Source organism: Streptomyces sp. G7(2002) (assembly GCF_028870195.1).
GTDB lineage: Bacteria > Actinomycetota > Actinomycetes > Streptomycetales > Streptomycetaceae > Streptomyces > Streptomyces nigrescens.
This window is the reverse complement of sequence record NZ_CP102609.1, coordinates 1,206,237-1,432,526: the sequence shown is the minus strand read 5'-3', so window position 1 is coordinate 1,432,526 and position 226,290 is coordinate 1,206,237. Positions and strand designations below refer to the sequence as shown.

217 protein-coding genes and 4 pseudogenes (2 of these 221 running past the window's edge) are annotated in these 226,290 nt (G+C 70.1%); 103 read left to right on the top strand and 118 right to left on the bottom strand.

Annotation, left to right across the window (positions count from 1 at the left end):
- The 5 genes in view from NUT86_RS05725 to NUT86_RS05705 are tightly spaced (at most 41 nt apart) and all read right to left on the bottom strand, a layout consistent with a single transcriptional unit that may run on beyond the window.
- On the bottom strand, positions 1 to 972 hold the 5' portion of the coding sequence (locus tag NUT86_RS05725) for an MATE family efflux transporter (protein WP_274733858.1). 444 nt of this gene lie to the left of the window's left edge; the window shows 972 of its 1,416 coding nt (coding positions 1-972); its start codon is at positions 970 to 972; its stop codon lies beyond the left edge, outside the window.
- Between the two features lie 5 nt (positions 973 to 977).
- Positions 978 to 2,006: a cysteine synthase family protein gene (locus tag NUT86_RS05720; RefSeq protein WP_274733856.1), complete on the bottom strand. Its 1,029-nt coding sequence runs from the start codon at positions 2,004 to 2,006 to the stop codon at positions 978 to 980.
- A 41-nt stretch (positions 2,007 to 2,047) separates the two neighbouring features.
- A complete protein-coding gene (locus NUT86_RS05715) occupies positions 2,048 to 3,421 on the bottom strand; it encodes a Y4yA family PLP-dependent enzyme (protein ID WP_274733854.1) in 1,374 nt (457 codons plus the stop codon).
- Positions 3,412 to 4,440 carry an ornithine cyclodeaminase family protein gene (locus NUT86_RS05710; protein WP_148587946.1) on the bottom strand — a complete coding sequence of 343 codons (1,029 nt, stop codon included), beginning with the start codon at positions 4,438 to 4,440 and terminating at the stop codon, positions 3,412 to 3,414. The genes NUT86_RS05715 and NUT86_RS05710 overlap by 10 nt, the downstream gene beginning before the upstream one ends.
- Positions 4,441 to 4,471: 31 nt before the next feature.
- A complete protein-coding gene (locus NUT86_RS05705; protein WP_274733852.1) occupies positions 4,472 to 5,467 on the bottom strand; it encodes a TauD/TfdA family dioxygenase in 996 nt (331 codons plus the stop codon).
- Between the two features lie 390 nt (positions 5,468 to 5,857).
- Between NUT86_RS05705 and NUT86_RS05700 the strand changes: the two genes are divergently transcribed.
- From NUT86_RS05700 to NUT86_RS05685, 4 genes are read left to right on the top strand one after another with little or no spacing between them, the layout of a single operon-like run.
- A complete protein-coding gene (locus NUT86_RS05700; RefSeq protein WP_274733850.1) occupies positions 5,858 to 7,402 on the top strand; it encodes an ABC transporter substrate-binding protein in 1,545 nt (514 codons plus the stop codon).
- Complete coding sequence (locus NUT86_RS05695; RefSeq protein WP_274733849.1) at positions 7,387 to 8,421, top strand: ABC transporter permease; 1,035 nt, start codon at positions 7,387 to 7,389, stop codon at positions 8,419 to 8,421. The genes NUT86_RS05700 and NUT86_RS05695 overlap by 16 nt, the downstream gene beginning before the upstream one ends.
- Positions 8,418 to 9,272, top strand: a complete 855-nt coding sequence (locus NUT86_RS05690) for an ABC transporter permease subunit (RefSeq protein WP_274733847.1) — start codon at positions 8,418 to 8,420, stop codon at positions 9,270 to 9,272. The genes NUT86_RS05695 and NUT86_RS05690 overlap by 4 nt, the downstream gene beginning before the upstream one ends.
- The gene (locus NUT86_RS05685; RefSeq protein WP_274733845.1) at positions 9,269 to 10,795 is read left to right on the top strand and encodes an ABC transporter ATP-binding protein; all 1,527 of its coding nucleotides are present in this window, start codon (positions 9,269 to 9,271) and stop codon (positions 10,793 to 10,795) included. The genes NUT86_RS05690 and NUT86_RS05685 overlap by 4 nt, the downstream gene beginning before the upstream one ends.
- A 118-nt stretch (positions 10,796 to 10,913) precedes the next feature.
- Here NUT86_RS05685 and NUT86_RS05680 read toward each other — a convergent pair whose 3' ends face one another.
- The 4 genes from NUT86_RS05680 to NUT86_RS05665 form a co-directional block, all read right to left on the bottom strand.
- Positions 10,914 to 12,371 (bottom strand): SulP family inorganic anion transporter, encoded by a 1,458-nt coding sequence (locus NUT86_RS05680; protein ID WP_159490864.1) that lies wholly within the window; start codon positions 12,369 to 12,371, stop codon positions 10,914 to 10,916.
- 73 nt (positions 12,372 to 12,444) lie between these two features.
- Positions 12,445 to 13,038: a carbonic anhydrase gene (locus NUT86_RS05675; protein ID WP_018091647.1), complete on the bottom strand. Its 594-nt coding sequence runs from the start codon at positions 13,036 to 13,038 to the stop codon at positions 12,445 to 12,447.
- Between the two features lie 745 nt (positions 13,039 to 13,783).
- Complete coding sequence (locus NUT86_RS05670) at positions 13,784 to 14,248, bottom strand: GNAT family N-acetyltransferase (RefSeq protein ID WP_159490866.1); 465 nt, start codon at positions 14,246 to 14,248, stop codon at positions 13,784 to 13,786.
- A gap of 76 nt (positions 14,249 to 14,324) precedes the next feature.
- The gene (locus NUT86_RS05665; RefSeq protein WP_446750751.1) at positions 14,325 to 14,789 is read right to left on the bottom strand and encodes a virginiamycin B lyase family protein; all 465 of its coding nucleotides are present in this window, start codon (positions 14,787 to 14,789) and stop codon (positions 14,325 to 14,327) included.
- Positions 14,790 to 15,036: 247 nt separating this feature from the next.
- On the opposite strand from NUT86_RS05665, the pseudogene NUT86_RS40590 reads away from it, so the two are divergent.
- Positions 15,037 to 15,141, top strand: a pseudogene (locus tag NUT86_RS40590) (HipA family kinase); the annotation flags it as partial.
- 442 nt (positions 15,142 to 15,583) lie between these two features.
- On the opposite strand, the gene NUT86_RS05660 reads toward NUT86_RS40590, so the two are convergent.
- From NUT86_RS05660 to NUT86_RS05640, 5 genes are read right to left on the bottom strand one after another with little or no spacing between them, the layout of a single operon-like run.
- Positions 15,584 to 16,036 (bottom strand): hypothetical protein, encoded by a 453-nt coding sequence (locus NUT86_RS05660; RefSeq protein WP_274733840.1) that lies wholly within the window; start codon positions 16,034 to 16,036, stop codon positions 15,584 to 15,586.
- Positions 16,037 to 16,055: 19 nt separating this feature from the next.
- Positions 16,056 to 17,114 (bottom strand): hypothetical protein, encoded by a 1,059-nt coding sequence (locus NUT86_RS05655; protein ID WP_274733839.1) that lies wholly within the window; start codon positions 17,112 to 17,114, stop codon positions 16,056 to 16,058.
- Complete coding sequence (locus NUT86_RS05650) at positions 17,111 to 19,114, bottom strand: hypothetical protein (protein WP_159490872.1); 2,004 nt, start codon at positions 19,112 to 19,114, stop codon at positions 17,111 to 17,113. Before NUT86_RS05650 ends, NUT86_RS05655 begins: the two co-directional genes overlap by 4 nt.
- On the bottom strand, positions 19,111 to 19,866 hold the full coding sequence (locus NUT86_RS05645; RefSeq protein WP_274733836.1) for a TIR domain-containing protein: 756 nt from the start codon (positions 19,864 to 19,866) through the stop codon (positions 19,111 to 19,113). Before NUT86_RS05645 ends, NUT86_RS05650 begins: the two co-directional genes overlap by 4 nt.
- A gap of 13 nt (positions 19,867 to 19,879) precedes the next feature.
- Positions 19,880 to 21,172 carry a helix-turn-helix domain-containing protein gene (locus tag NUT86_RS05640; protein ID WP_274740385.1) on the bottom strand — a complete coding sequence of 431 codons (1,293 nt, stop codon included), beginning with the start codon at positions 21,170 to 21,172 and terminating at the stop codon, positions 19,880 to 19,882.
- A gap of 212 nt (positions 21,173 to 21,384) precedes the next feature.
- Here NUT86_RS05640 and NUT86_RS05635 point away from each other — a divergent pair, with 212 nt between their 5' ends.
- On the top strand, positions 21,385 to 21,513 hold the full coding sequence (locus NUT86_RS05635) for a hypothetical protein (RefSeq protein WP_268251417.1): 129 nt from the start codon (positions 21,385 to 21,387) through the stop codon (positions 21,511 to 21,513).
- Positions 21,514 to 21,842: 329 nt separating this feature from the next.
- Here the strand turns inward: NUT86_RS05635 and NUT86_RS05630 are convergent, their stop codons facing one another.
- Positions 21,843 to 23,027, bottom strand: a complete 1,185-nt coding sequence (locus NUT86_RS05630; protein ID WP_159490876.1) for an IS701 family transposase — start codon at positions 23,025 to 23,027, stop codon at positions 21,843 to 21,845.
- A 150-nt stretch (positions 23,028 to 23,177) separates the two neighbouring features.
- Here NUT86_RS05630 and NUT86_RS05625 point away from each other — a divergent pair, with 150 nt between their 5' ends.
- Together NUT86_RS05625 and NUT86_RS05620 are read left to right on the top strand one after the other, a co-directional pair.
- Positions 23,178 to 23,882 (top strand): hypothetical protein, encoded by a 705-nt coding sequence (locus NUT86_RS05625; RefSeq protein ID WP_274733833.1) that lies wholly within the window; start codon positions 23,178 to 23,180, stop codon positions 23,880 to 23,882.
- A 164-nt stretch (positions 23,883 to 24,046) separates the two neighbouring features.
- Positions 24,047 to 24,199 (top strand): hypothetical protein, encoded by a 153-nt coding sequence (locus NUT86_RS05620; RefSeq protein ID WP_159490880.1) that lies wholly within the window; start codon positions 24,047 to 24,049, stop codon positions 24,197 to 24,199.
- Between the two features lie 183 nt (positions 24,200 to 24,382).
- Here the strand turns inward: NUT86_RS05620 and NUT86_RS05615 are convergent, their stop codons facing one another.
- Positions 24,383 to 25,018, bottom strand: coding sequence for a hypothetical protein (locus NUT86_RS05615; protein ID WP_159490882.1), 636 nt, complete (start codon positions 25,016 to 25,018; stop codon positions 24,383 to 24,385).
- Positions 25,019 to 25,638: 620 nt separating this feature from the next.
- Here NUT86_RS05615 and NUT86_RS05610 point away from each other — a divergent pair.
- Together NUT86_RS05610 and NUT86_RS05605 are read left to right on the top strand one after the other, a co-directional pair.
- Positions 25,639 to 27,318 carry a thiol-activated cytolysin family protein gene (locus tag NUT86_RS05610; protein ID WP_274733830.1) on the top strand — a complete coding sequence of 560 codons (1,680 nt, stop codon included), beginning with the start codon at positions 25,639 to 25,641 and terminating at the stop codon, positions 27,316 to 27,318.
- Positions 27,319 to 27,624: 306 nt separating this feature from the next.
- Positions 27,625 to 28,020, top strand: a complete 396-nt coding sequence (locus NUT86_RS05605; RefSeq protein WP_274733828.1) for a hypothetical protein — start codon at positions 27,625 to 27,627, stop codon at positions 28,018 to 28,020.
- Between the two features lie 218 nt (positions 28,021 to 28,238).
- On the opposite strand, the gene NUT86_RS05600 is transcribed toward NUT86_RS05605, so the two are convergent.
- A complete protein-coding gene (locus tag NUT86_RS05600; RefSeq protein ID WP_159490888.1) occupies positions 28,239 to 28,436 on the bottom strand; it encodes a DUF397 domain-containing protein in 198 nt (65 codons plus the stop codon).
- Positions 28,433 to 28,717, bottom strand: a complete 285-nt coding sequence (locus NUT86_RS05595; RefSeq protein ID WP_229838784.1) for a Scr1 family TA system antitoxin-like transcriptional regulator — start codon at positions 28,715 to 28,717, stop codon at positions 28,433 to 28,435. The genes NUT86_RS05600 and NUT86_RS05595 overlap by 4 nt, the downstream gene beginning before the upstream one ends.
- A gap of 61 nt (positions 28,718 to 28,778) precedes the next feature.
- Here NUT86_RS05595 and NUT86_RS05590 point away from each other — a divergent pair, with 61 nt between their 5' ends.
- The 5 genes from NUT86_RS05590 to NUT86_RS05570 all read left to right on the top strand — a co-directional run bounded on the left by NUT86_RS05590 (position 28,779) and on the right by NUT86_RS05570 (position 31,217).
- Entirely contained in the window at positions 28,779 to 29,156 is a 378-nt protein-coding gene (locus NUT86_RS05590) for a PadR family transcriptional regulator (RefSeq protein ID WP_159490891.1), read from the top strand.
- Positions 29,153 to 29,737 carry a hypothetical protein gene (locus NUT86_RS05585; protein ID WP_159490893.1) on the top strand — a complete coding sequence of 195 codons (585 nt, stop codon included), beginning with the start codon at positions 29,153 to 29,155 and terminating at the stop codon, positions 29,735 to 29,737. The genes NUT86_RS05590 and NUT86_RS05585 overlap by 4 nt, the downstream gene beginning before the upstream one ends.
- A 73-nt stretch (positions 29,738 to 29,810) precedes the next feature.
- On the top strand, positions 29,811 to 30,464 hold the full coding sequence (locus NUT86_RS05580) for a DUF7691 family protein (RefSeq protein ID WP_159490895.1): 654 nt from the start codon (positions 29,811 to 29,813) through the stop codon (positions 30,462 to 30,464).
- A gap of 83 nt (positions 30,465 to 30,547) precedes the next feature.
- Positions 30,548 to 30,859 carry an AMP-binding enzyme gene (locus NUT86_RS05575; RefSeq protein WP_229838783.1) on the top strand — a complete coding sequence of 104 codons (312 nt, stop codon included), beginning with the start codon at positions 30,548 to 30,550 and terminating at the stop codon, positions 30,857 to 30,859.
- Positions 30,860 to 31,055: 196 nt separating this feature from the next.
- Positions 31,056 to 31,217 carry a hypothetical protein gene (locus tag NUT86_RS05570; protein ID WP_159490897.1) on the top strand — a complete coding sequence of 54 codons (162 nt, stop codon included), beginning with the start codon at positions 31,056 to 31,058 and terminating at the stop codon, positions 31,215 to 31,217.
- Between the two features lie 57 nt (positions 31,218 to 31,274).
- Here NUT86_RS05570 and NUT86_RS05565 read toward each other — a convergent pair.
- Positions 31,275 to 32,206: pseudogene (locus tag NUT86_RS05565) on the bottom strand (IS5 family transposase).
- A gap of 976 nt (positions 32,207 to 33,182) precedes the next feature.
- Between NUT86_RS05565 and NUT86_RS05560 the strand changes: the two are divergent.
- From NUT86_RS05560 to NUT86_RS05545, 4 genes are all read left to right on the top strand, one after another.
- Positions 33,183 to 35,588: a LamG-like jellyroll fold domain-containing protein gene (locus NUT86_RS05560; protein ID WP_274733822.1), complete on the top strand. Its 2,406-nt coding sequence runs from the start codon at positions 33,183 to 33,185 to the stop codon at positions 35,586 to 35,588.
- Positions 35,589 to 35,713: 125 nt separating this feature from the next.
- Positions 35,714 to 37,843: a LamG-like jellyroll fold domain-containing protein gene (locus NUT86_RS05555; RefSeq protein ID WP_274733820.1), complete on the top strand. Its 2,130-nt coding sequence runs from the start codon at positions 35,714 to 35,716 to the stop codon at positions 37,841 to 37,843.
- Between the two features lie 105 nt (positions 37,844 to 37,948).
- Positions 37,949 to 41,830, top strand: coding sequence for a polymorphic toxin-type HINT domain-containing protein (locus NUT86_RS05550; RefSeq protein WP_274733818.1), 3,882 nt, complete (start codon positions 37,949 to 37,951; stop codon positions 41,828 to 41,830).
- Positions 41,823 to 42,173, top strand: a complete 351-nt coding sequence (locus tag NUT86_RS05545; protein WP_274733816.1) for a hypothetical protein — start codon at positions 41,823 to 41,825, stop codon at positions 42,171 to 42,173. Before NUT86_RS05550 ends, NUT86_RS05545 begins: the two co-directional genes overlap by 8 nt.
- A 588-nt stretch (positions 42,174 to 42,761) precedes the next feature.
- Here the strand turns inward: NUT86_RS05545 and NUT86_RS05540 are convergent.
- A protein-coding gene (locus NUT86_RS05540) for an IS5 family transposase (protein ID WP_274733814.1) occupies positions 42,762 to 43,579 on the bottom strand; the annotation gives its coding sequence in 2 pieces (ribosomal slippage) (positions 42,762 to 43,237 and positions 43,237 to 43,579; 819 coding nt in all).
- Positions 43,580 to 43,639: 60 nt separating this feature from the next.
- Positions 43,640 to 44,358: pseudogene (locus NUT86_RS05535) on the bottom strand (IS5 family transposase); the annotation flags it as partial.
- A gap of 82 nt (positions 44,359 to 44,440) precedes the next feature.
- Here NUT86_RS05535 and NUT86_RS05530 point away from each other — a divergent pair.
- Together NUT86_RS05530 and NUT86_RS05525 are read left to right on the top strand one after the other, a co-directional pair.
- A protein-coding gene (locus tag NUT86_RS05530) for an IS5 family transposase (RefSeq protein ID WP_274733814.1) occupies positions 44,441 to 45,258 on the top strand; the annotation gives its coding sequence in 2 pieces (ribosomal slippage) (positions 44,441 to 44,783 and positions 44,783 to 45,258; 819 coding nt in all).
- Positions 45,222 to 45,482 carry a DUF3761 domain-containing protein gene (locus tag NUT86_RS05525; protein WP_274740384.1) on the top strand — a complete coding sequence of 87 codons (261 nt, stop codon included), beginning with the start codon at positions 45,222 to 45,224 and terminating at the stop codon, positions 45,480 to 45,482. The genes NUT86_RS05530 and NUT86_RS05525 overlap by 37 nt, the downstream gene beginning before the upstream one ends.
- Before the next feature lie 613 nt (positions 45,483 to 46,095).
- Here the strand turns inward: NUT86_RS05525 and NUT86_RS05520 are convergent.
- The 5 genes from NUT86_RS05520 to NUT86_RS05500 form a co-directional block, all read right to left on the bottom strand.
- Positions 46,096 to 46,323, bottom strand: a complete 228-nt coding sequence (locus NUT86_RS05520; protein WP_274733812.1) for a hypothetical protein — start codon at positions 46,321 to 46,323, stop codon at positions 46,096 to 46,098.
- A gap of 104 nt (positions 46,324 to 46,427) precedes the next feature.
- Entirely contained in the window at positions 46,428 to 47,912 is a 1,485-nt protein-coding gene (locus NUT86_RS05515) for an SAVED domain-containing protein (protein ID WP_274733810.1), read from the bottom strand.
- On the bottom strand, positions 47,912 to 48,832 hold the full coding sequence (locus NUT86_RS05510) for an AAA family ATPase (RefSeq protein ID WP_274733809.1): 921 nt from the start codon (positions 48,830 to 48,832) through the stop codon (positions 47,912 to 47,914). The genes NUT86_RS05515 and NUT86_RS05510 overlap by 1 nt, the downstream gene beginning before the upstream one ends.
- 30 nt (positions 48,833 to 48,862) lie before the next feature.
- Positions 48,863 to 49,375 carry an HORMA-1 domain-containing protein gene (locus tag NUT86_RS05505; protein ID WP_274733807.1) on the bottom strand — a complete coding sequence of 171 codons (513 nt, stop codon included), beginning with the start codon at positions 49,373 to 49,375 and terminating at the stop codon, positions 48,863 to 48,865.
- Between the two features lie 2 nt (positions 49,376 to 49,377).
- Positions 49,378 to 50,373, bottom strand: a complete 996-nt coding sequence (locus NUT86_RS05500) for a CBASS oligonucleotide cyclase (protein WP_274733805.1) — start codon at positions 50,371 to 50,373, stop codon at positions 49,378 to 49,380.
- 1,225 nt (positions 50,374 to 51,598) lie between these two features.
- Here NUT86_RS05500 and cas6 point away from each other — a divergent pair.
- The gene (gene cas6, locus NUT86_RS05495) at positions 51,599 to 52,309 is read left to right on the top strand and encodes a CRISPR-associated endoribonuclease Cas6 (protein ID WP_274733803.1); all 711 of its coding nucleotides are present in this window, start codon (positions 51,599 to 51,601) and stop codon (positions 52,307 to 52,309) included.
- Between the two features lie 269 nt (positions 52,310 to 52,578).
- Here cas6 and NUT86_RS05490 read toward each other — a convergent pair whose 3' ends face one another.
- Positions 52,579 to 53,895 carry a helix-turn-helix transcriptional regulator gene (locus NUT86_RS05490; protein ID WP_274733802.1) on the bottom strand — a complete coding sequence of 439 codons (1,317 nt, stop codon included), beginning with the start codon at positions 53,893 to 53,895 and terminating at the stop codon, positions 52,579 to 52,581.
- A 164-nt stretch (positions 53,896 to 54,059) separates the two neighbouring features.
- Here NUT86_RS05490 and NUT86_RS05485 point away from each other — a divergent pair, with 164 nt between their 5' ends.
- The 4 genes from NUT86_RS05485 to NUT86_RS05470 are packed head-to-tail and all read left to right on the top strand — an operon-like array spanning position 54,060 to position 58,315.
- The gene (locus NUT86_RS05485; RefSeq protein ID WP_274733800.1) at positions 54,060 to 55,961 is read left to right on the top strand and encodes a nucleotidyltransferase domain-containing protein; all 1,902 of its coding nucleotides are present in this window, start codon (positions 54,060 to 54,062) and stop codon (positions 55,959 to 55,961) included.
- Complete coding sequence (locus NUT86_RS05480) at positions 55,958 to 57,058, top strand: hypothetical protein (protein WP_274733798.1); 1,101 nt, start codon at positions 55,958 to 55,960, stop codon at positions 57,056 to 57,058. The genes NUT86_RS05485 and NUT86_RS05480 overlap by 4 nt, the downstream gene beginning before the upstream one ends.
- Entirely contained in the window at positions 57,055 to 57,846 is a 792-nt protein-coding gene (locus NUT86_RS05475; RefSeq protein WP_274733796.1) for an SDR family NAD(P)-dependent oxidoreductase, read from the top strand. Before NUT86_RS05480 ends, NUT86_RS05475 begins: the two co-directional genes overlap by 4 nt.
- 34 nt (positions 57,847 to 57,880) lie before the next feature.
- Positions 57,881 to 58,315: an NUDIX domain-containing protein gene (locus NUT86_RS05470; protein ID WP_274733794.1), complete on the top strand. Its 435-nt coding sequence runs from the start codon at positions 57,881 to 57,883 to the stop codon at positions 58,313 to 58,315.
- Positions 58,316 to 58,345: 30 nt separating this feature from the next.
- On the opposite strand, the gene NUT86_RS05465 is transcribed toward NUT86_RS05470, so the two are convergent.
- From NUT86_RS05465 to NUT86_RS05300, 34 genes and pseudogenes are all read right to left on the bottom strand, one after another.
- Positions 58,346 to 58,597 carry a hypothetical protein gene (locus NUT86_RS05465; RefSeq protein WP_274740779.1) on the bottom strand — a complete coding sequence of 84 codons (252 nt, stop codon included), beginning with the start codon at positions 58,595 to 58,597 and terminating at the stop codon, positions 58,346 to 58,348.
- Between the two features lie 3 nt (positions 58,598 to 58,600).
- A pseudogene (locus NUT86_RS05460) lies at positions 58,601 to 58,723 on the bottom strand (transposase); the annotation flags it as partial.
- Positions 58,720 to 59,607 (bottom strand): IS110 family transposase, encoded by an 888-nt coding sequence (locus tag NUT86_RS05455; protein ID WP_274733792.1) that lies wholly within the window; start codon positions 59,605 to 59,607, stop codon positions 58,720 to 58,722. The gene NUT86_RS05455 and the pseudogene NUT86_RS05460, both read right to left, overlap by 4 nt.
- A gap of 307 nt (positions 59,608 to 59,914) precedes the next feature.
- Entirely contained in the window at positions 59,915 to 60,271 is a 357-nt protein-coding gene (locus NUT86_RS05450) for a VOC family protein (RefSeq protein WP_274733790.1), read from the bottom strand.
- A gap of 176 nt (positions 60,272 to 60,447) precedes the next feature.
- The gene (locus tag NUT86_RS05445) at positions 60,448 to 61,566 is read right to left on the bottom strand and encodes an NUDIX hydrolase (protein ID WP_274733788.1); all 1,119 of its coding nucleotides are present in this window, start codon (positions 61,564 to 61,566) and stop codon (positions 60,448 to 60,450) included.
- Positions 61,567 to 61,630: 64 nt separating this feature from the next.
- The gene (locus tag NUT86_RS05440; protein ID WP_274733786.1) at positions 61,631 to 62,128 is read right to left on the bottom strand and encodes an NUDIX domain-containing protein; all 498 of its coding nucleotides are present in this window, start codon (positions 62,126 to 62,128) and stop codon (positions 61,631 to 61,633) included.
- 182 nt (positions 62,129 to 62,310) lie between these two features.
- Positions 62,311 to 64,206 (bottom strand): ATP-binding cassette domain-containing protein, encoded by a 1,896-nt coding sequence (locus NUT86_RS05435; protein ID WP_274733785.1) that lies wholly within the window; start codon positions 64,204 to 64,206, stop codon positions 62,311 to 62,313.
- A gap of 255 nt (positions 64,207 to 64,461) precedes the next feature.
- A complete protein-coding gene (locus NUT86_RS05430; RefSeq protein ID WP_274733783.1) occupies positions 64,462 to 65,106 on the bottom strand; it encodes an HAD family hydrolase in 645 nt (214 codons plus the stop codon).
- A 155-nt stretch (positions 65,107 to 65,261) separates the two neighbouring features.
- Positions 65,262 to 65,867 (bottom strand): PIG-L deacetylase family protein, encoded by a 606-nt coding sequence (locus NUT86_RS05425; protein WP_274733781.1) that lies wholly within the window; start codon positions 65,865 to 65,867, stop codon positions 65,262 to 65,264.
- A gap of 2 nt (positions 65,868 to 65,869) precedes the next feature.
- Complete coding sequence (locus tag NUT86_RS05420; protein ID WP_274733780.1) at positions 65,870 to 66,742, bottom strand: 5'-3' exonuclease; 873 nt, start codon at positions 66,740 to 66,742, stop codon at positions 65,870 to 65,872.
- Positions 66,742 to 67,869, bottom strand: a complete 1,128-nt coding sequence (locus NUT86_RS05415; RefSeq protein WP_274733778.1) for a glycosyltransferase family 4 protein — start codon at positions 67,867 to 67,869, stop codon at positions 66,742 to 66,744. Before NUT86_RS05415 ends, NUT86_RS05420 begins: the two co-directional genes overlap by 1 nt.
- Positions 67,866 to 68,423: a phosphoribosyltransferase gene (locus tag NUT86_RS05410; RefSeq protein ID WP_274733776.1), complete on the bottom strand. Its 558-nt coding sequence runs from the start codon at positions 68,421 to 68,423 to the stop codon at positions 67,866 to 67,868. The genes NUT86_RS05415 and NUT86_RS05410 overlap by 4 nt, the downstream gene beginning before the upstream one ends.
- Complete coding sequence (locus NUT86_RS05405) at positions 68,420 to 69,370, bottom strand: radical SAM protein (RefSeq protein WP_274733775.1); 951 nt, start codon at positions 69,368 to 69,370, stop codon at positions 68,420 to 68,422. The genes NUT86_RS05410 and NUT86_RS05405 overlap by 4 nt, the downstream gene beginning before the upstream one ends.
- Entirely contained in the window at positions 69,367 to 70,401 is a 1,035-nt protein-coding gene (locus NUT86_RS05400; protein WP_274733774.1) for a glycosyltransferase family 2 protein, read from the bottom strand. Before NUT86_RS05400 ends, NUT86_RS05405 begins: the two co-directional genes overlap by 4 nt.
- Positions 70,398 to 70,856, bottom strand: a complete 459-nt coding sequence (locus NUT86_RS05395) for a hypothetical protein (protein WP_274733773.1) — start codon at positions 70,854 to 70,856, stop codon at positions 70,398 to 70,400. Before NUT86_RS05395 ends, NUT86_RS05400 begins: the two co-directional genes overlap by 4 nt.
- The gene (locus tag NUT86_RS05390; protein ID WP_274733771.1) at positions 70,853 to 71,425 is read right to left on the bottom strand and encodes a formylglycine-generating enzyme family protein; all 573 of its coding nucleotides are present in this window, start codon (positions 71,423 to 71,425) and stop codon (positions 70,853 to 70,855) included. Before NUT86_RS05390 ends, NUT86_RS05395 begins: the two co-directional genes overlap by 4 nt.
- A gap of 5 nt (positions 71,426 to 71,430) precedes the next feature.
- Positions 71,431 to 72,294: a reverse transcriptase domain-containing protein gene (locus NUT86_RS05385; protein WP_274733770.1), complete on the bottom strand. Its 864-nt coding sequence runs from the start codon at positions 72,292 to 72,294 to the stop codon at positions 71,431 to 71,433.
- 79 nt (positions 72,295 to 72,373) lie between these two features.
- Entirely contained in the window at positions 72,374 to 73,135 is a 762-nt protein-coding gene (locus NUT86_RS05380; RefSeq protein WP_274733769.1) for a 7-carboxy-7-deazaguanine synthase QueE, read from the bottom strand.
- Positions 73,132 to 73,527 (bottom strand): 6-pyruvoyl trahydropterin synthase family protein, encoded by a 396-nt coding sequence (locus NUT86_RS05375; protein WP_274733768.1) that lies wholly within the window; start codon positions 73,525 to 73,527, stop codon positions 73,132 to 73,134. The genes NUT86_RS05380 and NUT86_RS05375 overlap by 4 nt, the downstream gene beginning before the upstream one ends.
- Complete coding sequence (queC, locus tag NUT86_RS05370; RefSeq protein ID WP_274733767.1) at positions 73,524 to 74,222, bottom strand: 7-cyano-7-deazaguanine synthase QueC; 699 nt, start codon at positions 74,220 to 74,222, stop codon at positions 73,524 to 73,526. The genes NUT86_RS05375 and queC overlap by 4 nt, the downstream gene beginning before the upstream one ends.
- Positions 74,223 to 74,351: 129 nt before the next feature.
- On the bottom strand, positions 74,352 to 74,846 hold the full coding sequence (locus NUT86_RS05365; RefSeq protein ID WP_274733766.1) for a hypothetical protein: 495 nt from the start codon (positions 74,844 to 74,846) through the stop codon (positions 74,352 to 74,354).
- Positions 74,843 to 78,016 carry a lantibiotic dehydratase gene (locus NUT86_RS05360; protein WP_274733765.1) on the bottom strand — a complete coding sequence of 1,058 codons (3,174 nt, stop codon included), beginning with the start codon at positions 78,014 to 78,016 and terminating at the stop codon, positions 74,843 to 74,845. Before NUT86_RS05360 ends, NUT86_RS05365 begins: the two co-directional genes overlap by 4 nt.
- 80 nt (positions 78,017 to 78,096) lie before the next feature.
- Complete coding sequence (locus NUT86_RS05355) at positions 78,097 to 78,255, bottom strand: hypothetical protein (protein WP_274733764.1); 159 nt, start codon at positions 78,253 to 78,255, stop codon at positions 78,097 to 78,099.
- Complete coding sequence (locus NUT86_RS05350; protein ID WP_274733763.1) at positions 78,252 to 79,376, bottom strand: GntR family transcriptional regulator; 1,125 nt, start codon at positions 79,374 to 79,376, stop codon at positions 78,252 to 78,254. The genes NUT86_RS05355 and NUT86_RS05350 overlap by 4 nt, the downstream gene beginning before the upstream one ends.
- The gene (locus NUT86_RS05345; RefSeq protein ID WP_274733760.1) at positions 79,373 to 80,668 is read right to left on the bottom strand and encodes a cytochrome P450 family protein; all 1,296 of its coding nucleotides are present in this window, start codon (positions 80,666 to 80,668) and stop codon (positions 79,373 to 79,375) included. Before NUT86_RS05345 ends, NUT86_RS05350 begins: the two co-directional genes overlap by 4 nt.
- Complete coding sequence (locus tag NUT86_RS05340; RefSeq protein WP_274733758.1) at positions 80,659 to 81,942, bottom strand: cytochrome P450; 1,284 nt, start codon at positions 81,940 to 81,942, stop codon at positions 80,659 to 80,661. Before NUT86_RS05340 ends, NUT86_RS05345 begins: the two co-directional genes overlap by 10 nt.
- Positions 81,939 to 82,553 carry a GTP-binding protein gene (locus tag NUT86_RS05335; protein WP_446750750.1) on the bottom strand — a complete coding sequence of 205 codons (615 nt, stop codon included), beginning with the start codon at positions 82,551 to 82,553 and terminating at the stop codon, positions 81,939 to 81,941. The genes NUT86_RS05340 and NUT86_RS05335 overlap by 4 nt, the downstream gene beginning before the upstream one ends.
- Complete coding sequence (locus NUT86_RS05330; RefSeq protein WP_274733756.1) at positions 82,531 to 82,881, bottom strand: DUF742 domain-containing protein; 351 nt, start codon at positions 82,879 to 82,881, stop codon at positions 82,531 to 82,533. Before NUT86_RS05330 ends, NUT86_RS05335 begins: the two co-directional genes overlap by 23 nt.
- Positions 82,878 to 83,276, bottom strand: coding sequence for a roadblock/LC7 domain-containing protein (locus NUT86_RS05325; RefSeq protein ID WP_274733754.1), 399 nt, complete (start codon positions 83,274 to 83,276; stop codon positions 82,878 to 82,880). Before NUT86_RS05325 ends, NUT86_RS05330 begins: the two co-directional genes overlap by 4 nt.
- Positions 83,273 to 84,700, bottom strand: coding sequence for a sensor histidine kinase (locus NUT86_RS05320; RefSeq protein WP_274733752.1), 1,428 nt, complete (start codon positions 84,698 to 84,700; stop codon positions 83,273 to 83,275). The genes NUT86_RS05325 and NUT86_RS05320 overlap by 4 nt, the downstream gene beginning before the upstream one ends.
- A gap of 56 nt (positions 84,701 to 84,756) precedes the next feature.
- Complete coding sequence (locus NUT86_RS05315; protein ID WP_274740777.1) at positions 84,757 to 85,008, bottom strand: hypothetical protein; 252 nt, start codon at positions 85,006 to 85,008, stop codon at positions 84,757 to 84,759.
- The gene (locus NUT86_RS05310) at positions 84,999 to 85,454 is read right to left on the bottom strand and encodes a hypothetical protein (protein ID WP_274733750.1); all 456 of its coding nucleotides are present in this window, start codon (positions 85,452 to 85,454) and stop codon (positions 84,999 to 85,001) included. Before NUT86_RS05310 ends, NUT86_RS05315 begins: the two co-directional genes overlap by 10 nt.
- Positions 85,451 to 85,942 carry a hypothetical protein gene (locus NUT86_RS05305; RefSeq protein ID WP_274733748.1) on the bottom strand — a complete coding sequence of 164 codons (492 nt, stop codon included), beginning with the start codon at positions 85,940 to 85,942 and terminating at the stop codon, positions 85,451 to 85,453. Before NUT86_RS05305 ends, NUT86_RS05310 begins: the two co-directional genes overlap by 4 nt.
- Positions 85,943 to 85,947: 5 nt before the next feature.
- Positions 85,948 to 86,361 carry an ATP-binding protein gene (locus NUT86_RS05300; protein WP_274733746.1) on the bottom strand — a complete coding sequence of 138 codons (414 nt, stop codon included), beginning with the start codon at positions 86,359 to 86,361 and terminating at the stop codon, positions 85,948 to 85,950.
- Between the two features lie 369 nt (positions 86,362 to 86,730).
- On the opposite strand from NUT86_RS05300, the gene NUT86_RS05295 reads away from it, so the two are divergent.
- Positions 86,731 to 88,173, top strand: a complete 1,443-nt coding sequence (locus NUT86_RS05295) for a Tat pathway signal protein (protein ID WP_342456222.1) — start codon at positions 86,731 to 86,733, stop codon at positions 88,171 to 88,173.
- A 75-nt stretch (positions 88,174 to 88,248) separates the two neighbouring features.
- A complete protein-coding gene (locus tag NUT86_RS05290) occupies positions 88,249 to 88,737 on the top strand; it encodes an SAM-dependent methyltransferase (RefSeq protein WP_274733744.1) in 489 nt (162 codons plus the stop codon).
- 110 nt (positions 88,738 to 88,847) lie between these two features.
- Here the strand turns inward: NUT86_RS05290 and NUT86_RS05285 are convergent, their stop codons facing one another.
- Positions 88,848 to 89,087 carry a hypothetical protein gene (locus NUT86_RS05285; RefSeq protein ID WP_274733741.1) on the bottom strand — a complete coding sequence of 80 codons (240 nt, stop codon included), beginning with the start codon at positions 89,085 to 89,087 and terminating at the stop codon, positions 88,848 to 88,850.
- Between the two features lie 99 nt (positions 89,088 to 89,186).
- Between NUT86_RS05285 and NUT86_RS05280 the strand changes: the two genes are divergently transcribed.
- Together NUT86_RS05280 and NUT86_RS05275 are read left to right on the top strand one after the other, a co-directional pair.
- Positions 89,187 to 90,683: a hypothetical protein gene (locus NUT86_RS05280; protein ID WP_274733739.1), complete on the top strand. Its 1,497-nt coding sequence runs from the start codon at positions 89,187 to 89,189 to the stop codon at positions 90,681 to 90,683.
- Positions 90,680 to 91,210: a GNAT family N-acetyltransferase gene (locus NUT86_RS05275; protein WP_274733737.1), complete on the top strand. Its 531-nt coding sequence runs from the start codon at positions 90,680 to 90,682 to the stop codon at positions 91,208 to 91,210. Before NUT86_RS05280 ends, NUT86_RS05275 begins: the two co-directional genes overlap by 4 nt.
- A 513-nt stretch (positions 91,211 to 91,723) precedes the next feature.
- On the opposite strand, the gene NUT86_RS05270 is transcribed toward NUT86_RS05275, so the two are convergent.
- Complete coding sequence (locus NUT86_RS05270; RefSeq protein WP_274733735.1) at positions 91,724 to 92,071, bottom strand: hypothetical protein; 348 nt, start codon at positions 92,069 to 92,071, stop codon at positions 91,724 to 91,726.
- Positions 92,072 to 92,986: 915 nt separating this feature from the next.
- On the opposite strand from NUT86_RS05270, the gene NUT86_RS05265 reads away from it, so the two are divergent.
- The 10 genes from NUT86_RS05265 to NUT86_RS05220 all read left to right on the top strand — a co-directional run bounded on the left by NUT86_RS05265 (position 92,987) and on the right by NUT86_RS05220 (position 101,448).
- Entirely contained in the window at positions 92,987 to 93,295 is a 309-nt protein-coding gene (locus tag NUT86_RS05265; RefSeq protein WP_274733733.1) for a helix-turn-helix transcriptional regulator, read from the top strand.
- A 52-nt stretch (positions 93,296 to 93,347) separates the two neighbouring features.
- The gene (locus NUT86_RS05260) at positions 93,348 to 94,616 is read left to right on the top strand and encodes a tyrosine-type recombinase/integrase (RefSeq protein ID WP_274733731.1); all 1,269 of its coding nucleotides are present in this window, start codon (positions 93,348 to 93,350) and stop codon (positions 94,614 to 94,616) included.
- A gap of 76 nt (positions 94,617 to 94,692) precedes the next feature.
- A complete protein-coding gene (locus tag NUT86_RS05255; protein WP_274733729.1) occupies positions 94,693 to 95,517 on the top strand; it encodes a HipA family kinase in 825 nt (274 codons plus the stop codon).
- Positions 95,478 to 95,909, top strand: a complete 432-nt coding sequence (locus tag NUT86_RS05250) for a DUF3037 domain-containing protein (protein ID WP_051104208.1) — start codon at positions 95,478 to 95,480, stop codon at positions 95,907 to 95,909. Before NUT86_RS05255 ends, NUT86_RS05250 begins: the two co-directional genes overlap by 40 nt.
- Positions 95,910 to 96,160: 251 nt before the next feature.
- The gene (gene fabG, locus NUT86_RS05245) at positions 96,161 to 96,922 is read left to right on the top strand and encodes a 3-oxoacyl-ACP reductase FabG (RefSeq protein ID WP_093639969.1); all 762 of its coding nucleotides are present in this window, start codon (positions 96,161 to 96,163) and stop codon (positions 96,920 to 96,922) included.
- Positions 96,923 to 96,951: 29 nt separating this feature from the next.
- Positions 96,952 to 97,722, top strand: coding sequence for an SDR family oxidoreductase (locus tag NUT86_RS05240; protein WP_159490916.1), 771 nt, complete (start codon positions 96,952 to 96,954; stop codon positions 97,720 to 97,722).
- Positions 97,723 to 97,845: 123 nt separating this feature from the next.
- Entirely contained in the window at positions 97,846 to 98,811 is a 966-nt protein-coding gene (locus NUT86_RS05235) for an aldo/keto reductase (protein ID WP_159490918.1), read from the top strand.
- A gap of 111 nt (positions 98,812 to 98,922) precedes the next feature.
- Positions 98,923 to 99,591: a uracil-DNA glycosylase gene (locus tag NUT86_RS05230; protein ID WP_037742653.1), complete on the top strand. Its 669-nt coding sequence runs from the start codon at positions 98,923 to 98,925 to the stop codon at positions 99,589 to 99,591.
- Between the two features lie 123 nt (positions 99,592 to 99,714).
- On the top strand, positions 99,715 to 100,251 hold the full coding sequence (locus tag NUT86_RS05225) for a hypothetical protein (protein ID WP_274740380.1): 537 nt from the start codon (positions 99,715 to 99,717) through the stop codon (positions 100,249 to 100,251).
- Positions 100,252 to 100,539: 288 nt separating this feature from the next.
- Complete coding sequence (locus tag NUT86_RS05220) at positions 100,540 to 101,448, top strand: Gfo/Idh/MocA family protein (RefSeq protein ID WP_018091657.1); 909 nt, start codon at positions 100,540 to 100,542, stop codon at positions 101,446 to 101,448.
- Here NUT86_RS05220 and lnt read toward each other — a convergent pair.
- The 5 genes from lnt to NUT86_RS05195 form a co-directional block, all read right to left on the bottom strand.
- Positions 101,417 to 102,949 carry an apolipoprotein N-acyltransferase gene (gene lnt, locus NUT86_RS05215; RefSeq protein WP_274733722.1) on the bottom strand — a complete coding sequence of 511 codons (1,533 nt, stop codon included), beginning with the start codon at positions 102,947 to 102,949 and terminating at the stop codon, positions 101,417 to 101,419. The genes NUT86_RS05220 and lnt overlap by 32 nt on opposite strands.
- Before the next feature lie 140 nt (positions 102,950 to 103,089).
- A complete protein-coding gene (locus tag NUT86_RS05210) occupies positions 103,090 to 103,572 on the bottom strand; it encodes a nuclear transport factor 2 family protein (protein ID WP_093639987.1) in 483 nt (160 codons plus the stop codon).
- A gap of 60 nt (positions 103,573 to 103,632) precedes the next feature.
- Positions 103,633 to 105,576, bottom strand: a complete 1,944-nt coding sequence (locus NUT86_RS05205; RefSeq protein WP_274733719.1) for an ABC transporter ATP-binding protein — start codon at positions 105,574 to 105,576, stop codon at positions 103,633 to 103,635.
- Positions 105,577 to 105,812: 236 nt separating this feature from the next.
- Positions 105,813 to 107,339, bottom strand: coding sequence for a sensor histidine kinase (locus NUT86_RS05200; protein WP_274733717.1), 1,527 nt, complete (start codon positions 107,337 to 107,339; stop codon positions 105,813 to 105,815).
- 42 nt (positions 107,340 to 107,381) lie between these two features.
- A complete protein-coding gene (locus NUT86_RS05195; RefSeq protein WP_266441938.1) occupies positions 107,382 to 107,915 on the bottom strand; it encodes a winged helix-turn-helix transcriptional regulator in 534 nt (177 codons plus the stop codon).
- A gap of 116 nt (positions 107,916 to 108,031) precedes the next feature.
- On the opposite strand from NUT86_RS05195, the gene NUT86_RS05190 reads away from it, so the two are divergent.
- Entirely contained in the window at positions 108,032 to 108,805 is a 774-nt protein-coding gene (locus NUT86_RS05190; RefSeq protein ID WP_274733714.1) for a methyltransferase domain-containing protein, read from the top strand.
- Positions 108,806 to 109,075: 270 nt separating this feature from the next.
- Positions 109,076 to 109,465, top strand: a complete 390-nt coding sequence (locus tag NUT86_RS05185; protein WP_159490934.1) for an STAS domain-containing protein — start codon at positions 109,076 to 109,078, stop codon at positions 109,463 to 109,465.
- A gap of 82 nt (positions 109,466 to 109,547) precedes the next feature.
- Here NUT86_RS05185 and NUT86_RS05180 read toward each other — a convergent pair whose 3' ends face one another.
- From NUT86_RS05180 to NUT86_RS05170, 3 genes are all read right to left on the bottom strand, one after another.
- A complete protein-coding gene (locus NUT86_RS05180) occupies positions 109,548 to 110,036 on the bottom strand; it encodes a glutathione peroxidase (RefSeq protein ID WP_274733712.1) in 489 nt (162 codons plus the stop codon).
- Positions 109,996 to 110,307, bottom strand: coding sequence for a hypothetical protein (locus NUT86_RS05175; RefSeq protein ID WP_018091666.1), 312 nt, complete (start codon positions 110,305 to 110,307; stop codon positions 109,996 to 109,998). The genes NUT86_RS05180 and NUT86_RS05175 overlap by 41 nt, the downstream gene beginning before the upstream one ends.
- Before the next feature lie 200 nt (positions 110,308 to 110,507).
- Positions 110,508 to 112,142, bottom strand: coding sequence for an FAD-dependent oxidoreductase (locus NUT86_RS05170; protein ID WP_274740379.1), 1,635 nt, complete (start codon positions 112,140 to 112,142; stop codon positions 110,508 to 110,510).
- A 250-nt stretch (positions 112,143 to 112,392) separates the two neighbouring features.
- Between NUT86_RS05170 and NUT86_RS05165 the strand changes: the two genes are divergently transcribed.
- From NUT86_RS05165 to NUT86_RS05135, 7 genes are read left to right on the top strand one after another with little or no spacing between them, the layout of a single operon-like run.
- The gene (locus NUT86_RS05165; RefSeq protein WP_018091668.1) at positions 112,393 to 113,511 is read left to right on the top strand and encodes a SchA/CurD-like domain-containing protein; all 1,119 of its coding nucleotides are present in this window, start codon (positions 112,393 to 112,395) and stop codon (positions 113,509 to 113,511) included.
- A 57-nt stretch (positions 113,512 to 113,568) separates the two neighbouring features.
- Positions 113,569 to 114,003, top strand: coding sequence for a cupin domain-containing protein (locus NUT86_RS05160; protein ID WP_018091669.1), 435 nt, complete (start codon positions 113,569 to 113,571; stop codon positions 114,001 to 114,003).
- On the top strand, positions 114,000 to 115,268 hold the full coding sequence (locus NUT86_RS05155) for a beta-ketoacyl-[acyl-carrier-protein] synthase family protein (protein ID WP_109887868.1): 1,269 nt from the start codon (positions 114,000 to 114,002) through the stop codon (positions 115,266 to 115,268). Before NUT86_RS05160 ends, NUT86_RS05155 begins: the two co-directional genes overlap by 4 nt.
- On the top strand, positions 115,265 to 116,515 hold the full coding sequence (locus NUT86_RS05150; protein WP_159490936.1) for a ketosynthase chain-length factor: 1,251 nt from the start codon (positions 115,265 to 115,267) through the stop codon (positions 116,513 to 116,515). The genes NUT86_RS05155 and NUT86_RS05150 overlap by 4 nt, the downstream gene beginning before the upstream one ends.
- Before the next feature lie 15 nt (positions 116,516 to 116,530).
- The gene (locus NUT86_RS05145) at positions 116,531 to 116,800 is read left to right on the top strand and encodes an acyl carrier protein (RefSeq protein ID WP_018091672.1); all 270 of its coding nucleotides are present in this window, start codon (positions 116,531 to 116,533) and stop codon (positions 116,798 to 116,800) included.
- Position 116,801: 1 nt separating this feature from the next.
- Positions 116,802 to 117,275 carry an SRPBCC family protein gene (locus NUT86_RS05140; RefSeq protein WP_018091673.1) on the top strand — a complete coding sequence of 158 codons (474 nt, stop codon included), beginning with the start codon at positions 116,802 to 116,804 and terminating at the stop codon, positions 117,273 to 117,275.
- Between the two features lie 54 nt (positions 117,276 to 117,329).
- Positions 117,330 to 117,662 carry a TcmI family type II polyketide cyclase gene (locus tag NUT86_RS05135; RefSeq protein ID WP_018091674.1) on the top strand — a complete coding sequence of 111 codons (333 nt, stop codon included), beginning with the start codon at positions 117,330 to 117,332 and terminating at the stop codon, positions 117,660 to 117,662.
- A gap of 113 nt (positions 117,663 to 117,775) precedes the next feature.
- On the opposite strand, the gene NUT86_RS05130 is transcribed toward NUT86_RS05135, so the two are convergent.
- From NUT86_RS05130 to NUT86_RS05120, 3 genes are all read right to left on the bottom strand, one after another.
- The gene (locus NUT86_RS05130; protein WP_266441953.1) at positions 117,776 to 118,804 is read right to left on the bottom strand and encodes a methyltransferase; all 1,029 of its coding nucleotides are present in this window, start codon (positions 118,802 to 118,804) and stop codon (positions 117,776 to 117,778) included.
- 7 nt (positions 118,805 to 118,811) lie between these two features.
- Complete coding sequence (locus NUT86_RS05125) at positions 118,812 to 119,915, bottom strand: right-handed parallel beta-helix repeat-containing protein (protein WP_051104209.1); 1,104 nt, start codon at positions 119,913 to 119,915, stop codon at positions 118,812 to 118,814.
- Between the two features lie 494 nt (positions 119,916 to 120,409).
- Positions 120,410 to 121,210, bottom strand: coding sequence for a TetR/AcrR family transcriptional regulator (locus NUT86_RS05120; RefSeq protein WP_093640019.1), 801 nt, complete (start codon positions 121,208 to 121,210; stop codon positions 120,410 to 120,412).
- 81 nt (positions 121,211 to 121,291) lie between these two features.
- On the opposite strand from NUT86_RS05120, the gene NUT86_RS05115 reads away from it, so the two are divergent.
- Both NUT86_RS05115 and NUT86_RS05110 read left to right on the top strand, forming a co-directional pair.
- Positions 121,292 to 123,601, top strand: a complete 2,310-nt coding sequence (locus tag NUT86_RS05115; RefSeq protein WP_274740378.1) for an excinuclease ABC subunit UvrA — start codon at positions 121,292 to 121,294, stop codon at positions 123,599 to 123,601.
- Positions 123,602 to 123,694: 93 nt separating this feature from the next.
- Positions 123,695 to 124,558 (top strand): siderophore-interacting protein, encoded by an 864-nt coding sequence (locus NUT86_RS05110; RefSeq protein ID WP_274733702.1) that lies wholly within the window; start codon positions 123,695 to 123,697, stop codon positions 124,556 to 124,558.
- 7 nt (positions 124,559 to 124,565) lie between these two features.
- Here the strand turns inward: NUT86_RS05110 and NUT86_RS05105 are convergent, their stop codons facing one another.
- The gene (locus tag NUT86_RS05105; protein WP_274733700.1) at positions 124,566 to 124,940 is read right to left on the bottom strand and encodes a VOC family protein; all 375 of its coding nucleotides are present in this window, start codon (positions 124,938 to 124,940) and stop codon (positions 124,566 to 124,568) included.
- A 444-nt stretch (positions 124,941 to 125,384) separates the two neighbouring features.
- On the opposite strand from NUT86_RS05105, the gene NUT86_RS05100 reads away from it, so the two are divergent.
- Positions 125,385 to 125,801: an ArsR/SmtB family transcription factor gene (locus tag NUT86_RS05100; protein ID WP_078518736.1), complete on the top strand. Its 417-nt coding sequence runs from the start codon at positions 125,385 to 125,387 to the stop codon at positions 125,799 to 125,801.
- A 77-nt stretch (positions 125,802 to 125,878) separates the two neighbouring features.
- On the top strand, positions 125,879 to 126,274 hold the full coding sequence (locus NUT86_RS05095; RefSeq protein ID WP_274733697.1) for a DUF6126 family protein: 396 nt from the start codon (positions 125,879 to 125,881) through the stop codon (positions 126,272 to 126,274).
- Here the strand turns inward: NUT86_RS05095 and NUT86_RS05090 are convergent.
- Complete coding sequence (locus tag NUT86_RS05090) at positions 126,243 to 126,980, bottom strand: CDP-alcohol phosphatidyltransferase family protein (RefSeq protein ID WP_093640035.1); 738 nt, start codon at positions 126,978 to 126,980, stop codon at positions 126,243 to 126,245. The two genes, NUT86_RS05095 and NUT86_RS05090, sit on opposite strands and share 32 nt — an antisense overlap.
- A 166-nt stretch (positions 126,981 to 127,146) precedes the next feature.
- On the opposite strand from NUT86_RS05090, the gene NUT86_RS05085 reads away from it, so the two are divergent.
- From NUT86_RS05085 to NUT86_RS05065, 5 genes are all read left to right on the top strand, one after another.
- Complete coding sequence (locus NUT86_RS05085) at positions 127,147 to 128,133, top strand: zinc-dependent alcohol dehydrogenase (protein ID WP_148590725.1); 987 nt, start codon at positions 127,147 to 127,149, stop codon at positions 128,131 to 128,133.
- Between the two features lie 96 nt (positions 128,134 to 128,229).
- Positions 128,230 to 128,628, top strand: a complete 399-nt coding sequence (locus tag NUT86_RS05080) for a 6-pyruvoyl trahydropterin synthase family protein (RefSeq protein ID WP_018091685.1) — start codon at positions 128,230 to 128,232, stop codon at positions 128,626 to 128,628.
- The gene (locus NUT86_RS05075) at positions 128,625 to 129,743 is read left to right on the top strand and encodes a glycosyltransferase family 4 protein (protein WP_274733694.1); all 1,119 of its coding nucleotides are present in this window, start codon (positions 128,625 to 128,627) and stop codon (positions 129,741 to 129,743) included. Before NUT86_RS05080 ends, NUT86_RS05075 begins: the two co-directional genes overlap by 4 nt.
- Positions 129,740 to 130,615: a class I SAM-dependent methyltransferase gene (locus tag NUT86_RS05070; RefSeq protein WP_159490955.1), complete on the top strand. Its 876-nt coding sequence runs from the start codon at positions 129,740 to 129,742 to the stop codon at positions 130,613 to 130,615. The genes NUT86_RS05075 and NUT86_RS05070 overlap by 4 nt, the downstream gene beginning before the upstream one ends.
- Positions 130,615 to 131,718 carry a lysylphosphatidylglycerol synthase transmembrane domain-containing protein gene (locus NUT86_RS05065; protein WP_274733691.1) on the top strand — a complete coding sequence of 368 codons (1,104 nt, stop codon included), beginning with the start codon at positions 130,615 to 130,617 and terminating at the stop codon, positions 131,716 to 131,718. Before NUT86_RS05070 ends, NUT86_RS05065 begins: the two co-directional genes overlap by 1 nt.
- Positions 131,719 to 131,773: 55 nt before the next feature.
- On the opposite strand, the gene NUT86_RS05060 is transcribed toward NUT86_RS05065, so the two are convergent.
- Positions 131,774 to 132,628 (bottom strand): RibD family protein, encoded by an 855-nt coding sequence (locus NUT86_RS05060; RefSeq protein ID WP_274733689.1) that lies wholly within the window; start codon positions 132,626 to 132,628, stop codon positions 131,774 to 131,776.
- On the bottom strand, positions 132,621 to 133,376 hold the full coding sequence (locus NUT86_RS05055; protein ID WP_159492271.1) for a creatininase family protein: 756 nt from the start codon (positions 133,374 to 133,376) through the stop codon (positions 132,621 to 132,623). Before NUT86_RS05055 ends, NUT86_RS05060 begins: the two co-directional genes overlap by 8 nt.
- Before the next feature lie 124 nt (positions 133,377 to 133,500).
- Here NUT86_RS05055 and ribA point away from each other — a divergent pair, with 124 nt between their 5' ends.
- Entirely contained in the window at positions 133,501 to 134,181 is a 681-nt protein-coding gene (ribA, locus tag NUT86_RS05050; RefSeq protein ID WP_093640227.1) for a GTP cyclohydrolase II, read from the top strand.
- 109 nt (positions 134,182 to 134,290) lie between these two features.
- Here the strand turns inward: ribA and NUT86_RS05045 are convergent, their stop codons facing one another.
- Both NUT86_RS05045 and NUT86_RS05040 read right to left on the bottom strand, forming a co-directional pair.
- A complete protein-coding gene (locus tag NUT86_RS05045; protein ID WP_018091692.1) occupies positions 134,291 to 135,040 on the bottom strand; it encodes a CbtA family protein in 750 nt (249 codons plus the stop codon).
- 15 nt (positions 135,041 to 135,055) lie between these two features.
- On the bottom strand, positions 135,056 to 135,274 hold the full coding sequence (locus NUT86_RS05040) for a CbtB domain-containing protein (protein ID WP_274733687.1): 219 nt from the start codon (positions 135,272 to 135,274) through the stop codon (positions 135,056 to 135,058).
- A gap of 307 nt (positions 135,275 to 135,581) precedes the next feature.
- Between NUT86_RS05040 and NUT86_RS05035 the strand changes: the two genes are divergently transcribed.
- Together NUT86_RS05035 and NUT86_RS05030 are read left to right on the top strand one after the other, a co-directional pair.
- Positions 135,582 to 136,154, top strand: coding sequence for a histidine phosphatase family protein (locus NUT86_RS05035; RefSeq protein ID WP_274733685.1), 573 nt, complete (start codon positions 135,582 to 135,584; stop codon positions 136,152 to 136,154).
- Between the two features lie 136 nt (positions 136,155 to 136,290).
- Complete coding sequence (locus NUT86_RS05030) at positions 136,291 to 136,731, top strand: SPW repeat protein (protein WP_026169986.1); 441 nt, start codon at positions 136,291 to 136,293, stop codon at positions 136,729 to 136,731.
- A 136-nt stretch (positions 136,732 to 136,867) separates the two neighbouring features.
- Here NUT86_RS05030 and NUT86_RS05025 read toward each other — a convergent pair whose 3' ends face one another.
- Positions 136,868 to 136,990 carry a hypothetical protein gene (locus NUT86_RS05025; protein WP_266441979.1) on the bottom strand — a complete coding sequence of 41 codons (123 nt, stop codon included), beginning with the start codon at positions 136,988 to 136,990 and terminating at the stop codon, positions 136,868 to 136,870.
- Positions 136,991 to 137,327: 337 nt separating this feature from the next.
- On the opposite strand from NUT86_RS05025, the gene NUT86_RS05020 reads away from it, so the two are divergent.
- The 3 genes from NUT86_RS05020 to NUT86_RS05010 all read left to right on the top strand — a co-directional run bounded on the left by NUT86_RS05020 (position 137,328) and on the right by NUT86_RS05010 (position 142,457).
- Positions 137,328 to 138,368 carry a methyltransferase gene (locus NUT86_RS05020; RefSeq protein WP_274733681.1) on the top strand — a complete coding sequence of 347 codons (1,041 nt, stop codon included), beginning with the start codon at positions 137,328 to 137,330 and terminating at the stop codon, positions 138,366 to 138,368.
- Between the two features lie 129 nt (positions 138,369 to 138,497).
- Entirely contained in the window at positions 138,498 to 140,324 is a 1,827-nt protein-coding gene (locus tag NUT86_RS05015; protein WP_274733679.1) for an alkyl/aryl-sulfatase, read from the top strand.
- Positions 140,325 to 140,423: 99 nt separating this feature from the next.
- Entirely contained in the window at positions 140,424 to 142,457 is a 2,034-nt protein-coding gene (locus NUT86_RS05010) for an ATP-binding protein (RefSeq protein ID WP_018091699.1), read from the top strand.
- 18 nt (positions 142,458 to 142,475) lie between these two features.
- On the opposite strand, the gene NUT86_RS05005 is transcribed toward NUT86_RS05010, so the two are convergent.
- The 5 genes from NUT86_RS05005 to NUT86_RS04985 are packed head-to-tail and all read right to left on the bottom strand — an operon-like array spanning position 142,476 to position 146,320.
- A complete protein-coding gene (locus NUT86_RS05005; protein ID WP_274733675.1) occupies positions 142,476 to 143,516 on the bottom strand; it encodes a serine hydrolase domain-containing protein in 1,041 nt (346 codons plus the stop codon).
- The gene (locus NUT86_RS05000; RefSeq protein ID WP_018091701.1) at positions 143,513 to 144,436 is read right to left on the bottom strand and encodes a DUF6895 family protein; all 924 of its coding nucleotides are present in this window, start codon (positions 144,434 to 144,436) and stop codon (positions 143,513 to 143,515) included. Before NUT86_RS05000 ends, NUT86_RS05005 begins: the two co-directional genes overlap by 4 nt.
- Complete coding sequence (locus NUT86_RS04995) at positions 144,433 to 145,419, bottom strand: DUF6895 family protein (protein WP_274733673.1); 987 nt, start codon at positions 145,417 to 145,419, stop codon at positions 144,433 to 144,435. Before NUT86_RS04995 ends, NUT86_RS05000 begins: the two co-directional genes overlap by 4 nt.
- A complete protein-coding gene (locus tag NUT86_RS04990; RefSeq protein ID WP_229838366.1) occupies positions 145,416 to 146,117 on the bottom strand; it encodes a hypothetical protein in 702 nt (233 codons plus the stop codon). Before NUT86_RS04990 ends, NUT86_RS04995 begins: the two co-directional genes overlap by 4 nt.
- A gap of 17 nt (positions 146,118 to 146,134) precedes the next feature.
- Positions 146,135 to 146,320, bottom strand: a complete 186-nt coding sequence (locus NUT86_RS04985) for a hypothetical protein (RefSeq protein WP_018091704.1) — start codon at positions 146,318 to 146,320, stop codon at positions 146,135 to 146,137.
- Positions 146,321 to 146,897: 577 nt separating this feature from the next.
- On the opposite strand from NUT86_RS04985, the gene NUT86_RS04980 reads away from it, so the two are divergent.
- The 3 genes from NUT86_RS04980 to NUT86_RS04970 all read left to right on the top strand — a co-directional run bounded on the left by NUT86_RS04980 (position 146,898) and on the right by NUT86_RS04970 (position 149,782).
- A complete protein-coding gene (locus NUT86_RS04980) occupies positions 146,898 to 148,769 on the top strand; it encodes an MFS transporter (protein WP_274740377.1) in 1,872 nt (623 codons plus the stop codon).
- Positions 148,769 to 149,290: a MarR family winged helix-turn-helix transcriptional regulator gene (locus NUT86_RS04975; protein ID WP_266442005.1), complete on the top strand. Its 522-nt coding sequence runs from the start codon at positions 148,769 to 148,771 to the stop codon at positions 149,288 to 149,290. The genes NUT86_RS04980 and NUT86_RS04975 overlap by 1 nt, the downstream gene beginning before the upstream one ends.
- Positions 149,291 to 149,389: 99 nt before the next feature.
- A complete protein-coding gene (locus tag NUT86_RS04970) occupies positions 149,390 to 149,782 on the top strand; it encodes a TOBE domain-containing protein (RefSeq protein ID WP_018091706.1) in 393 nt (130 codons plus the stop codon).
- A gap of 49 nt (positions 149,783 to 149,831) precedes the next feature.
- On the opposite strand, the gene NUT86_RS04965 is transcribed toward NUT86_RS04970, so the two are convergent.
- Positions 149,832 to 150,686: a PucR family transcriptional regulator gene (locus NUT86_RS04965; protein WP_274733668.1), complete on the bottom strand. Its 855-nt coding sequence runs from the start codon at positions 150,684 to 150,686 to the stop codon at positions 149,832 to 149,834.
- A gap of 349 nt (positions 150,687 to 151,035) precedes the next feature.
- Here NUT86_RS04965 and NUT86_RS04960 point away from each other — a divergent pair, with 349 nt between their 5' ends.
- Complete coding sequence (locus tag NUT86_RS04960) at positions 151,036 to 151,590, top strand: molybdopterin-dependent oxidoreductase (protein ID WP_274733666.1); 555 nt, start codon at positions 151,036 to 151,038, stop codon at positions 151,588 to 151,590.
- A gap of 36 nt (positions 151,591 to 151,626) precedes the next feature.
- On the opposite strand, the gene NUT86_RS04955 is transcribed toward NUT86_RS04960, so the two are convergent.
- The gene (locus NUT86_RS04955; RefSeq protein WP_018091709.1) at positions 151,627 to 152,046 is read right to left on the bottom strand and encodes a TOBE domain-containing protein; all 420 of its coding nucleotides are present in this window, start codon (positions 152,044 to 152,046) and stop codon (positions 151,627 to 151,629) included.
- A gap of 296 nt (positions 152,047 to 152,342) precedes the next feature.
- On the opposite strand from NUT86_RS04955, the gene NUT86_RS04950 reads away from it, so the two are divergent.
- From NUT86_RS04950 to NUT86_RS04940, 3 genes are all read left to right on the top strand, one after another.
- Positions 152,343 to 152,738: a TOBE domain-containing protein gene (locus NUT86_RS04950; RefSeq protein ID WP_093640075.1), complete on the top strand. Its 396-nt coding sequence runs from the start codon at positions 152,343 to 152,345 to the stop codon at positions 152,736 to 152,738.
- 147 nt (positions 152,739 to 152,885) lie between these two features.
- Positions 152,886 to 153,689: a molybdate ABC transporter substrate-binding protein gene (modA, locus tag NUT86_RS04945; RefSeq protein ID WP_274733663.1), complete on the top strand. Its 804-nt coding sequence runs from the start codon at positions 152,886 to 152,888 to the stop codon at positions 153,687 to 153,689.
- Positions 153,690 to 153,780: 91 nt separating this feature from the next.
- A complete protein-coding gene (locus NUT86_RS04940; RefSeq protein WP_274733662.1) occupies positions 153,781 to 155,757 on the top strand; it encodes an ABC transporter permease in 1,977 nt (658 codons plus the stop codon).
- An 18-nt stretch (positions 155,758 to 155,775) separates the two neighbouring features.
- On the opposite strand, the gene NUT86_RS04935 is transcribed toward NUT86_RS04940, so the two are convergent.
- Complete coding sequence (locus NUT86_RS04935; protein ID WP_018091713.1) at positions 155,776 to 156,222, bottom strand: nitroreductase family deazaflavin-dependent oxidoreductase; 447 nt, start codon at positions 156,220 to 156,222, stop codon at positions 155,776 to 155,778.
- Between the two features lie 198 nt (positions 156,223 to 156,420).
- Here NUT86_RS04935 and NUT86_RS04930 point away from each other — a divergent pair, with 198 nt between their 5' ends.
- Entirely contained in the window at positions 156,421 to 157,890 is a 1,470-nt protein-coding gene (locus tag NUT86_RS04930; RefSeq protein ID WP_274733659.1) for an APC family permease, read from the top strand.
- A 155-nt stretch (positions 157,891 to 158,045) separates the two neighbouring features.
- Here the strand turns inward: NUT86_RS04930 and NUT86_RS04925 are convergent, their stop codons facing one another.
- The 7 genes from NUT86_RS04925 to NUT86_RS04895 all read right to left on the bottom strand — a co-directional run bounded on the left by NUT86_RS04925 (position 158,046) and on the right by NUT86_RS04895 (position 164,219).
- The gene (locus NUT86_RS04925; protein ID WP_159490979.1) at positions 158,046 to 159,500 is read right to left on the bottom strand and encodes a SulP family inorganic anion transporter; all 1,455 of its coding nucleotides are present in this window, start codon (positions 159,498 to 159,500) and stop codon (positions 158,046 to 158,048) included.
- Between the two features lie 17 nt (positions 159,501 to 159,517).
- Positions 159,518 to 160,120, bottom strand: a complete 603-nt coding sequence (locus tag NUT86_RS04920) for a carbonic anhydrase (protein WP_274733656.1) — start codon at positions 160,118 to 160,120, stop codon at positions 159,518 to 159,520.
- A gap of 92 nt (positions 160,121 to 160,212) precedes the next feature.
- Positions 160,213 to 160,650: a hypothetical protein gene (locus tag NUT86_RS04915; RefSeq protein WP_274733654.1), complete on the bottom strand. Its 438-nt coding sequence runs from the start codon at positions 160,648 to 160,650 to the stop codon at positions 160,213 to 160,215.
- A 121-nt stretch (positions 160,651 to 160,771) separates the two neighbouring features.
- Positions 160,772 to 162,100, bottom strand: coding sequence for an MFS transporter (locus tag NUT86_RS04910; RefSeq protein ID WP_274733652.1), 1,329 nt, complete (start codon positions 162,098 to 162,100; stop codon positions 160,772 to 160,774).
- Between the two features lie 26 nt (positions 162,101 to 162,126).
- Positions 162,127 to 162,642, bottom strand: coding sequence for a hypothetical protein (locus NUT86_RS04905; RefSeq protein WP_274733650.1), 516 nt, complete (start codon positions 162,640 to 162,642; stop codon positions 162,127 to 162,129).
- A gap of 51 nt (positions 162,643 to 162,693) precedes the next feature.
- The gene (locus tag NUT86_RS04900) at positions 162,694 to 163,932 is read right to left on the bottom strand and encodes a hypothetical protein (RefSeq protein ID WP_159490989.1); all 1,239 of its coding nucleotides are present in this window, start codon (positions 163,930 to 163,932) and stop codon (positions 162,694 to 162,696) included.
- 131 nt (positions 163,933 to 164,063) lie between these two features.
- A complete protein-coding gene (locus NUT86_RS04895) occupies positions 164,064 to 164,219 on the bottom strand; it encodes a hypothetical protein (RefSeq protein WP_018091721.1) in 156 nt (51 codons plus the stop codon).
- A gap of 358 nt (positions 164,220 to 164,577) precedes the next feature.
- Between NUT86_RS04895 and NUT86_RS04890 the strand changes: the two genes are divergently transcribed.
- On the top strand, positions 164,578 to 166,287 hold the full coding sequence (locus NUT86_RS04890) for a hydrogenase maturation protein (RefSeq protein ID WP_274733646.1): 1,710 nt from the start codon (positions 164,578 to 164,580) through the stop codon (positions 166,285 to 166,287).
- Between the two features lie 91 nt (positions 166,288 to 166,378).
- Here the strand turns inward: NUT86_RS04890 and NUT86_RS04885 are convergent, their stop codons facing one another.
- Complete coding sequence (locus tag NUT86_RS04885; RefSeq protein WP_229838369.1) at positions 166,379 to 166,912, bottom strand: winged helix-turn-helix domain-containing protein; 534 nt, start codon at positions 166,910 to 166,912, stop codon at positions 166,379 to 166,381.
- 962 nt (positions 166,913 to 167,874) lie between these two features.
- Here NUT86_RS04885 and NUT86_RS04880 point away from each other — a divergent pair.
- The 3 genes from NUT86_RS04880 to NUT86_RS04870 all read left to right on the top strand — a co-directional run bounded on the left by NUT86_RS04880 (position 167,875) and on the right by NUT86_RS04870 (position 171,537).
- Positions 167,875 to 168,831, top strand: coding sequence for a hypothetical protein (locus NUT86_RS04880; protein ID WP_174876487.1), 957 nt, complete (start codon positions 167,875 to 167,877; stop codon positions 168,829 to 168,831).
- A gap of 210 nt (positions 168,832 to 169,041) precedes the next feature.
- A complete protein-coding gene (locus NUT86_RS04875) occupies positions 169,042 to 170,493 on the top strand; it encodes an amino acid permease (RefSeq protein WP_274740376.1) in 1,452 nt (483 codons plus the stop codon).
- 159 nt (positions 170,494 to 170,652) lie between these two features.
- On the top strand, positions 170,653 to 171,537 hold the full coding sequence (locus tag NUT86_RS04870; protein ID WP_274733642.1) for a GNAT family N-acetyltransferase: 885 nt from the start codon (positions 170,653 to 170,655) through the stop codon (positions 171,535 to 171,537).
- 12 nt (positions 171,538 to 171,549) lie between these two features.
- On the opposite strand, the gene NUT86_RS04865 is transcribed toward NUT86_RS04870, so the two are convergent.
- The 4 genes from NUT86_RS04865 to NUT86_RS04850 all read right to left on the bottom strand — a co-directional run bounded on the left by NUT86_RS04865 (position 171,550) and on the right by NUT86_RS04850 (position 176,465).
- On the bottom strand, positions 171,550 to 172,632 hold the full coding sequence (locus NUT86_RS04865) for a protein kinase family protein (RefSeq protein ID WP_274733640.1): 1,083 nt from the start codon (positions 172,630 to 172,632) through the stop codon (positions 171,550 to 171,552).
- Between the two features lie 111 nt (positions 172,633 to 172,743).
- Positions 172,744 to 173,250, bottom strand: a complete 507-nt coding sequence (locus NUT86_RS04860) for a DinB family protein (RefSeq protein ID WP_093640116.1) — start codon at positions 173,248 to 173,250, stop codon at positions 172,744 to 172,746.
- A gap of 488 nt (positions 173,251 to 173,738) precedes the next feature.
- Positions 173,739 to 173,930 (bottom strand): hypothetical protein, encoded by a 192-nt coding sequence (locus tag NUT86_RS04855; RefSeq protein ID WP_018091729.1) that lies wholly within the window; start codon positions 173,928 to 173,930, stop codon positions 173,739 to 173,741.
- 123 nt (positions 173,931 to 174,053) lie between these two features.
- Complete coding sequence (locus NUT86_RS04850) at positions 174,054 to 176,465, bottom strand: SpoIIE family protein phosphatase (protein ID WP_274733635.1); 2,412 nt, start codon at positions 176,463 to 176,465, stop codon at positions 174,054 to 174,056.
- Positions 176,466 to 176,616: 151 nt separating this feature from the next.
- Between NUT86_RS04850 and NUT86_RS04845 the strand changes: the two genes are divergently transcribed.
- Complete coding sequence (locus NUT86_RS04845; protein WP_018091731.1) at positions 176,617 to 177,396, top strand: VOC family protein; 780 nt, start codon at positions 176,617 to 176,619, stop codon at positions 177,394 to 177,396.
- Positions 177,397 to 177,476: 80 nt separating this feature from the next.
- Here NUT86_RS04845 and NUT86_RS04840 read toward each other — a convergent pair whose 3' ends face one another.
- Positions 177,477 to 179,411: a hypothetical protein gene (locus NUT86_RS04840; RefSeq protein ID WP_274733633.1), complete on the bottom strand. Its 1,935-nt coding sequence runs from the start codon at positions 179,409 to 179,411 to the stop codon at positions 177,477 to 177,479.
- A gap of 1,015 nt (positions 179,412 to 180,426) precedes the next feature.
- Entirely contained in the window at positions 180,427 to 181,977 is a 1,551-nt protein-coding gene (locus tag NUT86_RS04835) for a S1 family peptidase (RefSeq protein WP_274733631.1), read from the bottom strand.
- 353 nt (positions 181,978 to 182,330) lie between these two features.
- Here NUT86_RS04835 and tdh point away from each other — a divergent pair, with 353 nt between their 5' ends.
- The 4 genes from tdh (at position 182,331) to NUT86_RS04815 (ending at position 187,164) form a co-directional block, all read left to right on the top strand.
- Positions 182,331 to 183,359, top strand: coding sequence for an L-threonine 3-dehydrogenase (gene tdh, locus NUT86_RS04830; RefSeq protein WP_159491001.1), 1,029 nt, complete (start codon positions 182,331 to 182,333; stop codon positions 183,357 to 183,359).
- A 66-nt stretch (positions 183,360 to 183,425) separates the two neighbouring features.
- Entirely contained in the window at positions 183,426 to 184,619 is a 1,194-nt protein-coding gene (locus NUT86_RS04825) for a glycine C-acetyltransferase (RefSeq protein WP_274733628.1), read from the top strand.
- 35 nt (positions 184,620 to 184,654) lie between these two features.
- Positions 184,655 to 185,563: a LysR family transcriptional regulator gene (locus NUT86_RS04820; protein WP_018091736.1), complete on the top strand. Its 909-nt coding sequence runs from the start codon at positions 184,655 to 184,657 to the stop codon at positions 185,561 to 185,563.
- A gap of 242 nt (positions 185,564 to 185,805) precedes the next feature.
- A complete protein-coding gene (locus NUT86_RS04815) occupies positions 185,806 to 187,164 on the top strand; it encodes a chloride channel protein (RefSeq protein WP_274733626.1) in 1,359 nt (452 codons plus the stop codon).
- Positions 187,165 to 187,194: 30 nt separating this feature from the next.
- On the opposite strand, the gene NUT86_RS04810 is transcribed toward NUT86_RS04815, so the two are convergent.
- Both NUT86_RS04810 and NUT86_RS04805 read right to left on the bottom strand, forming a co-directional pair.
- Positions 187,195 to 187,863: a formylglycine-generating enzyme family protein gene (locus NUT86_RS04810; protein ID WP_274733624.1), complete on the bottom strand. Its 669-nt coding sequence runs from the start codon at positions 187,861 to 187,863 to the stop codon at positions 187,195 to 187,197.
- Positions 187,864 to 187,924: 61 nt separating this feature from the next.
- Positions 187,925 to 188,956 (bottom strand): PHP domain-containing protein, encoded by a 1,032-nt coding sequence (locus NUT86_RS04805; protein WP_159491018.1) that lies wholly within the window; start codon positions 188,954 to 188,956, stop codon positions 187,925 to 187,927.
- 757 nt (positions 188,957 to 189,713) lie between these two features.
- Here NUT86_RS04805 and NUT86_RS04800 point away from each other — a divergent pair.
- The 5 genes from NUT86_RS04800 to NUT86_RS04780 all read left to right on the top strand — a co-directional run bounded on the left by NUT86_RS04800 (position 189,714) and on the right by NUT86_RS04780 (position 196,654).
- Complete coding sequence (locus NUT86_RS04800; RefSeq protein WP_018091740.1) at positions 189,714 to 189,941, top strand: hypothetical protein; 228 nt, start codon at positions 189,714 to 189,716, stop codon at positions 189,939 to 189,941.
- Between the two features lie 178 nt (positions 189,942 to 190,119).
- A complete protein-coding gene (locus NUT86_RS04795) occupies positions 190,120 to 190,929 on the top strand; it encodes an HlyD family efflux transporter periplasmic adaptor subunit (protein WP_018091741.1) in 810 nt (269 codons plus the stop codon).
- Positions 190,926 to 193,211 carry an NHLP family bacteriocin export ABC transporter peptidase/permease/ATPase subunit gene (locus tag NUT86_RS04790; RefSeq protein ID WP_018091742.1) on the top strand — a complete coding sequence of 762 codons (2,286 nt, stop codon included), beginning with the start codon at positions 190,926 to 190,928 and terminating at the stop codon, positions 193,209 to 193,211. Before NUT86_RS04795 ends, NUT86_RS04790 begins: the two co-directional genes overlap by 4 nt.
- Position 193,212: 1 nt before the next feature.
- Positions 193,213 to 196,095, top strand: a complete 2,883-nt coding sequence (locus NUT86_RS04785) for an NHLP bacteriocin export ABC transporter permease/ATPase subunit (protein ID WP_274733618.1) — start codon at positions 193,213 to 193,215, stop codon at positions 196,093 to 196,095.
- Positions 196,096 to 196,195: 100 nt separating this feature from the next.
- A complete protein-coding gene (locus NUT86_RS04780; protein WP_018091744.1) occupies positions 196,196 to 196,654 on the top strand; it encodes a Crp/Fnr family transcriptional regulator in 459 nt (152 codons plus the stop codon).
- 178 nt (positions 196,655 to 196,832) lie between these two features.
- On the opposite strand, the gene NUT86_RS04775 is transcribed toward NUT86_RS04780, so the two are convergent.
- The gene (locus tag NUT86_RS04775; protein WP_274733616.1) at positions 196,833 to 198,098 is read right to left on the bottom strand and encodes an MFS transporter; all 1,266 of its coding nucleotides are present in this window, start codon (positions 198,096 to 198,098) and stop codon (positions 196,833 to 196,835) included.
- A gap of 139 nt (positions 198,099 to 198,237) precedes the next feature.
- Here NUT86_RS04775 and NUT86_RS04770 point away from each other — a divergent pair, with 139 nt between their 5' ends.
- Both NUT86_RS04770 and NUT86_RS04765 read left to right on the top strand, forming a co-directional pair.
- Positions 198,238 to 199,170, top strand: a complete 933-nt coding sequence (locus NUT86_RS04770; protein WP_274733615.1) for a LysR family transcriptional regulator — start codon at positions 198,238 to 198,240, stop codon at positions 199,168 to 199,170.
- Positions 199,167 to 200,096: an SDR family oxidoreductase gene (locus NUT86_RS04765; RefSeq protein WP_274740375.1), complete on the top strand. Its 930-nt coding sequence runs from the start codon at positions 199,167 to 199,169 to the stop codon at positions 200,094 to 200,096. Before NUT86_RS04770 ends, NUT86_RS04765 begins: the two co-directional genes overlap by 4 nt.
- 2 nt (positions 200,097 to 200,098) lie before the next feature.
- On the opposite strand, the gene NUT86_RS04760 is transcribed toward NUT86_RS04765, so the two are convergent.
- Entirely contained in the window at positions 200,099 to 200,560 is a 462-nt protein-coding gene (locus NUT86_RS04760; protein WP_274733613.1) for a hypothetical protein, read from the bottom strand.
- 716 nt (positions 200,561 to 201,276) lie between these two features.
- Here NUT86_RS04760 and NUT86_RS04755 point away from each other — a divergent pair.
- The 3 genes from NUT86_RS04755 (at position 201,277) to NUT86_RS04745 (ending at position 204,220) form a co-directional block, all read left to right on the top strand.
- The gene (locus NUT86_RS04755; RefSeq protein WP_274733611.1) at positions 201,277 to 202,350 is read left to right on the top strand and encodes an ABC transporter substrate-binding protein; all 1,074 of its coding nucleotides are present in this window, start codon (positions 201,277 to 201,279) and stop codon (positions 202,348 to 202,350) included.
- A gap of 77 nt (positions 202,351 to 202,427) precedes the next feature.
- On the top strand, positions 202,428 to 203,435 hold the full coding sequence (locus NUT86_RS04750) for a FecCD family ABC transporter permease (RefSeq protein WP_262371188.1): 1,008 nt from the start codon (positions 202,428 to 202,430) through the stop codon (positions 203,433 to 203,435).
- A complete protein-coding gene (locus NUT86_RS04745; protein WP_274733609.1) occupies positions 203,432 to 204,220 on the top strand; it encodes an ABC transporter ATP-binding protein in 789 nt (262 codons plus the stop codon). The genes NUT86_RS04750 and NUT86_RS04745 overlap by 4 nt, the downstream gene beginning before the upstream one ends.
- Positions 204,221 to 204,238: 18 nt before the next feature.
- Here NUT86_RS04745 and NUT86_RS04740 read toward each other — a convergent pair whose 3' ends face one another.
- Together NUT86_RS04740 and NUT86_RS04735 are read right to left on the bottom strand one after the other, a co-directional pair.
- Complete coding sequence (locus NUT86_RS04740; RefSeq protein WP_381684461.1) at positions 204,239 to 205,189, bottom strand: L-tyrosine/L-tryptophan isonitrile synthase family protein; 951 nt, start codon at positions 205,187 to 205,189, stop codon at positions 204,239 to 204,241.
- On the bottom strand, positions 205,186 to 206,454 hold the full coding sequence (locus tag NUT86_RS04735; RefSeq protein WP_274733605.1) for a cytochrome P450 family protein: 1,269 nt from the start codon (positions 206,452 to 206,454) through the stop codon (positions 205,186 to 205,188). The genes NUT86_RS04740 and NUT86_RS04735 overlap by 4 nt, the downstream gene beginning before the upstream one ends.
- A 262-nt stretch (positions 206,455 to 206,716) precedes the next feature.
- On the opposite strand from NUT86_RS04735, the gene NUT86_RS04730 reads away from it, so the two are divergent.
- Genes NUT86_RS04730 through NUT86_RS04720 form a run of 3 tightly spaced genes read left to right on the top strand, consistent with a single transcriptional unit; the run spans position 206,717 to position 209,885 of the window.
- The gene (locus NUT86_RS04730) at positions 206,717 to 206,998 is read left to right on the top strand and encodes a hypothetical protein (protein WP_159491038.1); all 282 of its coding nucleotides are present in this window, start codon (positions 206,717 to 206,719) and stop codon (positions 206,996 to 206,998) included.
- Entirely contained in the window at positions 206,995 to 209,415 is a 2,421-nt protein-coding gene (locus NUT86_RS04725) for a heavy metal translocating P-type ATPase (RefSeq protein ID WP_274733604.1), read from the top strand. Before NUT86_RS04730 ends, NUT86_RS04725 begins: the two co-directional genes overlap by 4 nt.
- Positions 209,412 to 209,885: a copper chaperone PCu(A)C gene (locus NUT86_RS04720; protein WP_274733603.1), complete on the top strand. Its 474-nt coding sequence runs from the start codon at positions 209,412 to 209,414 to the stop codon at positions 209,883 to 209,885. Before NUT86_RS04725 ends, NUT86_RS04720 begins: the two co-directional genes overlap by 4 nt.
- A gap of 101 nt (positions 209,886 to 209,986) precedes the next feature.
- Here NUT86_RS04720 and NUT86_RS04715 read toward each other — a convergent pair whose 3' ends face one another.
- A complete protein-coding gene (locus NUT86_RS04715) occupies positions 209,987 to 210,580 on the bottom strand; it encodes a sigma-70 family RNA polymerase sigma factor (protein WP_093640176.1) in 594 nt (197 codons plus the stop codon).
- Between the two features lie 49 nt (positions 210,581 to 210,629).
- On the opposite strand from NUT86_RS04715, the gene NUT86_RS04710 reads away from it, so the two are divergent.
- Positions 210,630 to 210,920, top strand: a complete 291-nt coding sequence (locus tag NUT86_RS04710) for a zf-HC2 domain-containing protein (RefSeq protein ID WP_093640179.1) — start codon at positions 210,630 to 210,632, stop codon at positions 210,918 to 210,920.
- Positions 210,921 to 211,136: 216 nt separating this feature from the next.
- On the opposite strand, the gene NUT86_RS04705 is transcribed toward NUT86_RS04710, so the two are convergent.
- The 4 genes from NUT86_RS04705 to NUT86_RS04690 form a co-directional block, all read right to left on the bottom strand.
- Positions 211,137 to 211,889, bottom strand: coding sequence for a PE-PGRS family protein (locus tag NUT86_RS04705; RefSeq protein ID WP_274733600.1), 753 nt, complete (start codon positions 211,887 to 211,889; stop codon positions 211,137 to 211,139).
- Positions 211,890 to 212,059: 170 nt separating this feature from the next.
- Positions 212,060 to 212,356: a hypothetical protein gene (locus NUT86_RS04700; protein WP_159491044.1), complete on the bottom strand. Its 297-nt coding sequence runs from the start codon at positions 212,354 to 212,356 to the stop codon at positions 212,060 to 212,062.
- Positions 212,357 to 212,577: 221 nt separating this feature from the next.
- Complete coding sequence (locus NUT86_RS04695) at positions 212,578 to 212,793, bottom strand: ferredoxin (protein WP_093640188.1); 216 nt, start codon at positions 212,791 to 212,793, stop codon at positions 212,578 to 212,580.
- Between the two features lie 4 nt (positions 212,794 to 212,797).
- A complete protein-coding gene (locus NUT86_RS04690) occupies positions 212,798 to 213,988 on the bottom strand; it encodes a cytochrome P450 (protein WP_274733597.1) in 1,191 nt (396 codons plus the stop codon).
- 112 nt (positions 213,989 to 214,100) lie between these two features.
- On the opposite strand from NUT86_RS04690, the gene NUT86_RS04685 reads away from it, so the two are divergent.
- The 7 genes from NUT86_RS04685 to NUT86_RS04655 all read left to right on the top strand — a co-directional run bounded on the left by NUT86_RS04685 (position 214,101) and on the right by NUT86_RS04655 (position 222,023).
- The gene (locus tag NUT86_RS04685; protein ID WP_274733595.1) at positions 214,101 to 214,763 is read left to right on the top strand and encodes a TetR/AcrR family transcriptional regulator; all 663 of its coding nucleotides are present in this window, start codon (positions 214,101 to 214,103) and stop codon (positions 214,761 to 214,763) included.
- Between the two features lie 146 nt (positions 214,764 to 214,909).
- Positions 214,910 to 215,305, top strand: a complete 396-nt coding sequence (locus NUT86_RS04680; RefSeq protein WP_148589624.1) for a hypothetical protein — start codon at positions 214,910 to 214,912, stop codon at positions 215,303 to 215,305.
- Between the two features lie 390 nt (positions 215,306 to 215,695).
- The gene (sbnA, locus tag NUT86_RS04675) at positions 215,696 to 216,670 is read left to right on the top strand and encodes a 2,3-diaminopropionate biosynthesis protein SbnA (protein ID WP_109887753.1); all 975 of its coding nucleotides are present in this window, start codon (positions 215,696 to 215,698) and stop codon (positions 216,668 to 216,670) included.
- A gap of 16 nt (positions 216,671 to 216,686) precedes the next feature.
- Positions 216,687 to 217,688: a 2,3-diaminopropionate biosynthesis protein SbnB gene (gene sbnB, locus NUT86_RS04670; protein ID WP_274733591.1), complete on the top strand. Its 1,002-nt coding sequence runs from the start codon at positions 216,687 to 216,689 to the stop codon at positions 217,686 to 217,688.
- Positions 217,685 to 219,535 carry an FAD/NAD(P)-binding protein gene (locus NUT86_RS04665; RefSeq protein ID WP_274733590.1) on the top strand — a complete coding sequence of 617 codons (1,851 nt, stop codon included), beginning with the start codon at positions 217,685 to 217,687 and terminating at the stop codon, positions 219,533 to 219,535. Before sbnB ends, NUT86_RS04665 begins: the two co-directional genes overlap by 4 nt.
- Positions 219,532 to 220,734 carry a trans-sulfuration enzyme family protein gene (locus NUT86_RS04660; protein WP_093640210.1) on the top strand — a complete coding sequence of 401 codons (1,203 nt, stop codon included), beginning with the start codon at positions 219,532 to 219,534 and terminating at the stop codon, positions 220,732 to 220,734. The genes NUT86_RS04665 and NUT86_RS04660 overlap by 4 nt, the downstream gene beginning before the upstream one ends.
- Positions 220,731 to 222,023 carry a benzoate/H(+) symporter BenE family transporter gene (locus NUT86_RS04655; RefSeq protein WP_274733586.1) on the top strand — a complete coding sequence of 431 codons (1,293 nt, stop codon included), beginning with the start codon at positions 220,731 to 220,733 and terminating at the stop codon, positions 222,021 to 222,023. Before NUT86_RS04660 ends, NUT86_RS04655 begins: the two co-directional genes overlap by 4 nt.
- A 114-nt stretch (positions 222,024 to 222,137) precedes the next feature.
- Here the strand turns inward: NUT86_RS04655 and NUT86_RS04650 are convergent, their stop codons facing one another.
- On the bottom strand, positions 222,138 to 223,286 hold the full coding sequence (locus tag NUT86_RS04650; RefSeq protein WP_274733584.1) for an alkene reductase: 1,149 nt from the start codon (positions 223,284 to 223,286) through the stop codon (positions 222,138 to 222,140).
- Between the two features lie 133 nt (positions 223,287 to 223,419).
- Here NUT86_RS04650 and NUT86_RS04645 point away from each other — a divergent pair, with 133 nt between their 5' ends.
- Positions 223,420 to 224,304 carry a sigma-70 family RNA polymerase sigma factor gene (locus tag NUT86_RS04645; RefSeq protein ID WP_274733583.1) on the top strand — a complete coding sequence of 295 codons (885 nt, stop codon included), beginning with the start codon at positions 223,420 to 223,422 and terminating at the stop codon, positions 224,302 to 224,304.
- 49 nt (positions 224,305 to 224,353) lie between these two features.
- Here NUT86_RS04645 and NUT86_RS04640 read toward each other — a convergent pair whose 3' ends face one another.
- The 3 genes from NUT86_RS04640 to NUT86_RS04630 all read right to left on the bottom strand — a co-directional run.
- Entirely contained in the window at positions 224,354 to 225,592 is a 1,239-nt protein-coding gene (locus NUT86_RS04640; protein ID WP_274733582.1) for an SPFH domain-containing protein, read from the bottom strand.
- Positions 225,593 to 225,700: 108 nt separating this feature from the next.
- Positions 225,701 to 225,922 (bottom strand): hypothetical protein, encoded by a 222-nt coding sequence (locus NUT86_RS04635; protein ID WP_086721449.1) that lies wholly within the window; start codon positions 225,920 to 225,922, stop codon positions 225,701 to 225,703.
- A 67-nt stretch (positions 225,923 to 225,989) separates the two neighbouring features.
- Positions 225,990 to 226,290, bottom strand: the 3' portion of a protein-coding gene (locus NUT86_RS04630; RefSeq protein ID WP_274733579.1) for a hypothetical protein. The gene runs 74 nt beyond the window's last position; 301 of the gene's 375 nt are visible here — the last part of the coding sequence; its start codon lies off the right edge, out of view; it ends in the stop codon at positions 225,990 to 225,992.

Genomic DNA, 226,290 nt, shown 5'->3' with positions numbered 1-226,290 from the left:
GAGGGCGAGTTCGCGGCTGACGTTTATCGAGGCGGCGTGGGAGAGGCCGACGGCGACCTGGAAGACGATGTAGACGAGCTGGTTGACGGCGGTGTGCGCGGCCAGGGCGGCGGGGCCGAAGGAGCCGGCCATCAGCGCGGTGAGCGAGAAGAACCCGGCTTCGGAGCCGTAGGTCGCAGCGATCGGCACACCGAGGCCGACGAGCCGTAGGAAGGTGGCCATATCGGCTTTGGCCGCGTTGAGGCTGAGCAGGGGCGCCAGTTGAGCGTCCTTCTTCGCCGAGAGATAGAGGGCGAGACAGGAGAGGAGGTAGACAGTGGACGTGGCGACGCCGATGCCGGTCAGGCCCAGCCGGGGCAGTCCCCATGTGCCGTGGAGGAAAGCCCAGTTCAGACCGGCGTTGACGGCTATGGAGGCGAGGGTGATCTGCAGCAGGGCCTGGGGGCGGCGCATACCGACGGTGAACTGGCGGATGGCCTGGAACCACAGGCAGGGCAGCAGTCCGGGGGCCAGGGCGAGCAGCATCGCCCGGGTGCGTTCGACGACGGCCGCGTCCTGACCGAGCCAGATCAGGGCCTGTCCGATCAGGAGCATGAGCACGGCTCCGGCGAGGCCGGCGAGCGTGGCGAGAACCATGCTTGCGCAGACGATCCCGCGGATCTCCGCGTGCGCCGCTTCCCTTTCCCCCGTCTTCCCTCCTTCCCCGGGCTCGGCCGCGTCTTCCGTGCGTTCGAGGCGGGCCGCCGCGGCGGCGATCTGGTTGCCGACGGAGGTGAGCAGACCGACGCCCATGGTGCGCAGCTGGTTGAAGATGACGAGGGCCAGGCCGCCGGCGGCGAGTTCCTCGGTGCCGAGCAGACCCATCATCACGGTGTCGGTGGTGGTCAGGGCGACCTGGGCGAGCTGAGTGAGGATGAGGGGGACGGCGAGCGCGGCCAGGGCGCGGCTGTCGCGGAGGAGAGTGGTCAGCATGGCGGCTATCGGTTCCTCCGGAGCTTGGTGAGGAGCTCTTCGATCTCTCGCTCCGTTGTGGGGGCGAGGAGACCACGGGCGCGCATCCACTCGTCGTTGAAGACGGTGTCCAGGTACTTCTCGCCGCCGTCATTGATGAGGGCGACCATGGTGGTGCCGGGCGGCAGCGAGGCCAGCCGGGACAGGGCCACGTGGACGACTCCGCCTGCGGAGCCGCCGATCAGCAGCCCGGTGCGGGCGACGGCGCGACAGGTCGCGAACGCCTCGACGTCGCCGACCTTGACCCCTTCGTCGATGAGGTCGAAGTCGACCAGGGCCCCGATCTCCGCTCCCTCGGGGGTGCCGGTGCCGGACTGGTAGTAGTCGTGGGCGGGCCCGCCGAACGCGATCGACCCCTTGGGTTCGACACCGATGGTGCGGAACGACGGTATGAGGGTGCGCAGTTCGCGGGCGGTGCCGCAGAGGGCGCCCCCTGTGCCGACCGCGCCGATGAGGACATGGAGCCGGCCGTCGAGGGCCTCGTTCAGTTCGTGGGCGACGGGGAAGTAGCCGACGCCGTTGCTGGGGTTGTTGTGCTGCTCGGTGAAGACGGTGTTGTCCTGGCTGCGGGCCAGGTCCTCGGCGAGCTCTTCCCGTGCGGCGGTGGCGAGTTCTTCCGTACCGTCGTTCCTGACGTGGACGAGTTCGGTGCCCAGGGCCTTCATGGCGCGCAGTTTGTCCGCACAGGCGTGGTGGTCGACGACGGCGGTGAAGGTGTAGCCGCGTTCGGCGGCGATGACGGCGAGCCCGAGTCCGGTGTTGCCGGAGGTCGACTCGATGATGCGGCCGCCGGGGCGCAGTGCGCCGCGTGCCTCGGCATCGAGAATCATCTGGCGGGCCATCCGGATCTTCGCCGTGCCGGTGGGGTTGAACATCTCCAGCTTCAGCAGCAGACGGCTGCCGGTTTCGGAGACGGCGAGTTCCAGTAGCGGGGTGTGGCCGATGAGGTCGGATATTCGGGAGACCACGCTGGGGCGCTGAAGTGCTCCGGGCATCGAACTCTCCTGGGAAGGGGCGTACGGGCGCGGGCCCGGGGTCAGTGCGGCCGCCGGTCCAGCCGCCAGCGGGGACGCGGGCGTTCGGTGTGGTCGATGACGACCTTGGGTGGCAGGGGCAGGTCGTGGAAGGACGACTCGTTGGAGTCCATCTGGTAGCCGGCGGTGTTGGGGTAGACCAGGAGGTCGCCTGTGCGAGGACGGCGCGGGAAGGGGATCTTCCGCCAGGTGAGCAGGTCCGACTCCAGGCAGGTGGCCGCCCCGACGCAGGCCGGATAGGTGCCGGCGGGGACGTCCGGGGCGCGGGACAGCAGGCAGGGATCGGGCAGGTACTCGCTGTTGAACCACTGCTCGGACAGGCTCAGGCTGGTGCCGTCGACGGTCAGCAGCTGGTAGCCCGCGCGGTCCTTCACCCCCTGGATCCGGAACACGGTCGCACCCGCCTTGTCCAGCAGGGCACGGCCGGGCTCCATCAACAGCGTGACACCGGATCCCTTGAGCAGCTCGGCCAGGCTCCGGCGGTGCCCTTCGGGACGCGCGCCGAGCAGCACCCGGAGTGCTCCGAGTTCGGCGGTGGGGGAGTGGTACGGGTAGAAGTCACCGGCGGTGAACGACTTGCCGGCGTGGTAGTGACCGCTGTGCTGCTCTGCGAGGAAGGCGTACCAGCTCTCGGCGTCGGTGTAGCTGACCGGCAGGCCGCCGCCGATGCTGATCCGGTCGGCCGCCAGCCCCAGAGCACGGGCCTTGAGGCACCGGTCGAGCAGGGCTCCGGCCAGGTCGGCGCGCGGCTGTACGGCGTATCCGGACAGATGGAAGCTGAAGCCTTCCATCCGCACCGCGTCCCCCGCCCGCACACAGCGGTCCAGCGCGGTGTCCAGTTCGGCGTCGTTCATGCCGAAGCGGCTGTGCGGCTGGCCGGGCGGCAGACAGCGCAGCAGCAGCCGGGCCGGACGAGCGGTGCCGGCCGGCCCCGTGGCGAGGACCGCGTCGAGTTCATCGAGCGCGTCCACGGCGACCAGCGCGCCCTGCCGCACCGCCAGCCGCAGCAGGGCGCCGTCCTTCGCCGGACCGGTGACGACGAGGTGTTCCCCGGGCACCCCGCCTCCGAGGGCGTCGCGCAGCTCACCGGCCGAGGCAACATCGACCCCCGCACCGTTCGCTGAGCAGCGTTCGCTCCACACGGTGGCCTTGTTGGCCTTCTTCGCGAAGTACACGAACCCGTCCACCCCCGCTCCCTCCAGCACGGACCGCATGGCCCGGAGGTTGCTGTCGAACGCGTCGGGCAACAGGAAGTGGAACGGGCCGCCGAGGGCGTAGGAGAGTTCCTCCAGCAGCCCGCTGCCCAGCACGGCGCGGGTGGCGGGGTCGGGCAGGGCGGGCAGCGTCGGCCAGGAGGACGCGCCGCTCACCGCCACAGCGGGACCTCGGTCCCCAGGCCCTGCGCCAGCGCGAGCTGCGCGAAGCGGTGGCCGAGGGCGATGTCGGTGACGACCAGGCCGCTGTTGTACGCGAAGATCCGCTCCGTGTCCGAGCGGCGGCCGGCGGCGCTGCCGGCGAGAACGGGCGGGAACTCGGCGTCCACGGCCGGGAGTTCGCCGTCCGCGTCGGCCATGTCGAGGCCGGTGATGTGCATCTGTGCCTCGCTCGTGGCGATGACCCGGTCGGCCCGGTGGAGCGTCGAGGGGGCGAGGCCGTGGCCGACGAGGACGGACAGTGCGCCGGGCTTGAGCCAGTCGGCCTCGACGGCGGCGGGCGTGTGGGAGCCGGCGGTGGCGACGAGGACATCGGCGTCCGCGGCGGCGGCCCGCAGATCGTCGACGACCTCGACATCCCGGTCGGGAAAGTGGTCGCGCAACTGCTCGCGGACCGCGGCGATGCCCTCGGGGTGGGTGCCGGACAGCATCAGCCGGTCCAGGTCCGGCAGGGTGGTCAGCAGGAACGGCAGGGCCAGGCGGCCCTGGGTTCCGGTGCCGATGACCAGCGCGCTGCGGGCGCCGGGCGCCGCGCATTCGCGGGCCAGCAGCGCGGAGACGGCCGGCGTACGCAGTGACCCGATCCGGGAACAGTCCATGAGCGCCACCGGCAGCCCGGTGCGGTCGTCGTAGAGCGTGAGGGAGGTGTAGTAGTGCTGCTCGGCACGGCCCTTGTCCAGGCCGTGCTTGTAGGAGGTCTTGATCGCGACGACATCACGGGAGCCGTCCCGGCCCAGCATCGCGTAGGAGACCGAGTGCCCGTCCGGTGGCTTGACGGTCAGTTTGCGGGGGTTGTCGGACCGTCCGGCGTGCAGGGTGCGGTAGGCGCCCTCCACGGTGGCCACCACATCGGCCAGGGAGATGTCCATCCCGGCCAGATCGGTGGTGGACAGGATCCGCAGGTGCTGGTCGTCGCCGGATATCGGGGGGTCGGCGGGGGCGGTGATCGAGGTGTCGGTCATCGGGTGGTGCCTCCGTTCCGTGGACGAGCTGTCAGCTGGTGTGGGCTTCGAGGGCGGCCTGACCGTAGCCGTGCTCACGGGCTTCGGCCAGGGGGCGGCTGCGGCGCCCGGGAACGCGCACGGAGGCACGCTTGAGCCACCGGTCGCTGCCGTCGTAGCGGGCCTGGAAGGGCACCCGCCCGTGCACGACCAGGTCGTTGTCGGCGACCAGGACCTCGCCGGGGGAGAGGCTCACCGCGACGGAGACGCGGGCGAGTTCGGCGGTGAGCCGTCCGTAGGCCGACCGGTAGGGCTCGTCCGCCTCGTCGAGCGGTCTGTATGCCGGGTCGAAGCGCAGGGTCGGTCCCTCCTCGGCCGCGAACAGCGTGGGCACCGCGGGCGGCGCCTGTGCGGCGTAGCCCTGTGCCTCGGCGTACGCGTCATCGGGAAGGATCGGCACCACCGGACGCGAGAGGAGACCGATGTCCTCGTCGGTGAGCCGGGCCTTGCGGATGCTGGCGGCGGTGGTGGCGATGCCGTCGGGGTTGCGCATACAGCCGAGCATCAGCAGATGTGCGCGGCCGGGGTGGAAGGCGTCCTCGGTGTGCGGGCTGAGGAGCACGGTGCTGCTGGCTCCGGTCTGCTCACTCTCGCGCCCGGCCGCGGGGACGATGTTGTGGATGAACCGGCCGTCCTGCTGGCCCTCCCACGCGAGGGGGTTGCCCATCACCGAGGCGAGCAGCAGCAGTTGGAGGTCGAAGGCGGCCCCGCAGCCGTCGGCGGTGGCCCAGCTGGAGGGTGTCGGCCCGATGGCGTCGTCGTCGACATCGAGGCCCCGCAGGACGAACAGGCCGTCGGCGGTGTCGACGGGCCGGCAGTGTTGCCGGAGGGTGTCACCTAACCCGGCGGCCGCCTGCACAACCTCCACCAGGAGGCGGGGAGTTGCGGTCGACGTGCCGAACTCGGTGAGTATCTTCTCTGCGGTCAGGCGGAGTTCGCTCGCGGTGCGGTCATCGAGCGTGCGGACAGGTGCGGCTGCCGTGCTCATGGCGAGAGTCCGTTTCCGTCGTGAGACAGGGGAAGCGCCTCTGCCGGAAGCCGTGGGGGCGGGGCGCTGCGGATCCGTAACAGGCAGGACTGAGCGGCCGCCCGGAGGCGGCTGATGCGGTGGCTGACCGGCGAACGGCCTGAACATTAGGCGCCGAGCTTAGGCAAGGCAACCCTTACCAGTGGGTCCGGTTCGGTTTTGGGTGCCTGCCTGATGCAATGTCAAAACTAAGGCGACAAAGCCTAGTTGGGCACACAATCTGCCCCGGATGGTGTCGTTCGATCATCTGTTCGTCGGTGTGTGACCTCTTGCAGCAAGGGCTGTCGTTAGGGTAGGCACACCTAAGCACCCCCCAGTCGCCCCCGAAGCGGATCGAGGACGTACGTGGACATGAACAGGCGTCAAGTGCTGTGGGCCGGTGGAGCGTTAGGTGCGACGGCACTGCTGGCCGCGTGCTCGGGCAGCGGGGGCACCTCGACCGAACCCGCCGCAACGGGCGGCAAACCCAAGCGAGGGGGCACGCTCCGGGTCGGCGCGCTCGGCCGCGCCTCGGCTGTCACCCGTGATCCGCACGGCACCCAGACCAACGAGAGCGACTACCTCATCGTCGCCCTCGTTCACGACACCCTGACCGCCCCCGGAGCCAAGACCAACACCGTCCCGCGGCTGGCCTCGCGCTGGCAGGCGTCGGACGACCTGAAGACCTGGCGTTTCACGATCGCCAAGGGCGCGAAGTTCCACGACGGCAGCCCGGTCACCGCCGGGGACGTGGCCTGGTCGCTGCGCCGGCTGCGGGCCACCCCCAACGGTGCCTCCCGCCTGCCCGGCATCAAGGCCGAGAACATCCGGGCCGAAGGCGCCGGCACCGTCGTCCTGGTCTCCGACTACCCCAATGCCGAACTGCCCCAGCTCACCCGTCTGACGACCTTTGTGCTCAAGAAGGGCACCAAGGACAAGGAGGCCGGGACGGCGTCCGGCTCCGGCCCGTTCAAGCTGGACTGGTTCCGCTCCGGCAACGCCCGGCTGGTGCGTAACGAGGACTGGTACGGCGGCGAGGTCCTCCTCGATGCCATCGAGGTCAAGATCTTCGAATCCCCGCAGGCGATGGCCAACGCACTGCTCGGCGGCCAGATCGACGTCGCCTCCAACGTCGGCGCGGTGGCGGCGCGTACGGCCGAGCAGCGCAAGGAGGTCCAGATCATCCGCCGCCCCGACGACATGGCGATGCCGATCGTCATGCGCACCACCGGCGGACCGTTCGCGGACGCCAAAGTGCGGGAGGCGCTCCGGCTGGCCGTGGACCGTGAGGCCATGGTCAAGCAGGTGCTGTCCGGCTACGGCGCCGTCGCCAACGACATTCTCGGGACCGGCGACCCCGCCTACGCCACCTCCATACCGCAGCGCACCCGTGACCTCAGCAGGGCCAAGTCCCTGCTGAAAGCTGCGGGCTTCGACACGTCCAAGACGTACAAGCTGCTGACCACCGAGGACGTCTCCGGGCTCACCGATTCCGCGACCCTGTTCGCCACCCAGGTCCGCGAGGCCGGCGTGAAGATCGACGTGGTCAAGCAGGAGTCCGCCACCTTCTGGGACAAGACCTGGCTCCAGGGCGATCTCTACACGACCTACTGGGGCACCAACGACTCCCTCGTCTTCTTCGCGAGCAAGACGATGTTCTCCGAGTCGGCCACGAACGAAACCGGCTGGAAGAACGCCGAGTTCGACGCGGTGTATCGCAAGGCCATCGGCGCCAGGGACGCGGCGAAGCGCGCCACAGCGCTCAAGGAACTCCAGCGGATCGAGCATGAGGCATCCGGCTACCTGTTGTGGGGCATGGCCGACGGCATCGACCTGGCCGCCGCCCCGGTGCGCGGCCTGCCCACCCTGCCCGGCTACGGCCGTGTGCAGCTTGAGCGGGCATGGCTGGCCCGCTGAGCGGTACGGTGCGGGAGCCGGCGACCGGAGTGGACGGAGGGCCGACGGCCGTCCGTCCGGTCCGGCCCGTGCTGTCCGCGGTCCTGCGCACGGGCGGTCTGTTCGCCCTGCTGGCCCGCCGGATGCTGCTGCTCGCCGCGCTGCTCGCCGCCGTCTTCGCCGCCATCGAACTGCTGCCGGGCGACGCCGCCACCGCCACCGCGGAGCGCGGTGAGAGCCCCGCCGACCTCGGGCACCGGCGTCACCTCCTCGGCCTCGACCGCCCGGTCCTGACCCGCTTCGCCGACTGGATGACCGGCCTGCCCACCGGCGACCTCGGCACCTCCGCCCACGGGGAGGCGGTCGCCGGTCTTCTCGCCCGTCCCTTCCCCAACACCTTGCTTCTGGGCGGACTCGCCCTGCTGGTGACCCTCGTGGTCTCGCTCGGACTCGGCTGCCTGGCGGCGCTCAAGCCCGGCCGCCTCACCGACCGGGCCGTATCGGCCACCGCCACCGGCATCCTCGCGCTGCCCGAATTCGTGGTCGCGGTCGCCCTCGTCCTGGTCTTCGCCCTGTGGGCCGACTGGCTGCCCGCCGTCACCCTCACCGGCGCCGACGGCGCACCCGCGTCCTGGCCGATGCTCGTGCTGCCCGTCACGGCGCTGTCCGTCCCGCAGATCGGCTGGAACACCCGCATCGTGCGCGCGGCCCTCGCCGACGAGGCCAAGGCCCCGCACATGGAGACCGCGCTGATCGACGGGCTGCCGCGCCACCGGATCTTCACCCACCACCTGCTTCCCGGCGCGCTGCCCACCATCGCGGCGGGCCTCGCCACCTCGACCGGCATGCTGCTGGGCGGCGCCGTCGTGGTGGAGACGATCTTCAACTACCCCGGAATCGGCGGGGTTCTGGCCGGAGCCGTCGCCGACCGGGACAGCCCGGTCGTCGCGGGCGTCGTCGCCGTCACCGGAGCCGTCATCACCGGAGTACTCCTGTTCGCCGACCTCACACGTGCCTGGGCATCCGGAGGCCGCATATGACCGCCCCGCACCCGACCGCCCTCGAACAGCCCGTCCGCCGGCGCCGCTCGCGCGGCTTCGTACTCCGCATCCTTCCCGCGCTCGTGCTCATCACGGCCGCCGTCACCGGGCCATGGCTCCACCCGCACGCCATCGACGTCCCCCTCACCGCTCCGTACGCCGGGCCGGGCGGTGGCGCCCCGCTCGGTGGCGACCATCTCGGCCGCGATGTGCTCACCCGTCTCCTCGCCGGGGGCCGCGAACTCATCGTCACATCGCTGCTGGTCGCTCTGCTCGTCACCGTGGTGGCGGCCCTGCTCGGCGCGCTCGGCGCCCTGCGCCCGGCCGTCGGCCGGATCGTCGAACGCTCCGCGGACGTGCTGATGCTGCTGCCCGCCGTACTGGGCATCCTCCTCCTCACCCTGTCATGGCCGGGCGGCGGACGCTTCGCGGTGATCGCCGCCGCCGTCGTCATGGGGGTGCCCTACGCGGTGCGCCTCGCCGCGGGGGCGGCGGCGCCCGTCGCGGCCTCCGGCTACATCGAGGCGGCGGCGGTCGGCGGAGAGCGACTGTGGCACCTCGTCGTACGGGAGGTCCTGCCCAATCTGAGGGCCACCCTGCTCGCCCTCTTCGGGCTGCGGTTCGTCGCCGCCGTCTACGTCGTCGCCACCGCCGGCTTCCTCCAGGTGGGCCCCCAACCGCCCGCCGCCGACTGGGCATTGATGATCCGGGAGAACGCCGGCGGCATCGTCCTCAACCCCTGGGGCGTACTGGCCCCCAGCCTCGCCATCGGCCTCCTCGCCATGAGCGTCAACCTCGCCGTTTCGGCACTCGTCCCGCAGACCGGCCGGAAGGCGGTGACCGCACTGTGAACCACATGCCAGGCCGGTACCCCGAGGACCCTGCACCGTCCGCCGAACCGGCGGTGACCGTCACGGACCTCACGATCGCCGCCCCGGACGGCCGTCTGCTCCTGGACGGCGGCAGCCTGGAGGTCCGCCCCGGCCGTATCACCGCTCTCACCGGCCCCTCCGGCTGCGGCAAGACCACCCTGTTGCGCGCCGTGGCCGGCGTCCTGCCGCCCGGGACCCGGCTCACGGCCGGCCGCATCGAAGTCCTCGGCCGGGACGTGCCGGCGCTGGACGCCACCGCACTGCGCACCCTGCGCCGCCACCGTCTCGCCTACGTCGGCCAGGACCCGGGCTCAGGTCTCAATCCCCGGATGACGGTCCGCCGCCTCCTCACCGAAGTCGCCGCGGACCGCAGCCCTCAGGCACTGCGCGACCTGATCGCCGAGGTCCAACTCCCCACTGAGGGAGGTCTCTTGGGGCGCCGCCCAGGAGCGCTCTCCGGTGGCCAGCAGCGCCGCGTCGCCCTCGCCAGGGCACTGGCCCGCCGTCCCGCCGCACTGCTCCTCGACGAGCCGACCGCCGGTCTCGACCCGGAGCTGCGCCACGAGATCGCCGAACTCCTGCGCCACCTCGCGGACCGTCACCAGCTCGCCATCGCACTGTCCTGCCACGACGCGGACCTGGTCTCCCGGCTGGCCGACGACGTCGTGGACCTCTCCCGCGGCGCGCCCGCACCGCCACCCCTGCCACACACCACCGACCGGCCGCTCCCCACCGGCGCACACACGCTCACCGTCTCCGGTCTGTACGCGGCCTTCGGACGACGCGGCCGCCGCACCCCCGTCCTTCACGACATCGGCCTCGCCGTGCCCGCCGGCTCCAGTACGGGCATCGTCGGAGCCTCCGGTTCGGGCAAGACGACCCTGGTCCGCGCCGTCGTCGGACTCCACCGTCCCACCAGCGGTGCCGTCACCCTCGACGGAGTACGTCTCGCCCCCACCGCCCAGGGCCGCACCCGCGAACAGCGCCGACGCCTCCAACTCGTGCCCCAGGACCCGCTGGGCACCCTCAACCCGAGCCGCACGGTCGGCGCGACCCTCGGCCGTCCGCTGCGTCTGCACCGGCGCGCCACCCCCGACCAGGCCCCGACCCGCGTCCTGGAACTCCTCGAACAGGTCGGCCTCCCCGCCCGCTTCGCCGACCGCTACCCCCACGAACTCTCCGGCGGCCAGCGCCAGCGCGTCTCCATCGCCCGCGCGCTCGCGGCGGACCCCGACGTGCTGGTCTGCGACGAAGTCACCTCCGCCCTCGATGCCGTTACGGCCTCCTCGATCATGGACCTGCTGGATGACCTGCGCGACCGCCGCGGCCTCGTCCTGGTCCTCATCAGCCACGACCTCCGCCTCATGGCAAGCAGAACCGACTCCCTCCTCGTCCTCTCCGCGGGCCGAGCCGTCGAATCCGGCCCCACTCCGCAGATCTTCACCTCCCCGGCCCACCCGGTGACCGCAGCATTGGTGGCGGGCGCGGCCCAGCCCGCATGAAGCGCAAGGGCCTGTGCCCCTCGCCCGGCGTCGGGCGAGGGGCACAGGCAGCAGTGAGCTTTACGCGTCCCTTGGGAGGCTGAGTCGTCCTCAGGTCGCGTGCGGAATGAATGGCTGGTCAGACTTTTGCGAGTTCCCCGATGGTGGTTCCCCGCTGTAGTGCCCAGTTCTCCAGTGTGATGCGGCAGGCGTGGTCGAGGTGGCGGAGTTCGGAGAGGTCGAGTTCGACGGGCTTGTCGTGCGGGAGTGCTTCGAGGGTTTCGAGCATGCGGGGCAGGCGGAGGAAGGTGGCGGATCCGGTGAGGGTGACGAGGAGCCGGCCGTCGGTTGTTTCGTGGGTGTCGAGCTGGATGTGGGACGTTTCCCAGGCGCTTTTGATCACGGCGAGGCCGATGCCGAGGAGAACGCCTTCGAACATGTTCGTGGTGATGATGGCGATCGCGGTGACGGCGAGGACGAGCGCTTCGCCGCGGTGCGTGCGCCACAGGGGCAGGAGGTCCTTGACCGGGACGAGCTTGCAGCCGGCATGGACCAGGACCCCGGCGAGCGCGGCCAACGGGATGACGCCGATCGCGGCCGGAAGGAGGGCGGCGAACAGCACGAGCCACAGTCCGTGCAGGATGCGGGAGAGCTTCGTCTTGGCTCCGGCCTGGACGTTGGCCGAGCTACGGACGATGACCGCGGTCAGCGGCAGCGCGCCGAGCACTCCGCAGATGGCGTTGCCCACGCCCTGGGCCATCAGTTCCTTGTCGAAGTCGGTTCGCGGACCGTCGTGCATGCGGTCGACGGCGGCGGCGCTGAAGAGGCTTTCGGCCGAGGCGATGAGGGCGAAGGCGAGGACCGTACCGAGGGCGGCGAGGCTGCCCAGCGAGGCGAAGTCGGACATCCCCGGCGGCTGTATCGCCGAGAGGAGCCCTTGGACCTCGACGCGGGGTACGGACCAGCCGGCCACCGTGGTCGCCGCGGTGGCCAGGGCGACCGCGGCAAGCGGTGCGGGGAGCAGCTGGGCCTGAGCCGGGAGCTTCTTCCACAGCACGAGGACGGCGATGGTGCCGGCCCCGATGGCGAACGCGGTCAGGGCTTGGCTTGAGGTGGCGATCTCGGTGACCAGGTGCGGCACTCCCAGGATCTTGTCGATCCCGGAGCGCGGCTGCTCGACCCCGGCCATGGTGTAGAGCTGGCCGAAGATCAGAACGAGCCCGATGCCGGCGAGCATGCCCTGGACGACCGCGACCGTGATCGCGCGGAAGAATCGCCCGAACTTCATTGCACCCAGGGCGAGTTGAACCAGTCCGGCGAGCAGGACGACGGCTCCGAGAACACCGAGGCCGAATTCCTGGACGGCCTCGAAGACCAGGACGGTCAGGCCGGCGGCCGGGCCGCTGACCTGGAGGCTGCTGCCGGGAAGGAAGCCGACGACCAGGCCGCCGACTATGCCGGTGATCAGGCCGAGTTCGGCGGGCACACCGGAGGCCACGGCCACTCCCACGCACAGGGGCAGGGCGACCAGGAAGACGACGAGGGAGGCCAGGACATCACGCCGCAGATGGGCGGGGTTTTTGAGGGGGGAGAGCATCAGTGGACTTCCTCGCACAGCGGAAGCGGAAGGGTGGAGGTACTGGGTGGCCCGTGGGGCGGGCGGATGCGGGTCACAGCGACAGGAAGGCCTTCTCGTCCGGCCCGTATGCCTTGACTGCTCCGGTGTGCACCTCGTAGTACCAGGCGTGCACGTTCAACGTGCCCTCCTCGACCCGTTCTGCGATGCAGGGATGAGTGTGCAGTCGCTCCAGCTGGGCGACCGCGTGGAGCTGGACCGCCTCCGCAACGTCGGGGGAGAGGGGCGTGGTCGTCTCGGGCTGGGCGGCCGCGTGCTCCAGCCAGCCCTGTACGGCGGGCAGGGAGGAGAGATCGCCCCCGCTGACCAGCGCGTTGACCGCCCCGCAGTGGGAGTGTCCGCACACGACGATGTCGCGGACGCCGAGTACCCGCACCGCGTACTCGATGGTGGCCGTCTCCGCGGCGGGGCGGTCGCTGCTGTACTCGGGCACGATGTTGCCCGCCGTCCGCAGCTCGAACAGTTCACCTGGGCGTGCGCCCGTGATCAGTGACGGCACCACGCGCGAGTCGGAGCAGGTGATGAACAGGACCTCGGGGCTCTGCCCGGCCTCCAGGGCGCTGAATTCCTCAGCGCGCTCCGCCACATGCGTCGTAAAGGATCGTGCGTTGTCAACCAGGGACTTCATGGTGGCCTTTCTCCTGCGCTCACGAGCGTGCTCGCGAGCGCGGTGTGTTCAGGTCATCAGTGGAAGGAACGTGTTCCGGTCTGCCTCAAGGTGGCAGCCGGTGATTCCGCGTCATCGTCGACGCGAAATGAAGAGGTGATCCGAGACGGAAGGACGCCCGCGCCTACAGCGCGGAGCATCTCGCCACCGCATGGCGGCGGGAGCGGGAACGTCTGCGGTCCGGGAGCGACCATGCCGACCAGTGGCCGCATGAGCAGGGGATCCGCCGCCACTCCATCAGCACATCTCCCCCGAATATCGCGGCCGTTTGCCAGAGCACAGGCGCGCCACTGCGTCAGCACGTCAGGTGGTCCGCTTGACCATCACGCGAACACCTCTTTGCATGGACATTACCTCATGACCGGGGGTCAAGTCACGGTCAAATCACGGTAATGCGCTGTCCCGCACGGCCAATTGGCGCATTTCCTATTGCGATGCGCTAAGGCGTACGCCCCGTGGGTGGAGCGCGAGCCGGAGAGCGCTCCCACCATCGCCCCGACTCCCGGCCGCCGGGCCGGATGGGCTGTGTCCCGCTGTCCCGCAGGAGTGTGCCGTCGTGCGCCTCGTGCACGGTGACGTTGGATTCGGCCTTGTGCGGGGACGGCGCGGTCGGCGTTCCGGCGATCTCCGCCACCTCGAAGAGCCGTGCCGACGGGATCGTCCGGCAAGGGTAATTCGTCTACACCCGCGCCGGTCCTCCAGCAGGTCACGGGTGCATCGTCCCGGTCTGCCGCCCGCAGAGGTAGAACAGCTCGGGGTCGCCCTCATCGAGGCCGTGGAGCAGGCCGACCGGGCTCCACCCGGCTCGTTGGAGCAGCCGCTGCATCGGCTGGTTGGAGACGTTGGTCGAGGTGAACAGTTTCAGGGTCGTGCACGAGGCCGCCACGGCGGACAGCAACCGATGGCCAACGCCTCTGCCGCGGGCGGGGGGCGCCACCATCAACATCGTCACGAAGCCATGTCCGAAGAACGTGTACTCAACCACGCAGTAGCCGAGTGGGCCGGACGCACCCTCCGCCACGACCGCCAGGCCCTGCCGGCACCACCTTCGGATACTCGCCCGCCGTTCGTCGTCACCCTCGACCGCGACCGTGTCGATCCCCGCCAGCCTGTCGGCCTCCGACTCACGCGCCCGGCGCACAACGAACTCACCGCGGTCTGCTGCATCCATGTGGCCATGCTGTCAGCTCGCATCGGAAGCCCGCCCGACACCTGATCCCTATCGCGGACCAGGTCGTCCGTACGGCTCAGGAGGCTGGTGTGGGGGTGGGACAGCCGGTGGTGATGGAGCCGACGATGTCGACGGCCAGTTCGCTGAACCATATGGAGCCGTCCGGGCCGGAAATGATGCGGTGGCCGACGGGGGCGGTGGTGGGCAGCGTGTAGCGGCTGGTGGTCAGGTCCGGGCGGACGCGGTCGATCAGTCCGGGCTGGTTGTACTGGACCCACAGGTTGCCGAAGCAGTCGAAGGCCAGCCCGGCCAGCTTGGCGCCCTCGACGTTGGTGCGGTGCTCGGTGATGCGGCCGGTGGCGGGGTCGAGTTCGGCGTAGGCGGCGCCGGCCTCCTTGGTGAACCACATGTGGCCGTGCCGGCCGGCAGCAAGGGCGACGGGGCGGCTGTCAGGGGGGGGTGGCGTATTCGCGAACTCCTCCGTCGCAGCAGGCGGATGCCCTGGAGCGTCGGGGAGCGCAGCGAAGCCACGGACATCCACACACCCAGGAGCCGAGCCCACCCCACCAGAATCCCGAGAAATGTCTGGAATGCCAGTTCCTGGTTGAGGCTAACTCGGCATGTGACGGATCACCTGTCGGCGTACACGTGAATGCGCATGGCCGCGTACGGATGGTCCGAATCCTCCCCGGATTCTCTCCAGGGCCGATTGCGGCGGATTCCCCGGCTTGTGGGCGTCTGGATTTAATCGTTAATTGTAAGGTCGCTGGGTCGGATAGCTTGGGAAAATGCTGACTGAAGTCATCGCGACCCGCTATGTCACGCCCTTGCGTGAGGGTGGATCGCTCCCGGGGATCGTCGAGGCCGACGATCTCGGTACATATATCATGAAGTCGTCTACCTAGCTGCTCTGACCTGGGGTGATGTGGTCATGTGTGTCTCTGACCTGCGGAGATGGCTCTTTCAGGGCCTTTCAGGTTCGTGCCGCATTACGCAGTTGCTTCTCCCCACGCGCTCCCCAGCGCCGCCCAAACTCCCCAGATTCTCCCCAGGGAGGCCACGTATAGCGGGATGAAGGGCGCCATCGGGCGAGATCATATGCGGCGCTGTGAGCCACGTTGCGTGACTGCTGTAGGCCAGGAAGAAGACCACCAGCAGGTTCTTCGTCTGCTGGTGGTGCAGAGCTCCTGTTGGTGGTGGCCTGCTGAAATGGCGGGTGTGACTGCCGTCGGCAGAGCATTGGTCCGTGAATGGTCCGGACCGTGGTGTCAGCTACCTCAATGCTGACGGCCGATCGGAGTTCGGCGGTCTGCCCCGGCACTGAGGGCCAGGAGCTCAGTCCTGCGTGGAGCCGGCGGGGTGGTGGACGTGCAAGGTGAGCCCCGTAATCCTGCCGGATTGGATGATGGGGCCGTGCTGGGCTCCGCCACTGATGTCGTTGTGCACGGTGACCCTTTGTGTACCCGGCGCGGTGTTCGCGAGCCGCTGCAAGGATGCGAGCAAGTCGCGCAGGTCGTCTCCGGTGGCGGAGCCGGCCTGTAGAAGCTGTTGCAGGTAGGCGCGCCACTGGAAGGTGACGTCATCAGCGGTTTGCGTGCCGTTTGCAGCCTGGGCACTGAGCAGCAGGGCCCGGGCGGAGTCCAGATCGGCGACCGTGTCAACATCTGCACCGATACGGGAGAAGAAGCGTCCGACCAGCTCGCGGGCGTGTGTCCAGGAGTCGGTGACCATGAGGGAGACCAAGGTGGTCGCTCCCGATGCGGCGAGAGCAGCCAGTTCGCTGTCCATCGTTTCTCCTTCAGGGAGGTCAGAGTCCGGGTGTCTCATCGGTCGCGTCGTTAACCGGTGTGTAAACCGCAGGCGGGTCGAACCTTTTCAGCAGTTCCTCGGCCGTCTCGTTCCGGTCCTGTGTCTTGATGATGTCGGCGATCTGCTTGGCCAGCATCGCCCGCCGGTCATCTCCGTCCGTGAAGCCCATGCCGGAGAGGAAGGCTTCGAAGTGGTCAGCGGTCGTCGGCTCTCGTTCGAACGAAGCGGGCGGCGCGTCCACGCTTTCCAGGTCGGGCCGATTGCTCTGCGGCTGGGGCAGGAAATCCCGCAGTCGATCGGGTACGTCGGTGTCGTTGGCCGCCGACGTGAGCTGGGCGAGCAGACCGAGGTCCGCCACGGTCTTCTCCACATGATCGTCGTTCTTCGCAAGCCACCAGACCACCGCGCTGCCGGTGTCCTTGAGCACGTCCTCGCCCAGGTACTCACGCTTGCTCTGCTCGTACTTCCGCTGGTGTTCCCAGACCGCCTTGTCCTTGCGCACTTCAGCCAGCTTGTCCAACCGTTCCTGATCGTGTTCGCGCAAGGTGAGCGTGACATTCTCCGCCATGACCTGGAGGTGCCTGGTGTGGTCCGGGCGCATCCTGCTGAGCGCACCACTCAGCTCGTGCTGGACGAGCGAGGCCCGGCCGGGCTCCCGCTGTTCCGTGATCGCGCGGGCGCGGTCCAGCACCGTTTCGACGGCGAGGCCTGCCGGGTTGACGACGGGGGCGCCGCCGCCGGCTTCGAGGGGGCACCAGCGCACGGTCGCGGAGAACAGGAAGTCGTAGTCGTCCCACTGGCTGGGCAGCGCCACGTGGCTGACGCGGTGTTCCCTGCGTTCGATGGGCGCCGCGGTGTGCTGCTCCTCGAAGTCGACCGGTACGGAGCCGCGCCGCGTCGCGGCGATCTTGAAGGCTGCCGCGGGCACTCCCGCCAGGAGAACGATGAGGGCCGCCCACGCCCATGTGGGCCACTCCTGCACCAGGCCGAGGATCGTCAGCAGCAGAGCGCACAGGATGGTGAGGAAGACGGTCGTCGTCTTGCAGCCGGTCGTCATGGTGTGGCCCCCCTGGGTGGTGCCGGTCGAGACGGTGCGGCCGACGGGCGGAGGCCCTGCGCCGCGGAGATTTTCTGGAGCAGGCGGTCGGTCGTGGCGACGCCGCGTGCCAGGCCACCGGAGGTGGTGGGTTCCGCTGCACGGGCCACGGAGTACAGCGCTGCGAGATGTTGGCCGTTCCGGCCGGCGGCGGTGACCAGCAGGTCGAGCAGCAGGTCATGGTGGTCGCTGGCATCGGTGGCGGTGTGCAGCCAGCGCCGCGCGTACGGGTGCCAGAGCGACTGCGGCAGCTCAGCGAATGCCTCCCGCCAGCCGATGGTCACACAGCTCTGTACGTACTCCTCGTCCACCAGTGCGCGGGGCGCGCCTCCGGGGTCCGTCAGCGGCACCGGGTCGCAGATCCGCAGGAAGATCCGGGCGTCGTCGGCCGGGGCCGACGAATGCCGCGTGAGGCGGTCGAGCATGCGGCGCCTGAGCCTGCTGCTCGTCGCCACCAAATCGCACAGGGCGTCCAGCGCGGGCGTGGCGCCGCTCTCACGGCGGGCGAGGTGGCGCAGCCGGACCATTGCCTGGTCGGGATGGGTCGGCGCGATCACGTCGGTGCAGACACGGAGCAGAACGTATGCGAGATTTCCTATCAGTTGCTTGTCCCTGCACCACGTGTAGATCAGCTGCCGGAAACTCCCGCCGTACTGCTTGTTCTCGAGCCCATGGGTGAGTGCGTGGATAGCCGCCGCTGACCGGGGCATCGTCGTGGTGTTGGCGCTCCACTCGTCGGCCAGGGCCGCCAGCTCCTTCCACTGCCCGGCACGCAGGTACTGATCGGCGAGCCGTTCCACCAGGTCTTTACGGAGGCCTGGAGTGAGATGTGGATCCTCCAGCTCTGTACTGCGTGCGGTCCAGACGCTGAGGAGACGTCTGAGGTCGGGCATGTGGTCCCAAAAGTGCGCGCGGACGGCGGCGTCGAAGTCCAGCTTGTCGAACCGTACGTGACCGCCCGGTCCGGCCGACGCGGAGATCTCCGTCAGGCGCTCGGCCAGGTCCTTGCCTTCGAGTGGGACAACCTTGTCTTCAGGGATCTTGAGGGTGCGGAGCAGAAGAGCGGCGGCGTGGTGGATGACGTCGGGGTGCGCGCCGTGCAGCATGGCCGTGGTGATCAGCAATGCCCGCTGCGGCGCCTCGCGCCGTTCGGTGACGAGACCGGCGACCTCTTGTCGCCATGCCTTCCGCGCATCGCGGGCCTGCGCGCACCAGCCGGCGAAACCGTCGCGGGCCGGATGCGCCGTACGGGCCCGCCGCACACGGTCGGCGAAGTCCGCGATCTCTTCGACCGAGCGCTGCTCAGCCAGGAAATCTGCCAATGCGGGCGCGCATTGCAGATACTCCTCGTGCGGTATCCGGTGGAGCCGTAGGTGGCGTCGGAACACCTCCTGGGCCGGAGGGGGTGCGATATCGGCCCGGTAGAATTGGAGGTCGGATTCCAGCGTGCCGCCGTACGGTATGACGACCACCAAGTGCGCCTGCTGTTCCTGAACGGCCTTGCGGAGCGCCGGCAGATCTCTGCGGTTCCTCGCCCATCGGGCGCCGTCGGCCTCGGCAAGGTCCAGCAGCAGCCGGTCGCCGGCGCCGACCAGCCCGGCATCCGTGAGCGTGGTTTCCTCTTCGTCGCCGGGCAGCAATTCGCGGAAGATCCCGGTGTCCCGGTGAAGTTCGTACAGGAGGACGCGGGCTGTGGCAGTTCTGCCGCTGCCCGGCGCTCCGTGCAGGATCACGGTGCTGCGCTCTGCCAGCAGGCGGCGGGCCTCGCCCATACCCTCGGGATCGACGAACCGCTGCCTGAGCAGGCGAAGCTGGTCATCCGCGATGCGGCGGGGACTCCGGCCGGCCGTCTCTTGCTTCGGTGGGCTTGCGGTGTAGTTATTGTAGTTGTAGATGTCGCCGAAGCCGGCATGCACCGAGCCGCCAGACTGTTCGACACGCGTCGTGAAGGCTTCGTTCACCGCTCGTCGTCCTCGCGCCGCCCCGGCTCACCGAACCGGTGCCGAATATCACCGTGATGGTCGCCTTCGAAATTCGTCATGCCGTCTCCCGAGTAGTGACGGCCGCTCGACACGTGGCGGGAATTCTGATAGATATTGCCGTTGCCGGAATGCACGGGGCCGGTCGGCCTCTTGATGACGGTGCCGCTGACGTCTCCAGTGAAGTCCCGGCTCTGTACGGCCGTTCCGTGGATGCCCCCGGCCGAGTTGGACACGGAGCCGGGCTCGGGGGCCGGTGCGTCGGCGTGCTCGAGGTCATGCAGCTCGGGAACCATCTCGGCGACCAGGTCACCGAGGCGCTTCAGATCGGCTTCGGCGTTCTGCGTGTCCAGCCGCACGGACTGCAGTTCGGCCAGCCGCGTCAGGTCGGCCGGCAGATCGTCCTTCTTCAGGCGCTCCGTTGTCCTGCCTGCCAGGACAGGGACCACCGGCAGTCCGCAGGCGAATGCCTCCAGGATCTCCTTCCGTACCCAGTCCTCCGGATCGCGCAGCCTGGACTGGAAATTGACCCAGTCGGCCCCGATCACCACCAGCAGCAGAGCGCTGCGGCGCAAGCTGGTCAGCAGGGCATCGGGATAGACGGTGCCGGGAGGGATGGACTTCGAGGCGCGGAAGGCGCGGTCCTTCCCAAAGCGGTTGGAGAGCTCGTTGTCGATTAGAGCGGCGGTCTCATTGCCGTCGCCCGTCCGGTAGTTGATGAACACATCAGCCATTGCGTGGTCCTCCTCAGGAAGTGGTGAAACGGGATAACGTGCCGAGTCGCGGAGAGAGCCGGCGTACCGGAGCGTGATCCGAGTGACGGGCCATGACGCGGGCGAGACGCCGGAGGTCGAGGGTGACGGTCGCGGAACGTACGGCCGTCACCCCGTCGAGCAGCGGCTCCGTCAACATGCAGGCATGGTCGATCTCGCCGTCCGCCGCGTAGGAGAGCGCCCGACGTACGCCGTAACGCACCTGCGTCCGTACCGCGTCGGGGGAGACTCGAGCGAGCTGCCGGTTCAGTTCTTCGGCCGCCTCCCGCGGGCGGCCCAGGTCAAACAGACACCAACCGGTGACCATGCCGACCGAGTCGGGCAGGTGCATGCTGCCGATCACCGGCGCATCGGCATCGTCTGCCTGGCCGGTGAGCAGCGCCCGGGCCTGGTCCAGGGCGCGCTGACAGGCGTCGCGGTCACCGGCGAGCGCGTGGCCCTGTGCCTCGCGCTGCGCGGCGAGTCCGCGGATCCGGGGCGGGAGCGTGCCGCTCTGTGCCTTCTGCGCCAAAGCGACCGTCTGTTCGGCGTCGTCCTGATACAGCGTGACCAACGCCCGGCGGACCAGCGCATATCCGGCTAGTGCTTGGTCGCCCCCGGCAGCCGCAAGATCCACCGCACGCTGTGTCCACCACAGTGCCGCCTGCTCGTCTCCGGTCTCCTGCACCAGCCAGCCGATGTATTCGGCGTACCTGGAGCCGAGTGCGAGCAGTTTCTGGCGGGTGCGGGAGTCGGCATGCGCCGACAGCTCCCGCAGCGTGTGGGTCTGGGCGATCAGCCCGGGTAGGAGGAAGCCGGGCACGACGGTCTGGCCGAGCCGCCGATAGTGCGTGAACAGGGAGCGGGACGCTTCCAGCATCCCAGCACCCGTGGTCGGCGAAACCGGGCCCTGATCGCCAGTACGCCATCTCATCAACGAAGCGGCGCCGACGCTCACGATCTGGCGCCGGCCCAGGGGCTGGAACCAGCCTGAGCCGTCCGGTGACAGCTGCATCGTCCACTCCTCCTCATTGAATTCGCCTGGTTCCGGCTCATCCGGTGTGCTGGAAGCGGATGTGGCGACCAGGGCGATCAGTGCGCCGCCGGCCTGGAGTGTGGCGTCGCACAGTCGGGCGAGATCGCGGCTGGGCGCCTTGATGCCTCGTTCGACCTTGCTCAGCTGTGCCTTGCTGTAGTGCACGGCGGCAGACAGGGCGGTGAGACTGAGTCCGGCGTCCAAACGCCGCTTCCTCAGTTCTTCGCCGAACTCGGTGGACGGCTGCGGCACGGGAACCTCCAAAACCATCCATCCAGGTGCACGGGGTTGCTGCACGAAAGAGTGCGGCAACCCCGGCCGGACGGACAAGGCGAATGGTGCTGTTTCCCGTTTCCTTCTCCGCCGGTGAGAGGCGGTATTCTCCGAAGTGCGGAGTTGTGTTGCGATCCGGTCCGGTCGTTCTCATCTGAGACCGAGCCGACAAGCCTCGGGGTTGCTGTGGCATGAGCAGTTACTCCGTCGATGCCCGAGGAGATGCGACAGTTGAACAGGCGGCCGCCGCCCTCGGGCTGAACGAGGACGCGGCGCGGAAGCTGATGGCCCGCTTGGGCCGCTGGAGCCCCTACCCCTGAGCCCCCGCGCTCCCGGCGAGCCGGAAGGGAGTGCCGGGACGGGCCCCGCTTCCGGACACGCACCCGATTCTGCTGCCTCGTGGTCAGCAGGGGAGCGGACTTGAGGGAAGACCAGCGGAGCGGGACGGACGTCCCATTGTTGGACCCCTTCCGTACCCTTGGCGCTAGTACTGCAACGGTGTTTGTGCTGATGGTTGGGCAGTTCTATGGGCTGTGTCCGCGTCGTTTGTAGTGACTGATGCGGGCCCGGAATTGTCGTCTGCGGCGCCAGTGTGACCAGTGCAGGGTGTGGTCGACGGGTACTGGCCCGCGGTCGGTGAGGCGGTGGATCAGACGTCTGATCTCGGCGAGGCTGAGGTGGATGAGCTGGGAGGATCCGTTTCTGCTTTCCCGGCATCGAGTTCACGGGCCCGCAGGACGGTCAGGCAGGCGTGTGCGGCCATGGCCAGGGTGATGTGGCGGTGCCAGCCGGGACAGCGGCGGACTTGGTAGTCGTCCAGACCGCACTCCTGCTTCGCCGTCTGGAAGCACTCCTCGACGGCCCACCGGCTGCCGGCGATATGGATCAACTCGTCCAGGGTGGTGCCGACCGGGCAGTAGGCGATGTAGGAAGAGAGCTCCTCGGGCCGGCTGACACTGCGACGGGCGACAACCCAGTGCCGGCGGTCCTGGCGGTGCCAGGGACGGACTTCGACACGCGCCCAGTCGAACACCCGCATTCCGTGGGCGCCTCTCCCGCACGAGCGGCGTTTCCACTTCTGCCGCGGCAGACCCGTGAACAGGTCGTGGACGGGGTGGTCCAGGGCCCAGCGGGTGACCACGGTGTCGTGCCGGGTGGTCGCCATGACGTGGAAGACATCAGCCTGCTCCAGCTCATAGCGCCAGCCCTTGCTGAAGCCGTAGGCGGCATCCGCGGTCACCCACCGGAACGGGATCTTGTCCGCGATCGCGCGGCGGACCATCTTCTTGGCCATGACGACCTTGGTCTCGAAGTCGACCGTGTCGTCGATGCCGGCCTTGCGGCACCTCTCGCGGTCGTCCGTCCAGGAGGTGGGCAGATACAACCGGCGGTCGATCAGCGTCCGGCCGCCGCCGGCTGCATAGGCGAGGAAGACGCCGACCTGGCAGTTCTCCGTCCGTCCCGCGGTCCCGGAGTACTGCCGCTGCACCCCCGCCGAACGGTTCCCCTTCTTCAGGAAGCCGGTGTCGTCCACGATGAGCACGGCATCGGGGTCGCCTAGGTGCTCGACGACGTAGTCGCGCACATCGGCCAGGACCTCATCGGCTTCCCACTCGATCCGGTTCAGCAGCCGATGGATACGGTCCGGAGCCGCGTGACCGGCCTGTTCAGCCAGTGTCCAGCCGTTCTTCCGCTCCAGCGGAGCAATCAATCCCCGCATGTAGGCAAGCGCCGACTCCCGCGGCTCCGTCCTGGAAAACCGATGCACGAACCGCTCGTGCACAGCATCCAGTTCACCGGCCCACACCCTCACATCAGCAAGGTCCCCACCCATGAACAGACCAACGACCCGCCTGCCCACCCGTCACGGCAAACACCGTTGCAGTACTAGCGAGGAGCTGGACCTGACTGGCGCCGGGCACCGGTGAAGACGAAGGGGACACCCAGCCGCTGGGCACGCCGGGACGCCGCCCACGAGAAGTTCGTGCTGGAGCTCGTGCACCGGGGCGCCAACGGCAACAATTCGACCATGCAGCCCCCTGTCATCGCTGCGATCGTCACCGCGACGGTCGCACTCATCACCGCAGCCTTCACAGCCGTCAACAGCCAACGACAGCACCACCGCAGTCAGCAGAACAACTGGCTTCACGAACGTCGCAAGGACGCCTACCTCCACTTCATCGACGCTGCGCGAGCGTTCCTCCCCTTGACCGAGCTAGCGGTCCAGGGGGAAGTCCACAGTGACGCCGAGCCTCCAACCGACGACTTCGGTTACATCACCACGGACGGCGACCTCATCGCCTCGGAGACCGTGCGTACGTCGGCCATCCTCTATATAGCCAATCTGACCAGTGCCGAGCTCAGCGACGAGTGGTACCAGAAGGCGCCTGGCAAGCTCACCGAGCTCACCGCCGCATGGGATCGCGTCCACATGAACGGGGACGAGGACCTCCGCGTGCTTGCCCGGGAGATCAACAACCTGGCTCACTGCCTCTTGAAAAGCAGACAGCTCATCCCTCTCGAACAGAAGCAGTTCAGCCCGGAAGAAGAAAACGTCCCAGGGAGAGCTGAACTCCTGCGCATGAACATCCGCGACTACCACACCAAGACGAAACACTTCCGCGAGAAGGCGCGAGAGGACCTCGACACCTTTGCCGCGCGTCCCGTGCGACTCTCCCAACGCACCTGATAGCGCACAAACAACGCCCCATCCCTCGCTCCGTGCACTCCGGGTGCGAATTTGCTGATCCTCAGCGGCAGTGACGGCCGCCTCGGCCGGAAAGGCGGTTCGCCCACCTGCAGCGCGAGGCCGGCCGGGCGGCGGCCAAGGTGCTGCTGGGCCAGCTACCGCAGATGTGGGAGATCAACAGCGAGCTCATGGTCGCGCTGAACGAGGTGCGGCTGTGCGGCACCACGTCGTTCGTCGCCGCGGCCGAGGTCCTCGTCGGCACCACCAGCGACCTGGTACTGAACCACCCACCAGTGGCAGGTCCGGCGGCGCCGTGAGGAACGACGCGCCCTGCGCGCGGGGCAGTCCGGCGACGGCAGGTGAATTCACCCGCACCGGGGGCGGCGGGCCGCATGAGCGGGTCAGCCGGCCGCTGCGCCCTGCTGCCGCCCGGCCGTGCCAGTCGGGCCTGCTGATAGGCCGTCACCGGACGCAGGGGTCAGCGCCAGCACGCGGGGAGGTTAGGTCCGTGGTGACGTCGGCGTGCCTGGGCCGCCCTGGAGCAACGCTGGGCCTCGGTGGGGTGCTGCTTGAGCCGCAAATCGACGCTGTCCCGCGGTCCCGCCTCGGGCCGGCTGCTTGCCGGCGAAGAACTGCTGCACTGTCTCCTCCAGCTCGGCGAGGGTGTCCTCAACGGGGCTGATCTCAAGGACCGCCAGCAGCGACACACAGGTGGCGGCGTAGCCGCCGAGTTCCACGATGAGGTCGAGGAAGGCGCCGTGGTCCGCTGCGATGAGGTTGCCGAGCAGCTCGGCGGCATGGCCAGGGTCATCCGCGCGCATGGCGAGCAACAGGTCCGGCATCGCGGTGTCGTCGGCGCCCTTGTCGCGGCGGGCGGCCACCAGCTCGTCGATCAGCTGCTGCGTGGTGATGTTCTTGTGGTCGGCCAGGACCGCGGTCAGGTCGCTCGCGCAGACCGCCGTGCCCAGTGCCAGGAGGGTGAGCCGCTCCATGCCATCGTCGTCCGCGTCGGCCTTCGCAGCTCGGAGCACGACTTGGCAGGCAGGGGCATCGCCCCGGCGCGCCGGGGCCTCTCGCTGTGCGGACGCGTGGGAGGCGTACAAGAGCTCCATCACGAGCATGTGGTCAGCAGGCATATCCCCATCCTCCCGTGCAGCCGCTGTCTCGGGGGCGGAACGGTGGAGGGCAACGCAACAACCCGCCCCACCTGCCCCGCCGGGCCGACTGTAGGTTCCCCGCGGCCGTGGCCAATTGGCCTTGAATGACCTGCGGATTTTCCGGATCGCGTGGTGGGCGATGAGCAAGAACTTCCACGCAGCGAGGCCATTGCTCGCTGGTAGCCGTCAGGGTCGTGACTTCTGTGTCTCCAGCGACCGGACCGTATCGCTTCCTCTTCGGCGCGTTCTTCCGATCGTCCTTGACGGTGTGAGGGCGGATCGCCGCTGTAGTGAAGCCGAGTCTTTGGCGGCCTCGGTCGGTGTCGTGGTCCATCCGGCGGAAGTGGAGACACCGATGGGGGCCGACCTTCGGCACACCAAGCCTCCCTGTCTCCAAGGGAGTAGCCCTGCGGGACGCTCAGACTCTGAATGGGGGCGAACACTGTTTCATCAGTGGAACAGCCATCCGTCTCCGAGCGTGACTGGAAATACACGGAGCGCGATCACGCGGGTAATAGGTCCGCTGGAGCCGGGCAGGATGCGACGGTCCCGGCAACGACGGGACGTCGGAACCCGGATGACGGAAGGGCAGGTAACCGATGGCGCAAGCAAGCGGAGCGCAGGGGGTGGCTGTGGCGTGGGCGGTGCAGGGTGGTGACGGCAGGGTCCGGGTGGAGTGGGACGTGCCGGATGCTGCGCGCTTCGAGGTCTACCGCGTGCCGGGCGCGCCCGAGGCAAAGCGGGAGGCGTTGAGGGGCGGCCCCGTGCCGGTGGTGCAGGCCGCCACTCTGGAAAAGGTTGAACTGCCGGATCTGTCCGAGTTGCGGGCGCACCAGTACGTGATCGCTGCTTTCGCCGGAGACGGCCCGTGGCCGGCAGCCGTGGCGCCGGTGGGCGTAGGAAACCCTCAGGACAAGGCGGATATGGCGGCAGCCCTGGCCAGGTGGAAGAAGTGGCGGGAGCTGAGCCCGTACCAGGCGGACGCCAAGAGCAAGGTGGGCCCCGAACAGGTCACCCATGTCCAGGGTGTCAAGCGCACCAAGCAGACCTACACCCTGACGAAGAACCCCGACGAGGCGATCACGTTCGATCCGAACGTGTCCATGTGCTTCCCCGGGGCGATCGTGCAGGCCAAGCCGGCCATCGAGAACGGCTACCTGATCCCGGCGGGCATCGAGGACAGCGACCGTGCGGACCTGGGCATCACGGTGGACAGGCTCACTGGCAGGAAGGAGACGGCGTCCCCGCCGTCCGCGTCCAACGTGACAGCGGCGATCGGCAAGGTGATCGGTGACGATGCCCCGGGATCCTCGGACGTCGTTTTCCGCCGGGTGGAGGCGTACGACAGTGCGGAGGTCGCTCTGGAACTGGGAATCTCCGCCAAGTACGGCGGGTTCGCTGCCTCTCTGGACATCTCAGGCAAGCGGAAGGAGACCAAGAACACTGTCCTGGTCTACCTGCGCGAGAGGGGGTTCACCGCGTTCTGCGACGTGTCCACCCCGGCGGCTCTGTTCAAGGACGACTTCACCGAGGAGAAGCTCAACAAGCTGGTCGGCGGCGGGTACATGGGGCCGGAAAACCCACCGCTGCTGGTCAATAGCGTCATCTACGGCCGCATGATCGTCTTCACCTTCACTTCCATCTCGTCCGAGACCGAGATCAACGCCGCCCTCAAGGCCAGCTACAGCGGTTTCGCCGACGTCGACGCTCACGTGAAGGCCCACTACCAGGAGATCATCTCCAAGTCCGAGGTCAGCATCATCAGCAAGGGCATCACCGGTGAGCAGGTCAAGGAACTGCTCACCAAGGGCACACTCTCGGACTCTTTCGCCACCCCCCAGAAGTACAAGTCCTACGTGCGGATCGGCTACACCCTGCAGACCCTCGACGGCGTCCCGGCCAAGATGAGCGAGACCACCACCTACGACGCAGTCACCTGGGGAGACGGTGGCCTGGTCACCCTCCAAATCAAGAGCATGGAATTGGACGGAAAGACCGTCGAGGAATTCGGGGTCACCATCGACAAGGAAGACCTCTCCGTCACCAAGGGGAACCCGGCCACCAAGAGCCGATCTTTCGCGGAGGACGGCTCCGGAGACCCATTCCTCATCACGGAGTTTACGGTTGGGGGAATCCACTATGGTATCGCCGGCGTCGGCAGCCCCGGCTTGCGTCTCAGCCCCAAGGAACTGGACTGGTTCGCCGGCGGTCGCACCATCTTCAGCGGTCACATCGGCGGCATGGATTTCAGCTTTAACTACGACGCCGTCAAGGGGTAGGGGGTTCTAGGCGCCCCAAGGCCGGCCGGGGTCCTCAGCACCAGGCCCGGATGCCGGGCCGGCCCTTGGGTGCCCCTTCCCCTGCCGTGCGACGGCACGCGGGGGAGGAAGCACGAGCCGCCTGCTGTCGATGACAGCAGGCGGCTCAACACCCATAGCCAGCCCCTAACCATCTCGGCTACTCACAGAAGTAGACCAAGACCCGTGGTGTGACGCCTTTGGCAAGGCGATCTGGGGCGCAGCCTGCCCCCGGCCCGCCCACCTTCAGTCCCCAGACCCATCTCCCGACCAAGTCGAAGAGGAACCATGCCGCTAACTACCGCGCCCTCCGCAATGATTGTCATCAAGAAGGACGGTACGGGCCAAACCGGCTCCATGCCCCAGGACCGAGCACAGAACTACCTGGTTGAGATCGTCACGAAAAGGCAGATGACAGAAAAGGTGGCATGTGTGAAGCAGGCCCTGACCCAGGCATTCGACGGAGGCGGTAAGTCCACTGGCAAGTACACGTTTCAGGGGCACCCGGTCCTGCACGCTAGCTCAGGGAACGGCCAGAAAAGCGCCACCCTCTTCTTCTACGACAATGCCGGCACACTGATGCTCTTCGCCATGGGTGAGCATGACACCTCGACAAAATACAAGATCACCATCTACGGGCAGAAGGGCACCGACTTCGCTCAGGGGAAGACCATCTCCATCTGACGCCAGGACCCCAGCCCCTCGTGACCAGCGCTGCGATCACGCTGACAGAGCCGGGAACAGCACACAGTCCGACCGTCACCCGTAGGGGTGAAGGTCGGGCTGAAGTGCCTACGCTCAAAGCTTCTGGTGGTTCAATCGCGGCCAACTGGCCATTGATTGGCCATTAATGCTGGGAATTGGCCACGCTTCCGGGGAAGCTACACCGACTGCGAAGCCGATCAGGACGAGCTGTTCAACAGGCGCAGGGAGGCATCGAATGCCGTGCTGGAGAAGCACAGCGGGGCCTGGGCCGGGTTCTTCGAGTCGCGTACGGCCACGGTGCCGGAGCCGACGGACGCGATCTCGACGCAGTTGCCGCCTCCGCTGCTGTAGCTGCTCTTGCGCCAGGCGGGCTCGGTGCGGGGGTTGGTGTTCAACGGATCTCCTTGATCACATCACGGATGAAGCTGCGGGAGCGCTTGTTGTCGAGGGCCTGGCTGCGTGAGTAGTTGAAGTTGACGTCGTGCTGGCCGATATCGGTGTCCACTTCAAGGTAGAGCGACGTGGTCATGGGCTCCACCACCACGACGGGGCCGCCGGCGTGGCCGCCGGTGATGACCAGAGGTAGGGGCTGCCGATGGCGAAAACGTCGGCTAGGACTTGTCCGGCCGATGAGCTGGAGTGAGACCGGCCGCGAGGACCTGCGCCTCGGAGCCACTCATTGTCATGCGCCGCAAGTATCTTGCGGCGCATGGCAATGGCTGACTATCTTGTGCCGCATGGCAAAGGGGCTGCCCGCTATCGGTGACCAGCGTCGTAGTCAGCTGCTGCGCGGAGTGCTCGATCTGTGCCTGCTGTCGCTGATCGCTGAACGGCCGTGCTATGGCTTCGAGTTCGTGGCGGCACTCGCCGACAACGGGCTCGATCTCGTGAGCGAAGGCAGTATCTATCCGTTGCTCGCCCGGCTGGAGCGAGAGGGGCTGATCTCCTCGTACCGCGCCCCGTCGGCCAGCGGTGGCGCCCCACGCAAGTACTACCGCCTGACCGAAGCGGGACATACCGAACTGGCGAGCGGCCGGGCCGTGTGGCACGCCTTCAGCGGGCGTGTGGGGCGGATCCTGACCGCCACCGAACCCACGGGGGGAAGCGCACCATGACGGACCAGCGAACCATGACGAACCAGCAGATACTCGCGGTCTGCCGCAGCAACTGGGAGTACCGGGGCATCGACGACGGATCCGTCCGGGAGATGCTCGACGAGCTCTCCGCTCATCTGGAGGACGCGGTGGCCGCAGGCCGCACGCCCCAGGACGTCGTGGGCGACGACGTCAAGGCGTTCGCCGCGTCCTGGGCGCGGGCCCGCACTCCGTTTGCCCGCCGGCTGCTGCGCACGGCGGCGATGGTCTGCTTCGTGATCGGCTGGCTGATAGTGGCCAGGTGTCTGTTCCGGTGGACCACCGAACGGGTCGTGAGCGTTGACGATGTCGCCTTCTGGGCCGTCGTCGCAGCGGTCACGGTCGCCTGGGAGCTGCGGCGCGGCAGCCTGGGGCTCGGTAGGAACCTGGCGGTCGCCCTTGTCGCCGGCTTGGCCGCAGTGCTGCTCTCCCAGTGGCTGGGCGGCGACGAGGCGCTGTTCACATTGCCACTGTGGGCGGCCCCGGTGCTGCTCCTTCCCGGACTGCCGTACGTCGTCGCTGATGCGCGCGGCAGGAGGAGCACCACGCCCAGCGTCGACTAGGACCCGCCCATCCGGTCATGCGACTATCCGACTGTTGTCTCGTTTGTCAGTGGTGACTGGCAGCATGGCGATCATGAGCCGAATCATCTCGTTCAACACCGCAGACAAAGCCGATGTCGTGGCTTTTCTCGGGGCCGCCGGGAACCTGACATCTGACCAGCAGCGCAACCTCGGCGTCATGCGAGAGCTCGCGCAGGCCCGTCAACGTGACCTCGACCACGAGGGCCTCGACTGGGGCCTGTCCATCCCGGATGCGCTCGACCACCTCATAGCCGGCCACGCCAGCTCAGACGCTGAATATGCGGCTGGCGCCTATTGCAGCGCCCTCCAGCTCATCATCGACCGCAACGGCTCTGACCCATCCGACCTGGGCGTCTACTCCAAGCCCGGCACCTTCTTCAGCCTGCTGGATGACGAACTTCGCCGCCTGGGGGTGAGCGCCGACCTCCTGCCCCACGACTACCTGTTCGCTGGGCCGCCCGACGAGATCCCCTTCTACATCCCGTATCCCGTGGACGGCCCGCACATTGGCATGTGGCCGCTGGCCAAGGCCAAGCCCGCCGCGGACGCCTACCGCACGGTCCTGGGTCAGATGGACGACGGGTTCACCTACGACACCCAACACCTCATCGAAAAGCTTGAATTCGAGCACGCCGAGTGGGAGTTCGCCACGAAGAACCTCGACTGGTACACCCAGGACACGATCTTTTTTTCCATCAAGGGCTGACGTGCCATCGTCGCCCTGGAGTGGCCCTCCCATGAAATCCGTACCGCGCCCGTGCCCTGCGGGCCCGGTCGGTGGTGCTTCGCATGGCCGACGACACCGTCGCTGTCTGGGCCACGGGCCGGTCAAGCCACGCGCTGCTGCAGCGCAAGACACACCGTTTGCTCGCGCTGCCAGGTGTGCGCAGCGCGGTAGCTCTGGGTGTGCCTGACGAGGGGCACGGGGAGGCCGTACAGATCTTCTTGGCCACGGCCGAGGGCGGTGCTGACGTCGACCCGGAGGCGGTCGGCGCCGCGGTGACCGCCGAGTTGGGCGAGTTGTACACGCCCCGGACGAATGCGGAGGCCCAGCTCCGAATCTGGGCTTCCGCCGTGATCGGGCTAGTGGGACAGACGTAGGTTCCAGCCAGCCGGGCCCTGGTCGTCGCCTGCGGGGACAAGGGTTGGGATGTAGCTCTCAGGGGCCGGGCGGCCGGCGTTCTCCCAGGCCGTGAGCCAGTCCCACAGGGCGAAAAGCGAGGGGGAGTCGGGGCTGTCGGCGAGGATCATGCCGTCCTGCTGGATAACAGCGGCGCTCTCGTTTGTGGAGTGGCCGATGGCCCACAGGTCCGGTCGGAGCCCGGTCATCGTGAGCTGGGGGTTGCCCAGGGCGGCGGCAAAGGGCCATCCCCGCGGCGGCGGGGAGCAGAAGATCGACGAGCTGCTGATCGAGGAGCGGTTCCGCAAGCGTGTCCTGCTCCACGACAGCGCCTTCTGATAGCTTCCCGGCCCTTCGTGGATGTTGGCAGACCAGGCTTAGGCACTGTTTCTCGGATCATGTTCGGAGCCAGATCATGAGGGTCGCGACCGTGACGGTTCCGAGGTAGACGTAGGCGCGTTTCTCGTAGCGGGTGGCGACGGCCCGGAAGCCCTTGAGGCGGTTGATGGCTCGCTCGACAGTGTTGCGTTTCTTGCAGCGTTCGCTGTCGAATCCGGTGGGCCGGCCGCCGTCGGAGCCGCGGTTGTGCCGGTGTCGTTGCTGGTCGAGGCGTTCGGGGATGGTGTGCCGGATTCCGCGTCGTCGCAGGTAACGGCGGTTCTTGCGGGAGGTGTAGGCCTTGTCCGCCAGGACGTGGTCGGGTCGGCTGCGTGGCCGTCCGACTCCGGTGCGGGGTACGGAAACCTGCTCCAGCACCCGCTCGAGCTGGGGGCCGTCACCGTAGTGCCCGGGTGTCAGAACGAGCGCGAGGGGTCGGCATCGTCCCTCGGCGGCGAGGTGGATTTTGGTGGTGACGCCGCCGCGGGAGCGTCCCAGGCATTCGCCGAGCTGATCACCTCCTCCAATCGGACGACCAGTTTCCGCAGCACCGGATCGACCCGGTTCGTCCCCTGCCCGGCCCCCTTTTGAGGAACCGCGGCTGGAGCCACCTTCCTCGCGCCGGCGGCGTGCTGGTGAGCCCGCACCGCGGTGGAGTCCACTGACACGTCCCAGTCGATTCGGCCCTCAGCGTCCTCGGCAGCCTGGGCACTGGACAGCAGCCTCCCCCACGTTCCGTCCGCTGACCAGCGGCGATGAAGTTTGTAAACCGTCTCCCACGGCCCGAACCGCTCGGGAAGATCCCGCCACTGCACACCCGTCCGCACCCGGTACAGCACCCCGTTAATCACCCGCCGATGATCACTCCACTGACCCCCACGCGCACCACCACGAGGCAAGAACGACTCCAGTCGATGCCACTCTGCATTCGTTAAATCCCCACGACCCATGGAACCAGCCTGACCCCAACACCCCACCCACGTCCGGAGATCCGAGAAACACTGCCTAACACAATGAGCTGTTCTCGGGTGTCAGAATCCACACCAAGCTGGCGAATCGAATCGGGCGAAACAGGCGTCACAGCCTGAACGTTGATCAGATGCCCGAACTCGGTCCGGGTCGGGGCGTTGTTGGTGTTGGCGTCCTTACCTACGGCACCCCCCGGCCCCCTGAGAGTGGAGGGGAGGCAGATCTTCCCGCTTCGGCCCTGGCCCGTTCCCCGCGGGTGTACGCACGCCCTCACGTACAGGGATCTCGTGCTCATCCTCGGGCTCACCGTCGCCCGCCACTTCCTGAAGCTCGACGCGTTCGCAGGAGCCTTTGACACCGACATCGCCCTGAACCGGCCGGTGAGCTGTGCCGCTCACCGGCCACACGGTGCGCCGCAGGCCCGTGTCTGCGGCGCACCGCTGCGTCCCGCTCAGGACCGCGAAGGCGTCCGCTGCCCATGCTGCTGGCCCCGTGATTCCGCTTCGGGGCCAGCAAACAGCCGGTAAGAATCCAGCAGGACGCGACGCGTGGCCTACACCCGCTCGAACTCCACGTCGGTGCTCTCGCAGCCGGCGGCGAGCTGGCGCAGGGCTCCGACGCGGTCGACAGTCAGCGACCAGCGGAGGCCCCCTGCCCGCACACCGCACCTGCCTTGGCCCCGATGTGCCGGTTTCGGTCATCTGGGACAGAAATTGGCCGTGATGCGCCTGTGAAGGTTGTGATGGTTGAGTGAAGATGGATTGACCTGACCATGCCGGGACCATCTCCGCAGGGCATGACTACGGAACCGCGCGCCCGATCTGCCGCGACGCGCACCGAGCCGACCGACATCTCTGATCGCATCGGCGTTCCGCATGGCTGGGTCTTTGACATTCATGTATGGGGGGAGTTCGTATGCGGTGGCGTGTTGCGCTGGGGCGGCCGATGTCAGTGACATTGGCCGCACTGACCGCGGTGACCGCCTGGGGCACAGGCCCCATGGCCGGAGTGTCGGCGGCGGCGCCCGGTGAGGGATCGGATTCTCTGGTGGAGGATTTCGCTTACCCCGACCGGGACAAGCTGCTCGCGGAGAAGGGTTTGAAGCTCGTCTCGGGAGACGGCCACATCACGCTCGTCGACTGCGCCTCCGGTGGCAGCGATCTGGTGCGGGTCAACAGCCGTACCAGCGGCGACGCGTGTTTCGCGGTCTCCGGGCCGGTGGGGTACCTGGCTCTGGAGATCAAGCGCTCCTACCTGGCCAAGTCCGACAGCCGGGAAGGCGTTACGGCGACGGTGCGGACGGAGAACCCCGCCACCAACGAGAGCAAGGTCGAGGAAGTCGCCCTCGAACCCGGTGCCTGGAAGTCGCTGGGTGAGGGGCTCGACCCCACCCTCAACTCCACCGTGCTGGAACTCAGCGTGGGGGAGGGCAAGACGCCCGTGGTGACCGGAGACTCCGCTCGCCCGTGGCTGGCCCGGGTGACCGTGGGCCGGCCCGGGCAGCAGGGGGGCAAGGGGTGCAGCGGCGCCCTCGTCGACCGGACCTGGGTTCTCACGGCGGCGAGCTGCTTCTCCGACGACCCGGCCAAGTCGGTGCCTGCGGGCGCGCCGCCGCGTGAAGCGACGGCCACTTTCGGGGGCAAGGCGCCGGTGAGGATCAACTACGTGGTGCCGCGCGACGACCGTGACGTGCTGCTGGCCCGGTTGGCCGCTCCGCTGACCGACATCGCCCCTGCCCGGATCGCGGGAAGCGCCCCCGGAGACGGGGCGGCGCTGGTCGCGGCCGGATACGGGCGCACCGGCACGGCGTGGGTGCCCGCCGGTCCGCACAACAGCAATGTGACCCGGAGCAGCGCCACGGACACCACCATGGCGCTGACGGGCGGCAAAATCTGCAAGGGCGATGCCGGGGGGCCGGTCCTCGACGGGAACGGGCGCATCACGGCGGTCCAGAGTCTCGCGGCCCACGCCGGATGCCTGGGCCAGTCCGGAGACGGCGACGGATCCACCGCTGCGCGTACTGACAACATCGTCTCGTGGCTCACGGGCAGTGCCTTCAACGGCAAGGCCGCTTTCCCGCTGGACGAGGGCGCGGGTTCGCGGCGGGTGCTGGGCGGTACGGCGCGGGAGTTCACGGCGGAGCTGGTCGGTGGAGCCGAGCCGGGGGTGGTCGGCAAGGTCGGCACTGCGCTGAAACTGAACGGCACCTCTGCTTATGCGGCCACCGCCGGGCCGGTCGTCGACACCACCAAGTCGTTTGCCGTTTCCGCTTGGGTGAAGCTCGATGCCAAGGACAAGAACCGCACGTTCGTGTCGCAGGCGGGTAATCGTGCCAGCGGCTTTCAGCTGTACTACTCCAAGAACTATGACAAGTGGGTCTTCAATCGGCACCTCGCCGACACTGATGACACCGCCATCGCTCGGTCGATCAGTACGGATGCCGCGCAGACCGGGGTTTGGACTCATCTGACCGGTGTGTATGACAGCGCTGCGAAGAAGGTCCAGCTCTTCGTCAATGGCAAGCCCCAGACGGCTGCCGACTTCACCACCCCCTGGCGGGCCGGTGGTGCCCTCCAGATCGGCCGCTTGCGGTGGCAGAACACCTGGCAGGAAAATGCGGCGGGCGCGGTCGATGAGGTTCGCACGGTGCAGTCCGTTGTGACGCAGGCCGATGCCACGGCGCTCTCCACTGGCCAGTTCCCGGCGCACTTGCAGGAATTGGCGTCCTTCGCGCTGGATGAAAGTGCGGGGGCGACCCAGGTCAGTGGAGGTATGGGTGCCGGCCCCGTCGCCACGGTGGCCGGAGGCGGCGCCCAGCTGGGCGTATCCGGCAAGGTCGGCACCGCCCTGAAGCTGAACGGCACCTCTGCTTATGCGGCCACCGCCGGGCCGGTCGTCGACACCACCAAGTCGTTTGCCGTTTCCGCTTGGGTGAAGCTCGATGCCAAGGACCAGAACCGCACGTTCGTGTCGCAGGCGGGTAATCGTGCCAGCGGCTTTCAGCTGTACTACTCCAAGAACTATGACAAGTGGGTCTTCAATCGGCACCTCGCCGACACTGATGACACCGCCATCGCTCGGTCGATCAGTACGGATGCCGCGCAGACCGGGGTTTGGACTCATCTGACCGGTGTGTATGACAGCGCTGCGAAGAAGGTCCAGCTCTTCGTCAATGGCAAGCCCCAGACGGCTGCCGACTTCACCACCCCCTGGCGGGCCGGTGGTGCCCTCCAGATCGGGCGCCTTCACTACCAGGGCACTTTCCAGGAGCACTTCGCCGGGACCATCGACAACATCCGCATCTGGGATCGGGCCATCGGCGTGGACGAGATCTTCAACGACGGGATCCAGACCGGAAGGTAGCGGTCTCCGACGTCATTCCTCACCGGGGCCTTGACCGGCGATTCGCGCCGGGCCGGGCCCCGGCTTCCGTAGGCACGGAGACGCGCTCTCCGCATGCTCCAACGCTTGATGAACAAGGATCAGAAATGAAACTCCACGGTCGATTAGTGCTGCCCTTGATGGTGACAACGGTATTGGCCACCGGTACTCCGGCGATGGCGTCGAGCGATCCGCTCGCGGCTTCACCGGCAGGGCGGACCCCCTCCGCCCGGTCGGCCGGTGTGGCCGAGGAGGCGGCATTTTCCCTGGATGAGGACGCCGGTTCGCGACGGGTGCTGGGCGGTACGGCGCGGGAGTTCACGGCGGAGCTGGTCGGTGGAGCCGAGCCGGGGGCGGTCGGCAAGGTCGGCACCTCGCTGAAACTCAACGGCACCACCGCCTACGCGGCCACTGCCGGGCCCGTCATCGACACCACCAAATCCTTCTCCGTATCGGCATGGGTGAAGCTCGACACCAAGGAACGGAACCAGACGTTCCTGTCGCAGGCGGGTAATCGCGCCAGCGGATTCCAGCTCTACTACTCGAAGGCCTACGACAAGTGGGTCTTCAATCAGCACACCGCCGACACGGACGGCCCGGACCTCGTGCGCGCCATGAGCAAGGATGCCGTGCAGCCGGACGAGTGGACCCATCTGACGGGTTCCTATGACGCGGACAAGCGCTCGCTGTCGCTGTTCGTGAACGGTCGGCTCCAACAGTCGGTGCAGGCCGCCCCCGTTTGGCGGGCCAGCGGCGGTCTGCAGATCGGCCGGCTGCGCTCGCACGGCGCCTGGAAGGAGGCCGCGGCGGGCGCGGTCGATGAGGTTCGCACGGTGCAGTCCGCTGTGACGCAGGCCGATGCCACGGCGCTCTCCACTGGCCAGTTCCCCGCGCACTTGCAGGAATTGGCGTCCTTCCCGCTGGACGAGAGCGCAGGGGCGACGCACGTCAGCGGAGGCATGGGCGCCGGCCCCGTCGCCACCCTTGCCGGAGGCGGCGCCCAGCTCGGCGTACCCGGCAAGGTCGGCACCGCGCTGAGGCTGAACGGCACCTCGTCCTATGCGGCGACCGCCGGGCCGGTCGTCGACACCACCAAGTCGTTTGCCGTTTCCGCTTGGGTGAAGCTCGATGCCAAGGACAAGAACCGCACGTTCCTGTCGCAGGCGGGTAATCGTGCCAGCGGCTTTCAGCTGTACTACTCGAAGAACTACGACAAGTGGGTCTTCAACCGGCACACCGCGGACACTGACGAGACGACCATCGCTCGGTCCATCAGCACGGATGCCGCACAGTCCGGCGTTTGGACCCATCTGACCGGCGTTTATGACGGTGCCACGAAGAAGATCCAGCTCTTCGTCAACGGCAAGCCTCAGACGGCAGCCGACTTCACCACCCCCTGGCGGGCCAACGGTGGGCTGCAGATCGGCCGCCTCCACTACCAGGGCACCTTCCAGGAACACTTCGCCGGGACCGTCGACAACATCCGCATCTGGGACGAGGCCGTCCTGGTCGGCTGCTCACGCACGAAGGCCATCGGGCACCGCGGCGCGCCGGAGATCGCCCCGGAGAACACGCTGGCTTCCCTGGAAGCCGCGGCCGATCGCGGCGCGGACTGGGTCGAGACCGATGTGCAGTTCACCAAGGACGACCGGCCGGTCATCATGCACGACGCGACCGTGGACCGGACGACGGACGGCACCGGACGGGTCGACGAGCTCACCGCCGAGGAGATATCCCGGCTGACGGTCAAGGGCGGAGGCCGGGTTCCGACGCTGGAACAGGTGCTGGCCTCGCTCAAGGACAGGCCGGCCCGGCTCCTCCTGGAGATCAAGGGACCGCAGTCGTCCGCCGCGGTCGACCGCGCCCTCGGGCTCGTCTCCGAAGCGGGCATGACCGAGCGCACGCTGCTCCAGTCCTTCGACGAGCAGGTGGTGCGGGATGCCTCCGCCTCCCCGCACCGGACGAAGGTGGCGCTGCTCCGGTCGGCCCTGGACGCCGACCCCGTGGCCACCGCACGGCAGTTCTCGCTCAGCGCGTATGCGGTCAAGTTCAGTGGCCTCTCGGCTCGCCCCGCGGCCGTGGACAAGCTCCGGGCCGCCGGCGTCGAGGTGTTCGTCTGGACGGTCGACACCGAGGCCCAGTGGCAGACCGCGACGGCATGGGGCGTCGACGGCGTCATCACCAACCGCGCCGATCACTTCGTCCAGTGGCGGAATGCGCACTGCGCCGAACGGTGACGCGGACTCCCGGCGCGCCTCGGGCCGTGCCGCCCGAGGCGCGCCGGAAGACACACCGCCTGGCTGTCCATGAGAACCGTTCACTCACTCACAAGGAGAAACGTTGTGGTAACAGGCTTACGGAGCGCCTTCGGCCGGCGCGGCGTCGTGGCGACGCTGCTGGCCCTGGCGCTGATAGCGGGCGCGGATCTGCGTCCGGCCGCGGCGGATGAGGCGCCGGCGTATGACAGATCCGACGTTCTCTGGGAATGGCAGACCGGCGGTCCCGGGGTTCGCAAGGCGGCCGAGGCCGTCCTGCTGGGGCCGGACCAGAACGTCGACACGTTCATGGAAAAGGAACTGCCGTCGGTCAGGGAAGACGACCTACGGGTTCAGGTGGCGCAGGTCATGGCCATGGGCGGGCCGGGCGTGCGGGAGGCCGCGAACAAGGCGCTGGACGGCGGCGTCCTGGAGCTGCAGGCGTTCCTGAACGGCGGACTCGTTCAACCCTATGACGACGATCTGCGTGTCGAGGTGTCGCAGATCATGGCCGCCGGTGGGCGGGGTGTGAAGGACGCGGCCGGCAAGGCGCTGGACGGCTCGGCCGAGGACTGGCGACGGTTCATCGACGACGGGCAGTTCCGGGCGCGGGAGGAGGACAACCGGGTTCAGGTCGCCCAGTTGATGACCGCGGGTGGCCCGAATGTGAAGAAGGTCGCGCAGCAGGCTCTCGACGGCTCTCCGGAGGATGTGCAGGAGTTCCTGGACGAGGGGTGGCAGGTCGCCGCCGCGCGGGATCAGGAGGCCCTGACGGTCTCGCAGTTGGCCGCACTTGCTGACCGGGCGCAGAAGAAGGCCAAGGAGCTGACCGAGGAGGCCAAGGAGGAGGCAGCCAAGGCGGAGAAGGCGACTCAGCGGGCCAAGGAGGCGGCGCAGGTCGCGGCGAAGGAGGCGGAGGCGGCCAAGTCGTCGGCGCACAAGGCGGCGGCAGCGGCGTCGCGCGCGGCGGCTGCGGCCGACCGGGCGGCGCAGGCGGCCCGTACGGCGGTGTCGGCTGCTGCTGCGGCGAACCGGGTGGCGCGGGTGGCCGCGACGGCTGCGGCGCAGGCGGCGTATGCCGCCGGCCGGGCGGGGAGCGCGGCGTCCTCGGCTCGGTCGGCTGCCGCGGCAGCGGCCGGTAATGCGTCCAAGGCCAAGGAGGCCCGGCTGGCGGCGCAGAAGGCACGCGATGCGGCGGCCGGGGCGAAGAAGGCGGCGGACGCCGCTGATCAGGCCGGTATTGCCGCGGACAACGCGGCGAAGGCGGCGGGTGCCGCGGCCAGTGCGGGCGCCAATGCGGCCGCGGCGGCCACGTCGGCCGCGGAGGCGGGGCGCTGGGCCGGTGAGGCCGGTGCGAAGGAGGCCGAGGCGAAGGCGGCGGCGGCCCGGGCCCAGCGGCTGGCGGGCCAGGCCACGCGTGCGGCCGTGGCGGCGCAGACCAATGCCCGGCAGGCCGCGGTGGCCGCGCGGCAGTCGCGCAACGCCGCCAACGACGCAGCGAAGCATGCCGAGGCCGCAGCGAAGGCGGCCGACAAGGCCGCGGACGAGGCGGGCCACGCGGTGGACGCGGCCAAGGAGTCGACGGCTGCGGCGAACGCCGCCACGAATGCCGCCAATGACGCGCAGACGGCAGCTGGCCAGGCCAGAACCGTGGCCGAACTGGCCCGCAAGGCCGACGTCGAGCGGCTGGCCGAGCAGCAGGAGGAGAACGTCCTCGCCGCCGAGGAGGCCAAGAAGGAGCACGACTCGAGCGTCGCCGCCGCCCAGTGGCAGGCCGGCCGGGGCCAGCAGTTCAACACCGCGACCCAGAAACTCCGGGAAGAGGCCACCGCGGCCTCCGACCCCCAGGTCACGGTGGCCAAGGGACGCCAGCTCGCGGTCAACCTCGCCTCCAGCGGAGGCCCATGGGTTCTTGAGGCCGCTAAGCAGGCCTTGATGGGGACCGACGCGGAAGTGGTCGAGTTCGTGCGCGCGGGGCTGACGGTGGCCACGGAACAGGATGACCGGGCCAGCGCGGGGCACATCGCCGCCACGAGCGACAACCCGGCACAGCAGGAGGCCGCTCTGGCTGTGATGGACAAACCGGCCGACCAGGTACGGGAGTTCCTGCGCACCCGGGCCTACCCGGGCAAGGAGCACGACGACCGCATCGCGGTCTCCCGGATCATGGAGGCAGGCGGCCCGGGGGTGAAGGCCGCGGCCAACAAGGCCCTGGACGGCACCTCCGCCGACCTGCACCAGTTCCTGGAGACCGGGCAGTACAAGGCCCGCGAGGAGGACGAACGGGTCGCGGTCTCCCAGGCCATGGAGGCAGGCGGCCCCGAGGTCAAGGCAGCGGCCCAGGCTGCGCTGTCGGCTCCGCCGTCCCAGCTGCACGACTTCCTCCACATCGGGCTCCACCGGGCACGGCAGCGCGACGCCAACGCCGCCGCCCACATCGCCGAGATCGACATCTTGCTGGCGGGGGCGGACCGGTCCGCGGCGCTCGCCCACAAAGACGCCGCCCAGGCACAGCGCGTCGCCGCCGACGCCCGCGACGAGTCCACGCAGGCCATCACCTGGGCGGAGAAGGCACGTGAGTCCGCCAAGAAGGCGGAGACCTACGCCAAGCAGGCCGACAAGTCCGCCGACCAGGCCGCCGAGTCGGCCAAGAGTGCGGCCGAGTCCGCCAGGGAGGCCAACAGCGCCGCGGCGTCCGCCCGCAAGGACGCGCAGGCTGCGGCCCGCTCAGCGGAGCGGGCCGAGCACTCCGCGGGCATCGCGTCCTCCTACTCCCTGCAGGCCAACTCCGCCGCCTACGAGGCGAGCGTCTCCGCTCAGGCCGCGGGGAAGGACGCCACCGCGGCAGCCAAGGCCTCGACCGAGGCCATGAAGACCGCGGCCGACCTGCTGCTCTCGGAGATGAAGAAGCAGATCCAGGACGAGCTCCTGGAGAAGAACAAACCCCTGTCCGACAGCGAGATGCGCAAGACCCTCGACAAGCGGCTGATCGAGTACCGCAGAAGCCTCCTGGGAAGCGGGGGACTGAAGCCCGGCCAGGTGATCCTGGTCTGCGCGGGCGACGGAGCGGGCGGGATGAGCTGCACGAGCAGCACCTACCTCGACCGCCTGATCGCCTGGTACGTGGGCGCGGACGAGATCGAACAGTGCCTCCAGACGAAGAAACTCTCGTGCCTCAAGGGCCTCGCACTCAGTGCTCTCAAGCTCAAGTTCCTGAAGAAGGGCAAGCCGTGCGAGAGGAACAGCTTCGTCCCCGGCACCCGCGTCCTGATGGCCGGTCACCGGAGCAAGCCGATCGAGGACATCCGCACCGGCGACCGGGTCATCGCCACGGACCCGCGGACCGGCCGCACTGCGGCGAAGCGGGTTCAGGCGACCATCACCGGCTTCGGCCGGAAGGATCTCGTGCGGGTCACCGTCACCGGCCCCGGTGCACGCTCCTCCGGCACGGTGACCGCCACAGGCAAGCACCCCTTCTGGGCGGCGGGCGGCAGGAACGCCTGGCGCGACGCCGAGCAACTCAAGCCGGGCGAAAGGCTGCTGACCGACGTCGGAAGCCAGGGACGGATCGACGCGACGACGTCGTGGACCACGCCCCGGCAGCGCGTCCACAACCTGACGGTCGCGGACCTGCACACGTACTATGTGCTGGCGGGCGCGACTCCGGTACTCGTTCACAATTTGAACAAGCGCTGTGGGACTGACGCCGATGCTTTGCAAGAGTGGGACCCGGCGACATTCGGCAGCGTTGAGGAGACTGCAAAATATCACCTGGACAAGCACGGCAAGGGGCGGACTCTTGCTGAATACACTCAGGAAGCGCGAGCTTTGTGGGATAGGGCGGATCCCAATGATCGTGTTCCCTGGAAGCTGAAAAACGGTGATCAGGGTTGGAAGATCAGGGGTGGTCTCTTTGGCGGAGAAGGGATCTACACCAAGGATGGGAAGATAGTGACCTGGCATGACTGAAACGAAACCTTTCCGTCAAGTCTATGAGGCGTTCAGGGTGCTCCCGTACCCGGACTACCCCCATGATCGAGAGCTGCAGGACTGGAATTCCCATCTCCTGACGCTTGATGGCTGGATCGCCGGGTACGCAAGTCGAATTGCAAGCGGATCCATGGCGGCTGCTGAAGTCCCGGAGGTCTCCACGCTTGTCCGTCAAGTTGGAGACCTGCGCCGAAAACTCGATGAGATCGCTTCTCGACTTGAGGAAGACAGGCAATTGGTAGAGAAATATCGGTCCTATGTGGCCGCTCTGCATAGCCTGATTTCAGAGATCGGTGCGCTGGAGAATCAGGATCATGCGTGACCCGCTGAGACGGCTCGGACGAGCTGCAATGCGAGCGGTGATTCGCAGTTGTGATGGAATGCAGTCCGTGTTCAAACTGGTCTCCGCTCAGTGGCTCCGATAGAGATTCTGGCTGTTTGACAGAAATACTGACGGCAATGCAGCCGAACGCCGGCGGCCCCCACGAGTCTTCGTGGGGGCCGCCGGCGTTCTGGTGGAGTGGGTGGGTGCTACCGGGGGGGGCAGTCCAGCCACTGCCTCTCGGCCCAGGCACCGTGAACTGCTGGAGCAGGAACTGGGAGACGAGGTGTTGCCGGGATATCCGGGCTGCCTTCACTTGCAAGATTCTGTCAAGCGCCCGGCGTCCGGGGCCAAGGATTTGCGGGGGCAGAGGCAAACCGAGCGCCCGACGAGAACTGACACCGCGCAGGACGCACCACGGGCCCCGGGATCAGCCATGACACCCCCGGAGCTCGGCTTTGTGGTGTCGCTCGATTCAACGACCTCGCGACCTCAAGGTCATGCGCTGCGGCGGCGGTTGAACCAGAGCAGGGCGAACACAAACGAGAATCTGCTGTAGACCTGGCGGCGTGAAGCTAAGACCGTGTCCTATGTGGTGAGGCGGACGTATCGCTTGTAGCAGCAGATGGCGGCGGCGAGTCCGAGAAAGGCCAGGTAGTTGCGGTGGTCGCGTTCGTAGCGGGGGCTGAGTCTGCGGTAGCCCGACAGCCACGACATGGTGCGCTCGATCACCCATCTACGCCGCCCTAACCGTTCGCTGGACTCGATGCCCTTGCGGGCGATCCGTACTCCAATCCGCTTACCACGCAGCCATTTCCGCAGGTCGGGTCTGTCATACGCCTTGTCGGCGTGCAGGCGCTCGGGTTTGAAGTAGCGGCCGCGGTGAGGGTCGTGTCTCGTTTGGTGACCCTCGACCATCGGCTTCAGCCCTTGGCTGTCGTGGGTGTTCCCCGCCGAGACGCCGACGACCAAGGGCAGTCCGTTCGCGTCCGACAGGATGTGCATCTTGGAACCCGGCTTGCCCCGGTCCACGGGGCTCGGACCTGTGAGTTCGCCCCCTTTTTGGCCCTGACGTGGGCGGAGTCCAGGACCACGCGGGAGACGTCGATCAAGCTGGCATCGTCGAGCTGGTGCAGGATCGCCTCGTGCAGCCGGCCCCACACGCCGGCCCGCGACCAGATCAGAAACCGGCGGTGGGCGGTCGACTTCGATATCCCGAAGCATGGCGGCAACGCACGCCAGGAACAGCCACTGACCAGCACGTAGATGATGGCCGCGAACACCGTTTCATCAGGCGTGTCCTGGGTCCCACCACCCTGCGACCGCACCTTCGACGGCGGGACCAACGGCTTCGCGATCTCCCACAGACCGTCCGGAACAATCCAACTCCACGTACCCCGCCCCATACACAGGCCAACGTCCGCCTCACCACATAGGACACGGCCTAAGACGTCGTTTCACTTGGTGAGGCGGCGGCATCCGGCGAGCCAGGAGACCGTCCTTTCGACGACCCAGCGGTGGCGGCCCAGCCGGGTGGAGGACTCGATGCCCTTGCGGGCGATGCGGTGACGGATGCCTTTCTTACGGAGCCATCGGCGCAGGTGGTCGTAGTCGTAGCCCTTGTCGGCATGGAGCTTGGCTGGACGCCGGCGGCGCGGTCCGCGGCGGGAGCGGATGGGCGGGATCCCGCCCACGAGTGGTTCCAGTCCGAGGCTGTCGTGCATGTTGGCGCCGGAGATGCCCAGGGACAGGGGCAGCCCGTTGCGGTCCGTGATCAGGTGGATTTTCGATCCGCTCTTGCCTCGATCGGTCGGATTCGGTCCGGTCAGTGGCCCCCTTTTGCCGCCCTGACGCTGACGGAGTCAATCGCACACCGCGACCAGTCCAACGCTCCGCGGGCGCCGAGCTCGTCGAGGATGACGCGGTGCAGCCTGGCCCACACCCGGTCCCGGCTCCACTGGGCGAAGCGCCGGTAGACGGTGGGCCAGGCCGGCCCGAACACCGGCGGCAGTTGCCGCCACGTGCAGCCCGAGGTGGCCACGAAGATGATCGCTGCCAGACAGGCGCGGTCACCGGCCCGTCGGCGGCCGCCGCCTTGCGGGCGTATGACCTCCGTCGGCGGAACCACCCGCCGGAACAGCACCCACAACTCGTCCGGCACCAACCGCTCAAACAGATCCGTCATGCACGGCTCAACGAGCGATCACACCATCAGAAACGGCGTCTTAGACCGTGTCCTATGTGGTGAGGCGGACGTTGGCCTGTGTATGGGGCGGGGTACGTGGAGTTGGATTGTTCCGGACGGTCTGTGGGAGATCGCGAAGCCGTTGGTCCCGCCGTCGAAGGTGCGGTCGCAGGGTGGTGGGACCCAGGACACGCCTGATGAAACGGTGTTCGCGGCCATCATCTACGTGCTGGTCAGTGGCTGTTCCTGGCGTGCGTTGCCGCCATGCTTCGGGATATCGAAGTCGACCGCCCACCGCCGGTTTCTGATCTGGTCGCGGGCCGGCGTGTGGGGCCGGCTGCACGAGGCGATCCTGCACCAGCTCGACGATGCCAGCTTGATCGACGTCTCCCGCGTGGTCCTGGACTCCGCCCACGTCAGGGCCAAAAAGGGGGCGAACTCACAGGTCCGAGCCCCGTGGACCGGGGCAAGCCGGGTTCCAAGATGCACATCCTGTCGGACGCGAACGGACTGCCCTTGGTCGTCGGCGTCTCGGCGGGGAACACCCACGACAGCCAAGGGCTGAAGCCGATGGTCGAGGGTCACCAAACGAGACACGACCCTCACCGCGGCCGCTACTTCAAACCCGAGCGCCTGCACGCCGACAAGGCGTATGACAGACCCGACCTGCGGAAATGGCTGCGTGGTAAGCGGATTGGAGTACGGATCGCCCGCAAGGGCATCGAGTCCAGCGAACGGTTAGGGCGGCGTAGATGGGTGATCGAGCGCACCATGTCGTGGCTGTCGGGCTACCGCAGACTCAGCCCCCGCTACGAACGCGACCACCGCAACTACCTGGCCTTTCTCGGACTCGCCGCCGCCATCTGCTGCTACAAGCGATACGTCCGCCTCACCACATAGGACACGGTCTTAGCGCCGCCGTCGTCGCACCCGTAGCCATCGGCACAGGAACGGCTCAGGCCGCCACAGTTCGCTGCGCTCACCACACCACTGGCACTTGCGGCACCCACATCAAGCACCCCAAGGGTGTTATGGCCAAGTGCAAAGACGGCACCTGGTCGTACTCGAAGCACTTCTCCGGCACCTGCTCCCACCACCACGGCGTGAAGTACTGGTTCAAGTAAGCCAGCCCAAGGCGTGCAGTGTTGGCGTACCGGCACCTCGATTGCGGCATCGATGGGCAACCGGCAGTTGTATGCCGGTTGCCCTGGCCGGATCAGACCTACCTCCGTCGGCGCGGAGAGGACGAGATCTTTTTGAAGTCTTCTGCCGAACTTCCCTGACCTGCGGGTATGCGGCTCAGTATTCGTCTGACCTGCGAAGATCCATCTTTCAGGGGCTTTCAGCTTCATCCCGATTTACGCAAACGATTCTCCCCACGGGCTCCCCAACGCTTGTGAAACTCCCCAGATTCTCCCCAGCGGACGGTGCCGTTCATCGGCTGGCCGCCCCGAGCGCGCCAGGCCCCCTGAGCCCGTAGGTGGAGCCGCGGAGATAACTGTATGTAATCGGGCGGCAGATTGGGCTGAGCCCTCTACGTCGACCACCTTGTGGGTTCCCATGGCTGATGGCGATCGCGCGGAGCGCGCTGCGGTTCTGGTTGCGAACCCTCCAGGGTCGATGACGTTGCGAACCTTCCGGGCTGACGACGTCCTTGCGAAGGCGGTGTGCAGTGACTATCTGCTTCGCGTTGTGAACCCTCCAGGGCTGATTACGACCCGACGGTAAAGCCGCAGGTCAGCCTTCGTCCAGAGCCTGGCCTTCAGGGCGGTACTGCAGCGACTCGGCGGTAGTGCATCTGCGCAGGTCAAAGCGCTTTGCTGACTGGCGGGTGGAGCGCGCAAGCTTGAGTCGGTCACGGATCGCGCAACGGTAAGCCAGTTCGAGACCATTGTCATTGGTGGCCGCTAGCTTGCGCCTGGCGACCATCTGCGCCACCGCGTTCCTGCGCCCCTGAAACAGCATGCCACTTATAACATATTGGCACTTTACATGGCATGTAAGAGTTGCAGCGGAAGCCAGCGTCGGGACACATAGCAGCCCTACGCCGCCGGGTTCTGCGGCGTGGCCTATGCCTCGACGGTGAATGCCGCTTCGTATCCGTCGTCGATCTTGATGTCCTCGTACACGACGGTCTGGCAGAGCCGGTTCCACCGGTTGCCCAGTAGAACGGCAAGTCCCATTGGGCAGGCGAGGAAGAGATGGATGCGCCGGACCCGGCGGGTGGAGCGACGGAGGTGGTCGCGGATGCCGACCGCCAGGGCGTTGGCGGCGGCGCTATCGGGAACGGAGCCGTCTTGCGCTGAGCTGCTCGGCGGGGTGAGGACGATGAGCTTGCCCACGGGGACGTTCTGCTCCCGTAAGTACTCCAAGACGTCCTCGGAGAGGTCCGTCGCGACGGCGATAGCGACAGCGATCTCGTCGCCCTGGCCGATCTCGTGCTCGATGGCCCCCGGGGCCAGGGCGGTGTCGAACGGGTCGTTGGTGGACCAGAGCTGGGCTCCGGCCCGCCCGCGCTGCACGGCCGCGAGGTCGGTGCCGGTGACCATGCGGAAGGTGGTACCGACCAGGAAGGCCGGCGCGAGACGGATACTGCCCGTGACGGAGACGGCGGTTGTACCGGCGGGCAGGCGTCTCGGTGCGTCCTCAATATCCGCCTGCAACTGGGCCCAGCTGTTCGGCGGCAGGGGACGACGCTTGGTGTAGTCGGAGTCGCCGTCGAAGCGGTCGACCCAGTCGATGGCGTGGTCGGCGTCCGATGCCAGTGGGTCCGACTTGAGAGTGGCGATCGACAGAATCGCCCGGGCGGGTCCGGCCTTGAGATCCAGGTCGGCGATGGCGGCCTCGACCATCGCCAGGGTGAGTTCACGGCGGCCCTCACGGACCATCTTGGCGATCCAACCGGCCCCCTCTTCGAGTGCCCGCTGGTCGTGGCGAAGGCCGGTAACGGCCATCAGGAGCCGCAGGTTCTCCTGGTACAAGCCCATGTCCAGGGACAGATCGAAGCGCAGCACCGACAGGAGGTCGATGAGCTCGGCCTCGGTCAACCCTGCCTCCTGTGCCCACTTGGCACGGGCCTTTCCTCGATTCGACTTCGCCCCGCCGATGGCTGCTTTGGGCATCAGGAGGCCGGTGCGTGCGTCGCGCCCGGCCACCAGGTAGTCCTTGGAGTCGGCCGCCCGGTTGGTGACCAGGCGCAGGTCGGCCCTTCCGCCGTCCGCGGTCAACCCCTTCCATGTCCTGGCGATCTTCTTGAGGATTGACGGGCCGCCGGTGGCGCTGGGCTTGGTCAGGTAGTCCTCGCTGACCGGCGTGCTGCTGTCGACCGCGTACTTGACCTGCATGTAGGTGTGCGGCGGAAGATCCCGCAGCAGTACGACGTCATCGAGGTTGCCCGCGCCGTCGAGCTCGACGCCGACTACACGGATGGGGTTGTGTGCGTGGCCGGCGGTCTCGCGAAGGAGGGTCAGACAGGCTTCCCAGGCGACAAGCCATTGGTAGTAGTCGCCGGTCGTGCGAACGCTGGTGGGGCCAGGGGCGGGCAGGTGGGCCATCAGCTCTCCTCGGTGAAGACGGGAGTGGGTTCCAGCTCCTGGGCGAGGGCGAGGAGGTCTTCGTCGGTGACGGGTCGGTCGGGAAAGGCGCGGAAGACTGCGGCTGGGACCAGGCGCTGGGTGAGGTCGGAGAACGTGTAGCCGGGCCTGTCGCTGGCAGGGCCGGTGAGCTCAACAACCTTGCGGACGGTCTCCGGCCGGATGCCGAGCCCGTCGAGTGCCTGGGTGAGGACCGTGTGGCGTTGCTCGTCGCCAGGGCGGGTGAAGGCGAAGGTGGCCGCTGCGCGGCGCATGACGGCCGGGTCGAGGGCGCCGAGCCGGTTGGTGCACACCACGACGACGACCGGGAGTTGGGCGCCGGCCAGGCTGTCGATGCCGGCCAGGAATGCATCAACGCCGGCCCGGTCCTCGTGGTGCATCTGCTGGGCCTCGCGGGACTGGACCAGGGCGTCTGCCTCGTCGACGACAAGGATCTGCACAGCGCGCGCACCCTGGGAGCCGGACACGCGCTTGCCCATCGCGTGCATGTGGGTGAAGGCGTCGCCGATGAGGGAGGTCATCTCGCCCACCAGGCCGCTGCCGCGGGCGGCGAGCTTGAGGCGGTAGAGGTAGACAGGCAGGCGGAGAAAGTCGGCGAGGTCGCAGCCGAAGGACTCGGCCAAGGCCGACTTGCCGGAGCCGACATCGCCGGCGAAGACGAACAGGGGCGCCCGGTCCGCGAAGAGGGTGAGAGCGGCGACACCGCCGCCGTGGTGGGTATCAGCCCAGGCTTGGAGTCGGCGAGGGTCCGCCAAGAGAGCGGCTTCCTTGCGCAGGCGCAGCTTCACGCCCTCAAGGCCGACCAGGCGGGCGTAGCGGGCGCGGCGGGTGGGCTCGGGCAGTTCGATGACGGGGTGGAACAGGTCGTCCTGGCTGGTCACGTGCTCGTTCCTCCTGCTGGTGGCGCTGGACTAGGCGAGGTAGACGTCTCGGGAGACGCCAGCGCCGTTGCGGGCGTAGCCGTGCCCCGTGGTGGTAGTGCCCGCGAGGGCGCTCGGGGCGGTGCCCGTCGTCCGGGAAATCGGCAACGTCTCCTTGACCCCGGTCTGCTCGCTGCTGGTCAGGAGCAAGAAGGCGGAGCTGTAGGTCAGGAAGCTGTAGAAGCCATAGCCGGTGAGATCGACCGGGTCCGGCAAGCTGCCGGGACGTGAGTCGGTGAGCTGGCCGCCGACCGTGGCTGTGTAGCGCAGGCGGAGTCTCCAGGCGTTGGTGCCCGTGTCGCGGAACCCGTAGTCGACGGTGTCCAAAAACCCGCGGTTGAGGAGGACTGCCACCTCCTCGGCGTAGTTCTCGATGCTGCCGAGGTCGGGCTTGCCGTAGAGGCTGTGCAGAAGGCGTAGGTCGGCGCCGACTCTGCCTCCGACGTAGCGGGCGTCGGTGATCGTGAACGAGGCGGAGGCGGACCTGGAGTACGAGCCGGCCATGGTCATTCTCCTGGGAAGGTGGGGCCGAACAGCTCGCGCCAGGCGTCCAGCGCCTCGCCCTTCGTGGCGGCGTAGGCGGCCATCGAGATGGTGTCGAGGGTGTTCCTGGCGTGGTTCACCAGGCGCTGGCGGTGCCGCTCGGTGTAGCCGCGCGCGACGTTGTTTTCCGGGTTGACCGGGTCCCAGATTTGGATGGGTTCCGTCGTCGCATTCACCGCGTCGGTCTTGTAGTAGTCGGTGAAGGCGATCGGTGTCTTCAGGCCAGTGCGGACGATGTAGGAGAGCACCTGTTCGATCGCTGCCGGGTAGTCGTCTACCTGGAGGGACTTGCCGTTCCAGCCGACGTCCCACAGATGGGCCACCAAGAGTTCGATCAGGAACGACTTGCAGCGCAGCTCCGTGTCGGCCTCCTTGCTCTGGCGGATCCACGCCTTCAGAAGCCGGATCACCTCTCGGTACCCGTCGCCTGCCTTGTCCTTGCGCGTCGTCATGAACTGCAGGTGCAGCGTGACCGACGTGAGCACCTTGGTGCCGTCAGCGGTGACCAGGTACCCCCTGTCGTCCGGTTCGCCGGTGTAGAGCACGGGAACGACGTCGATCTTCAAACCACTGCTCATGGTGATCCCGACGGCGTGGTCCGACGGCTTGAAGTCCTCCTCGTCCTTCGTTGCGCCATAGATCTCGATGCAGCGGTCTCGTAGCCAGGTCAGCATGGTCGAGACGTCGATGTCCGTGTTCGAGGTGTGCAGGTAGGCGGCAACGTCCGCGTCGGCCCCTGTGCCGCTCTTGCGTCGGATCGCCGTGTGCTTGGCTGTGCTGCCGGATGCGCGGAGCTTCACCAGGTCGAAATCCGGATGGGCAGCGATGTAGTCCTCCAGCCGCTGCCGCAGGTGGTTCACTTGTCGGCGGCGCTCCTTCGCCTCCCCCGGCGGCACGTTCACCTTGCTCTGCGCGAATGCGTTGAGGGCCTTGTGGTCGACGTAGCGCTCTCCCGCCATCTTGTTTCGCCCTTCACTCGAGAAGCTGATTGGCTGAAGAGCAGGCTTACCACCCGCCACTGACAAAGCGGGTACGAGTTGCGAGCAATGCCCAAGCTCCGGTAACGGACTGTCACCGATGGGCGACGTGTCAACAGCCGTTTAGATATCCGCCCGCCGAGAGCTGTACCGTCCCAAGCTGGGTCGAGGCCGGGGCGCGACCTGCCGCGAAGCACCCCTTCCTTGCCAGCACCTCGGCCATCAGGCCAAGAGTCAGCCGCCGATTCGGGCCGCTCGCTCGCAGGGGGCGAACGAGCTGTAGTTGCGAGCCCTCCGAGGGCTGATGACGACGGGCTTGGGCGGGTGTGACGCACACGAGCTGGCCATGTTGCGAGCCCTCCCTGGGCTGATGGCGACGCGGGAGGCGCCGCTGCCGTGCCGCGAGGAGGTCCTGTTGCGAACCCTCCAGGACTGGTGACGACCGGGCCAGACGCCGCGGGCCGACTCCCTCCTCAAGGTGTTGCGAGCCCTCTAGGGCTGATAATGACGCCATCGCCCCCACATCCAAGTCTCGGTTCCCGACGTTGCGAACCCTCCCGGGCTGATGATGACGACGCGGAGCAGAAGCCGCGGGTGGGGTGGGTGCAGTTGCGAACCCTCCAGGGCTGATTACGACACCTGCGCGCTGACCCTCTCCACAGGAGCAGCCCTGTTGCGAACCCTCCAGGGCTGATTACGACGCTGACACGCACAAGGTGATGGCCGGCGTGGAGTTGTTGCGAACCCTCCAGGGCTGATTACGACGCGGCCGCCGCGACGCCTGGGAAGTCCACAAGCTCCTGTTGCGAACCCTCCAGGGCTGATTACGACCCGACGGTAAAGCCGCAGGTCAGCCTTCGTCCAGAGCCTGGCCTTCAGGGCGGTACTGCAGCGACTCGGCGGTAGTGCATTTGTGCAGGTCACAGCACTTTGTTGACTGGCGGGTGGAGCGGGCAAACTTGAGACGGTCGTGGATCGCGCAACGGTAGGCAAATTCGTGACCGGTGTCAGTGGTGGCCGCTAGCTTGCGCCTGGGGGCCATCTGCGCCTCCGCATTCCTGTGCCCCCTGAACCAGCATGTCATCTATCACGTATTGGCCCTTTCTGTGACATATACAAGAAAAACATCATCGAACTCCTTTCACGCAACTACCCTGGCAAACATGACAGTTGAGCGACGCTTGATGGCTTTGGCTTCGTCTCCGGCGTGTGGTGGCAGGCCGCGATGCGCATGAGGGTGGATGTCACTGCGGATGTTCCGAGTCTGCGGTGGGAGGACGTGCACGGCCCGGCGCGGGGTGTGGTGTACGGGTTGATCGGAGAGCATGACCCGGCGTTGGCGAAGGCGTTGCACGATGAGGGTTGGCGGGGACGTTCGCTCAAGCCGGTCGGGGTGACGAGCCCGCAGTTCAAGGGCGCGCCGCATAAGAAGGGGGTGTACACCACGTCCCCCGAGGGGTCGGTGTGGTTCGGCTCTCCGGTCCCGGAGATAGCGTCCGCTCTGGTGGCGGCGCTGGCGGCGCGCACCGAGATCGTGTGGGGAACGGCCCGCCTGCAGGTACGCGGCTTCGCGGTCGATTTCGGCGCTCCGGCAGCCGTCGACGGCGTGGTGGAGCTGGTCACGGCGACTCCGGTCGTCATTCGGCACGAGGGCCGTGACCTGCTTCCCGGTGACGAGCGTTTCGTCGAACGTATGGAGCGCAACCTGGCACACAAGGCTGACGTGCTGGGGCTGCCGGCACCCGGGGGCCTGAAGGTGCTGGAGGCTGGGCCCAGGCGTCGGTTCTCCGTGCGGGGAGCCCCGCGCATCGGAGCGCAGGTACGCGTGGCGCTGGAGGCGGATCCCCGGTTCGTGGAAGCGCTCTGGTCATGGGGGCTCGGCCTCGACACGGTGCAGGGGTTCGGATGGATCAGGTGAACTCGGACGTGGCCGTCGGAGAGCGGACGGGCGCGCTGACTTCCACGGGGCATCCGCTGCAGCGCGCGGGGGCGTGGGCGGTGGCGGGTGATGGCCGGTCGGGAACGCCCGGACCAGGTGACCGCCGATGAAGGTACTCGGAGCGTAGCCGGATGATGCCTGCCGCGTCTGCGGGGGTTGCCGCTCGGGCCGTGGGCAGCCCGGCGGTCAGCGGTCCGGACGTGGGGGCGAGCCCCAGATCGTCGTTCATGAGGAGCCTCCTGGCGGTGTCATGCCGCTGCCCGGACGACGCTGAGGAACTGCTCAACACCCTGCACTTTCACATGGGGTTCGTAGCCGCGTGCGAGGTCGCTGATCTGGCGGACGCAGCGGGAGGCGCCGATTCTCTCGGCGAGGACGAGGGCTTCGTGGGCGGTTGCGGCGCTGTGGTCGATCTCGCCCTGGCGTAGCAGGCTTTCGGCTTCGTAGGCGAGGAAGACCGCGCGGGTTTTGTCCCGGGCGGTGGGCAGGAGGGCTACTCCCTGGGTGATCTGGTGCAGGGCGGGGCCGGTTTCGCCGAGGTCGATGAGGCAGCGGCCGGAGTCGACGGCGAGGTCTGCTGGGCTCATCCAGGAGCACCATGCGGGGGGTGCGGCGGTTGCGGTGTCGAGCGCGTGTTCGGCGGCGTTGAGGTTGCGACGGCAGGCGCGGGCGTCGCCGTTCATGGCCAGCGCCCGGGCTTTGCGGAGGTGGAGCAGGGATCGGGCGGTGGCGTCCTGGGTGCGAGAGAGGGCGTGGTCGAGGACGTCGATGGCAGTGCCTGCCTGGTCGAGCCAGATCCTTTGGTAGGCGAGGTCGGAGAGGATGCCCGCTCCGCGGTCGCGGTCGCCGAGGTGGTGGGCGGCGTGGAGGGCCGCGCACCAGTAGTGGCCTGCGTCGGTGTGGTGTTCGTGGTCGAAGCGGTGCCATCCGATCGTCTGGGCAAGGGAGGAGGCCAGCGTGTAGAGACGCTCTTCGGTGGCCCGGTCGGAACGGCATTTTTCCAGTAGACCGATGACGGTGTCGTAATAGCTGTCAAGGATCTGGGCGCTGTGCTGGCGGTCCGCGGTGGCCATGCCCGCGAGGCGCTTGACGCTGCTCTCCAGATAGGTCACGAACTCCGGGGCGACCTGGCCGTCGGCGGCCGAAGCGGCAAGGGCGGGATCGAGGGTGGCCCACTGCTGTGCGAGGGTCGCGAGAGCGGCTGGCGCGAGTCCGAAGAGGGTGCGGCGGTTGAGCATGGCTTGGCGTTGGGCCTTTCTGAGTGCGGCGACCGTCTCTCCTGTGCCCAGGTCAACGGGCGCGTCGTGCCCGGGCAGCCAGTACGGCCAGCCCAGGGCGGTCACGCGGTCGTGGTCGACCTCGAAGACATCGGCGATCAGCTGCTGGTACCAGGCATCGGGCGGGCGGCCCCCGGGGCGCTCCCACACGGACACCTGCTGCTTGGTCGTGCCGGCCCTGCGGTCGCGGCGGCGTGCGGCCTGCTTGATCCCCTCGGCGAGGTCGCTCTGGGACAGGCCGTAAAGGTCACGGGCGATGGCGAGCGGGTGTTTGGGGAGCGTGTCCACCCGTCCATCTCAGCATCCGAAGGCATGCGTGGGGGCCCGAACGCGACAGCTGCATGACCCTCGCATGACCCTCGAACACTGGTTCCAGGGAAGAGCGTTGGGTGTACTCGCCTCCCCAGGCCAGTCGGCACGTGGCAGGCCCAGACCAGGATCGGAGGCCCGGCATGGGCGACGACGCGGTGACCACCCTCGCGCTGAGCGGCGCGGACAACACCGGCAAGACCAAACAGCTCGGGATCCTCGCGCGTCGGATCGGCCCCGCCGCCGTGGCGAGCGGACCGCTGGACGTGCACGACGCCCGGTGGGAGGAGATCAAGAAGAACGGCATGAGCACCTGGTGGTTCCAGACCGGGCCGATGCAGGAGGTCGCCGATGTCCTGGCCGCCTCCTACCTCCAGCGCTCCAGCCGCCCGGGTGCCGGGGCGGGGCTGCGGTTGATGGACCGGGGCCTGCCGATGCTGGAGGCGTCCGTTGCCGCGACCGCCGCGGTGCGCGAGGACCTGCCCCCCGAGCAGGCCGCCGACAGAGCACGTGGCTTACTGGAGCCTTACGCCCAGGACCTGAAGGCCGCCGAGGTCGGCGAGCACGGGATCGTCTTGCTGCACCACGAGGACCCGGCGATCGGCACCGCCCGCGCCCTGTCCCACGAGGCGAGCGTGACCCCCACCTACGTCGACTACCAGCGCCACCTGCACCACCAGATCCACCGCCTGGTCGACGAGGACCGCTTCGACGGGGTCCTCGTCGTCGACAACCGCTCCGTCGTCGCGGTCCAGCACGACCTGCGCGGCCTCCTGCACCCGCACATGTCGCTCGTACCAGCAGGGTGCCTGCCCGGTGTCCGCGTCGTCGCGCTGGGCGGCATGTCCGAGAGCGGCAAGAGCACCGCGGGGGAGTACCTGCGCACCCGCCACGGCCACGCTCGCCTCAAGATCGGTTACCTGATCGACGACGCCGCACACCGCCACGGATTCGATGACCCTTACGCCCTCGCTCCGGTCGTCCGCGCTGAACTTCTCCTGGACGGCTTGGACCGCTACGCGGCAGCGCACCACTTCCTCGACCGCATCACTCTGGAGTCCCTCCACGAGCTCGACGTCACCGCCGAGATGCACCGGATGCTCGGCGACCAGCTCTCGGTCGCCTACATCGCTACCGCAGCCGAGCTGCGGGCCCGTCGCGGGACGGCCGGCCCTGAGGATGTGACTCTCCGCGACACGGTGAAGGCATCCCGGGGCGCAGCCGAGATCGCCACGATCGCCGACGCCGTGGTCGATAACAATCGCAGCCGCCTGGCGCTGGAGCGCCAGCTCGACAGGATCGCGCTGGATGCCGCCTGGCCCGCCGTCACCCCAGCCACTACCCCGGTGAATTCCCTCGGGCTGCCAGTCGCACTGGAGAGGTTCCTGACTGCCCTGCTGGAGCGCACCACGAACCGGCCCGAGCCGTTGATCGATCTGCTCGCCGTGACCGGCAGCGGCGCCTGCGGCAAGTACCAGCACGGCTGGAGCGACCTGGACGTGTTCGTCATCGCCGAGCCCGACCGCACCACCGAACTGCGCCAGGCTCTCACCGAGGCCCAGAGCGATCTGGGCGAGGTCAAACTCGGACTGACCGTCCTGAGCCAGGCCGAGTGCCACGCCGGCGCGGTCACCTCACGCCTCCTGCACGTGATGACCCTTCTCGGCACCGGCTCCCTGCTCCCGCTGTGGGCCCGGCAGGGCCTGACGATCCCCGCCCCGCCGCTCGCCGATGACGTCGCCGCGAGCCTGGAAGCCGGAGTGCAGGCAGCCGTCGAGATCCGTCGGCAACTCTTAAAGGGTGCCCCAGACTTGCGCGCCCTGTTCAAGGTGACCGCCCTGCTGGCCAAGGTCATTCTCCGCTTCGACGGCACCGAGCAGGCCGCAGACACCGACGCCCTGGACGCCCTTGTGCGCGCAGCGGCCGAGCAGAACGACGGTCTGGTGCTCAGAGCGCGCACCGACCGGGCCGCCGCCCAGGACCTCGCTCAGCTCGTCCTCGACCACTGGATGGCCACCATGCCGGCCTCCGAGGCGGCCGCGTGAACACCGTGCTCGCCCGTGGCCCCTTCCGCAAGACCCTTCCCACCGCCAGGGCGCATTCCGAAGAACTCGGCTGGCGCCGGATCGCCGGCCATCTCGAAGTCCCCGCCCTCCTCCAACGCACCCGGCTCGACGCCGACACCGACGTCATCGCCTACGAGGACGTCTTCGCCTCCGGCCGCTGCCAGCTCCTGCTGGGAGATCTCATCGCCCTCGCCGACCACGGACACGCCCCCACCGGCGATGTCGCCGGCCTGATCGATGCCGTCTGTGATGACCTGATCACCGCGGTCAAGACGTCCGGCCGGGTCGCGGCCCTGTCAGTCTGCGTGCCCGCCCTCTACGCCGACCGCATCCGCCCCGGGGGCCGCCTCGACACCTGGTACCAGGACCCGAGCCTCATCGTCACCGACACGCACACCGGCGAGCGGACTCCCCTCCGAACGCTCACCGGCTACACCGCCACCGTCAACGACACCCCACTCCTTCTGAACGTGCCCGCCGCGATCCAGGCCGCTCGCTGCGCGCTTCACCCCGACAGCCAGTGGACGTCCGCCCTCACCCAAGGCGACCCAACGGAGCCCAACATCGCCGCCAGCGCCGCAGGCGCGTGCTGGCTCGACTTCGAGTACGCCGGACGCAACACCCTCGCCGGTGAGATCGCCAACCTCCTGTGGTACCTCCTCGCCCTCGGCGGCTGGCTCGTGCCCACCTACCAGCGCGACGTCTACCACCGGACCCTGCCCCTCCACCTGCCCCCGGCGGCCACCCCCACCATCGAGCACGCCGAACTGTCCACCCGGCACCGGCGATTAGACCTGCACCACACCTGGTCCACCGGCCCCGGCCGCCGCACCGCCCTCAGCCGACTCCTCGCCCGCATCACCACCGATCTCGGCGACGCCGCCGGCCTGGCCCACGGCAGGCAACTGCACGCCCTCGGCCCCTTCCTCACCCTCCGCATCCTCGGCGTCATCCCGCCCCACCTGCTCAGCCCCAGCGACCTCCTCCTCCTGCTGGCCAAACTCGCCCAGGTCCAGCACCTGACAGACCCCACCCCGTTCACGCACACCGACCTCGTGACCATGGAGAGCCCGTGACCACGCCCCTCCTCGCCCCGCCGCTGACCACCCGCCCTCTGCAGGGCCGCATCGCTCTCATCACCGGTGCCGCAACCGGGATCGGCGCGGCCACCGCCCGAGCCCTCGCCAGCGCCGGCGCCACCGTCGCCATCGGCCACTACGCCCAGATCGACCAGGCTCGCACCGCACTCGACGAGGTACGCCGACTTGGCACAGACGGAATCGAGGTGAACGCCGACCTCACCGACCCGGACGCGGTCGAACTGATGGCCCGTCAGGTGGCCAGTGAGTTGGGTCCGGTGGACATCCTGGTCAACAACGCCGGCGCCTACCCGCGCATGACCTGGCACGAGACCGACGAAATCGCCTGGAGCCACGCGCTTGACGTCAACCTGACCACCCACTACCGAACGAGCCACGCCGTCACCCCAGCGATGATCGACCGCCAGTGGGGCCGCATCATCAATGTCTCCAGCGTCAACGCCCGCACAGGACGCCCCGGACTGACCGCCTACAGCACCGCCAAGGCCGGTCTGCTCGGTCTCACCCGGTCCCTGGCCAGGGAACTTGGCCCCCACGGCATCTGCGTGAACACTGTGCTGCCGGGAGCCATCCAGGTCGACGCCGAGAACACCCTGCCCGCTCACCACCGCGCACGCCCCGAAGACCAGATCGCCCGCCAGTGCGTCCCCCGCCGAGGTCAACCCGACGACGTCGCCGCCGCCATCGCCTTCCTCGCTGCTCCGGCCGCATCGTTCATCACAGGCCAGTCGTTGCACATCGACGGCGGCTGGCTGCTCCACTGACCACCGCACCGCCAAACCCGAAGGAGACCACCCGATGAAGCAGCGCGTCCGCGCTATTCTGATCACACCGGATAACACCTTGCTTCTGATGAGGCGTGTCCGCGCCGGCATCGCCCCGTACTGGGTGATCATCGGGGGCGGCGTCGAGGACACCGACGCCAGCCGCGAGGACGCCCTCCTGCGCGAGGTCCGCGAAGAGATTGCCGGCGAGGCGGAGATCACCCGCCTGCTCCACCAACTCGAGAACGCCCAGGGCGAAACCGAATACTTCTACCTCGCCCACATCGGGAAGTGGAACTTCGACGACAGGACCGGACCTGAGTTCCAGCGGGACGACCGCGGTGAGTACCTCCTCGACGAGATCCCCCTGACCACTGAGGCTCTCGCCAGCGTGAACCTGCTGCCTGAGGAGATCTCCAACGTGCTGCGCGAGGCACTTGAACGTGGCGAGCTGCACGCCACGGTGTAGTCACTGGATGTCCGTGGGCCGCCGGCGCGGTCAGGTCTCTGCGCCGTGCGGCCAAGGCGGCAAGAGCGGTGTTGGGCTGTCGCCACGCGTGGGAAAGGCGTGCTGTTCGGCGTAGGGCTGGCCGGTGGCCAGGCAGTGGTGGAGGCAGCCGAGGAGCCGGCCGTACAAGTTGCGCAGGGCGGCGGCGTGCCGGTCGCCGGCGGAGCGGCGGCGGTCGTAGTGGACGCGGCAGCCTGGGGATGCGGTGAGGGTGGCGAAGGCCCAGTGGTGGCCGGTGGTCATAAGGATCTTGTTGCCGAGTCGGCGCCGGGAGACGCTGTGGCTGGTGCCGCTGGCCCAGGTCAGGGGGGCTGCGGTGGCGTAGGCGCGCAGAGCGCGCGCGGTGGGAAAGCGGGGGGCGTCCCCTATCTCGCTGAGGAGCCGGGCGCCGATGACGGTTCCGACGCCGGGGAAGCTGAGATAGGTCGCGGCCTGGGGATGTGCGGCGAAGGTGTCTGCAGGTGTGTGGTGATGGCGTCGGTCGCGCGGCATGCCTGGTCGAGCTGGCCGAGGACGGCCGCAGTGCGGGCGCCCATGGCTGCCTCGACGGCTGGCGGCTGGCGCAGGGTGCGTATGCGGAAGTGTGCGTACAGCCGGGCGGTGTGGTCGTCGACTTGACGGCGTCGTCCGGCGGCGGTCAGGGCGGTGGCGATCTGGCGCTGGGTCAGTCGCGCGGCGCGGGTCGGCGTGGGCGCGAGCGCGAGCACCGCGCGAGCCTCCGGCCTCAGTATGTTGTCGGGCAGGTGGGCCCAGGCGGACAGGGCGGACGGGTAGTACTCGCGCAAGCTGCTGCGCAGGCGGTTGGCAAGGGCGCGCTGGTCGCGGACGGCGTCCAGGTGAGCGCGGGCCAGGGTGTTCACGGCGCCCGCCTGCGGGCTGGGACTCCACAGGGCGCGGTGGAGGTGCGCATCACCGCGGATGATGTTGGCCAGCAGCCGGGCGTCCGAGGGGTCCGATTTTTTCCGGGACGGCGTGAGGCGTGTGCGGTAGCGGGCAGCGGACATGGGGTTGATCGCGCAGACGGGCTGGCCGTGGGCCCGCAGCGTGCCGACGAGCAGCCCGCGGCTTGTCTCGATCGCGACGGGGATGCTCCGTCGGCGTCGGCTGACGCCGGAGAGCAGGCGCAGCAGTTCGGCGACTCCCTCGGGACTTTCCTCGATGTGGGCCTCGGCGACGACGTGGCCGTGGGTGTCGATGACGGCGACGGCGTGCCCAGAGGTGTCCGACCAGTCGATGCCGGCGAAGTAGCGCACAAGGAACCTTTGTTGTGGAGGCGTGCCGGGCCGCTCGTTCCTGGAGGAGGGATCAAGTCCCGGGCTGATGAGAGGCGTTCACCCGGCATGCCGGGCCGCACGTTACAGGCAGTAGCTACGAAGGGCGAGGTCGGCCGGGGTGGGGCAAGAGGGGCGACACCCCGGGGTCGCAACGGGCCCGGCCCGGCCGACACGCTCGTGGATAGGCCAGGCGCCTGGCTCCTACCGATCCTGGCCCGGCCTCGGCGGCCTGCTTCGCTCGTTCCACCGCATGGTCTGAGGCGTAGGGCCAAGGGCGCCTGGTCTCTCAGTAGCCGTCGATTCCGATGATGTTGCCGAACGGGTCGACCAGCTGTGCGATCTGGCGGCCGTCCCCTACGTCGAGGGGCCCGCGGTGGTGAGTGCACCCGGCGCCGAGCAGCATCTCGCGTGCAGTGTCTAGGTGGTCGACGGACCAGTACGGCACGGGACTGCCGCCGCGCTTGTTGCGCTGCTCGTCGAGCATGTGGAAGCCCATCTCGATGCCGGCGACGTCGAGCCAGGTGTAGACGTTGGTTCCGGCGACGTCGCGGTGTACGGGGGTGTCGAGGACGTGGGACCACCATCGGGCGGACTTTTCGGGGTCCTCGGAGAAGATCATCACGGTGCGGATTCCTTTGAACATGGTGCCTCCGTGGGGCATCGATGGGCGCCGTGCCGGCAGTCCTCGACTGCACGGAGGGCTGCTTTGGGACGGTCGGGCAAGCGAAGATGAGCGGTCGCCGGGGCTGCTGCGACCCCTAGGGCGACGTCGGGGGATCAGGGTCCGCGGGCAGGGCGCATCTGCCTGCGTCAGCCGGTTCACAGACCTCCCTTCGGGGGCAGTTCCGTGATCGGTGACGGTGCGGCGTGCGGGATCCCCCATCGCGTCCTGGCGATCCGTGCCGCCTGCTCCGCTTGCTGATAGCCCTGCTCGCCCCAGCCCAGGAGGGCGGCAGCCTGATGGGGGGTGGCCAGCAACCGGGCGAACTGTCGCCCGCTGGCCGGATCAACCAAGGAAGGCCCGGCCCCGGTGATTGGCGCGACCAGGCGCAGTCGGGCGCACTCGCCGATCCCTCCGTAGACCTCCCCGGTGGCGTCGTAGACCCAGCCCAGCCGCTCCACCTCGCCGAGGGTCAGTTGCGCTTCCTCTGCGGCCTCGCGTACCAGGGCGGCTTCCGGTGAGGCGTCGGTGGGTTCGACGGTGCCGCCGGGCAGCATGGCCAACGGTTCTGCCGGGTCGATGACCAGCACTACCCGGCCGTCGGGTGCGAACAGCCAGCCCCACGCCTGCCGGATGGGGAGGTGTTCTGGGGTACGGCCGGGGTGCCAGGGCCAGTCGCGTCCGGCCCGGGGCCGGGTGCGCACCTGGTACCGGTCCAGAGGCGGAACGGGGCCAACGTGCCGGCCTCCGCTGAGGTGAGCGGTGATGCCGGCAAGGCGGGCGCGCAGCGCGGCCAGCAGGATCTGTGCGTCGACCGGGACCATCCGCTCGGCCGCCGCCCGCGCGTCGAGGAACTCGTATCCGCTCAGCTCGTCCTCGGGCAGACGCACCCTGGCGATGTCCCGCGGGGTGAGAGTTCCGCCGTCCATCACGTAGCGGACCTCGCCGGGAAAGGGCATTCCCTCGGTGCGGTCCGGGTGCCCAGGGGCGAGCCAGTGCACGGCCAGAAGCCGCCCCAGTGGCACCGACAGGCCGAGCTCCTCATGGACTTCGCGCCGACAGGTCTCATCGGGGCCTTCGCCTGCTTCTACGCAGCCGCCCGGCAGCAGCCACTGCGTGCGGTAGGTCGGCTTGACCAGCAGGACACGGCCGATCTCGTCGGTGAACAACGCCGCCGCGCCGAGCCAGACCGAATGCCGTGAGCGCGCGTATTCCTCGTGTGACATCTCTGGTTGTCCCGGTGCGGCAGCCGAGGTGCTGCTGGCGGAGGTGTCCACTGATGCTCCTTCGGTAGAGGGACGCTGATCGCGCCAGGGGAGCGGAGAGGCTCCGCTCCCCTGGCTATGGCAGGGCTGTCTGTTCCAGGTAGCAGATCGATCGGGTGTGGCGGGCGCGGGCGACTGCCTGGAGGCGGTCGAAGGAGTGCATGGACATCTCCTTCTTCCAGACGTCCAGTGACTTGACGGCGACCTCCGTGTGTTCGTCCGGGTCCAGGACGATGCTGTCGATCTGCTTCCTGGTCAGCCGGCCACCGTCGAAGATGAAGCCGATCTTGTGGGTGGTCCAGTCACCCAGTGGAGGCAGGAAGTGCACGGCCAGCAGCTGCGGTTCGACAGCGAGACTCAAGCCGGTCTCTTCGAGGCATTCGCGGAGCGCGCACTGCCACGGAGTTTCGCCCGGGTCCATGTTGCCGCCGGGCCACTGCCATAGGTCGGCGTTGCGGGCAGCACGCAGTTGGAGCGGGCGGTATGCCTCGTCGGTGACGAAAAGACACGCGTAGACGGTGGCTTTGGGCAGAGTCGCGATGTACTGCTCGGGAGGCAGCCACGTGCCACTCATGCTGCCTCCCCAGGTGACGGACGGTCGGCAGCCGGGGCAGCCGGAAGGAACCAGGTAGTTCGGTCGTAGGTCACTGGGGCACTCCTTGTCAGTCGTTGAGGGCGGAAGCGGTGGTGCCCGCCCGGCTGGCAGCAGGTAGGACGGACTGCCGACTGGGCAGGCTGGCTGAAGAGTCGGGTTGGTTACCGGTCCTGGGAGAGCTGGAGGAGTTCGGCGAAGGTGCCGCCGGCGTGAACGAGGTCGTCGTACCGGCCCTGTTCGGTGATGCGGCCCTGCTCCATGACCACGATGTGGTCGGCCACCTTCGTGTTCTCCAAGCGGTGGGTGACGACGATCGTGATGCGTTCGCCGGCGATGGACTTGATCTCTTCGAAGATCTGGTGCTCACCGCGCGGGTCCATCTGTGAGGTGGGCTCGTCCAAGATCAGCAGGGACGGGCGCCGGTAAAGGGCGCGGGAGCAAGCCAGCCGCTGCCACTGCCCTCCGGACAGTTCCGCGCCGCCGAAGACCTCCCTCGCGAGGAGGGTGTCAAGGCCGCTCGGGAGGTCTTCGACCGCTTCGCGCATGCCCACGGCGTCGACCGCTTCCCACACCGGCCCGTCATCGACCGTCCGAGGCCGAGGCTGGCCCAGCCTCACGTTCTCGCGGACCCGTAGCGGCCACTGCGCGAAGATCTGCGGCACCAGCCCGGTACAGGCCCAGACGGTGGTCGGATCGATGGCGGCGAGGTCCGAGCCGTTCCAGGTCACGCGCCCCTTGTCGGCGAGGTAGATGCCGGTGATCAAGCGAGTCAGGGTGCTCTTGCCGGAGCCGTTTACCCCGACGATCGCGAGGATCTCCCCACGCCGCAAGCTCAGGGACACACCGTCGACGGCAGGCTTGTCCTTGCCCGGGTACTGGTAGGTGGCCTCCTCCAGCCGGATCTCCTCCACCGGTGCACGCACCGGCAGTTCGCCCCGCTGGGGCGCCCGCTCGGCAGCGTCATCGAGAAATGCCTGCATGTCGCTGAGGTACAGACTCGTGTGGAAGACGGCAGCACCATTGATGATCACCTGGGAAAGAGCGGCCAGCGTGGTCTGTACCGCGACGACCGCCGTGGCGGCGATGGCGAGCGCCACCCGGCCCGTTGCGGCAAGCCAAGTCAATGCCGCCCACGTGGCGACCAGGAATACCCCGCCCACGAGCGAGGAGACCAACGCGATGCGCAGCGTGCGCGGGGCGGCGGCCAACGTACGCCGGTCGACCCGTTCGGACAGGGACCTGTACCAGTACAGCAAGTAGTCCGTCATGCTGTTGGCGCGGACCTCGTCGCTGTAGTTCGGGGTCGTCGACCACCACCGCATCATGCCGCGCACATTGCGATCGGCGATGTTCGCGTAGTGGATCTCATAGTCGACGCGGGCCGTGAGCACCGCTCCCACCCCGCCCGGGAGCACAGCGAGAAGGAGCAGGGGAAGCATCACGGGGTTCAGGACCGATAGCACACCACTGGCCGTGACCATCTTGACCAGAGCCGATAGGAAGCGCTGGGCATCGGTGACCATGACGTGCGTACGGATCACCCCCATCTCCGCGGCCTCCTGCCGGTCCGCGAATCCGTCCACGGCATAGGCCGCTGCCTCGACCCGGCAGACGGCCTCGACCAGCGCGGTATCCGTCACGGTCGTCAGCTTCGGGGTGATCCGCCGCTCGGCATACGCGGCCACCGCACCCGCACCGCGGTTCAGAGCAGCCGCCCCGGCGACGACCAGGAGAGCCGGCAGCGCCTGAGCAAGCCGTTCGGAAACGGCACCGCTGCCGAGAAGCGGGCGCATCGCCCTGGCTGTCGCGGTCAGCAACACTCCGGCAGCCACACCGGTGAGCAGCTGGCAGGCCAGCAGCAGGAGGACGGCCGGACGGTCGACGTCCCAGGACATTTTGGCGATCCGCCGCAGGACCGAAGGGAGCTGTCCGCAGAGCCTGCGGAACGAGACCTCGCCCAGCGGATTTACGGAGTACTGCCCCGAATAGGTGATCTCGGCGGGGGGAGGTGGCGGCGGCTCTGTGTCTTGCGTCCTTTTGGCATCAGCCGAGGTCAACTGCAAACCTCCTGCACGGTCGTTGGGGTTCGATCGGCGCCACCGGGGTCAACGACCAGAGCGCCGATATCGAACACACGCGTTTGAGTCGGTATGGATTCCGCACGGACGCGCGGAAGATGGTGGGTGCCTGGTGCGTCGACCCTTGGGGCGCAGCGGAAGGCCGCGCATGCAGGAGTGGCCGAAACGCCGAGGCTGATGCTCGTGTGACAGCTGGGTCTTGCTGCCCTTCGGTGAACGGCACGGGCAGAGGCATCACAAGGCAGCGATGGGCAGGCCGAGGAACTCACCGAGGCGTAGGAGAGTTTGGTCGGGCTGTTGAGCGTGGATGGTGGTGATGCCGAGGTCCTGGGCAGGCCGGAGGTTCGCCTCGATGTCGTCCACGAAGATGCACGCTGGCCCTCGACAGCCGAGCTGCCTGAGTGTGAGCTGGTAGATCTCAGGGTCCGGTTTGCGCATCCCGACCTGTTCGGACAGGACGACCACGTCGTGTTCGTCCTCCAGCTTCCACGGCTCGTAGATGTTGAAGGGGCTCATGCCCATGCTGTTGGACAGCACTGCCGTCCTCAGGCCGGCGGCCCGGATGGCCCGCGCGGCTTCGACCATCGAGGCTTCGGGCTTGAGCGGGGTCAGGGCGCGGCGCATCAGGTCTGTGCCGTCGATTCCCAGAAGCTGGGCGATGCCCTCGTTCCAGGACTCCTGAGTGATGTCTCCGCGTTCCAGCTGAGCGAAGAGGTGACGTCCTACGGGGTTGACGGTGACGGCATGGAGGTAGGCGTCGTCGGGGAGTCCGCTGCGCCGGGCGAAGGCGCGTGCGCAGTCGTCCAGGCTCGTGGTGAGGACTCCACCGAAGTCGAATATGACGGCCTCGTACGGGGGCATGGCGTCTCCCGGGTTCATCGGCTGAGGGAAGGGGATGTGTTCGTGGCGTCTTGGGAGGGCACCGGCGGCGCAGCGGTAAGGAGGCTGTACTGGTAGACGGTGGTGGATCGGGTGTTTTCGGGCATGACGGTGCAACCCTTCGCTATGAGAGTCACGCGGGTCGGGTGAGCTGGTCAGAGGTGGGCGGCGCCGGGCAGGCGTCCGAGGATGGGGACAGCAGTGAACGCTTCGGCGTGTGCCACGCCGATCCGGCCGCCCCACAGCCCGCTCTGGTGCCGGGCCATGGGCCCGAAGTGATCTTCGATGGGTTGAGAGGAGTGTGCGGCGAGGGCGCGCATCTTCCGCGCGAAGGTGGCGGTCACGTCGACGATCACCGACGCGTTGACCTGTCCGCTCAGGGTGAGGGAGTTATAGGTGTCGCAGGTGTAAAGCCTGCGTGGTGTGCCGGTGGCGATGTGGGCGTCGGGCAGGCCGGCGAGGACAGCTGCTGCTGCCGCGCGGTGGTCAGGGTGCACGTCGTCGACAGGGTGGGTGATCAGGATGTCCGGACGGTGTCGGACGATCAGTTCGCCCACCGCTGCGGCATCCACATCCTTCAGGGACTCGAGCCGGATGCCGAGGATCTCGGCGCTCGTGACCGCTTCGGCGTCACGTATGTCGTCGTGGGCCCTGACCGCTCCGATGACCGGCGCCTGCTGGGCATGCAGGGCCAGCGTGCCTCCGGCCCACAGCTCCAGGTCGTCGGGGTGGGCCATGACGGCTAAGACTGATCCGGTCATGGTCACCACATCCCCAGCTTCTCGATGACGTCGGCCGGCCGGGGCAGCGCAGGGCTGACGTGTCCGGTGGCCTGCCAACCGACGGGAACGTCGCGGCGCATGCGGCTCAGCTCGCGGCAGCGCAGGGCGACCGTCCAGGAGTCGGTGATCGCGGCGCCCTTGGCACCGGTCAGCCGACCGGACGACGGAAGCTCGTCGAGGGTGAGGCCACCAGCCAGCAGGGCGGCGGCGGTCTTCGCGCCGATGCCCTTCACTCCGGGCAGGTTGTCCGACGTGTCGCCGGTAAGCGCGCGGTAGTCGGGCCACTGCGCGGGAGTGACGCCGTAGCGCTCGTGGACCTCGGCGGCGGTGATGATCCGCTTGGATGCCTTGCGTGCGCGGTTGATGATCCGGACGCGGTCGCTGTCGAGGAGCTGGTAATAGTCCTGGTCGGCGCTCATGATGCGGATCGGCCGGTCGGGGTGGCGGTCGGTGAGCGTGGCGATCACGTCGTCGGCCTCGGCGTTGTCGATCTCCACCCACGCGATGCCGTAGGCGTCGAGAGCATCCTTCATGGGGGCAAGGAACTGCAGCGGTTCGAGCGCGGCCGGGGTGGATTCTCGGTTGGCCTTGTAACCGGCGTCGGAGTCCTTGCGCTCGGCGCTGCCGTTCTCGCCGTCCAGGACGACGCACACCTCGACGGGAGGTGTGTCCAGGTCGTCACGGATCGTGGCCCGCAGCAGGGCGAAGAACGCGAAGAGGCCCGTGAGGTTGCGCTGCTTGTCACGCGAGACGATCGGCGCGGGGAATCCGAAGTGTCCCCGCCACAGAACGTTGAAGCCGTCGACGAGCAGCAGGGGAGCTACCTGGGAGTGAGACGGGGCTACAGCACCCATCACGACACCGCCTTCAAAAAGAGCTGGGCGATTCGGTCGGGCCTGTAGTCCTGAGCCAGGTGGTACATGGCCTTTGCAGTTCTTCCGTAGGCTACCGGATCCTGAAGGAGAGCATCGGCAAGGCCCAGGAGCGTGTTGGGCCCGAGCCCGGGGTCTGCCAGCAACTGGACTCCTGTATCGGCTCGTTCGAGCAGCGTGGGGAGGTTGCCCACCCGGTAGCCGACGACCGGGGTGGCGCTGCTCATAGCTTCCAGTGCCACCAGCCCAAAGGTCTCCCGCAGCGAGGGCACGATCACCACGCAGGCGCCGGCGAGCCAGCCCGGTACGTCTCTCCAGGCCAGAGGCCGCTCGTGCAGGGTGATGTGATCGGCGGTGCCCGTCAGGGCGCGGCACTCTTCCAGGAGCTTGGTCTGGGAGCCGCTGGCCGCCTCGAATCCCGCGTGCGCCACGGTGACCTCCAGTGGTCGGTCCCAGTCGGCGGCGGCGTTGAGCAGAGGGACGATCCCCTTCTCGTGGCCGAGCCGGGCCAGGACCCTCACAGGCCCGGAGCGGCCTTCGTCGATGTGAACCGGGTCAGGTATCGCGGGCGGGTGCAGGAGCGCATTGGGCACGACTCGCCATGACTTCGCGGGCCAGCCGGCCTCCTCGGCTTCCGCCCGGACGATCTCGGAGGGGATGATCACTCGGTCGGCGCGGGTGAGGGCCGCCGGAGCGTCCTCCCGGTTGGGCAGGACGTGGGCGGCGAGGACGCGTCGCACGCCGTCCGGAAGGTCTGCGGCCAGTCGCCCCAGCCCCCACAGGGCGTCGGTGAACACCACGGTGTCCGCTTGGTGGCGGGCGATGATCTCCCACAGGCGGGCCTGGATCGCGTCGGTGCGTCGGAGGAGGGCCTTGCGGAGTAGCTGATCGGCGCACGGAAAATCGACGGGGAGGTCGAGATGCTCGACGGTGACGCCGGGCAGAACAGGCTCCGAGTCCGTGGCGAGGGCGGTGGCGATGACGGCGTGGTGTCCGCTGGCGGCGAGGCCAGCGGCGAGTGCGGCGGTTGCTCGTTCGATGCCGGCGGGCGCGTTCATCTGCCAGGAGGCGAGCACGAACACGATGCCGCGGGTGGCTTTGGAAGTCACGGAGTGCTGATCCTTTCCGGGGCGGGCAGCAGCCGGCCGGTGGCGTCGGGGCGGGGCTCCCAGGGGAAGACCACCCAGTCGTCCACGTCCCAGGCCCACCAGCACGGGCGCAGCGGGCTGCCCACGTTGCGGCACAGCGCTGTGGTCTGGATGCGGGTGTCCGGCGTGAGCCGTGGCGTGAGCGCGGAGGTGACCGCGGTGAACGTTGCTCCGGTACCGCAGATGTCGTCGGCCAGCAGGACGCGACCGCTGACCGTGTCGGGGAAGCTGTCGGGAATGCTCACGGCGACGGCTCCGGTCGCCTGCGTGTAGAGCTCGTCGGAGGTGTTGTGCCGGGCATCGACATGGCATACGGGTGCCCTCAGGTGTGCGGCGAGCCTTTCGGCGGGTGTCCTGCCGCCCCCGGCTATGCCGATCACCTGGGTGACGGGACCGGTCTCGGCGATGGCAAACGCCATCTGCGCGAGTGCCACCTCGCACGCCTCCCAGGTCAGGAGGTAGGGGCTGCGGCGCCGGAAGACCCGCTGGGCCTCGTGCTCGGGAATGTGGGTCATTGCCGCTTCCCTTCGGACAGTGGGATGTGCAGGTCGGCCGGATCGGTCAGCAGGCGCAATGACCGGATGTCCGTGGCGCCTTGTCCGTTGCGGTAGACCTGTCCGTCGGCGCGAACCACGGTGAACCCTTCGGCGAGTTCGCGAGTCCGCAGCCGGACCCGCACTCCGTCAGGCGCCTGCAGCGAGGAGATCGTGCGCTGGGCGTCGGCGTCGCTGACCATCTCGGCGTCGGCGAGCTGGGCGCCGTCGCCGATCGGGAGCATCTGAAGGAACGTGACACCGACGGCACCCAGCTCATGGGCAAGATCGACGATCGACTGGGCGCGGTGCGCGGTGGAGCGCATCACCACGGCGTGGAGCTGGACCGGCACGCGCTCGGCGACGGCCGCGCGGGCTCCGGCAATTGCCCGTTCGAAGCTGCCCTTCCCGCGCCAGCGGTCGTGCGAGGCGGCGTCGGGCCCGTCGAGGCTGACCCGGACGGCGTCGAGGAAGGGGGCGAGTTCGGCGGCCCGGCGTTGCAGGTGCCACCCGTTGGTGGTGCAGCTCACTGCTGCTCCGTTGCTGGCGAGGGTCTTCAGCAGGTGGGTCATGTCGCGTAGGAGCAGCGGCTCGCCACCGGATATGTCCAGGCCGAGGGTGCCGCACCCTGCCAGGATCCTGGCGATGCGGGTGCGCTCGGCGCCCGCGAGTTCGGGGAGCGTCTTGTCGTCCAGGCACTGGGGGCATTGCAGATTGCAGCGGGTGAGCGGGGACCAGCAGATATTGAACGGCACAGGTGTGCTCACCTGGCACTGCGCGACAGTGGGCCACGTGGCGACATCGGCATCGTCCAGCAGCTGCCGGCCCACTGGCAGGCGGTGGGGCGCGAGGTGTGTGAGTTCTGTGGCCGGGTCGTAGACGAGGAGGGTGGCGTCGAGCGTGGCCGCCGCGAACATCCGGACCGTCATCGGGTGACCACTCCCGCCGTGGACAGCAGCTGCGTGGTGGAGTCAAGGAAGTGCGCTTCGCGGCCCGAGGGAGCGGGTTGCGTCAGCAGCTTCTGGTAGTGGGCGAGGGTGGCGGGCCACCCCGCGAGCTTGCGCTCCCACTGGTCGGCGGCGTCGGGCGGGTCGAGATGGAAGCCGACGCACTGGCGCAGCGGGACAACGAGGCACCCGGCGGCGATCAGAGCGGCGCCGAGGTGGGTGTCCTCCATTCCCCAGCCGATATATCCGAAGGCGGGATCGAAGCCTCCGACGTCGATCACCGCGGCGCGGGGGGCGGCCATCAGGGCCGTGACGCATGTCCGGGGAAGGTCCCAGTCCAGGTATGTCGCGCCGTGGCCCAGGCCCTGGAAGTCGTCGGTGCTGTTGAGCGGGCTGCCCGTGGTGGGGCCGTCGAGGAAGGTACCTGTGTAGAGCTGCTTGCCGCCCTGACTACGCCAGGTGACGCGGTGGTCGGCGGCCAGATCGGCTTCCCCCGAGGGCACTTGTGCGCTGCGGTGGGGGCCGGGCCGGTAGGGCACGTTGTGGCGGAAGCCGATGAGGACGGTGTCCGGGCGGGCGCGGGCCCCGAAGTCGGCCAGGGCATGGGTGGGAAGGACCATATCCGCGTCGAGGTAGACGACGGTGTCGGTCTGGGCCAGCGCGGTGCCGGCGTTCCGTGCTGCCGCGGCACCGCCCGGCTGGGGGAGCCGTACCAGCACATCGACGGCCGGATGCCCTTGTGCGATGTCGGCGGTCGCATCTGTGGACGCGTCGTCCACGACGATGACCTCGACGGACCCGTGGGTGTCTTGCGAGGCCACAGCGTCGAGCACGGGGCGCAGCGAGTGTGCGGAGTCCCGCGCGGGAATCACGACCGATACGGCACATCCCGCAGCCAGGTTCGCCGGGGTGGGCGTGTGCCAGCCCGTGGCGGTCTGTTCCTCGAACCGGGCGCGCACTGTGCGGTGATCGTTGGGACGGGAGGCAAGGGCTTGGGCGAGGGAGAGGTTCACGGCCAGTTCCAGTCGTCGAGTACGGCGGCGGTCTCGTGCCAGCCGAAGGGGTCGGGGATCCAGCGCACGATCGGCCGGTTGTCGTAGGCCAGCAGGTCGGCGAGCAGCACCATGTACAGCGGTTCGACGACGACCAGCAGCTGTGGCTGTACGAGGCCGGCCAGGAGCTGTCGCAGTCTGCGATGTACGAGCGGGCGAAGCTGCTGGGCCCGTTCGTAGGTGAGCATTTGGTCGTAGGGGAGGAGCGGGGTATCCGCGCTCACAAGTCCGTGACGGCCGGAGAGAAAGTACAGGCGGCCTCGGAGGTCGGGGTGGTCGCCGAGGCGCTCCCGCAGCTGCGGGGCGATGCCCTCCTCGTACAACTCCAGGGCGGATACCGGCGAGAGAGTCCTCTTCTTGCCGCGTGTGCAGCTGGCAAGCACGAAGGTCTCCGGTTGCGGGGTAGTCGATGTCACGGCTGGCGCACCACCCGGAAGCCGATGCCGTCCGATGCGAGTTCGGCGGGGGCGGCGTTGAGAAAGGTGGATTTGGCGTACAGGCCCGGGGAGCCGTGGGAGGCGCCGCGCAGGACGTACCCGTCGCCCAGGGTGCTGCTGCTGGTCCACTCCCAGACGTTGCCGGCCATGTCCAGGAGTCCGTCCGGGGTCGCGCCCTCCGGATACGCGCCGACGGGCGTGGCATGCCCGGGGCCGCCGCGCAGGTTGGCCCGGTGTGCGCAAGGAGGATCGTCACCCCAGGGGTAGGTGCGGCCGGTATTGCCGGCGGCTGCCCATTCCCATTCGACGGAGCGAGGCAGACGGCCGCCGAGCGCCTTGGCGAGGGCGGCGGCTTCCGGTTGGGTCAGGCCGGTGATCGGTCGCTGGTCCTTGCCGCAGTCGAGTTGCGCAGGTGTGAGGACGGTGCGCGTCCATTCCAGGGTGCGGACCGTGATGGGCCGCTTCCGGTCGCCGAAGCGGCACACGCCGCCGACGATGCGGATCCAGCAGATCGTTGTTCCCGACCCAGCAGTGGAGTTCAGGCTCATGTCGATCACCCGCTGATCAAGAAGAGATCTTCGGCATGGGCCGAAGGGCGGATACGGCTCTTGCCCGGATGCGGGCGCAGCCCGACTTCCGAGAGGGCTCGGGCGGCGGTGGCGTATGCGGATTCCGCCGCGGCACGGCTGCTGGCGAACAGGCAGTAGTTGTCCGCGAAGCGCACGGGGGACAGGCCGCGAAGCTGAGCATCGACGCGGGACAGACGCAGATTGATGAGCAGGGGGCTCAGTCCGCATCCGGGCACGATCGGGTCCGGCAGAGCATTGAGTGCGGTCCGCACCCGCGCCAGGAAGGTGCCGTCGTGAAGGGCGTCGGCCAGCCAGTCGATGACCTCGGCCGTGGTTGCCCCGGCCGACGCCTGCTGCACGTCGATATCGGCAGTCCACGTACGCCCCTGCCCCAGGTGCTCCGCAGCCTGCCGCACCGCGGTGAGCCGGTTGCGGCCCCGGCGGAATCCGGACACCCACGGTGCGAACACCCGGAGCTCCAACACCGGTTCGATGGCCCGGCGCATCGCCCGGTGCACCACTCGGTCGGAGACTGTGGGGATCACGGTTTCGATGCGCTTGCCGGTGTAGGCGACGACATGGGACAGCTTCAGCGGGCCCGGTCGCCAGATCCCACTGCGCAGCTGCTCGCTCAGGTCGTCGAGGCGCTCATCCAGCCCGTACCGGAAGGATGCCCAGCTCTGACCGTCAGCTCCGGGGGCGGACGCTCGGCGCATGCACTCGCGTGCAGCCCGTTTCAGGTGACGTGGCTCGATCAGAAACGGCATCAGCGAATGTGGCACCACGGGACGGCAGTTGGGCGCTACAGTGGTGCCAGCCTGGGTGGCAGGAACGATCCCGCCCTCCATCGCCCGACCGCTACCCAACACGCGCGGTCTCGGAGAGCCGGAACGACGGCCCCACCCAGGCGTGGCCCCGAACTTTGCCTCACCGGCCACGTTGGGCCTCCCACAGTTCCACGTGCAGGCGAGGGCTGAGATTCCAGCCCCGGACCAGAGCCTCGTCCGCGATCCTGCGCAGTCCCTGCCTCACCACGTCGGCGGAAGTGCCCTCGGGCATCACCCACACATCGGCCATGCCGAAGCGCTCGACCAGGCCGGTGATCTCCCGGAACTCCGCTACACCGGTCACGACGAACTTGAAGCGGGCCTTGCCCGATTCGGCGAATGCGCGAAGGGCAGCGGGGACGATGCGCTGGCCCTCACGCCCGCCGGCCGCGGCGAGCTTCGGGGAGACATTGAAGGCTGTAACGGCGGCGACGAGCTGCGAACTCGGATGGAGAGTGCCGTTCGTCTCGATCTCGATCTGGCGGCCGGCTGTGTGCAGGGCCGCCACCAGGCGCTCCAGACCAGCCCTCTGGATCAGCGGCTCACCCCCGGTGATCACCACGAGCATGGGCGGGAACGACAACACCCATGCCATCAGCTCGTCGAGGCTCACGCGTCGCCGGATCTTCGGGTCGGCTGGATCGAACGCGCTGAAGTCCCAAGTCTCCGGTGTGTCACACGCCCAACGGGCTCCCGGTCCCTTGCCGCAGGAGAGGTTGCAATGGCTGAGACGGATGAACAGGGCCTGGCGCCCGACAGAGGCTCCCTCGCCCTGGAACGTCGGCCCGAACGTCTCCGCGATGAACAGTCCGCGATCGTCGGTCGCATGCTGATTCAGCAAGTGCAGTACGCCTGCGTTCACGGCCGCGTCACCTCGAACTCGGCCCAGGAGGACGGTGTCTCCGATACGCGGACCTTCTCCAGCCGTCCGTCAATGGTCGGCTCTACGGTCTCGACGAACCACTCGGCGAGGAAGCGCGCCAGGTTCTCCGAGGTCGGCTCGCACGGCAGGACATCGTTGAGGGACCGGTGGTCCAGGTGCTCATCGAGGTACTTCTTGACCGGGGCCAGATTGCCGAAGTCCGTCACGAACCCTGGGGCGGTCACGCCACATGCGGTGACCACGATCTCCACCGTGTAGGTGTGGCCGTGCAGCCGCCCGCACTTATGCCCCTCCGGAAGTCCAGCCAGCCGGTGGGCAGCGTCGAAAGCGAAGCTTTTGCCGATTCTGTACCGGCCCGTGGAGACGTTCACCGGACACCGCCCGTCGCATAGGGCGTCGGGTCGCAGACCCCGGCGAGGCTGAAAGCCTCCCGCCGCTCGGTACACGTGCCGCAGGTGCCGCAGTGCACTTCGCCGCCCCGGTAGCACGACCACGTCAGCTCGAACGGCACCTTCAGCTCTGCGGCGGCCTGAACGATGTCGGCCTTGGTGACATGCAGGAACGGTGCGAGCAAGCGGAAGCCGTCCGCGAGTAGCCCCTCGTTACCTGCCCTGATCGACCGCTCGATCTTCTGGAAGAAGTCCGGCCGGCAATCGGCGTATATGAAGTGGTCTCCCGAGTGAGCACCGAACGCCACGGCGTCCGCCCCGGCCGCGACCGCCGCAGCGGCACCGATCTCCAACATGATCGCGTTTCTGTTCGGGACGACCGTCGCGCGCATGGTGGTGTCGTTGTAGCTGCCGTCCGGTACATCGACCGTGGAGTCAGTGAGGGCCGAGCCGCCCAACAGCTTCGTGACGCTGGTGAGGTCTACGACGTCGTGCCGAACGCCGAGGCGAGATGCGATGACAGCGGCGCTGTGGAGTTCCCTTCGGTGGCGCTGGCCGTAGTCGAAGGACAGCATGCTCACGCTGGCCCCCTGACCGGCCAGCAAGTAGGCGGTGGCGGTGCTGTCTAAGCCACCAGATGCGATCACGACCGCGTGACGCGGTACGCGTCTAGTCATCTCCGGAACCTTTCGGAACGCCCGAGCTGATAGCACGGGGGTATGGAGTGAGTTCGCCCTTGGAAGCGGACGATTGGACAAGGTGTTGTGGGTCTAGTCAGGCGGCGTGCCGCCCGGCTACCGGGTGGGTCAGATGTCTGTCTCGGGGGTGGCGAGGGCGAGGAAGCCGCCGCGGACGTGGACCTGCTGAAGAAGGTCCTCGTAGTAGTCGTTGAGGTTGGTGAAATCGGTCCTGGACATCGCGGCGATGCCGGCGATTCCGCCGCGTTCGACGGCATCCAGCAGGCGGGCCAGCTGAGGTCGCGTGGCCGGGTCGGTCATCCCCGTGAAGTCGACCTTCGGACACTGCTCAACGGGCCAGTTGTTCCGAACGGCCAGGCCACGGGCTACGGAAAGCCGCACCGCGGGGTCCTGACCGGCCCGCACCATGGTGTAGATGCCGATACGGGGGCGCGGATTACGGCTGATCGCCGCGGCGAGACCAGCTTGGCGCAGTGCCTGCAGGTCGGCGCCGGTCTTCTGGGGACGGGAGCGCGAGCACAGCCTGGCCAGGACGGTTTCGGTCTGCGTCGGTTCGTATCGGGTGTAGGCCGCTGTTGCTGGGGTGTACCCCGTGCTGGTCATGGCAGGTCCTTCGACGTTGCGGTGCGGGCGGAAGCGGAGGTGGGCTGGTGCCGGCTGGGTGTGGACCGTCGGGCTGTGTGAGCGAGAGCGGCTGCCCTGGCGAGGTGCAGGGCGGCGTATTCCTCGGCCGGGTTGGGCGCGCGGAGGCAGTGCTCGTGGAGGAGGGCAGCCAGAGCGGTGTCGGGGTCGATCGCCGCCTGCGCGGTGATCAATTCCCGGTATGCGGACAGGGCTTTGTGCCGGGCCTTTAGCGGGCCTGACAGCGGGCCGGAGCCGTGGTGGCTGAGGAGGGGGCTGCGGTCATGCGGGTTGGCCATGCGGACTGCCTCCTTTTGCAGCGGCCGGGGCAGGCGCACGGAGGAGTGGTGCTTGGTGTGGTTCTGGAGCCAGCGCAGGCCGTGCTCGGGGCTGTTGTGCCAGGCGGCGCTGATCTCGACGAGGCCCGCCGCGGTCACGATCCGGTCATCGATGCCGCGGAGGCTGGTGATCTGCTGCGCGGTAACCGTCGAGTCGGCGGCGAAGACATCTTCAGCGGCCGTTAACAGGGCTCCGTTGCCCCATCGTCCGGTGTGGGGTCGGTAGGGCGTCAGCGCCATGTCGCCGATGACGCCGCTCTCCAGCAGACGTTGCGCCCAGCTGCTCACCACCCCCATGGCGTCGCCGGGGGCGAGGTCCGCGGGCTGGCGGACATACACGTCTAGGTGCGTGCCGGAGGTGTCGTCGTCGGCCCGGTACCACCAGGTGCTGGGCTGAAGGCGGTCGATCAGGGTGGGCAGGTGGTCGCGTAGGAGGTCGGCGCGCCGCAGGGTTGGGCAGTAGAGGCGGGCGTGCAGGTAGGGGGAGGCGCCTGGTAGGTCCGGTAGCCGGCTGTCGATGGAGGTGGTGGTGGAGCGGGGCACTGCCGGCGGTGGCGGGGGCGCGGTGCTGGGGCGCAGGAGGGTGACGACTTCGTGGGGGCGGCCCTCGCACCACCCGAAGTCCTGCTCGGCGGCCGTCTCGGTGAGAAAGAGGCGGAAGCGGCGGGGACGCTCCACCTGGGCGCGGAGCAGTGCGAGGTGGCCGGGGTTGTCGAGGTTCAGCCGCAGGCGCTGGTCGAGGTACTCGAAGGCGACGGTGTGTGGCAGCTGCCACCGCTCGCGCAGGGCGTGGAAGTTGTCCTCCCACTGGGCGGTGCTGACGTCTGGCCCGGGCAGGTCGGTGGGGTTCAGCCGCCAGGTGGCGGGGCTGAGGACGGTGCGTTGATGGCGGACGCGGGGCAGGATCGGCAACCTCCTGGCCGCGCCCCAGGGGAAGGGGTTGATCTGGGCCGGGGGCGGGTCGAGCTGGGCGAGTTGACCGCGGGTGAGTTCGGCGAGGAAGCGGACCGTCCACGGCGTCTGGTACTCGATCTGTAGCGGATGGGCGGTGAAGGGTTCCACGATCTGCTGGCGGGAGCGGGAGACCAGGTGAAGGCGGTCGCCGTCGCACATGACCGCGAGATCGGCCAGGTGGATGGAGTCCGGGGTGGGTGCGTGGTGCTCGGACAGGCTGATGCGCGGCGCGACCAGTTGAGGCACGCGTGCGACATGTGTGGCGCTGTGCCGCAGGGCCGGGAAGGCGAGCTGGGCGGGCAGGGCGCCGGCGATGCTGGTGGGCCGGGTGGACAGCTGACCGAGAAGGCCGCTGGGCGAGGAGGATTTCCGGGCGGCGAGCTGGGCGGCGAACCGCCCGCCCGACAGGTGCCCCCACTCGCGCCCGAGCCGGCAGTCGGCGAGTTCGAACCGGCCCGCGTCGAGGTCGGCGGTGGAGGCACTGCGGACCTCGAACCGTAGCTCCAGTCCTGGCGGGAGCTGCATACGGGAGGGTTCTCCGACTGCCAGCTCGGCGATCAGGTCTTCGTCGAGGTCGATCTCGGTACCGGCCGCCTGCTGGGCCCGGGCGAGGAGGACGTCGTCGCGCCGCGACAGCGGCGGATGGGCGACGGGGGCTCCTGAGCGAAATCCGGTGGGGAGCCCGAGGCCAGAGGTGGGGTCGAGTAGTTCGGTCAGCGGCACCAAGGCGCCTGGCCCGTAGCGCTGGAGGAACCGCTCGCGGTAGTCCCGCCAGGGCTGGTTCCCGTAGGGCTCGGGGTTGATCCGGGCCAGGGCGGTGGCGGCGCCTTCGGCCTCCCAGCCCACCGCCCGCGGCAGCGTCACCGTGCCGTCGATGAGCATGTCGACGGCCAGCGCCTCGGGCGCCGGACTGCGCTCGGCCATCCGGTTCACCAGGCTGGCCCGCAGGGGTGCGCCGTCGCTCACCGGCAGCTGGTTGTGCTCTCGCATCAGCTGGTGGATCTCGCGCAGCGCTGCGACCAGGTCGGCCGCCTGGGGCTCGTGGTCGACTCCGGTGCGTACCAGCTGGTCGAGCAGGTACCCCAGCGTGTCGATCTCGGTGGACCGCGCGGTGAGGTTGCTGAGCAGCACTCGGCCGGACAGGAGCTGATTCAGCACAGCCCGTGCCGCCTTGTCGGAGAACGCGGGGAATTCGGAGCGCAGTTTGCCGACCACGTCCTCGTAGCGCATCGGGGTCGTCGTCATCTCCGCGACCGCCCACACCTGTGCGGTGTGCCGCACGGAGACCTCCTCGACCGCGGAGGTGGAGCCGTCGCACCGCACCTGCCAGGGCACGATCAAGCGGTCCCCGCGGAGCTGGGCGATGTTATTGAGCTGCACCAGCAGACGCCGGCGGACCTCGGGCATCCCTTCCAGCTGCACGATGATGTCGGCCATCCAATCCCCGCCGGCCCGCGCCGTCGCACGGTGGTCCTCGCCCCATGCGACCTCGGCGCGGGGACCGAAGCGCGCTTCGGCCACCCCGGCGAACAGCCCGAACGGCATCGGCCTGTGCGATGCACGCAGGCAGTACCCGGCCAGTGCGACCAGTGCCTTCTGGGCTCGGCTCCGGGGCAGGGTGTGCCCGGCGGACAGCGCGTCGAGTTCCCGGGCCAGCGCGGGGGAGGCGTGGCGGATGGCATCGGTCAGGGCTGGATTGCTCCACGTCGCGCGCATCCACTCCCGCCAGGCGCGCACCCCGGCGGGGGTGGTGTCGACCAGGTCGGGCCAGGGCGGCACCGACACGCGCGGGTGATGCACGGTCCGGACGAGGGCGTGCGGCGCGGCCTGGAACCGCAGGTTTCCGACGGCGGAACCCATCGCTCTCCTTGATCTGTGATGCGGGTGGGGACGGATAGGCGAAACCTGGGTTCCGCTGGGGAGTTCGCAGCTGGCGCCGCTCAGTGCAGGAGGTGGGCGAAGAGGTGCGACAAGGCATCGGAAGTGTTCGGTACCTCGACGCAGTGGAGGTCGAGGGCGTGCAGCGCCTCGGTCGCCTCCGCACACGGCGTGGCGTCGGTGTGGCGCGGATCGACCTCACGGTGGTCGGCATCTGTCATGGGGTTTCCTTCGGGACTAGGGGGAGGACGTTGCTGATCGCGGTGGCCAGGCAGGCGGTGTGCCACTGCTGGAGCCAGGGCTTGTCCGGTAGCGGGGCGGACGCAAGCTCTGCGGCCCGGGCAAGGGCGGCCCGCTCCTGCGTGGCGTCAGGGGCCAGGTTCGGGACCGTCGCCAGCAGCTGGCCCGCCATGGAGCGCAGGTCCTGCCTCCGTCCGTGCAGCACCTCGGCCGGGGCCGGGCCGCGACGGCGCCACTGCTCATGAGCAGCACGGCAGGTGGCCACGATTGTGTCCCGGCTGAAACGGGTGTTCTTCTCGTCGTAACGGGGTGTGGTTGGAACGGGGTGGAGGAGACGGGCGGATTGCGCCACCTCGGTGCCGCGCCGTCTGACGTGCACCACGCCTTCGGCGGCCAGAATCCGCAGCGCCCGTCCAACGGGCGCGGAATCGCTGCACACCGTGGTGGCCAGGAACTTCGCGCTGGGCAGCCGGCTGCCGCGGGCGTAGACGTCGGCGGCGATCTGGGCCCGCAGCCGGTCGGCAATGTGGGGGGCGAGGTCGTCGTGGAGGCCCAGACTTCCTGCCGGGAAGATCCGTCGGCCTCGCGACTCCAGCGCCCCACTGTCCAGCAGGCTGCTTACCGCGGTCCTGACCATTTCGACGGGCGTCCGCAGATCAGCGGCTACCTGCTTGACCCGCAGTTCAAATCCAACGGGGAAGTCTCCCTTGGAGATTGCTGCCATGATCGCCCGGGAAACGTCGGGCACTGCCGCGCCCGGCAGGGCGACGTCGTGCAGCGCTTGCACCAGCTCCCGGACGGAGCCGGCGTAAACCATCACGGCGGCGAAGGACTTCTCCACGGACCGCTCAGGGGCGGCACACGCCAGCAGGATGTCCCATCGCCGCTCCTCGGAGGCCAAATCATCAGCTGCCGTGCGACGGGCTTGGCCGAAGGGAGCCCAGTGGCGGGCGATGCGATGGACCATGTCCAAGTTGCGAGCCACGGACGCGGGTGCCGACCGACCGTGGCCACTGATGCGGTGCAGAACAGCGAGATCGTCACGAAGTTGGTTCAGGTCCAGTGCCCGGGCCGCGGAGTCTTCGGTGGTCGTGGTGGTCACTTCGCCGCTCCGGCCTCGTGCGGGTGGTGGGAGGGGCGCAGACAGATGGGGAGGCAGGTACGGGAATTCATCAGGACCGAAGGGGACCGCGGCGCCGGCCCGGCCGGGGCGAGGTCGGGCCACCGGCTGAAGAGGGCCTTGAGCGCCACTTTTCCTTCGAGGCGGGCGAGGGGCGTGCCGATGCAGGCGTGAGGCCCATGACCGAAGCTGGTGTGGCCGCCCTCGCGGGTGATGTCGAAATCGTCCGCGGTGGGGCCGTAGCGGTCAGGGTCACGCCCCATGGCGGCATAGGAGATCATCACCGGCTCGCCCCGACGGATGAACGCGTCGCCGAGGACGCTGTCCCGGGTGGCGAAGCGCAGCAAGAAGTTGGCGGTCGGGGGCTGCCAACGCAGGATCTCCTCGACCGCGCGGTCCCACGAGACCTCGCCCTGGAGCAGCAGGTCGAGCTGGTCGCGGTGGCTGGTGAGGGCGAGCACACCGTTGACGAGGAGGTGGACAGTGGTCTCGTGCCCGGCGGCGATGAGGACCTGCACGGTGGCGACGAGTTCCTCCGTCGTCAGCTGCTCGTCGTCAGGGAGCTGGAGCAGGGCGCTGGTGAGGTCCTCCCCGGGATGACGGCGCTTGGCGTCGAGATGGCGGGTGATGATGTCCTCGATGGCCGCGAGCGCGGCCGTCGGATCGCAGGTGTCGTCGAAGAAGACCTCGTACTCGGCACGCAACGCCTCGTGTTCGGACTCCGGCAGGCCCAGCAGAAGGCTGATGACGGTCATCGGCAGCGGCCACGCCACGAGCTGTCGGAAATCGGCGATCCCGTCATCAGCGACGGTAGCGGCGTCAGCGAGGTCGGCCAAGAGCTTCTTGGTGATGATGTCGATGCTCGCCCGCAGAGCCCGCACCCGCGTCTCGGTAAAAACCGTCGAGAGCGGTCCGCGTAGGCGCCAGTGATCGACACCGTCCGTGGTGACCATGCTGCGCCCGGCCGGTGCGGCCAAGCCGATCAGCGGCCAGTCCGCAGGGATGTCGCCGCGCTGGAGGGCCGCCCAGTGCCTCGCGTCCTTACGGAAAATGTCGGTATTACGCAGTGCGGCACGAGCCGTGGCGTCACGGGTGATCGCCCAGACCGGCACGCCGCCGGGCAGCTGGACCGGAACGACCGCGCCGGCCTTGCGCATGGTGGTGGCGTCGTGGTGGAGGTCCAAGCTGTGCGGGTCGAGGCGGTGCACCGGACGCGACAGCGACAGCTCCGGAGGCGAAGGCTTGGTGGCAGGGGTCGGGTGGGTCAGATCCACGGGGTGCCTCCGGCGTAGCGGGTGGTCGGTGGGGTGGGGGTGAAGGTGACGGGCAGGGACTCCAGGCCGCGCATCCACACCGTCCGTTGCCAGCGGACTTGCTCGGGCGGGCAGGCCAGGTGCAGGTCGGGGAGGCGGTCGAGGAGCACCTCGATTCCGGCGGTGACGATCGTCTCGGCGAGATCGCGGGCCGGGTCGGGGCAGCTGTGCGGGCCGTGGGAGTAGGACAGGTAGGCCCGGCTGCCGATAGCGGCTCCCGGTTCGGGGCGGAGGTGGGGGTCGGTGTTGGCGGCGGCTAACCCCAGCAGGACCAGGTCGCCGGCCGGGATGGTGACGTGGCCGAGGTGGGCGGGGCGACTGGTCCAGCGCCCGGCGAAAATGGCGGTGGGGGTGTCGTCCCAGAGGACTTCGCGCAGGGCCTGGCTGACGGCGAGCCGGCCACGGATGAAGGCGTCGGTGTGGCGGCGGTCGACGAGCATCCGGTAGGTGGCGTTGCCCATCCAGTACGCGGTGGTCTGGTGACCGGCCACGATGGTGACGATCAGGTCTTGGCAGAGCTGCTCGTCGGTCAGACCGACGGGGTCGGCTGCCAGCCGCGAGGCGACATCGGCACCGGGGCACTCGCGCACCCGCCGGACGAGCGCTTGCATGGTGCGGCGGATGTGCTGGTTACCGGCCAGGGCGCGGTCGCCGCCGGCGAGCTGGTCGGTGAACGCCGCCACCAGCTCCCTGTTCTCCTTGGCCGGTAGGCCCAGGGCCCAGCCCATCACCATCACCGGCAGCAGCAAGGCGTAGTGGGCCATCAGCTCGGCATGCCCGCGGTGCGCGAAGGACTCGACGAGGTCCTCGGCATGTGACTCGCACTGGGCCCGGAACTCGACCGGATCGACGTCGGCCAGAGCGGCGCTGACCGCGCCGGCGCGCTGCCGGTGTTCGTCCCCTTCGGTATAGAGGAGAGAATCACTTGCCGGGCCGCCGCCGACCATCGGCCACAGCGGCCACTCGGCCGGGATCTGCTCACGCACTCGCCATCGCCCGACATCGCGCGCGAACAGCCCTGTGTCGGTGGTGACTTGGGTCAGCTCGCGGTGCCCGAGCACCAGCCAGGCCGGCACCTGCCCGTCCAGCAGCACCGGTGCCACCGGCCCGTAGGTGCGCCTCAACGCGGAGAAGACGTCGGCGGGGTCGCGGTGGTAGTCCGGGTCGCCCAGCATGATCGCCCCGCGGTGGCTGTCGGGCAGCTCCACGAGTGCTGGCTTTTGCGGGCTGTTCACGCTCGTCCCTCCCGCCGGTCGGTGCGGTCCAGCACGTGCTGGACGAGGGCGATCAGTACGTGCTGGACCGATTGCCGGTCGCGGGCGTCGCAGCGCAGCACCGGCACTCCGGGGGCCATCTGCAGCGCGTCGCGGATGTCGTCCAGGGTGTGCGCCCGGTCCTCGTCGTCGAAGACGTTGTGGGCCACCACGTAGGGAAGTTGCTCGTCCTCGACCCGGTCCAGGGACGGGAAGCAGTCCTTCACCCGGCGGGTGTCGACCAGCACCACGACGCCCAGGGCGCCGTGGAGCACCGTGTCCCACATGAATTTGAAGCGGTTCTGGCCGGGAGTGCCGAAGAGGTACAGCACCATCGTCTCGCTTAGCGTGGCCCGGCCGAAGTCGAAGGTGACCGTTGTCCCGGTCTTCGACGGTGTGGCGGACAGGTCGTCGGTGCCGATGCTCGCGGCGGTCATCTCCGCCTCGGTACGCAGCGGGGTGATCTCGCTGACGGCACCGACGAAGGTCGTCTTCCCGACGCCGAAGCCGCCGGCCACCGCCACCTTCACCCCGCGGCTGGCGGTCTGCGGGAGCGGCACCCGCGTGGCTTCATAGCTTGTTGCGGAGTCCAACGAGGACCTCCTCCAGAAGTGCGACGCCGTGCTGCGCTGCGGCGGCGGTGGCGGGTGGGGGGTGTCGGGCGGTGACGCGGTTCCGGTCGAGGAGGCCGGAGATGAGGACCTGCGCCATCCCCACGGGCAGGCACAGGCGGCTGGCGATCTCCACGACCCCGGTCGGCGAGGTGCACATCCGCACGATGGCGGCCTCTTCCAGCCCGAGGCCGGCGGTGTCGTCGCGCTCGGTGACGATCAGGGAGACTGCGTCGAGTTCGTAGTCGGCGGCAGTACGACCGCCCAGGACGACGAACGACCGGTCCGGCACGTCCCAGTCGTCGCTCACGACGGATTCCGGGGCGAGCGCGGCGGGACGCTCAGGTGGTCCGCGACGCGCTCCACCAGCTGGGACATCGCGGTGCCCACGATGCCGGGGTCGGCCTCGCTCTTGGCCACAGTGGCGAGGATGGCGCCTTTACCAGCCCCGACTGCCAACAGCTGGATGTTCGGAGTGTCGACGGTGGCCGTCAACGCCGGGCCTCCGGTATCGAAAAGTTTCTCCAGCTGGTGGGAGACGGTGAGCCAAGTGGTGCACATTGCCGAGAGGAGATCGGCGGTGTCGTGGTCGAGGCTCTTGTCATGGGCGAGCTTCATCCCCTCGTCGGACAGGAGCAGGGCATGGAGCACACCGGGGGTGTCGTGGCAGAGCTGGTCAAGCAGCCAGGAAAGGTCGGTACTCATCGTGATCCTCCGGGGTCGGGACGGTGGTTGCGGGCAGCACGGGTGGCTTGACGGAAGCGGGTCGTGCGCTGCCCGGTCTCCTGCGGGCTTCGCGCCGGTGGTGGTGCAGGCTCGGCTGGCTGCTCGGCCGGCCTGGACCGCGTGGCGCCGGGTACCCGGCGCGGCAGACGCGCAGTGCTCTGCGGCGGCTGGGGTGCGGCGGCCGAGCGGTGCGGTGGTGGCGACACCTCCCGGACCGGTGGCCGCCCGCCGCCCTGCGGTAGGGCCGGAGCCCGGCTGACTGAGGGGGCTGGTGGGGTGGTGAGCCACTGGCGGGGCAGGACGATGCTGGCTCGCGTGCCGCCGGTAGCCGAGCGGCAGAACGCAATCCTCAAGCCGAAGCGTTCGGCGCTGAGGCGCGCTGCGGCAAGGCCCAGCCGACTTCCGGAGAGCCGGGTGATGTCCAGCGGCTGCTCGAAATCGACGGCCTCGCGTGCACGGCGCAGGGTCTCTTCGCCCATGGCCAGGCCGCTGTCGTCTACGTGAAGGATCAGCGCCGAGACGGCGTCCTCGCCCGACACCCGCACCAGCGTGGTCGGGGGCGAGAACCGTAGAGCATTGTCGAGCAGTTCCCCCAACGCGTGGATCGCAGCAGTGACTGCGGGACCGGCGACCGCGACGGGCACCTGGGGCAGAGCCAGCTCAACTCGCCGATAGTGGTCACAGCTCCCCACGGCCGCCCGCACAACGCGCTCCACCGCGACCGGCCTCGCCCACGGACGCCCCGCCCGGCGGGCTCCGCAAAGGGCCAGCAGCCGCTGGGTCAGCAACCCTGTGCTCGACACCCTCGCATCGAGCGCCTCAAGGTCCGCGCGTACGTCCTCCCGGCAAATCGGTGCGGAAGTGTCCCAGTAGGGCCTCTTCCGCTCATCGATCTCCTGAAGGTGGTCGGTGATCGCGGCATGGAGGCGCTTCCCGCAGCCCTGCACCATGACCATCGCGGACGTCAGCCGCCGGTGCTCCTGGTGGAGCGTGTGCACCGTGGTGTGGACGACACCGCGGAGTGTCTCGTGCGTGGGCAGCAGACCTTCCTGGCCGAGTCGCGCCAGCACGGTGGGTGCCGATGCGCGCTCGCGCAGCCGGTCCACCGCCCAAGGCAGCACTCGGGCTGCCCGATCGATGTCGTCCTGGAGGCGGCGAAGGTCAGCTTCCGATCGCCCCTGGGCGAACTCCGCGCGGCGCACCCGCTCCCACGCCTCATCGCGCTCCCGGCCGACAGGCCGGAGCCGGTGCTGCGCCTCAGCCAGTCCCGCAACCACCAGCACGGTAGAGACGGCAGTGCACCAGGCAACGGCCGCACAGCCGGGCGGCGACGACAGCATCACGGCGGCAGCGGACGCGGCAGCGACCAGAACGACCACCAGCACGCTTCGCCCCAGCGTCATCTGTGGAGCCCGCCGGTGGCGCGGCCGACTGGCCTGATCCAGGGGAGGTATCTGGGTCACAAGTCCTCGAAGAGAAAGGGGAGATGGAACGGGAAAGCACGGTCGTGCCGGGGCCAGAGGTGAAGGCGGCCGATGAGCTGGGCGACGAGGCGGCACGTCTCGGTGATGGCCGGAGCGGCCTGGCCATGCGCCAGCTGAAATCCGAATGCCACGGCTACAGCTGCCGGTCCGCCCCGCAGCTTCTGGCCGCGGATCAGCACCACCATCAGCACTCCCAGCACCACGACCGCAGGCACGGTCAGGCGCATGTCGCCGCAGCCAGCCGACGGGCAGAACTGACGTGAAACATCCGGTCGGCCACCGCAACGAGGTCGGTGAGGTGCCGTGGATCGGACGGGAGTAGCCACAGCCGGCCATCGCAGCCACCGCGGTGCCGACCGTCGATGGGGCAGGAAAGATCCCGCCCTCGAACCCCCAGTCGCTCGCCATCCAGGCTGTGCCGGCACTCTGCGGCCACCGCCACGTAGAGCTGTCGGTGCCGAGGGCAGCACAGGACCGGGCCCACGGGCTCGCCTTCATAAAGGAGGGCCTCCAGGGCCGGAAGCCCTGGCTGCAGGCCAAGCGGCAAGATCGCCCAATCCAGTTCGGCCAGCGGATCGGGGAGCGGCTTCTCGGCCAGCTGCACCCACCACGCGTACCTCGTGGCCGAGGTGACGTCGCGCACGGCGGAGGCCGGGTCCGCGACAGTGATCACCGGTGGCACACTCGCTTCACACCACGCGACGTGTTTCCCCAAAGGAGGCCCGCCCACCGGCTGGCCACCCCGGACCGATCCAGGGGCGTAGGGCGGTCGATAGCCGACTCGGCGAACGCCTGCTCGTCGACGGCTGCCCAGACCAGGAGCAACTGGGTGATATCAGCCAGGTGTACAAGATGGATGCGTGCACGGACGTCGTCCTGCAGCACCTCTCGGCGACGCAGTTCATGGGCTTTGACCAACAAGCGGCGCAGCTTCTCGGGCGCGCTGTTCAACCCCTCAGGGGCCAGCAGACCGGACAACGCAACGATGTGGGCCTGCAACCGTTCCACCAGGTCTTCGACATCCGCCTGGGATGTTGGGAGCCGTACCGAAACGTCGAGTACGAGCGCAACCGTCTCTGATGCGGCGGCTGTTGCCGACCGGGCCACCCGACGGCGAACCTTGGTCGACCGCCGCAGGGCAGCGGCGATGCGCTTGGCCAAGCGAGTCACGATGCAGCCCTTCCCGCCTGGGAGTGAAGGTCGAAGGCCAGCCAGACCCGCTTGCCGATCCCTTCTTGCGCGGGCATCACACCCCACCCGTCAGCAAGCGCCCCGACAAGCTCCAGGCCGCGACCGGACTCGGCTTCGCAGGGGGCACGGCGCAGTTGGGGGCGTTGCTGTGACGGATCTTCGACGGTGATCAGAAGCTGTTCGCCGGAGCAACGCACCGTCATCGTCACCACGTCGTTCGTCCCGTGGCAGCCGTGAACGACGGCGTTCGCCACCAGCTCGCTCGTCGCGATGACTGCCCCGTCCATGACCGGATCCAGCTTCCAGTCGTGGAGCTGCTCGCGTAGCCGGTGACGAACGCCGGAAATCTCCGAGAGCCTCGCAGGAATTGCAGCTTGCATGCTCAGCATGGGCGGCCTCCGGCGTCGGTTGAACCACCTGGATGAGCGGCCCTTGATGGCTCTGTCCGCAGGCCAGTTGGACGCCTGGGACCTGCTTTTCCCGCCGAGCGAGCCACAGAGACCGTGCTCGGGCCCAGCGAGAGCAGTGCCGCGAAGAGACCGGACGAGGCCGCTTGCGAACGATGTGGCTGGCATGGCGTCGCCTCCAGGCGTCAAGGAACGTGAAGGGGGACGGCTCCTCTGCTCCCTATACAGCGCGAAGATCGACGTCCCCTCGGAGGGCGAACGGCGGCTAAGCGGTGCGAGTTTGGACCACGGAGGAATATCGTCGTGATGAGAGAACCGTGAAATGACGGTCAGAGGTACCCCGTTGCCTTCGTGGATGCCGTCAAAGCCGTCAAAGATCATTTGCAGACCGAGGGGCGCACCATGGCGCGCACACGCAACACCCTGCTGGCGTCGGTCATCAAGGAAACCGGCTGGCCACAGACTCAGGTAGCCGCACACGTCGTGAGGGTTGCCGCCGAGAACGGTGCAGACGAACTGCGCTCGGTGTCGCGCTCGCACATCGCGATGTGGATCAGCGGGACACGCCCCGAGGGGGTGGCGACCCATATCCTCTGCGAAACGCTCTCGCGCAGACTCGGACGCGTCATCACGCCGGAACAGATCGGGCTCGCCCCGGCTGAGCCAGCGCCGGCGATGCCCTCGACGTGGGACCTCGACACGGTGACCGCTCTGGTGAACCTCGGAGACGAAGACAACATGGACATGAACCGTCGGCAGCTGCTGGCGGCCACCGCCTACTCTGCGGTTGGCACTGCGCTCCCGCCCTCCGGATGGTGGGAGAGGGCTGCAGAGCAGGCACGTACAAGGCGCCCGCTTACTCCCTTCATCGTCTCCTCCGCACACGTCGATGCAGTACGCGAGGCAATGGCCTTCTACTCCCGTCAGGACCAGCGCCTCGGCGGGCAAGCCGGCCGCTCTGCCCTGATCGCTTACCTCAAATCCGACGTCACCGACTACCTCAGCAGCCGCTTTGCCTCGGAAGAGGTACGCCGTGAGTTCGCTTCCGCCGCCTCCGAATTGACCTACCTGGCCGGGTGGACGGCCTTCGACTCGTCGAACCACAGCAAGGCGCAAAAGGCATTCCGCGTTGCCTTCCACCTGGCAGCCGAGGCAGACGACGCTCCCCTCGCCGGCCACATTCTTCGAGCGGCAGCCCACCAAGCGGTCGACCTCGGTCATCCGCAACGCGCCCTCGAACTTGCAGAAGGGTCCGTCGAGCGCTCCCGATATCACCTCGCGACCCCACGGGAGCGAGCACTGCTCGGCGTGGTCCACGCCCGCGCCCTTGCGGCGGCCAGGCGGAAGACCGAAGCGCTTGCAGCACTTCGCCTTGCCGAGTCTGATCTCAGCAAAGCGAAAGGAGGCGGTGAGGAGCCAGCCAGGGTCTTCTTCTTCGCCGAAGCATCCCTCGCACACGAAACCGCCGCCACACTGCGCGACCTCGGCGACCTGAAAGGTGCGGAGTCCGAGTTCAAGCGCAGCGTCCGCACCCGCGCACTCCCCCTCGCGGCCCGCACACACGCGGTCACGCTCGGATACCTCGGTGACGTACAGGTCAGGCAGGGGCAGATTGACGCGGCCTGCGCTACGTGGCAGCAAGCACTGGACACCATGAGCGGCATCCAGTCCGGCCGTGCACGAGAGGTGGTCGTGCGGATGCGCCAAGCGCTTTCCCCGGTGCGGGGACGAGGCGGATCCGCCGCGGCAGAACTGGATCGGCGTGCTCGCGCCATGCTGCGCGGCATAGGCTGACCGAGCCGTTACAGCGGGGACCTGTTGAGACTGCCGTGTCCTCGTTTGTTGGGACTCGCAGGAATGAGGACATTGATGTCTGGGGCGTTCGAGGTCAAGCCCGTCGCGACAGTGGTTGGTGGGCACATGGTGCCTGCCGACGATTTCCAGGGCGGCGTGGAGTCGATCATCCGGGTCAACGAGGAATTCCCCCTCGAAACGCTCCAGGGCATCGAAGAGTTTTCCCACCTCGCCGTGATCTGGCGGTTCAGCCTGGCCTCGCCAGCTGACGTCGAGCTTCACGCACGTAGCCCTCGGGGGAACACGAGGTGGCCAGCCACAGGGACATTCGTCCACCGCAATCACCGGCGTCCCAACCAGTTGGCAACGTCCTACCCACGCCTGCTGAGTGTGGACGGCCATGACTTGGTCGTGACGGATTTGGACGCCGTTGACGGCACTCCAATTATCGACATTGCCCCCTGGTTTCAGGAAATGGGCCCCCGCGGCCGAGTGCGCCAGCCGGAATGGCCCGGCGAAATGCTCGCCCAGTACTGGACACTCGCTAGTGAGCGCGGAAATTGAGTCGATCGCGCCCCCTGAGTGACAGCGGGCGACTGCCAGCGATCCCCTGAGAGACCTGACGTTCCTCAGCGGCCCCGGAGAAGGGGCAAAGGAGGTATGCGGAGCCCCGGTCACGACTGTGCCGAACTGGGCCAGCCCGTGAGCCGGCACGCAATGCTGTGCAGCGACGGAAGATCCACGAATGGCTGTGTGATCGTGGGCTTCGACTCCCACTTGTAGAGCCGGCGCTCACCCAGAGCCGGAATCGGAACGTACTCGTTGGTCTTGTGGCCGTATGCGTTGTGGACGGTCAGCACGAAGTCACCTCCGTAGGTCGAACGGACCAGCCCCTCGGGGCGGGCGCCCCACACGAGGTCCCACCCACTCGGAGGCCGGATGTGGAACCAGGACACAGGGAGGCGGGCCCTGCTGGCAGTAGGGGGCGGCGTGAAAATCGCGAACTTCTCAGCGTGAGTGCGAAAATCCGCGAATTCGCGCCCGCAGGCACAGTGATGACTTACCGTCCATATGTGAGGACCGTTCGCAATGCTCCAGGTGAGCACTCCAACTCGGGTAAACGGGAACCCAATCGGGCCTTGGAGGAAGCGCTCCGTCAGGCTGGCTGGTCGCCGCGAGAGCTGATGCGTGTACTCAACCCACGTCTGACAGCGGTCGGTGAACCTGCCTTGCACCTCACAGCTGCACATGGCTGGTTGGCGGGCGGACGACCGAGATCTCAGACGGTGAGGCGGCTGACCGTCACCGCGCTCAGTGAAGCCACGGGAATCCCGTACACCGTCGCCGGCCTCTGGGGCGATCAGCGCAACGGGAAGGAAGCGGAGAGAGGCGCCACCGACGACCTGCTCGGGCGCCGCTCGCTAGACGATGTTCTGGCCTCGGCCGCGGCTTGGACCGCAGCGGACCCGCGCGACCAGGCCAGTACCAAGTCGGCCAGCGAGGAGCAGCTCTTCGGGGCGGTCTGGGACGCAACCCACCAGGCTGCTTCTCAGTCGCGCCTTTGCCCGGGAACCGACCAGGTCCTTCCTCCGATGATGGATGTTCTTGAAGGCCACCTTCGGGGGCTGCGCCGCCTGGATGACACGGCGGGTGGTGGAGCTCTGCCTCAGCGCTACGTGCGAACCGAATTGCTCGGCGTTCTAGACCTATTGCGTAACAGTCGTTGCTCTCCTGAGATTCGCCTGCGTCTGCTCACCACAGCCAGCGGCTTGTCGCAACTCGCCGGTTGGATGGCATTCGACGCCGATCTAGCTGCCCCCGCGCAGCGCTATCAGCTGTTCGCCATCCGTCTTGCTCGCGCAGCTAGCGACAGCAATGGTGCCGCCAATGTGCTGGGCATGCTGGCCTATCAGCATGCGGCCACCGGCAAGCCTTCCTCTGCGCTGCGTTTTGCGGAGGCCGCAGTTGAGCACACTGCTGGAAGTGCCCCCACCGTGCGTGCGCGAGCCCTCGGCCGCCTAGCCACTGCTCATGCTGCTGCGGGCGATATTGACGTTTTCCGTAAGGTCACTGACCAGTGTCGCGTACTGCTGGACCACCGTAGAGACGATGATCCTCCATCGTTGTACTACTTCACAGCAGAGCAGGTGGCAGCTGAGTCAGGGCATGCCTTGGTGGAACTGGCTGCTGCGAACCCTGCGCAGGCGCGACGCCTCCTCGCAGAGGCCACGGACTTGCTCACACCCTTGACGGACCACGGGGCGAACAGCGGGTATCCCCGCTCTGCGTTGCTGCACGGCATACACCTGGCCCGAGCCCACCTTCTCCGCCGGGACTCGGAGACCACTGTCGGCACGCTGCTTCACCTGGCTGGTCGTGTCCCCGACGTGCAGTCGATCCGTTGCCGCAATCTGCTGAGTCGAATTCGACGCCAGGTCGGTAGCCGCGTCCAGTCAGGGGTATGTGCTGATGCGCTCGTAGCGGTGGACAGGGCACTATCGGCTACATGACGTTCCTCAGCGCCGCTCGGCCGTGCCAGACGGGCACCCCATCCCTGACAGCCACTTCCTATGGTGATCCTGAAGCCCGGCGCCTTACGCGAGCGCTCCACGCCGAGCAGGTTGCTGTCTACGGATTCGCTGATGACCCTGATGACACTCCGGCAAGTCACTTTGTATTGCCGCAGGGCCTCTTCGTCATAGCCCGGTGTGACGATTCGCCAGAGGCAGTCGGCTGCGGGGGCTGGCGGCTCCTTTCGCCGGGTACCGCTGAGATCAAGCGTATGTACGTGACGCAAGAGGGCAGGGGTAGAGGAATAGGACGGAGGATTCTGGAGCATCTGGAGTCGCAGGCGGTCTCTCGTGGTGTGATCCGGATGGTCCTGGAAACGGGAGTTCGGAACGATGCGGCACTCGCCCTGTATCGAAACTGCGGATATCAACCCTGCCCGTCGTACGTTCCAGGTAGAGACTCAAGCGTCAATCGCGCTATGGCCAAGTCCTTGTCTCTCTCCACTTCGAAAGTGAGCGCTCAGTAACCCACAGGCACGTACGGTATCTCCAAGCTTGCCTCCGCCGACGGTGCACTGGGTTCTGGAGGACTTCGCATCGGTTGATGTCAGTCGGTAACCCCACCGTTTTCGTCGGCGCGTCGCACTGCCTGCTTCTCAAGTCGCCGGGCGCACATGCCCCGGACATCACTACGCAGCACCTGTTGCGGATCGAGGGGGCGTTCTCGGAGCGCTCGAGGGCGACTGCCACACTGCCTGCTCGATCCCACGCTGCATACGCCGCCACCCTGGTTCAGCTACGGTTCGCCGCTGACGTGATGGAGTCGGCGCCTGGTAGAGCGGTCAAAGCCGAGTGCGTCCACTCGGTCGGAAATGAACAGGCCCTTCTCGACGAAGTTGTGCAGTAATGTGCGAGCCTGGTGCACTCCCTTCTCCGCAATAGGGCCCAGATGGGAGGGCTCCACAAGGCCGTCGGCGGGAATTCGCCCACGGCAGACAAGGACGAACTCCAAAAGGCTGGAAACCTTCGCCGAGACCATGTCAAAGTGCAACGTCCCGGATATCGCCAAGCCAGAGGTGCAGTTGTTCCGGTGCGGCCAGGGTTGTGACTTGTTCGGAATCCTGCACCGCACCCACTGCCTTGCTGGCATGGTCCCTGCTTTGGAGGCTTGTCTGTCTGGCTCCGCTATTCGATCCGCCCGCTTCACTTCCCCCGTCCTCGGTGCGCTCGGTGCGCTGAACGCTTGGTCCGGCCAGGCGGCGGGTGACTACCAAGCCGTCTCCACCGGCCTGTGCCTCTGCGTTTGCGCGGCCGGACTGTTCGGCGAGGATCTGCTGCAACGCGGCTATCGCCGCGACCGGGCCGTCCTCGCACACGTCGCGGCACACACCGGAGCTGATTCTCAGTACGTAGCCCGTGCCAGCGGGGCCACTGATTGCGTTGCAGCGCGAAGTCTTGACCGCCTCATGAATGACGGTCTTCTGGTACTTGTAACGGACGACGCTACCCCAGCCCTGCGTTCATACCGGCTGGGTTCCTGACTGCGGTCAGCCTGAGAACCTGTCGGATTCCTTAGATGCGAAGCGAAACATAGACCACGATCGCCGGTTAGCCAAACCGGCGATCGTCGCGACTATTGAGGAGTTCGCGCTCGGCTGCGCTGGCGGTGGAGCCGTGGCGGACACAGATGGCAACGCCGCATTCATGTAAGGAGGAAGTAAGCGGCCTGCGCCAACTGTCGCTCTGAAATTTGCAGCGCATCTCCGTCGGAAGGCGATACCTCCGCCGAGTAGGCATGGGGTGTCGGTGCTGTTGATTCCGTTCTGTCGCCCCGCATTCTCCTCCGGAAGGAACACATCTCTCTAATGCCGAGGCGGACTGTATTCGCGAGGTGGCGTCATGGCGGTAGCGCTCCGACCTGGGCAAAAGTGCAGGAAGGTCTTCGCCCTGCGTGACGCGTGTATGCCGGCATGGCTGCGGAACGGCGACCAGACCGCAGAGCACATCTTCGCGGTGGCCGAGTGCGTCGGCATGAGCGCCCCTCGTCTCGCCAAACGCTTCGCGGACTGCCTTCGGAAGCCGTCACCGGCTGAGATCCCTTGGGGCCGCCTCGCAGCTGCCCTCCGCCTCCCTGGCCTGACAACCGAGCCGATCGCGGCGGTGCGCCGCCCGTAACGCCGCCGTGCCGAGCTGCGGCATGTCCGCGAAATCTACCGCTGCCACACCACAGCCGATTGGTGGGCGGAGAACCGGTTCTCCGCCCACACGGGCCCACCATCTCCCGCACCCGCAGAAATCCCTACATGACTGTACGACCGCTGCTTCCTTCTTCGGTTGCGCCCGCTCCCGGGAGCGCCGCAAGCGCCGCATTCCTCAACGTCAAGGACACCGCCGAGTACCTCGGCCTGTCACCCCACACCCTCTACGTATGGCGGCATCGACGGCAGGGACCGCCGAGCTTCCGCATGGGCCTCCGCGGCCGCGTCATGTACCGGCGGGAAGCCCTCGATGCCTGGATCCGTGAACAGGAGCAGGCCGACTCCCGCACCAACCCGGCGCTGAACCCGCTGAGCGCAGCTCCGCACCAGCGGTACGGCCGCCCCAGCGCCTGACGCCTCGTACGCCGTTGAGTGCCGTTTCCACCCCCCAGTGAATGAGAGTTACTTGGCCGGCTACATAGAAGACCGCTGGATCAAGAAGAAGAAGGACCCGGTCACCGGGAAACGAGAGCGAACCGCTCGCTACGGCAAGGGAAAGCGGTACAAGGTCGCCGGTATACCCGGGGTCCGGGACCGTTCCTTCGACACCCTGGAGGACGCCAAGGCGTGGCTTCGGCGGACAGCCACGGACGAAGAGCGCGGCGAGTTCGTGGACCCGCGTGACGGATCCATCACGTTGGCCGACTACATCTCTATTCACTGGGCGCCAGGCCGAGGTGGTGTTCCGAAGACTCGAGACAACCAGGAACGGAGAGTGCGCCTTCACATCGTTCCTCATCTGGGTGAGCTCGCACTCAGGAACATCACGGCGGCGGATTTGCGCTCGTACATAGCGAAGTTGGAGGCCAGTGTCTCCTCGGTCGACTATAGGCGCGGCATCCTGTCCGAACTTTCCTCCATTCTGGAGGCGGCCGTCGATGACAAGCGGCTTGCCAGGAACCCCATGGACGCGAAGTCCGTGCGGTGGCCCAAGGCGCCACAAGAGCGACGCGAGGCTTGGCTGTTGGAGACGGCGCTGCGAGTCCGTGACGCGATCAGCCCGCGAAACCGGATAGCCGTCGTAGTCGGTCTGGGCTGCGGGCTGCGTCAGGGCGAGGTGTTCGGATTGAGCCCGGAGGACATCGACTACGCGCGAGGTGTCCTCCACGTCCGCCGCCAAATTCAGGCGATCAGGGGAAGGTTGTACTTCGCCCTGCCGAAGGGAGCCAAGACCCGTACCGTCGACATGCCCCCTTCGGTGGCCGAGGAGCTGAAGCGTCATCTCGACGCGTTCCCGCCAGTGGAGGTGGAGCTTCCGTGGGGGAAGCTGGAGGGGCAGGGGAGGAAGTCTTCCCTGCTGCTCACCACTCGATTCGGCAACGCCGTCGCGGTGAACACGTGGAACACCTACACCTGGAAACCCGCTTTGGCGGAGGTTGGCGTCATCCCGCCGCGTGCCAAGGGGGCGAAACCCTGGCAGTGGGCGGCGGCCCCGAAGGACGGGTTCCACGTGCTGCGGCACACCTATGCCTCGATCATGCTGGAGGCCGGAGAGTCTGTCGTGACCTTGGCGCGGTGGCTCGGGCACTCCTCGCCCGCGATCACCCTCGGTTACTATGCCCACTTCATGCCGGAGGCCGGAAGCAAGGGGCGCACTGCCATCGACGGACTGCTCGGGAAGCAGGGAGAACTGCATGCCATTCGAAACTCCCCAGATTCTCCCCAGGGCCGTTGACGGGCGATGTCCGCTGCTGCACCCGTCCGAAGTTGACCGTGGATTGCAAGGCTGAAGAGACGGATGGCCTGGGAAAATGCTTGCAGAAGTGACAGCGACTCGCTATGTCACGCCCTTGCGTGAAGGTGGATCGCTCCCGGGGATCGTCGAGGCCGACGACCTCGGTACCTACATCATGAAGTTCACCGGTGCCGGGCAAGGGCGGAAGACGCTCGTTGCCGAGATCATCTGTGGGCAGCTGGGGCGTCGGCTCGGGCTGCGGGTGCCGGATCTGGTGCGGATGCAGCTCGATCCCGTCATCGGGCTGAGCGAGCCCGACCAGGAGGTCCAGGAGCTGCTGAAGGCCAGTGGCGGGCTCAATCTGGGCATGGATTACCTCCCCGGATCGCTGGGCTTCGATCCGCTCGGCTTCGAGGTGAGTGCCCGGCAGGCGGGCCGTGTGGTGTGGTTCGACGCGCTGATCAACAATGTCGACCGGTCCTGGCGCAATCCCAATCTGCTGGTGTGGCATGGCGAACTGTGGCTGATCGACCATGGCGCGGCGATGATCTGGCACCACAACTGGCCCACCGCGGAGAAGGCTTCGGTCCGTCCGTACAACGCCTCCGACCATGTCCTCGCCACCTTCGGGCCGGATATCGCGTCGGCGGCCGACGAGTTCGCACCACAGATCACCGAAGAGCTGCTGACCGGGATCGCGGCGGATGTCCCGGACGAGTGGCTGGCCGACGAGCCCGGCTTCGACTCCCCGGACGCCCTGCGGCAGGCGTATGTGAACACTCTGCTGGCCCGGGCCCGGACGATCAGCGATCACATCGCTCTCGGGGAGCCCACCAAGCACAAGCCCTCGCAGGCACCGGAATGGCTGGCGGGAAAGCCGCCGCGGAGGGCAGTGAAGTGACCGGTCTGCACAACGGGCGGGATGTTTTCGAGTACGCCCTGCTGAAGGTCGTGCCCCGGGTCGAGCGCGGCGAGATGATCAATGCCGGGGTGGTCGTGTACTGCCGTGCCCGGCGCTTCGTCGAGGCCAGGACCCATCTGGACGAGGCCCGGCTGCTGGCCCTTGACCCCACGGTCGACGTGGCCGGTGTACGGGCCGCGCTCGGCGCCGTCGAGGGCATCTGCCAGGGCGGTGAGCGGGCCGGGCAGGCGGCGGGGGACGACGCGGGACGTCGCTTCCGCTGGCTGATCGCACCGCGCAGCACCATCGTGCAGCCGGGACCGGTGCACACCGGCCTGACCGCCGATCCCGCCGCCGAGGCCGAGCGGCTGGTGGAGTTGCTGGTGCGCTGAGGTCACCGGATCGCTGTGCGGGGCGCCCGGCGCCGCCTTCGGGCGGGGCCGGGCGCTCTGTTGTGGGACACCCGTGCGCCGGGGCCCGGCCGGTCTCACAGGTGAGGTGGGCAACGGCGCGGTGGTGGGGCGTTGACAGCGGGTTGCCGGGCTTCTAGCGTCAGCCCTGCTCAGGCTACTAAGCGGTTGCTCACCCACGGGATCGGTGCGGCGGACCGCTTGTCGAGGTTTCGAGGGTGAGGAGAACCCGCATGTCCACCACCGAGCAGCGCGTCGCCATTGTCACGGGCGCGGCCCGCGGTATCGGCGCGGCCACCGCCGTACGCCTGGCCGCCGAGGGCCGCGCCGTCGCCGTACTCGACCTCGACGAGGCGGCCTGCAAGGACACCGTCGAGAAGATCACCAAGGCCGGTGGCAAGGCCATCGCGGTCGGCTGTGACGTCTCGGACGCGGAGCAGGTCGAGACGGCGGTCGCCCGGGTCGTCGCCGAGCTCGGTGCGCCGACCGTCCTCGTCAACAACGCCGGTGTGCTCCGCGACAACCTGCTCTTCAAGATGAGCGAGAGCGACTGGGACACCGTCATGAACGTGCATCTGCGCGGTGCGTTCCTGATGTCCCGCGCCTGCCAGAAGCACATGGTGGACGCCAAGTTCGGGCGGATCGTCAACCTCTCCTCCAGCTCGGCGCTCGGCAACCGCGGGCAGGTCAACTACTCGGCGGCCAAGGCCGGTCTGCAGGGCTTCACCAAGACCCTCGCCTTCGAACTCGGCAAGTTCGGCGTCACCGCCAACGCCGTCGCCCCCGGCTTCATCGTCACCGACATGACGGCCGCCACCGCCGAGCGCGTCGGTATGGGCTTCGAGGAGTTCCAGGCCGCGGCCGCCACCCAGATCCCGGTCCAGCGCGTGGGCCGGCCCGACGACATCGCCAACGCGATCGCCTTCTTCACCGGCGACGCGGCCGGCTTTGTCTCCGGCCAGGTCATGTACGTCGCCGGCGGCCCGCTCAACTGACCGCCCCACCGACCTCAGGAGTTCTGGACATGACCGAGCACGACAACGGGCTCCCCGAGCCCACCGGCAAGGTGGCGCTGGTCACCGGCGCCAGCCGCGGTATCGGCTACGGCATCGCCGAGGCCCTGGTGGCCCGTGGCGACCGGGTCGTCATCACCGGCCGCAACGAGGACGCCCTCAAGGAGGCCGCCGAGAAGCTGGGCGCCGACCGGGTGCTCGGCGTCGCCGGCAAGGCACATGACGAGGCCCACCAGGCGGTCGCCGTCGAGCGCGCGATGGAGGCCTTCGGCCGCGTCGACTACCTCGTCAACAACGCCGGAACGAACCCGGTGTTCGGCCCCATCGCCGACCTGGACCTGGGTGTGGCGCGCAAGGTGTTCGAGACCAATGTCGTCTCGGCGCTCGGCTTCGCGCAGCGCACCTGGCACGCCTGGCAGAAGGACAACGGCGGCGCCATCGTCAACATCACCTCGATCGCCGGCCTCGCGCCCTCGCCCTTCATCGGCGCGTACGGCATGAGCAAGGCCGCGATGGTGAATCTGACGCTGCAGCTCGCCCACGAATTCGCGCCGGGCGTGCGGGTCAACTCCATTGCGCCCGCGGTGGTCAAGACCAAGTTCGCGGCCGCGCTCTACGAGAACCGCGAGGAGGAGGCGGCGGCCGGCTACCCGTTGGCGCGGCTCGGCGTCCCGGAGGACATCGGCGGGGCCGCGGCCTTCCTGCTGTCCGACGCCTCGGGCTGGATCACCGGCCAGACGCTGGTCGTCGACGGCGGTCTGTTCCTCAACGCCGGGGCCTGACGGCACCGGGCGGGCCCTGAGCGGCCTTGCCCTGGTGTGCGCTCCAAGAGGCAGAGTCCGTGGTGCCGGTCCTCATCAGGGCCGGCACCACACCCGTCAGCGGACCTGTCAGGGAGACATGCCATGCACTACCGCACGCTCGGCGGCGATCAGGGGCCCCGCATCAGCGCGATGTGCCTGGGGACGCTGCCGTTCGGCACAACCGTCGACGAGCCGACCTCCTTCGCCGTGCTGGACCGCTTCGCCGAGGCCGGCGGCACCTTCGTCGACACCGCGAACCACTTCGCCTTCTGGGCCCCCGGCGCCACCGGCGACGAGAGCGAGCTCCTGCTCGGCCGCTGGCTGCGCAGCCGGCGCGCGGCCGGCCGTACGGTCCTGGCCACCAAGGTCGGCGCCCGGCCGGACCCGGCCCGTGGTGCCGTACGGTCCGCTCATGCCGAGGGCCTTGGCGGGCCGGCCGTCCGCGCCGGGATCGAGGGCAGCCTGCGCCGCCTGGGCACCGACCGGGTGGATCTCTACTACGCGCACCTGGAGGACCGCAGCGTCCCCCTGGACGAGACCGTCGAGGCGCTGGCCCGTCTCGTCCAGGACGGCACCGTGGGCACCCTCGGGGCCGGGAACCACCGGACCTGGCGGCTCGCGGAAGCCCGGCTCATCGCCGCCGGGCGCGGGCTGCCCGGCTTCCGCGCCGTACAGCAGCGGCACACCTACCTGCGCCCGCGCCGGGGCCTGCCGTCCGACCTGCGGGGGGAGGCCGACGAGGAGCTCCTCGACTACGCGGGGGCACACCCCGACCTGACGCCGACCGGGTATGGGACGCTGATGGGGGGCGCCTACTCCCGGGCGGACAGACCGCTTCCGGAGCGCTACGACCATCCCGGCTCGGTGGCCCGGCTGCGGGTGCTGGCGGAGGTCGCGGCGGAGTGCGGGGCCACCGTGAACCAGGTGGTGCTGGCGTGGCTGATGGGCGGCCCGGTGCCGGTGGTGCCGGTGCTCGGGGTGAGCTCGGTGGCGCAGCTGGACGAATGCCTGGCGGCGCTCGCGCTGCGGCTGGACCCGGTCCAGCGCGCCCGGCTCGACACCGCCTGAGGGGGCAGGCCCGGGCCCGATCGGCCCGCGGACGGCGTTGTCAGTGGTCGCCGGTAGGTTCTTCAACTGAGAACGCATCGCACACCGGAGGTTGTTGACGTGGTGACCGACATGCTGCCCGAGTCCTGGCGCGGGGTCCTCGGCGAGGAGTTGGAGAAGCCCTATTTCAAGGAGCTGACCGACTTCGTCGAGGAGGAGCGGGCCAACGGTCCGGTCTATCCGCCCCGCGAGCAGGTCTTCGCGGCGCTGGAGGCGACGCCCTACGACCAGGTGAAGGTGCTCATCCTGGGCCAGGACCCGTATCACGGTGCGGGGCAGGGCCACGGCCTGTGCTTCTCCGTGCAGCCCGGCGTCAAGACGCCGCCGTCGCTGCGGAACATCTACAAGGAGATGAAGGAGGAGCTGGGCCACCCGATTCCGGACAACGGATATCTGATGCCCTGGGCCCAGCAGGGTGTGCTGTTGCTGAACGCCGTCCTGACGGTCCGCGAGGCCGAGGCCAATTCACACAAGGGCAAGGGGTGGGAGAAGGTCACCGACGCGGTGATCCGTGCGGTGGCCTCCCGGCCCGACCCGGCGGTCTTCGTGCTGTGGGGGAACTACGCCAAGAAGAAGCTGCCGCTGATCGACGAGGAGCGGCATGCCGTGGTGCAGGGGGCACACCCCTCCCCGCTGTCGGCGAAGAAGTTCTTCGGCTCCCGCCCCTTCACCCAGATCAACGCGGCGGTCGCCGCGCAGGGCCATGCCCCGATCGACTGGCGCATCCCTGACCTGGGCTGAGCCGGCGGGCGCGGCCGGCGGGCCCGGCCACCCGGTGCGTCGCGCACACCGCGCGCAGCTCCCTTCCGGCGGTTAGCGTCGAGGGAACGGCAGCGCGGTGTGAGCGGATACGGGAGTGCAGTGGTGGAAACGCGGCGGGAGGCGACGCCCGAGGACGGGGTGCTCACCCGGATCGGCCAGGCGATCATGCTGCATCGCGCCGGCGACCGGGAAGAGGCCCGCAACCGTCTCTCGGCGCTGTGGTACGAGATCGGGCCGCATGGAGACGCCTTCCACCGCTGCACCCTCGCCCACTACATGGCCGACACCCAGGACGACCCCCGGGACGAACTCGACTGGGATCTGCGGGCCCTGGAGGCGGCCGAGGGCTTTGTCACCGAGCGGCCCGCGGGCACCGCCGCCACACCGGGGGAGTCCCGGGTCGCCGACGGCCCCGGCCCCCGCCACCCCCTCATCGCGCTCCGGGCGTTCTTCCCGTCCCTGCATCTCAATATCGCGGCCGATTACGCCGCCCTCGACCGGCCGGCCGACGCCCGCGCCCAGCTGCGGCGGGCGCGGGCATCGGTCAACGCCCTCGCCGACGGCGAATACCGCCAGGGCCTCAGGGACGCGATCGACCGGCTGCAACTGCGCCTCGACGGGGCCGCGGGCACGCCATAGCGGCACGGAACGACGTCACCGCCAGCGGCAGGGAACGACGTCACCGCCCCAGCATCCCGTCGAGCAGGGCCGACGAGAGCGCCTCGGCGACCGCCTGCACATAGCCGGACCCCGCCCCCTCCCGCCGGGCCCCGGGCATCTCGCGCGGGTGTCAGCACCGACGCCTCCCGTGACACCGGATCCGGCCCTGCGGACCATGGACGGGATCGCCGACGGGTGGCCGCCGACCGGCACGTATGCTTCCCGCACGCAGGGCACCACCAGCGCGGCACAACCCAGGGAGCACGAGTGAAGGTCGGCTGCATCGGACTCGGCGACATCGCCCAGAAGGCGTACCTCCCCGTCCTGGGCACACAACCGGGGCTCGAACTGCATCTGCACACCCGCACCCCGGCCACCCTGCAGCGGGTCGGCGCCACCCACCGGCTGCCCGCGGCACAGCTCCACCCCGACCTGGACTCGCTGCTCGCCACGGGCCTGGACGCCGCCTTCGTGCACGCCGCCACCTCCGCCCACCCCGAGATCGTGACCCGGCTGATCGAGGCCGGCGTACCGACCTATGTCGACAAGCCGATCGCCTACGAGCTGGAGGCGTCCCAGCGCATCGTCGCGCTCGCCGAGGAGCGGGGAGTGGGCCTCACCGTCGGCTTCAACCGCCGCTTCGCGCCCGCCTACGCCCAGTGCCGTGAGCACGCCCGCGATCTGATCCTGATGCAGAAGAACCGCATCGGCCTGCCCGAGGACCCGCGCACCCTGGTGCTGGACGACTTCATCCATGTCGTCGACACCCTGCGGTTCCTCGTCCCCGGGGAGGTCGACCACATCGATGTGCGGGCCAGGATCCGGGAGGGGCTGATGCAGCATGTGGTGTTGCAGTTGTCCGGCGACGGGTTCACCGCCGTCGGGACGATGAACCGTCTCAGCGGCTCCACGGAGGAGATCCTCGACGTCTCCGGGCAGGACACCAAGCGCCAGGTCGTCAATCTCGCCGAGGTCATCGACCACAAGGGGCAGCCGAGCGTCCGGCGTCGCGGCGACTGGGTGCCGGTCGCCCGTCAGCGCGGTATCGAGCAGATCGTGCTGGCGTTCCTGGACGACGTACGGGCCGGCCGGCAGCCGTCCGCCCGGGACGCGCTGCGCACCCATGAACTCTGCGAACGGGTGGTCACCGACGCGCTGGCGCAGACCGCCTGCTGAGCGCCCGCAGCCCCGCATACCCGCCGGCGAGCACCAGCGTGCCCATCGCCCCGTACACCGCCCAGTCGCCGAACCGGGTGTACGGGCTGGTGCCCTCGGCCAACGGCAGGTCGTAGACGGCCGCCGTGCTGCGGTCGGTGCCGAGCCGCTCGCCGATCTGCTCGCCCCGCGGGCCGTACACGGCACTGATGCCGGTGAGGGTGGCGTGCACCATCGGCCGCCAGGTCTCCGCGGCGCGCAGCGCGGCCAGCGAGGCGTGCTGCGCGGGCGCCCAACTGCCCTGGAAGGTCGAGGTCGAGGACTGGGCGACCAGCACCTGTGCACCGTCGCGCACCAGATGGCGGCTCATGTCGGGAAAGGCGCTCTCGAAGCACACCAGTGGCCCGACGCGCAGTCCGCCCGCGGTGGCGACCGGAATCACCACCGGGGCGGTGCCCCGCAGCCGGTCCGTCGGGGCGGCCTTGCCCACCCGGGTCGCCCAGCCGAGCAGGGACCGGAACGGGATGTACTCGCCGAAGGGCACCAGCCGCATCTTGGCGTAGCGGTCCCCGGTCGGCCCGTCCGGCCCGATCAGCACCGCGCTCTTGGAGATGCCCGGCCGGCCGGCGTGCGCGGAGTCGGCGTTGATCAGCAGCTCGGCGCCGGTCCGCCGGGAGAGCGCGGCGAGGCGTTCGGCGAGCGCCGGGTGGTCCGCCGGGTCCTGGGAGAGGCTGCTCTCGCCCCAGACGACCAGCCGCACCCCGCGGCCCGCCAGCGACCGGGTGAGCGTTTCGCTCCGGGCCAGCCGTTCCGCCGGGGTGCCGGTCAGGTTGGGCTGGACGACGGCGATCCGTACCGTGCCGGCGGCGCGGGGGACCGGCGCCCAGAACCAGACCGCGGTGACCGCCAGCGCGCACACCAGCAGCCCCGCGACGGCGGGCAGCCGTGCCGCCGGGCGGGCGATCAGCTCGGCCAGTGCGGTGTTCACCGCCACGATCAGCAGGCTGACCAGCCACACCCCGCCGATCGACGCCAGCCGCAGCGCGGGCGGCACCTGCCACTGGCCGGCGCCCAGCAGCCCCCACGGGCCACCCAAGTACTCCCAGGACCGCACCAGTTCGACCATCAGCCAGGCCGAGGGCACCAGCACCAGCGCGGCGGCGCACTGGGCGGCGCCGGGCGCACCGCCCAGCAGCGCACGCACCAGCAGCCCCCAGGGCGCCCACAGCGCGCCGAGCAGCAGGGCCAGCACGAGGATGAAGATGTGCAGGCTCGGCAGCAGCCACTGGTGGACGGCGAGTATGAAGCCGGTGCCGCCCAGCCAGCCGTCCAGCGCCGCCCGCCCGTAGGTCGGCGCCGTCCGTACCAGCAGCAGCCAGGGCACCAGGCAGGCATACGCCAGCCACCACCAGGAGGGGGCGGGGAAGGTGAGGGCCGGCACCGCACCGGCGAGCGCGGCGGCCAGGCCCCGCGCCCAGGGGGAGCCGAGCCACCGCGCCTGCTGGCCGAGCGGTCTGTCCATGCCGGGCTCCCTGGTGCCGGTTTTCGCCGGTCGGACGGCCAGTGTGCGCGGGTGTGCCGATCAAGGAAAGGGGGGTCGCCGCAACAGCCGATAGCGGGACGTCACAGCCGATGTCGGGCCGCGGCGGACGGCGGGGCCGGTCAGTCGTCCACCGGCCGTACCTGGCGCCACTTCTCGTGGACGACGACCCCGGTCAGCCGCCAGCCGTCGGTGGTGCGGCGGGCGGTGAATTCATAGCGTCCGGCGCAGGTGTAATTGGGGGCGGTCGGCCCGTCCCCGGTGTCCGACGCGGGGCCGGCGAGCCGCATCGGGTTGAGGTAGTCGGCCTGGACCGTGGCCGTGTCGCCTGGGGCGCCGTCCCGCCGGGCGAGGGTGATACGGCGGTTGACGATCAGATGCTGCCGTATCGCGAAGTGCCGCAGCATCTCGGCGAGCCAGGCCGCCATCTCCTCGGCGCCGCCCTCGATGCCGCCCGCCGAGCGGTAGTCGGCCCGGCCGTCCGGGGTGAACAGGGACAGAAAGCCGGGCCAGTCGCCGTCGTCCAGGGCGATGGCGTACCCGGTGACCAGATCGTCGAGGGCGAGGCGGTCCATGAGCGTGGAGTGTTCCGCGCGCTGCGTCATCGCCTCAGTTTTCGGCATACCGAGGCCCCCGCCAAGAGGCGGGGGCTCACCGGCGCGGCGTCAGTTCACCAGCGCCGATTCCGGCAGGAGATCCGGGCCGGAATCCGGACGCCCGGTTTCCACCGCGGCGGCCGGCCGGTCCTCCGAGTCGGTGAACTGGGTCCGGTACAGCTCCGCGTACCGCCCCTCGGCCGCCAGCAGCGTCTCGTGCGTCCCGCGCTCGACGATCCGCCCGCCCTCGACCACCAGGATCTGGTCCGCGGCCCGTACGGTCGACAGCCGGTGGGCGATGACCAGTGCGGTACGGCCGTCCAGCGCCTCGGTGAGCGCCTCCTGCACCGCCGCCTCGGAGGTGTTGTCCAGGTGGGCGGTGGCCTCGTCCAGGATCACCACCCGGGGGTGGGCGAGCAGCAGCCGGGCGATCGTCAGCCGCTGGCGTTCACCGCCCGAGAGGCGGTAACCGCGCTCGCCGACGACGGTGTCCAGCCCGTCGGGGAGCCCGGCGATCAGATCCTCCAGACGGGACCGGCGCAGCGCGTCCCACAGCTCCGCCTCGGTCGCCTCCGGCTTGGCCAGCAGCAGGTTCTCCCGGATCGAGTCATGGAAGAGGTGCCCGTCCTGGGTGACCATCCCCAGGACGTCGCGCAGTGAGGCGGCGGTCAGATCGCGGACGTCCACCCCGGACAGCCGGACCGCCCCCGCGTCGGTGTCGTACAGCCGCGGCAGCAGCTGGGCCACGGTCGACTTCCCGGCGCCCGAGGAGCCGACCAGGGCGACCATCTGGCCGGGTTCGGCGCGGAAGGAGATGCCGTGCAGGACCTCTTCGCCGCCGCGGGTGTCCAGGGTGGCGACCTCCTCCAGGGAGGCCAGCGAGACCTTGTCGGCGGACGGATAGCCGAAGCGTACGGAGTCGAACTCCACGGACACCGGGCCCTCGGGGACCGTACGGGCGTCCGGCTTCTCGGTGATCAGCGGCTTGAGGTCGAGCACCTCGAAGACCCGCTCAAAGCTGACCAGCGCGCTCATCACCTCGATATGGGCGCCGGACAGCGCGGTCAGCGGGGCGTAGAGCCGGGTGAGCAGCAGGGCGAGCGAGACGATCGCGCCGGCCTCCAGCTGTCCGCGCAGCGCGAGGAAGCCGCCCAGGCCGTAGACGACGGCCAGCGCCAGGGCGGAGACCAGGGTGAGCGCGGTGACGAAGTACGTCTGGACCATGGCCGACCGGACCCCGATGTCACGCACCCGGCGGGCCCGGGTGGCGAACTCGGCGGACTCGCGGGCCGGACGGCCCATCAGCTTGACGAGGGTGGCACCCGGCGCGGAGAAGCGCTCCGTCATCTGCGTGCCCATCTCCGCGTTGTGGTCGGCGCCCTCCCGGCGCAGATCCGCCAGCCGCCGGCCGACCCTGCGGGCGGGCAGCACGAACACCGGCAGCAGCACCAGCGCGATCAGGGTGATCTGCCAGGACAGGGTGAGCATCACCCCGAGGGTCAGCAGCAGCGTCACGATATTGCTGACGACCCCGGACAGGGTGTCGCTGAACGCCCGCTGCGCACCGATCACATCGTTGTTCAGACGGCTGACCAGCGCTCCGGTGCGGGTGCGGGTGAAGAACGCGATCGGCATCCGCTGGACGTGGTCGTACACCGTCGTGCGCAGATCCAGGATCAGGCCCTCGCCGATGCTCGCCGACAGCCAGCGGGTCAGCAGCCCCAGGCCGGCCTCCGCGACCGCGATGACGGCGATCAGCACGGACAGGCCGACGACGATGGACGGTGAGTCGCCGCCCACGATGGCGTCCACCACCCGGCCCGCGAGCAGCGGGGTGGCCACCGCGAGCATCGCGGTCACCGTGCTCAGGACGAGGAACCACACCAGCTGCCGGCGGTGCGGGCGGGCGAACGCGGTGATGCGGCGCAGGGTGCCGCGGGAGAAGCGGCGTCTGCCCTGCTGCGCGGTCATCGAACTGTGCAGTGCATGCCAGGCGGTGACTTCCATGTCCATCGTGGCCTCCAGGTGCCGGGGTCGCGTCACGGGATCGCCGTGAGTGACCGGCGACTTAACAGGAACCTAGGACCTCAACCAATGTTGAGGTCAAGCGATTCCGGTGTGCGGTCACCCGTCAGGGCCTCCACGGGGCACCACGGTGTCATCCTGCGCCGGGCGCACAGGCACCGCGAAGACCTGCACGCCGCGCCGCGCACGATCGTTCCGCCGAACGGGCCGTGCCGTCCGGCGGATCAGGAGCCGGACCCGCCTTTGAGGGGGCGCTCCCAGGTCAGCGGCGGGTGTGAGCCGTCCGGGCGGCTCACCGTCAGCCGTACGCCCGCCCGTCCGCCGGGCAGTGTGGCGGTGGCATCCACGACGACCGACACACGGGCCGGCTGCGGAGGCGCCGAGGCCTCCAGCGCCGCCAGCGCCTCGCCGAGCGCGGCCATCAGCTCCCGGCCGCCCCGGTCGTCGACCCGCGCGTCGACCGGGCCGACGAACTGCACCGACGGGCGGCCGCCGAGCGCCGCGGTGGCCGCGCCGGCCGCCCGCAGCACCCGGGTACGGAGACCGGGCGGTGCCTCCGACGGCCCCTGCTGGAGCGCGATGATCGCCGTCCTGATCTCCTGGATCGTCGCGTCCAGCTCGTCGATCGCCCCGCCGAGCCCCTCCCGCACCTCCGGCAGCACGGCCTTGCGCCGCGCGGTCTCCAGCAGCATCCCGGTGGCGAACAGCCGCTGGATGACCAGATCGTGCAGATCGCGGGCGATACGGTCGCGGTCCTCGAAGACGGCGAGCCGCTCGCGGTCCCGGTGCCGGTCGACGAGGACCAGCGCCACCGCGGCCTGGGCGGCGAACTGGGTCGCCAACGTCCGTTCGGGGTGGCTGAAGCGGCGGTCGCCGGACATCCGGCACAGCGCGAGAGCGCCCAGCACCCGCCCGTGGCTGCGCAGCGGCAGCAGCATCGTCGGGCCGTAGTGGCGCGACAGCGGGGAGACCGAGCGGGGGTCGGCGGCGAAGTCGTCGGAGAAGACCGCGAGTCCGGCGTGCAGTTGGTGGAGCACCGGGCTCTCCGGCGGGATCCGGCCGCGAAAGGCCTCGGTCCGTACGGCCTCCGGCAGCACGGTGGAGATCGCCACCACCTCCATACCGCCCTCGGCGTGCGGCAGCAGGACCGCTCCGGTCGCCGCCTCGGCCAGCTCCCGGCCCTGCTCCGCGACGACGGTGAGGGCGTTCGTCGCCGTGGAGCGGGTCTCGGGCCCGGCCAGCAGAGCCGTGGTGACGGATGCCGCGCCGTCGATCCAGCGTCTCCGCTGCCGGGCGGCGGAGTGCATCCGGGCATTGCTCAGGGCGATCCCGGCCTCGGTGGCCAGCACCCGCACCAGATGCAGATCCCCCTCGCCGAACTCCTCGCCGTCGCCCTTCCCCGCGAGATACAGCGTGCCGAACAGCTCCCCCCGCACCTGGATGGGCACCTCCAGCTCGGCCCCGGCGGGCGGCTCGGCCTCGGGGGAGACGCCGTGGGCGATCAGATCGCCCGGCCCGCCGTCCTCGTCGTGGATACCGACGGCGGCATGGCGCGCACCCGTGAGGGAGGCGGCGGTCTCCGCGATACGGTCCAGCGCACGGCGCAGATCGTGGTCGGAGCCGACCGCCACCATCGCTTCCAGGAGCTGCGGAAGCCGGGAGACCGGCCCCCCGGCCAGCGCACGCAGGCTCTGCGCGGTCCGTTCGGGGAGTTCTCCCGCGGGGTCCGACGGCTTCAGGGCACACCTCACACTTTCCGGCGTTCCGGACAGTCTAATTCGCCCGAAAGTGTGTTATTCGAGCTGCTCGGACGCGGTGTCCGGGCGAGGCGCACGGGAGGCGATCAGGGGGCCGATCACCTGGGTGCCGGGTCCGGTCCGCCCGCCGGGGCCGGGCAGCTGGCAGGTGTTGTCCGTCGTCAGCGGCTCACCGCAGTGCCCGCACACGGCCACCATCGTGGTGTCCCGGTCGCAGCTCAGATGGTGGATACGGGCCGGGGGGCCGGCCTCGCCCGCGTACCAGCGGTCGCCCCAGTTCATCAGCGCCAGCAGGACGGGGTAGAGCTCCCGGCCCTTCCGGGTCGCCACGTAATGCTCACGCGGCGGCCGCTCCTGATAGCGCTCGCGGGCCAGGACGCCCTCCTCGACCAGCCGCGACAGCCGGGCGGTGAGGACCTTGCGGGAGATGCCCAGGTCGTGGGCGAGCTCGTCGAACCGGCCGATCCCCGTCAGTACGTCACGCATGATCAGCGCCGTCCAGGCGTCGCAGAACAGGTCGGTGGCGCGGGCGATCGAGCAGGCCACGTCGGACAGCGGGGTGCGGGTCATGGAGTGAGCGTACCGAAGTTCCCTGAGGGAACTAAGGCTGCTAAGTTCCCTCAGGGAACGCGTCATGCACCGGCCGCAAGGGCGCCGGGGCGGTCGACGACCGAGGGGAGAACGCCATGGGCAGCGCTCCGCTGATCGCGCTGGACTCCGCCGGCCCGGACACGGTCGACGGACGGCAGATCCGGGCGGCCGCCTTCCAGGGCGTACGGCTGGCATACACCTCCGGCGTCCTGGAACGCCTCGGCCGGCCGCGGTCCGGGCGCGCCCTGGTCGTGGGCAGCGGCCGCGGACTGCTGGCGCGCGGCCTCGCCGGACTCGGCTTCCAGGTGACCGCCGTCGATCCGTCGGAGTCCGCGAGCGCGCTGGCACAGGCGGCCGCGGAGCGCGACGGCCTCACCATCGAGCACCGCACCGCACCCGCGGAACGGCCGGCCGTCCCCGAAGCCGCCTTCGGCCTCGTCTATCTCGCGGACACCCTGGAAATCACCGCCGACCCCGACCGGGTGGTCGAACAGGCCGCCCGCGCCCTCGCGCCCGGCGGCGTCCTCGTCTACGACACGGTGAACCGCACCCCGGTATCCCGGCTGGTCTACCTCGTGGCGTTCCAGCGCCTGCCGATGACCCGGATCATGCCGGCCGGGCGGTATGCCGCGAGCCGGCTGCGCACACCGTCCGAAGTCGCCGCGCTGCTGGCGCGCCACGGTCTCACCGACGGCGGTATCTGCGACTTCAAGCCGCGCAGTGTCCGCGGTCTGATTGCGGGTGTACGGGCGCGCCGCGCCGGCCGGGTGACCGACGACGTGCTCGAAACCATGGTCGGCTTTGCGCTCGCCCCCGGGAGCAAACCCTTGGTTACCTATCTCGGCCACGCCCGCAAGGGTCGACTTTGAGACAACCTTCAGATGTCCCGGCCGCTGGGACTTGGACGCCTCGGCCTGCGGGTAAGCCGTAGACAACTACGGACAGCTGCAGAAACGCAGGAACACAGGCGACACACCACCGCACCACCCACGACCCGGAAACGGGCCGAACCGCCCGGATTGCGCCGGGCGCCCCCCACACCTACCGAACGTCTCCGCCGCAGACGCGTGGCCATATCCCGCGCCTCGGCACGAAAGTGGGCCGGGCCGATGGATGAAGGTCAGTACTACCCGAGACTTGTGGGACCCAGCCACGCGGCGGGCGGCACGACCGTGCTGGAACTCCGCGGTGAGCTGGACATCCTCGCCGTGTCGGTGCTGTCCGACCGGCTGGACGACCTCACCGGTCTCCAGGGCGCCGATCTCCTGCTCGATGTGCGCGCGGTGACGTTCATCGACTGCGCCGGTCTGTCGCTGCTCAGCCGCGCCCGCTACCGGACCCGGCAGCGGGGCGGCCGGCTGCGGCTGACCGGTGTCACCCGCGGTGGAAGCGTCGCGCGGCTGTTGCGCATGACCGGGCTGAACGGCACCTTCGAGGTCGTGTCCGACGAGGACGGCGCCGAGGAACCGGCCGCCGGCGCCGCCGGACCGGCCGAGGTCACGGACGGCGCCGGCACCGCCGTTGCCTGACCCGCGCCCCGTACGCCGCCCGCCTGACCCGCGCCGCCTACGCCGCCCGCCCGCCCCGCGGACCGGCGGCGCGGGCACCGGCTCAGGCCGGCAGGACCGCCTCGATGGCGGTGACCAGCTCCTCGGCCTCCGGCTCGGTCCGCGGCCGGAAGCGGCCCGCGACCTTGCCCTCGGCATCGATCAGGAACTTCTCGAAGTTCCACTGGACGTCGCCGGCCGCCCCCTCGGCGTCCTCGGTGTTTGTCAGCGCCGCATACAGCGGGTGCCGGTCCGCGCCGTTGACCTCGGTCTTCTCGAACAGCGGGAAACTCACGCCGTACGTCGCGGAGCAGAAGGTGGCGATCTCCTCGGCGGTGCCCGGCTCCTGGCCCGCGAACTGGTTGCTGGGGAAGCCCAGCACACGGAAGCCACGGTCCCCGTAGCGCTGCTGCAGCCGCTCCAGGCCCGAATACTGCGGGGTCAGCCCGCACTTGGACGCCACATTCACCACCAGCAGGGCCTTGCCCCGGTAGTCGGCGAGTGAAGCGGGCTCACCGGTCAGGGTGCGCAGGGGAATGTCGTACAGGCTCACGGTCATGCTCCTCGTCGCGGTTCCGCGGATAGGGACGTCCTTCGTCCGTCCCAACAGCGCCGCCCGCGCGGATCTTCCCCGGATCGTCCACCGGCCAGGAGACGACCGGCCGCAGCTCCCCCGAGCGCCACTCCTTGAGCAGCTGATCGAAGATCGGCGTCTCCTCCTCGGCCGGGCGGCGCGCCTGCGGAGCGGGAGGCGGCAGCGGCGGCGGCTGGCGGGGGAGCGAGATGCGCTGAAAGGGGTGTGCGGCGGGCTTCTTGGCGTCCATGCCCGGACTCAACCGGAAATCGGCCCCCCGAGTTGCGGGACGCGGCCGGGACGGCCCCCAGATGCCCCTGCGGTGGTGACGGGCAGAAGATACGTTCGCGCGCCGGAGGGGCCGGCGGATGTCCCGCCGGCCCCTCCGTCATCGGTAGCCTTGAGTGCCGTGTGGCCCGGCCCCTGCCGTTCGAACAGGGCCCAGGCAGGTCAGCTCCGGCACAGCAGCGAGGCGAGGACCTCCCGGAGCGCCGCCTCGGGGTCGGCCACCCGCCCCTCGGCGCGCCACGCGACAAAGCCGTCGGGGCGCACCAGCACCGCGCCCTCCGGCGTCGTCCCGTGCTTCTCGGCCCAGTCGACGTCCTCTTCGGGGGCCATGTCGTCGTTCGGCTCGGTGCCGATCATGTAGCACTGCAGCCCCAGGGAGAACTCCTCGTTGGCGCCCTTGGCCGCGGTGCGCCACATCTCGCCGTCGGAGCCGGTCAGCAGGACGAAGGACTTCTCGTACAGATCGAGGGTCGAGCGGCGCTCGCCGGCGGCCCGCAGCCACATGTGCGGCGCGCGGGTGCCCGGCTCGCCGGTCAGCCGCATCTGCTCGGGCACCACCGGCAGCTCGGGGTCGGCGCCGACGACCGCGCCCTGCGGATAGCAGTACCCCAGGGCCACGGTGAGCACCCCGCGCTGCCGGCCGCCGCCCGCACCGGGCGCCGGGGCGTACCCCGGGTGGCTGTGCTCGGCGGAGCGGGCCGAGGCACGGGCACTGGTTTCCCGCGCCACCGGCTGCCGCTCCGCCTCGTAAGAGGCCAGCAGTCCGGGGCCGGCCGAGCCGTTCAGCACGGTGGCGAGCTTCCAGGCGAGGTTGTGGGCGTCCTGGATGCCGGTGTTGGAGCCGAACGCCCCGGTGGGGGACATCTCGTGGGCCGAGTCGCCGGCGAGGAAGACCCGGCCGGTCCCGTACCGTTCGGCGACCCGCTCCGCGGCGTGCCACGGTGCCTTGCCGGTGATCTCAACTGCCATGTCCGGTACGCCCGTTGCCCGGCGGATGTGGTCGATGCACCGCTCGTCGGTGAAGTCCTCCAGGGTCTCGCCCCGGTCCGGGTGCCACGGGGCGTGGAAGACCCATTCGGCCTGGTTGTCCACCGGCAGCAGGGCGCCGTCGGCCTCGGGGTTGGTCAAGTAGCAGGCGATGAAGCGGCGGTCGCCCACGGCGTCGGCGAGCTCCGGCGCGCGGAAGGTGATGCTCACGTTGTGGAACAGGTCGCCGGGACCCGTCTGGCCGATGCCCAGCCGCTCCCGTACCGGGCTGCGCGGGCCGTCGGCCGCGATCAGGTAGTCCGCGCGCACGGTGCTCCGCTCACCGGTCTCCCGGTTCTTCAGGACCGCGGTCACCCCCTGCGCGTCCTGCTCGAAAGAGCTCAGCTCGGTGGAGAACCGCAGGTCACCGCCCAGCTCACGGGCGCAGCGCACCAGCACCGGCTCCAGGTCGTTCTGGCTGCACAGGCACCAGGCGGACGGGCTGAACCGGGCCAGCCCGCCGCCCGGGTCGATCTCCTTGAACAGCCACTCCTGCTCGTCGCCGGTGAGTGAACGGGCCTGCAGGATCCCGTGGTTGTCGGCCAGCGTCGACGCGGCCTCGCGGATCCGCTGCTCCGCGCCGGCCACGCGGTACAGCTCCATGGTGCGGACGTTGTTCCCCCGCCCGCGCGGGTGGCGGGAGGTGTCCGAGTGCTTCTCGACCAGCAGATGTCGGACACCCAGACGTCCCAGGAACAGCGACGCGGACAGGCCGACCAGGGACCCGCCCACGATGAGTACCGGAACCCGGTCTTCGGCGGTGGGATTCATTGCGTGCTCCAGCTCCAGGGGCGTGTACGGCAGATGGAGCACGAATGCCCGGCTGAGGGCCTGTTCGATCACGGTTCACCTGCATGGCTCACAGATCTCGCGCCACCCGTGGGTCCCGGCCACGATCGAATCCGGGACGCCCCCCGGACACCGGGCAGGCCGCCCCCACCATCCGGCTCAGTCACCGGATCGCACCGGAACTGACGACGCACCACTGGGGCCGTCGGGCCCCGAAGGAGATGCGTAGACGATGACAACGCTGTCGGAACGAATATCCCAGTCAGCCTTCGACGGCTCGCGGCTTCGGGTCGTGCTGCTTCTGGATCTCCACGAGGGAGCCCAGCAGGACTTCCTGGAAGCCTACGAGCACCTGCGCAACCAGGTCGCGTCCGTCCCCGGGCACATCACCGACCAGCTGTGCCAGTCCATCGAAAATCCCTCGCAGTGGCTCATCACCAGCGAATGGGAGAGCGCACCGCCGTTCCTGGCCTGGGTCAACAGCGAGGAACACGTCAAGATGGTCCAGCCGCTGCACGGCTGTGTCCGCGACACCCGCTCGCTGCGCTTCAGTGTGCTGCGCGAGACCTCGAACATCGCCAGCCTCGTGCCCGAGCCCCCCAAGGGACGGCTGCAGGCCAACCCCCGCGTCGGCGACGGGGTGGTCCGGCACGCGCTGACCTTCACCGTGAAGCCGGGCAGCGAATCGATGGTCGCGGAGATCCTCGCCGGGTACACCTCCCCGGAGGCCCGGGTCGACGACACCACCAGGCTCCGCCGCACCTCCCTCTTCATGCACGGCAACCGCGTCGTGCGCGCGGTCGAGGTGCAGGGCGACCTCGTCGCGGCGCTGCGGCACATCTCCCAGCAGCCCGAGGTCAGGGCCGTCGAGGAAGCCATCAACCCGTATCTGGAGCAGGACCGCGACCTCAGCGACCCGAACTCCGCCCGGGTGTTCTTCACCCGCGCCGCACTGCCCGCGGTGCACCACGTCGCGTCGGGCGGACAGCAGCCCGACGGCATCCGCCGGCATGCGCTGTACTACCCGGCCAAGGAGGGCTGCGGTATGGCGCTGGCCCGGATGCTGGCCCGCCAGGACGAACTGGCCGCCGACGACCCGTCCTGTCCCGTCGCCGGCAGCACCATCTTCCAGCGCGACGACGTCGTGGTCCGGATGGTCGATCTGCGCATCCCGGTCGACAGTGACCCCATGCTGTCGCTCGGTGTACGCGGCCCCCGCAAGACGGCCGTGCTGCGGCGCCTCATCGACACCGATGTGGCCGGCGGTCTGTCGAACGACCGCGAGATCGCGCGCTTCCTGGAGCGCTCCGACATGGCGCTCATCACCGACCGCCGGGCACCGGGCGCCTGACGCCCCCGGCCTCTCACCCCATTCAACCGCCGGCACCACGCCCCTGGAGGAACAGCCATGACCACGCACCGCCCACGCATCGTGGACCTCAGCGAGACCCAGCCCAACCGCCGGCGCGGAGGTGATCTGCGCGCCATGCTGACACCCAGCGCGGTGGGCGCCACGAGCGGCTTCATGGGCATGGCACTCGTGCAGCCCGGCGAGCGCATCGGCGAGCACTACCACCCGTACTCCGAGGAGTTCGTGTACGTCGTGCAGGGCGCGCTCGAAGTCGACCTGGACGGGGAACCGCACCCGCTGCGCCCGGACCAGGGTCTGCTGATCCCCCCGTACATGCGGCACCGCTTCCGCAATGTCGGGAAGGAAGAGGCCCGCATGGTCTTCCACCTCGGCCCGCTGGCACCGCGCCCCGAGCTCGGACACGTCGACACCGAGGGCTCGGAGGAGAGCACACCGGCCGCGCCACCGGAACGCACGGAGCCGGTGTCATGACCCGCCGCGTGGCGGTCACCGGCGTCGGCATCGTCGCTCCGGGCGGCGTGGGTGTGCCCGCCTTCTGGGACCTGCTGTCCTCCGGCCGTACGGCGACCCGTGGCATCACCCTCTTCAACCCCGAGGGTTTCCGCTCACGTATCGCCGCCGAGTGCGACTTCGATCCCGCGGCCCACGGTCTGAGCGAGGAGCAGGTGGCCCGCTCGGACCGGTACATCCAGTTCGCGATGGTCGCCGCGAACGAGGCGCTGCGCAGCGCCGGCCTGGACACCGAGGCCGAGGACCCCTGGCGTATCGGGGTGTCCCTGGGCACCGCGGTCGGCGGCACCACGCGTCTCGAACACGACTATGTCGCCGTCAGCAGCCACGGTGCCCGGTGGGATGTGGACCACCGGCCGGCCGGCCGCCATCTGGAGCGGGCGTTCTCCCCGAGTTCGCTCGCCTCCGCGGTGGCGGAACAGATCGGCGCCCACGGCCCGGTGCAGACCGTCTCCACGGGCTGCACCTCCGGCCTCGACGCCATCGGCTACGCCTTCCACACCATCGAGGAGGGCCGGGTCGATGTCTGTATCGCCGGCGCCTCGGACTCGCCGATCTCCCCGATCACCGTGGCCTGCTTCGACGCGATCAAGGCGACCTCGGCGAACAACGACGATCCCGCACACGCCTCCCGCCCGTTCGACGCCAACCGCGACGGATTCGTGATGGGTGAGGGCGGCGCCGTGCTCGTCCTGGAGGAGCTGGAACACGCCCGCGCCCGCGGAGCGACCATCCACTGTGAGATACGCGGCTATGCCACCTTCGGCAACGCGTACCACATGACCGGCCTCACCCAGGAGGGCCTGGAGATGGCCGAGGCGATCAACAGCGCACTCGGCCACGCCAGGATCGACGCCACCCAGGTGGACTACGTCAATGCGCACGGTTCGGGAACCCAGCAGAACGACCGGCACGAGACGGCCGCGGTCAAGCGGTCGTTGGGTGCCCATGCCCACCGGGTGCCGATGAGTTCCATCAAATCCATGGTGGGCCACTCGCTCGGGGCGATCGGCGCGATCGAGATCGTGGCCTGTGTGCTTGCGCTCACCCACCAGGTGGTGCCGCCGACGGCCAATTACGAGACTCCGGACCCGGAGTGCGACCTCGACTATGTGCCCAAGACGGCCCGGGAGCTGCCACTGCGTTCGGTGCTCTCGGTCGGCAGCGGCTTCGGTGGATTCCAGTCAGCGGTGGTACTGACCCGACAGGGTGGGAGGGCATCATGAGCTCCCCGAAAGAACGTCGTTCCGTCGTCACCGGCATCGGCGTCATCGCCCCCAACGGGGTGAGCACCGAGACCTTCTGGAAGGCGACGGTGGAGGGCATCAGTGTCCTCGACCACGTCACCCGTGAGGGGTGTGAGCATCTGCCCCTCAAGGTCGCCGGTGAGGTAAGGGGTTTTGATCCGGCGGATCTGATCGAGGAGCGCTACCTCGTCCAGACCGACCGGTTCACCCACTTCGCCATGGCGGCGGCCAACCTCGCGCTGGACGACGCCCGTCTCGGCCGTGCCGACTACAACGACTCACCGTTCGCGGTGGGGGTCGTCACGGCCGCCGGATCGGGCGGTGGCGAGTTCGGCCAGCGGGAGCTGCAACGGCTCTGGGGCCAGGGCTCCCGCCATGTCGGCCCGTACCAGTCCATCGCCTGGTTCTACGCGGCGAGCACCGGACAGATCTCCATCCGTGGCGGCTTCAAGGGGCCGTGCGGCGTCGTGGCCAGCGACGAGGCGGGAGGTCTGGATGCCCTGGCGCATGCCGGCCGCACCATCCGGCGCGGCACCGACGCCGTCGTCGTGGGTGCCGCCGAGGCACCGCTGGCCCCCTACTCGGTCGTCTGCCAGCTCGGCTACGACGATCTGAGCAAGCTCGACGATCCGGCCCGCGCCTACCGCCCGTTCACCAGCGGCGCCTGCGGATTCGTGCCCGCCGAGGGCGGCGCGATGCTGATCGTCGAGGAGGAGGTGGCGGCCGAGAGCCGCGGGGCGAGTGTCCGGGCCGTGCTGGCCGGGCATGCCGCGACCTTCACCGGGGCCTCCCTGTGGGAGGAGTCCCGCGACGGGCTCGCCCATGCGATCCATGGCGCGCTGGAGGATGCGCGGTGCGCCCCGGAGGAGATCGATGTGGTGTTCGCGGATGCGCTCGGCGTCCCCGCGGCCGACCGGGCCGAGGCGCTGGCGCTTGCGGACGCCCTGGGCCGGCACGCCTCGCAGGTCCCGGTGACCGCTCCCAAGACGGGCACCGGCCGGGCGTATTGCGGCGCCCCCGTCCTGGACACCGCGGCCGCGGTGCTCGCGATGGAGTACGGCGTCGTGCCGCCCACCCCCAACGTCGTCGACGTCTGCCATGACCTTGACGTGGTGACCGGCCGGGCCCGCCCCGCCGAGTTGCGGACGGCGCTGGTGCTGAGCCGGGGACTGATGGGCTCGAACGCGGCGCTGGTGCTGCGGAAGGGCTCCGGGTCCCCCTCATGAGAAGGAGAACCTCAGATGACCGCTCAACTGACGCTCAATGAGCTGGCCGCGCTGATGAAGTCCGCGGCCGGCCTCACCGTCGACCCCAAGGAGCTGACGAACCGGCAGGACGCGACGTTCGCCGACTTCGGCCTCGACTCGCTCGGGCTCCTGGGGATCGTGGGCGAGCTGGAGAACCGGCAGGGCCGGCCGATGCCGACCGACGCGGAGCGCTGCAAGACGCCGCGCGACTTCCTCGCCCTCGTCAACACCGCCAACGACACCGTGCCTACGACAGGAGCATGACATGCCTGGCCACACCGAGAACGACATCACCATCGCGGCGCCCCTCGACCTCGTCTGGGACATCACCAACGACATCGAGAACTGGCCGCAGCTGTTCAGCGAGTACGCCTCGGTCGAGGTGCTGTCCAGGGAAGGCGACAAGACCACCTTCCGGCTGACGATGCACCCGGACGACAACGGCACCGTCTGGAGCTGGGTCTCCGAGCGGGTCGTCGACCGCCAGAACCGTTCGGTGCGCGCCCGCCGCGTCGAGACCGGCCCGTTCGCGCACATGGACATCCACTGGAAGTACGCCGAGATCCCGGGCGGCACCTCGATGCACTGGACCCAGGACTTCGCGATGAAGCCCGACGCCCCGGTCGACGACAAGGGCATGACCGAGATGATCAACCGCAACTCCCGGATCCAGATGGAGCTCATCCGGGACCGGATCGAACAGCGGGACCGCGAGCTCCGGTCCACCACCGTCAGCTGACGGCCCGCCAGGCCGCGTGCGGACCGCCTCCCGGCGGCAACGAAGGGACCCCTGATGCATCACGCTCTGATCGTCGCTCGTATGGCACCCGGTTCGGCTCCGGACATCGCCGAGGTCTTCAAGGCCTCCGACCGTACGGAACTGCCCCACCTGGTCGGTGTCTCGCGACGGACCCTCTTCCAGTTCGGTGACGTGTATCTGCACCTCATCGAATCCGACCGGCCGCCCGGCCCGGAGATCGCCAAGGTGACGGAACACCCCGAATTCCGCGCCGTCAGCGACAAGCTGTCCGCCTACGTCAGCGCCTACGACCCGGAGACCTGGCGAAGCCCCAAGGACGCGATGGCCCAGCAGTTCTACAGCTGGCAGCGCGACGGCAGCAGCTGACGCGCACGCGGAGCCGAGGAGAACCCTCGGCTCCCGCGCATCCCCGGGCAGGGGCAAGGCCGCCCGGTGAGGAGCACTCTCCTCACCGGGCGGCCTGCCGTGCCCGGACCTTCTCATTCGGGGACAGTGCATTCGAAGGCGTGCAGATACGGGTTGACGACCAGGATCTCGCCGACCTTCAGACCGGCCTCGGCCATACGGCTGACCAGGCTCGCCTTGGTGTGCTTGGCGCCGCCGACATTGAGCAGCAGCAGCAGATCCATGGCGGTGGTGAACTTCATGGAGGGGCTGTCATCGACGAGGTTCTCGATGATCACGACGCGGGCGCCGGGACGGGCGGCCCTGACCACGTTCCGCAGCGTTCTGCGGGTGCTCTCGTCGTCCCATTCCAGGATGTTCTTGATGATGTAGACATCGGCCTGGACCGGGACGTCGTCGCGGCAGTCCCCGGGCACGATCCGTACCCGCGGGGCCAGCGCGCCGCCGTCCCGCAGCCGCGGGTCCGGGTTCGCCACGACCGTGGGCAGATCGAGCAGGGTGCCCTGGAGCGTGGGGTACTTCTCCAGCAGGCTGGCGAGGACATGTCCCTGGCCACCGCCGATGTCCGCCACCGAGGACGCCCCGCTCAGATCGAGCAGCCCCGCGATGTCCTGCGCCGACTGCTTGCTGGACGTGGTCATCGCCCGGTCGAAGACCTCGGCGGACTCCCGTGCGTCCTGGTGCAGGTAGTCGAAGAACCCCTTGCCGTAGAGGTCGTCGAAGACACTGCTCCCGGAGCGCACCGCGTCGTCCAGCCGCGGCCAGGCCTCCCAGGTCCACGGCTCCGTGCACCACAGGGAGATGTAGCGCAGGCTGTTGGGGGTGTCTTCCCGCAGCAGCCGGGACATCTCGGTGTGGACGTACTTCCCGTCGTCGGTCTCGGCGAAGATCCCGTAACAGGACAGTGCGCGCAGCAGCCGGTCCAGCGGCCGCGGCTCGGTCTGCACCGCGGCGGCCAGTTCCTCCGCGGTGGTGGGCCGGTCGCCGAGTGCATCGGCGACGCCCAGGCGCGCCGCCGCCCGTACGGCCGCCGCACACGCGGCTCCGAAGATGAGCTCCCGGAGCTGCATGGCGGGCTGGGGAGTGGGACTTACGGTGGTCATTGCGCCTCTATTCTCCCGTGGCGGACGGGTTCAGCCCGTCCCGGTGCAGCCGTCGGCACAGCCCGGCCGGCTCCGAGGTCCGGCAGACGTTGTGGATGAACCGGTTCCCCTTGCCGGGGAGGTCCCGGTTGGCCAGGTCCACCGGCTTGTTGTGCAGCACGATGTTGTGGCTGATGACGTTGTGGTGGTTGAGCACCTTCACGAAGCTGTGGAACAGCACGACACCGCCGGAGAGCCGGGACTTGCCGTGGTGGTCCCGGATCACATTGCGCCGTACGAGGACGTGCTCGGCGCCGGTGAGCACGATGCCGGAGCCCTGGATGTCCGGCAGCCGGCTGTTCCCTTTGCAGAACTTGTTGTTCTTGTAGATGTCGTTGTTCCGTACCGTCAGCGCTCCGGCCTGCGGGCGGGACTCGTCGCCGACGACGAACACCCCACCGCAGTTCCTGGTCATGGTGTTGTAGCTGACCGTCAGGTTTCTGACCCGCCGGATCGTGACCCCGATCCGGTTCCCTGCGAGGTAGTTGTCGCTGATCACGGCGCCCCGGGTGTCGGAGCCGCCGCCTTCTTCCTTGGTCTTGTTCGCGAGGAAGATGCCCGCGTCGCCGTTGTCGACGATGGTGTTGTCCCGGAAGATTCCCCGGATGGACTTCTCCTGCGCGATGCCCCACACGCCGCTCTTGCGCACGGTCACGTGGTGCACCGAGAGCCGGTCGGTCGCGGAGGCCCAGATCCCGGTCTTCTTGGCGCCGCTGACGGTCAGCGAGCGAATGCTGACGTCCCGGAGCGGTCTGTTCTTCCCGACGACGCAGATGCCGTGGCCGGCCTGCCCGCAGGCGTTGGTGGCCCGTTTGCCCGACGGAGTGATCACCGTCTTCCGGCCCGCACCGACCAGGTGCAGCCGGGACTTGTTGATCTGCACGCTCTCTCTGTAGCGTCCGGGCCGGATGAAGATGGTGTCACCCGGCCTTGCCTTGTTCACCGCGCGCTGGATCGACTCCCCTGCGTGGACGACATGGCGTCCCGGAGCGTCGCACGGTGAAGCCGCACCCAGGCCGCCGATCATCATCGCGGCGACGCAGCCCATGTATTTCACGTGTCGTAGCACCATGAGGCGAAGCTATGGGTGATCACTCCGGCTCGCCACATGTGGTGACCCGATCGTCACGGTGTGTGCAGACGCCAGCTTTCGACACGCCGTCAGCTCCGTTTGCCCGGCCCGCCGTCCAGCCCGCCATCAGGCCCGGTCAGCGGGCCTTTCCGGGGCTTCGGCCGGGGCGCCGGACGGGCCGGGGTGCGGTTCGCAATCGGCCGGCCCGGAATCAGCTGACCGGGTATCGGACGGGGCGTCGGACGGAGTACCCGACGGTGCGTCGGGTCCTGCGTCGGGCCGGGCGCCCGACGGGTCGTCAGCCGGCCCGTCCGGCAACACCTCGGTCAGGAAGGCCGCGAGGCTGGTCGGCAGAAACCACGGTCGGGCACGGAAAACGGTCACGGAAGACCAACGCGCCAAGCCCGGCAGACGACACCGGCCCGGGGGCAGTGAGCCCGCTTGATCACCCCAACGGCCGCGGGGAGGCCGGGCCGCCGCCTGTGGGGGACCGGTCAGCGGCCCTGACGGATCGCCGTCTCGATGCCGTCCAGGATGACGGCCAGCCCGATGTCGAAGGTGCTCCTCGCCTCGCGCTCCATATAGGGGACCGAGTCGCCCGGGTCCGGAGCGGCGCCCTCGGTCTCGAGCCGGACCAGGAGCGGAAAGCGCTCCGCGAAGTCGGGGACCATCTCGGTCAGCATGCCGGAACGGGCCTGCCACCACTCCTCGTCGGAGACCCCCGTCGACGCCGCGGCCAGCCGTGATTCCGCCACGGTCTGCGCGGCGCCGCGGATGAAGTGGAACAGCGCCCCCACGACCCGCCGCAGCACCGCGGAGCTCAGCTCCGTCGCGTACAGCAGGCGGAGCAGTGTCTCCAGCGCGCGGTATTCGTTGGGGCCGAGCACCGGACGCGCCTGGGAGACCTGGAGCACCCAGGGGTGGCGGAGGTAGAACTCCCAGGTGTCCTCGGCCCAGGAGGTCACCGCGGCGCGCCAGCCCGGCGTCAGGTCGTAGTCGGTGGGCAGCTCGGCCAGTACCTGGTCGTACATCAGGTCCACCAGCTCGCTCTTGCCGGGGACGTAGGTGTAGAGCGCCATCGCGGTACGCCCCAGGCGCTCGCCGACCGCGCGCATGGACAGCGCCGCCATGCCGTCGGCGTCGGCGACCGCCACCCCGGCGTCGACGATCGCCGCCACGCTCAACGCCGGTTTGGGGCCCGGCCACCGTCGCGTCCGCGCTCCGCCGGCACCTTCCGCACGCCACAACAGCGCCATCGAACGACGGGCGTCGCCCTGGCCCGCGAAAACCACCACTTGCGACTCCTTACGCCATAAAGTAACGTCCCCGAGCGAACTCTTTACGGTGTAAAGATATCAGGAGGGGTGGCAGCACACATGGGGGACCAGCAGACCGGCCGGCGGCCGGGCAACGGGGGAACATCCGCCGCGGACAGTCACGACATGATCCAGGTCCGTGGCGCCAGGGAGAACAATCTCGCCGATATCTCGCTCGACATACCCAAACGCCGTCTCACGGTCTTCACCGGCGTCTCCGGCTCGGGGAAGTCCTCCCTGGTATTCGGCACCATCGCCGCCGAGTCGCAGCGGCTCATCAACGAGACCTATACGGCCTTCATCCAGTCCTTCATGCCGAGCCAGGGGCGTCCCGATGTCGATGCACTGCGCAATCTGAGCGCGGCGATCGTCGTGGACCAGGAACGGATGGGCGCCAACTCCCGCTCCACGGTCGGCACCGCGACCGACGCCCACACCATGCTGCGGATCATCTTCAGCCGCCTCGGCACCCCGCACGCCGGTACCTCCACCGCCTTCAGCTTCAACAGCGCCGAGGGCATGTGCCAGGAATGCGAGGGGCTCGGCCGGGTCTCGGCGATCGATACCGGCGAGCTGCTGGACACCGAACTCTCCCTCAACGAGGGCGCGATCACCGCTCCCGGCTTCACCGTCGGCTCGTGGTACTGGCAGACCCTCGCCCACTCCGGGTTCTTCGACCCGGACGTCAAGCTCAAGGACTACACCCCCGCCCAGTGGGACGACTTCCTGCACAAGCCCGCTACCAAGATCAAGGTGGGCACCTCCCACATCAACTACGAAGGCCTGCTGGTACGGGTGCAGCGCACCTATCTCGCCAAGGACCGCGCCGCCATGCAGCCGCACATCCGGGCCTTCGTCGACCGGGCGGTGACCTTCACCGCCTGCGGTGCCTGCGGCGGTGCCCGCCTCAATCCGGCCGCGCTCGGCTCCCGGATCGCCGGCCGCAATATCGCCGAATGCTCGGCCCTGCAGATCAGCGACCTGGTCACCTTCGTCCGGGGCATCGACGACCCCGCCGTGGCCCCGCTGGTCGCCACCCTCTGCCACACCCTCGACTCGCTCGTCGAGATCGGCCTGGGCTATCTGAGCCTGGACCGGGAGTCCGTCACGCTGTCCGGTGGTGAGGCCCAGCGGGTGAAGATGGTCCGTCACCTCGGCTCCAGCCTGACCGATGTCACCTATGTCTTCGACGAGCCGACCACCGGACTGCACCCCCATGACATCCAGCGCATGAACGACCTGCTGCGGCGGCTGCGCGACAAGGGCAACACGGTCCTGGTCGTCGAGCACAAGCCCGAGACCATCGAGATCGCCGACCATGTGGTCGATCTCGGCCCGGGAGCCGGATCCGCCGGGGGAGAGGTCTGCTTCACCGGTGATGTCGCCGCCCTCCGCGCCTCCGGCACCCTGACCGGGCGTCATCTCGACCACCGCGCCACGCTGCGCGAGCAGGTCCGGCGCCCCGTGGGAGAGATCTCGATCAGCGGCGCGAACGCCCACAACCTCAAGGACGTCAGCGTCGGTATCCCGCTCGGGGTGCTCACCGTCGTCACCGGTGTCGCGGGGTCGGGCAAGAGCTCCCTGATCCATGGGTCACTGCCCGGCCGGGACGGCGTGATCATCGCCGACCAGTCCCCGATCCGGGGCTCCCGGCGGTCCAACCCGGCTACCTACACGGGGCTGCTCGGCCCGGTCCGTACGGCGTTCGCCAAGGCCAACGGGGTCAAGGCCGCCCTGTTCAGCGCCAACTCCGAAGGGGCCTGTCCCACCTGCAAGGGCATCGGTCTGGTCTACACCGACCTCGCGATGATGGCGGGGGTGGCCTCGGTCTGCGAAGAGTGCGAGGGCAAGAGGTTCACCCCCAAGGTCCTCACCTACACCCTGCGCGGCAAGAACATCAGCGAGGTCCTCGCCATGTCGGTGGCCGAGGCCCGGGAATTCTTCCCCACCGGGCAGGCCCGCACCGTCCTCGACCGCCTCGCGGAGGTGGGCCTGGGCTATATCGGTCTGGGCCAGCCGCTCACCACCCTCTCCGGCGGCGAACGGCAGCGGCTCAAACTCGCCCTCCACATGGCGGAGCGGGGCGCCGTCTACGTCCTCGACGAGCCGACCACCGGACTGCACCTCGCCGATGTGGACCAGCTGCTGGGCCTGCTCGACCGGCTGGTCGACGACGGCAACACCGTCATCGTCATCGAGCACCACCAGGCCGTGATGGCCCACGCCGACTGGATCGTCGACCTCGGCCCCGGCGCCGGCCAGGATGGCGGCCGGGTGGTCTTCACCGGCACCCCCGCCGATCTCGTCGCCACCGGCGATTCGCTGACGGCACGCCATCTGCGGAGCTACCTCCAGACACCCACCGCATAAGTACCCGTCCTTGGGCCCGCCCGGCGGGTGGGCGCGGATCAACCCGCGCCCACCCACCGGCCCCCCAGCCCCTGCTGCCCCATGGAGGACCCGATGACGGCCGTGCCCGTCGCGCTCATCCAGGTCACCGACGTCCGGCGGATCACCCCGCGCATGGTCCGTGTCACCTTCGCCGGTGACGGCCTCGACGACTTCCCGACCTGGCCCGACCAGCAGCTCAAGCTGCTCTTCCCCAGGCCGGGCCACCGCGCGCCCCGGCTGCCCGACACAGCCGCCGACGGCGATGGGATGCGCTGGTACCAGGCGTTCCTCGCCCTCCCCGAGGACGAACGGCCGTGGATGCGCAGCTATACGGTGCGCTCCTACGACCCCGTCCGGCACCGGATCACCATCGACTTCGTACTGCACGGCACGACGGCGACGGCCGGCCCGGCGACCCGGTGGGCGGCCACAGCCGCCGTGGGTGACCTCCTCGCCCGGTACGGACCGGCGGCACAGTACGCCAAGCCGCTGCCGCTCGACCGGGCCGACTGGCTGCTGCTGGCCGGCGACGCGACCGCGCTGCCGGCCATCGGCTCCCTCGTCGAGGCGCTGCCGGCCGGCACCCGCGCGCTGGCCTGCGTCGAGGTGGCCGGCGCGGCCGAGGAGCAGCACTTCACGACCCGGGCGGACCTCACCGTGCAGTGGGTGCACGCGGACGGGCGCCAGGATGCTCTGCCGGCGGCCGTGCGCGCCCTCACCTTCCCGCCGGGAGCTGTCTTCGCCTGGCTGGCCGGTGAGGCGGGCGCGGTCCGTGCGCTCCGGCGGTATCTGGTCGAGGAGCGCGGTATCGGCAAACGGCAGATCGACTTCAGCGGGTACTGGCGACGCACGCTCACCCAGGACGACGCCCCGACCGAGGAGGACCTCGCCGAGGCACAGGAGCGCCTCGCGGCCGCCCGGCCCCCACAGGACTGAGGCGGTCTCAGCCCGCCCGCTCCGCCGCGCTGCGCTCCACACAGAACTCATTGCCCTCGATATCGGCCAGCGTCACCCACCCGGCCCCGTCCGCCCGCCGATGGTCGGCCACCAGCGTCGCGCCGAGCGCCAGCAGCCGCTCGACCTCGTCGTCCCGGTCCCGGTCCTGCGGCTGCAGATCCAGGTGCACCCGGTTCTTGCCGGCCTTGGCGTCGGGCACCGTGACGAACAGCAGCGCACCGCTCGCGGCCGTGACCGTGGCCTCCGGATCGCCCGGCAGATCGTCCTCGGCCAGTGAGCCGCCCAGCACCTCCGCCCAGAAGCTCGCCAGGCGATGGGCGTCGGTGCAGTCGATGGTGGTGTGACGTACCAGTGAAGTCATGGGCGTCACTATGTGGTTGGGGGGTGGGGCTGTCCACCGGAATTCCGGCGGCCGGGGCATCGGGACGGGGCGTCGGGAGCAGCGGCACCGCGGCCGGTGCGGGCTCGGTCCCGACGACCGTCCTGGACGGTCCCGCCCGGCCGGTGCGGCAACTGCGCGCGGAGGCCGCAGAGTTCGTCCGGGCGGGGAGGTGCGGGTGGTGAGGGGGCGGACGAAGGCGCACCGGGCCGCGTCCCGTACCGCCCCCGCACCGGTTTGTCCGCCACACCCATTCAAGTCGCCCGCCCCCGTCGTCTACAGTTGCAGAATTCCGCAATTCAACAGATGACGCGATGGCCGTGCGGCCTGAACGCGGAGGACATGCGTGGGCGGTTTCGCCGAATCGGCAGGGGAACGGGTGTGTGCGGTGTGGGCCGCGGCCGGTCCCGGGAGCGGGGCGCGGACATGAACGGTGCGTGGTTCCCGGTCTGTCAGGCCAAGGCCGATTTCTTCCGGATGCTGGGCCATCCGGTCCGTATCCGGGTGCTGGAACTGCTCCAGAGCGGACCGATGCCGGTGAGCGGTCTGCTCTCCGCGATCGGGGTGGAGCCGTCAGCGCTCTCCCAGCAGCTGGCGGTCCTGCGCCGCTCGGGTCTGGTGACGGCCACCCGCAGCGGTTCCGCCGTCGTCTACGAGCTGGCCGGCGGCGAGGTCACGGAGCTGCTGCGGGCCGCCCGCCGGGCCCTGACCGAGGTGCTCACCGGGCAGCATGCCCTGCTCGCCGACCTTCGGCAGGCCGACGCCCGCGCACGGCCGGCGGCCGGTGGCGTGCCGTCGGCCGGTGGCGTGCCGGCGACCGGCGGTGTGGGGGCGGTCTCGTGAACCGCCCGCTCCACTGCACGAACGCCGGCCGCACGGGAACGGTCCTCATGCGCCCCACCGGAACAGGGTGATCGCGGATGTCCGGCGCACCCCGGCGTAAGGGGCCGCCGCCCTGGCGGGCGGTCCGCTCCCGCACCTGCATACCCAAGTCCTCCGGTCCGGGCGCCGTACGGCCCTGCCGGGGGCGCCCGCCTGGTCGCGGGGCGATCCGTACGGCACGCGGACACGGCCGTGCCTGCCCGGAGAGCACCGTCCGCCCGTACCCCTCGGCGCGCTGCGGTGTCCGGCGGCCCCGGGCGACCGCGGTCCGCCCCGGGACCCAGCTGGCGCGGCTGCCCGGCGCGGTACTGCTCACCCACCGGGCCCCCCGGCGCAGCCTGTGGCGACGGGTGTTCCTCTACTTCGTCGTCAGCCATCTGCTGCTGGTCTTCCTCGCGCTCGTCATCTATCTGGGCCGGCACGCCGGGACATAGCGCGCGGGCCGGCCCGGTCCGGGCCACTCACCACGGCCGGGCCGCCCGTGAGCCCCCTGACCCGCCAGAGCCAGGCGACATCACGGCCGAAGGACCACACCAGCAGCGCCAGCGCCCCGCTCACCGCGGTGGCCGCCGAGGCCACCGGCAGAACCCCGGCACCGGCCACGACCAGCACGACCCCTTGCAGGGCCGCCACGGTCTTCCGGGCCATGCTGTGCGGCAGCGCGCCACGCAGCCACGGCCACAGCCAGGACGCCGCGACGAAGACGTACCGCATGAGGCCGATGGCCAGCACCCAGGCGCCCAGAGGCATCGCGAGATGGACACAGAGCACCAGGATGAGGAAGGCGTCGACCTCCATGTCGAAGCGCGCCCCCAGGGGTGTCACCGTGCCGGTGCGCCGGGCCACCTGACCGTCCACCGCGTCCAGGACCAGTGCCACGGCGGCGAGCGTGACCAGCACCACGACCGGTGCCCGCCGCTCGAAGGAGTCCGCGACCAGCGCCGTCACCCCGCCGACGAGGATCGTGCGGGCCAGGGTGACGCGGTTGGCCATGCCGAACGACGGGGTCCACGACCGGCGCAGCGCGAGGGTGAGCACGACCCAGGTGGCCACGGCGAACGCGCAGCCCGTCAGCCACCCCGTGGTGCCCAGACCGGCCACCCGGCGGAGCGCTTCCAGTACGAGCAGCTGCACTCCCATGCCCGCCGTAATGTCCGGTCCGAACGGCCTTGTGTCGTAACGCTCTTGTACGGCCACCATGCCTCCCGGGATGTGTGGCGGAGTCGAGAGGTGCCGCGTATGGTGACGGCGTTCTCATGATCCCCAGCATCGACGAATCATCGCCAGAGCGTCCAGGAGGATTCCGATGCCGCGCGTCGCTTGTGCGTTTTGGCTAAACGCTCCAGGTCAGGGTGAAATCCGGACGGTACCGCTGCCGGAACCCCGTGCCGATGAGGTTCTGGTGCGCACACTCTGGTCCGGAGTCAGCCGTGGAACGGAGACCCTGGTCTTCCGTGGCGGTGTCCCCGAGAGCCAGCATTCCGTGATGCGGGCGCCCTTCCAGGAAGGCGACTTTCCCGCACCGCTCAAATACGGCTATCTCAATGTCGGTGTCGTCGAGGAAGGGCCGTCCGCGCTGGTGGGCCGCACGGTCTTCTGCCTCTATCCGCACCAGACGCACTATGTCGTCCCGGCGAGCGCCGTCACTCCGGTACCCGGTTCCGTCCCCGCCCGGCGTGCCGTACTCGCGGGCACGGTGGAGACCGCGGTGAACGCCCTGTGGGACGCCGCGCCGCTGGTCGGTGACCGGATCGCGGTGATCGGCGCGGGCATGGTGGGCTGCAGTGTCGCCGCGGTCCTCGCCCGCTACCCCGCGGTCCGGGTGCAGCTGGTGGACGCCGACCCCGCGCGGGAGGCGACCGCCAAGGCACTGGGCGTGGACTTCGCGCTGCCGCAGCACGCCCTGGGCGACTGCGACCTCGTCGTCCACGCCAGCGCCACCGAGGAGGGGCTGGCGCGCTCGCTCGAACTGCTCGCCCCGGAAGGCACCGTCATCGAGCTGAGCTGGTACGGAGACCGGCAGGTCAGCCTGCCTTTGGGGGAGGCCTTCCACTCCCGCCGGCTGGTCGTCCGCAGCAGTCAGGTGGGCGCGGTCTCCCCGGCCCGTCGCGCCCGCCGTACCTTCGCCGACCGGCTCGCCCTCGCCCTGGACCTGCTCGCCGATCCCGCCTTCGACGCACTGATCACCGGCGAGTCCGCCTTCGAGGAGCTGCCGGGCGTGCTGCCCCGGCTCGCCTCCGGCGACCTCCCGGCGCTGTGCCACGGCATCCGGTACGCACCGGCGGACGACTGAACCCCCTCGAAGCCCCCTCGAAGCCCTTTCGAAACCGCCCTGAATTCGCCCCGGCGACACCGCCACTGAGACCGACATCACACCGGAGGAACGGCCTTGTTCAGCATCACCGTCCGCGATCACCTGATGGTCGCCCACAGCTTCCGTGGCGCGGTCTTCGGCCCCGCGCAGCGTCTGCACGGCGCGACCTTCATCGTGGACGCGACCTTCCGCCGTGCGGAGCTCGACGCCGACAACATCGTCGTCGACATCGGCCTGGCCACCCAGGAACTCGGCGGCGTGGTCGGGGAGCTGAACTACCGCAACCTGGACGACGAGCCCGCCTTCGCCGGGATCAACACCTCGACGGAGGCCCTGGCCAAGGTCATCGCCGACCGGCTCGCCGACCGTATCGAGGCGGGCAACCTCGGCGAGGGCGCCCGCGAGCTGGCCGGGATATCGGTCACCCTGCATGAGTCACACATCGCCTGGGCGACGTACGAGCGCACTCTGTGACCCGTACCGGCGCCACCGCCGCGGAGCGGGTGGTGCACTTCGTCCTTCCCGGTGACGTCGACGATCCGGCGGCACCCAGCGGTGGCAACACCTACGACCGCCGGGTGTGCCGCGACCTCCCGGCCGCGGGCTGGCAGGTACGCCCGTACGCGCTGCCCGGCAGCTGGCCGCGGCCGGACGCCACGGCCTGCGCGGCGCTGGCGCAGCGGCTGGCGGCGTTGCCGGACGGCGCCGTGGTCCTCCTCGACGGCCTGGTCGCCTGCGGCGTCCCCGAGGTCCTCGCCCCCGAGGCGGAACGGCTGCGGCTCGCCGTCCTCGTGCACCTCCCGCTGGGCGACGAGACCGGACTCGACCCCGCCCTGGCAGCGGAGCTGGACGCCCGCGAACACCGCACACTGCACACCGTGGAGGCCGTCGTGGCCACCAGCGAATGGGCCGCCCGCCGGCTCGTCACGCACCACGGACTGGCGGCTCCGCGCGTCCACGCCGTCCTTCCCGGCGCCGACCCGGCGCCCCTCGCACCCGGCACCGACGGGGCCACCGGGCTGCTGTGCGTCGCCGCGGTCACCCCGCGCAAGGGACAGCACCGGCTGATCGACGCGCTGGCGACCGTCACCGAGCTGCCGTGGAGCTGCGCATGTGTCGGCGCGCTCGATCGCGACCCCGGATACGTCGCCCAACTCCGCGGCGCGGTGGACACGTTCGGCCTGGGCGACCGGATCACCTTCACCGGGCCACGGGCGGGCGCGGACCTGGAGGCGAGCTATGCCGCCGCCGACCTGCTGGTGCTCACCTCGTACGCCGAGACCTACGGCATGGTCGTCACCGAGGCACTGGCGCGCGGGATACCGGTGCTGGCGACGGCAGTGGACGGCGTACCGGAAGCGGTCGGGCAGGCCCCCGACGGGAGCGTGCCCGGCCTGCTCGTACCGCCCGGCCGGCCCGCGGCGCTCGCCGATGCGCTGCGCGGCTGGCTCGGCGATCCACAACTGCGTGACCGGGTCAGGAGTTCGGCGCGCGAACGGCGTGCCATGCTGGAGGGGTGGGAGATGACGTCGCACAGTCTGGCCGGAGTGCTGGAACAGCTTCGGCACAAGCTCCGGAGCACGCGATGAGCGCGCCCGACCGGCCTCGATTCGCCCCGCGGTGGCTGGAGTTGCGGGAGCGCGCCGACGCCGCGGCCCGGGCACCCGAGCTGTTGCGCCCGCTGCGGGCGTGGCTCGCGGAAAGGACCGCGCCGGCGGGCCCGCCCGGCAGCCCCCACGGTCTGGTGATCCGCGATCTGGGCTGTGGCATCGGCTCCATGGGGCGCTGGCTCGCCGTCCGGCTGCCCGGCCCGCAGCAGTGGATCCTGCACGACCTGGATCCCGCGCTGCTCGAACTCGCCGGTGCGCGGATGCCGGTAACGGCCGACGACGGCATGCCCGTTGCCGCCACCACCGCGCGCGGCGATCTGGCCGCCCTCACCGCCGACGACTTCGCCGGCACCTCACTGGTCACCGCCTCCGCGCTGCTGGATCTGCTCACCCGCGACGAGGTGGAAGACCTCGCCGAGGCCTGTGTGGGCGCGGGCACCCCGGCGCTGCTGGCCCTCTCCGTCGCCGGGCGGGTCGAGCTGAGCCCGTCCGATCCGTTCGACGCCGAGATCACCGATGCCTTCAACGACCATCAGCGCCGCACGGACCAGGGCCGCGCCCTGCTCGGTCCGGACGCGGTCGCGGCGGCGGTCGCGGCGTTCGAACGGCGCGGTGCGACGGTGCTGGTGCAGTCCAGCCCGTGGCGGCTCGGCTGTGCCGAATCCGCGCTGACCGCCGAATGGCTGCGCGGCTGGGTCGGTGCCGCGCACGCCCAGCGGCCGGAGCTGGCACCCGAGGCCGTCGCGTATCTGCGCCGGCGGCTGGAGGAGTGCGCGGCGGGGGAGCTGACCGTCGCGGTGCACCACACCGATCTGCTGGCGCTGCCCCCGCACCCGTCCGGGAGCGAGTGATGAAGCGGTCCGGCTGGGTGGCATGGCTCAGGCTGCTGGCGGGACTGGGCATCCTGGTGGCGCTGGTGTGGCATCTGGGATCGCAGGCCTTCCTGGCCGGACTGCGCCGGATCGACACCGTCACCCTGTTGGCCGCGCTCGGCATCGGCGTGCTGACCACGGTGTGCAGTGCCTGGCGCTGGTGTCTGGTGGCCCGCGGCCTCGGCCTGCGGCTGCCCCTCGGCCGGGCCGTCGCCGACTACTACCGGGCGCTGTTCCTCAACGCGGCACTGCCCGGTGGCGTCCTGGGCGATGTGCACCGCGCCGTCCATCACGGCCGCAGCTCCGGCGACCTGGGCCGGGGCGTCCGCGCGGTGGCCCTGGAGCGGACCGCCGGCCAGGTCGTGCTGCTCGTCACCGGGGCGGTCGTCCTGCTCGTCCGGCCGTCACCGGTCCTGGCGCCGGTCGTCCGCTTCCTCGCCTCGCCCGCCGTGGCCCTGTCCGTGGCCGCGGCGGGCCTGCTGGTACTGGCGGTCGCCGTCCGGCTGCGCCGGCGCCGGGGTGCCTCCCGCGGCGAACGCGCCCTGCGCACCGTAGTGGCCGAGGCACGCCAGGGCCTGCTGGCCCGCGGTGTCTGGCCCGGTGTGGCGCTCTCGTCCGCGGCGGTCCTGGCGGGCTACCTCGGGATGTTCGTGCTGGCCGCCCGGGTCGCGGGGGCCACCGCACCGACCGCCGAACTGGTGCCGCTGGTGGTGCTGGCGCTGCTCGCGATGGCGCTGCCGTTGAACGTGGGCGGCTGGGGCCCCCGGGAAGGCGTCGCCGCCTGGGCCTTCGGCGCCGCCGGACTGGGCGCGGCGCAGGGACTCACCACCGCCGTGATCTACGGCGTACTCGCCTTCGTCGCAAGCCTGCCGGGCGCCATGGTGCTGCTGGCACGGGTCTCCCCGCTCTCCACGGCCCGGCCCGCGACGTCCGGCGCCGTGCCCCGCCAGGCGGAACGGCCTCCCCTCGCTGCGGCTGCGGGGATGATCCGGCAACGTGCTGCGGAGGTCCCGTCGGCGGTGGCCGGGGGAGTGCGATCCCAGACGTCGCAGGCCACCGCGGCCCGGGGAGACACGTCCTAGTGCTGTCCGGCGGATCAGGGCCGGGGCCTCTCCGGCCAGATCCGCCGGAGAAGCCCTAGCCCGCCCTTCCGCCGGACCCCGTTCCGCCGGACGGCCCACCGCCCGGCCGCAGTTCGAGCTCGAAGAGGGTGTCCTCGCCGAGCAGGGTGCGCCGCAGCGGCGGGCGCAGCGCCTCCCGCATGACGGGAGTTCCGGGAAAGCGCAGGCCGGGGATGCCGTCGCCGAGCAGGACCGGTGCGACGGTGACATACAGCCGGTGCAGCGCCCGCTCCTGCAGAAACCGCGACACGGTGACCCCGCCCCCCTCGATCAGTACCCGGCCCAGCCCGCGCCGTGCCAGCGCCGCCAGCAGACGCTCCGGGGCGAACGCGGCCGCGTCCGGCAGCACCAGGACCTCGGTCCCGGTGCCCGGAGCGGTGGGGGTGACCTCCGGTCCCACCACCCACAGCGTCGGCGCGGCGCCGTCCGTGAACACCCCGCTGCCCCGCGGCACCCGGCCCCGCGGATCGAGCACCACCCGCACCGGGTTGTCGCCCGCACAGGCGCGGACGGTCAGCCGCGGATCGTCCGCCACGGCGGTGCCGGCCCCGACGACCACCGCATCGGACAGGGCACGCAGCCGGTGCAGATGGCAGCGGTCCTCCTCACCGGTGACATAGTCGGCATCGCCGGTACGGGTCGCGATGAAGCCGTCCAGGCTCTGCCCGAGCTGCGCGACCGCGACCCGTGGGCCGGCCAGGCAGAGCGGAAGATAGCGTCCGGCGAGCTCCAACGCCTCGGGGGTGGCGGGCTGTTGCCAGCGGAGTCCGCCGTTCCCGTTCGCCACCATCCCGGCGGCGAGGGCCTCGTCCGTCGTACGGATGCGCCGCAGCCGGTCCCAGGCGGCCGCCGCGTCGAGCAGCTCAGTCATCGGCTTCCGCCCGGTCACCGAACAGCGCGGCATATTCGCCGAATGCCTCGGCCAGTCCGGCCAGCAATTCCTGCCCCTTCCGGGCGGACGCCAGCGACGGCCGCCCGATGACACCGGATTCGGTATAGGCCGACATGCCGAGCGTCAACAGCTGCTTCCGGTCATCGGCGACGCAATCCGCCGATTCATAGCCTTCCTTGACCAATTCGGGATGGGCGTACAGCAGAATGGACGTCTCGACCTCTCCCGCATGCATATCGGTGTGGGACGGTGTCGCCACCCCGGCCCGGGTGCGCGCCGCGTCCCAGTCGGCCGATCCGGGGAACAGTGCCATGCGCACACCGCGCCCGGCGGATTCCTGAACCACATTGCGCAGGACGTAATTTCCGCCATGTCCGTTGATGAGAATCAGGGTGTCGATACCGGACCGGCGGAGCGAATCGGCGATGTCCGTGACGACCGCATACAGGGTGTGCGCCGAAATGCTGACGGTTCCCGGCCAGGCGGCGTGCTCATGCGAACAGGACACCGTCAGCGGCGGCAGCACCTGGACGGGACGGCCGGCGGCCACCTCCCGGGCGATGGTGCAGGCGATGACGGTGTCGGTGGTCAACGGCAGGAAGGCGCCGTGCTGTTCGAAGCTGCCGATGGGCAGCACGGCCATCGTCGGCCGCCGTGCCCGTATGTCCTCCGTGGTGTCGGCCGGCAGCGGGCCGGGGGCCGAAGTCGGGTGTCCCGAAGCGGTCATGGATGCTGCGGCCTTTCGTCGCCGACTCTCGGAGTCGTGGTTGTCACGGCGTCGCAGCATACTTGTTGTCATTATGAGTGAGTTCTGCCGATCATTTACCCGCACGGGTACGATCGCGCCCATGATGGACCCCGAGGCCTCTGCCGGCCCTGACCTCCGTGTCGCAATCGATGATGCCCTCGGCCAAAAACCGGGCGTGGAACGGGTGGTGACGGCCAGGCTGCCCACGACCTATGGTGAATTTCTCGCCGTTGGCTATCTGGACCTCCGTAGCGGGATCGAGCAAGTGGCCCTGGTCCACGGCGATGTCGTGGGGGAGCAGGTGCTGACCCGGGTGCATTCGGAATGCCTGACCGGTGATGCCTTCGCCTCCACCCACTGTGAATGCGGCGACCAATTGTCCGCGGCGCTGCGCGCGATCGTGGCGGCGGGGCGCGGCATTCTCGTCTATCTCCAGGGCCATGAGGGCCGGGGTATCGGATTGCTGGCCAAGCTTCGCGCGATGAAGCTGCAGGAGGGCGGGCTGGACACGGTCGAGGCGAATATCGCGCTCGGGCTGCCGGTCGACGCCCGTGAGTACGGCGTCGCGGCGGAGATGCTGCAGGATCTCGGCGTCCGGTCCGTGCGGCTGCTGTCCAACAACCCGCGCAAGCGCGAGGCCCTGCTGCGGCACGGTATCGCCGTCGCCGAACAGGTCCCGCTGCTGATGCCGCCCGGTGTGGAGAACATCCGCTACCTCCGCGCCAAACGGGAGCGCCTGGACCACGATCTGCCGCATCTGGACGGCATACCCGGGCTGTCCTGACGTCCGCACGCGGCCGGACGGGGCACCCGCACGGCACCCCATGCCACGAGGGAGGGCTCACGACACGGAGTCGCGAGCCCTCCCTCGTGGGGTTGGGCCGGTCGGTGGGTCAGGAGACGGCGGGTGCCGCCTCGGCCGCGGTGGCCTCCTGCCGCGCCGGTACGACGCGCTCCGCGAGGTGACCGAAGATCAGCCCGAAGGCGGACCACAGCACCAGTTGGATGGCGAGCGCCGACAGCCGGAACTGCCACAGCAGCGTGCCGGGGAAGCCCTCGGGCACGTTGTCGTAGGCCGGAAGGAACGCATAGGCGAGGCCGATGGCGACCACGAACGCGGCGCCCGCCGCGACCGTGGCGTTCCAGTTGCCCAGCTTCGGAGCCAGCCGCCGGCCGAACATCGTGGCGGCGACGGCCAGCAGGATGCCGAGCAGCATCATCAGGAAGAACAGGGCGGTGCGGGTGCCGATCGTGTCGGGGTCGCCGACGGCAGGGGGATTGGCCGGGTACTTGAGGAACGGTACGAGGTAGACGGCTACCAGCGCCGCGCCGGAGAGCAGCGCTGCCGTGGTGCGGGCGCCGAACCGGCCGATCCGCCCGAGGGCGAAGGAGAAGACCAGTGCGGCGATCCCGCCGAGTGCCACGCCGTAGACCAGTACGCCGGTCGCCAGCCCCGCCGTGGACTGCACACCGCGGCTGACGACCTCCATCCCGTGTTCGTGGCTGTGTGCGTCCTCGAACGCGATGGCGGCGTCCACCTGCGGTTCGCCCAGCAGATAGGCGACGACAAGGGCCAGGAGACCGGCGGCCAGACCGGCGAGCATCCCGCGCACCAGGAGGTTTCTGACGGTGACGGAGTTCATGGGTGCGGCGTCCGATCAGTGGCAGGGGAAGCCGAGCAGGTGGCGCCCGTCGTGGACCCACTCGTGGACGTCCGTACCGGAGAGCAGCGAGGTGGCACCCTGCTCCGCGCCGATGAAGTACAGCAGGACCAGCATCAGGACGCCGGTGAACAGCGCCCACGGAGCGATTGCCTTGAGGGGGATCGGGGCCGGGGTGACGGTGCCGGTGGCCGGGGGTGCGATGGTCTGGGCCATGACAGGACCTCCTGTGCGGGGGAACTCGCGTCCCTGTTCGTTGGAGTGCGTAACGACATGCCGGGTCTGGCTCGCCCGGCCCCGGCCCTGAAGGGCTGGTAAAAACCGGACATACAGTGGCGCGACCGCGCCGGGATCCCACCGGCTTCCGTCATGTCGTCGTCAATATCATCGGGAAGGTACCGCGAACCGACCCCCCGGCCAAGGCCACGGTGGGGGCGGAGAGGCGCAGGACAGGGCGCGCCGTCCGGACAACTCCCTTGTGCGGGCAATGGGTTGCCGTCCCCGTGAAGCGAGAGAAGAGGACATGACAACTCGGGTGATGTTGGTCTCACCGGCCGCGGGCGAGGCCCAGCGTGAGGTGCGCTTCGACGACGACGGCCCGCTGAGCGAGTCGGGACTGCGCCGTGTCCGGGCCGTTGCCGGGGAGCTGCCGGCCGCGGGCCGGACCTTCGCCTCGCCCTCCGCCCGGTGCCGCCGCACGGCCGAGGAGCTCGGGCTGTCCGTGCTGCCCGCGGCGGAGCTGGCGGGCTGTGCGATGGGCGGCTGGCGCGGGCGGACCCTGGCCGAGGTCGCGGACGCCGAGCCGGCCGCGGTGGCCGGCTGGCTCTCGGACCCGGATTTCACCGGGCACGGCGGGGAGTCGCTGCGGCAGCTGTGCGACCGGATCGCGGGCTGGCTGACGGGGACGGCCCTGGAGGCGGGCCGGGTGCTGGCCGTCGTCGAACCGGATGTCGTGCGCGCCGCGGCGGTGTGCGCCCTGCGGGTCTCCCCGGACGCGTTCTGGCGGCTGGACGTGCCGCCGCTGACCGTGACCGAGCTGAGCGGCCGGGGCGGGCGCTGGAATCTGGGGCTGGGGCGGGAGCTGGGCCGCAGGTGACAGCGGTGCGGCGGTAAAGCTTTAAAATTCACCTGCCCCTTCATCTACACATAAAGGCGACATAAGCGCAGAATAAAGGTGCGCGGCCCGATGCCACGCGGAACGGCCAGGCTTGCGAACGAAGGAGGCGAGTCGCATGGCCGACGTCTCACACCCCAGGGGAGATCTCGCAGGTCACCCCGACGCTACTGAGATGCAGGCACGGTATGAGCGGGTGCTCGGCGGGCGTGATGTCGTGCTCGTCGACGGACCTGTGCTCCTGGTCGGCCTGTACTGCGCCGTCTCACCGTGGGTTCTCCACTTCGCCGCCGCACAGCCGGCGCTCGTGGCCCACAACCTCATTCTCGGTCTCGCGATCGCCCTGATGGCGGTCGGCTTCACCGTGACTCCTGAGCGGATGTACGGCCTGAGCGGCGCGATGTGCGCGATCGGCGTGTGGATGATCATCTCGCCGTGGATCGTCGGCAGCGCTCCGGACGCCGGCGTGATCTGGAACAACGTCATCATCGGTGTCCTGACCTTCCTGCTCGGCGCCATGTGTGTCGCCGCAGCGTCGAAGAGCCGCCGCGGCACCTGACCGCGCTCCCCACGGGGGCGTGAAAAGCCGCCGGTTGCTTGCCTCCCATGAGGGCAGGTGACCGGCGGCTGTGTGCGGGCGGGCGGTGCGGTGTGCGGCGCCAGGGCCTGTCCGGTGGATCAGGGTCCGGCAGGTCCTAGTCGCGACGGTCGCGGCCGATGGCGGAGAGCTGCCCCAGCAGCCCGGCCAGCACCAGCCCGCTCGCGAGGAGCAGGCCATGGGCCAGCGCGATACCGGCGGCCAGGGTGCAGGCCGCCACGGCCGGTGCCAGCCAGGCGAAGCGGTGGTGCGGACGTGGGCGGGCCGGGTGGCGTAAGGGCGGACGGGGGCGGGGGTGCGGGGCGGCATCGTGCCGGAACAGCTCGGTGAGCTCGCCGAAGGCGCGGTCGTGGTGCGGGGACAGGGGTGTCCCTCCTCTCCCGGTCGTGCGGACGGCCGCGCCGTGGAGGCAGGGCGAAGGGGAGCAGGGGCATTGCTCCGATGATCGCGCGAAGTTAGGGTTACCTAACTAGAGCGTCAAGGGTGCAGTGCCGCCTGCGTTGTTGTGCCCTGTCCCGCCCTACCCGTAACGCCGTTGACCAGAGAGGTGTCGCATCATGCCGCACGAGAACCAGCCGTCGGACGAGGCCCGGGGGACCCTGGTCCAGATCGCCTGCGGAGCGATGGCGACCTACACGGTGGGCGCCGCCGTCCGGCTGGGGGTCGTCGATCAGATCGCCGACGGCGCGCGGACCGCGGACGAACTGGCGGCGGAGTGCGCGGCCCACCCGCAGGCCATGGGCCGGTTGTTACGGACGCTGGCCGGTCTCGGACTGCTCGACGAGCGGGCCGGCGGCACCTTCACCGTCACCCCGGCCGGCGCCCTGCTGCGCAGTGACGGCCACCGGTCGCTGCACTCCTTCGTCCGGATGTTCAGCGACCCCACCATGCTCCGCGCCTGGGAGCGGCTGGACGAGAGTGTGCGTACCGGCGAGACCTCCTTCGACGCGGTCTTCGGCAAGGATTTCTTCGGCCACCTCGCCGAACAGCCGGAACTCTCCGCCGACTTCAACGCCGCGATGAGCGACGGCACCCGCGACACCGCCGCCGTACTGCCGTCGGCCTTCGACTTCGGCCGCTTCACGACCGTGGCCGACATCGGGGGCGGTGACGGCACCCTGCTCGCCGCGATCCTGCAGGCCCATCCGTCGCTCGGCGGCATCCTCTTCGACAGCGCGGAGGGCCTCGCCCAGGCCGGTACCAAGCTGGCGCGCGAGGGGCTGGCGGACCGCTGTTCCCTCGTGGCGGGGGACTTCTTCGCCACCGCCCCCGTGGGCGCCGACGTGTACCTCCTCAAGAGCGTGATCCATGACTGGAACGACGCGCAGTGCACGGACATCCTCCGCCACTGCCGCCGGGTCATCCCCGACGGCGGCCGCCTGCTGATCGTCGAGCCGGTGCTGCCGCCCGTGGTCGATGCCTCGGTGTCCGGGGTCGTCTACCTCAGTGACCTCAACATGCTGGTCAACGTCGGCGGCCGGGAGCGCACCCGGGACGACTTCGCGCAGCTGTGCCGTGGCGCGGGCTTCGAGATCCGTACGGTCACCCGGCTCCCGGAGCCCAGCCGCTTCAGCGTCATCGAGGCCGCGCCGGTGTGAGGCGGCAGTGGGGCGCCCGCGGGCGGGCCCGGCGGGCGCCCGCACGCATGCGACAACCCGGCACATTGGGTTAAATCGGTGACATGGGTCTTCCGACTGTGGCCCGTCGCCCCGGAGAGGTAGCGCCCCGTGACCGCTGTACCCGTGGATGACCACGAAGACTTCGCCGACGCCGACCGTGGCTTCATCGCCGCGCTCGACCCGCCCCAGGTCACCGCGGACGACGGCCGGGTGATCTGGGACGCGGAGGCCTATGGCTTCCTGGCCGGAAACTGCCCCGACACCGCCAACGAGAGCCTCTGGCGGCAGGGCCGGCTGGTGAGCCGGCAGGGTCTGTACGAGGTCACCGACGGTATCTACCAGGCCCGTGGTCTGGACCTCTCCCATATGACGCTGGTCGAAGGCGACCACGGTGTCATCGTCATCGACCCGCTGCTCTCCATCGAGACCGCCGCCGCGGCCCTGGAGCTCTACCGCAAATACCGCGGCGACCGGCCGGTCACCGGCCTGATCTACACCCACTCGCACGGTGCGCACTTCGGCGGCGGACGCGGTGTGCTGCCGCCCGGCCACCACCCCGTGCCGGTGCTCGCACCGGCCGGCTTCCTGGAGCACGCGGTCAGCGAGGGCATCTACGCCCGTACGGCGATGACCCGGCGCGCCGTCTACATGTACGGGTCGGAGCTCCCCAAGGGGCCGGACGGCCAGATCGGCTGCGGCCTGGGCGCCGCCCACTCCACCGGCACCGTGACCCTCATCCCGCCGACCGTCGACATCACCCGCACCGGCCAGGAGGAGATCGTCGACGGTATACGCATCGTCTTCCAGCTCACCCCGGGCACCGAGGCACCCGTGGAGATGAACTTCTGCTTCCCGGCGCACCAGGCCCTCTGCCTGGCCGAGAACGCCACCCACACCATGCACAACATCCTGACGCTGCGCGGCGGTGCCGTCCGTGACGCCCGGGCCTGGTCCCGCCACCTGGGCGAGGCGCTCGCCCTCTTCGGCGACGAGGCCGAGGTCGCCTTCGCCTCCCACCACTGGCCGACCTGGGGCAAGGACCGCGTCAGGGCCCTGCTGGCCAACCAGCGTGATCTGTACGCCTACCTGCACGACCAGACGCTGCGGCTGCTCAACGAGGGGCTCACCGGCGCCGAGATCGCCGAGGAGCTGCGGCTGCCGCCGGGCCTGGAGCGGGTCTGGGCCCACCACGGCTACTACGGCTCGCTCAGCCACAACGTCAAGGGGATCTACCAGCGCTACCTGGGCTGGTTCGACGGCAACCCCGCCCATCTGTGGGAGCATCCGCCGGCCGAACAGGCCCGACGCTATGTGGACACCCTGGGCGGCGTCGAGGCCACGGTGGACGCGGGCAAGCGGTACGCCGCCGACGGCGATCTGCGGTTCGCCGCCACCCTCCTCAACCATGCCGTCTTCGCCGCCCCGCAGAACCTCCGCGCCCGCCGCGCACTGGCCCTCGTCTACGAACGGCTGGGCTACGGCTGCGAGAACGGCACCTGGCGCAACGTCTACCTCACCGGCGCCATGGAACTGCGCGGCAGTCTCGCCGAGGCGGCGCCGGGCACCGTCCACCCCGACATCGCGATGGCGTTGACCGTCGACCAGCTCATCGACTCCCTCGCCATCCGCGTCGACGGCCCCCGGGCCTGGTCCACCGCGCTCACCCTCGACCTCTACCTCCCCGAAGAGGACCGCACCTGGCAGCTGACGCTCTCCCACGGGGCCCTCACCTACGTCAGTGCGCCCGGTGTCCCCACCCCGTCCGAGGACCGCACCCCCGATCTCACCCTCACCCTCACCAAGTCCCAGCTGCTCGGCCTGCTCACCGGCCAGGGACCGGGGGACGCCGCCCAGAACGGCGAGTCGGGGGCGCTGCACCAGCTCCTGGGCCTGCTCAGCACGCCGCATCCCACCTTCCCCGTCGTCACGCCCTGACGGAGAACGCCCCGGCCCGGCGGCCGGCCGTCAACCTCGCGCCCCGGCCCGCTGCCACCACCGGACCGCCGGACGCCTCGGCTGGGGCAAACTGGGCCGGTGGCGAGCAACATTCCCGAGGAGTCGACCAGCTTCGTCGGCCGGCAGGCCGAACTGCGGCGGATCGACAACGAGTTGACGGAGCACCGGCTGATCACTTTGACCGGCCCCGGTGGCGTGGGCAAGACCCGGATCGCGATGCGGGCCGCGCGTGCGGCGGCGGCCCGGTTTCCCGACGGGGTCTGCTGGGCCGATCTGTGGCCCTTGCAGGGGGACGGGCTGCTGGTGGCCAGCGTCTGCGATGCCGTCGGCCTGGCCGACCACACGGCGCGGACACCGGTGGCTGCGCTGTGCGAATGGCTCGCCGACAAACGGCTGCTGCTGGTGCTGGACTCCTGCGAACATCTCGTCGACGCCTGCCGTGACCTCCTCGGAGATCTGCTGACCGCCGCCCCCTCCGTGACCGTGCTGGTCACCAGCAGACAGCCGCTGGACCTCGTCGGCGAGTGGACCACCGAGATCGGTCCGCTGCCGTTCACCGGCGGCAACGACGCCCTGACCCTGTTCACCCAACGGGCCGGCGCCGCGGCCCCCGGACTACGGCTCACCACCCCGCTGGACGCGGAGGCCGCCGCCGTCATCTGCCGCCGCCTGGAAGGCATCCCGCTGGCCCTGGAGCTGGCCGGCGCCCAGCTGGCGCACAGTTCCGTCGAGCGGATCGCCGAGCGGCTCACCTCCCGCTTCGACGCCCTCGACCCGGCGGACGGACCGGTACGGCTGCCGCGGCACCGGACCCTGCGCTGCGCCATCGGCTGGAGCCATGAGCTGTGCGCACCGCTGGAACGGCTGCTGTGGGCCCGGCTTTCCGTCTTCCGCGGCACCTTCGACGAGGAGTCCGCCAGTGCCGTGTGCGCCGGGGGACCGCTCACCGGACCAGAGGTACGCAGCACGCTGGCCACCCTGGCCGCCAAGTCGGTGCTCACCCGCGAGGGCACACGCTTCCGCATGCTCGACACCCTGCGCGAGTACGGCCGGATGTGGCTGGCCGAGCTGGACGAGATGACCGCGCTCGCCGACCGGCACGCCGCGCACTTCGCCGACTTCGGCCGCCGCGCCGAGCTGGGCTGGCTGGGGCCCGAACAGGTCAGCTGGTACCGCCGGGTCGCCGACGCCCATGTCGACCTGTGCACCGCACTGGACCACCTCCTGGTCACCGACCCGGAACGCGCCCAGGAACTCAGCGCCTCGATCAGCCTCTTCTGGAGCTGCTGCGGCCATCTGCACGAGGCCCGCAACTACGTGGCCCGCGCCCTCGCCGCGCAGCCGGCCCCGAGCCCGGCCCGCACCCGGGCGCTGTGGGCGCTCGGCGTCGCCGTACTGCTCCAGGGTGATCTGGCGCTGGCCGACGCCCTGGGCGGGGAGTGCGCCCGCGCCGCGCGGACGTCCGACGACGCGGAGGCGGTACTCGCGGCCGGCTACCTTATCGGCCTCACCCATCTCATCGCCGGCCGCCCGATGTCCGCACACACCGTCGCGGAACAGGTGCTGGGCCCGCCGCCGTACGACCCCTTCGACTCTCCCGGGCGGCTGCGCTGCCATCTCGTACAGATCTTCGCGCTCACCGGCCTGGGGGAGCTGGCCCGGGCCCGCGCCGAGGCGACCGCACTGCGCCGCGGCTGTGTGGAGCGCGGCGAATACTGGACCCGCTCCTACACCGACTACCAGCTCTCCCTGATCTCGCTGTTCCAGGGCCGCCCCGAGGAGTCAGCGGACCACGCCCGCGCGATGCTCGCGGCCAAGCAGGGCATCGGCGACAAATTCGGGATCGCGCTCGGCCTGGATCTGCTCGCGGCCGCGGTCGCGGCCCAGGGCGACGGCGCCGCGGCCGCCCGCGTCTACGGCAGCGGCCAGGCCATCTGGCGCACGGTCGGACATCCGCAGCGCGGCACCCCGGAACTGCGCGCCGTACGCGAGGAGTGCGAGCAGCGGGCCCGGGCGGCGATCGGCGACGAGGCGTATACGGAGCTCTTCCACCGGGCCAGCGAGGAACGCCCCGGGACCTCGCTCGCGCGGATCCTGGCGGGCGATCTGTGACCGGCGGCGAGGCCCGGTTCAGGGCGAGGGGTCGGCGGCCAGCGTGTACAGCAGCTCGTAGGCGGTGTTGATCATGTGGCAGGTGCGGCCGCGGCGGGTGGCCAGCGCGACCAGGCCGGTGTGCGACGCCGGGTGGTAGCCGAGGAACGCCTGCTGGCCGAAGGTCGCCCCGACATGGAAGAGCAGCGGCCCGCGCGCGGCGGGGTGCTGATACCACGTCAGGGTATGGGTGTCGCGCTTCCGCCAGCCGCGGCGCAGCTGCGGCACCTGGACATCGCGCAGCGGCCCGGCCAGTGGTGTCTCCCCGGGGGAGAGGTGCGCTTCGAGATAGGTGAGCAGATCACCGGGGGTGGCACGGACCGACCCGGCGGCGATGAAGGCTCCCATGTCGGCGCTGCGCACCGGCGTCACCCCATTGGTCCGGTGGCCGATGGCGTCGGTGCCGGTGGTGCCCGGGCCCAGGGTCGTGTCGGTGAGCTTGAGGGGGCTCAGCACCCGGTCGGTGAGCAGAGCGGGGTAGCCGGCACCCGCCGCACGGGACATGGCCGGGCCGAGCAGCGCCAGCCCGAAGTTGGAGTAACGCCAGCGGGTGCCCGGCTCGTTCCGCGGCCGGGTCCGGGCGAAGGTGTGCAGCAGACGCTCCGTGTCGTAGCGGGCATAGCCATTGGCGTACGGGTGCACCAGCGCACCGGCGATCAGATCGGCGGGGATCCGCGGCAGCCCGGAGGTGTGGGTGGCCAGATGCCGCAGGGCGATCCGGCGTGAGGTCGGATGCGGCAGCGGCAGGTCCGGCAGGTGGGCGACGAGCGGATCGTCCAGGGACAGCACACCGGTCCGGGCCAGTTCGGCGAGCAGCAGCACGGTGAAGGTCTTGGACAGCGACCCCAGCTCGTAGCGCAGGGCATGACGGGGCGTGGGCGGTGCCATGGCCGAACCGCCGGTCATCACGGTCCGCCGGCCGCGCCGGGTGACGGCCAGCACGATGTCCGGGGCGTCGATCAGGGTGACCGCGTCCGCGAGACGGTCGGCGAGCGCGGGTCCGGGGCGGTCGGGGCTCATCCGACGGCGGACAGGGCCCGGGAAGTGGCCATCGCGGAGGCGAACGCGGCGACCAGGGTGGGGTGGTGGACCAGATCGAAGACCCGCGCGGCGTCGCCCTGCGGCATCCGGCGCTGGATGGGCATCGCGCCGGTGGCCGACTGCGCGGCGGCGTACCGCTCCCACAGCTCCGCGTCCAGGGTGGGCAGCGGCAGGCAGGCGTCGACGACGAGGAGTTCGCCGAGCAGATCCCAGTGTTCGAGGTCCGCCCAGTCCTCCATCCAGGCGGGCAGATAGCGCGTCAGGTAGTCGGCGATGGCCGGCGGGATGCGCTCGGGGGCCTCGCCCCAATTGGTCAGGTGGAAGACGGTGTGGGTGAGGTCGTAGGCGATGTGCAGCTGCACCGTCCACGGCTCCGGCAGCTGCCCCAGCCAGGTGCGCGCCACCGCCTGGTCGAAGTCGCTGCTGGGCGGCAGGCCGAGCTTGCGCTCCGCGTTGAGCACACCGAGCCGCCGGTTGGGCATCATCTCCAGCGCCGTCCAGGTGGTGGTGCGCCGGCACACCTCCAGCGCGGACTCCAGCCCCGGATGACGGTGGCCCAGTTCGTGGAAGGTCGCATAGACCTCCAGGGGCACCGGGGAGATCGGCTCGTCGTGCTGCAGCCGGGCCAGTACGTTGCCGCCGTCCAGCAGCTCCCGCCAGGCGAAGTCCAGCAGCTTCCCGGCCCGCTCCTTCTGCCGGGAGCCGGCCACGCCCTCCCGGAAGAGCACATGCATATTGAGCGCCAGCTCCCCGATGGGCTTGAGCCGCTCGACGACCGCGCCATTGCTGGCGAAGTCGTCGGGGGTCAGCCGGAAGTGCTCACGGTGGTCGTCGAGCCAGCTCAGGGCCCGGTCGCCGACACCGTGCAGCAGGGCGGGGGATGCGGCCGTCACGGTCACGGGGCAGTCTCGCTTTCGCAGGGAGTGGTCCGCCCGCCCGCCATCGCCGCGTTCCCGGCCGGGGGACCGGCCTCGGCCTCGTCGGAGGCGATACGGGCGAGGGTGGCGGCGAACGCGGTCACCAGGGTGGAGTGGTAGCAGGCCGTGAACGCCTCGGCCCGGTCGCCCGTGGACGGTGCGGCACCCAGCTCGGGCACACTGCCGTCGGCCGCCTGGGCGCCGGCCAGCCGCTGCCAGGCCACCGCTTCGTAGGGAGCCGCGGGCAGACAGGCCGTCACGGCCAGCAACTCGCCCACCAGGTCCCACAGTTGTTCCTCCAGCCAGTTCTCCAGCCAGGAGGGGACCCACAGCCGCAGGTAGTCGGCGAGTTCGGGGGACAGCCGCTGCCGGTTGCGCCCCCAGTCGGTGAGGTGGAAGACGTCGTGGGTGATGCCGTACGCCGCCTTGCGGTCCAGCGCCCAGGGCTCCGGCAGCCGGCCGAGACCGGTCAGGGCGAGCACGGAGCCGAAGTCGGCGTGCTGGCGCAGGCCGGTCCGCCGCTCCGCGTTGAGCACGCCGAGCGTACGGGTGTGGTCCTCACGGGCCACCCGCCAGCCGCGCAGCCGCGTCGTGGTCCGCGTCAGCGCATCGGCCTCGGCATGGCGCAGCCCGGCCTGGGCGAAGACCCCGTAGAGCTCCACCGGATAGGTGGCGAACGGCTCACCGCGGATCAGCTCGGCGAACAGCTCACCGTCGCGGGTCTCGTTCCAGGCGAACGCGAAGAGGCCGCGGGCCGTCTGCCGGATGTCGTCCCGCGGGTGCAGCACTCCGATCAGCTGGGTCAGTTCGGCCAGCTCACCGAGTGGTTTGAGGGTCAGATTGGGATCGGCGTCCGTGGTCACGTTCGGGGGCAGGCGGAAGAAGGGGCGCGCCTCGTCCAGCCACCCCAGGCTGTCGCGGACCATCCGGTCCAACAGCCCGGGGTCGCCCCGGCCCCCGGTCACCAACCCCGTCCGTAGAAGCGCTGTGCGGCCACGGCATGCAGCGTCACCCGGGGATCACCGCCACCCATTTGGCGGACGAACGCCAGCCCGCTGTCGAGCCCCAGGGTCTGCGGTGCCTCGGGCAGCCGGGCGAGCCAGCGGCCCAGACCGGCCGCCTGCAGCCAGTCCCGGCGGCGGACCGCCCGGACGAAGCCGCGGGCCAGATCGTCGGTGCGGGTGGCCAGCTGCTCGGCGAGACCGGGCGCCAGCCCGGGCAGGGCGAGCGCGGCGAGCTGAGACACCCGATGAGAGAGCTTGGGCCAGGGGTCGTGGTCGACCCATCCGGCCGCGGCCTCGGGCGGCTGCGGCCAGTGCGGTGCGCTTCCGGGGAGAAACGCATGCGAGGCCTCGACCAGGCCCCGGTAGCTCCACACCGAGACCTCCGAGGCGTCCGCTCCCGGCGGATAGGCCGCGAGCGCCTGCCGGACCACCGCTTCGTCGTCCGCGCCAACGGGCGACCCGATGTGGTCCATTGCGTACGGCGCGAGTGCATCGGCGCCGAGCACCCGGATGGCGGCCGGAGCCAGTGCATCGCTCTGCCGCAAGATGCCGGACAACGCATAAGGGTCGCCCTCACCCCGCAGGGCGAGGGCGACCCCGGTTGCGGCATCGGCAATCACAGCGCTCAGCGGGACTGCTCCCTGCGTCTGTTCAGCCAACGCTTTCCCCTTCAGCCTCAGCGGACGTCAGTCTTGGGCCGGGGGGTGGGGGGCGAGATCAGGAGCAGCGCGGCCAGCAGCAGCGCACCTCCACACTCGCGGGTATCGCGGAAAACACCGTCGGCCTCGGCGGGTTCAAGCAGTCCCTCGACCTCGGCGGCCAGGGCAGCCGTCTCGACCGGCGCTGTGCGATCCGTAACCATGCGATCAACTCCTTCGACGAATGGGATACCAGATTCACATCGTGATAATTCGGGCGCAAGGGGAGAAATGGTGCAAATCGTAATCTTTCGGGTGGGTGTGATGGGTGTTCAGCGGGTCCGGTGAACCCCAACTCCCTTGACGGGCAAAGCAGATGGTCAGGTGCCGGGCCAGGCAGGCGGAGGTACTCGGCGATTGCGCCAAGTGTGAGGAAGACCCGCTGATGGCGGATCGCACTGCTCTGTTCGGATGCACGCACGCGGCACGGACGGCCCTCACGGACGGCGCCGCGGAAGGTGCCGAGGCGAGACCTGCGGGGTGGAAGCGGGCTCTCCCGCTGCGGCACCGCGGCGCGCGCGGACCCCGTGCTCCCTTCCAGCGGTCCATGCCGCTCCGGCCCGACAGGTGGCGCCCGGCTTCACCCTGCCCGGCAGGCGCAGCCTCGGTTCCGCCCCGCCGGACCCCGCACAAAAGGGGTAAAATTGGTTGAAGTCAAGCAAGTAAATGTAGCCAAGTGAATGTCCCGGTGGGAGTGGGTGTCCCGTGGGAAGAACCGCTGCTGAGGACCGCCGCCGGGCCATGGCCGGCCCGCTGCCGCGCCGTGCGCCGGGGCCGCGCTACAAATGGGTCGCCCTGTCGAACACGACCCTGGGCGTGCTGATCGCCACCATCAATATGTCGGTCATGCTCATCGCGCTGCCCGACATCTTCCGGGGCATCGGCGTGGACCCGCTCCGGCCCGGCAACACCGGACTGCTGCTGTGGCTGATCATGAGCTATCTGGTCGTCACCGCCGTACTGGTGGTCAGCTTCGGCAGGCTCGGCGACATGTACGGCCGGACCCGGATGTACAACCTGGGCTTCGCCGTCTTCACCGTGTTCTCCGTGCTGCTGTCGGTGACCTGGCAGCACGGCACGGCCGGCGCGCTCTGGCTGATCGCCATGCGGGTCCTGCAGGGGGTCGGCGGCGCGATGCTGATGGCGAACTCCAACGCGATCCTCACCGATGCCTTTCCCGCCCGGCAGCGCGGCCTCGCCCTCGGCCTGAACCAGGTCGCGGGCATCACCGGCTCGTTCGTCGGGCTGGTGCTCGGCGGGCTGCTCGGGCCCGTCAACTGGCGGCTGGTCTTCCTGGTGTCGGTGCCGTTCGGGGTGTTCGGCACCGTCTGGGCGTATCGGAAGCTGCGGGACACCGGCATCCGCACCCCGGCCCGGCCCGACTGGTGGGGCAACCTCACCTTCGCGGCCGGTCTGATCGCCGTGCTCGCGGGGATCACCTACGGCATCCAGCCCTACGGCGGGCACACCATGGGCTGGAGCAACCCCGCCGTCCTCGCCACGATGGCGGGCGGAGTGCTGCTGCTGGCCGTCTTCTGTGTCGTCGAGACCAGGGTGCCGGCGCCGATGTTCCGGCTCGGGCTCTTCCGGATCCGCGCGTTCACCGCGGGCAATCTCGCCAGTCTGCTCGCCTCGCTCGGCCGCGGCGGCCTGATGTTCCTCCTCATCATCTGGCTGCAGGGCATCTGGCTGCCCCGGCACGGCTACGGCTTCACCGAGACCCCGCTGTGGGCCGGCATCTACATGCTGCCGCTGACGCTGGGCTTCCTGGTGGCGGGGCCGGTCTCCGGATGGGCGTCGGACCGCTTCGGGGCCCGGACCTTCGCCACCGGCGGGATGCTGCTCGCGGCCGGTACGTTCCTGGCGCTGCAGGCCCTCCCGGTCGACTTCGGCTATCCGAGCTTCGCGCTGATCCTGCTGCTCAACGGCATCGGCATGGGCCTGTTCGCCGCCCCCAACCGCGCCGCCGTCATGAACAGCCTGCCGCCGGACCAGCGCGGGGTGGGCGCCGGGATCAGCACCACCTTCCAGAACTCGGCCATGGTGCTGTCCATCGGGATCTTCTTCTCCCTGATGATCGCGGGTCTGGCCGGGACCCTGCCCCGTGCCCTCACCAGCGGTCTGACCGCCCAGGGAGTCCCCGTGGCCGATGCCGCGAAGATCGCCGCGCTGCCGCCGGTGGGCGTGCTGTTCGCCTCCCTCCTGGGCTACAACCCGGTCCGCACCCTCCTGGGACCCCAGGTGCTCGACCGGCTCCCGCCCGATCGTGCCGCGTATCTGACCGGCCGGGAGTTCTTCCCCCAGCTGATCTCCCAGCCCTTCTCCGACGGCCTGACCGTCGCCTTCGGCTTCGCCACCGCCGCCTGTCTGATCGCCGCCGTCGCCTCGCTGCTGCGCGGCGGACGGTACGTCCATGACGACGACCGGGCCCGTACGGGGACGAGGCAGGCACCGGCACCCGTCACAACGGCGGCGGCCGGGAAGCCCGGGCCCACAGCCGCCGCCGGACCCGGCACGGCCACCGGCATCGGCACGCCCACCAGCACCGGCACAGCGAAAACCGGCGCGCCCTCGCCGCCACCCCCGCCCCCACCGCACCCCAGGAGCCCGTGATGGAGCAGCCCGACACCTCGGCCGAGCAGCCGTCGCCGTCCCGGACCGAACCGGCGGAACTGGCCGGACGGCTGCGCGCGGTGCTCCAGCAACTGCTGCCGCTGATCCGCGGCCGGAGCCCGCACCGCGACCTCACCCCCAGCCGCACCGCCGCCCTCGCGGCGCTCGCCGCCCACGGCCCGCTGCGCATCGGCGAACTCGCCGCACGGATGCACATCGCGCTGTCCACCACCTCCCGCATGGTGGATCTGCTCGACACCTGCGGCTGGATCGCCCGCCGCCCCGACCCGGCGGACCAGCGCGCCAGCCTGATCAGCCTCAACGACGACGGGCTGGCGCTGCTGCGCGCCGTACGCCGGGAAACCACCGGCCTGCTCGCCGAGCGCATCGGCCGGCTGGCCCCCGACCGGCAGCGGCTGCTGTACGACGCGCTCCCGGCGCTGGAGGAAATGGTCGAGTGGACGCCGCCCCCGGCCGGCCCGCCGAGCCGCCGCCCGGTAGCCACCGACCCCGCACCCTGACACCCCGTTGCTCCGTCCCGGCGGCTCCCCCGGAGCAAGGACCGCACGAGGGCAGCAGGCAGTAACGGGCCGCCCCGGCCGCTGCCCTAGAGTGCGGGGGTGCCGACGTACAGCATTGGTCAGGCAGCGGGGCTGCTGGGTGTGAGCGCGGAGACGGTCCGCCGCTGGGCGGATGGCGGCCAGCTGCGGATGGAACGGGACGGCACGGGAAACCGTGTGCTCGACGGGGTGAGCCTGGCGGCGTTCGCCAAGGAGCGCGCCGCGGGCCTGTATCCGGTGCCGGGCGAGGTGCTGACCTCCGTACGGAACTCCTTCGCGGGGATCGTGACCCGGGTGACCCTCGACGATGTGCTCGCCCAGGTCGAGATCCAGTCCGGACCGCACCGGCTGGTGTCCGTGGTCAGCCGCGAGGCGGTCGAGGAACTGGGCATCGAGGTCGGGGTGACCGCCACCGCCCGGGTGAAGTCCACCCATGTGCATATCGACCTCTGAACCGGCCGCCGGGCGCTGACGGGCCGCCCGGCCCGGCCGCGCGCGCCGTTCAGCGGCAGAGCAGCGCCGCCTGTAGATCCAGCTTGTGCTCCAGCCGGGACAGATCGCGGCCGGTCAGCGACTCGATGCGCTGGATGCGGTAGTGCACCGAATTCACATGCAGTTGCAGCGCCGCGGCCGTCCGCGCCCAGGACCCGTGATGCGCGAGGAAGATCTCCAGCGTCTCCACGAGCATCCGGTGCGAGCCGCCGCCGCGCGCCAGCGGACCCAGCACCCGGGTGCTGAAGGCCGTACGGACCTCGGCGGGAACCCCGGCGAGCAGGGCACCCAGGGTGCCGAGGTCCTCGACAGCGGTCACCCGGGCCCGGTCCGGGGCCTGCGCACGGGACACCTTCAGTGCGTAACGCGCCTGTCCCAGCGCGGAGTTGATGCCTTCCGGGGCGCGCACCGGGCCGCTGATCCCGGCATGCAGCGGTGTCTGCGGCCCCTCGGCGTACAACGTCGGCCACAGCTCGCCGAGCGACAGCCGCCGCTCGGCGTCGGGGTCCACCGGGACGAGGGCGACCGCCTCACCGCCCGGGAGCCGCCCGGCAGCGAACGGCTCACCGGGGGAGCACCGCAGCGCCTCCGCCAGCGCGCTCACCGCCGGCCCGCGCTCCTCGCGGACCGTCGTGGCCACCACCACCCGGTACGGACCGGAAGGGGGCAGACCGCAGGCGCGCAGCGCGGCATCGAGCGCCGCACCCTCGGCCGGGCCGCCCGCGGCCAGCGCCACCAACGCGTCCGCGGCCGGACATCCGGCGGTGTGCGGTATCTCGCCGGCGCTCTCCGCTCGCCCCTCATGACCGGTGGCGCACCCGCCCGGATCGGGCGAGTCGAGCTGGAGGAGATCGTGGTCGTGCATGTGCTGGCTCCTTGGGCGGCTGCCGGGCACGGACCCCGGCATCTCACATTCACCAGGCGAAGGTGACTTCCTGCATGGTAAATGCCAGACGATCAAGGTCATAGTGTTCTCGGTTGGTTACCCAGACCCTGCCGTCGGCGACGGGACGATTCCGACAAGGTGCGGCCGGTCCCCCGATGGCCTCGGCCCCCGTCCCACCCCGTGCCGGAGATGCTGCCCTCTTGATTCCCTTTGCCTCACTTCAGCAAGGTGAGATGGCACAACAGGGTGGCATCCGTGGTTCGGGGGCGGGCCGGTCGGGCATCACAGGGAGGCAGCCGTCGCGTGGATCGCCTCAAGGAGGTCTCGAATGAGCCGACCCGGCCCGCCGTCCCGCACCACAGCCGTGCGCCCGGGCCCCGGGGATGCCGCCCCCGCCGGCCACCGGCGCTTTCTGATCCGCGGTCAGCTGCGGCGTCCGCTCGCACTGACCGTCGCGGACCTGCGGGAGCGGTGGCCGCAGCGGCGGGCCGCGGTGGTCTTCGACTGCGCCACGAACGGGCCGCGGCACCACACCTTCGAGGGGCCCCTGCTGCGGGAGGTCATCGACGCGGCGGGCCCGGCCTTCGACGCCCGGCGGCGCAAGGACCGCTCCCGCTATCTGCTGGCCGTCACGGGCGGGGACGGACACCACGCGGTGCTGTCCTGGGCGGAGCTCGACGCGGACTTCGGCGACGCACCGTTCCTGCTGGCCACGGCCATGGACGGGCGCGCCCTCGATGAGGCGGGCAGCCAGCTCGTGGTGCCTTCCGACCGCTGCGGAGCGCGCTACATCAGCGCCCTGACCGGCATCTGGTTCGGGACCTGTGCCCTGCCAGAGCTGCCGCACGATCTGTCCCCCGGCCGTGGGGTGGGCAGATTCTGAGCCCCCATCGGCCCGGGGGCTTCGAGGGGCTCGGGCTCAGGAGGCGGCGAGTGCGATCTCGGTCGACTTGATCAGTGCGGTGACCTCGGAGCCGGCCGCCAGACCCAGGTCCTCGACCGCGTCCCTGGTGATCGCCGCGGTCAGCTCACCACCCGCGACGGCCACCTTGACGCCGGCCATCGCGCCCCCGGTGGCCACCTCGGTGACGGTGCCGGGGATCCGGTTACGGATGCTGAGGCCCTCGACCGCGCCGGTGGCGAGCGCGACCTCGGTGGACTTGATCAGCGTGCGCACCGCGGAACCCTCCGCGATGCCCAGCTCCCGCACCGCCTCCCGGGTGATCGCGGCGGTGATCTCCTGCCCGCCGTCCAGCCGGACCTTGACGGTCGCCATGACCTCGCCGGGGGTGACGGAGGCGACGGTGCCGGGAATCTGATTACGGATGCTCAGGCTCATGGACATGCCTCACCGGGGGAGTGGAAACGCGAGAGTGGCGGGGAATGGGGGTGTATCTCCTGCTCTGGTCCGCACTCTAGTCAGGGTCCGCGCGGTCGTCCGGGCATGCCGTGCGGGTGCGGGAGGGGTGTCCGGATGTGCCGGGCAAAACGGTGCAGGGCGGAGTGACCCCGTGGTCGGGGGCCCGGGGCCGGATGCGCCGGGCTTCGTCCCTTCCTCCAAGGTGCCTGGCATTTGCTATAGAGCTTCGCCTTATGAATTGCAGATGCGAGCCAATGTTGCCTATCTTGTCGCACATGCAGTCCTATACGATCGGTCAGGCGGCGCGGCTGCTGGGCGTCAGCCCCGACACCGCGCGCCGCTGGGCGGACGCCGGCAAGGTCGCGACCCATCGCGACGACGGCGGCCGCCGCCTCATCGACGGTCGTGATCTGGCCGCCTTCTCCATCGAGGTGGCGCAGAACGGCACAGGTGAGGAAGACGCCTCGTACACCTCCGCGCGCAATGCCTTCCCGGGCATCGTCACCGCCGTCACGCTCGGCGATGTCGCCGCCCAGGTCGAGATCCAGGCCGGTCCGCACCGTCTGGTCTCCCTGCTGACCCGGGAAGCGGTGGAGGAACTGGGCCTGGAGGTCGGCATGCAGGCCACCGCACGCGTGAAGTCCACCAGCGTGCACATCGACCGCACCTGACCCCACCGCGGTAGCACCACAGCCGATCCGCCCCACCGTCCCCACCGGCCGGCTGCCTCATCTCAGCGGCGTCGCCCGTCCACGGCGCGGCTTTTCCCATCCGCTCGGACGACATCCGTCGTCCCGGGTTCCAAGGAGTCCCGCCTCATGTCCCAGCTCTTCACCGCGCGCCGCGCCGCCGCCGCGCTCGTCACGGCCGCCCTGCTCGTCCCGCTCGCCGCCTGCGGCGGCAACGACGACGGCAAGAAGGACAAGGGCGCCGAGAAGTCCGGCGGCGCCGCCCCCAAGGCGGACCTCACCGTGCTCGCCGCGTCCTCGCTGACCGATGTCTTCAAGAAGGCCGGTGCGGTGTACGAGAAGGACCACCCGGGAACCAAGGTGAACTTCTCGTTCGCCGGATCCCAGGAGCTGGCCGCCCAGGTCAGGGAGGGCGCCCCCGCCGACGCCGTGGTCACCGCCGATACCAAGACCATGGACGGGATCAAGGTGGACGTCGGCACGCCCACCGTCATCGCCAAGAACCGCCTGGTCATCGTCACCGGTGAGGGCAACCCCAAGAAGATCGGCAGCCTCAAGGACCTCGCCGACGGCAAGCTGAAGGTCGTCCTGGCCGCCTCCCAGGTGCCGGTCGGCCGCTACAGCAAGCAGGTCCTGGACGCTCAGAAGCTGAACGTCAAGCCGGTCTCCCAGGAGCCCAATGTGCGCGCGGTGCTCAGCAAGGTCGAGCTCGGCGAGGCCGACGCCGGTCTCGTCTACAAGACGGACGCCGCCACCGCGCCGAAGAAGGTCGACGCCGTCGACATCCCCGACGCGCAGAACGCCGTCGCCTCCTACCCGGCCGCGTCCCTGAAGATGTCCCAGCACGCCGAGGCCGCGGCCGCGTTCGTGAAGTGGCTGAGTACGCCCGAGGCCCAGCAGATCCTGCAGCGGGCAGGCTTCCAGAAGCCGTAATCCGGTACGGCGCGCACGGGACTGTCCGGCTCGGGGGAGTGGACAGCCCCGTGCGCGCACCGCCCGGCCCGCCCCGAGCCGAGGAACCCCGATGAGACGCCCCCGCGCCCTCGCCCCGCCCCCGGCAGGCAGGTTTCGCGCGCCCGGGAGCCGCACCCCCCTCGTGCTGGCCGTGCCCGCGCTGGTCGCCGTCGCCTTTCTGCTGCTGCCGCTCCTCGGCATCCTCGCCCGCACCAACTGGAGCGACATCGGCACCCACTTGACCAGTCCGGGTGTCCTCGAAGCGCTCCGGCTGTCGCTGCTGGTGTCCTTCTGGGCACTGGGGCTCGCGCTGCTGCTGGGCGTACCGCTGGCCTGGCTGCTGGCGCGGGTCGACTTCCGCGGCAAGGCGCTGGTCCGGTCGCTGGTGCTGCTGCCGATGGTGCTGCCGCCGACCGTCGGCGGGGTCGCGCTGCTCCTCGGCTTCGGCCGCCGTGGACTGCTCGGCCCCTGGCTGGAGGACACCTTCGGCATCGTGCTGCCGTTCCACACCTCGGGCGCGGTGGTCGCGGCCACCTTCGTCGCGATGCCGTTCCTCGTCATCAGCCTGGAGGGCACGCTCGCCGGACTCCGCCCCAGTTACGAGGAGACCGCGGCCTCCCTGGGGGCCTCTCCCGTACGGGTCTTCCGCACCGTCACCCTCCCCATGGTCGCCCCCGGCCTTGCCGCCGGTGCCGCGCTGACCTGGGCCCGTGCGCTCGGTGAATTCGGTGCGACGATCACCTTCGCCGGGAATCTGCCCGGCACCACCCAGACCCTTCCGCTCCAGGTCTATCTGCTGCTCCAGGACTCCCCGGAAGCCGCCACCTCGGTCTCGCTGCTGCTGCTCGTCATCGCCATGGCCGTGCTGATCTGTCTGCGCGGCCGCTGGACCGGCGCCACCACCACCGGCCGCGCGGCCCGCACCGTACGCGCCGCCGACGACCCCGGCCCACCGGCCCCGCCCGCCACGGTCACCGAGGACCCCGTTCCGCCGCCCGCGGCGCACCGGGAGCGCTGGCCGCTGCACGCCGAGGTCACCGGCTTCAACCGGCTGACGCTGGACGCCGATGCGGGCACCACCATCGCCGTCGTCGGACCCAACGGCGCCGGCAAGACCACCCTGCTGCGCGCCCTGCTCGGCCTCACCCCGCGCGCCCGCGCCGCGCTCCGCCTCGGCGACACGGACGTCTCCGCGCTGCCCCCGCACCGCCGCGGTGTCGCCTGGGTCCCCCAGGACGGTGCGCTCTTCCCGCATCTGACCGCCCTGAACAACACCGCCTACGGGCTGCGCGCCCACGGCTCCCCGCGTGCCCACGCCCGCCGCACGGCCCAGCGGTGGCTCGACCGGCTCGGCGTCGGCCACCTCGCGCACCGCAAGCCCGCCCAGCTCTCCGGCGGTCAGGCCCAACGCGTCGCCCTGGCACGGGCGTTGGCCGCCCGGCCCCGTCTGCTGCTGCTCGACGAGCCGCTCGCCGCACTCGACCAGACCACCCGCGCCCAGGTACGGCACACCCTGCGCGGCCATCTCGCGGAATTCGGCGGGGTCTGTCTGATCGTCACCCATGACCCCGTCGAAGCGGTCTCGCTCGCCGACCGCGTCCTCGTCCTCGACGACGGGCGCGCCCTCCAGGACGCCCCGCCCGCCGAGGTCACCCGGCATCCGCGCTCGCCCTGGGTCGCCCGGATGCTGGGCCGTAACGCCTGGCCGGGCACCGCCGCCGGCGATGCCCTCGCCCTCAGCGACGGCGGCCGTCTGGTCGTCGCCGACCCGCTCCCCGAGGGTGCCCGGGCGCTGGCGATCATCGCCCCCGAGGCCGTGTCCGTACACCTCGACAGGCCCACGGGCAGCCCCCGCAACGTCTGGCCGGGCACCGTCCGCGAACTCACCTCCGCGGGCAGCCGGCTGCGGGTCCTCATCACCTCGTCCGAGGCCCCCGACCTGGTGGCCGAGATCACCCCTTCGGCGGCACTGGAACTCGGGCTGGCGGACGGCGTGTCCGTATGGACCAGCGTCAAGGCCACCGAGGTCTCCCTGGTGACCCTCTGAGCGTCGACCGGCGGCAGGTCAGTGCGCCGTGGCCGCCGGTTCCAGTACGAACACCGGGATCTGGCGGTCCGTCTTCTTCTGGTACTCGTCGTAATCGGGCCACGCCTCGACGGCACGCCCCCACCACAGGGCCTTTTCCGTCCCGGTGACCTCACGAGCCGTCATGTCCCGGCGCACCGGGCCGTCCTGCAGCTCCACCCGGGGATCGGCCACGAGATTGTGGAACCACACCGGATGCCGGGGCGCACCGCCCATGGAGGCCACCACCGCATACGTCCCGTCATGCTCCACCCGCATCAGCGGGCTCTTGCGGATCTTGCCGCTCTTGGCGCCCCGGGTGGTGAGGATGACGACCGGCATGCCGCGCATCGTCGTGCCTTCCTCACCGCCGGAGGTCTCGTACAGCTCGACCTGATCGCGTACCCACTGCGCCGGGCTCGGCTCGTACTCACCCTGAAGAGGCATGCTGTCCGTCCCTCTCTGTAGACCAGCGTGGCATCGCGCGCGGACGGGGCATCGGCGCCGCCCACCACGGCCCTGACCTTGGCTCAACAACCGCGGCGGACGCAATCTTCCGGGCTCCGCCGTCGTGTCCGGTGAGCCCCTGGTGTGCCTCGCGCGCGGTCTTCCGCACGTGCGGTGCCGCGCCTACGGTTCTCGCGCATGAGCACCCCGAAGGTCACCTCCGCCGCCCCCTCGCCACGCACCGCCAAGACCCTCGGACGGAACGCCATCGGCACCGGTGACCTGGTCTTCTTCGTGGTGGCCGCGGCGGCCCCGCTGACCGTGATGGCCGGTGCGGCGCCGGTGGCGATCGGTATGGCCGGCCAGGCGGCACCCCTGGGCTATCTCCTCTCCGGGCTGCTGATGATCGTCTTCGCCGCGGGCTTCACCGCGATGAGCCGCCACGTCCGCAACGCCGGTGCGTTCTATGCCTACATCGGGCGCGGGCTCGGCCGGGCGACGGGTGTCGGCGCGGCATATGTGGCCGTGCTGTCGTACAACGCCATCGAAGTCGCCCTGCTGGCGGTCTTCGGCTGGTTCAGCGAGTCCGGGTTCCAGGATCTGACCGGTGTCCGGGTCCCCTGGTGGGTCTGGGCGCTGGCAGGCCTCGTCGCGATCGGTGTTCTCGGATGTCTGAAAGTGACCCTCAGCGCCAAGGTGCTCGCCGTCGCGCTCGCCCTCGAAGTGCTGATCCTGCTCGTGTTCGAGGCCGCGGTGTACGCGCACGGGGGCGGGCCCGACGGCCCCGGGTTCGGCGCGCTCTCCCCGGCGCACCTCGGCACGGCGGGCGCCGGCGGCATGTTCGTGCTCTCCGTCGGCGCGTTCATCGGCTTCGAGGCGACCGCGGTCTACGCGGAGGAGGCGCGGCGGCCGGAGCGCTCGGTGCCGCGGGCGACCTACCTCGCCGTCGGATTTCTCGCGCTCTTCTACACCTTCACGGTCTGGACGGTCCTCAACGCCTACGGGGCGGACCGGGCGGGGACGGTTGCGAACGGTGCCGCGGGAACCGATATGGTCTTCGCCGCCACCGCACGGTTCGCCGGGGCCTGGGCCGCCGACGCCATGCGACTCCTCATCGTCACCAGCGCCTTCGCCGCCACCCTCGCCTTCCACAATGGCGCCACCCGCTACTTCTACGCCCTCGGCCGGGAGCGTCTGCTGCCCCGCCGCCTCGGCACCGTCACCGCACGGCACCGGTCCCCGGCCGCCGCCGTCGTGCTCCAGTCGGCGATCGCCCTCGTCGTGGTGCTCGCGACGCTGGTCTCCGGCCAGGACCCGTACGCCGTCACCTTCCTGTGGAGCAACGGCACCGGCATCGTCGGCATCATGCTGCTGCAGACACTCGCCGCCCTCGCGGTATACGGCTTCTTCCGGCGCGACCGCCGCGGGCTGCCGGCCTGGCGGGTGGTGGCCGCACCGCTGACCGCCTGCGCCGGTCTGGCCGTCCTTATCGTGCTGGTCTGCCGCAACTTCGGCCTGCTGACCGAGGCGTCAACGGGCGTGAATCTCGCCCTGCTGGCGCCCTTGCCGCTCGTCTTCGCCCTCGGACTGGGCGTGGCACTGCGCATCCGGCGCCGCGCGCCCCGGGCGTACGCAGGGCTGACGACGGTGGACGTGGAAAGCGGCTGAGTCCCGGCCCGCGGGGTGGCCCAATTGCGCCGGCCACCGGCGGCTGCCCCGGGGCGCCTCATCGGCGAGCACGGGAACAGCCGGACCGGTGGCCGGCGCGCAGGGAGTTCACGGCTGCTGCCCGCACGCCAACCGGCGGCGCGGGCAGCCCGTGGTCAGGACACCAGCTCCACCTCGCGGGTGCTCCGGCGATGCTGCTCGGCCCAGTTCGTCAGCGCGGCACCACAGGCGTGGTCGAGATGGCGCAGCCCGCTCAGGTCGAGCTCCACATCCCGGTCCGCGGGCAGCGTTTCGAGCTGGTCGAGGAGCTTGGGCAGCCGCAGGAACGTGGCGTTTCCGATGGCCCGCACCTGCACCGGCTCCGCCGTGTCCTTCGGGACCTGGATGTCGAGGTGGATGTGCGAGGTCTCCCAGGCCGTCTTCGCGACGGCCAACAGCAGACCGATGAGCACGCCCTCGAACATGCTGATCGTCACGATCGCGATCGCGGTGACCAGGAGGACAACGGCCTCCCCGCGGTGTTCGCGCCACAGCGGCCGCAGATCACGCAGCGGGATGAGCTTGCAGCCCGCGTGCACCAGAACGCCCGCCAGCGCGGCCACCGGCACCACACCCAGCGCCGCGGGGAAGGCCGCGGCGAACACCAGCAGCCAGAGACCGTGCATCACCCGCGAGGCCTTGGTCTTCGCGCCCGCGTTCACATTGGCGGCGCTGCGGACGATGACGGCGGTCATCGGCAGGGCACCCAGGACACCACAGACGGCATTGCCCGCACCCTGGGCCATCAGCTCCTTGTCGTAGTCCGTACGCGGCCCGTCGTGCAGCCGGTCGACCGCGGCGGCGCTGAAGAGGGACTCGGCGGACGCGATCAGCGCGAAGGCCAGGACCGTGCCGATCACACCGATGCTGCCGAGCTGCCCGAGGTCGTCGAGGCCGGGTGGCTGGATTGCATCCAGCAGCCCGCTGACCTCGACCCGTGCGACGGGCATGTCCAGCGCCCACACCGCGGTGGTCGCGAGCGCCACCGCGGCCAGCGGCGCGGGGAGGATCCGGGCGGCGCTCCGCCAGCGTGGCCACAGCACCAGGACGGCGATGGTGCCGGCACCAATGGCGAGCGCGGCCAGCGCGCTCCCCGACCGTACGGTCGAGGCGACCAGGTCGGGCAGTCCGCCGATGTTGGCGAGTCCGCTGCCCGGCGCCTTGGCGTCCGTGAGGGCGTAGAGCTGCCCGGCGATCAGGACCAGGCCGATACCGGCCAGCATGCCCTGGACGACGGCGACCGAAATCGCCCGGAACCAGCGCCCCAACTTGAGGGCACCCATGGCCAGTTGCAGTACTCCGGCGGCCAGCACCAGCGCGCCCAGCGCGCCGAGGCCGTACTCCTTGACGGCCTCGAAGACCAGCACCGTCAGACCGGCGGCGGGGCCGCTGACCTGGAGGCTGCTGCCGGGCAGCAGACCGGTGAGCAGTCCGCCGACCACACCGGTGACCAGGCCCAGTTCGGCCGGGACACCGGAGGCGACCGCTACCCCGACGCACAGCGGGACGGCCACGAGGAATACCACGAGAGAGGCGGTGAAGTCCGCCCGGAAGGAGGGGAATCGCTTCATGAGAGGCAAACCCGCCTTCACAGGGGGAGGAACATATCGGAGGCCGGGTGATGCGCCGCGACCATGCCGGTGTGCACCTCGTAGAACCAGCCGTGCAGATTCACCTCTCCGGCGGTCAGCCGCTCCTGTACACAGGGGTAGCCGCGCAGCCGGTCGAGTTGTTCCCGCACATGCTGTTGCACCGCGGCGGCGACCGTCGGTTCCTCGTCCTTGGGGAGTTGGTCGGAAAGCTGCTGCGTCAGCCAGTCCCGCACGGCCGGTGCGCCGGTCAGGTCCTCGCCGCGGGCCTTGGCGCCGACCGCGCCGCAGTGCGAGTGGCCGCAGACCACGATGTCGGCCACGCCCAGTACGCGCATCGCGTACTCGATGGTCGCGGCCTCCGCGCAGGCCGCCATGTCTTCCTGGTACACGGGCACGGCGTTGCCGGCCGTCCGCAGTTCGAAGAGTTCACCGGGGCGCGCGCCGGTGATCAGGGACGGTACGACCCGGGAGTCGGAGCAGGTGATGAACAGGGCGAGGGGCGACTGGCCGGCCGCGAGCCGGCCGTAGGTTTCTTGCTCTTCGCGCCGGTCGGCGATTCGGGCCATCAGGCCACGGGCATGCTGGATGAAGGTCTCCACGAGGAGGTCTCCTGCTGATGAGGGTTGCCACTGTGGGGGTGGTGGCGGGAATGTACGAAGTGCGGCTGGTGGGGCAGGCCACCACGCCGCGCTCAGCAGCGGAAGACGCAGTGGAGTACGGGGATGCTGTCCGGTCTTGAGGCGGCCTTGGTGGTGCTGCCGGGTGTCGGGTCACCCGGCGCCGGAGCGGCGTCGGACGCCACCCCGGCACCGCTGACCGGCGAAAGCGGACGCCCGATGTGGTGCGGATTGCCGACGGAGGTACGCACCGTGCGCCGGGGCTGACCGCGCTCGGCCTTGCCCTTGGTCTTTTCCTCGGCGCTGTTGTAGGTGGGCTTGACGGCCGGTGCGGTGCGCGCGGACTCCGCGGCGAACGTGGCCTGTGGCCCGTTGGGGGACGACGTCATACCGCCCAGCAGGAACGCCAGGATCACCATGAGCGAGAACAGGGGCGTGCGGAACCGGCGCTGCACCGGTATGCCCGGTGTGCAGGTGTCCTTCCGCATCGTTGCCCCCCGTGGCTCGTTCACACGGTTCCACTCTGCCTTCACAGTGCAGCATCCAGGTTTCCGGCGTGATAACGAGAAATGACGCCAAGTTTCAAGATGTCCCCGGTCTCGGTTCGGGCACATCCGTGTGACGAACGGGTGTTCATTTTGGTTCCGGCTCCGCGTGGGAACTTGCCGGGGCGGTGTCGGTGTGTGCGGGGCGGCGGACCGACCACGCGACCACGGGTAGGACCGCCAGCGCGAGAACCCCGCCGGCCAGCGCCAGCGTCGGGTAGCCGCCCACCACGACGACCAGCCCCGAGGACATCCCCCCGGCGGCACCCGCGAGGGCGATGCCGACGTCCACCAGCCCCTGGGCCGAGGCGCGTCGGGCGGGTGGCAGGGCGTCAGTGACGATGGCGGTGCCACTGATCAGCCCGAAGTTCCAGCCGATGCCGAGCAGCACAAGTGCCGTGGCGAGCGCGGGAACGGAGTGCGGCGGAGCCAGGGCGGCCAGGAGCCCGGCGACGGCCAGCGTCAGACCGGAGGCGCCGGCGATCCACCGCCGGCCGAGGCGGTCGACAAGCAGCCCGGTGAGCGGGGAGGGCAGAAACATCGCTCCGACATGCAGGGCGATGACCAGCCCGGCCGCCTGGGTGCCATGGCCGTGCGCCTGCATGTGGACGGGCGTCATCGTCATGATCGCGATCATCACCAGCTGAGTGAGGACCATGACCGAGGTGCCGATGACCACTTCGCGGCGGTTCAGCCGGGGTTCTGTCCGGTCCGCGGCGTCCTCCGCGGGACTCCCGGCCGCCAACGCCTCCTGCGCCGCCACCGCCTCCTGAGCCGCCGCCAGCTTCTCGGCCAGCCGCAGCGGATCGGGCCGCAGCAGCGCGGCCAGGGCCACCGCCGCCGCCCCGAACGCGGCGACGGCCAGCAGGAAGGGCCCGGCGAGACGGGGGATGCCCCAGGAGTGTGCGACCTCGCCCGTGAGGGTCACCAGGTTGGGGCCGACCACCGCGCCGAGCGTGGTGGCGAAGAGCACCGTGCTCACGGCCCGGCCGCGCCGCTCGGGCGAGGCCAGATCCGCCCCGGCGTAACGCGCCATCAGGCCCGTGGAGGTGCCCGCCCCGTAGACCAGCAGGGCCAGGAACAGCAGCACCGCACTGCCGACGGCGGCCGCCACGACGACCCCGAGGCTGCCGAGTGCGCCGACGGCGTACCCGAGCGCCAGCCCGGGGCGGCGGCCGTACCGTCGGCATATCTGGCCGATGCCGAGCGCGCCCAGCGCGGCCCCGGCGGTGAACAGCGCGCTGGGCACGCCGGCCAGACCGGTCGAGCCGAGCATCTCCTCGGCGAGCAGCGCGCCGACGGTGATTCCGGCGGCGAGGCCCGCGCCGCCGAGGATCTGGGAGAACACCAGGACAGCCAGAATCCGGCGCTGTTCGGGTACCTCGCGGCCGGCCGTTACGTCGTTCCGGTCCCTCATGATTCCTTTCGGTTCCAGCGGACCCCCTAGGGGGCCGCCGCCATCGGTTCCAGCGCCGCGATGTCCGCGAGCGACAGTCCCATCTCCTCGTGGAGGAAGCGCACGATCGTCCAGTGCGGCAGCGCCCCCTCGTCGAACGGGCCGAACTCCTGGCAGTACAAGGGGATCCAGCGCAGGGCCTCTTCGAGTGCCTGCTCGCGCCCCGGCTCCTGCTGATAGTCCTCGTAGGCGATGCTGCGGTGTTCGATGAAGAACTGTCCCGGGAGCCGTTGCTCGCACAGCGCACGGTATTCGCGGGTCTGCAGGATGAGGTAGTGCCAGATCTCGTCGATGTCCTGCTCGACCGGCAGGAAGAGGCCACCGAGCCGGTCGTGGTGCCGGGAGACGAGATAGAGGTAGCGCAGACACTCGGTGACCTGGCGCTCCACGAACTCCCGCGGTGCGGCGCTCTTGTCGTCGAAGTGTGTCACCACTTCGGCGTGCAGCGCCTCGCCGAGCAGTTCCTTGAGGTCATCGGCGGATATCCGTGGCTGGCTGGTCATGCTTCTCCTGTCCGAGTGGCGCGGACGCCCGGGGCGCGGACGTCCGGTGGGTCAGCTGCCGGCCGTGAGCCAGGCGTACTTTCCCGACTTCCCGATGGGGATGTGCGTACGGTGTTCGAGCCGGCAGCGCCGCCCGGTCAGTTCACCGATGCCCTGTTCCAGCGCCGCGGTCTGCGCGAGCTCGACCGGCGCACCGTGGAAGGTCGTGTACACCAGCTGTGCCTCGCCCTCGCCGGTCAGCCGCAACTGGTACAGGAAGACGTCCGGCGAGGCCTCGCTGATGCACCGGTCGAGGTCGCCCTGGGCGACGGGCCCGTGCGGAGTGCTGAGCAACTCCTTTTCCCGGCCGCAGAATTGGATGATCTGTCCCGGGTCGGGCGTACCGTCCAGGGTCCGTACGCAGTCGCCCGAGCGGTAGCGGATCAGCGGCATATGGGGATTGCGCACGCTCGACACGATGAGCTGGTAGATCGTGCTGCCGTCGGCGACCGGCTGGAGCTCGACGCTCATCTTGTCGAGGTACGGCCAGTAGGTGCCGTGGCGGTCGCTGTAGTAGAGGTAGCCGAGCTCGGTGCTGCCGAACAGGTCGATGACGGGGCAGTCGAAGTGCTGACGCAGAAAGCGCCGGACGTTCACCGGGGTGTATTCGTAGGCGTGGATGATGCTCGCGGGCGGCGGGAAGTCGTCCCACAGCCCCCATTCGCCGACCTTCCGCACCAGATGCGCCAGGTGGTAGCCGGAGCAGTCGAGGTGGTACCAGCCGCGGGGGTGCGCCTGCCGGGCGGTCCGGATCTCCTCCAGCATCCGCTCCACCTCGGCGCGCTCCCACAGCGCCGGGTCCAGCCGCAGATTGAGGTAGCAGGTCCGCTCGTCGAGCCATCGGTCGTCGAGGGTGGGTACCGGGGCCGGTGCGGTCCCGCGCCGGGCGGCGTTGACCCGCGCCACATGCTCCGTCGCCAGCACCGTGGTCAGCGACACCCGCCGGCAGCCCGATTCCCAGGTGCCGGATATATCGGGGTGTTCGCTCCAGAGCTGGTAGTAGGAGCGCAGCAGGAAGTACGGGGGCCGGATGATCTGCATCCGGGCGTGGTTGGTGCCGGTGGAGAGGACGAACTCCGCCTCTCCGGACTCCAGCGCCGCGGCCAGCCGGGGCGTCATCCAGTTGTCGGGAAAGCCGCGCGCGATCTCCGGCTTGTCGAGTATGGGGAAGTAGCCCTTCGCCAGCGACTCACGGTAGATCGGTATGTCGCGGATCTGCTCGATGACCTCGGCGGTCGGCTGACCATCCATGGAATCCTCGTCGTTGCTGGGACGGCGGTGCCACACGGGGAATGAGGGGCGCGATGCCCGGGAGCGGACGGCGGGCGGCCGGAGTGCTCACCGCCGCCGGCCCGCTCCCGGGCCTCTGCCGGTCGCGATGGTCAGGAGATACAGCCGGCCTTGGGCGTGGCGCTGATGCAGCCGGCCTTCGGGGCGGCGCTGATGCAGCCGTTCTTCGCCGCCTGCTGTGCGGAGTTGGCGGCGAGCCAGTTCTGCCAGACGTTGTCCTGGGCCATCTTCTTGATGAGCTGCTCCATGGGAACCTCCGAGAGAGAGTGCGGAAGACGGACGGGGCACACGGCGCTGACCTGCGCTGATGCCACTGCACTGAAAGTAAAAGTATGACCAAGTGGATGTCAATTAAAGGCAATGTCCAAAAGTGCGGTTGGGCTACCGGTGCGCCAACTTTGGCGGGATCCCGTCGAGATGATCAGCAGCGGAACTACATGACGAGAAGTCAGACGGCGGCGGCCTTCCCGGCGCCGCCGGCTCCGTATTGCGCCGCACGGCGGCCGTCGATCGGGTGACCCGTCGCGCGGGTCCGGAGCCCGGCGGCCGTAGGTGCGGGACGATCCAGCCATCCGCCCATCGGTCCCAGCTCCAGGGGAGTCTGCTGTGCGCATTCTGCTCATCGCCGGCGCGTTCAACAGTCTGACGCAGCGCGTGTACGCCGAACTCGGCGACCACGGACACCAGGTGAGCGTGGAGCTGGTGACGAAGGACACGCCGCTGCCCGAGGTCGTACGCCGCCATACTCCCGACCTGATCGTGGCGCCGATGCTCAAGACGGCCATTCCCCGGGAGGTGTGGTCCGCCCACACCTGTCTGGTCGTGCACCCCGGGCCCGTCGGAGACCGGGGCCCGTCCTCGGTGGACTGGGCGGTGCATCTGGGCGCGGACCGGTGGGGCGTCACGGTCCTGCAGGCCAACGACGAGATGGACGGCGGCGACATCTGGGCCGCGGCGAGCTGCCCCGTCCCCGGCGTGGGCAAGAGCGACCTCTACCGCAACGAGATCGCCGATGCCGCGCTGGAGGCGGTCCTGGCGGCCGTCGCCCGCGTGGCGTCCGGCACCCACCGTCCGCAGCCACAGGCCGAACTGTCCGACGCCGCGAAACCCGGCCGCCCCCGGCCGCCGTTCCGCCAGGACCTGCGCCGGATCGACTGGTGCTCCGACCCCACCGACACCGTCGTACGCAAACTGCGCGCCGCCGACTCCCAGCCCGGTGTACGGGACGAACTCCTCGGCGACACCTGGCATTTGCACGGTGGCCACCCGGAGGACACCCTGACGGGCCGGCCGGGCGAGCTGCTCGCCACCCGATGTGGCGCGATCTGCCGGGCGACGGCCGACGGAGCGGTATGGATCCCGGAACTGCGGCCGCCCCGCGCGCCGGGGGAGCCCGGCACCCTCAAGCTGCCCGCCACGCTGGCGCTGGGCGACCGCCTCCCGCCGCTCCCCGAGGTCCCGGCCCCGCTCGACCCCGGCGACGGCCCCCGGACCTGGACCGACATCCGCTACCGCGAGGAAGGTCCGGCCGGCTTCCTGGAGTTCTCCTTCCCCGGCGGCGCGATGAGCACCGACCACTGCCGGCGCCTGCTCGCCGCCTACCGCCACGCCTGTGCCCGGCCGACCTCCGTGCTGGTCCTCGGCGGGCGCCGGGACTTCTTCTCCAACGGCATCCATCTGCATGTCATCGAGGCCGCCGCCGACCCCGCCGAGGAGTCCTGGGCCAATATCCAGGCCATGGACGATCTGGTGCACGCCGTCCTGACCACCAGCGACCGCCTGGTGGTGGCCGCGCTCGGCGGCAATGCCGCGGCCGGCGGGGCGATGCTGGCCCTCGCCGCCGACGAGGTGTGGTGCCGCGCGGCCGTGGTACTCAACCCGCACTACCGGCTGATGGGGCTCTACGGTTCGGAATACTGGACCTACACCCTGCCGGGCCGGACGGGCCCCGAGGTGGCCGGGCAGCTCACCGCGCGCGCCCTGCCGGTCACCGCCGCCGCAGGAGCGCGGCTCGGCCTGGTGGACCGGATCATCGGCTGCCCCGCACAGGACTTCGCCGCGCAGACCGGACGGCTCGCCGTCCGGCTGGCCTCGGCGCCCACGACGCAGGCTCGTATCGCCACGAAGAAGGCCGACCGGGAACGCGACGAGGCGCACCGCCCGCTCGCCGCCTACCGGGAGCACGAACTGGCGCAGATGCACCGCATCTTCTTCGACCCGGACCAGCCCTATCACGCCCTGCGCCGGGCCTTCGTCCGCAAGGAACCCGCGGCGGCGGCCCCCGCGCACCTCGACTCCTCCCTCGGGGAGGGCTGAGGCTTCCGCACCCGGACCGCTCAGCAGCGGGCCGGTGACCGGCATACGTCGGCCACCGGCCCGCTGCTGAGCGTCAGCTGCGGTGACCGGACTACGCGGTCGGCTGGTACTTGTATCCGATACCGAAAACCGTGCTGATGGAGTCGCGCAGCCCGGGCCCCAGGCGCCGGCGCAGTCGGGCGATATGGACATCGACGGTGCGGTTGCTGGACTGGCAGCTGGGCCAGACGGCGGCCATCAGCTGTTCCCGGGTGAAGGCGCGCCGTGGATGCAGCACGAGGTGCGCCAGCAGATCGAATTCCAGCCGGGGCAGGTCGAGTTGGCGGCCTCTGATGAAGACGGTCCGGGCCGCGGTATCGATCCGGATGGGCTCCGGCCGTGACCGGCCGGCTGTTGCTTCACCGGCCGGTTCCTCGCGCGGTGGCGCCAGGATGATGTGGACCTCGTCCGACGGCAGCCGGTGCACCGATATGGGTTCCAGGGCGTGCAGGGTCAATTGCCACGTGCCGTCAGGGAGCCGGTCGACCGCCAGGGGTGGCCCTTCGCCGGGCCCGGCTGTGGGCGGCCGGCCGAAGTCGGCGTCCGGTCGCAGCGCAAGCGGGGTCGTCGAGGAGTTCATAAACATGATCTGGGCCCATTCCTCTTGCAAAGCAGGCGTGTACGGACAGACATGGCGGTGCTCGACGTTCAAGGGTGCTGAGGTGCTGTGCAGCGATCGCGGCGCGGTCCGGTGTGCGGCCGGGGGGCGACCAGGCACTTGTGGTGCAGGTCCGCCCAGCGGGGCGATCACTCCGTTCCAGCCGCAAGAACGCTCGCGCCCATGCCCGTACCCAGCCATGACGTGGTGTGAAGTCACGGCCTCCGGTCCAGACGAACGCTACATGTGATCGCGCGCTTCCGGAAAGTAGCATCCGCTAATTCGGTTGCTCTTGAGCCGAATTTGTGAGTCGCGGCGCCAACGCGGAGGGTGGCCGGCAGGTTGTGTCCGGGGAGCCGCCGATTCGTTCAACAAGTGCACCGGGAATTCATTGAATGTTGTTGCTTCGGCGCCCTCGCTGCCGGGTGGTGGACGTGGCTGTCCGGGCTGGCGCGCTCCTCGCTCGGCGATGGGCTCCTTCCGGCCTTGGTGGCTGGAAGGTGTCGGTGAACCGGGCGGCCGCCCTCGCGAGTTGTGGGCGGGGGTCGGGCCGGGGAGGGGCTCGCCCGCCGGGGGTGTGGCGCACCGCGGCCCGCCCGTGTCCCCGTGAGGGTGCGGCCATGGAAACGATGGATACGGAGGGGTAATCAGCAACGATGTGCACTTGTGGAGGGTCTGTGAACACATGAATATGCCAAATAAATGCCCTGTGGCGAACGAAGTGGCAAAGTGGAGGGCTCCTGAAGAGTGGGTCGAGAAGTTGTTTCTCTTTCAATCTCATCGAGACTAAAAGGTGCGGAACCAGATATTCCAGGCGGCTTGTTTTCGCAATGAGTTGATGATGAGTAGGGTGTGGCCGCTGTCACTTGACCGGTGGCAGGGGTCCAGCTGAATTCGGCGCAGCTGGAATGCCGTGTGGGGGAAGACGCCTTCGTGACCGGGAGGGGACCATGGCGGCCGGCTCTTTCGAGGGGCAGTACGTGTGGAGTCCAGCGGCCGATGACCGGGCGCTGGCGCGCGCGTGTATGGACGTCAGGGCCGGGCGGTACTTGAGCGCGCACGAGGTTCTGCAGGAAACCCGGGAGGATTTCGAGGTGCGGGCCCACCGGTCCCTGGTGCTGGCGTCCGTGGCGGCCGATTCGGACCTGGCCGAGCGCTGGCTGGCCGAAGAGCCGGGGCCGGAGGCGGCACTGCTCTGGGCCCGGGTGGCGATGCTCCGGGCCCTGCGCATGGCCGACGCCGGTGACCGGCGGCAGGGCGCCCTGGCGCGGATAGCGCAGTCGGCGTGCGAACGGGCCGCGAAGCTCGTCCCCGACGACCCCACCCCGTGGGTGGCCCAGCTGGCGCTGACCCGCCTCGACCGCCCTCAGGACCCCGCACCGCAGGGGCTGCTCACTGCGCCGGCCGGCCCGTGGTACCTCTTCGCGCACATCCTCCGGCTCGACCCCTGGCACCGTGAGGCGCACCACCGCTTCCTGTCGTTCTTCTTCACCCGCTACGGCGGTTCGTCCAGCGCGAGCTGGGACGTGGCCGCGTTCCTGAGCCAGCGGGCCCCGGCCGCCTCACCGCTGCGGCTGCTGCCGCTGGTGGCCCTGGTCGAGGACTACAACCCGTCCGCGCTGCTCGCGGACCACACGTGGGAGCAACCCCAGTGGATCACCACCGCGATGGGCATCTACCACAACTGGTTTCCGCAGGTTGCCGGTTACCGCTTCACCCCGGTGCTGGATCTGGCGTATCTGGCACATGCGCTCTTCATGGCGAAACGTGAATTCGAGGCGCGGGAAGTCTTCACCGCGATGGGGCCCTATGCCTCGCGTATGCCCTGGAGTGCATTCGGCGACCCCGAGGAGCAATTGACGAAAGCCAGGCGCTCTTGCGGGCTCCCCGTTCCGCATGGCGGCTGATTCACCGGCAGGCCGGTGGCGGCATGAATTTCTCGCCGCAGAAGGAAACCCGTTCCACACCATCCGTTCGAACAACTCAGCCCGGTCCATTCACCCCCGGTTCCCCCCAGAAAGGTTTCGGTTGTGTCCGAGCGTACATCCCCAGCTCGCTCGAAAAACCCCCACGCGGCAGATCCCGTCACCCTCGACGACGATGCCACGCTCCATGCCATGGGCTATCCGCGGAAACTCACCCGCAGATTCCGCGCGTTCGACAATTTTGCCATTTCCTTCACCATCATCAATATCATTTCCGGCATCTTCTCCTCCTTCGGGTTCGGGATGAACGCCGGCGGTCCGCGGATCCTGATCTTCGGCTGGATCGGCGTATCGATCATGGTGCTGTTCGTCGGCGCCGCCATGGGGGAGATCGCCTCCGCCTACCCGACGAGCGGCGCGCTCTACTTCTCGGCCGGCAAGCTGGCCAAGCGGCACCAGGGCGCCTGGTCCTGGTACACGGGCTGGCTGAACTTCGTCGGCCAGGTCGGCGGCACCGCCGCCACCAACTTCGCGGCCGCCACCTTCATCCAGGCGTTCATCGCCATGCAGTGGCCGTCCTACGAGTCGACACCGCAGCAGACGGTCGGCATCACCGCGGCCATCCTTCTCGTCCAGGCGCTGGCCAACACGTATACCGTGCGCCTGGTCGCGGTGGTGAACCGGATTTCCGTGTGGTGGCTGCTGATCGGCATGGTGGTGATCGTCGGCGCACTCACCGTGATACCCGACCACCATCAGCCGCCGTCGTTCGCGCTGCACTTCGCCAACAACACCGGCTTCACACAAGCGATTTACGGCGGAATGCTGGGTCTGCTCGTCACCAGCTGGACGTTCACCGGTTTCGACGGCAGTTTCCACATGTCCGAAGAAACGGTGAAGGCGACGGTCAACGCGCCCCGGGGCATCATGCGGGCGATCAGCTGCTCCGCGATCACCGGACTGATCCTCATGCTCGCGCTGGTGTATGCGATCCGTGACTATGGGCATGCGGCGAGTGCCGAAGCGCCGCCGGTGCAGATTCTCGTCGACGCGCTCGGCCAAAACACCGCCAGCTTCCTGCTGTTGATCGTTATCGGCGCCATGCTGTTCTGCGGGCTCGCCAACATGACCAGCAATACCCGGCAGATCTTTGCCTTCTCCCGCGACGGCGCGATGCCCGGCTCCCGGTGGTGGCATTCCGTCTCCGCGCGCACCCGTACCCCCGTCAAGGCCGTCTGGCTCGCCGCGGTCTGCCCCCTGGTACTGGTGCTGCCCGGCTGGTGGTCGCACACCGCCTTCACCGCGGTGGTGAGCGTCAATGTCGTCGGGCTGTTCCTCGCCTACGCCGTGCCCATCTTCCTGCGGCTCCGGCTCGACGGCTTCCAGGCCGGTCCGTGGAACCTCGGGCGCTACGGCAAGCCCGTCGCGGCGATCGCGGTGACCTGGATCCTGATCAGCAATGTGCTGTTCATGCTGCCCCAGGCGTCCCCGATCACCCCCGACTCGTTCAACTATGCGCCGATCGCGCTGGCCGTGGTGCTGATCATCGCCACCGTGTGGTGGTTCGCCACCGCCCGGCAGCGCTTCCAGGGACCGGTCAGCTACGGCCGCCCCGACGAGGTCGCCGCCATGGACCTGATCTAGAGCCGGTCCCCACCGACTTGATCCAGTCCGATGGCCGGGCGTGGGCGGGTCCGCCGGAGCACGTCCTCCGGCGGGCCCGCCCCGCCCCCCGTCACCGGCTCCGCACCGTTCCCGTTCACTCCCGCCTCCTGACCCCACCAGAAGGGACGAACACCCGGCATGCCCACCCTTGGCAACGCTCCGGATCCACAGCCCGTCACCGGCGAACTCACCGTCAGCACCGCCTCGTTGGACGACTGGCACCAGGTGGCCCAATGGGCCGCCGACGAAGAGTGGAACCCCGGACGCGGTGACACCGCCTGCTTCCACCCCACCGACCCCGCCGGATTCTTCATCGGCCGCCGCGCCGGACAGACCGTCTCCGCGGTCTCGGTCGTCAACTACTCGGACGCCTATGCGTTCCTGGGCTACTACCTCGTCCACCCCGACCACCGCCGGCAGGGCCTGGGCCTCGCCACCTGGCGTGCCGCCTTCCCGCACGCCGGTGCCCGGACCGTGGGTCTCGACGCGGTCCCCGCCCAGCAGGACACCTACCGGCGCGCCGGGTTCGCCCCCGCCTACGAGACCATCCGCTACGCCGGACGCCCCACCGGCCCCGGGACCCCGGCGCCGGGCGTCGTCCCCGTCACCCGTGCGCATCTCGACGCCCTCGCCGACTACGACCGGCGCTGCTTCCCCGCCGACCGCCGTGCCTTCGTCACCCGCTGGCTGACGGCCCCCGGCCACACCGCCCTCGCGTATCTGCGCGACGGTGCGATCGCGGGCTACGGCGTGCTCCGCCCGGCCCGCACCGGTCACCGCATCGGCCCGCTCTTCGCCGACACCACCGCGGTCGCCGAAGCGCTCTTCGACGCCCTCGCGGCGTCCGCCGACCCGGCCGACGAGATCTTCCTCGACGTCCCCGGCCCCCGGCACGCCGCCCACACCCTGGTCACCTCCCGCGGCCTGACCCCGCGGTCGCAGACCGTGCGGATGTACACCGGCCCGGTGCCACCGGCGGAGCACGAGCGGACCTTCGGCGTCACCAGTCTCGAACTCGGCTGAGCGAGCGGGCCGTTACGCGGTGACGGCCCTGCCTCGCACCCCCACCGCCCGCTCGATCTCCGCCGTCGGGAAGGGTGTCCGCTTGCTCTCGGTGAGGAAACGGCGGTGGAAGTCGCCCAGGACGACGGCCGGGCGGGCGTGCCGGTCGATGAGGGCGGCGGTCTCGGGCGGGAGGCCGCCGGGCCGTCGTCCGGCGATCCAGTCGCGCAGGAAGACGTCGCGCTCCGTGTCGCCGCGCACACCGTCGAGCAGGTGGTGACGGAGCAGGTGCGTCGCGGTATGGCAGTGGTCGTACGCGAGGTGGTCCGAGAGGAACGCGGCCTCATCGGCCGAAAGGTCGAAGCGGGAGCTCAGGGCCAGCCCGAAGTCGGCGAAGTAGAGCCGGCGGCCATCGGTCAGGATGTTGGCGAAGTGGGCGTCGAAGTGGACGAGTCCGCGAGCGCGCAGAAAGGCGGTCCCGCGCGCCAGGGCCTCCGCCACCCAGGGGTAGGGCGAGCCGATGCCGCTCTCCGTCACACCGGCGCGGTGGTCGGCCAGCCATCCGGCGAGGGTGTGCGGCACATGTTCCAGGAAGAGCACCAGGCTGGACGAGGACCGTCCGAGGGCCTCCAGCCGTTCGCGCACTGCCGGTGATCCCTCCCAGTGCGCGACGGCCCCCTCCAACCCGCCGAACTCGTCGGTGAATCCTTCGGGAGGGGAGTCGGGCAGCACCCGCCAGTGATACATCAGCGGGAAACCCGCGTACGCGTTCCCGAGCACCCAGTGGGTGGTCATGGTGTGCACCGCAAGTTCCCGCCAGGCACCGAACCCGGCCGAGCCCGCCCCGTACTGGTAGAACAGCGGCAGCCCGAAGACGTTCGCCGTCGAGCGCACATGCTCCGGCCGCAGCTCGATATCCGTCAGGGGGACCCGTTTGACGAAGACGCGCACCCCGTCGACGTCCAGCTCCGCCGATCTGCCGCCGATACCGGACCCGAGCGGGACGGCGGATGCCACGACCTCCTGGAGCCGGTGGTCGCTCAGCAGGGAGAGTTGTGTGGCCACGGTCCCGTAACCCGCCAGGCGCGCGGCACACAGCGGTTCCCGGTCATCCATCGTCAGCTCCTCGCCGCCCGCACCAGGGCTTCGGCGATCGTACGCACGGGACCGGCCCCGCGCGCCACTCCTGCGCGGGGCCGGCACCCACCGGCCTGGCCGCCGGTCCGCTCAAGCACCGACCGTGCCGTCGATGGCCTCGCGCAGGAAGTCCGCATGGCCGTTGTGGCGGGCGTACTCATGGATCAGATGCAGCATCACCACGCGCAGCGAGACATGTTCGCCCCAGCGGGGCTGATAGCCCGTGACGTCGAGCGAGGCGGCCTCCTGCTCGATGCGGCGGGCGTGTGCCACCTCCGTCTGCCAGGCGTCGAACGCCTCCGCGCGGGTGGACCTGCTCGCGTCGTACGCCACTTGGAAGTCGCCCTCGGCCGACCAGACGAGCGGGATGTCCTCGCCGTTGATCACCCGGCGGAACCAGGTGCGTTCCACCTCGGCCATGTGCCGCACCAGGCCGAGCAGGGAGAGCGTGGAGGGCGGGCTCGACCGGCGCCTGAGGTCCTCGTCGGAGAGGCCGTCGGTCTTCATGGCGAGCGTGGCCCGGTGGAAGTCGAGATAGGAGCGCAGGGTCTCCCGCTCGCCGGCGCGGACGGGCGGGGAGATGCGTTCGGTGGTCACGGAGGATTCCTTTCCGCGGCGAGTCCCCGGGCAGGTCTCGGCCGGTGCGGTGTCGCGGCGCTGAGAGGCGTCATGGTGGTGGGAGCCGTCCACGGGCGCACGGTCCGGAGGAGGGCGCGTGGCCCGTGGCGGGAGACGCTCTCCCTGAGCGCTCCGGAGCATGCCGGGAAGGCGGCGGTCGAGGCGATCTTCCCCAGCGCTCCGGGCCGCCGCAAGGGGTTTATCCGCGGCCGTGGTGGGCGGACGGAGGATGCCCGGGCCAGGGCCCGCCCGGCACAGCGGTTTCCGGCCTCCGGCACCTGGTCCTCACGGACGACTGATCCGGGCCGACGCTCAACTCCGCGCGCCGGGCGGCCTCTTACGAGCGGACGCCCGACGGCACGCACCACGCGCGCGGGCCCGCCAGTCCGTGGACGGCGCACCAGGGCACACCGTCCGCGGAGCAGGCTGCCCTCCGCGCTCTCCGTCCGCCGCTCAGCCGGCGGCACTCACGGCAGATACCGCTCGATGGCGCCGGGTCCTTCCTCAGCGATCAGGCGCCTGGCCCATTCCAGGCTCGCGGGGGTGGGTTCGCGCCCGGACGCCTTCACCAGGTCCTCCGGGTCATAGGGCCGCTCGCTACCGGTGTACAGCTGAGTCGGCCGCCGCTCGGCCGCCTGCTCCCTGCCATTGCTCGTCACAGGGTCCTCCTCTGTCCGCGCCCGCCGAGTCGCCGGGACCTCGCTTGGTTCCATCATGGGACCGCCTCCGAACACCCGCACGATGTGCGCCGGGCCGGCCCTCGCCACCGCGCCCGCCGCCGGTCACCGGGCCGGCCGCGGAACCCCGGAATAGTGCGGCGGAAACGCCTGCTCCGTCCAGATCGTCTTCCCGTACGGCGTGTAGCGCGTCCCCCAGCGCTGCACCAGCTGCGCGACGATGAACAGCCCCCGTCCGCCCTCGTCGTCGCTGGCGCTGTGCCGCAGGTGGGGCGAGGTATGGCCGGTGTCCGACACCTCGGTCAGCAGGGTCCGGTCGCGCAGCAGCCGCAGATGCACCGGCCCCGAGGCATGCCGTACGGCATTGGTGACCAGCTCGCTGACCACGAGTTCGGTCGCGTAGGACAGCTCCGTAAGGCCCCACTCCCGCAGCTGCCCGGTGGCCAGCTCACGGGCCTTGCCCACGGCGGCCGGTTCCGCGGGCAGCTCCCAGGCCGCCACCTGCCCGGCATCCAGCTCACGGGTGCGCACCAGCAGCAGCGCCGAGTCATCGGCGGCCGGGCCGTCCGGCAGCAGCTCGGCCAGCGCGTGGTCACACAGCTCGTCCAGCGGACGGCGGTGCTCGCCCAGCACCCGGCCAAGGGTGTCCAGCCCCTCGTCCACGTCATGGTTCCGGGCCTCGACCAGCCCGTTCGTGAACAGGGCCAGCAGACTGCCGACCGGCAGCTCGATCTCCAGGGATTCGAACGGCAGGCCCCCCAGGCCCAGTGGCGGGCCCGCCGGAAGATCCGGGAAGGACACACCGCCCTCCGGGTCGACGACGGCCGGCGGCAGATGCCCGGCCCGCGCCATGGTGCACCGCCGTGAGACCGGGTCGTAGACCGCATAGAGGCAGGTCACACCGGTGGCCACATCGTCCGTGCCGATGTCCGTGCCGACCGTGGCCGCCTGCTCCTCGGCGGTCTGTTCCACCAGGTCGTCCAGCCGGCCCAGCAGCTCGTCGGGGGCCAGGTCCAGCCGGGCCAGGGCGCGGACCGTCGTCCGCAGCCGCCCCATGGTCGCCGCCGCCTGGAGGCCATGGCCCACCACGTCCCCGACGACCAGCCCGACCCGGGTGCCCGAGAGCCCGATGACGTCGAACCAGTCACCGCCGACCCCGGCCCGGTCATCGCTGGGCAGATAGCGGTAGGCCAGATCGACGGCGGACGGCGCCGCCAGATGCTGGGGCAGCAGATTGCGCTGGAGGGTCAGCGCGGCGGTGTGCTCCCGGGCGAAGCGGCGGGCGTTGTCCAGGCACACCGCCGTCCGGGTGACCAGCTCATCGGCGAGTTCGATCTCGCCCTTGTCGAAGGGCGTCATGGGGGCGCCGCGGCGGAAGGTGACCAGGCCCATCGGGGTGCCCCCGGCCCGCAGGGGCACGACGATGGTGTTCTCGTCGCGCACCATCCCGCCGGAGGACATGCTGCGGTACTGGAGGGAGCCGGGCGGGTACTCGACGCGGTGCGGGCTGTGCGGGGGGCCGTCCGGACCGGCCTGGGCTGAGCGGGCGGCGACCCGCACCAGCGTGGGCAGTGGACCGCCGGCCGCTTCCGGCTCTTCGCCGTTCAGCACGGACTGCATCAGGTCGACGGTGACCGTGGTCGCGAACCCCGGCACCGCCACCTCGGTGATCTCCCGGGCGGTGACGGTCATATCGAGTGTGGTGCCGATCCGGGCGCCGGCCTCCACCAGGAGGTTCAGCCGGCGCTGCGCCTGGTAGCGGCCGGTGATGTCGAAGGCGTCCTCGCACACCCCGAGCACCTGTCCGTGGGCGTCCTGCAGCCGGTAATAGGAGCAGGACCAGACGTGATCGGGCCCCGGGTCGGAGGGCTGCTGGCCGACGAAGTGCAGATCGAGGATCGGTTCGCCGGTGTCGATGACGTGGTGCATCACCGCGTCGAGGGTGCGCGGATACCCCTCGGTCATGAACTCGCCGTCCGGGTACAGCTCATCGGCGCGGGCACCGAGGAACTCCCGCAGCGGCAGCCCGACCTCCCGGGTGTACGCGGCGTTCGCCCAGGTCAGCCGCAGATCGGTGTCATAGATGCCCAGGCCCACCGGGGACTGGGTGGCCAGACCGTGCAGCATCGCCTGGCGGGACTCCCACATCCGGTGGGCCTCCAGTTCGGCCGCCACCAGGACACGGGCCGGCTGGGGGCCGGAGCCCGCGGACACCTTGGCGAGCGGGCAGATCATGGCCGCCATCCGCACCAGCCGGCCGTTCCGGTGCCGCACCGTGAGCTCGCGGTCGCCGCTCAGTGACTCCTCCGGTGCCTGCCCGGCCCCCTTGACGGCGGGCGGCACCAGCGTCTCCAGGGGCTGCCCGACGATCTCCTCCGGCAGATATCCGAGGAGCCGCTGGGCCGCCGGGCTCCAGCCGATGATCAGGTCCTGGGCGTCCAGAACCGCTGTGGCCGCCCTGGTGACGTCGAGGGGACCACGGAAGTCGGCGCTCTCCGCCGCGTTCCATGCGTTCATGGCATCAGCCCAGCCCGGTTCAGTATCTACAGCATCGAGCCTGATCAAGACCGGCACAACTGCGCTGCCGCCGGGGGACGCGCCCTTGGTGCGGCCCCGCCCCGTCGCTGGCAGAGTGGGAAGGGGCGCTGAGCAACAGGAGGCAGATGTCATGTCGGCCCATGGCCCCGTCACCGCGGTACGCGGCGCTCCCTGCTGGGTCAGCCTGATGGCCCGCGATCTGGAGGCCGCGCAGGATTTCTACACCGCGGTCCTGGGCTGGCGGTTCCGCCCGGCGAGCCTCGGAGAGGAGTTCTGCATCGCGATAGCCGACGGGCAGCCGGTCGCCAGCATCGGTGCCCTCGCCCAGAGCTTCCAGGTCGCAGTGGCCTGGACCTCTTATTTCGCGGTGGAGAACGCCGACGACACCGCCGACCGGATCCGTGAGCGCGGGGCGACCGTCGCCGTCGGCCCGCTCAAGCTCGGCCCCGGACGCGCCGCCCTCGCCGCCGACCCCGACGGCGCCACCTTCGGCTTCTGGGAGGGCCAGACCCTGGCCTGGTCGGTCGGACAGGGCAACGCCCCGGCCTGCCTCGAACTGCGCACCCGTGACGCCTTCGCCGCCGCCATCTTCTACGCCGAGGTCTTCGGCTGGGCCTCCGAGGAGCCGGGCGGCTGCGATGTGACCTACGAACACGACCAGGTGATCGTCCGCGACGGGACGCACATTGTCGCCACCCTGCGCGGCGGCGCCGTCGAGTCCGCCCCGGACCCGAGGGTGCGGCCCCGCTGGCACGTCCACTTCCCGGTCCGCGACATCGAGAAGGTGACGGCCACCGCGGTGACCGCCGGCGGAACCGTCACCCCCGTGACCCCGACCGCGGACGGCGAGGGCAGCCAGGCCGTCATCCGCGACCCCGACGGCGGCCTGTTCACCGTCACCTCTACCTGACGCCGACGGCCGGTTCCCGGCCCCGCCACGGCCCCTCTCCGCCGAGGCGGCCTCCGTTCACCGGCCTTTCCCCGCCTCCGTCACCGGCCCTTCTCCGCCTCCAGCGGCGCACACCACGACGACTGTTTCTGCCCGCCGACCCGGCCGCAGAAGCCCGCCTGGGTGGGCCTGCCCGCACCGTCGATGTGCTGCACGGACAGCAGTTTGTCCAACGGGACCTGGCGGTCCACATCGCCGCCGAAGCTGATGATGCCGCTCTCCCCGTCGAGCGCCTCGTCCCCGTGGACACCGCTGATCGCATGCCAGACGGCGGGGGGTGTCAACGGCATCTGCGCGGCGTCCTCGCGCAGTTGCTTGACCGCGTTGATGTACAGCTTCACGGCGTCAAAACCGAGCGCCGCATGGCCGTCGAGCGAGGAGCTCGCGACCTGGGCGCACTCCTCGGGGAACAGCCGGCCCAGCTCCGCGTAGAGCTCGCTGGTGTCATCGCAGTGTGCCGAGCCCAGCGTGAAGTCCAGGAAGTCGTAAGGGATCCCGGGGTAGTGCTGCCGGCGGTCCGTGTCGGCGGCCAGCCGGGCCACATCGTCGCCGCCGAGGAGTGTGGGCGGATCCGAGTTGCAGGACTCGTTGACGCCGCCGAGCAGCGACTCGAAGTCCTCCGAGCGGCCCGCGAAGAACACCACGCCCGGGTAGGAACAGCTCCGTTGGCCGACCGTCCCGGCGCCGGGGGCGTCCGACGAGGGGTCCGCGCCCGGTGGCGGGGGCGGGGTGAAGGAGGTCTTCTCCACCGTGAACCCGCGGGCCCGGAAGCGCCGGGCGACATCGTCGCTGAGGGTCTTGCTGTAGGTGTCGCTGGGATCGGCGGAGCCGATGATCCGGACCTGCCGGGCCGGCTTCTTCCTGCCCTGTTCCACGACATGAGCGGCGTAGGCGGCGGCGACCTCCGCCTCCCGGGTGTTCTGCGGCGAGACCTGGAAGTACATGGGGGACTGCCGCACGAGCGAGTCCGCGGACAGCGTGGTGGCCACCATGGGCAGCCCCGCCGCGGTGAGCTTCCGGATCGTCCGGTTGGTGGCCTCCCGGCTCTGGTCGAGTCCGGTGACGCCGACCAGGGACGGATCCTGCCGCTTGAGCCCCTCCAGGATCTCCACCACCCGTGTGCCGAAGCGCATGCCCGACCCGGCGTTGGCGGGGAAGAGGCGCAGGATCGGCTCCGCGGCGCCGGAGCTGCGCAGCTGCCGGGACTGTGCGCTCGCCGCGCCCTGCAGCGCCTCGCGCCCGTAGGCGAGCTGCCCGGTGGACTTCCCCGAGACGCTGAGCAGCGCCGACAGATGGACGAGGGTGACGAACGGGCGTTCCGGCGCCGCGCGATGTGCCTCCTCGGCACGGGCGTTCTGGGCGTAGATGGTCCGGAGGGTCTTGTTGAGCAGCGGGTCGGGGGAGTGGAAGGTGAATCCGTTCCGTGCCACCCCGATGCACTCGCCGGTCTCCGCGGTGCGCAAGGTGTCCGCGTCGTCCTCGAAACGGTGCAGACCGCAGTGTGCCTGCCGGTAGTCGCTCTCCCGGCTCAGTATCAGCCCGCCCGCCCCCAGCAGCGCGACGACCACCCCGCACGCCGCCGCCACCGACACCACCCGGCGCGCCCACAAAGGCGGTTCGGGAATCCGCAGCCGGGCGTCCTGGGCGACCTCCAGCCGCCGCGTCAGCTCATAGCTCTCGTCGGAGGGCGGCAGCAGCCGCGGAACGGTGACCGGCAGATACCAGGGCGCGCGGTTACGGGCCCGGCCCTGGTGCAGAAAGGTGTCCCGCCAGCCGCCGTAGAGCCGGTCGGCGAGCTCCCACAGCGAGCTGTGGCCCCAGTCGGCGCGGATCCGGGTGCCTTCGGCGGGCGGCTCGGCGCCACAGCTGATGACCAGCAGCGGGTCGAAGGCGCCCGTCTCGTTGCGTACGTCGATGATGGTCTGCAGCAGCGGATAGCCGCAGTTGTCCGCGGTGGCGCCGTCGAGCAGCGCCACACAGTACGGCGGTGCGCCGGGCGGTACGGGGCCGCCAGAGGCGTCGGCGGAACGCGACCCGCAGATCCTCCAGAAAGGCGTTGACCATCAACTTGCGTAATTGTTCCGGGTCTTCGACCTGGTGATGGGGCGCCGTCAGCCGCTCGGCGAACCCGATGAAGGTGCCCGGGTCGCGCGGCGCGAGATAGGGCTGGTTGAGCAGCCAGCGGTACTCGCGGCCCAGCCCGCGGCGGACCCGGAACCAGGCGAGCGGAAAGACATGGACGGCGAACAGCCAGACCCACCACGGCACCTTGCCGTCCACCGCGAGCTCGGTCTCCGGGGAGCGCAGCAGCCCGAACAGCCGCCGGCGCCGGAACTCCCGCTCGCGCAGCCCCTGGAGCAGTGTGTGGTCGTTGCCCTCCATACTGCCGGCGTACGGGGAGCCGCCGGCCGCCCCGGCCTGCGTCAGCCAGTTGACCAGGCCGAACCTGCGGAAGCGGACCCGTCCGTCGCTGCCGTGGACACTGAGGGCGAAGCCCTGCGCCAGCCGCTCCAGTGTGCGGCGCACCGCCTCGACGGATTCCGGGGCCGGGGGCGGTGAGCAGGCCTGGAGGTCGTGCAGACAGTGCGGTACCCGCCGGGGATCGGCGTGGCTGAGGAAGTAGCTGATGCCCTTGGCGAGCGGAGTGTGGTCTTCCCCGCTCACCAGACAGATCACCGGCAGGCCTTCACGCCCCTGCGCCACTCCGCGGTGCCGCACCGGCTCCGGACACTCCCGGCGCCGTGGCCTGCGCACCAGATCGGCTATCAGACGCAGGAGATGCCCGGCTCCGCGGAAGACGGGGATATTGGAATCGAGTTCGTTCGACGCCATGATGTCCCTGAGGAAGGGTCGGAGTAGGGCCGGTATTCTGACACCGCTCCGCGGGCGGTCGCTATGGTTCCGCCACACTCAGGGTCCCGTACGCTCACCGGCCCCGCTCTCCTTCGCCGTTGAAGGGGGCGGGGCCGGTCGCGCAGTGGATTCCTCGCGTCAGTTCAGCGCGTCACCGCCGGCCGCGCCGGGGTCCTGGGCACCCGCTCCCGGGTCTTCCGCTCCGGCGCCCGCACCCGGGTCGCCCGCTCCCGCGCCGGCGTTGCCGGCACCGGCGTTCCCGGCTCCCGCGTTCCCGGCACCGGCGTTCCCGGCTCCCGCGTTGCCGGCTCCCGCGTTGCCGGCACCGGCGTTTCCCGCGCCGGCGTCGCCGCCGCCCGCGCCATTGCCGCCGGCCGCGCCGTTGTCACCGCCGTTGTCGCCGCCGCCGGCACCGCCGCCCCCGGCGCCGATCTCCGCACCCGTGGCCTTGAGCGCGTCGGTGACCGGCTGGAAGAAGGTCTCGCCGCCCGAGGTGCAGTCGCCGCTGCCGCCGGAGGTCAGCCCGACCGCCGAGTCCTCGGAGAACATCGCGCCGCCGCTGTCGCCGGGCTCCGCGCAGACATCCGTCTGTATGAGGCCGTTGACGATGTCGCCGTTGCCGTAGTTCACCGTCGCGTCAAGACCGGTGACGGTGCCGTCGCTGAGGCCGGTGGTGCTGCCCGAGCGCTGCACCTTCATACCGACGGCGGCCTCCGCGGCCTTGGTGATCTCCTGGGTGCTGCCGTTCTGCAGGTCGACCGCGCTCTGCGGCTGTGCGTTGGCGTCGTCGTAGGTGACCAGTGCGAAGTCGGTCTTCGGGAACTTGGAGTCGGACACCGTGCCCAGCGGCTGGCTGCCGCCCTGGTCCGCGGTCCAGGTCTTGGAGTCGTTGCCGCAGTGACCGGCCGTCAGGAAGGCCGGTGCGCCCTTGACCGTGACGTTGAAGCCCAGTGAGCAGCGGGCGTTGCCGCCGAAGATGGCACTGCCGCCGATCGGCCCGGCGGCCTGCCCGCCGCCTCCGGCACCGCCGTCGCCCGCGCCACCCGCGGCGTCCCCGGCCCCTCCTGCCGCGTCTCCGGCGCCACCTGCGGCGTCTCCCGCTCCGCCCGCGGCGTCCCCGGCACCGCCCGCGGCGCTGCCGGCCGCGCCTCCCGCCGCGCTTCCCGCGTCCCCGCCGTCGTACCGCTTGAACTCACCCTGGGACCGCTTGACGGTCACCATGCCCTCGCCCATGCCGTTCGTGGTCTTGGTGAGGGTGGCCATCTTTGCGCCGGTGACGGTTCTGTCGGCGACCACCACGATCTTGTTGGTCTTCGGGTCGATCGACCAGGCCGTGCCGGGCACCGAGGCGTTGTCGCGCAGGGTCTTCGCACCGGACTTCAGCGCGGTCATGCTGTTCTGCACGACCTTGGCGACGGCGCCCTTGGCCTTGACGCTCGCGGCGTCGTCCTCCGACAGGACGTTCATGACCAGGTGGCCGTTCGAGCTGTCCAGGTACCAGCCCGCGCTCTGGTCCCCGAGGTCCGCCTTCAGGGACGTCGCCAGCTGCGTGGCCGAGTGGGCGCTGAGCGTCTTCAGGGCCGCCGGCTGGTCCGTGCTCGCGTTGGCGTTGGGGAGCAGGATCGCTGCGGCCGCGACGGCTCCCACACCGGCGGTGGCGATGGCGCCGGTCCGCAGGCGCTTGTTCACATGTCGGTGGCTCAATTCACTGACCTCCAGGGACGCACAGGAACGAGGCACACGGGCGACCGCGGTGCGTCGCGTCAGCACCCGTGTGTGGTGCTCACCCAGTCCTACGTAGCCGCGTGCACCCCGGTCTCACGGCCACTCAAGCTGTGATGAATTCCGACGCTTGCGGAGGCGAACGTTTACACTCCCGGGCCCGCCGTCGCCCCTGCGCGGAGGGGGCGTAAAGGGCAGCTGTGGCCGCGCTTAAGAAATCCTCGATGGACCTCGCGCCCGACGTACGGAAGATTTCCTGACGAAGATCGGGCGGCCGAGGCGGGCCCCCGGCAGGTCACTGACGTACGGGAGCCGCTGCGGTGAAGGCACTGGTCAAGCAGAAGACGGAGCCGGGTCTCTGGCTCATGGACGTGCCGGAGCCGGCCATCGGCCCGGGGGATGTGCTGATCAAGGTGCTGCGCACCGGCATCTGCGGCACGGATCTGCACATCCGGTCGTGGGACGGCTGGGCGCAGAACGCCGTGACCGCCCCGCTGACGATCGGCCATGAATTCGTCGGCGAGGTGGTGGAAACCGGCCGTGATGTGGCCGAGATCAAGGCCGGCGACCTGGTCAGCGGTGAGGGCCATCTGGTCTGCGGCAAGTGCCGCAACTGTCTGGCCGGCCGCCGCCATCTGTGCCGCGCCACCGTCGGCCTCGGCGTCGGCCGGGACGGTGCCTTCGCCGAGTACGTCGCGCTGCCCGCCACCAACGTCTGGGTGCACCGCGTCCCCGTGGACCTCGACATCGCCGCCGTCTTCGATCCGTTCGGCAACGCCGTGCACACCGCGCTGTCGTTCCCGCTGGTCGGCGAGGATGTGCTGATCACCGGCGCGGGGCCGATCGGCATCATGGCGGCGGCCGTCGCCCGGCACGCCGGGGCCCGCAATGTCATGATCACGGACGTCAGCGAGGAGCGCCTCGCCCTGGCCCGCAAGGTCGGCGTCAGCCTCGCCCTCAATGTCGCCGAGGCGACCATCGCCGACGGCCAGCGCGAACTGGGCCTGCGCGAGGGCTTCGACATCGGGCTGGAGATGTCCGGCCGGCCCGAGGCGATGTGCGACATGATCACCAACATGACGCACGGTGGCCGGATCGCGATGCTCGGCCTGCCGTCCCAGCAGTTCCCCGTCGACTGGTCCCGGATCGTCACCTCCATGATCACGATCAAGGGCATCTACGGCCGGGAGATGTTCGAAACCTGGTACGCGATGTCCGTGCTGCTCGAAGGCGGCCTCGACCTCTCGCCCGTGATCACCGGCCGCTATGCCTACCAGGACTTCGACGCCGCCTTCGACGACGCCGCCAGCGGCCGCAGCGGCAAGATCATTCTCGACTGGACTGCTTGATTTCTGGCTCGGTTCGCCTCTCGGGCGCGACCGCCTCACCCGCCCCACGCACCTTAAGGAGCCCTCATGCTCGATTCCGTACGCAACGAACTGCGCGGCACCCTCGACGAGATCCGCGCCGCCGGTCTGCACAAGCCCGAGCGCGTCATCGGCACCCCGCAGTCCGCCACCGTCGCGGTCACCGCCGGCGGCAACCCCGGCGAGGTCCTCAACTTCTGCGCCAACAACTACCTCGGCCTCGCCGACCACCCCGAGGTCATCGCGGCCGCCCACGAAGCGCTCGACCGCTGGGGCTACGGCCTCGCCTCGGTCCGCTTCATCTGCGGCACCCAGGAGGTCCACAAGGAGCTGGAGCAGCGGATCTCCGGCTTCCTGGGCCAGGAGGACACCATCCTCTACTCCTCCTGCTTCGACGCCAACGGCGGTGTCTTCGAGACCCTGCTCGGCCCGGACGACGCGGTGATCTCCGACGCCCTCAACCACGCCTCCATCATCGACGGCATCCGCCTGTGCAAGGCCCGCCGCTTCCGCTACGCCAACCGCGATCTGGCCGATCTGGAACGCCAGTTGAAGGAGGCGGGCAGCGCCGGCCGCAAGCTCGTCGTCACCGACGGTGTGTTCTCCATGGACGGCTATGTGGCGCCGCTGCGTGAGATCTGTGACCTGGCCGACCAGTACGGCGCCATGGTGATGGTCGACGACTCGCACGCGGTCGGCTTCGTCGGCCCCGGCGGCCGCGGCACCCCCGAGCTGCACGGGGTGATGGACCGCGTCGACATCATCACCGGCACCCTCGGCAAGGCCCTCGGCGGCGCCTCCGGCGGCTATGTCGCGGCCCGCGCCGAGATCGTCGCGCTGCTGCGCCAGCGCTCGCGCCCGTACCTCTTCTCCAACTCGCTCGCCCCGGTGATCGCGGCCGCCTCGCTGAAGGTGCTCGACCTGCTGGAGTCGGCCGGTGACCTGCGCCAGCGGCTGCACGCCAACACCGCGCTGTTCCGCTCGCGGATGACCGAGGAGGGCTTCGACATCCTCCCCGGCGACCACGCCATCGCCCCCGTCATGATCGGTGACGCGGCCGAGGCGGCCCGGATGGCGGAGCTGCTCCTGGAACGCGGCGTGTACGTCATCGGCTTCTCCTACCCGGTGGTCCCGCAGGGCCAGGCGCGGATCCGGGTACAGCTGTCCGCCGCCCACTCCACCGAGGACGTCAACCGCGCGGTCGACGCATTCATCGGTGCGAGGGCCGCGCTCGGGGGCTGACACCGCCCGCGGGCCGCTGCTGCGAAACTGGAAGCATGATCGAAGCACGACGGCTGCACATCCTCCGTGCGGTGGCCGACCACCGCACGGTCACCGCCGCGGCCGCCGCGCTCTATCTCACGCCCTCGGCGGTCTCCCAGCAGCTGGCCGCCCTGGAACAGGAGACCGGCCACCGTCTGGTGGAGCGCAGCGCCCGCGGCGTACGGCTGACCGCCGCGGGCGACATCCTGCTCATCCACGCCAACGCCGTCCTGGCGCAGCTGGAGCGCGCCGAGTCCGAGCTCGCCGCCTACGGCTCGGGCGAGGCGGGCACGGTCACCGTCGCGGCCTTCGCGACCGGCATCGGCCTGGTCGTCGCGCCCGCCCTCACCGCACTCGCCCGCACCGCCCCCGGCATCCGGGTCCACGTCCAGGACGCCGAGGGCGACGCCAGCCTGCTGATGGTCCTCGACCGGCAGGTCGATGTGGCGGTGGCCGTCGAATACCGGGGCGCACCGGGCGCCGACGACCCACGGCTGACCCGGGTCCCGCTCTACGCCGAGCCGTTCGACGCGGTCCTGCCGCCCGGCCACCGCCTCGCCGAGGCCGCCCAGGTGGCCTTGGCCGACCTCGCCCAGGACCCCTGGATCGGCCCCTACCCCGGCAACCCCTGCCATGACGTGGTGGTCCTGGCCTGCGAGTACGCCGGCTTCCAGCCACGTCTGGAGCACTCGTCGGACGACTTCCGCGCCGTCGTCGCGCTCGCCTCGGCCGCGGCGGGCGTGGCGCTCGTCCCCCGCTCGGCGCTGCGGGACGTGGACCTCACCGGGGTGGTGGTCCGCCCCGTCGACGATGTGGCCCCCACCCGCCGGGTCTTCGCCGCCGTACGCCGTGGCGCCGAGGAGCACCCGCTCTTCCGCCCGGTCCTCGCCGCGCTCCGGGAGGCGGCGGCCTCTCAGGGCTGAGGACGGCAACGGCCGCGCACACGGCGACGGTGGGCCGGGCACACCGCGCACCGCCGTGACGGCGGGCCGCACACACCGCACACACCGCACACCACGGCGACGGCGGGCCGCACACACCGCACCGCCACCACTCCCTGTCCGGCCGCGCCCGAGGTGCCGGCCCGCACCGGCCGTGGCAGGCTCATCACGGCGGCGGCCCGGGCGGGCGCCGGGGCATCCCCGGTTCCGAGGAGGCGAGGCGCATGTCGGTCGGCCCGGCCGGCCCGGTGGGCGGAGCGCCGACCACCGTGCCCCAGGACCCCTACGCGCTGGTGCGCACCCGCGGATATCTGAAGCTCCTGCTGGTGGCGGCGGTGATCGGCTTCCCGGTCTGCGCCGTCGCGTTCGGCTTTCTCGCGCTGGTCCACGAGCTGGAACCGCTGATCTACCAGGACCTGCCGCGGGCGGTGGGCTTCGCCGGGACGCCGATCTGGTGGCCGGTCCCGATGCTGGTGGTGGCCGGTCTCCTCGTCGGGCTCACCGTCCGGTATCTGCCCGGCGGCGGGGGCCATGAGCCGGCCGACGGGCTGGCGCTCAGCGGGGCGCCGCCGCTGTCCGCGCTCCCCGGTGTCGTCCTCGCGGCCCTGACCTCCCTCAGCTTCGGCGTGGTGCTCGGACCCGAGGCACCGCTCATCGCCCTCGGCGGCGGTCTGGCCGCGGGCGCCGTACGGCTGATGGACCGGGACATGCCGGCGCAGACGGTCGCGACGGTGGGCGCGGCCGGCAGCTTCGCGGCGGTCAGCGCCCTGCTCGGCTCTCCGCTGCTGGGCGCCTTCCTGCTGATGGAGGTGTCGGGGCTGGGCGGTCCGATGCTGGGGATCGTGCTGGTGCCCGGTCTGCTGGCGTCCGGCCTGGGGGCGCTGATCTTCACCGGGCTGGGGGACTGGACCGGGCTCGGTACGTACTCGCTCGCGCTGCACGACATCCCCAGGGCCGCCGGACCGACGATTGCGGAGTTCGGCTGGGCGCTGGTGATCGGACTGGCCGCCGGTTTCGCCGGGACCGGGGTACGGCGCTTCGCGCGGTTCCTCAAGGGACATGTCGTCCGGCACCGGGTACCGGCCACGGTGCTGATGGGCCTCGTGGTGGGCGCACTGGCGGTGGCGTTCGCCGCCGCCACCGGCAAGCCCTCGTCCGAGATGCTCTATTCGGGCCAGTCGGCGCTGGGGTCGCTTTTCCGGGACAGCGCCGGCTACACCGTGGGCGCGCTGCTGCTGCTCATCCTGTGCAAGGGCCTGGCGTACTGCGCCTCGCTCAGCGCCTTCCGGGGCGGCCCCATCTTCCCCGCGCTGTTCCTCGGTGCGGCGGGCGGTGTCGTGCTGTCCCACCTGCCGGGTCTGTCGCTCACCGCGGGCTTCGCGATGGGCGTCGGCGCGATGTGCGTGGCCATGCTCCGGCTCCCGATGACCTCGGTGCTGCTGGCCACGCTGCTGCTGGGGAAGAGCGGTCTGACGGTGATGCCGCTCGTGATCGTCGCCGTGGTCGTCGCCTACGTCGTGGTGCTGCGCCTCACGCCGGCCACCGCACCGGATGCCCCGGCGGCCGCCCCTCACACCGCCTGACGACGAGCGGGAGCCTCGCCGCCGGCCCTGTCAGAGGGAACGCGCGACGCGGAACCCCACGTCGTCGATCCGGAAGGTCGGGTGGCTGCGGCGCCGCACCGAGGCCCGGCAGCTCCAGCGCTCGTCGAACCAGCCGCCGCCGCGCAGCACCCGGTAGCTGCCGTAGACCTCGGCGTCGTAGAGGTCCCAGCACCACTCCCACACATTGCCCAGCATGTCGTACAGGCCCCACGCGTTGGGCTGTCTGCCGCCCACCTCCTGCATCCGCCCGTGCGAGTTGCCGCGGTGCCAGGCGATCTCGTCGAGCCGCCCGTACCGCGCCTCCGTTGTACCGGCACGGCAGGCGTGCTCCCACTCGGCCTCGGTCGGCAGCCGGTACCCGTCGGCGGAGGTGTCCCACTCGATCCGCTCGACGCCGGGGTGCAGGCGGTACGCGGGCGCCAACCCCTCCTGTGCGGACAGGGCGTTGCAGAACCGGACCGCGTCCCACCACGAGACGCCCTCGACGGGGAGCCGGTCGCCCTGCGCGCTGCTCGGCCGCTCGCCGGTGACCTGTGCGTACCGCGCCTGGGTGAGCGGGAACGGCGCGAGCCGGTAGGGCGCGAGCTCCACCGCCCAACTGCGCTGTGTCCGCCGGTCCGACAGCGTCACCCGCCCCGGCGGGACGGCGACCCACTCGTCTTCTGTGCGCATGTCCATGAGGAGGCGAGGGTAGCAACGCCGCTCCGCGCGGAGCGCGGGAGTACGGCGGCGGGCGCGGTCAGCGGTGCGGGGTCCGGCCCGTCCGGGTCCAGGTGGCCAACTGCCGCTCCGTCCAGGTGTTGATGACCCGCTCCGGCGGAACGCCGCACTCTTCGGCACGGGCACAGCCGTAGATCTGCCAGTCCAGTTGGCCCGGTGCGTGGGCGTCGCTGTCGATGGAGAAGAGGGTTCCGGTCTCCAGCGCCTGGCGGAGCAGCCGGCGCGGGGGATCGAAGCGGTCGGGCCGGCAGTTGATCTCCACCGCGGTGTGGTGCTCGGCGCAGGCCGCGAACACCTCTCCGGCGTCGAACTGCGATTCCGGGCGCGGTTTCCCGGTGATCTGCCGCCCGGTGCAGTGGCCGAGCACGTCCACCAGCGGATTGCGGACCGCCTCCAGCAGCCGCCGGGTCATCGGCGCCCTGTCCATCCGCAGTTTGGAGTGCACCGAGGCGACCACCACATCGAGCCGCTCCAGCAGCTCCGGCTCCTGGTCGAGCGAGCCGTCGTCGAGGATGTCGCACTCGATCCCGGTCAGCAGCCGGAACGGCGTCAGCCGCTCGTTCACCTCCGCCACCAGCGACAACTGCTGCCGCAGCCGCTCGGCGGTCAGTCCGCGGGCGACCGTGAGCCTGGGGGAGTGGTCGGTCAGCACACACCAGGCGTGTCCCAGGTCGCGCGCGGCCCGCGCCATCGCCTCGACCGGGCTGCCGCCGTCCGACCAGTCCGAGTGCAGATGGCAGTCACCGCGCAGCGCCCGACGCAGCCGCTGGCCCTGGTCCCCCTCCACCAGCGGCCCGCCCGCCTCCTCCTCAAGGTGCGTCAGATACTCGGGCCGCGCGCCCGCGAGCGCCTCCTCGATCACCCGGGTGGTCTTGGGCCCCAGCCCCTTGAGGCGTCCCAGCGAACCGTTCCGGGCGCGGGTGCGCAGCTGGTCGGCGGACAGCGCGCCGATCACCGTCGCGGCCGTACGGAACGCCTGGACGCGGTAGCTCACCGCTCCCTGCCGCTCCAGCAGGAAGGCGATCCGCTCCAGCGCCTCGACGGGCTCCACGTACGGCTCCTTCCCGGGGCGCCGGCCCCGCAGCGTCCCTCTCACGGTGCCGCAGCCGCTGAGCGGCTGCCACCGGGGTGCCGGTGTTTCCGTCGGTAATCGCCCATTACCGACGGGTCCGAAGACCCTCCGTTATGCGGTTATGTCCGTTCTCCGGTCACTCGATCCGTTTCCATGGAAATGGCATACGGATAGCGGCGATGCGTCCATTCAATACGTTCAAGACCTCAAATAGCGCCCATGAACTCCGGGCGAATCGGGCACACTTAATGCCCATGCAACATTCGGCGCGGCTCCGCCGGAAGCGCGCGCCGGAGGTGTCTGCCCGCACCGCGTCGAGGTGTCGCAAAAATCGGCGGCCTTCAAAAAATCTGCACACCGAATGTGCAGTCGGCACACGGTCTCCTGTGACCCATCCCTACGCTGACCTGCGACTTAGCGCTTTGGTGACGGAATGTCCAGTTCGCCGAACAGGCGCCTGCCGAGGTCCTGGAAAAGAAACCGAAGGAGATGTGAAGAAGCTGCCACCAAGTCATGGACGTGCGTGCACGTCAGGTATTTCAAAGGGGCGATCGCGCCCGGATCTGCGGCTACCCGATTAGCAGCGCAACGCGCCTGCATGCTTTGATCCTTCGCACTGCGGGAGTCACCCCCCGGTTCCCGATTTCGGGAACCCGACTGCCGCTGCTGCGGCCGGGCCCCCCACCGGACGGTTCGGACGCAGCTTTTTCGAGATATTCATCCGAAGGGAATCATCATGAACTCCACCCCCCAGGTTCAGACGCAGGAAATCTCCGACAGCGACCTGGACAACGTGTCCGGTGGCCTCGTCGGCGGCGTGGTCGGCACCGCCACCAGCACCGTTGACTCCATCGCCCCGGTCTCGGGCGCCGTGGGCACCGCCACCGGCCTGGTCGACGGTGTCGCCGGCACCGACACCGCGGGCGTCGTCGGCACCGCCACGGGCCTGGTCGCCGGTCTCTGAGCCCTTCTGTGCCGCTGAGCGGCACAGCCGGCTTTGAACGGTGACAACGGCAGGTCGGCGCCCCCTCCTTGCCGACATGCCGGGCCGGCTGCCCCGGTCCGCCCGGACTCCATCCGGGCGCCGGGGCGCCGGCCACCACCCGTCCGCACCAGATCGTTGCAGTTGAGGGAAGAGTGTCGTGCAGTTCCGCCAACAGGCCCTTTCCAAGCTGCAATCGCCCGAGGAGATCGACCTTCCGGTGCGCTTCGCCCGCCCCCAGGGCTGGCTCGTACTGATCGTCACGGTTCTCTTCGTGGTCGCCGCCTCCGTATGGGCGGTGACCGGCACAGTGTCATCCACCCTGAACGCACCCGGAATCCTCACCCACGGCCAGGGCAGCTACGTCCTCCAGAGCCCCGTCGCGGGCCAGGTCACCGCCGTACTCGCGGAAGAGGGCAAGCGGGTGGCCGCCCACACCCCCGTCCTGAGGGTCCGTACCGCCCAGGGCACCACCACCGTCGTCCGTACGCTCGCCGCCGGCCGGCTGACCACGATGGTCGCCACGATCGGCTCCGTCGTCACGACCGGAGCGGATGTGGCCTCCGTGGAACGCATCGCCCGTGCCGGCGACCCCCTGACGGCGACGCTGTACGTACCGGCCGAGAGCGGCGCCACCGTCCCCGTCGGCGCGTCCGTCGACCTCACCGTCCAGTCCGTGCCGACCCAGCAGTACGGCGTGCTGCGCGGGCGGGTCAAAGCGGTCGGCAGGACCGCCCAGTCACGCCAGCGGATCAGCACCTTCCTGGGCAGCAGCCAGCTCGGCGAGGAGTTCTCGCAGCACGGCCAGCCCGTCGCGGTCCTGGTACAGCTCGACGCCGTCCCGCACAGCAAATCCGGCTACGCCTGGTCGACCTCCGACGGCCCGCCGTACGCCGTCGACTCCATGACGCCGGCCAGTGGCGCCGTCCACCTGGCCGCGCAGCACCCGATCGATTGGCTGCTGCCGTGACCGCCCCCCACGACTCCGCCGCCCCGCAGCAGCAGTTGCCGCCGCCCGTCCGCGGCCGCCACCGCCCGGAGCCCGCGCCCGGGGCCCGCCGCACCCGCCGTGCCGCGCCCGCCCCCAAGCCCAAGAAGACGAAGACCGTCCGCACGCCCACCGTCCTCCAGATGGAGGCCGTGGAGTGCGGCGCCGCCTCGCTGGCCATGGTGCTCGCCCACTACGGACGGCATGTGCCGCTCGAAGAGCTGCGGATCGCCTGTGGTGTCTCCCGCGACGGCTCCCGCGCCAGCAATCTGCTCAAGGCGGCCCGCAGCTACGGGCTGCAGGCCAAGGGCATGCAGATGGAACCGGCCGCGCTCGCCGAGGTGCAGGCGCCCGCCATCCTGTTCTGGGAGTTCAACCACTACGTCGTCTACGACGGCATGGGCCGCCGCATGGGCCGCCGCGGCGTCCACATCAACGACCCCGACAAGGGCCGTCGCTTCGTGGCGATGGAGGACTTCGACACCAGCTTCACCGGTGTCGCCCTGGTCCTCGAACCCGGCGAATCCTTCCACAAGGGCGGCCGCAAGCCCGGCGTCCTCGGCGCCGTGCCCGCCCGGATGCGCGGCACGACCGGCACCCTGCTGGCCGCGCTGCTCGCCAGCCTGCTGCTGGTCGCGGTCGGCGCGGCGGTGCCCGCGCTGAGCCGTACGTACATCGACATGTTCCTGATCGGCAACCAGACCTCGCTGCTGGGACCGCTCTTCGCGTCGATGGCCGCCATGGTCGCGCTGACCGCCGTACTCACCGGTCTGCAACAGGCCAATCTGCTGCGCGGCCGCATCATCTCCTCCACCCTCACCAGCGCCCGCTTCCTGCGCCATCTGCTCAGACTCCCGGTCACCTTCTTCGCCCAGCGCAGCCCGGCCGACCTGGTCCAGCGGCTGCAGTCCAACGACGCGGTGGCCGAAACGCTGGCACGTGACCTCGCCGCCGCGGGCGTGGACGGGATCGTCGTCGTCCTCTACGCCTTCCTGCTGTGGACGTACGACCCCCAACTGACCGTGATCGGCGTGGGAATCGCGCTGCTCAATGTCGTCGCCATGCGGATCGTGATCCGGCTGCGGTCCACCCACACCCAGAAGCTGCGCGCCGACTCCGCGCGGCTGACCAACACCTCCTACACCGGCCTCCAGCTCATCGAGACGATGAAGGCCACCGGCGGGGAGAACGGCTACTTCCGCCGCTGGGCCGGGCAGCACGCCACCACCCTGGAGGTGCAGCAGCGCCTGGGCGTGCCGAGCGCCGCGCTGGCCGTGGTCGCCCCCACCCTCGCCACGCTCAACAGCGCACTGATCCTGTGGATCGGCGGACTGCGGGCCGTCGAGGGCCATATCTCCATCGGTCTGCTCGTCGCCTTCCAGGCGCTGGTGACCCGCTTCACCGCGCCCCTCACCCGGCTCAACGGAGTGGCGGGCCGGATCCAGGACTTCGCCGCCGATGTGGCCCGCCTCAAGGACGTCGAGAGCTTCCCCGTCGACACCCTCTACTCACGCCCCGAGCCGGAGGCCGACACCCGCAGGCTCAAGGGCCATGTGACGCTGGAGGACATCACCTTCGGCTACAGCCCGCTCGACAAACCGCTGCTGACCGGCTTCTCCCTGGCCGTCGGCCCCGGCCGGCAGGTCGCCCTCGTCGGCGGCTCCGGCAGCGGCAAGTCCACCGTCTCCCGGCTGATCTCCGGCCTCTACAGCCCCTGGGAAGGCACCATCCGCATCGACGGACAGCGGCTGGAGGACCTCTCCCGCAGCGCGCTGGCCGCCTCCGTCTCCTTCGTCGACCAGGACATCTTCCTCTTCGAGGGCACGGTCCGCGACAACGTGGCGCTGTGGGACCCGTCGATCCCGGACGACGCGGTGATCACCGCCCTCCAGGACGCCGCGCTCTACGACGAGGTGATCGCCCCTCGCCCCGACGGCATCCACAGCCGGGTCGAGCAGGACGGCCGCAACTTCTCCGGCGGGCAGCGGCAGCGGCTGGAAATCGCCCGCGCACTGGTCCGGCGCCCCAGCATCCTGGTCCTCGACGAGGTCACCAGCGCCCTGGACGCGCAGACCGAGCAGATCATCATGGACAACCTGCGGCGGCGCGGCTGTGCCTGCGTCGTCATCGCCCACCGGCTGAGCACGGTCCGCGACAGCGACGAGATCGTCGTCCTCGACCACGGGGTGGTCGTCGAACGCGGCCGGCACGAGGACCTGGTCGCCGCCGGGGGCCCGTACGCCGAGCTGGTCAAGGAGCACTGACGTGTCCGTACCCCCGCCCGCGGTCGTGGGACCGGGCGACACCGACGCCGTGACCCATGCGCTGGGCAGCCTCGGCACACCCGTCGACTGCACCGGGCTGCGCAGCGTTCCCCTGGAGGGCCCGCATGTGCTGTGGCTCGTCACGGGCGGCTCGCTGGATCTCTTCGCGGTCGACGCCGCCCAGGAAGGGCACTGGCACTTCCTCGGCCGGCTCGAAGCGGGCACTCTGCTGCTCGGCCCGGTCGCCGGCCCGCAGCACACCCTGCTCGGCCGGCCCTCCCAGGACTGCCTGGTGCGCCGCATCCCCCTGCGCGAACTGCCCCGTCCCGAGTACGGCGACACCGGGTCGTATCCGCAGTACGGCACGCAGGGCGGCTACGGCTACGACCCCGCGTACGACGTCCAGGGCGAGGCGCCCTCCCCGCTGGAGCACGCCTTCGCGCTGGGCACCGCCCGCAGCCTCGGTGTGCTGTTCGAGGCACCGCTCGACGGCCGGCCCGGCGATGACGCGGTGGCCGACGACGACATCCTGTGGATGCCGGTCCCGCCCGGCAGCGTGCAGTACGGCGCCTCCTACAGCGCGGAGGCGGCCGGCGATCTGCTGGTCGACCCCGAGCTGTGGCAGCAGATGGTCAATCAGCAGTACCGGCTGCTGTCCGCCGTCGACCGCTGGATCGAGCAGCTGGAGCGCGCCCACGAGGACCGTACGGCGGCCGGTATCAAGGCGGGCGAAACCGTCCGCGAGCGCGCCGACCAGGCGCTGCTGGCGTCCATCGGCCGGCAGGACCGGGCCGGGCGCGGCAGCGCCGGGACCGACCGGACCGGCGATGACACCACCTTCGCGATCTGCCGCACGGTCGCGGAGGCGGCCGGCATCACGCTCACCGAGCCACCGAAGGGGAGCGCCGTCAACGACCGGATCACCCCGGTCGAGCGGATCGCGGTCAGCTCGCGGATCCGGACCCGCGCGGTCCGGCTCCAGGGCCGCTGGTGGCGCACCAACACCGGGCCCCTGGTGGGCCACCGCGCCAAGTCCGGTGCCCCGGTGGCGCTGCTGTGGCGCCGCGGCCGCTATGAGGCGGTCAACCCGGTCTCCGGTCTGCGGATGCGCATCGGCAAGGACAACGCCGACGAATTCGAAGCGCGCGCCGTGATGTTCTACCGCCCGCTGCCGGAGCGGCCCATGAGCCTGTGGCGGCTGATGCTCTTCAGCCTGCGCGGCACCCGTATGGACGTCCGCAATCTGGCCCTCAGCGGACTGGTGACCGTCGGCCTCGGCGCACTCGTCCCCATCGCGACCGGCAAGGTGCTCGGGGAGTACGTACCGAGCGCGGACAAGAGCCTGATCGTGCAGGTCTCCCTGGCCGTCATGATCACCAGCATTGTCTCCGCCGCCTTCATGCTGCTGCAGAACCTCACCGTCCTGCGGATGGAGGGGCGCATCGAGAGCGCCCTGCAGCCGGCCGTGTGGGACCGGCTGCTGCGGCTGCCGACGAAGTTCTTCACCGAACGCTCCACCGGAGAGCTGGCCAGTGCCGCGATGGGCATCAGCAGCATCCGGCGGGTGCTGTCCGGCCTCGGTCCGGTGGCGGTGCAGTCCACCACCATCGGCGCGATGAACCTGGTGCTGCTGCTCCTCTACAGCGTGCCGCTGGCGCTGGCGGCGGTCGCCATGCTGCTCGTCATCGGGGCGGTGTTCCTCGCCATGGGCCTGTGGGAGCTGCGCTGGCAGCGACGGCTGGTCAGGCTCGGCAACAAGCTCAACAACCAGGCGTTCCAGACCCTGCGGGGACTGCCCAAACTGCGGGTCGCCGCGGCCGAGAGCTTCGCGTACGCGGCCTGGGCCCGCGAGTTCGCCCGCTCCCGTGAACTCCAGCAGAAGGCCGGCCGGATCAAGAATCTGACCACCGTCCTCAACGCGGTCTATCTGCCGCTCTGCTCGCTCACCCTCTTCATGCTGCTGGCCGGTCCGGCCCGCGGCACCATGTCGGCCGCCTCCTTCCTCACCTTCAACACCTCGGTGACCATGCTGCTGACCGCGGTCACCCAGATCACCGGCGCGTTCGTCTCGGCCGCCGCCGCACTCCCGATGTTCGAGCAGATCAAGCCGGTGCTGGACGAGAAGCCGGAAGTACGCGGGGCCAGTGCCCAGCCCGGCACCCTGGCCGGCGGCATCGAGGCCAAGAAGCTCTCGTTCCGCTACACCGACGACGGCCCGCTCGTCCTCGACGATGTCTCGCTGCGGGTCCGGCCGGGCGAGTTCGTGGCCGTCGTCGGCCCCAGCGGCTGCGGCAAGTCGACCCTGCTGCGGCTCCTGATCGGCTTCGACAAGCCGTCCTCGGGCAGTGTGCTCTACGACGGCCAGGACCTGGCAGCCCTGGACCAGGCGGCGGTGCGCCGTCAGTGCGGCGTCGTCCTGCAGAACGCACAGCCGCTCACCGGATCGATCCTGGACTGCATCTGCGGCGCCGAGGCCTTCACCCAGGAAGAGGCCTGGGCGGCCGCCGAGATGGCGGGCCTGGCCGAGGACATCAAGCGGATGCCGATGGGCCTGCACACCATGATCTCCGGCGGTGGCGCGATCTCCGGCGGTCAGCGGCAGCGCCTGATGATCGCCCAGGCGCTGGTCCGCCGCCCGAAGATCCTGTTCTTCGACGAGGCCACCAGCGCCCTGGACAACGAGACCCAGCGCATCGTCATCGACAGCACCCGCAAGCTCAGCGCCAGCCGGCTGGTGATCGCCCACCGGCTGTCCACGGTCATGGACGCCGACCGTGTGATCGTGATGGCGCAGGGCCGGATCGTCGAGCAGGGCGCCCCGGCCGAACTGCTCGCCGACACCGGCGGCCGGCTGCACGACCTGGTGCGACGTCAGCTGACCTGAGACGGGTTCGGGTTCCGGCCCGCCGGGCACCCGGCGGGCCGAGCCTTCCCCCGATCCCCGCAAAGCTCCGCATATCGTGCAGACAGCGAGCGGAGGACGCATGACCACGATCAAAAACCTGTTCGACGAGTTGCCGCCCGACCGGCGCCGGCGGCTGACCGACGTCGCCGTCGAGGTGTCGCTGCCGCGGGCCACCCGGCTCTTCGAGGAGGGCCGGCGGGCGGACCGGTTCTGGATCATCCGCAGCGGACAGGTGTGTCTCGACCAGCACGTCCCCGGGCGCCGGGCGGCGATCGTCGAAACCCTCGGCCGTGACGAACTGCTCGGCTGGTCCTGGCTGTTCCCGCCCTATCTGTGGCACCTGGGAGCGGAGACCGTCGGCCCGGTGGAGGCCGTGGAGTTCGACGCCAGGGCGGTCCGCGACCTGTGCGAAGCCGACCCCGTCCTCGGCCGGGCGGTGTACCGCTATGTGGCCAAGACGGTGGCCGACCGGCTGCACGGCACCCGCACCCGCCTGCTCGACCTGTACGGCCCCCAGGGCAGCGGCCTCGACCCCTGAGCGCCCTCCTGGACAAGCCCGACCCCGCCTTTCCGATCGTCACCCCTTAGGTGTGCTGGTCGGTCGGGCCCGGGGTGTGCTGTTCGGGCCGGGCCAGATCGCATCGGGTCGGCGTCGGCCAAGTCCCGTGCCACGTTGACTGGTTGGGGGGCGTCGACCCGTGTGTCCGCTTCCCCTCTCAATCAGCCGCCACCAAGGGCGTGTCAGGTGCGGCTCCCGGCTCGCGGCGCGGCGTGCGGGCGTGGCGGGGGAGCAGGAGCGGGGTCGTCAGCATGAGGAGACCGGCGAGGGCGATCGCGGTGCGGGGGCCGGCGATGCCGGCCAGCAGGCCCCACAGGCCGGTCATGGCTGCGACAGTCGCCTTGCTGGTGACCGACCACGCCGAGAGAGTGCGGGCGATCCGGTTCGTCGGGACGTGATCGAGGCGGTAGGTGGCGAACACCGGGTTGAACACGCCCATGCAGGTGATCAGCCCGAGCTCGACGACGATGACGAGCACGAGCCCGGCCACACCGGGCCGGATGAAGGCCGGCCCGAGCGACCAGCACGCGCGCAGTGTCCCGGCGGTGAGCATGACCTTGTGCCGTCCGAACCGCGCGACGAGTGGGCGGGCCAGCCGTGATCCTATGAGGCCGCCGACGCAGGGCAGGCCGAACGCGAGGCCGTACTGCCAGGGCGCGAACCCGAGGTCGCCGAGCATGAGGACGGCGAGCAGCGGCGAGGCCGCCATGATCAGGCCGCTGACCAGGACCGTGTTGAAGAACAGGGGCCGCAGGGCCGGGTGGGTCAGGATGTACCGCCACCCTTCGAGCAGGTCTCCTGGGCGGAGCCGCGCCCCGGGCGCCCCGGGGCGCCCGGGGCGCGGCTCACGGCCGCCGATCGCACCGAGCCCCGCGGCTGAGAGCAGATAGCTGACGGCGTCGGCCACGACGGTCATCGCCGGACCGAACAGCCCGATCGAGGCCGTGCCGACCGGCGGTCCGAGCACGGTGGCGGTCCAGTTCGTGGACTCGAATCGCCCGTTCGCGACGAGCAGGTCCTCCGGCCGTACGAGCGCCTTCAGATACGCGCCACTGGCCGCATTGAAGGCGATGTCGGCCGCACCCACGACGACGGACACGACCAGGAGCTGGACGAAACTGAGCAGACCGAGTGCGTACGCGGCGGGGACGCTCATCAGTGCCACGCACCGCGCCAGGTCCATCGCCACCATCACCGGCCGCTTGCGGCGGAACTCCACCCACGGGCCGAGCGGCACCGCCACCGCCGCCCCCACCGCAAGCCCCGCGGCGGCCAGCAACGACACCTCCGCCGGCCCGGCGTGCAGCACCAGGACGGCGATCAGGGGGAACGCGTCGAACGCGAGCCGGGTGCCGAGCGTACTGACCGCATACGACGCCCACAGCCACCCGAACTGCCGCCCCAGCGACCGCCTGACCCCCACGCACACCACACCCCTCGCTCCCGCGGCCGGACAACGCCACGTTGACCGGGGACATCAAAGCCAGCAGCGAGTCGGCTGATCAAACAACCGATGCGCCCGGAGAGCCACAACCAGATGTTGTGCCTCTAGGATGACGGGCGTGGATCTCACTGCCGTGCGCACCGTCGTCGCCGTCGCGGACGCGGGACAGTTCCAGGAAGCCGCCGCCACCCTGTTGATCACCCAGCAGGCCGTCTCCAAGCGCATCGCCGCGCTGGAGAAGGACCTCGGTGTGCGGCTGTTCACCCGCACCGCGCGCGGCGCCCGGCTCACCATCGACGGGCAGGCGTTCCTGCCCCATGCCCGCGAACTCCTCCGTGTCGAGGAGCGGGCCGCCGCTTCGGTGCGGCCCGGAAGCCGCGCGCTGCGCATCGATGTGATCGGCCGGCGGCTCGGGCCGGCGGTTCTGCTGCGTGACTTCCACCGCGCGCATCCCGGGACCGCACTCGATGTGGTGACCACGCTCTTCGACGCCGACGCGGCCCTCGCCGCGGTCCGGTCGGGCACGATCGACGCGTCGTTCCGCGCGGTCACCCTGCCCGCGCGGCAACTCCCCGACGGCGTCGAGTCCGCCCGGGTTTTCGATGAGCCCATCCAACTCCTCACCGGGCCGGCCCATGAGTACGCGGCCGCCCGCGCGGTCACCCCGGCGCAGCTCGCCGGGCACCGGATCTGGATGCCCGGCGTCATCGCCGGTACCGAGTGGGCCGCCTACTACGACGAACTCGCCGCGGAGTTCGGCCTCACCATCGAGGCGACCGGCCCCGACTTCGGCACCGAGCCGCTCCTCGACACGATCGCCGACTCCGCCTCGCTGGCGACCTTCGTCGGCGCACAGACCCGCCTGGTCTGGCCCGCCGACCAGGACTTGCGGCGCGTGCCCGTACACGGCCCGACTCCGGTCTACCCGCACTCGCTGATCTGGCGCAGCGACAACCCGCACCCCGCCCTCACCACACTCCGCACCTACCTCGGCGCCACCCGGCCCGCCCACCGCGACGACGGAACATGGACACCGGCATGGGCGCGATGAAGGTCCTGGTCATCGGCGGCAGCGGGTTCCTGGGGACGGAACTCGTGCGCCAGGCGACGGCTGCGGGCTGGGAGACGGCCGCGACGTACCACTCCCGCCCCGGCAGCGTTCCCGGAGCCTCGTGGTATCCACTCGACCTTCGCGCCCCCGGGCACATCGACGAGCTACTGGCCACGGTCGCCCCCGACGCCGTCATCAACGTCACGAGCGGAGAGAGCGACTGGGCGGTCACCGCCGACGGCTCGATCCGCGTGGCGATGGCCGCGACGAGACGCGGTTGCCGGCTGGTCCATGTCTCCAGCGACGCCGTGTTCTCCGGCTCCCGTATTCATTACGACGAGTCCTGCCTGCCCGACCCGGTCACCCCGTACGGCGCGGCAAAGGCCGCCGCCGAGACCGCTGTGCGGCTCCTGGCACCGGCCGCCGCGGTCGCCCGCACCTCATTGATCATCGGAGACGGCGGATCCGTGCACGAGCGCCTGGTGCACGCCCTGGCTGCCGGCACACGTGACGGCGTCCTGTTCACCGACGACTTCCGCTGCCCCGTGCATGTCGCAGACCTGGCCTCCGCTCTGCGGGAACTCGCCCTGTCCGACCGGCCCGGGATGTGCCACCTCGCCGGAGCCGACGCCCTCAGCCGCCATGAACTCGGCGCTCTCATCGCCCGGCGCGACGGGCTCGACGCCACCCGGCTGCCTGCCGGGCGCCGGGCCGACACCCGTATGCCCGGGGCCCTCGACGTCCGCCTCGACAGCCGCGCCACCCAGCGGCATGTACGCACCCGGCTGCGTGGCGCCCGGGAGTTCCTCCACGTCCGCTACAGCGCGCGGCGTAACGAGGATCCGAACGAGATGCCCTGGACGCCCCCGCCCGCTGACAGCTGCGGACCCGGCTCCTCGGCTTCGCAGGCCATGGCAGGTGAATGAAGTCAACTGCTCTTAAGGCGGCCCAGCATGAGCGAGAGGGCATTGACCGCGTCGTCGCGGTTCTGCTCCTGGGCCCCGGACGCGCGGTTGATGAACGACTGCAGTACGAACTGTCCTTTGCGGCCTGTGAGAAGCGTGTATTCGGCGTCTACCTTCTGGCCATCGGCACTGGAGCTGATGTGACCTTCCTCGGCCACCAGGGCATCAAAACCCTTCAGGTCAGGAATGGCGACTTCGTGGACATTGTCGTACTGCGTCTTGCCTCCGGCATCGCTCATTTTCGGGCATCTCTGCATGGGCTCGCGCTGCCGGGCAATGCCGCGCTTGGCAGAGTTCGCTTCTTTATAGGCGATGAATGCAGAGTAGGAAAACGCCGTGTCACCTGGTTCTTTGGCGTTGCGCTGCAGCGCAGCGAGTGCACCAACCGGCGACTCCGTCGTGACTTTGCAGTCTTGGTCGATCACTACCCAAGTCAAACCAGTGCTCTGATAGGGAGAATCTCGAACAAATGTACCACCCCAATCCTTGGGTGTCAGTGTCACGCGTTTCGCGAGATCGCTGGCTGCCGCAGATGAACTGACGCTCGGGACCGGGGAGGAGCTACCTGAAGGTTCACCCTCGTCTTCGCCGCCGCTGAACGCGAGCGCGAGGGCAATCACAGTAACGGCAACGACCGCACCGATGAGTACAAGTGGAGTGCGCCACCGGTGCTGCCGAGGGGGCTGCCGCCGGGGCCGCCAAGGAGGCGGCTGATTGGGCGGTGGTTCCCCGCTGAGGGGTCCGCTGGGCGGGCCGATTGGCGGTTGGGAGCTCACATACCTCCTGTACCACCCCTGGCCGAATTGTTGCATCACCGCGCCGACGTTCACCTGACTGACGTGCGAGGCTGCCGCCCCACCCGGCACATCCGTCGTCATCGACCAGCCTTCCGATGCTGTGATGACGCGTCACCTTTTTCGCTCCCGCGGCGGCGAGGAGTGCGGCCGCCCGTTGGCACCGGGGTGGGGCCTGCCGGTGTTCGTACGGGATACCTCCGGCCGAAAAGGACGCGGTCGTCCTGGAACCGCCCCCGGTGCCCGGCCGACTACCTGTGCCGGGTCGCGTCTGCGGCCCGCCGGACGCCGATGCGGCCGGTGACACGGCCGGTCAACCGGCTGGTGAGGCATAGGGGAGAAGCGCCATGCGTCCTTGGAAGTTGTGCGGTGTCGCGGTAGTTGTCGCGCTGGCCGCCACCGCGTGCGGCAGCGGAGCGGGCGGCGGGCCGGGCACGGACCAGGGCGCGCCGGGAAAGGGCGGGGCCGGATTCCCCGTACGGGTCGCCGACTGCCAGGGCGCCACCACCACGTTCGCCGCCGCGCCGCGCCGGATCGTCACCAGCAATGCCGCCGCCCTGGAGATGCTGCTGCGGCTGGGCGCGGGTGACCGGGTCATCGGGACCGGATTCCCGCCCGGCAAGGGCACGTTGCCCGGTGGTCTGGACGACAGGGCCCGGAAGGTGCCGGTGCTGTCGAAGTCCGTGATCCCCAAGGAGAAGCTGCTCGGATCGGGCGCCGATCTGTACATCGATTCCTTCGCGGCGATGAAGACCATGGGCGGGGCCGGTGACGCGCCGACCGCGGAGGAGTTCACGGCGGCGGGGATCAAGCACCTCTACCTGGCGTCGACCGCCTGTGCGCCGATGGCCAAGAAGCCGCAGCGCGATCTGTCCGGCGTGGAGGCGGACATCAAGCGGCTGGGCGCGGTGACCGGCACCGCCGAGCGGGCGGACGCCCTCGTCGCGGGGATGCGGGCGAAGACCGGCAAGGTGCGCCGGGCCGTGGGCGATATCCCGCCCGGCAAGCGGCCGACGTACTTCTTCTTCGACTATGACGCGGGAACCAAGCAGCCGGTCGCCGTCTGCCGCAAGCAGGTGGCCAACGCCGTGATCGGCCAGGCCGGGGCGCGCAATGTCTTCGAGGGCTGTGACGGGGACTTCAAGCCGGTCTCCTGGGAAGACGTGGTCGCCAAGAACCCGGACTGGATCCAGCTCGGGGTCCGCAATCGCGGCGATGCGGCGGCCAACGCCAAGGCGTACGACGAGGCCGCGGCGTTCCTGAAGAGCTTCCCCGCCACCAAGGGGCTCGCGGCGGTGCGGAACGAGAAGTTCCTGCGCATCGGCTCGGAGCGGACGACGATCGCCGGTGTCGGCAACGCGGACACCGTCGAGGAGATCGCGCACACCATCCACCCCGCACGCTTCAAGGCGGCGCGGTAGTGGCCACGACGGTCGCCCCTCCGCACGGATGCGAGGAGCGGGCCGAGGGGGCCGGGCGACGGGCCCCGCGCGCCGGGCTGCTGGCCGTGGGGCTCGGTGTCGCGCTGGTGGTGGCCCTGACGGCGGCGGTCTCCCTGGGCGCCACCGATATCGCGCCCGGCCATGTCTGGTCGGTGGTGTTCCGGCGGCTCGGCGGTGCGCCGCCCCGGCCGGGCACCGACGACCTGATCGTGTGGCAACTGCGCGTTCCCCGCGCCCTGTTGGCGGCACTGGTCGGGGCGGGACTCGGCCTGGTGGGGACCGCGACCCAGGCGCTGGTGCGCAATCCCCTGGCGGACCCGTATCTGCTGGGGATCTCCAACGGCGCGTCGCTGGGCGCGGTCACCGCCATCGTGCTGGGCGTCACGGCCGGTGGAGGCCTGGGGCTGGGGCTCTCGGGGGCCGCGTTCGCCGGTGCGCTCGGCTCGTTCGCGCTGGTGTGGTGGATGGCCCGGCGCGGCGGGGGATTCTCGCCCCTGCGTCTGGTGCTGGCCGGTGTGGGGGTCGGACAGTTCCTGTCCGGCTTCACCAGCTACCTGGTGCTGCAGGCCGGCGATGAACAGCAGACCCGTAGCGTGCTGTTCTGGCTGATGGGCAGCCTGAGCGGGGCCACCTGGCGGGTGCTGTGGCTGCCGGCGCTCGCGGTCGCCGCCGGCCTGCTCGCCCTGCAGGCCCGGGCCCGCGCCATGAACGCACTGATCATGGGCGATGAGACGGCGGCCGGGGTGGGCGTCGACGTCACCCGGCTGCGCCGCGAGCTGTTCGTGGTGGCCGGTCTGCTGACCGGTGTGCTGGTCGCGGTCTCCGGGGCCATCGGTTTCGTGGGCCTGATGGTGCCGCATCTGTGCCGGCTGCTCATCGGCGGCGACCACCGCCGGCTGCTGCCACTGTCCGCGCTGACCGGATCGCTGCTGCTGGTGGTCGTGGACCTGGTGTGCCGGACGGCCATGGACACCCAGGAACTGCCGATCGGCGTGGTCACCGCGATGATCGGGGCGCCCGCCCTGCTGTTCATCCTGGACCGGCGGCTGGAGGCGGACCGGTGAACGTCGAGATCGAGGAGCTGCACGTCGGCTACGCGGGACGCGATGTCGTCGCCGGAGTGCAGCTGATGGCGGCGGCCGGCGAGATCGCCGGGCTGGTCGGCCCCAACGGCAGCGGCAAGTCCACCGTGCTGCGCACCGTCTACCGGCATCTGCGGCCCACCGCCGGACGGGTCCTGCTGGCCGGGACCGATATCCGCACGCTCTCACCGGGCCGGACCGCACAACAGGTCGCCGCGCTGCCCCAGGAGCGCGGCAGCGACTTCGAGCTGACCGTGCGCGAAGTGGTGAGCATGGGCCGTACGCCCTACAAGCGGGCCTTCGCCGGAGAGGACCGCACCGACCGGGAGACCGTGGCCCGCGCGCTGGCCGCCGTCGGCATGGCCGGACAGGGCGCCCGCCGCTTCTCCACCCTGTCGGGTGGTGAACGTCAACGGGCGCTCCTGGCACGGGCGTTCGCCCAGGACCCGGAGGTGCTGGTGCTGGACGAACCCACCAATCACCTCGATGTACGCCACCAGGTGGAGCTGCTCGCGCTGCTGCGCGCGCAGCGCCGTACCACGCTGATCTCGCTGCACGATCTGAACGCCGCGGCGTCCCTGTGCGACCGGCTGCATGTGCTGCACGCGGGACGGGTGGTGGCGTCCGGAACGCCCCGTGCGGTGCTGACACCGCGGCTGCTGGCCGAGGTGTTCGGGGTGCGCGCCGCGGTGACCGACCATCCGCTCACCGGGGACCCGTTGATCGCCTTCGACCACCGGGAGCCGCTGCCCGCCGACGGCGGGTGACGCCCACCCCGCGCTCCCTCACCCGGCCATGAAGTGGCTCGGCCGCCCCTGGCGACACACCAGCCGGCCGAGCCGCTCGGCATCCGCCCGGTGCATCAACTCCCGCCTCCCGTCGGCATGTTCGAGCACACAGGAGTGCCAGGGCGTCAGCCACGCATCGGGCGCTTCGAGCAGCCGGATGCCGAACTTGGCCGAGCCCCGCGGCTGCGGATGGATGGAGAGCCGGACCGTCCCCGGATGGTGCGCGGCGATCAGCTCGCCCCAGGCGCGGCTGCGCTGCATCACCCCGTAGGCGCGCCGGCGGCAGCTGCGCTGCAGCGCCGAACGGGTCCCCGCGAAGGCGACGGAGTCCTCGAAGAGGAAGCGGGTGATGCCCTGGTACAGCCGCCGGGTCGGCTCGTCGCTGCGGGTCAGGGACCGCAGGGTGTCCAGGCCGGGGGCGTAGCGCTCGTGGACCAGGGACCGCTTGGCGTCGTGCGACAGCCGCTGCCCGTAGACATCCCGCAGATCGAAGACGTCGAGCCGGGTCAGGCCCTCGTCGTGGATCAGTGCGCGCAGCGCGTCGGCGTACGCGTCGATGTCACGGTCGGGCACCTGGATGAGGTCGCTGAAGACATGTCCGTCCGAGCAGATGACCACCCGGGCCCCGGGCGGGTGGTGAGCCGCGATGCGGGCGCAGAGCGCGTCCAGGAAGCGCAGTGCCAGCCGTTCGCCCTCGTCGGGGAGGTGGCCTAACACCTTCGCCGGGTTGGGCGACTTGCAGGGGAAACCCGGCAGGGTGAACACGATCGGCTCGCCCGCCGCCACCGGCACGGCGAGCTGCCCCAGCTGGGCGGGGAAGCAGTCGGGGGTGTCCCCGTGGCCGGTGTCCAGGGTGCGCCGGTAGGGCAGCAGCGCGGCGAGCACCTCGGCACAGCGGGCGAGGTCGTCGGAGGGCGCCACCGGACGCGGTGGCGCCGGGCTGGTCAGCACGCGGCATCGGGCCCGTTCGCGCCGGACCCCGCGTACGGGCAGCTGCCGTAGCTCACCGGCAGCCGGCCGACACCGCGCGCCAGGACCGCCGGGGTCCACTCCAGCTCGTCCTCCGGGACGGCGAGCCGCAGGTCCGGCAGCCGTCTCAGCAAGGTGCCCAGGGCGATCTGGAGTTCGATACGGGCGAGCGTGGCGCCGGGGCAGAAGTGGATGCCGTGGCCGAAGGCGAGATGGGGATTGGGGGTGCGGTCGAAGTGCAGGGCGTCCGCATCGGGGAACTGCCGGGAGTCGCGGTTGGCCGCGCTCAGCGAGACGATGACGGAGTCGCCCGCCGGGATCCGGGTGCCGTGCAGCTCGGTGTCCTCGGCGAAGAACCGCCAGGTCGTCAGCTCGAAGGCGCTGTCATGGCGCAGGAGTTCCTCGACGGCGCGGGGCAGCAGCTCCGGTCGGGCGGCCAGTTCGGCGAGACGGGCGGGGTGGCGCAGCAGGGTGACCAGCGCCGTGGTGATCTGGTTGGTGACCGGTTCCTGTCCCGCGACCAGCAGTTGGAAGACCATCGAATCGAGCTCCTCCTGGCCGAGCCGGTCCGCGTCGCGGGCGGCCACCAGCCGGGAGAGCAGATCCTCGCCGCGCTCGGCGCGTTTGTGGCGGACCAGATCGGCGATGTACTGCTGCAGCCCGCGCAGCCGCGCCTCGTACGCCGGGCGGCCCGAGTCCTCGGGTCCCACGGGCTGGACGACCTTCCCCCAGTCCCGGTCGAAGCGGTCCGCGAACTCCTCGGGAAGTCCGATGACTTCGGCCAGCACCTGGAAGGGGAAGCGGGCGGCGAAGAGCTCGACCAGGTCGGTGCCGCCGCTGTCCGGGAGCCCGTCGAGCAGGGCATCGGCCATCACCTGGAAGCGGGGGCGCAGCGCCTCGACGCGCTGCGGTGCGAAGGCATCGGTGATCAGCCGACGCAGCGCGGTGTGCCGCGGCGGGTCCTGGTGGAGCAGATGCACTTGGAGCTGGGAGTGCTGGGGCTCGGGCATGATCGAGGCGCGGGCCCGCCAGGCCGCGTTGCCCCGCGAGTGGTGTTTGCCCAGCCGGGGATCGGTGAGCGCCTGATGCGCGGCGTCGTAGCCGGTGACGAGCCAGGCACACACCCCGCTGGGGAAGCGCACCCGGTGGACCGGGCCGCGCTCCCGCAGCTCGGCGTACAGGGGATAGGGGTTGCGTTTGTACTCCGGTCCGTACAGTTCGACGGGATCGGACGACGGTGACACGACGGTCTCCTCAACGGCAGGGGTACGGCGCCCGGTTGGCGCGGCGTTGGAGAGGTCGGGCAACGGGCGTGCCGAGTTCCCGCCGGGGAAGGTGATTTCGGCCGGATGCGGGAGAAGCGCGGCGACGCGGGGTGCACCGCCCAAACCCAGTTAGTCGGGCCCGGCGCCCGGTGGGTTCCGGCGGCGGAACGGGACAAACCTCACGTGCTCACAAGGCCCCGATCGCCCGCTCGGCGCCACCGTCAGCTGCCACGATGACGCGATGTCCAGCTCTTCGGCCGACCGCAGTCGGCCCCCTCTTCGCCAGGCCGTCACACGGCTGCTGCCCGCACGGTCGGTCATCGGTTTCCTCGCGCTGCTGGTGGTGCTCGGCATGCTGTCGTACGCGGCCGGGACCGCCGCCGGACCGGTGGCCCCGGGGCTGCGCCCGGCCGGCGGCGTCCGTACGGGAGAGTCCACGCCCGCCGATGACGGGGACATGGGCGGGATGCACGGCATGGGCGCGCCGGCCCCCCGCCCGGTGCCGCTGGGAGCACCGCGATGACGCCGGAACCCCGGCCCGGTACCCCGTCGCCGGACCTCGCCCCCGCACCGGCCCACAGCACCACCCTCACGGTCGGCGGGATGACCTGCGCCGCCTGTGTGGGCCGGGTCGAGAAGAAGCTCGGCCGGCTGGACGGCGTCGCCGCCACGGTGAATCTCGCCACCGGCCGGGCCACGGTCAGCCACCCCGCGACGGTCTCCGTCACCGACCTCATCACCACCGTCGAGGCGGCCGGCTTCACCGCACAGCTCCCCGAACCCGCCCCGGAGGCGGACCCGGACCCGGAGGCGGACCCGGAGGACCGGCTGTCGTCCACCGACCGCCCGGACGCCCCGAGTTCCCAGGACTCCCAGGGCTCCCCGGCATCACAGGACGCCCAGGACGACGGTGCCCGCGCCGAGCGGCACCGGCTGCTGGTGACCGCCCTGCTCTCGCTCCCCGTCCTGGTCCTGTCGATGGTGCCCGGCTGGCAGTTCCGCGACTGGCAGTGGCTGTGCTTCGTGCTCGCCGCGCCCGTCGCCGTCTGGGGCGCCGCCCCCTTCCACGCCCGTGCGCTGCGCGGTCTGCGGCACGGCGCGGCCACCATGGACACCCTGGTCTCCCTGGGCGTCGCCGCCTCCTTCCTCTGGTCCGCCTATGCGCTGTTCTTCGGCGGCGCCGGGGTGCCGGGTATGACGATGCCGTTCAGCCTGCTGCCCACCGCCGGGGACGGGGCCGCCCACCTCTACCTCGAAGCCGCCGTCGGCGTACCGCTGTTCGTGCTGGCCGGACGGCGGATGGAGGCCAGGGCCCGGCGCGGCACCGGCGCCGCACTCCGCGCGCTGGCCGAACTCGCCGCCAAGGACGTCGCCGTACGGACACCGGAGGGCGAGCGGCGCATCCCGGTGAGCCGGCTGCACGTCGGCGACCACTTCCTGGTCCGGCCCGGCGAACGGGTCGCCACCGACGGCACCGTGGTCGAGGGCAGCTCCGCCCTGGACCTGTCCCTGATCAGCGGAGAGAGCCGCCCGGTCGAGGCCGGTCCGGGCACGGCGGTCGTCGGCGGCGCGGTCAACTCCGGTGGCCTGCTGGAGGTACGGGCCGACGCGATCGGCGCCGACACCCAACTCGCCCGGATCACCCGGCTCGTCGAGGACGCCCAGACCGGCAAGACCAAGGTCCAGCGGCTCGCCGACGCGGTGGCGGCCGTCTTCGTGCCCGCCGTAATGACCGTCTCGGTCAGTGTGCTGGGCTTCTGGCTCGGCGCCGGGGCCGAGCCGCAGGCCGCCATCACCGCCGCGGTGGCCGTCCTCGTCGTCGCCTGTCCCTGCGCGCTGGGGCTGGCCACCCCGACCGCCCTGCTGGCCGCCACCGGCCGGGGCGCACAGCTGGGCATCCTGGTCCGGGGGCCGGAGGCGCTGGAGCGACTGCGCCGCATCAACACCGTCGTCCTCGACAAGACCGGCACCCTCACCACCGGCCGGATGAGCGTCGCCGCCCTCACCCCGCGCACCGGCGGTCTCGACGCCACGGCCGCGCTGCGGCTGGCCGCCACCGTCGAGCAGGGCTCCGAGCATCCGCTGGCGCGCGCGGTCACCGCCCACGCCGAGGAACGGCAGCCGGATCAACCGCTGCCGGCCGTCGCGGACTTCAGCGCCACGCCGGGCCACGGCGTACGCGGCACCGCGGACGGGCGCCGGGTGGAGGTCACCCGGCCCGGTGACGTCACCGGTCTGCCGGCCCCGCTGCCGGACGCGGTGCACACCGCGGAGGCGGCCGGCCACACCGCCGTCCTGGTCACCGTCGACGGCACCCCGGAGGCCGTCCTCGCGGTCGGCGACGCGCTCCGCCCCGACAGCTATCGCGCCGTCGACCGTCTGCGCCGCCTGGGACTGCGGCCGGTGCTGGCCACCGGCGACCGTGCCGCCACCGCCCGCGCGGTGGCCGGCCATCTGGCCATCACCGAGATCCATGCCGAGGCCCGCCCCGAGGACAAGGCCGCCCTCGTCACCACCCTCAAGGAACAGGGCGGCCGGGTCGCCGTCGTCGGCGACGGGGTCAATGACGCGGCGGCCCTCGCGCTCGCCGACCTCGGGATCGCCATGGGCAGCGGCACCGACGCCGCGATCGGCGCGGCCGATGTGACCCTCGTACGCGAGGACCTCCAGGCCATCGCCGACGCCGTGCACCTGGCCCGGCGCACCCTGGGCACCATCCGCGGCAACCTCGTCTGGGCCTTCGGCTACAACCTCGTCACCGTGCCGCTCGCCGCCGTCGGCCTGCTCAGTCCGATGGTGGCGGCCGCCGCCATGTCCGCCAGCTCGCTGCTCGTCGTGGGCAACAGCCTCCGGCTGCGCGCCTGGCGGCCGCGCGGCGCCGGCACGTCCGCCCGCCGCCCCCACAGCCCCCGGGCGCAAGCACGTTGGGAGACCCGATGAAACGGCTGCCCCTCTCGGCCGTCGCCGTACCGCTGCTCACCTGCCTGGTGACCCTCAACGCCCTCGCCCTCTGGACCGTCACCGGCAACGCGGGGACCCCCGCGAAGCTGAGCGTCCCCGAGGGGCGGGTGCTGATCGCCGGCGGATCCGAGGCCACCGCCGCGTTCTTCACCATCCGCAACACCGGCGGTGCGGACGACGTCCTGACGGGCGTCACCGGTCCGGCCGGCCATCGCACGATGCTCAGCCGCAACGTGGACATCGGGAACAACGCCCGGAGCATGGCGATGGTCCGCACCGTCACCGTCCCGGCCGGGGCGGCCCTGACGATGATGCCGGACACCCTGGACGTCATGGTCAGCCCACCGCCCCGGCTCGCGCCCGGCGACCGGCTCACCTTCACCCTGCACTTCCGCCACAGCCCACCGCAGACCGTACGGGCCCGGGCGGTACGCCCCGGCGACGAGTGAAGACTCAGCCGGAGCCGGAGCCGGAGCCGGAGCCGCGACGGGGCTCATGGACCGGGCCCTCGCCCGCCCATGAGCCCCGCCGCCGGTGCGCGAGCGGCCCGTCAGGCCACGGCGTCCGCGTAGACCCGCGGCCCGTCGGCCGGCTCGGGCCGCTCCGCGTCCGTCAGCAGCGCGACCAGCGTCTCCCGGGCGCGCGCCACCCGGGACCGCACGGTCCCGATGGGACAGCCCATCACCCCGGCCGCCGCCGCGTACGGCAGCCCCAGCAACTGGGTGAGCACAAACGCCTCCCGCCGCTCCGGCACCAGCGCCGCCAGGAGTTCGGCCAGCGCGACACCCTCGTCGAAGCCGGGCACTCCACGCGGCTGCACCCGTTCCGCGGCCGTCTGCCAGTCGTCCGTCGCGGCCAGCCGGGGCCGGGCCGCATGGGACCGGATACGGTCCGCCACGACCCGCCGGGCGATCGTCAGCAGCCAGGTCCGCGCCGAGGACCGGCCCTCGAACCGCGGCAGACTGCGCAGCGCCCGGACATAGGTGTCCTGCACCAGATCGTCGGCCGCCTGCGGATCACCGCTCAGATGCGTCACATAGCGCCGCACATCGAGCTGGGTGGCCCGCACGAACTGCTCGACGGCCCGCTCGTCACCGGTACGGGCGGCCAGCGCCCAGCCCGTCACCGCCTCGTCATCCCGCATCCCGCGACCGCCCCTCGCCGCACAGCCCGGCTTCGGGGAGGATGGACACATGCTCTGCTCGCGCATCCGTACGGCTCTCTCCGCCCGCCTCGACGGCGAGGAACTGCCCCCCGGACTCACCGCCCGCCGGCTCGACGGCCATCTCGCCGGCTGCCAGGACTGCCGGCGGTGGAACGCGCAGGCACACGCCCTGACGGCCGGCCTCGACCGCGCCACCGCGCACCCCGAGGACGACCGGGCGGCCGCCGACGCGCTGCTCGCCCGGCTGCGGTCGGCCTCCGTACTGCCGGGCCCGGTCTCTCCCGGCACGGCGGACACCGGTGGCAAACGAGCCGGTTGACGCGGCGGCGTGTGGGCGCCCGCCCCCCTCGGCCGATGCGTCGGAATCGGACGCGGGCAGCGGTGCCGCCGGCATCCGGACAGGAATCATCATCTGGAGTCCTTCGCATGATCCGGTCGCCGCGCTCCGGCGGGGACCGGTGAAGTCGGAGCCGGGACCCCGGGCGCATGCCAATGGCGCCCGTCCGTCCACCGGCTCGGGAATTCGACCGCGCTGTCAGACGACAGCCGGCTCCTGCGGCGGACCCCGCAACGACCTCGTATACGCCAGCAGCAACTGCCGCAGCGCTTGCCGCGGCTCCTGCCGGGCGGTGCGCACGGCGGGCCGCGCCTCGGGCAGCGCGATCCGAAGGACCAGCACCAACGGCGCGAACAGCCAGACCGACACGCTCCGTACGAGCCGGAACGCGGCCCGCTCGCCGCCCCACAGCCACCCGGCGCTGAGCAGTGCGACCAGCAGGTGGGCCGCGAGCATGCCGGTCGCGCCGCCGTGCATCCCCGGCATCTGGTGCATGGGGGCGGCCATGTCTCCCATGTGGTCCATACCCTGCATGGAGGACCCGTGCCCCGTCGAGGGCATGGCCGCCATCTGCTGGTGCATCAGCCGCATCAGCTCGGCGTGGTCACGGCCGTCGGACTGCGTCCCCTGAGCGCCGCACAGCCAGCTCTCCGCCCACTGGCGCGCGAGCGAGCGCCCGCCGCCACCGGAACCGGCGACCGCCTGGCCGAACGAGAAGACGGTGTGCAGGGCGGCCTGGGTACCGACGGTCAGCAACCCCACCAGCAGCGGCCCCCGTTCGCGGCCCGCACAGCACCAGGCAGCGGCCGCGGTCCCGACGCCGGCCGCGAGCAGCACCCAGCCGGGAATCACGGCATCCGACATGACCACGTGGCCCAGCGCAGCGAGCAGCACACAGACCGCCGCGAACACCGCGGCACGCAGCCCCCTGAGAACCTGCCCCGCATCCATGACAGGCCTATCGTCGCACCCCGGCTTCACGGGGGAACGAGAGGGGCCCCGACCTGCCGTTTCCCGTGCTGCCGGGGGGCCTTCGGCGGCTGCCCGCCGGCCACCCGTACACAGCACCGTCGCCCGCCCCGATGGTTCCGGGGCGGGCGACGGTGTGGCGCTGACGTGGGTCAGGACATGTTCTCTTCGGCGTCGAGGTACGCCTGGATCCTCTTGTCCAGCGCGTTGGCCTGCGCGCGGGCGCGGTTGGCGGCCTCGTGCTCGCCTTCATGGTCCAGACGGTTGGCCTTGGCCTTCAGGTCGGCGGACTGCTGGCGCAGCTCGTCGATGTTGACGCTGATGCCGCCGCCGGCCGCCACGCTCTGCCGGCCGGCGGCCGTGGTGGCGGCCTGCGCGGGCAGCGCCGCAAACAGCACGCCTCCGGCCACGGCCGCGGTCACGGCGAGTACGGAAATACGTCGACGCATGAGATCCCCCTCTGGTCGAAAAATAGGTCGTTACCAGTCAGTAAGCCTACATGAAGTGATCTTGTGCTCCGACCACTGAGGGTGAGCAACGGGGGTGTCTGCGCGCGACGGAGGGCAGGGGTCGCCAACTGCTGTGCGGTGAGGGGGAGTTACCGCCTGACCAGGGTCGATACCGCAAACGGGGCGTGGCCGACGCCACGCCCCGTCACCTCCGCGGTGTCCTACGGCCGGGGCCCGAGGACCTTCGCACCGTCTCGGACAGTGATGGCCATCGCCGGGCAGACGTCGGCGGCGTCCAGGGCGCGCTCGTCCTCCTCGATCCGGTCCCTCAGCGGACGGGCGTGCGCGCCGTCCACGACGAAGAGGTCCGGGGCGATGGCGGCGCAGGACCCCGAGGCGATGCACTGCTGTGGGTCGATCTCCACCTCCCAGGTCATCCGCTCACCACCCCACCGGCATGACCCGCGGTCCGCGCACCAGCATCTCGCTCTTCCACACCACGTCACCGGCCAGCCGCAGTTCCGGGAACCGGGTGATCAGGGCGCCGATCGCCTCCTGGAGTTCCAGACGGGCCAGGGGCGCACCGAGGCAGTGATGGACACCGTGGCCGAATCCGAGGTGCTGATTCCCGGTCCGGGAGATGTCCAGCGTCCCGGGTGTGTCGAAGCGCAGCGCGTCCCGGTTGGCGGCGCCCACCGCCACCAGGACCGGGGTCCCGGCCCGCACCAGCGTCCCGCCGACCTCGACGTCCTCCGTCGCATAACGGGGCTGGCTCGCGCCACTGCCCAGCGGAACAAAACGCAGCAACTCCTCCACCGCGCCGCCGATCAGCTCCGGCTGCTTGCGCAGCAGGGCGAGCTGGCCCGGGTGGTCCAGCAGCGCGAGCACGAAGTTGGGGATCTGGGTGGCGGTGGTCTCGTGCCCGGCGACGAGAATCCCGACGCACAGGTCCACCAGCTCCAATTCGGACAGCCGGTCGCCGACGTCCCGGGCGTCGATCAGTGCCGTCATCAGATCGTCCCGCGGGGCGCTCCGGTGCTCCTCGATCAATTGCCGCATATAGGCGCGGAGTTCTTCCATATTGGCGTCGAATTCCGCCGCGGTGAGGGAACTCGTCGACAAGGCGGCATCGCTCCACACCCGGAACCGCGGCCGGTCCTCGGCCGGCACCCCGAGCATCCGGCAGATCACGGCGACGGGGATGGGCAGGGCGTAACGGTCCACCAGGTCGGCGGGCGGCCCGGCCGCCACCAACTCGTCGAGCAGCTCGTTCGCCAGCTGCTTGACCTGCGGCCGCAGCTTCTCGACCTGGCGGACGGTGAAGGCCTTGGCCACCAGCGTCCGCAGCCGGGTGTGATCGGGCGGGTCCATCCCCAGGATGCCGCTGTCCCGGCGTCCTTCGGACGCCCGGGGCTCGTCGTGCCGCGCGCCCTCGGCGCGGCTGAAGCGCTGATCGCCGAGGACGAACCGGGCCTCGGCATACCGGGTCACGAGCCAGGCCGGCTCGCCGTACGCCATGCGGACCTTCAGCAGCCCGGGACGGTTGCGGGCCTGTTCGTACTCTTCGGAAAGCTCAAGGCTCTCGGGAACATTGAAGGGGTAGGAGAGGGGTGCTGTGTCGGCTGTGGTCAAGGCGACCTCCCTTGTGTAAGCACCTGCTTACATCACGGTAAGCCGCCCCCCGGAGGCGGTCAACGACGCATTGTGGCCGTCATCGTGACGGCCAATGGAGAGGAGTGTGGCGATGGCGAAGACCCCGCGGCAGGGCACGGCGAACGCCTCCCGGCGGGACGCGCAGGGCACCCGACTGCGGTTGCTCGACGCCGCATCGGAGCTGTTCGCCGAGCGTGGCTACGAACGGGCGACGGTGCGCGACATCGCGTCCCGGGCCGAGGCCAACCAGGCCCTGCTGTTCCGCTACTTCGGCTCGAAGAAAGCCCTGTTCGGAGAGGTGATGGCGCGTGGCGGCCACGAGCAGCTGCGGACCACTCCCGCCGAGCGACTGTTCGAGGTCGCGCTGCGCGGCATGCTGGCCGGCGGCGGGGAGGGCGCCGACCGCTCGCTGGAGGTGTGCCTGCGCTCCATCGGCGGCAGCGACGAAATAGCGGAGGCGCTGCGCGGGCTGGGGGAGGAGTACGCGGAGGTCCTCGCCACGCTCTCCGCGTCCGAGACCGGGAGTCTGCGCGCCGATCTGGCACTGTCCTGGCTGCTGGGAATTGGCTTGATGCGAGTGGTCGTCGCCAAGGAGCCGCTGGCGAGCGCCGACCCCGACACGGTCTGCGCACTCGTCGCGGGCGCTCTGGGAAACCTGTTGGAGAGCCTGCCGGCGGAAGGGGCGACGGACGCGCCCACGGACGGGTCGACGGACGGGTCGACGGACGGGGAAAGCGGGGGTATTCCGGAGTGAACAGCCGGTCAGCGGCGTGGGTCGTTGTCGTGCGTGCTGCGTTCCAGTGACTCTGCGGCGGGTCGCAAGTCAGTGGACAAATGCCCGCTTATCGTCGCCTTTGCAGGAAATATTCATTTTCTGCAGAGTCGAGTGAAGGTGGAAACATGCTCCGTTCGATCCCGCGCGGCCTTGCAGTGGCCGGCCTGACCGCGGCTGCCCTCGTGGTGCCGACGGCAGGCGCCGCCACCGCCGCGACCGCGCCCCCCAGCAGTTCCCAGGACGCCAAGTGTGCCTCGCACAGCTGCATCAAGGGCCACCACGGCAAGCAGCAGAACAGCCGCCACCAGGGCCGCGTCGGGCACCGTGGCCACGACGGCTATGACGGCTTCGGCCGCGACCGCCGCGACGGCTACGGCTACGGCCGCGACGGCGGTTACGAGCGCGACGGCTACGGGCGCGACGGCTATGGCCGCGACGGATACCGCGACGGCTATGGGCGTGACGGCTCCGGTCTGGGCAGGAACGGCCTGCTCAACCTCGGCCTGCTCGGTCTCCTCTAGTACCCGTCAGGCAGTGCGCGGTGGGCCCGGGGTCATGACCCCGGGCCCCACCGCATGTCCGGCCGCATGTCCGGGTCCTGCGGAAGTTCCTCACCCGGTGGCATCGCCAGGGGTAACGGCAGGTCAGGAGTGGTGCCCACGGCCGAGATCCGGCCACATTTCACGATTCAACGGTTTTGGCGTCCATATAATCGTTGTCATCGGCCTTGCGTAGTGGCAGGATTGTTCTGTCGCATCGTGAATGGGGGATTTGTGACATCGGGGGACGGGGGAAGAGTCCCTTCTGCGTAGCGCGCACCTGACCCGTGCGCCGACCAACAAGCCCGTGGGCTCCTCGCTTTGGCGAGCGCAATTGTTTTGCGCTGCCCATATTCAACGGTTTGGATACTGGTGATAGCGGAAGAAGTTTATGATCTCGTACTGGATGATCTCTTCATCCGGCTTGACCAATTAGTTCCCGGCAGTTCAGTCTTCCTCAAACTGGAAGGCCTCAATCCTGCCGGTTCGGTAAAACTCAAAACTGCTGTCGCGCTGGTCGCGGCGGCCGAGGATTCCGGGCGCTGCTTTCCGCGGACCCGGCTGATCGAGTCGACGTCGGGAAACCTCGGCGTCGCCCTGGCGATGGTGTGCGCGGCCAAGGGCTACCGGCTGACCTGTGTCACGGACCCCAACTCCACCGTCCAGTCGAGGCGTCTGATGGAGGTTCTCGGCGCCGAAGTGGTGGTCATCGACGTCAGGGACGCCCACGGCGGCTATCTGCAGTCGCGCATCGACTACATCGACGAGCGGCTGCGCCGCGAACCCGACCTGTTCTGGCTGAACCAGTACGCCAACCCGGCCGGGCCGCAGGCCCACCGGGACCGCACGGGCCGTGCGCTCCTCGAGGAGATCGGCCACATCGACTACGCCTTCATCGGTGCCGGAACGACCGGCACCCTGATGGGCTGCGCGGAGTACCTGCGCCGCCACAGCCCCGCCACCCGGATCATCGCGGTGGACGCCGAGGGCTCCGTGACCTTCGGCGGGCCCGCGGCCCGCCGCCACATTCCGGGCCTGGGGACGAGCAGGCGGCCGGAAATTCTGGACACCGGGAATATCGACGAGGTCGTGCTCATTTCCGAGTCGGCCGCCGTCGAGATGTGCCGGACGCTGGCCGAAGAACGCGGGCTGCTGCTGGGGGGCTCGTCCGGCACGGTGCTGTGCGCCGTGCAGGACGCCGCGAAGGAGATCCCGGACGGAAGTGTCGTGGTGGCGATTTCACCCGACTTCGGGGACCGCTACCTGGAGACCATCTACAACGACGCATGGGTGGCGCAACGCTGGCCCGAGACCGTCGGCAACAAAGTAACTCAGGCACCGGCCTGAGTGGGGGGAACGCTTGATGTTCAATTTTGAGATAGTGGCCGGAGAAACGGTTCGTCAAGTTCTTCACGAAAAGCGTGGAGACGTGCTCGGCATTGTCAGCGATGCCTATCGGGCTCATGAGTCCGGAGACTCCGTCAACCCGGACAGTTACTTTCTCCGCTTTCCGGAGAAGCCGGATTCCCGGATCATCGCGCTGCCGGCCTTCCTGGGCGCCGATGTCCAGCTCGCCGGTATCAAGTGGATCGCGAGCTTCCCGGGCAACACCCGCCGCGGGGCCCCGCGCGCGTCGGCCGTCCTGCTCCTGAACGACTACGAGACCGGGTACCCGATCGCCTGCCTCGAAGCCGCCAACATCAGCGCGGCGCGCACCGCCGCCTCCGCGGCCGTCGCGACGACCGCCCTCCGACCGGACGGCTTCGCGGGGACCCGCATCGCCGTCGTGGGCGGCGGCGTCATCGCCCGCAACATCTGCGACTACCTGAATGTCGCGGGCTGCGCCCCGGACGCCTACCTCGTCCACGATCTCGACGAGGCCTCCGGACAGGCCCTGGCCGAGCATGTGCGCACCACACAGAACCGTCCGGCCACCTTCACCGCCGACCTCGACGCCGCGCTGTGGGCCGACACCGTCGTCTTCGCCACGACGGCTCTGGAGCCCTACGTCAGCACCCCGTTCAAGCCCGGTCAGCTGGTTCTCAACATCTCCCTGCGTGACCTGGCCCCCGAGGTGGTCCTCGGGGCGGACAACATCCTCGACGACGTCGAGCACTGTCTGAAGGCGCAGACGTCACCCCACCTGGCCGAGCAGCTGTCCGGCTCCCGCGAGTTCGTGACCGGAACCCTCGCCGGAGTACTGAACGGGGAGGTGACGCCCTCCCCGGACCGGCCGGTGATCTTCTCGCCGTTCGGGCTGGGCGTGCTGGACCTCGCGGTAGGGGCGTTCGTCCTCGGCGAGGCACGCAAGGACGGCAGCACCATCGAGGTGCCCAACTTCTTCGGGGAGACGCGCCGGTGGTGAATCACAGACCCGTCTCCGTCGCGATAGTGGGCGCCGGATCGCGGGGGCTGGGCGTCTTCGAGCGGCTGGTCGCGCACTGTCTGACGCAGCCGGCCCCGCTCACCGTCCACCTCATCGACCCACAGCCCTTCGGCGCCGGATTCCATCTGCCCGCCCAGCCCGACCATCTGCTGCTCAACACCGTCTGCGCACAGCTCACGGCCTTCGCCGACCCCCACATGGTGGACGGCCCCGTACCGATATCCGGCCCCTCGCTGCACGAATGGTGCCGGCGCCGGGACCTGCGGCTGGCGGACGACGGCTACACCGTGCGCCCGGGCGCGGGACGGGAGATCCAGCCGAACGACTTCCTGCCCCGCAGACTGCTGAGTGAGTACCTCACCTGGGCGGCGGGGGAGATCACCGACGCGGCGCCCGAGAACCTCACACTGGTGCGGCACCGTACGACGGCCGTCGACATCCACCCCGGAACGCCGGACACCGAAACGGTCGTCCTCGCCGACGGCACCCGGATCGACGCCGACGCCGTCTTCGTCACCGTTGGGCACCACTCGCTCTACCGGCCCGCGGCGCCCGCTCCCGACCCCCGACTCGTCACCCGCCCCTATCCGTTGCCCGAGGCGCTCGACAGCATCGGACCGGGCGAACGGGTGGCCGTCCTCGGGATGGGGCTGACGGCCATGGACGTCATCGCCACGCTGACCCTCGGACGCGGTGGCGCGCACACGACGGACGAGCACGGGATGCGCTATCTGCCCAGCGGGCAGGAGCCGTTGATCGTGCTGACCAATCGCTCCGGGATGCCCTCGCGCAGCCGGCCGCGCCTCCACCCGGGGCGGATGCGCTTCGCCCCGCTGGCACTGACCACGGAGCACCTGGACGAGATCCGTACGCGGCGGGCGGACCGGCGGATCGACTTCGCCGCCGAGGTGCTGCCGCTCGTCGAGGCCGAGATGGAACTCGCCTACTACCGCGTCCTGTTGGGCCGGGAGATGGGCGACACCACGGACGCGGGGCTGGAGATGGCCAGGCGCTGCGCCCGGGCCGGCCACAAGACCCTGCTCGACGAGCTGCGCGCCCGGTTCGGCACCAGCCCTGTGCCCGGGATCCTGTCCGCCGGCCTCGCGGACCGGCAGTGGACGGAGTACTCCGCCTACCGCGACTGGTTCACCGCGGAGGTCGCCGCCGACCTGGCCGAGGCCCGCGAAGGCCTCGGGGTGAGCCCGCTCAAGGAGGCCCTGGAGGTCCTGCGCGACCACCGCGATGTCCTGCGCGCGGTCATCGACCCGCCGGGAGTCGACGACGCGTCGCTGGCCGCCTTCTTCGGGGAGTTCGCCTCGACGGTGAACCGGCAGGTGATCGGCCCGCAGCTGGACCGGTCGGTCGAGCTGCTCTCGCTGATCGACGCGGGGATCGTCCGGCTCGGCCCCGGCCCGCAGCCGAAGATCGTCGCACCGGCCGGACAGGGACCCTGGCGACTGGAATCCACCTGCCTGGCCGAGCCGTTGCGGATCGAGGTCGACCACGTGGTGCAGGCGCATGTGACCGAGCCCGGCGCGGACCGGGCACCCGGGACACTGCTCGGCACGCTCGTCGCCGCGGGCCGCGTCCGTACCCTCGCGCACCGCGGAGGGACGGTGCACGGGCTGGACGTCACCCGGCAGGGCCAGGGGATCGACCGTACGGGCACCCCGCAGCCGCGCCTGTTCTTCCTCGGGCCGCACACCGAGGGGTCCAGCTACTACAACCACTATGTGCCCTCACCCGGCGCGCCCTCCCGTGCGCTGCTGGACGCCGAACGTGCCCTGAGCACCGCTCTGCCGGAACTGATGACGAGGAAGCGATGAACAACAGCGAGACCTTCACCCCCTGGACGCAGGAGTACCGGCCCGAGACGCGCGCCGCGCAGGGCGACGGCTGGCGCTGCCCGACCACCGGCGCCGTCCCGCCCCCGATCGGGCTGGGCGCGACCTTCGCCCGCGACAACGAGTACCGGGCGCCGGCCGGACTGGCGTATCTGCGCGATCAGGGGACACCGGGGTACGAGCAGGTCGAGAAGGTGGTGGCGGGCCTGGAGGGCGGCTCGGACGCGCTGGTCTTCTCGTCCGGCATGGCCGCCGCCACGTCCGTCTTCCAGGTGCTGCCGGCCGGTGCGCGGGTCGTGGTCCCGCAGACCATGTACTTCGGGCTCACCAAGTGGCTGCTGGAATTCGGCCCGCAGCGCGGCCTGGAGGTCGTCCAGGCACCCATGAACGACCTGGACGCGGTGGCGGCCGCCGTGACCGCCGCCCCGACCGCACTGGTCTGGGCGGAGTCCCCGGCGAACCCGACCTGGACGGTGACCGACATCGCCGCCTGCGCCGAGATCGCACACCGGGCCGGTGCCCTGTTCGGCGTCGACAACACCGTCCCCACCCCGGTGCACTCCAAGCCGTTCGCACTCGGCGCGGACCTGATCATGCATTCGGGCACCAAGTACCTCAACGGCCACACCGATGTGGTGGCCGGACTGCTCGTCAAGGCGCCGGGCAGCAGCGAGGCCCGCGACGCGATCTGGGAGCGGCTGCAGCTGCACCGCCGGCTGACCGGCCCGATACTCGGCCCGATGGAGACCTACCTCCTGATGCGGGGCATACGGACGCTCTACCCCCGGATGCGCCAGATCTCGGAGACCGCGATGGCCGTGGCCGAGCACTTCGCGGAGCACCCTCGGATCCGGCGGGTGGCCTACCCGGGTCTCGCCACCGACCCGGGGCACGCCGTCGCCGCCCGGCAGATGACGGGGGGCTTCAGCGGCATGCTCTCCCTGCACGTCGACGGCGAGTGGCAGCAGTCCCTGCGGACCGCCAACCACTGCGAACTCTTCATCCGTGCCACCTCGTTGGGCGGGGTGGAGAGTCTGATCGAACACCGCTACACCTTCGAAGGGCCGGGTAGTACCTCGCCGAAGGACATGCTGCGGCTGTCCATAGGTCTGGAGAGCCCCGCAGACCTCGTCGCCGACCTCGAACAGGCCCTGGAAAAGGCCGTGAAGGAAGACCGTTGAGTTCCAAGACACCCACCCCCCACCCCGACGCCGCACCGCCGGGTTCCGCCCCACCGGAGCCGGCGCACGCGGCGGAGGGGCCCCCGGAGCCGGGGACCCGGCCCGGCCTGTTCCGTGACGCCTCGCTGTCCGCGGTACTGGCGGGCTTCGTCGCTGTCGTCGTGTCCTACTCGGGCCCGCTCGTCATCGTGCTGGCGGCGGCGTCCGCCGGGCATCTGAACACCGCACAGACCAGCTCATGGGTATGGGCCATCTCCATCGGCAGCGGGCTCACCTGTATCGGGCTGAGCCTGCGTACGAAGATGCCGGTGATCACCGCATGGTCGACACCGGGCGCTGCCCTGCTGGTCACCAGCCTGGGGGCGTACTCCTACGCGGAGGCCATCGGGGCGTTCATCGTCACCGGTTTGGTGATCACCCTGGTCGGTCTGACCGGAGTGTTCGGATGGCTGATGCGGCAGGTGCCCACCGCCGTGGTCTCCGCGATGCTCGCCGGCATCCTCTTCTCCTTCGGCACCGGCGTGTTCACCTCGCTCAAGACCGCACCCCTCATTGCCGGTTCCGTGCTGGTCGCCTACCTCCTGGCGAAGCGGTGGCTGCCCCGGTACGCCGTATTGGTCGCCCTGGCGGCGGGTGTCGCGGCCAGTGCCGTCAGCTCCCGGCTGGACATCCATCTGGACCGGATCGAGCTCGCCAAGCCCGTGCTGACGACCCCGGAGTTCTCGCTCGCCTCCCTCATCGGCATCGCGGTGCCGATGATCCTGGCGACGCTCGCCTCACAGAACGCACCGGGTATGGCCGTGCTCACCGCGTCCGGCTACGAGCCCAAGGACCGCCTGCTGATCGGTTCCACGGGTCTGGTCTCCACGGCGCTGGCACCGTTCGGCTCCCATGCCATCAACCTCGCGGCGATCACCGCCGCCATCTGCACCGGCCCCGAGTCGCACCGCGACCCGAAGCGGCGCTATGTGGCCGGAGTCTCCTGCGGAGCGTTCTACCTCCTCATCGGGGCCTTCGGCTCCACGCTGGTGGTGCTCTTCGCGGGCCTGCCCAAGGAACTGGTGGCGGCGGTCGCCGGAGTCGCCCTGCTCGGTGCGCTGGCCGGCGGGCTGACGGGGGCGGTCAAGGAGGAGAAGGACCGCGAGGCGGCCCTGATCACCTTCCTCGCCACCGCCTCCGGTGTCACCCTCTTCGGCATCGGATCCGCCTTCTGGGGGCTGCTCTTCGGCGTCATCGCGCACTTCGTCCTGACCCGTTGGCGCGGTACGCCCACGGAACCCGCCAAGTGATCCGGGCCGGCCGTGCGCCGGCGGCGGCCATGACCTGACCGGGGCCCGCACGGGCCGCCGGGCACCTTTGTGTGTCCGGCGGCCCGTGCCGGCGGTGATCCGCCCAAGTCCCGCTCATACCCCGGGGACGAGCGCGTCCGCGGCCCCTGCGCCACTCCCCGACAAGGCGTAGTCGACATAGCCCCCGGCCCCGCCGGTGTAGTACGTGGCCGGGTCACCGACGGCCGGCTCCTGCCGCAGGGCGAACCGGGTGACGAGGTCGGGGTTGGCGATGAAGTGCGTGCCGAAGGACACGGCGTCGGCGATCCCGGCGTCGAGGACGGCGTTCCCCGACTCACGGTCGAAGCCGTTGTTCGCGATCAGGGGGCCGTCGAACCGCCGCCGGTAGCGTGCGAGCGCCGCGAGGTCGGGGGCCTCGTCCGCCGCGGTGCGGTCCCGGCCCCGCAGGTGCAGGTAGGCGACCGGACGGTCGTTGAGCTCCGTCACCAGTGCGTCGTGGTCGGCGAGCGTCTCCTCGTCGGCCCGGTAATGCTCCCCCTCGTTCCAGTAGGGCGCCAGGCGGACGCCGACGCACCGGCCGTGCCACGGCTCGGCGACCGCGTCGACGATGTCCAGCAGCAGACGCCGCCGGCCCGTACGGTCACCGCCGTAGGCATCGGTGCGGCGGTTCAGCCGTGGGTTGAGGAACTGCGCGATCAGAAACGCGCCGAGGGCACCGATCTCGACCCCGTCGAACCCCGCGCGCCGGGCGTTCTCCGCGGCGGCACGGAAGTCGGCGACCGTGGCCGCGATGTCGGCGGTGGTCATCTCCCGGGGAGTGACCGTCTCCTTGAACCCGCCGGCGGTGAAGGACCTCGTACGGGGGTTGACCGCCGACGGCCCGCCGGGCAGCTCTCCTCCCAGGTGGTCGGGGTGCGAGGCGGCGCCGGTGTGCCAGAGCTGCAGCACGATGCGGCCGCCGAGGGCGTGCACGACATCGGTGACCCGCCGCCACCCGGCGATCTGGTCCTCGCGGTAGATGCCGGGAACGTGGACGAAGCCGACCGCCCGTTCGCTGACCCAGGTCCCCTCGGTAATGATCAGTCCGGCGGTGGCCCGCTGGCCGTAGTAGGCGGCGTGCAACTCCGTCGGTACGAGCGCGGCGTTGGCCGCGCGGCCCCGGGTGAGCGGGGCCATCACCACACGGTTGGGCAAGGAGAGGCCGCCGAGGTCCGCGCGCCGCAGCAGCGGCTGGTCGGCGGTGGTCGGCAGGGTACTGCTCATGGTGTGTTCCTCCTGGTCATCGGGCCGGGGCGGTGGCCGGGCCCGGAATCCGGGCCGGACGGCGGGCGCCGGTCACCTCGGCCCGGTGGTGCGCGTCATCAAGGTGACGGAGCGGGACGAGGAAAGGTGACCGATGGACGAGCAGGACCGGCTGGCGGAACGGTTCGAGGCACAGCGCGGCCATTTGCGCGCGGTCGCCTACCGGATGCTGGGCTCCCTCAGCGATGCGGACGACGCCGTGCAGGAAGCCTGGCTACGGCTCAGCCGTGTCGACAGCGGAACCGTCGAGAACCTGCCCGGCTGGCTGACGACGGTCGTGTCGCGGCTCTGCCTCGACATCCTGCGCTCCCGCACCGCACGACGGGAGGAACCGGTCGGACAGCAACCGCCCGACCCGGCCCGGGACGCCGAGGACGGGACCGGCCCGGAACCCGAAGCGCTGCTGATCGACTCGGTCGGCCGGGCCCTGCTGGTGGTGCTGGACACCTTGGCTCCCGCCGAGCGGATCGCCTTCGTCCTGCACGACATGTTCGCCGTGCCGTTCGACCGGATCGCTCCCCTCGTGGAACGTTCGCCGGTGACCACGAAGAAGCTCGCCAGCCGCGCACGTCACAAGGTCCAGGGCACCCCCGCCGTTCCCGCCGCCGATCTCGCCCGGCAGCGGAAGGCCGTCGACGCCTTCCTCGCCGCCTCGCGCGACGGCGACCTCGACGCGCTGCTCGCGGTGCTGGCCCCCGACGTCGTGCGCCGGGCCGACCCCGCTGCCCTGCCCCCGGGCGCGCCGACGGAGCTCCGCGGTGCGCACTCGGTGGCCGCGGGGACCCTGGTCTTCGGGCGGAAGGCACGCTTCGCGGCGCCGGCGCTGGTGAACGGGACCGTGGGGATCGTCGTGGCCCCGCGTGGCCGGCTGCTACTCGCCCTCACCGTCACCGTCGAGGGCGAAAGGATCTCCGCCTACGAAGTGATCGCCGACCCCGCCCGTCTCCGGCGACTCGACCTCGCCGTCCTCGACGTGTGACCGGCGGCCACGGCCCGGCGCGCCGTTCCGGTCCCGTACGGATGTCCGGTCAGGACGCACCGGACCCGGCGCCGTCCTGCTTCAGCTTCGTCACCTTCCGTGGCAGTGATCCCGCGCCGTCGGCCAGCGGGGGAGTGGCGCCGGGCGTGCCGGCCCCCTTCTTCAGGCTGTCGAGAATGGCCAGCCCCTGGCCGACGATGCCGGAGACGATCTCGTTCATCCCGTCGGTGCCGTTGAGGACGGTCAGCCGGGCGCCGGCGAGGCCCTCGGCCGCGGCCTCGGTGAGGGCGGGGAGGTTCTCGACGGTGCGGTTGGCGGCGATCAGCTCCTGGTTGCCGTCCCGCAGCGAGCCCGCGAGGGCCGTGTTGGCGTCGGCGCGCGCCTGGGCGACGGTCCGCTCGGTGTAGGCGCGGGCGTCCGCCTCGTACCGGACCTGGTCACGCTGGGCCTCCGCCAGGGTGCGCAGCCGGTAGGCCTCGGCGTCCGCGGGGCGGCGAACCTCGCCCTCCAGCCGCTGGGCGGCGAGCGAGGCCTGCCGCTGGGCCAGCGCGGTCTGCTCCTCGATGACCTCCTGCGAGGCCCTGGCCTGCGAGAGCGGGCCGGCCTGTGCGGCACGGGCGTTGTACTGCTCGGTCTCGGCGAGGAACCCGGCCCGCTTGATCGCGGTGTCCCGCTCGTACTCGGCCTTCAGCGCCGCCGCCTGCTGCTCCCGTTCGGTCGCCTCCTGGTCGGCCTTGGCCTGCGCGATCCGGGCCGCGCTGGCGACCGCGGCGGCGTGCGGGGCGGCGAGATTGGTGATGTAGCCGGAGGTGTCGGCGATCTCCTGGATCTGCAGGGCGTCGACGACGATGCCGAGCTTCTCCATCTCGGAGTGGCTGCCGTCCTTGACCTCCTGGGCGACCCGGTCCCGCTCCCGGATGATCTGCTCGACGGTCAGTCCGCCGACGATCGAGCGCAGATGACCGGCGAAGATCCGCCCCACCAGCTCTTCCATGGTGGCCTGCTCGGAGAGGAACCGGCGCGCGGCGTTGGCGATGGACGTCTGGTCGTCCCCGACCTTGAAGACGGCAACCGCCCGGACGCCGAGCCGGATGCCCTGCTGGGTGACGCAGTCCTCGGAGATCTCCGCCTCCCGCAGCGACAGCGACAGCACGGACGCCTTCTGTTTGACGGGCAGGACCCAGCAGCCATGGCCGGTGACGATACGGAATTGGGCGTCCCCGGCCCGGCGCTTCGAGCCGGAGATCAACAGCGCCTCGTTCGGCGCCGGAACATGCCAGAACAACATCGGAAGGCTCCTGGTCCGGTGCGACCGGCCTCGGCCGGGGCGCGGGGACGGCCGCGGGAAAGGGGAGTGCTCACGTGGTCGGCGGGCCCGGTCTGCGGGACCGCCGGGTCACGCGGGCAGCGGCGCGACGATCACCGACCGCGCCGAGGTGTGCTCCACCACGATGACCTGCGTGTGCCGGGCGATGGGCTCGCGGGACCAGGCGGCGAAGGCTTCGGTGCCGCCGCGTACGGGCAGCAGCACCTCACCCGGGCCGTCGGTCGGGATCGAGACGGTCACCCGCCCGATCACCCCGATCGGGCTGAAGTCCGTGTCATCCGTTGCGCTCACCCGGGCTCCGTCGCTGGTCAAAGCCGCTGTCGGCGCAGTCGCCGGACAGCGGGAAATCCTCGACAACTCAACGGTACTCCGGCCGGGGTGCCGCCGGCCCGGCAGCCGCGGCGGAGCCGGTTCCGGCGTCCAGACGGGCGGGCCGGGCCGACGGGACCGACGGCTTTCTCGGCGGCAGTACGTCGGGCGCGCGATGGGGCCGGAGGGCCGTGAGGGCGCTCTCGGTCTCCTCCATCAGGGCACGGTAGGAGACCAGGCGCTGCCACTCGGGATCGGCGACCCCGGGCACCGTGGCGGCACGCTCGGTCCACTGCTTCACCAGCCCGGCGTACACCGGTGTCTGCCTGATGACCTCCGCGGTGATCCAC

Coding starts and splice junctions, on each gene's coding strand:
- NUT86_RS04695 (WP_093640188.1), bottom strand. CDS start 212,793: ATGACCTGGGAGGTGGAGATCGACCCACAGCAGTGCATCGCCTCGGGG.
- NUT86_RS05240 (WP_159490916.1), top strand. CDS start 96,952: ATGACCGAGCACGACAACGGGCTCCCCGAGCCCACCGGCAAGGTGGCG.
- NUT86_RS04950 (WP_093640075.1), top strand. CDS start 152,343: ATGCAGTCCTATACGATCGGTCAGGCGGCGCGGCTGCTGGGCGTCAGC.
- NUT86_RS04940 (WP_274733662.1), top strand. CDS start 153,781: ATGAGACGCCCCCGCGCCCTCGCCCCGCCCCCGGCAGGCAGGTTTCGC.
- NUT86_RS05035 (WP_274733685.1), top strand. CDS start 135,582: ATGACAACTCGGGTGATGTTGGTCTCACCGGCCGCGGGCGAGGCCCAG.
- NUT86_RS04960 (WP_274733666.1), top strand. CDS start 151,036: ATGAGCCGACCCGGCCCGCCGTCCCGCACCACAGCCGTGCGCCCGGGC.
- NUT86_RS05030 (WP_026169986.1), top strand. CDS start 136,291: ATGGCCGACGTCTCACACCCCAGGGGAGATCTCGCAGGTCACCCCGAC.
- NUT86_RS05690 (WP_274733847.1), top strand. CDS start 8,418: ATGACCGCCCCGCACCCGACCGCCCTCGAACAGCCCGTCCGCCGGCGC.
- NUT86_RS04765 (WP_274740375.1), top strand. CDS start 199,167: ATGAAGGTCCTGGTCATCGGCGGCAGCGGGTTCCTGGGGACGGAACTC.
- NUT86_RS05315 (WP_274740777.1), bottom strand. CDS start 85,008: ATGCGCCTGACCGTGCCTGCGGTCGTGGTGCTGGGAGTGCTGATGGTG.
- NUT86_RS05150 (WP_159490936.1), top strand. CDS start 115,265: ATGAGCTCCCCGAAAGAACGTCGTTCCGTCGTCACCGGCATCGGCGTC.
- NUT86_RS05615 (WP_159490882.1), bottom strand. CDS start 25,018: ATGCCTGCTGACCACATGCTCGTGATGGAGCTCTTGTACGCCTCCCAC.
- NUT86_RS05355 (WP_274733764.1), bottom strand. CDS start 78,255: ATGACAGATGCCGACCACCGTGAGGTCGATCCGCGCCACACCGACGCC.
- NUT86_RS05155 (WP_109887868.1), top strand. CDS start 114,000: ATGACCCGCCGCGTGGCGGTCACCGGCGTCGGCATCGTCGCTCCGGGC.
- NUT86_RS05020 (WP_274733681.1), top strand. CDS start 137,328: ATGCCGCACGAGAACCAGCCGTCGGACGAGGCCCGGGGGACCCTGGTC.
- NUT86_RS05065 (WP_274733691.1), top strand. CDS start 130,615: ATGAAGCGGTCCGGCTGGGTGGCATGGCTCAGGCTGCTGGCGGGACTG.
- NUT86_RS05720 (WP_274733856.1), bottom strand. CDS start 2,006: ATGCCCGGAGCACTTCAGCGCCCCAGCGTGGTCTCCCGAATATCCGAC.
- NUT86_RS05710 (WP_148587946.1), bottom strand. CDS start 4,440: ATGACCGACACCTCGATCACCGCCCCCGCCGACCCCCCGATATCCGGC.
- NUT86_RS05060 (WP_274733689.1), bottom strand. CDS start 132,628: ATGACTGAGCTGCTCGACGCGGCGGCCGCCTGGGACCGGCTGCGGCGC.
- NUT86_RS05125 (WP_051104209.1), bottom strand. CDS start 119,915: ATGGTGCTACGACACGTGAAATACATGGGCTGCGTCGCCGCGATGATG.
- NUT86_RS05575 (WP_229838783.1), top strand. CDS start 30,548: ATGGCCGACGACACCGTCGCTGTCTGGGCCACGGGCCGGTCAAGCCAC.
- NUT86_RS05635 (WP_268251417.1), top strand. CDS start 21,385: ATGAGCAGTTACTCCGTCGATGCCCGAGGAGATGCGACAGTTGAACAG.
- NUT86_RS05365 (WP_274733766.1), bottom strand. CDS start 74,846: ATGACCAGCACGGGGTACACCCCAGCAACAGCGGCCTACACCCGATAC.
- NUT86_RS05360 (WP_274733765.1), bottom strand. CDS start 78,016: ATGGGTTCCGCCGTCGGAAACCTGCGGTTCCAGGCCGCGCCGCACGCC.
- NUT86_RS05440 (WP_274733786.1), bottom strand. CDS start 62,128: ATGAGTGGCACGTGGCTGCCTCCCGAGCAGTACATCGCGACTCTGCCC.
- NUT86_RS05130 (WP_266441953.1), bottom strand. CDS start 118,804: ATGACCACCGTAAGTCCCACTCCCCAGCCCGCCATGCAGCTCCGGGAG.
- NUT86_RS05465 (WP_274740779.1), bottom strand. CDS start 58,597: ATGACCACCGGCCACCACTGGGCCTTCGCCACCCTCACCGCATCCCCA.
- NUT86_RS05175 (WP_018091666.1), bottom strand. CDS start 110,307: ATGGACGCCAAGAAGCCCGCCGCACACCCCTTTCAGCGCATCTCGCTC.
- NUT86_RS04725 (WP_274733604.1), top strand. CDS start 206,995: ATGACGCCGGAACCCCGGCCCGGTACCCCGTCGCCGGACCTCGCCCCC.
- NUT86_RS05580 (WP_159490895.1), top strand. CDS start 29,811: ATGAGCCGAATCATCTCGTTCAACACCGCAGACAAAGCCGATGTCGTG.
- NUT86_RS04810 (WP_274733624.1), bottom strand. CDS start 187,863: ATGGACATGCGCACAGAAGACGAGTGGGTCGCCGTCCCGCCGGGGCGG.
- NUT86_RS04705 (WP_274733600.1), bottom strand. CDS start 211,889: ATGGATGCGGGGCAGGTTCTCAGGGGGCTGCGTGCCGCGGTGTTCGCG.
- NUT86_RS05095 (WP_274733697.1), top strand. CDS start 125,879: ATGTCCGGCGCACCCCGGCGTAAGGGGCCGCCGCCCTGGCGGGCGGTC.
- NUT86_RS05005 (WP_274733675.1), bottom strand. CDS start 143,516: ATGAGCCCCGACCGCCCCGGACCCGCGCTCGCCGACCGTCTCGCGGAC.
- NUT86_RS04935 (WP_018091713.1), bottom strand. CDS start 156,222: ATGCCTCTTCAGGGTGAGTACGAGCCGAGCCCGGCGCAGTGGGTACGC.
- NUT86_RS05195 (WP_266441938.1), bottom strand. CDS start 107,915: ATGACCCGCACCCCGCTGTCCGACGTGGCCTGCTCGATCGCCCGCGCC.
- NUT86_RS05485 (WP_274733800.1), top strand. CDS start 54,060: ATGGGCGACGACGCGGTGACCACCCTCGCGCTGAGCGGCGCGGACAAC.
- NUT86_RS05505 (WP_274733807.1), bottom strand. CDS start 49,375: ATGGCCGGCTCGTACTCCAGGTCCGCCTCCGCCTCGTTCACGATCACC.
- NUT86_RS05165 (WP_018091668.1), top strand. CDS start 112,393: ATGACAACGCTGTCGGAACGAATATCCCAGTCAGCCTTCGACGGCTCG.
- NUT86_RS05675 (WP_018091647.1), bottom strand. CDS start 13,038: ATGAAGTCCCTGGTTGACAACGCACGATCCTTTACGACGCATGTGGCG.
- NUT86_RS05110 (WP_274733702.1), top strand. CDS start 123,695: ATGACGGCCGTGCCCGTCGCGCTCATCCAGGTCACCGACGTCCGGCGG.
- NUT86_RS04820 (WP_018091736.1), top strand. CDS start 184,655: ATGATCGAAGCACGACGGCTGCACATCCTCCGTGCGGTGGCCGACCAC.
- NUT86_RS05275 (WP_274733737.1), top strand. CDS start 90,680: ATGACGTTCCTCAGCGCCGCTCGGCCGTGCCAGACGGGCACCCCATCC.
- NUT86_RS05210 (WP_093639987.1), bottom strand. CDS start 103,572: ATGACGCAGCGCGCGGAACACTCCACGCTCATGGACCGCCTCGCCCTC.
- NUT86_RS04965 (WP_274733668.1), bottom strand. CDS start 150,686: ATGCACGACCACGATCTCCTCCAGCTCGACTCGCCCGATCCGGGCGGG.
- NUT86_RS05670 (WP_159490866.1), bottom strand. CDS start 14,248: ATGGATGCAGCAGACCGCGGTGAGTTCGTTGTGCGCCGGGCGCGTGAG.
- NUT86_RS04850 (WP_274733635.1), bottom strand. CDS start 176,465: ATGAACGCATGGAACGCGGCGGAGAGCGCCGACTTCCGTGGTCCCCTC.
- NUT86_RS04730 (WP_159491038.1), top strand. CDS start 206,717: ATGTCCAGCTCTTCGGCCGACCGCAGTCGGCCCCCTCTTCGCCAGGCC.
- sbnB (WP_274733591.1), top strand. CDS start 216,687: ATGTTCAATTTTGAGATAGTGGCCGGAGAAACGGTTCGTCAAGTTCTT.
- NUT86_RS04980 (WP_274740377.1), top strand. CDS start 146,898: ATGGCCGGCCCGCTGCCGCGCCGTGCGCCGGGGCCGCGCTACAAATGG.
- NUT86_RS04700 (WP_159491044.1), bottom strand. CDS start 212,356: ATGCGTCGACGTATTTCCGTACTCGCCGTGACCGCGGCCGTGGCCGGA.
- NUT86_RS05135 (WP_018091674.1), top strand. CDS start 117,330: ATGCATCACGCTCTGATCGTCGCTCGTATGGCACCCGGTTCGGCTCCG.
- NUT86_RS04755 (WP_274733611.1), top strand. CDS start 201,277: ATGCGTCCTTGGAAGTTGTGCGGTGTCGCGGTAGTTGTCGCGCTGGCC.
- NUT86_RS05115 (WP_274740378.1), top strand. CDS start 121,292: ATGGGGGACCAGCAGACCGGCCGGCGGCCGGGCAACGGGGGAACATCC.
- NUT86_RS04875 (WP_274740376.1), top strand. CDS start 169,042: ATGGGCTATCCGCGGAAACTCACCCGCAGATTCCGCGCGTTCGACAAT.
- NUT86_RS04910 (WP_274733652.1), bottom strand. CDS start 162,100: ATGAGGGACCGGAACGACGTAACGGCCGGCCGCGAGGTACCCGAACAG.
- NUT86_RS04715 (WP_093640176.1), bottom strand. CDS start 210,580: ATGCGGGATGACGAGGCGGTGACGGGCTGGGCGCTGGCCGCCCGTACC.
- NUT86_RS04720 (WP_274733603.1), top strand. CDS start 209,412: ATGAAACGGCTGCCCCTCTCGGCCGTCGCCGTACCGCTGCTCACCTGC.
- modA (WP_274733663.1), top strand. CDS start 152,886: ATGTCCCAGCTCTTCACCGCGCGCCGCGCCGCCGCCGCGCTCGTCACG.
- NUT86_RS05655 (WP_274733839.1), bottom strand. CDS start 17,114: ATGACGACCGGCTGCAAGACGACGACCGTCTTCCTCACCATCCTGTGC.
- NUT86_RS04975 (WP_266442005.1), top strand. CDS start 148,769: ATGGAGCAGCCCGACACCTCGGCCGAGCAGCCGTCGCCGTCCCGGACC.
- NUT86_RS04900 (WP_159490989.1), bottom strand. CDS start 163,932: ATGGATGGTCAGCCGACCGCCGAGGTCATCGAGCAGATCCGCGACATA.
- NUT86_RS05325 (WP_274733754.1), bottom strand. CDS start 83,276: ATGAGTACCGACCTTTCCTGGCTGCTTGACCAGCTCTGCCACGACACC.
- NUT86_RS04710 (WP_093640179.1), top strand. CDS start 210,630: ATGCTCTGCTCGCGCATCCGTACGGCTCTCTCCGCCCGCCTCGACGGC.
- NUT86_RS05390 (WP_274733771.1), bottom strand. CDS start 71,425: ATGAGCCTGAACTCCACTGCTGGGTCGGGAACAACGATCTGCTGGATC.
- NUT86_RS05705 (WP_274733852.1), bottom strand. CDS start 5,467: ATGAGCACGGCAGCCGCACCTGTCCGCACGCTCGATGACCGCACCGCG.
- NUT86_RS04685 (WP_274733595.1), top strand. CDS start 214,101: ATGGCGAAGACCCCGCGGCAGGGCACGGCGAACGCCTCCCGGCGGGAC.
- NUT86_RS04825 (WP_274733628.1), top strand. CDS start 183,426: ATGCTCGATTCCGTACGCAACGAACTGCGCGGCACCCTCGACGAGATC.
- NUT86_RS05555 (WP_274733820.1), top strand. CDS start 35,714: ATGAAACTCCACGGTCGATTAGTGCTGCCCTTGATGGTGACAACGGTA.
- NUT86_RS05090 (WP_093640035.1), bottom strand. CDS start 126,980: ATGGGAGTGCAGCTGCTCGTACTGGAAGCGCTCCGCCGGGTGGCCGGT.
- NUT86_RS05610 (WP_274733830.1), top strand. CDS start 25,639: ATGGCGCAAGCAAGCGGAGCGCAGGGGGTGGCTGTGGCGTGGGCGGTG.
- NUT86_RS05190 (WP_274733714.1), top strand. CDS start 108,032: ATGGGCAGCGCTCCGCTGATCGCGCTGGACTCCGCCGGCCCGGACACG.
- NUT86_RS04660 (WP_093640210.1), top strand. CDS start 219,532: ATGAACAACAGCGAGACCTTCACCCCCTGGACGCAGGAGTACCGGCCC.
- NUT86_RS05300 (WP_274733746.1), bottom strand. CDS start 86,361: ATGCTGAGCATGCAAGCTGCAATTCCTGCGAGGCTCTCGGAGATTTCC.
- NUT86_RS05585 (WP_159490893.1), top strand. CDS start 29,153: ATGACGGACCAGCGAACCATGACGAACCAGCAGATACTCGCGGTCTGC.
- NUT86_RS05570 (WP_159490897.1), top strand. CDS start 31,056: ATGGCCCACAGGTCCGGTCGGAGCCCGGTCATCGTGAGCTGGGGGTTG.
- NUT86_RS05105 (WP_274733700.1), bottom strand. CDS start 124,940: ATGACTTCACTGGTACGTCACACCACCATCGACTGCACCGACGCCCAT.
- NUT86_RS04870 (WP_274733642.1), top strand. CDS start 170,653: ATGCCCACCCTTGGCAACGCTCCGGATCCACAGCCCGTCACCGGCGAA.
- queC (WP_274733767.1), bottom strand. CDS start 74,222: ATGACTAGACGCGTACCGCGTCACGCGGTCGTGATCGCATCTGGTGGC.
- NUT86_RS04930 (WP_274733659.1), top strand. CDS start 156,421: ATGAGCACCCCGAAGGTCACCTCCGCCGCCCCCTCGCCACGCACCGCC.
- NUT86_RS05255 (WP_274733729.1), top strand. CDS start 94,693: ATGCTTGCAGAAGTGACAGCGACTCGCTATGTCACGCCCTTGCGTGAA.
- NUT86_RS05100 (WP_078518736.1), top strand. CDS start 125,385: ATGAACGGTGCGTGGTTCCCGGTCTGTCAGGCCAAGGCCGATTTCTTC.
- NUT86_RS05620 (WP_159490880.1), top strand. CDS start 24,047: ATGTGGGAGATCAACAGCGAGCTCATGGTCGCGCTGAACGAGGTGCGG.
- NUT86_RS05085 (WP_148590725.1), top strand. CDS start 127,147: ATGCCGCGCGTCGCTTGTGCGTTTTGGCTAAACGCTCCAGGTCAGGGT.
- NUT86_RS04955 (WP_018091709.1), bottom strand. CDS start 152,046: ATGAGCCTGAGCATCCGTAATCAGATTCCCGGCACCGTCGCCTCCGTC.
- NUT86_RS04925 (WP_159490979.1), bottom strand. CDS start 159,500: ATGAAGCGATTCCCCTCCTTCCGGGCGGACTTCACCGCCTCTCTCGTG.
- NUT86_RS05630 (WP_159490876.1), bottom strand. CDS start 23,027: ATGGGTGGGGACCTTGCTGATGTGAGGGTGTGGGCCGGTGAACTGGAT.
- NUT86_RS05205 (WP_274733719.1), bottom strand. CDS start 105,576: ATGGACATGGAAGTCACCGCCTGGCATGCACTGCACAGTTCGATGACC.
- NUT86_RS05515 (WP_274733810.1), bottom strand. CDS start 47,912: ATGGCCCACCTGCCCGCCCCTGGCCCCACCAGCGTTCGCACGACCGGC.
- NUT86_RS05700 (WP_274733850.1), top strand. CDS start 5,858: ATGAACAGGCGTCAAGTGCTGTGGGCCGGTGGAGCGTTAGGTGCGACG.
- NUT86_RS05410 (WP_274733776.1), bottom strand. CDS start 68,423: ATGACCCACATTCCCGAGCACGAGGCCCAGCGGGTCTTCCGGCGCCGC.
- NUT86_RS05470 (WP_274733794.1), top strand. CDS start 57,881: ATGAAGCAGCGCGTCCGCGCTATTCTGATCACACCGGATAACACCTTG.
- NUT86_RS05230 (WP_037742653.1), top strand. CDS start 98,923: ATGCTGCCCGAGTCCTGGCGCGGGGTCCTCGGCGAGGAGTTGGAGAAG.
- NUT86_RS04815 (WP_274733626.1), top strand. CDS start 185,806: ATGTCGGTCGGCCCGGCCGGCCCGGTGGGCGGAGCGCCGACCACCGTG.
- NUT86_RS05160 (WP_018091669.1), top strand. CDS start 113,569: ATGACCACGCACCGCCCACGCATCGTGGACCTCAGCGAGACCCAGCCC.
- NUT86_RS05385 (WP_274733770.1), bottom strand. CDS start 72,294: ATGGAGGGCGGGATCGTTCCTGCCACCCAGGCTGGCACCACTGTAGCG.
- NUT86_RS05290 (WP_274733744.1), top strand. CDS start 88,249: ATGTCTGGGGCGTTCGAGGTCAAGCCCGTCGCGACAGTGGTTGGTGGG.
- NUT86_RS05045 (WP_018091692.1), bottom strand. CDS start 135,040: ATGAACTCCGTCACCGTCAGAAACCTCCTGGTGCGCGGGATGCTCGCC.
- NUT86_RS05250 (WP_051104208.1), top strand. CDS start 95,478: ATGGCTGGCGGGAAAGCCGCCGCGGAGGGCAGTGAAGTGACCGGTCTG.
- NUT86_RS05450 (WP_274733790.1), bottom strand. CDS start 60,271: ATGTTCAAAGGAATCCGCACCGTGATGATCTTCTCCGAGGACCCCGAA.
- NUT86_RS04845 (WP_018091731.1), top strand. CDS start 176,617: ATGTCGGCCCATGGCCCCGTCACCGCGGTACGCGGCGCTCCCTGCTGG.
- lnt (WP_274733722.1), bottom strand. CDS start 102,949: ATGGACAGACCGCTCGGCCAGCAGGCGCGGTGGCTCGGCTCCCCCTGG.
- NUT86_RS04905 (WP_274733650.1), bottom strand. CDS start 162,642: ATGACCAGCCAGCCACGGATATCCGCCGATGACCTCAAGGAACTGCTC.
- NUT86_RS05265 (WP_274733733.1), top strand. CDS start 92,987: ATGACTGTACGACCGCTGCTTCCTTCTTCGGTTGCGCCCGCTCCCGGG.
- NUT86_RS05500 (WP_274733805.1), bottom strand. CDS start 50,373: ATGGCGGGAGAGCGCTACGTCGACCACAAGGCCCTCAACGCATTCGCG.
- NUT86_RS05605 (WP_274733828.1), top strand. CDS start 27,625: ATGCCGCTAACTACCGCGCCCTCCGCAATGATTGTCATCAAGAAGGAC.
- NUT86_RS05235 (WP_159490918.1), top strand. CDS start 97,846: ATGCACTACCGCACGCTCGGCGGCGATCAGGGGCCCCGCATCAGCGCG.
- NUT86_RS05040 (WP_274733687.1), bottom strand. CDS start 135,274: ATGGCCCAGACCATCGCACCCCCGGCCACCGGCACCGTCACCCCGGCC.
- NUT86_RS04985 (WP_018091704.1), bottom strand. CDS start 146,320: ATGGTTACGGATCGCACAGCGCCGGTCGAGACGGCTGCCCTGGCCGCC.
- NUT86_RS05430 (WP_274733783.1), bottom strand. CDS start 65,106: ATGAACCCGGGAGACGCCATGCCCCCGTACGAGGCCGTCATATTCGAC.
- NUT86_RS05420 (WP_274733780.1), bottom strand. CDS start 66,742: ATGGGTGCTGTAGCCCCGTCTCACTCCCAGGTAGCTCCCCTGCTGCTC.
- NUT86_RS04640 (WP_274733582.1), bottom strand. CDS start 225,592: ATGTTGTTCTGGCATGTTCCGGCGCCGAACGAGGCGCTGTTGATCTCC.
- NUT86_RS05645 (WP_274733836.1), bottom strand. CDS start 19,866: ATGGCTGATGTGTTCATCAACTACCGGACGGGCGACGGCAATGAGACC.
- NUT86_RS05320 (WP_274733752.1), bottom strand. CDS start 84,700: ATGACGCTGGGGCGAAGCGTGCTGGTGGTCGTTCTGGTCGCTGCCGCG.
- NUT86_RS04885 (WP_229838369.1), bottom strand. CDS start 166,912: ATGTTTATGAACTCCTCGACGACCCCGCTTGCGCTGCGACCGGACGCC.
- NUT86_RS05070 (WP_159490955.1), top strand. CDS start 129,740: ATGAGCGCGCCCGACCGGCCTCGATTCGCCCCGCGGTGGCTGGAGTTG.
- ribA (WP_093640227.1), top strand. CDS start 133,501: ATGGACCCCGAGGCCTCTGCCGGCCCTGACCTCCGTGTCGCAATCGAT.
- NUT86_RS05660 (WP_274733840.1), bottom strand. CDS start 16,036: ATGGACAGCGAACTGGCTGCTCTCGCCGCATCGGGAGCGACCACCTTG.
- NUT86_RS05405 (WP_274733775.1), bottom strand. CDS start 69,370: ATGACGGTCCGGATGTTCGCGGCGGCCACGCTCGACGCCACCCTCCTC.
- NUT86_RS05590 (WP_159490891.1), top strand. CDS start 28,779: ATGGCAAAGGGGCTGCCCGCTATCGGTGACCAGCGTCGTAGTCAGCTG.
- NUT86_RS05140 (WP_018091673.1), top strand. CDS start 116,802: ATGCCTGGCCACACCGAGAACGACATCACCATCGCGGCGCCCCTCGAC.
- NUT86_RS04645 (WP_274733583.1), top strand. CDS start 223,420: ATGGACGAGCAGGACCGGCTGGCGGAACGGTTCGAGGCACAGCGCGGC.
- NUT86_RS04780 (WP_018091744.1), top strand. CDS start 196,196: ATGACCACGATCAAAAACCTGTTCGACGAGTTGCCGCCCGACCGGCGC.
- NUT86_RS04880 (WP_174876487.1), top strand. CDS start 167,875: ATGGCGGCCGGCTCTTTCGAGGGGCAGTACGTGTGGAGTCCAGCGGCC.
- NUT86_RS04650 (WP_274733584.1), bottom strand. CDS start 223,286: ATGAGCAGTACCCTGCCGACCACCGCCGACCAGCCGCTGCTGCGGCGC.
- NUT86_RS04800 (WP_018091740.1), top strand. CDS start 189,714: ATGAACTCCACCCCCCAGGTTCAGACGCAGGAAATCTCCGACAGCGAC.
- NUT86_RS04865 (WP_274733640.1), bottom strand. CDS start 172,632: ATGGATGACCGGGAACCGCTGTGTGCCGCGCGCCTGGCGGGTTACGGG.
- NUT86_RS05695 (WP_274733849.1), top strand. CDS start 7,387: ATGGCTGGCCCGCTGAGCGGTACGGTGCGGGAGCCGGCGACCGGAGTG.
- NUT86_RS05680 (WP_159490864.1), bottom strand. CDS start 12,371: ATGCTCTCCCCCCTCAAAAACCCCGCCCATCTGCGGCGTGATGTCCTG.
- NUT86_RS05520 (WP_274733812.1), bottom strand. CDS start 46,323: ATGCTGTTTCAGGGGCGCAGGAACGCGGTGGCGCAGATGGTCGCCAGG.
- fabG (WP_093639969.1), top strand. CDS start 96,161: ATGTCCACCACCGAGCAGCGCGTCGCCATTGTCACGGGCGCGGCCCGC.
- NUT86_RS05055 (WP_159492271.1), bottom strand. CDS start 133,376: ATGACCGCTTCGGGACACCCGACTTCGGCCCCCGGCCCGCTGCCGGCC.
- NUT86_RS05425 (WP_274733781.1), bottom strand. CDS start 65,867: ATGACCGGATCAGTCTTAGCCGTCATGGCCCACCCCGACGACCTGGAG.
- NUT86_RS04680 (WP_148589624.1), top strand. CDS start 214,910: ATGCTCCGTTCGATCCCGCGCGGCCTTGCAGTGGCCGGCCTGACCGCG.
- NUT86_RS05545 (WP_274733816.1), top strand. CDS start 41,823: ATGACTGAAACGAAACCTTTCCGTCAAGTCTATGAGGCGTTCAGGGTG.
- NUT86_RS04895 (WP_018091721.1), bottom strand. CDS start 164,219: ATGGAGCAGCTCATCAAGAAGATGGCCCAGGACAACGTCTGGCAGAAC.
- NUT86_RS05170 (WP_274740379.1), bottom strand. CDS start 112,142: ATGAATCCCACCGCCGAAGACCGGGTTCCGGTACTCATCGTGGGCGGG.
- NUT86_RS05145 (WP_018091672.1), top strand. CDS start 116,531: ATGACCGCTCAACTGACGCTCAATGAGCTGGCCGCGCTGATGAAGTCC.